General features: G+C 72.0%; 201 protein-coding genes, 7 pseudogenes and 1 riboswitch (2 of these 209 only partly in view). Of the genes and pseudogenes, 86 read left to right on the plus strand and 122 right to left on the minus strand.

Going from position 1 to position 227,098, the window contains the following annotated elements; all coding sequences use genetic code 11:
- From N6H00_RS01630 to N6H00_RS01645, 4 genes are all read left to right on the plus strand, one after another.
- Positions 1-2,781, plus strand: the 3' portion of a protein-coding gene (locus N6H00_RS01630) for a helix-turn-helix transcriptional regulator (protein WP_268969692.1). It extends 255 nt beyond the left edge of the window; the window shows 2,781 of its 3,036 coding nt (coding positions 256-3,036); its start codon lies off the left edge, out of view; it ends in the stop codon at positions 2,779-2,781.
- Positions 2,782-2,958: 177 nt separating this feature from the next.
- Positions 2,959-3,738 (plus strand): enoyl-CoA hydratase-related protein, encoded by a 780-nt coding sequence (locus N6H00_RS01635; RefSeq protein ID WP_268969693.1) that lies wholly within the window; start codon positions 2,959-2,961, stop codon positions 3,736-3,738.
- A gap of 103 nt (positions 3,739-3,841) precedes the next feature.
- Positions 3,842-4,963: an alcohol dehydrogenase catalytic domain-containing protein gene (locus N6H00_RS01640; RefSeq protein WP_268969694.1), complete on the plus strand. Its 1,122-nt coding sequence runs from the start codon at positions 3,842-3,844 to the stop codon at positions 4,961-4,963.
- Positions 4,960-5,481 carry an acyl-CoA thioesterase gene (locus N6H00_RS01645; protein ID WP_268969695.1) on the plus strand — a complete coding sequence of 174 codons (522 nt, stop codon included), beginning with the start codon at positions 4,960-4,962 and terminating at the stop codon, positions 5,479-5,481. The genes N6H00_RS01640 and N6H00_RS01645 overlap by 4 nt, the downstream gene beginning before the upstream one ends.
- Here the strand turns inward: N6H00_RS01645 and N6H00_RS01650 are convergent.
- Together N6H00_RS01650 and N6H00_RS01655 are read right to left on the minus strand one after the other, a co-directional pair.
- On the minus strand, positions 5,462-6,121 hold the full coding sequence (locus N6H00_RS01650) for a helix-turn-helix transcriptional regulator (RefSeq protein ID WP_268969696.1): 660 nt from the start codon (positions 6,119-6,121) through the stop codon (positions 5,462-5,464). The two genes, N6H00_RS01645 and N6H00_RS01650, sit on opposite strands and share 20 nt — an antisense overlap.
- 12 nt (positions 6,122-6,133) lie before the next feature.
- A complete protein-coding gene (locus N6H00_RS01655) occupies positions 6,134-6,376 on the minus strand; it encodes a hypothetical protein (protein ID WP_268969697.1) in 243 nt (80 codons plus the stop codon).
- Positions 6,377-7,187: 811 nt separating this feature from the next.
- On the opposite strand from N6H00_RS01655, the gene N6H00_RS01660 reads away from it, so the two are divergent.
- Positions 7,188-7,877, plus strand: a complete 690-nt coding sequence (locus tag N6H00_RS01660; RefSeq protein ID WP_268969698.1) for a GntR family transcriptional regulator — start codon at positions 7,188-7,190, stop codon at positions 7,875-7,877.
- Positions 7,878-7,945: 68 nt separating this feature from the next.
- On the opposite strand, the gene N6H00_RS01665 is transcribed toward N6H00_RS01660, so the two are convergent.
- From N6H00_RS01665 to N6H00_RS01730, 14 genes are all read right to left on the minus strand, one after another.
- A complete protein-coding gene (locus tag N6H00_RS01665) occupies positions 7,946-8,812 on the minus strand; it encodes an ABC transporter permease (protein WP_268969699.1) in 867 nt (288 codons plus the stop codon).
- 45 nt (positions 8,813-8,857) lie between these two features.
- Complete coding sequence (locus N6H00_RS01670) at positions 8,858-9,934, minus strand: ABC transporter substrate-binding protein (RefSeq protein WP_268969700.1); 1,077 nt, start codon at positions 9,932-9,934, stop codon at positions 8,858-8,860.
- A 13-nt stretch (positions 9,935-9,947) separates the two neighbouring features.
- Positions 9,948-11,543, minus strand: coding sequence for a carboxylesterase/lipase family protein (locus tag N6H00_RS01675; protein ID WP_268969701.1), 1,596 nt, complete (start codon positions 11,541-11,543; stop codon positions 9,948-9,950).
- Positions 11,544-11,574: 31 nt separating this feature from the next.
- Positions 11,575-12,285, minus strand: coding sequence for a GntR family transcriptional regulator (locus N6H00_RS01680; RefSeq protein ID WP_268969702.1), 711 nt, complete (start codon positions 12,283-12,285; stop codon positions 11,575-11,577).
- 103 nt (positions 12,286-12,388) lie between these two features.
- The gene (locus N6H00_RS01685; protein ID WP_268969703.1) at positions 12,389-13,249 is read right to left on the minus strand and encodes an amidohydrolase family protein; all 861 of its coding nucleotides are present in this window, start codon (positions 13,247-13,249) and stop codon (positions 12,389-12,391) included.
- Between the two features lie 44 nt (positions 13,250-13,293).
- Complete coding sequence (locus N6H00_RS01690; protein WP_268969704.1) at positions 13,294-14,277, minus strand: ABC transporter substrate-binding protein; 984 nt, start codon at positions 14,275-14,277, stop codon at positions 13,294-13,296.
- Positions 14,278-14,327: 50 nt separating this feature from the next.
- The gene (locus tag N6H00_RS01695; RefSeq protein WP_268969705.1) at positions 14,328-15,206 is read right to left on the minus strand and encodes a hypothetical protein; all 879 of its coding nucleotides are present in this window, start codon (positions 15,204-15,206) and stop codon (positions 14,328-14,330) included.
- A gap of 38 nt (positions 15,207-15,244) precedes the next feature.
- The gene (locus N6H00_RS01700) at positions 15,245-16,423 is read right to left on the minus strand and encodes a DUF3500 domain-containing protein (protein WP_268969706.1); all 1,179 of its coding nucleotides are present in this window, start codon (positions 16,421-16,423) and stop codon (positions 15,245-15,247) included.
- Between the two features lie 70 nt (positions 16,424-16,493).
- Positions 16,494-16,721 (minus strand): hypothetical protein, encoded by a 228-nt coding sequence (locus tag N6H00_RS01705; RefSeq protein ID WP_268969707.1) that lies wholly within the window; start codon positions 16,719-16,721, stop codon positions 16,494-16,496.
- A gap of 20 nt (positions 16,722-16,741) precedes the next feature.
- Complete coding sequence (locus N6H00_RS01710) at positions 16,742-18,397, minus strand: thiamine pyrophosphate-binding protein (protein WP_268969708.1); 1,656 nt, start codon at positions 18,395-18,397, stop codon at positions 16,742-16,744.
- A complete protein-coding gene (locus tag N6H00_RS01715) occupies positions 18,394-19,464 on the minus strand; it encodes an amidohydrolase family protein (RefSeq protein WP_268969709.1) in 1,071 nt (356 codons plus the stop codon). Before N6H00_RS01715 ends, N6H00_RS01710 begins: the two co-directional genes overlap by 4 nt.
- Before the next feature lie 61 nt (positions 19,465-19,525).
- Positions 19,526-20,386 (minus strand): HpcH/HpaI aldolase family protein, encoded by an 861-nt coding sequence (locus N6H00_RS01720; protein WP_268969710.1) that lies wholly within the window; start codon positions 20,384-20,386, stop codon positions 19,526-19,528.
- Positions 20,383-21,096 (minus strand): SRPBCC domain-containing protein, encoded by a 714-nt coding sequence (locus tag N6H00_RS01725; RefSeq protein WP_268969711.1) that lies wholly within the window; start codon positions 21,094-21,096, stop codon positions 20,383-20,385. Before N6H00_RS01725 ends, N6H00_RS01720 begins: the two co-directional genes overlap by 4 nt.
- A 30-nt stretch (positions 21,097-21,126) precedes the next feature.
- Positions 21,127-21,921, minus strand: a complete 795-nt coding sequence (locus N6H00_RS01730) for an ABC transporter ATP-binding protein (RefSeq protein WP_268969712.1) — start codon at positions 21,919-21,921, stop codon at positions 21,127-21,129.
- Between the two features lie 649 nt (positions 21,922-22,570).
- Between N6H00_RS01730 and N6H00_RS01735 the strand changes: the two genes are divergently transcribed.
- Positions 22,571-23,845, plus strand: a complete 1,275-nt coding sequence (locus tag N6H00_RS01735) for an MFS transporter (RefSeq protein WP_268969713.1) — start codon at positions 22,571-22,573, stop codon at positions 23,843-23,845.
- Positions 23,846-23,954: 109 nt separating this feature from the next.
- Positions 23,955-24,596, plus strand: a complete 642-nt coding sequence (locus tag N6H00_RS01740; protein ID WP_268969714.1) for a UbiX family flavin prenyltransferase — start codon at positions 23,955-23,957, stop codon at positions 24,594-24,596.
- A 67-nt stretch (positions 24,597-24,663) separates the two neighbouring features.
- Here N6H00_RS01740 and N6H00_RS01745 read toward each other — a convergent pair whose 3' ends face one another.
- Positions 24,664-25,506, minus strand: coding sequence for a helix-turn-helix transcriptional regulator (locus N6H00_RS01745; RefSeq protein ID WP_329618494.1), 843 nt, complete (start codon positions 25,504-25,506; stop codon positions 24,664-24,666).
- Between the two features lie 255 nt (positions 25,507-25,761).
- Between N6H00_RS01745 and N6H00_RS01750 the strand changes: the two genes are divergently transcribed.
- The 3 genes from N6H00_RS01750 (at position 25,762) to N6H00_RS01760 (ending at position 28,151) form a co-directional block, all read left to right on the plus strand.
- Positions 25,762-26,367: a non-oxidative hydroxyarylic acid decarboxylases subunit B gene (locus N6H00_RS01750; protein ID WP_268969716.1), complete on the plus strand. Its 606-nt coding sequence runs from the start codon at positions 25,762-25,764 to the stop codon at positions 26,365-26,367.
- 70 nt (positions 26,368-26,437) lie between these two features.
- Positions 26,438-27,859 carry a non-oxidative hydroxyarylic acid decarboxylases subunit C gene (locus N6H00_RS01755; protein WP_268969717.1) on the plus strand — a complete coding sequence of 474 codons (1,422 nt, stop codon included), beginning with the start codon at positions 26,438-26,440 and terminating at the stop codon, positions 27,857-27,859.
- A 43-nt stretch (positions 27,860-27,902) separates the two neighbouring features.
- On the plus strand, positions 27,903-28,151 hold the full coding sequence (locus N6H00_RS01760) for a non-oxidative hydroxyarylic acid decarboxylases subunit D (protein ID WP_268969718.1): 249 nt from the start codon (positions 27,903-27,905) through the stop codon (positions 28,149-28,151).
- Positions 28,152-28,216: 65 nt separating this feature from the next.
- Here the strand turns inward: N6H00_RS01760 and N6H00_RS01765 are convergent, their stop codons facing one another.
- Positions 28,217-29,668, minus strand: coding sequence for an amidase (locus N6H00_RS01765; protein ID WP_268969719.1), 1,452 nt, complete (start codon positions 29,666-29,668; stop codon positions 28,217-28,219).
- Between the two features lie 176 nt (positions 29,669-29,844).
- Between N6H00_RS01765 and N6H00_RS01770 the strand changes: the two genes are divergently transcribed.
- Positions 29,845-30,471: a TetR/AcrR family transcriptional regulator gene (locus N6H00_RS01770; RefSeq protein ID WP_268969720.1), complete on the plus strand. Its 627-nt coding sequence runs from the start codon at positions 29,845-29,847 to the stop codon at positions 30,469-30,471.
- Between the two features lie 54 nt (positions 30,472-30,525).
- Here N6H00_RS01770 and N6H00_RS01775 read toward each other — a convergent pair whose 3' ends face one another.
- Entirely contained in the window at positions 30,526-31,458 is a 933-nt protein-coding gene (locus N6H00_RS01775) for an aminoglycoside phosphotransferase family protein (protein ID WP_268969721.1), read from the minus strand.
- Positions 31,459-31,666: 208 nt separating this feature from the next.
- On the opposite strand from N6H00_RS01775, the gene N6H00_RS01780 reads away from it, so the two are divergent.
- From N6H00_RS01780 to N6H00_RS01790, 3 genes are all read left to right on the plus strand, one after another.
- Positions 31,667-32,485: an inositol monophosphatase family protein gene (locus N6H00_RS01780; RefSeq protein ID WP_268969722.1), complete on the plus strand. Its 819-nt coding sequence runs from the start codon at positions 31,667-31,669 to the stop codon at positions 32,483-32,485.
- 45 nt (positions 32,486-32,530) lie between these two features.
- Entirely contained in the window at positions 32,531-33,178 is a 648-nt protein-coding gene (locus N6H00_RS01785; protein ID WP_268969723.1) for an NADPH-dependent F420 reductase, read from the plus strand.
- A gap of 82 nt (positions 33,179-33,260) precedes the next feature.
- Entirely contained in the window at positions 33,261-34,241 is a 981-nt protein-coding gene (locus N6H00_RS01790) for an SDR family NAD(P)-dependent oxidoreductase (protein WP_268969724.1), read from the plus strand.
- A gap of 94 nt (positions 34,242-34,335) precedes the next feature.
- Here the strand turns inward: N6H00_RS01790 and N6H00_RS01795 are convergent, their stop codons facing one another.
- The 8 genes from N6H00_RS01795 to N6H00_RS01830 all read right to left on the minus strand — a co-directional run bounded on the left by N6H00_RS01795 (position 34,336) and on the right by N6H00_RS01830 (position 41,167).
- Complete coding sequence (locus tag N6H00_RS01795; RefSeq protein WP_268969725.1) at positions 34,336-35,094, minus strand: alpha/beta fold hydrolase; 759 nt, start codon at positions 35,092-35,094, stop codon at positions 34,336-34,338.
- 5 nt (positions 35,095-35,099) lie between these two features.
- The gene (locus N6H00_RS01800) at positions 35,100-35,240 is read right to left on the minus strand and encodes a hypothetical protein (RefSeq protein WP_268969726.1); all 141 of its coding nucleotides are present in this window, start codon (positions 35,238-35,240) and stop codon (positions 35,100-35,102) included.
- Between the two features lie 110 nt (positions 35,241-35,350).
- Positions 35,351-36,043 (minus strand): alpha/beta fold hydrolase, encoded by a 693-nt coding sequence (locus N6H00_RS01805; RefSeq protein WP_268969727.1) that lies wholly within the window; start codon positions 36,041-36,043, stop codon positions 35,351-35,353.
- A gap of 198 nt (positions 36,044-36,241) precedes the next feature.
- A complete protein-coding gene (locus N6H00_RS01810) occupies positions 36,242-37,213 on the minus strand; it encodes a cyclase family protein (RefSeq protein ID WP_268969728.1) in 972 nt (323 codons plus the stop codon).
- Between the two features lie 14 nt (positions 37,214-37,227).
- Complete coding sequence (locus N6H00_RS01815; RefSeq protein ID WP_268969729.1) at positions 37,228-37,980, minus strand: IclR family transcriptional regulator; 753 nt, start codon at positions 37,978-37,980, stop codon at positions 37,228-37,230.
- A 106-nt stretch (positions 37,981-38,086) separates the two neighbouring features.
- Positions 38,087-38,377 carry a hypothetical protein gene (locus N6H00_RS01820; protein WP_268969730.1) on the minus strand — a complete coding sequence of 97 codons (291 nt, stop codon included), beginning with the start codon at positions 38,375-38,377 and terminating at the stop codon, positions 38,087-38,089.
- Positions 38,378-38,393: 16 nt separating this feature from the next.
- Positions 38,394-39,731: a TRAP transporter large permease subunit gene (locus N6H00_RS01825; RefSeq protein ID WP_268969731.1), complete on the minus strand. Its 1,338-nt coding sequence runs from the start codon at positions 39,729-39,731 to the stop codon at positions 38,394-38,396.
- Positions 39,728-41,167, minus strand: a complete 1,440-nt coding sequence (locus tag N6H00_RS01830) for a DUF1932 domain-containing protein (protein WP_268969732.1) — start codon at positions 41,165-41,167, stop codon at positions 39,728-39,730. Before N6H00_RS01830 ends, N6H00_RS01825 begins: the two co-directional genes overlap by 4 nt.
- A gap of 264 nt (positions 41,168-41,431) precedes the next feature.
- Here N6H00_RS01830 and N6H00_RS01835 point away from each other — a divergent pair, with 264 nt between their 5' ends.
- A complete protein-coding gene (locus N6H00_RS01835) occupies positions 41,432-42,343 on the plus strand; it encodes a VOC family protein (RefSeq protein WP_268969733.1) in 912 nt (303 codons plus the stop codon).
- A gap of 28 nt (positions 42,344-42,371) precedes the next feature.
- On the opposite strand, the gene N6H00_RS01840 is transcribed toward N6H00_RS01835, so the two are convergent.
- Entirely contained in the window at positions 42,372-42,842 is a 471-nt protein-coding gene (locus tag N6H00_RS01840) for a molybdopterin-dependent oxidoreductase (protein WP_268969734.1), read from the minus strand.
- A 129-nt stretch (positions 42,843-42,971) separates the two neighbouring features.
- Positions 42,972-43,259 carry a YiaA/YiaB family inner membrane protein gene (locus tag N6H00_RS01845; RefSeq protein ID WP_268969735.1) on the minus strand — a complete coding sequence of 96 codons (288 nt, stop codon included), beginning with the start codon at positions 43,257-43,259 and terminating at the stop codon, positions 42,972-42,974.
- A 289-nt stretch (positions 43,260-43,548) separates the two neighbouring features.
- On the opposite strand from N6H00_RS01845, the gene crtI reads away from it, so the two are divergent.
- The 3 genes from crtI to N6H00_RS01860 are packed head-to-tail and all read left to right on the plus strand — an operon-like array spanning position 43,549 to position 47,203.
- The gene (crtI, locus tag N6H00_RS01850; protein ID WP_268969736.1) at positions 43,549-45,111 is read left to right on the plus strand and encodes a phytoene desaturase family protein; all 1,563 of its coding nucleotides are present in this window, start codon (positions 43,549-43,551) and stop codon (positions 45,109-45,111) included.
- Positions 45,112-45,152: 41 nt separating this feature from the next.
- Positions 45,153-46,157, plus strand: coding sequence for a phytoene/squalene synthase family protein (locus N6H00_RS01855; protein ID WP_268976825.1), 1,005 nt, complete (start codon positions 45,153-45,155; stop codon positions 46,155-46,157).
- Positions 46,154-47,203, plus strand: coding sequence for a DUF5914 domain-containing protein (locus N6H00_RS01860; RefSeq protein WP_268969737.1), 1,050 nt, complete (start codon positions 46,154-46,156; stop codon positions 47,201-47,203). Before N6H00_RS01855 ends, N6H00_RS01860 begins: the two co-directional genes overlap by 4 nt.
- Positions 47,204-47,816: 613 nt before the next feature.
- On the opposite strand, the gene N6H00_RS01865 is transcribed toward N6H00_RS01860, so the two are convergent.
- Genes N6H00_RS01865 through N6H00_RS01875 form a run of 3 tightly spaced genes read right to left on the minus strand, consistent with a single transcriptional unit; the run spans position 47,817 to position 51,477 of the window.
- Positions 47,817-49,406 carry an FAD-dependent oxidoreductase gene (locus tag N6H00_RS01865; protein ID WP_268969738.1) on the minus strand — a complete coding sequence of 530 codons (1,590 nt, stop codon included), beginning with the start codon at positions 49,404-49,406 and terminating at the stop codon, positions 47,817-47,819.
- Complete coding sequence (locus tag N6H00_RS01870) at positions 49,403-50,227, minus strand: class I SAM-dependent methyltransferase (protein ID WP_268969739.1); 825 nt, start codon at positions 50,225-50,227, stop codon at positions 49,403-49,405. Before N6H00_RS01870 ends, N6H00_RS01865 begins: the two co-directional genes overlap by 4 nt.
- On the minus strand, positions 50,224-51,477 hold the full coding sequence (locus tag N6H00_RS01875) for a lycopene cyclase family protein (protein ID WP_268969740.1): 1,254 nt from the start codon (positions 51,475-51,477) through the stop codon (positions 50,224-50,226). The genes N6H00_RS01870 and N6H00_RS01875 overlap by 4 nt, the downstream gene beginning before the upstream one ends.
- Before the next feature lie 214 nt (positions 51,478-51,691).
- Between N6H00_RS01875 and N6H00_RS01880 the strand changes: the two genes are divergently transcribed.
- Complete coding sequence (locus N6H00_RS01880; protein ID WP_268969741.1) at positions 51,692-52,702, plus strand: MDR family NADP-dependent oxidoreductase; 1,011 nt, start codon at positions 51,692-51,694, stop codon at positions 52,700-52,702.
- Between the two features lie 10 nt (positions 52,703-52,712).
- On the opposite strand, the gene N6H00_RS01885 is transcribed toward N6H00_RS01880, so the two are convergent.
- The gene (locus N6H00_RS01885) at positions 52,713-53,204 is read right to left on the minus strand and encodes a GNAT family N-acetyltransferase (RefSeq protein WP_268969742.1); all 492 of its coding nucleotides are present in this window, start codon (positions 53,202-53,204) and stop codon (positions 52,713-52,715) included.
- Between the two features lie 138 nt (positions 53,205-53,342).
- Here N6H00_RS01885 and N6H00_RS01890 point away from each other — a divergent pair, with 138 nt between their 5' ends.
- Positions 53,343-54,194, plus strand: a complete 852-nt coding sequence (locus N6H00_RS01890) for a helix-turn-helix domain-containing protein (protein ID WP_268969743.1) — start codon at positions 53,343-53,345, stop codon at positions 54,192-54,194.
- 134 nt (positions 54,195-54,328) lie between these two features.
- Positions 54,329-55,885: a PH domain-containing protein gene (locus tag N6H00_RS01895; RefSeq protein ID WP_268969744.1), complete on the plus strand. Its 1,557-nt coding sequence runs from the start codon at positions 54,329-54,331 to the stop codon at positions 55,883-55,885.
- 3 nt (positions 55,886-55,888) lie between these two features.
- On the opposite strand, the gene gap is transcribed toward N6H00_RS01895, so the two are convergent.
- Both gap and N6H00_RS01905 read right to left on the minus strand, forming a co-directional pair.
- On the minus strand, positions 55,889-56,887 hold the full coding sequence (gene gap, locus N6H00_RS01900; RefSeq protein WP_268969745.1) for a type I glyceraldehyde-3-phosphate dehydrogenase: 999 nt from the start codon (positions 56,885-56,887) through the stop codon (positions 55,889-55,891).
- 114 nt (positions 56,888-57,001) lie between these two features.
- A complete protein-coding gene (locus N6H00_RS01905) occupies positions 57,002-57,949 on the minus strand; it encodes a GlxA family transcriptional regulator (protein ID WP_268969746.1) in 948 nt (315 codons plus the stop codon).
- Between the two features lie 458 nt (positions 57,950-58,407).
- Between N6H00_RS01905 and N6H00_RS01910 the strand changes: the two genes are divergently transcribed.
- From N6H00_RS01910 to N6H00_RS01925, 4 genes are all read left to right on the plus strand, one after another.
- On the plus strand, positions 58,408-59,127 hold the full coding sequence (locus tag N6H00_RS01910; protein ID WP_268969747.1) for an alpha/beta hydrolase fold domain-containing protein: 720 nt from the start codon (positions 58,408-58,410) through the stop codon (positions 59,125-59,127).
- Complete coding sequence (locus tag N6H00_RS01915; protein WP_268969748.1) at positions 59,081-59,830, plus strand: class I SAM-dependent methyltransferase; 750 nt, start codon at positions 59,081-59,083, stop codon at positions 59,828-59,830. The genes N6H00_RS01910 and N6H00_RS01915 overlap by 47 nt, the downstream gene beginning before the upstream one ends.
- Positions 59,831-59,938: 108 nt before the next feature.
- Complete coding sequence (locus tag N6H00_RS01920; RefSeq protein ID WP_268969749.1) at positions 59,939-61,633, plus strand: FUSC family protein; 1,695 nt, start codon at positions 59,939-59,941, stop codon at positions 61,631-61,633.
- Positions 61,630-62,136 (plus strand): MarR family winged helix-turn-helix transcriptional regulator, encoded by a 507-nt coding sequence (locus N6H00_RS01925; RefSeq protein ID WP_268969750.1) that lies wholly within the window; start codon positions 61,630-61,632, stop codon positions 62,134-62,136. The genes N6H00_RS01920 and N6H00_RS01925 overlap by 4 nt, the downstream gene beginning before the upstream one ends.
- Positions 62,137-62,180: 44 nt before the next feature.
- Here N6H00_RS01925 and N6H00_RS01930 read toward each other — a convergent pair whose 3' ends face one another.
- Entirely contained in the window at positions 62,181-63,233 is a 1,053-nt protein-coding gene (locus N6H00_RS01930; RefSeq protein ID WP_268969751.1) for an FAD-dependent oxidoreductase, read from the minus strand.
- Positions 63,234-63,470: 237 nt separating this feature from the next.
- The gene (locus tag N6H00_RS01935) at positions 63,471-64,124 is read right to left on the minus strand and encodes a class I SAM-dependent methyltransferase (RefSeq protein WP_268969752.1); all 654 of its coding nucleotides are present in this window, start codon (positions 64,122-64,124) and stop codon (positions 63,471-63,473) included.
- A gap of 343 nt (positions 64,125-64,467) precedes the next feature.
- On the opposite strand from N6H00_RS01935, the gene N6H00_RS01940 reads away from it, so the two are divergent.
- Positions 64,468-64,887: a 5-carboxymethyl-2-hydroxymuconate Delta-isomerase gene (locus N6H00_RS01940; protein ID WP_268969753.1), complete on the plus strand. Its 420-nt coding sequence runs from the start codon at positions 64,468-64,470 to the stop codon at positions 64,885-64,887.
- 14 nt (positions 64,888-64,901) lie between these two features.
- On the opposite strand, the gene N6H00_RS01945 is transcribed toward N6H00_RS01940, so the two are convergent.
- From N6H00_RS01945 to N6H00_RS01995, 11 genes are all read right to left on the minus strand, one after another.
- A complete protein-coding gene (locus N6H00_RS01945; protein WP_268969754.1) occupies positions 64,902-66,257 on the minus strand; it encodes an MFS transporter in 1,356 nt (451 codons plus the stop codon).
- A gap of 132 nt (positions 66,258-66,389) precedes the next feature.
- Complete coding sequence (locus N6H00_RS01950; protein WP_268969755.1) at positions 66,390-67,364, minus strand: PDR/VanB family oxidoreductase; 975 nt, start codon at positions 67,362-67,364, stop codon at positions 66,390-66,392.
- Positions 67,361-67,801: a hypothetical protein gene (locus N6H00_RS01955; RefSeq protein WP_268969756.1), complete on the minus strand. Its 441-nt coding sequence runs from the start codon at positions 67,799-67,801 to the stop codon at positions 67,361-67,363. Before N6H00_RS01955 ends, N6H00_RS01950 begins: the two co-directional genes overlap by 4 nt.
- 81 nt (positions 67,802-67,882) lie before the next feature.
- Entirely contained in the window at positions 67,883-69,169 is a 1,287-nt protein-coding gene (locus tag N6H00_RS01960) for a Rieske 2Fe-2S domain-containing protein (RefSeq protein WP_268969757.1), read from the minus strand.
- An 86-nt stretch (positions 69,170-69,255) separates the two neighbouring features.
- Positions 69,256-70,296, minus strand: coding sequence for a zinc-dependent alcohol dehydrogenase (locus N6H00_RS01965; protein ID WP_268969758.1), 1,041 nt, complete (start codon positions 70,294-70,296; stop codon positions 69,256-69,258).
- Between the two features lie 185 nt (positions 70,297-70,481).
- Positions 70,482-71,753, minus strand: a complete 1,272-nt coding sequence (locus tag N6H00_RS01970) for an Nramp family divalent metal transporter (RefSeq protein ID WP_268969759.1) — start codon at positions 71,751-71,753, stop codon at positions 70,482-70,484.
- A 65-nt stretch (positions 71,754-71,818) separates the two neighbouring features.
- On the minus strand, positions 71,819-72,742 hold the full coding sequence (locus tag N6H00_RS01975) for an aldehyde dehydrogenase family protein (RefSeq protein ID WP_329618495.1): 924 nt from the start codon (positions 72,740-72,742) through the stop codon (positions 71,819-71,821).
- Positions 72,640-73,260: an aldehyde dehydrogenase family protein gene (locus tag N6H00_RS01980; protein ID WP_268969761.1), complete on the minus strand. Its 621-nt coding sequence runs from the start codon at positions 73,258-73,260 to the stop codon at positions 72,640-72,642. The genes N6H00_RS01975 and N6H00_RS01980 overlap by 103 nt, the downstream gene beginning before the upstream one ends.
- Complete coding sequence (locus N6H00_RS01985) at positions 73,257-74,459, minus strand: amidohydrolase family protein (protein WP_268969762.1); 1,203 nt, start codon at positions 74,457-74,459, stop codon at positions 73,257-73,259. The genes N6H00_RS01980 and N6H00_RS01985 overlap by 4 nt, the downstream gene beginning before the upstream one ends.
- 26 nt (positions 74,460-74,485) lie before the next feature.
- Entirely contained in the window at positions 74,486-74,800 is a 315-nt protein-coding gene (locus N6H00_RS01990; RefSeq protein WP_268969763.1) for a hypothetical protein, read from the minus strand.
- Entirely contained in the window at positions 74,787-75,182 is a 396-nt protein-coding gene (locus N6H00_RS01995; RefSeq protein WP_268969764.1) for a Rieske (2Fe-2S) protein, read from the minus strand. The genes N6H00_RS01990 and N6H00_RS01995 overlap by 14 nt, the downstream gene beginning before the upstream one ends.
- Positions 75,183-75,568: 386 nt before the next feature.
- On the opposite strand from N6H00_RS01995, the gene N6H00_RS02000 reads away from it, so the two are divergent.
- Positions 75,569-76,324: an IclR family transcriptional regulator gene (locus N6H00_RS02000; RefSeq protein WP_268969765.1), complete on the plus strand. Its 756-nt coding sequence runs from the start codon at positions 75,569-75,571 to the stop codon at positions 76,322-76,324.
- 475 nt (positions 76,325-76,799) lie between these two features.
- Here N6H00_RS02000 and N6H00_RS02005 read toward each other — a convergent pair whose 3' ends face one another.
- Positions 76,800-77,291, minus strand: coding sequence for an FBP domain-containing protein (locus N6H00_RS02005; RefSeq protein ID WP_268969766.1), 492 nt, complete (start codon positions 77,289-77,291; stop codon positions 76,800-76,802).
- 71 nt (positions 77,292-77,362) lie between these two features.
- Here N6H00_RS02005 and N6H00_RS02010 point away from each other — a divergent pair, with 71 nt between their 5' ends.
- The 5 genes from N6H00_RS02010 (at position 77,363) to N6H00_RS02030 (ending at position 81,052) form a co-directional block, all read left to right on the plus strand.
- Positions 77,363-77,932, plus strand: coding sequence for a TetR/AcrR family transcriptional regulator (locus N6H00_RS02010; RefSeq protein WP_268969767.1), 570 nt, complete (start codon positions 77,363-77,365; stop codon positions 77,930-77,932).
- A gap of 92 nt (positions 77,933-78,024) precedes the next feature.
- Positions 78,025-79,212 carry a GDSL-type esterase/lipase family protein gene (locus N6H00_RS02015; RefSeq protein ID WP_268969768.1) on the plus strand — a complete coding sequence of 396 codons (1,188 nt, stop codon included), beginning with the start codon at positions 78,025-78,027 and terminating at the stop codon, positions 79,210-79,212.
- Positions 79,213-79,302: 90 nt separating this feature from the next.
- Positions 79,303-79,644: a hypothetical protein gene (locus tag N6H00_RS02020; RefSeq protein ID WP_268969769.1), complete on the plus strand. Its 342-nt coding sequence runs from the start codon at positions 79,303-79,305 to the stop codon at positions 79,642-79,644.
- 65 nt (positions 79,645-79,709) lie between these two features.
- Positions 79,710-80,174, plus strand: coding sequence for a low molecular weight protein-tyrosine-phosphatase (locus N6H00_RS02025; RefSeq protein WP_268969770.1), 465 nt, complete (start codon positions 79,710-79,712; stop codon positions 80,172-80,174).
- On the plus strand, positions 80,171-81,052 hold the full coding sequence (locus tag N6H00_RS02030) for a fructosamine kinase family protein (RefSeq protein WP_268969771.1): 882 nt from the start codon (positions 80,171-80,173) through the stop codon (positions 81,050-81,052). Before N6H00_RS02025 ends, N6H00_RS02030 begins: the two co-directional genes overlap by 4 nt.
- Positions 81,053-81,070: 18 nt before the next feature.
- Here the strand turns inward: N6H00_RS02030 and N6H00_RS02035 are convergent, their stop codons facing one another.
- From N6H00_RS02035 to N6H00_RS02045, 3 genes are all read right to left on the minus strand, one after another.
- Entirely contained in the window at positions 81,071-82,000 is a 930-nt protein-coding gene (locus tag N6H00_RS02035) for a phosphotransferase family protein (protein ID WP_268969772.1), read from the minus strand.
- Between the two features lie 33 nt (positions 82,001-82,033).
- The gene (locus tag N6H00_RS02040; protein ID WP_268969773.1) at positions 82,034-83,449 is read right to left on the minus strand and encodes a carboxypeptidase regulatory-like domain-containing protein; all 1,416 of its coding nucleotides are present in this window, start codon (positions 83,447-83,449) and stop codon (positions 82,034-82,036) included.
- A 116-nt stretch (positions 83,450-83,565) separates the two neighbouring features.
- Positions 83,566-84,441 (minus strand): LysR substrate-binding domain-containing protein, encoded by an 876-nt coding sequence (locus N6H00_RS02045; RefSeq protein WP_268969774.1) that lies wholly within the window; start codon positions 84,439-84,441, stop codon positions 83,566-83,568.
- A gap of 162 nt (positions 84,442-84,603) precedes the next feature.
- Between N6H00_RS02045 and N6H00_RS02050 the strand changes: the two genes are divergently transcribed.
- From N6H00_RS02050 to N6H00_RS02060, 3 genes are all read left to right on the plus strand, one after another.
- A complete protein-coding gene (locus N6H00_RS02050) occupies positions 84,604-85,776 on the plus strand; it encodes an L-talarate/galactarate dehydratase (RefSeq protein ID WP_268969775.1) in 1,173 nt (390 codons plus the stop codon).
- A gap of 312 nt (positions 85,777-86,088) precedes the next feature.
- Positions 86,089-87,018, plus strand: a complete 930-nt coding sequence (kdgD, locus tag N6H00_RS02055) for a 5-dehydro-4-deoxyglucarate dehydratase (RefSeq protein ID WP_268969776.1) — start codon at positions 86,089-86,091, stop codon at positions 87,016-87,018.
- Positions 87,019-87,639: 621 nt separating this feature from the next.
- Entirely contained in the window at positions 87,640-89,631 is a 1,992-nt protein-coding gene (locus tag N6H00_RS02060; RefSeq protein WP_268969777.1) for a family 43 glycosylhydrolase, read from the plus strand.
- A 55-nt stretch (positions 89,632-89,686) separates the two neighbouring features.
- Here N6H00_RS02060 and N6H00_RS02065 read toward each other — a convergent pair.
- Positions 89,687-89,854, minus strand: a pseudogene (locus N6H00_RS02065) (substrate-binding domain-containing protein); the annotation flags it as partial.
- A gap of 186 nt (positions 89,855-90,040) precedes the next feature.
- Positions 90,041-90,478: a cupin domain-containing protein gene (locus tag N6H00_RS02070; protein WP_268969778.1), complete on the minus strand. Its 438-nt coding sequence runs from the start codon at positions 90,476-90,478 to the stop codon at positions 90,041-90,043.
- A 133-nt stretch (positions 90,479-90,611) separates the two neighbouring features.
- Between N6H00_RS02070 and denD the strand changes: the two are divergent.
- The 3 genes and pseudogenes from denD (at position 90,612) to N6H00_RS02085 (ending at position 93,934) form a co-directional block, all read left to right on the plus strand.
- Positions 90,612-91,633, plus strand: a pseudogene (gene denD, locus N6H00_RS02075) (D-erythronate dehydrogenase).
- A gap of 67 nt (positions 91,634-91,700) precedes the next feature.
- Entirely contained in the window at positions 91,701-93,191 is a 1,491-nt protein-coding gene (locus N6H00_RS02080; protein WP_268969779.1) for an ABC transporter permease, read from the plus strand.
- 62 nt (positions 93,192-93,253) lie between these two features.
- Positions 93,254-93,934, plus strand: a complete 681-nt coding sequence (locus N6H00_RS02085) for an ABC transporter ATP-binding protein (RefSeq protein ID WP_268969780.1) — start codon at positions 93,254-93,256, stop codon at positions 93,932-93,934.
- Between the two features lie 88 nt (positions 93,935-94,022).
- On the opposite strand, the gene N6H00_RS02090 is transcribed toward N6H00_RS02085, so the two are convergent.
- The 6 genes from N6H00_RS02090 to N6H00_RS02115 all read right to left on the minus strand — a co-directional run bounded on the left by N6H00_RS02090 (position 94,023) and on the right by N6H00_RS02115 (position 106,525).
- Positions 94,023-94,475 (minus strand): hypothetical protein, encoded by a 453-nt coding sequence (locus tag N6H00_RS02090; protein ID WP_268969781.1) that lies wholly within the window; start codon positions 94,473-94,475, stop codon positions 94,023-94,025.
- Between the two features lie 42 nt (positions 94,476-94,517).
- Positions 94,518-97,808 carry a family 78 glycoside hydrolase catalytic domain gene (locus N6H00_RS02095; RefSeq protein WP_268969782.1) on the minus strand — a complete coding sequence of 1,097 codons (3,291 nt, stop codon included), beginning with the start codon at positions 97,806-97,808 and terminating at the stop codon, positions 94,518-94,520.
- A gap of 73 nt (positions 97,809-97,881) precedes the next feature.
- Positions 97,882-101,304, minus strand: coding sequence for a glycosylhydrolase-like jelly roll fold domain-containing protein (locus N6H00_RS02100; RefSeq protein ID WP_268969783.1), 3,423 nt, complete (start codon positions 101,302-101,304; stop codon positions 97,882-97,884).
- A 54-nt stretch (positions 101,305-101,358) separates the two neighbouring features.
- The gene (locus tag N6H00_RS02105) at positions 101,359-103,983 is read right to left on the minus strand and encodes a beta-L-arabinofuranosidase domain-containing protein (RefSeq protein ID WP_268969784.1); all 2,625 of its coding nucleotides are present in this window, start codon (positions 103,981-103,983) and stop codon (positions 101,359-101,361) included.
- Positions 103,984-104,320: 337 nt separating this feature from the next.
- A complete protein-coding gene (locus N6H00_RS02110) occupies positions 104,321-105,601 on the minus strand; it encodes an acyltransferase family protein (protein ID WP_329618647.1) in 1,281 nt (426 codons plus the stop codon).
- A gap of 24 nt (positions 105,602-105,625) precedes the next feature.
- Positions 105,626-106,525 carry an MBL fold metallo-hydrolase gene (locus tag N6H00_RS02115; RefSeq protein ID WP_268969785.1) on the minus strand — a complete coding sequence of 300 codons (900 nt, stop codon included), beginning with the start codon at positions 106,523-106,525 and terminating at the stop codon, positions 105,626-105,628.
- Between the two features lie 124 nt (positions 106,526-106,649).
- On the opposite strand from N6H00_RS02115, the gene N6H00_RS02120 reads away from it, so the two are divergent.
- From N6H00_RS02120 to N6H00_RS02130, 3 genes are all read left to right on the plus strand, one after another.
- Positions 106,650-106,859: a hypothetical protein gene (locus N6H00_RS02120; RefSeq protein ID WP_268969786.1), complete on the plus strand. Its 210-nt coding sequence runs from the start codon at positions 106,650-106,652 to the stop codon at positions 106,857-106,859.
- Positions 106,846-108,237, plus strand: coding sequence for an amidase (locus N6H00_RS02125; RefSeq protein WP_268969787.1), 1,392 nt, complete (start codon positions 106,846-106,848; stop codon positions 108,235-108,237). Before N6H00_RS02120 ends, N6H00_RS02125 begins: the two co-directional genes overlap by 14 nt.
- Before the next feature lie 107 nt (positions 108,238-108,344).
- A complete protein-coding gene (locus tag N6H00_RS02130) occupies positions 108,345-108,917 on the plus strand; it encodes a TetR/AcrR family transcriptional regulator (protein WP_268969788.1) in 573 nt (190 codons plus the stop codon).
- 33 nt (positions 108,918-108,950) lie between these two features.
- On the opposite strand, the gene N6H00_RS02135 is transcribed toward N6H00_RS02130, so the two are convergent.
- Positions 108,951-110,171 (minus strand): cysteine desulfurase-like protein, encoded by a 1,221-nt coding sequence (locus N6H00_RS02135; protein WP_268969789.1) that lies wholly within the window; start codon positions 110,169-110,171, stop codon positions 108,951-108,953.
- A gap of 203 nt (positions 110,172-110,374) precedes the next feature.
- On the opposite strand from N6H00_RS02135, the gene N6H00_RS02140 reads away from it, so the two are divergent.
- From N6H00_RS02140 to N6H00_RS02155, 4 genes are all read left to right on the plus strand, one after another.
- Positions 110,375-111,610, plus strand: a complete 1,236-nt coding sequence (locus N6H00_RS02140; RefSeq protein ID WP_443072892.1) for an AI-2E family transporter — start codon at positions 110,375-110,377, stop codon at positions 111,608-111,610.
- A gap of 69 nt (positions 111,611-111,679) precedes the next feature.
- Entirely contained in the window at positions 111,680-112,129 is a 450-nt protein-coding gene (locus tag N6H00_RS02145; protein WP_268969790.1) for an RrF2 family transcriptional regulator, read from the plus strand.
- Positions 112,130-112,258: 129 nt separating this feature from the next.
- Entirely contained in the window at positions 112,259-113,512 is a 1,254-nt protein-coding gene (locus N6H00_RS02150; RefSeq protein WP_329618496.1) for a globin domain-containing protein, read from the plus strand.
- Between the two features lie 157 nt (positions 113,513-113,669).
- Complete coding sequence (locus N6H00_RS02155; protein WP_268969792.1) at positions 113,670-114,488, plus strand: class I SAM-dependent methyltransferase; 819 nt, start codon at positions 113,670-113,672, stop codon at positions 114,486-114,488.
- A gap of 59 nt (positions 114,489-114,547) precedes the next feature.
- On the opposite strand, the gene N6H00_RS02160 is transcribed toward N6H00_RS02155, so the two are convergent.
- Both N6H00_RS02160 and N6H00_RS02165 read right to left on the minus strand, forming a co-directional pair.
- A complete protein-coding gene (locus tag N6H00_RS02160; protein ID WP_268969793.1) occupies positions 114,548-115,558 on the minus strand; it encodes a methyltransferase in 1,011 nt (336 codons plus the stop codon).
- Positions 115,559-115,722: 164 nt separating this feature from the next.
- Positions 115,723-116,376, minus strand: coding sequence for a GntR family transcriptional regulator (locus N6H00_RS02165; protein ID WP_268969794.1), 654 nt, complete (start codon positions 116,374-116,376; stop codon positions 115,723-115,725).
- 166 nt (positions 116,377-116,542) lie between these two features.
- Between N6H00_RS02165 and N6H00_RS02170 the strand changes: the two genes are divergently transcribed.
- The 3 genes and pseudogenes from N6H00_RS02170 to N6H00_RS02180 all read left to right on the plus strand — a co-directional run bounded on the left by N6H00_RS02170 (position 116,543) and on the right by N6H00_RS02180 (position 121,584).
- On the plus strand, positions 116,543-117,790 hold the full coding sequence (locus N6H00_RS02170; protein WP_268969795.1) for a sarcosine oxidase subunit beta family protein: 1,248 nt from the start codon (positions 116,543-116,545) through the stop codon (positions 117,788-117,790).
- A 26-nt stretch (positions 117,791-117,816) separates the two neighbouring features.
- A pseudogene (locus tag N6H00_RS02175) lies at positions 117,817-121,001 on the plus strand (sarcosine oxidase subunit delta family protein).
- The gene (locus N6H00_RS02180) at positions 120,991-121,584 is read left to right on the plus strand and encodes a sarcosine oxidase subunit gamma (RefSeq protein ID WP_268969796.1); all 594 of its coding nucleotides are present in this window, start codon (positions 120,991-120,993) and stop codon (positions 121,582-121,584) included. The pseudogene N6H00_RS02175 and the gene N6H00_RS02180 overlap by 11 nt, the downstream one beginning before the upstream one ends.
- A 10-nt stretch (positions 121,585-121,594) precedes the next feature.
- Here the strand turns inward: N6H00_RS02180 and N6H00_RS40410 are convergent.
- The 9 genes and pseudogenes from N6H00_RS40410 to N6H00_RS02220 all read right to left on the minus strand — a co-directional run.
- Positions 121,595-121,750: pseudogene (locus N6H00_RS40410) on the minus strand (FAD-binding protein); the annotation flags it as partial.
- A 12-nt stretch (positions 121,751-121,762) separates the two neighbouring features.
- Positions 121,763-122,775 (minus strand): annotated as a pseudogene (locus tag N6H00_RS02185) (FAD-binding dehydrogenase); the annotation flags it as partial.
- A 149-nt stretch (positions 122,776-122,924) separates the two neighbouring features.
- Complete coding sequence (locus N6H00_RS02190) at positions 122,925-123,314, minus strand: (2Fe-2S) ferredoxin domain-containing protein (protein WP_268969797.1); 390 nt, start codon at positions 123,312-123,314, stop codon at positions 122,925-122,927.
- Between the two features lie 43 nt (positions 123,315-123,357).
- Positions 123,358-123,534: riboswitch (cobalamin riboswitch) on the minus strand.
- Between the two features lie 61 nt (positions 123,535-123,595).
- Complete coding sequence (locus N6H00_RS02195; RefSeq protein WP_268976828.1) at positions 123,596-125,521, minus strand: potassium channel family protein; 1,926 nt, start codon at positions 125,519-125,521, stop codon at positions 123,596-123,598.
- A gap of 227 nt (positions 125,522-125,748) precedes the next feature.
- The gene (locus tag N6H00_RS02200; RefSeq protein WP_268969798.1) at positions 125,749-125,925 is read right to left on the minus strand and encodes a hypothetical protein; all 177 of its coding nucleotides are present in this window, start codon (positions 125,923-125,925) and stop codon (positions 125,749-125,751) included.
- Between the two features lie 75 nt (positions 125,926-126,000).
- A complete protein-coding gene (locus N6H00_RS02205) occupies positions 126,001-127,047 on the minus strand; it encodes a PHP domain-containing protein (protein ID WP_268969799.1) in 1,047 nt (348 codons plus the stop codon).
- Between the two features lie 32 nt (positions 127,048-127,079).
- Positions 127,080-129,425, minus strand: coding sequence for a glycoside hydrolase family 65 protein (locus tag N6H00_RS02210; RefSeq protein ID WP_268969800.1), 2,346 nt, complete (start codon positions 129,423-129,425; stop codon positions 127,080-127,082).
- On the minus strand, positions 129,422-130,183 hold the full coding sequence (locus tag N6H00_RS02215; protein WP_268969801.1) for an HAD family hydrolase: 762 nt from the start codon (positions 130,181-130,183) through the stop codon (positions 129,422-129,424). Before N6H00_RS02215 ends, N6H00_RS02210 begins: the two co-directional genes overlap by 4 nt.
- Before the next feature lie 109 nt (positions 130,184-130,292).
- Complete coding sequence (locus N6H00_RS02220; protein ID WP_268969802.1) at positions 130,293-131,192, minus strand: Gfo/Idh/MocA family protein; 900 nt, start codon at positions 131,190-131,192, stop codon at positions 130,293-130,295.
- Between the two features lie 562 nt (positions 131,193-131,754).
- On the opposite strand from N6H00_RS02220, the gene N6H00_RS02225 reads away from it, so the two are divergent.
- The 3 genes from N6H00_RS02225 to N6H00_RS02235 all read left to right on the plus strand — a co-directional run bounded on the left by N6H00_RS02225 (position 131,755) and on the right by N6H00_RS02235 (position 134,908).
- Entirely contained in the window at positions 131,755-133,002 is a 1,248-nt protein-coding gene (locus N6H00_RS02225) for a YVTN family beta-propeller repeat protein (protein WP_268969803.1), read from the plus strand.
- A 50-nt stretch (positions 133,003-133,052) separates the two neighbouring features.
- Entirely contained in the window at positions 133,053-133,556 is a 504-nt protein-coding gene (locus N6H00_RS02230; protein ID WP_268969804.1) for a MarR family winged helix-turn-helix transcriptional regulator, read from the plus strand.
- Between the two features lie 71 nt (positions 133,557-133,627).
- Positions 133,628-134,908 carry an MFS transporter gene (locus N6H00_RS02235; RefSeq protein ID WP_268969805.1) on the plus strand — a complete coding sequence of 427 codons (1,281 nt, stop codon included), beginning with the start codon at positions 133,628-133,630 and terminating at the stop codon, positions 134,906-134,908.
- A gap of 115 nt (positions 134,909-135,023) precedes the next feature.
- On the opposite strand, the gene N6H00_RS02240 is transcribed toward N6H00_RS02235, so the two are convergent.
- The 11 genes from N6H00_RS02240 to N6H00_RS02290 form a co-directional block, all read right to left on the minus strand.
- A complete protein-coding gene (locus N6H00_RS02240) occupies positions 135,024-135,344 on the minus strand; it encodes a toxin Doc (protein WP_268976829.1) in 321 nt (106 codons plus the stop codon).
- 59 nt (positions 135,345-135,403) lie between these two features.
- Entirely contained in the window at positions 135,404-135,643 is a 240-nt protein-coding gene (locus tag N6H00_RS02245) for a hypothetical protein (protein ID WP_268969806.1), read from the minus strand.
- A gap of 111 nt (positions 135,644-135,754) precedes the next feature.
- On the minus strand, positions 135,755-136,729 hold the full coding sequence (locus N6H00_RS02250) for a carbon-nitrogen hydrolase family protein (protein ID WP_268969807.1): 975 nt from the start codon (positions 136,727-136,729) through the stop codon (positions 135,755-135,757).
- Between the two features lie 172 nt (positions 136,730-136,901).
- Positions 136,902-138,845: a cellulase family glycosylhydrolase gene (locus tag N6H00_RS02255; protein WP_268969808.1), complete on the minus strand. Its 1,944-nt coding sequence runs from the start codon at positions 138,843-138,845 to the stop codon at positions 136,902-136,904.
- A gap of 77 nt (positions 138,846-138,922) precedes the next feature.
- Positions 138,923-140,377, minus strand: a complete 1,455-nt coding sequence (locus tag N6H00_RS02260) for an FG-GAP and VCBS repeat-containing protein (RefSeq protein WP_443072893.1) — start codon at positions 140,375-140,377, stop codon at positions 138,923-138,925.
- Positions 140,378-140,473: 96 nt separating this feature from the next.
- Positions 140,474-141,508, minus strand: a complete 1,035-nt coding sequence (locus N6H00_RS02265) for a CobW family GTP-binding protein (RefSeq protein ID WP_268969810.1) — start codon at positions 141,506-141,508, stop codon at positions 140,474-140,476.
- Between the two features lie 76 nt (positions 141,509-141,584).
- Positions 141,585-142,592 (minus strand): aldo/keto reductase, encoded by a 1,008-nt coding sequence (locus tag N6H00_RS02270; protein WP_268969811.1) that lies wholly within the window; start codon positions 142,590-142,592, stop codon positions 141,585-141,587.
- Between the two features lie 73 nt (positions 142,593-142,665).
- Positions 142,666-145,209, minus strand: coding sequence for a beta-L-arabinofuranosidase domain-containing protein (locus N6H00_RS02275; RefSeq protein WP_268969812.1), 2,544 nt, complete (start codon positions 145,207-145,209; stop codon positions 142,666-142,668).
- Positions 145,210-145,257: 48 nt separating this feature from the next.
- Positions 145,258-146,700 carry an RICIN domain-containing protein gene (locus N6H00_RS02280; protein WP_268969813.1) on the minus strand — a complete coding sequence of 481 codons (1,443 nt, stop codon included), beginning with the start codon at positions 146,698-146,700 and terminating at the stop codon, positions 145,258-145,260.
- Positions 146,700-148,604 carry a family 43 glycosylhydrolase gene (locus N6H00_RS02285; RefSeq protein WP_268969814.1) on the minus strand — a complete coding sequence of 635 codons (1,905 nt, stop codon included), beginning with the start codon at positions 148,602-148,604 and terminating at the stop codon, positions 146,700-146,702. Before N6H00_RS02285 ends, N6H00_RS02280 begins: the two co-directional genes overlap by 1 nt.
- Positions 148,605-148,637: 33 nt before the next feature.
- Positions 148,638-148,862: a family 43 glycosylhydrolase gene (locus N6H00_RS02290; protein WP_268969815.1), complete on the minus strand. Its 225-nt coding sequence runs from the start codon at positions 148,860-148,862 to the stop codon at positions 148,638-148,640.
- Positions 148,863-149,101: 239 nt separating this feature from the next.
- Here N6H00_RS02290 and N6H00_RS02295 point away from each other — a divergent pair, with 239 nt between their 5' ends.
- The 8 genes from N6H00_RS02295 (at position 149,102) to N6H00_RS02330 (ending at position 158,416) form a co-directional block, all read left to right on the plus strand.
- Positions 149,102-150,187, plus strand: a complete 1,086-nt coding sequence (locus N6H00_RS02295) for a MerR family transcriptional regulator (RefSeq protein ID WP_268969816.1) — start codon at positions 149,102-149,104, stop codon at positions 150,185-150,187.
- Positions 150,188-150,401: 214 nt separating this feature from the next.
- Positions 150,402-152,360: a glycoside hydrolase family 127 protein gene (locus tag N6H00_RS02300; RefSeq protein WP_268969817.1), complete on the plus strand. Its 1,959-nt coding sequence runs from the start codon at positions 150,402-150,404 to the stop codon at positions 152,358-152,360.
- 87 nt (positions 152,361-152,447) lie between these two features.
- The gene (locus N6H00_RS02305) at positions 152,448-153,242 is read left to right on the plus strand and encodes a basic amino acid ABC transporter substrate-binding protein (RefSeq protein WP_268969818.1); all 795 of its coding nucleotides are present in this window, start codon (positions 152,448-152,450) and stop codon (positions 153,240-153,242) included.
- A gap of 61 nt (positions 153,243-153,303) precedes the next feature.
- On the plus strand, positions 153,304-154,089 hold the full coding sequence (locus N6H00_RS02310; RefSeq protein WP_268969819.1) for an amino acid ABC transporter permease: 786 nt from the start codon (positions 153,304-153,306) through the stop codon (positions 154,087-154,089).
- A 5-nt stretch (positions 154,090-154,094) separates the two neighbouring features.
- Positions 154,095-154,931 carry an amino acid ABC transporter ATP-binding protein gene (locus N6H00_RS02315; protein ID WP_329618497.1) on the plus strand — a complete coding sequence of 279 codons (837 nt, stop codon included), beginning with the start codon at positions 154,095-154,097 and terminating at the stop codon, positions 154,929-154,931.
- 178 nt (positions 154,932-155,109) lie between these two features.
- Positions 155,110-156,153, plus strand: a complete 1,044-nt coding sequence (locus N6H00_RS02320; protein WP_268969820.1) for a LacI family DNA-binding transcriptional regulator — start codon at positions 155,110-155,112, stop codon at positions 156,151-156,153.
- Between the two features lie 154 nt (positions 156,154-156,307).
- Complete coding sequence (locus N6H00_RS02325; protein ID WP_268969821.1) at positions 156,308-157,276, plus strand: acetylxylan esterase; 969 nt, start codon at positions 156,308-156,310, stop codon at positions 157,274-157,276.
- Between the two features lie 168 nt (positions 157,277-157,444).
- Positions 157,445-158,416, plus strand: a complete 972-nt coding sequence (locus N6H00_RS02330; RefSeq protein ID WP_268969822.1) for an arabinan endo-1,5-alpha-L-arabinosidase — start codon at positions 157,445-157,447, stop codon at positions 158,414-158,416.
- A 73-nt stretch (positions 158,417-158,489) separates the two neighbouring features.
- Here the strand turns inward: N6H00_RS02330 and N6H00_RS02335 are convergent, their stop codons facing one another.
- The 20 genes from N6H00_RS02335 to N6H00_RS02430 all read right to left on the minus strand — a co-directional run bounded on the left by N6H00_RS02335 (position 158,490) and on the right by N6H00_RS02430 (position 176,040).
- Entirely contained in the window at positions 158,490-159,002 is a 513-nt protein-coding gene (locus tag N6H00_RS02335; RefSeq protein ID WP_268969823.1) for a flavin reductase, read from the minus strand.
- 73 nt (positions 159,003-159,075) lie between these two features.
- Entirely contained in the window at positions 159,076-159,828 is a 753-nt protein-coding gene (locus N6H00_RS02340) for an SDR family NAD(P)-dependent oxidoreductase (RefSeq protein WP_268969824.1), read from the minus strand.
- On the minus strand, positions 159,825-160,193 hold the full coding sequence (locus N6H00_RS02345) for a hypothetical protein (RefSeq protein ID WP_268969825.1): 369 nt from the start codon (positions 160,191-160,193) through the stop codon (positions 159,825-159,827). Before N6H00_RS02345 ends, N6H00_RS02340 begins: the two co-directional genes overlap by 4 nt.
- A 16-nt stretch (positions 160,194-160,209) precedes the next feature.
- Positions 160,210-161,373, minus strand: a complete 1,164-nt coding sequence (locus tag N6H00_RS02350) for an acyl-CoA dehydrogenase family protein (protein ID WP_268969826.1) — start codon at positions 161,371-161,373, stop codon at positions 160,210-160,212.
- A 144-nt stretch (positions 161,374-161,517) separates the two neighbouring features.
- On the minus strand, positions 161,518-162,954 hold the full coding sequence (locus tag N6H00_RS02355) for an ATP-binding protein (protein WP_268969827.1): 1,437 nt from the start codon (positions 162,952-162,954) through the stop codon (positions 161,518-161,520).
- Positions 162,951-163,568, minus strand: coding sequence for a response regulator transcription factor (locus N6H00_RS02360; RefSeq protein WP_268969828.1), 618 nt, complete (start codon positions 163,566-163,568; stop codon positions 162,951-162,953). The genes N6H00_RS02355 and N6H00_RS02360 overlap by 4 nt, the downstream gene beginning before the upstream one ends.
- Before the next feature lie 48 nt (positions 163,569-163,616).
- Positions 163,617-163,778 (minus strand): hypothetical protein, encoded by a 162-nt coding sequence (locus N6H00_RS02365; RefSeq protein ID WP_268969829.1) that lies wholly within the window; start codon positions 163,776-163,778, stop codon positions 163,617-163,619.
- A 42-nt stretch (positions 163,779-163,820) separates the two neighbouring features.
- The gene (locus N6H00_RS02370; RefSeq protein ID WP_268969830.1) at positions 163,821-164,630 is read right to left on the minus strand and encodes an alpha/beta fold hydrolase; all 810 of its coding nucleotides are present in this window, start codon (positions 164,628-164,630) and stop codon (positions 163,821-163,823) included.
- Entirely contained in the window at positions 164,627-164,902 is a 276-nt protein-coding gene (locus N6H00_RS02375; protein ID WP_443072894.1) for a muconolactone Delta-isomerase family protein, read from the minus strand. Before N6H00_RS02375 ends, N6H00_RS02370 begins: the two co-directional genes overlap by 4 nt.
- Before the next feature lie 24 nt (positions 164,903-164,926).
- Positions 164,927-165,793 (minus strand): catechol 1,2-dioxygenase, encoded by an 867-nt coding sequence (gene catA / locus N6H00_RS02380; protein WP_268969832.1) that lies wholly within the window; start codon positions 165,791-165,793, stop codon positions 164,927-164,929.
- Positions 165,794-165,843: 50 nt separating this feature from the next.
- Positions 165,844-166,947: a mandelate racemase/muconate lactonizing enzyme family protein gene (locus N6H00_RS02385; RefSeq protein WP_268969833.1), complete on the minus strand. Its 1,104-nt coding sequence runs from the start codon at positions 166,945-166,947 to the stop codon at positions 165,844-165,846.
- 165 nt (positions 166,948-167,112) lie between these two features.
- Positions 167,113-168,465, minus strand: a complete 1,353-nt coding sequence (locus N6H00_RS02390) for an amidase (protein WP_268969834.1) — start codon at positions 168,463-168,465, stop codon at positions 167,113-167,115.
- Positions 168,466-168,540: 75 nt separating this feature from the next.
- On the minus strand, positions 168,541-169,488 hold the full coding sequence (locus N6H00_RS02395) for a PDR/VanB family oxidoreductase (RefSeq protein WP_268976831.1): 948 nt from the start codon (positions 169,486-169,488) through the stop codon (positions 168,541-168,543).
- A 12-nt stretch (positions 169,489-169,500) separates the two neighbouring features.
- A complete protein-coding gene (locus N6H00_RS02400) occupies positions 169,501-169,998 on the minus strand; it encodes an aromatic-ring-hydroxylating dioxygenase subunit beta (RefSeq protein WP_268969835.1) in 498 nt (165 codons plus the stop codon).
- A complete protein-coding gene (locus tag N6H00_RS02405) occupies positions 169,988-171,268 on the minus strand; it encodes an aromatic ring-hydroxylating oxygenase subunit alpha (RefSeq protein ID WP_268969836.1) in 1,281 nt (426 codons plus the stop codon). Before N6H00_RS02405 ends, N6H00_RS02400 begins: the two co-directional genes overlap by 11 nt.
- A gap of 88 nt (positions 171,269-171,356) precedes the next feature.
- Positions 171,357-171,626 carry a hypothetical protein gene (locus N6H00_RS02410; protein WP_268969837.1) on the minus strand — a complete coding sequence of 90 codons (270 nt, stop codon included), beginning with the start codon at positions 171,624-171,626 and terminating at the stop codon, positions 171,357-171,359.
- The gene (locus tag N6H00_RS02415; RefSeq protein ID WP_268969838.1) at positions 171,623-172,111 is read right to left on the minus strand and encodes a nuclear transport factor 2 family protein; all 489 of its coding nucleotides are present in this window, start codon (positions 172,109-172,111) and stop codon (positions 171,623-171,625) included. Before N6H00_RS02415 ends, N6H00_RS02410 begins: the two co-directional genes overlap by 4 nt.
- A 75-nt stretch (positions 172,112-172,186) precedes the next feature.
- Positions 172,187-173,533, minus strand: coding sequence for an MFS transporter (locus N6H00_RS02420; protein WP_268969839.1), 1,347 nt, complete (start codon positions 173,531-173,533; stop codon positions 172,187-172,189).
- 128 nt (positions 173,534-173,661) lie between these two features.
- Positions 173,662-174,420, minus strand: a complete 759-nt coding sequence (locus tag N6H00_RS02425; RefSeq protein WP_268969840.1) for an IclR family transcriptional regulator — start codon at positions 174,418-174,420, stop codon at positions 173,662-173,664.
- 165 nt (positions 174,421-174,585) lie between these two features.
- Positions 174,586-176,040, minus strand: a complete 1,455-nt coding sequence (locus N6H00_RS02430) for a glyceraldehyde-3-phosphate dehydrogenase (RefSeq protein WP_268969841.1) — start codon at positions 176,038-176,040, stop codon at positions 174,586-174,588.
- 201 nt (positions 176,041-176,241) lie between these two features.
- On the opposite strand from N6H00_RS02430, the gene N6H00_RS02435 reads away from it, so the two are divergent.
- Positions 176,242-178,707 carry a glycoside hydrolase family 95 protein gene (locus tag N6H00_RS02435; RefSeq protein ID WP_268969842.1) on the plus strand — a complete coding sequence of 822 codons (2,466 nt, stop codon included), beginning with the start codon at positions 176,242-176,244 and terminating at the stop codon, positions 178,705-178,707.
- 252 nt (positions 178,708-178,959) lie between these two features.
- Positions 178,960-180,792, plus strand: a complete 1,833-nt coding sequence (gene asnB, locus N6H00_RS02440; protein ID WP_268969843.1) for an asparagine synthase (glutamine-hydrolyzing) — start codon at positions 178,960-178,962, stop codon at positions 180,790-180,792.
- Between the two features lie 76 nt (positions 180,793-180,868).
- On the opposite strand, the gene N6H00_RS02445 is transcribed toward asnB, so the two are convergent.
- Positions 180,869-181,546, minus strand: coding sequence for a TetR/AcrR family transcriptional regulator (locus N6H00_RS02445; RefSeq protein WP_268969844.1), 678 nt, complete (start codon positions 181,544-181,546; stop codon positions 180,869-180,871).
- A gap of 194 nt (positions 181,547-181,740) precedes the next feature.
- Between N6H00_RS02445 and N6H00_RS02450 the strand changes: the two genes are divergently transcribed.
- The 3 genes from N6H00_RS02450 to N6H00_RS02460 are packed head-to-tail and all read left to right on the plus strand — an operon-like array spanning position 181,741 to position 184,148.
- Entirely contained in the window at positions 181,741-182,370 is a 630-nt protein-coding gene (locus N6H00_RS02450) for an MSMEG_1061 family FMN-dependent PPOX-type flavoprotein (protein WP_268969845.1), read from the plus strand.
- Between the two features lie 23 nt (positions 182,371-182,393).
- Complete coding sequence (locus N6H00_RS02455; RefSeq protein ID WP_268969846.1) at positions 182,394-183,302, plus strand: PDR/VanB family oxidoreductase; 909 nt, start codon at positions 182,394-182,396, stop codon at positions 183,300-183,302.
- A 42-nt stretch (positions 183,303-183,344) separates the two neighbouring features.
- Complete coding sequence (locus N6H00_RS02460) at positions 183,345-184,148, plus strand: siderophore-interacting protein (RefSeq protein ID WP_268969847.1); 804 nt, start codon at positions 183,345-183,347, stop codon at positions 184,146-184,148.
- Between the two features lie 11 nt (positions 184,149-184,159).
- Here N6H00_RS02460 and N6H00_RS02465 read toward each other — a convergent pair whose 3' ends face one another.
- From N6H00_RS02465 to N6H00_RS02490, 6 genes are all read right to left on the minus strand, one after another.
- The gene (locus N6H00_RS02465) at positions 184,160-184,762 is read right to left on the minus strand and encodes a DJ-1/PfpI family protein (protein WP_268969848.1); all 603 of its coding nucleotides are present in this window, start codon (positions 184,760-184,762) and stop codon (positions 184,160-184,162) included.
- 91 nt (positions 184,763-184,853) lie between these two features.
- A complete protein-coding gene (locus N6H00_RS02470; RefSeq protein WP_268969849.1) occupies positions 184,854-185,864 on the minus strand; it encodes a PfkB family carbohydrate kinase in 1,011 nt (336 codons plus the stop codon).
- The gene (locus N6H00_RS02475) at positions 185,861-187,360 is read right to left on the minus strand and encodes a purine-cytosine permease family protein (RefSeq protein ID WP_268969850.1); all 1,500 of its coding nucleotides are present in this window, start codon (positions 187,358-187,360) and stop codon (positions 185,861-185,863) included. Before N6H00_RS02475 ends, N6H00_RS02470 begins: the two co-directional genes overlap by 4 nt.
- A 72-nt stretch (positions 187,361-187,432) precedes the next feature.
- Positions 187,433-188,440 carry an ADP-ribosylglycohydrolase family protein gene (locus N6H00_RS02480; RefSeq protein ID WP_268969851.1) on the minus strand — a complete coding sequence of 336 codons (1,008 nt, stop codon included), beginning with the start codon at positions 188,438-188,440 and terminating at the stop codon, positions 187,433-187,435.
- Positions 188,441-188,549: 109 nt separating this feature from the next.
- On the minus strand, positions 188,550-189,266 hold the full coding sequence (locus N6H00_RS02485; protein ID WP_268969852.1) for a GntR family transcriptional regulator: 717 nt from the start codon (positions 189,264-189,266) through the stop codon (positions 188,550-188,552).
- 193 nt (positions 189,267-189,459) lie between these two features.
- The gene (locus N6H00_RS02490; protein WP_268969853.1) at positions 189,460-190,194 is read right to left on the minus strand and encodes an alpha/beta fold hydrolase; all 735 of its coding nucleotides are present in this window, start codon (positions 190,192-190,194) and stop codon (positions 189,460-189,462) included.
- A 62-nt stretch (positions 190,195-190,256) separates the two neighbouring features.
- On the opposite strand from N6H00_RS02490, the gene N6H00_RS02495 reads away from it, so the two are divergent.
- On the plus strand, positions 190,257-191,417 hold the full coding sequence (locus N6H00_RS02495) for a helix-turn-helix transcriptional regulator (protein ID WP_268969854.1): 1,161 nt from the start codon (positions 190,257-190,259) through the stop codon (positions 191,415-191,417).
- A 73-nt stretch (positions 191,418-191,490) separates the two neighbouring features.
- Positions 191,491-191,667, plus strand: a complete 177-nt coding sequence (locus tag N6H00_RS02500) for a hypothetical protein (RefSeq protein WP_268969855.1) — start codon at positions 191,491-191,493, stop codon at positions 191,665-191,667.
- A 136-nt stretch (positions 191,668-191,803) separates the two neighbouring features.
- Here N6H00_RS02500 and N6H00_RS02505 read toward each other — a convergent pair whose 3' ends face one another.
- The gene (locus N6H00_RS02505) at positions 191,804-192,610 is read right to left on the minus strand and encodes a sulfite exporter TauE/SafE family protein (protein ID WP_268969856.1); all 807 of its coding nucleotides are present in this window, start codon (positions 192,608-192,610) and stop codon (positions 191,804-191,806) included.
- A gap of 101 nt (positions 192,611-192,711) precedes the next feature.
- Here N6H00_RS02505 and N6H00_RS02510 point away from each other — a divergent pair, with 101 nt between their 5' ends.
- Positions 192,712-193,503, plus strand: a complete 792-nt coding sequence (locus N6H00_RS02510) for an AraC family transcriptional regulator (RefSeq protein WP_268969857.1) — start codon at positions 192,712-192,714, stop codon at positions 193,501-193,503.
- A gap of 51 nt (positions 193,504-193,554) precedes the next feature.
- On the opposite strand, the gene N6H00_RS02515 is transcribed toward N6H00_RS02510, so the two are convergent.
- Complete coding sequence (locus tag N6H00_RS02515) at positions 193,555-193,863, minus strand: hypothetical protein (RefSeq protein WP_268969858.1); 309 nt, start codon at positions 193,861-193,863, stop codon at positions 193,555-193,557.
- Between the two features lie 68 nt (positions 193,864-193,931).
- Positions 193,932-194,621, minus strand: coding sequence for a DJ-1/PfpI family protein (locus tag N6H00_RS02520; RefSeq protein WP_268969859.1), 690 nt, complete (start codon positions 194,619-194,621; stop codon positions 193,932-193,934).
- Between the two features lie 269 nt (positions 194,622-194,890).
- On the opposite strand from N6H00_RS02520, the gene N6H00_RS02525 reads away from it, so the two are divergent.
- Genes N6H00_RS02525 through N6H00_RS02535 form a run of 3 tightly spaced genes read left to right on the plus strand, consistent with a single transcriptional unit; the run spans position 194,891 to position 197,929 of the window.
- On the plus strand, positions 194,891-196,069 hold the full coding sequence (locus N6H00_RS02525; protein WP_268969860.1) for a phytanoyl-CoA dioxygenase family protein: 1,179 nt from the start codon (positions 194,891-194,893) through the stop codon (positions 196,067-196,069).
- A gap of 28 nt (positions 196,070-196,097) precedes the next feature.
- The gene (locus N6H00_RS02530; protein WP_268969861.1) at positions 196,098-196,874 is read left to right on the plus strand and encodes an SDR family oxidoreductase; all 777 of its coding nucleotides are present in this window, start codon (positions 196,098-196,100) and stop codon (positions 196,872-196,874) included.
- Positions 196,875-196,924: 50 nt separating this feature from the next.
- Positions 196,925-197,929: a Gfo/Idh/MocA family protein gene (locus N6H00_RS02535; RefSeq protein ID WP_268969862.1), complete on the plus strand. Its 1,005-nt coding sequence runs from the start codon at positions 196,925-196,927 to the stop codon at positions 197,927-197,929.
- A gap of 184 nt (positions 197,930-198,113) precedes the next feature.
- On the opposite strand, the gene N6H00_RS02540 is transcribed toward N6H00_RS02535, so the two are convergent.
- Positions 198,114-198,692 (minus strand): TetR/AcrR family transcriptional regulator, encoded by a 579-nt coding sequence (locus tag N6H00_RS02540; RefSeq protein WP_268969863.1) that lies wholly within the window; start codon positions 198,690-198,692, stop codon positions 198,114-198,116.
- A gap of 242 nt (positions 198,693-198,934) precedes the next feature.
- On the opposite strand from N6H00_RS02540, the gene N6H00_RS02545 reads away from it, so the two are divergent.
- The 5 genes from N6H00_RS02545 (at position 198,935) to N6H00_RS02565 (ending at position 204,448) form a co-directional block, all read left to right on the plus strand.
- Positions 198,935-199,513 carry a 2Fe-2S iron-sulfur cluster-binding protein gene (locus tag N6H00_RS02545; protein WP_268969864.1) on the plus strand — a complete coding sequence of 193 codons (579 nt, stop codon included), beginning with the start codon at positions 198,935-198,937 and terminating at the stop codon, positions 199,511-199,513.
- Positions 199,510-200,502 (plus strand): FAD binding domain-containing protein, encoded by a 993-nt coding sequence (locus N6H00_RS02550; protein WP_268969865.1) that lies wholly within the window; start codon positions 199,510-199,512, stop codon positions 200,500-200,502. Before N6H00_RS02545 ends, N6H00_RS02550 begins: the two co-directional genes overlap by 4 nt.
- The gene (locus N6H00_RS02555; RefSeq protein WP_268969866.1) at positions 200,499-202,649 is read left to right on the plus strand and encodes a xanthine dehydrogenase family protein molybdopterin-binding subunit; all 2,151 of its coding nucleotides are present in this window, start codon (positions 200,499-200,501) and stop codon (positions 202,647-202,649) included. Before N6H00_RS02550 ends, N6H00_RS02555 begins: the two co-directional genes overlap by 4 nt.
- Positions 202,650-203,034: 385 nt before the next feature.
- Positions 203,035-203,568 carry a ferritin-like domain-containing protein gene (locus N6H00_RS02560; protein ID WP_268969867.1) on the plus strand — a complete coding sequence of 178 codons (534 nt, stop codon included), beginning with the start codon at positions 203,035-203,037 and terminating at the stop codon, positions 203,566-203,568.
- Positions 203,569-203,668: 100 nt separating this feature from the next.
- Positions 203,669-204,448 carry a pentapeptide repeat-containing protein gene (locus N6H00_RS02565; protein WP_268969868.1) on the plus strand — a complete coding sequence of 260 codons (780 nt, stop codon included), beginning with the start codon at positions 203,669-203,671 and terminating at the stop codon, positions 204,446-204,448.
- On the opposite strand, the gene N6H00_RS02570 is transcribed toward N6H00_RS02565, so the two are convergent.
- Positions 204,391-204,702: a hypothetical protein gene (locus tag N6H00_RS02570; protein ID WP_268969869.1), complete on the minus strand. Its 312-nt coding sequence runs from the start codon at positions 204,700-204,702 to the stop codon at positions 204,391-204,393. The two genes, N6H00_RS02565 and N6H00_RS02570, sit on opposite strands and share 58 nt — an antisense overlap.
- 401 nt (positions 204,703-205,103) lie before the next feature.
- Here N6H00_RS02570 and N6H00_RS02575 point away from each other — a divergent pair, with 401 nt between their 5' ends.
- Together N6H00_RS02575 and N6H00_RS02580 are read left to right on the plus strand one after the other, a co-directional pair.
- Positions 205,104-206,381, plus strand: a complete 1,278-nt coding sequence (locus N6H00_RS02575; RefSeq protein WP_268969870.1) for a YeeE/YedE family protein — start codon at positions 205,104-205,106, stop codon at positions 206,379-206,381.
- A 173-nt stretch (positions 206,382-206,554) separates the two neighbouring features.
- The gene (locus N6H00_RS02580; RefSeq protein WP_268969871.1) at positions 206,555-207,985 is read left to right on the plus strand and encodes a DUF3616 domain-containing protein; all 1,431 of its coding nucleotides are present in this window, start codon (positions 206,555-206,557) and stop codon (positions 207,983-207,985) included.
- Positions 207,986-208,009: 24 nt separating this feature from the next.
- Here N6H00_RS02580 and N6H00_RS02585 read toward each other — a convergent pair whose 3' ends face one another.
- Complete coding sequence (locus tag N6H00_RS02585) at positions 208,010-208,798, minus strand: hydrolase (protein WP_268969872.1); 789 nt, start codon at positions 208,796-208,798, stop codon at positions 208,010-208,012.
- A gap of 587 nt (positions 208,799-209,385) precedes the next feature.
- Between N6H00_RS02585 and N6H00_RS02590 the strand changes: the two genes are divergently transcribed.
- The 8 genes and pseudogenes from N6H00_RS02590 (at position 209,386) to N6H00_RS02625 (ending at position 219,253) form a co-directional block, all read left to right on the plus strand.
- The gene (locus N6H00_RS02590) at positions 209,386-210,513 is read left to right on the plus strand and encodes a GNAT family N-acetyltransferase (RefSeq protein ID WP_268969873.1); all 1,128 of its coding nucleotides are present in this window, start codon (positions 209,386-209,388) and stop codon (positions 210,511-210,513) included.
- Positions 210,510-212,021, plus strand: coding sequence for an MFS transporter (locus tag N6H00_RS02595; RefSeq protein ID WP_268969874.1), 1,512 nt, complete (start codon positions 210,510-210,512; stop codon positions 212,019-212,021). Before N6H00_RS02590 ends, N6H00_RS02595 begins: the two co-directional genes overlap by 4 nt.
- Positions 212,022-212,047: 26 nt before the next feature.
- Complete coding sequence (locus N6H00_RS02600) at positions 212,048-212,971, plus strand: LLM class F420-dependent oxidoreductase (RefSeq protein ID WP_268969875.1); 924 nt, start codon at positions 212,048-212,050, stop codon at positions 212,969-212,971.
- Positions 212,970-213,434: pseudogene (locus N6H00_RS02605) on the plus strand (MFS transporter); the annotation flags it as partial. The gene N6H00_RS02600 and the pseudogene N6H00_RS02605, both read left to right, overlap by 2 nt.
- Before the next feature lie 429 nt (positions 213,435-213,863).
- On the plus strand, positions 213,864-215,588 hold the full coding sequence (locus N6H00_RS02610; RefSeq protein WP_268969876.1) for an ABC transporter substrate-binding protein: 1,725 nt from the start codon (positions 213,864-213,866) through the stop codon (positions 215,586-215,588).
- 5 nt (positions 215,589-215,593) lie between these two features.
- Positions 215,594-216,577: an ABC transporter permease gene (locus tag N6H00_RS02615; protein WP_268969877.1), complete on the plus strand. Its 984-nt coding sequence runs from the start codon at positions 215,594-215,596 to the stop codon at positions 216,575-216,577.
- Complete coding sequence (locus N6H00_RS02620) at positions 216,570-217,583, plus strand: ABC transporter permease (RefSeq protein ID WP_268969878.1); 1,014 nt, start codon at positions 216,570-216,572, stop codon at positions 217,581-217,583. Before N6H00_RS02615 ends, N6H00_RS02620 begins: the two co-directional genes overlap by 8 nt.
- Positions 217,580-219,253, plus strand: a complete 1,674-nt coding sequence (locus N6H00_RS02625) for a dipeptide ABC transporter ATP-binding protein (protein WP_268969879.1) — start codon at positions 217,580-217,582, stop codon at positions 219,251-219,253. Before N6H00_RS02620 ends, N6H00_RS02625 begins: the two co-directional genes overlap by 4 nt.
- A 32-nt stretch (positions 219,254-219,285) precedes the next feature.
- Here N6H00_RS02625 and N6H00_RS02630 read toward each other — a convergent pair whose 3' ends face one another.
- The 4 genes from N6H00_RS02630 to N6H00_RS02645 all read right to left on the minus strand — a co-directional run bounded on the left by N6H00_RS02630 (position 219,286) and on the right by N6H00_RS02645 (position 222,587).
- Positions 219,286-220,173, minus strand: coding sequence for an alpha/beta fold hydrolase (locus N6H00_RS02630; protein ID WP_268969880.1), 888 nt, complete (start codon positions 220,171-220,173; stop codon positions 219,286-219,288).
- Positions 220,174-220,227: 54 nt separating this feature from the next.
- Positions 220,228-221,649: an MFS transporter gene (locus N6H00_RS02635; protein ID WP_268969881.1), complete on the minus strand. Its 1,422-nt coding sequence runs from the start codon at positions 221,647-221,649 to the stop codon at positions 220,228-220,230.
- Positions 221,646-221,846 (minus strand): hypothetical protein, encoded by a 201-nt coding sequence (locus N6H00_RS02640; RefSeq protein WP_268969882.1) that lies wholly within the window; start codon positions 221,844-221,846, stop codon positions 221,646-221,648. Before N6H00_RS02640 ends, N6H00_RS02635 begins: the two co-directional genes overlap by 4 nt.
- 222 nt (positions 221,847-222,068) lie before the next feature.
- Entirely contained in the window at positions 222,069-222,587 is a 519-nt protein-coding gene (locus tag N6H00_RS02645; protein ID WP_268969883.1) for a lytic polysaccharide monooxygenase auxiliary activity family 9 protein, read from the minus strand.
- Between the two features lie 364 nt (positions 222,588-222,951).
- Between N6H00_RS02645 and N6H00_RS02650 the strand changes: the two genes are divergently transcribed.
- Positions 222,952-223,872 carry an enolase C-terminal domain-like protein gene (locus N6H00_RS02650; protein ID WP_268969884.1) on the plus strand — a complete coding sequence of 307 codons (921 nt, stop codon included), beginning with the start codon at positions 222,952-222,954 and terminating at the stop codon, positions 223,870-223,872.
- 643 nt (positions 223,873-224,515) lie between these two features.
- Here N6H00_RS02650 and N6H00_RS02655 read toward each other — a convergent pair.
- Both N6H00_RS02655 and N6H00_RS02660 read right to left on the minus strand, forming a co-directional pair.
- Positions 224,516-226,180 (minus strand): annotated as a pseudogene (locus N6H00_RS02655) (tetratricopeptide repeat protein); the annotation flags it as partial.
- Between the two features lie 129 nt (positions 226,181-226,309).
- Positions 226,310-227,098, minus strand: the 3' portion of a protein-coding gene (locus N6H00_RS02660) for an NAD-dependent epimerase/dehydratase family protein (protein ID WP_268969885.1). The gene runs 135 nt beyond the window's last position; the window shows 789 of its 924 coding nt (coding positions 136-924); its start codon lies beyond the right edge, outside the window; its stop codon occupies positions 226,310-226,312.

Here is a 227,098-nt window from a genome sequence, read left to right on the forward strand (position 1 = left end):
GACGCGGGTCCCGTGCTCCGGGTGCCGGGCGGCGCACCGCGGCCCCATGGCCCGTACGGCATCCGGCAGGCCGTGTCCGAGGCGGCGGCGCGGGCCGGCTGCCCGTCCGCCGAGGGGCCGGACACCGCGACGGTGCCCGACGCGCTGCTCCACACCCTGCGGGCCGCGGCCCGGCGGGCGCCGGTTCTGGTGTGTGCCGACGACGCGCACCTGTGGGACCCGGCGTCCCGCGCGGCGCTCGGCCAGGTGGCGCGGCATCTGCACACCGCGGGCCCGGTGGGCCTGATCCTGGCGGTGGCCGGACCGCGCTCGGTGGACCGCGACCTGACCGGGCTGCCGGTGGTGCACGTGGGCCCGCTGTCCCGGGCCCGGTCCGCCGCGCTGCTGTACGACCTCGTCGGCCCGTCGGTGGACCCGGCCGTCCGTGACGCGCTGCTGGACGAGGCCGAGGGGAATCCGGCCCTGCTGACCGCCCTGGCCCGTCGTCTGTCCGCCGCCGAGCTGTGCGGACGCCGCCCGCTGCCGCGGCCGTTGGCGGACGCGGATCTGCTGGCCTCGATGGTCGGGGGCATCCCGGGCGGGCCGGCTCCCGGTGCCGACGCCCTTCAGTTGACCGTGGCGGCGGCGCTGCGCGAGCCGGAGCAGCCCGACGCCGATGCCGATGTCGTGCTGCGGGCCGTGGCGCGACTGCGGGGCGGTGCGGACATCGGGCCCCCGCCCCAGACGCTGCTGTGGGCGGACGGCCGGGTCCGGTTCGCCGACACGCTGACCCGCAGGGCCGTGTACGCGGCGGCGGACCCGGAGCGGCGCCGCGCCGCCCACCGGGCCTTGGCCGCTGTGCTGGCGGGCGACGGCCGCCGGCTGCTCGGGCTGCTGCACCGCGCCTGGTCCGCGACCGGCCCCGCGCCCCGGACGGCGACCGCGTTGGCGGATGCCGCCGAGGCGGGGGTGTCCGGCCCGCATCGGCTGCGTTCGGCGGCGTACGCCAGGGCCGCCGAGCTGACGACGGACGAGCGGACCAGGGCGGAGAGATACACGGCCGCCGCCGAGCAGGCGTCCTGCGCGGGCCGTCCGCACCAGGCCCTGCGGCTGGTCGCGGCGGCCCGCGGCGGTGCGGCGCCGGCCGCGGTGCACGGCCGCGCGGAACTGGTCCGGGGGGCCACGCTGCTGCGCGACGGTCCCGTGGCCGACGCCCGCGAGTCCTTCCTGCTGGCCGCTTCCCTGCTCGACGCCGACCTGCCCGCCCTGGCCACGGCCGCCGTGCTGGCCGCGGCCGACGCCGCGTGGGCGGCCGGCGATGTGACGGGCTGTCGGCGCGTACTCGACTCGGCGGCCTCCGCGCGGGTGCGCGCGCCGGGGCGGGGTGATCCGGACGACGGCCACCGGGCGGTGCCCCGCGCTATGGTGCCCCGCCCTACGGTGTTCTGTGATGCAGCGCGGGACGACCCGGCACCCGGCGCCGGGCCCCGCCCGAGAAGCGTGCGCGCGCCAGGAGGCCACGGGAGCCACGCGGCGGAACCGACCGCACCTCACCGGGACCCGGTGCACGACTACCGTCTCGGCATGCGGGCCGCCCTCGACGGACACTTCGACCGCGCCGCGCCCTCGCTGACCCGCGTACTGGAGAGCGCCGCCGGACCGGCCCACGACCCCGTGAGCCCGCTGCGTGCGGCGGCGGCCGCCCTGCTGCTGGGCGAGGTGGAGGAGGCCGGCCGGGCCGCCACCAGGGCGCTGGTGGCCGCGCGGGCCCGGGGCCACGCCGCGATGGTGCCGCAGGCGCTGGAGTACCTGGCCTACGCCGAGTTGCGGGCGGGGCGGCACGCACAGGCCCGCGCGCACGCCGAGGAGGGGCTCCGGGCGGCGGAGCGGACCGAACAGCGCAACGCGGCGGCCCACCATCACGCGGTGCTGGCCCTGGCCGCCTCCATCGAGGGGGAGGAGGCGGCCGTCTCGCACCATGTGCGGGCGGCGCTGGCCACGGCCCGGCGCCACGGGCTGGCGCAGGCGGCCACGCTCGCCCAGTGGGCGGCGGCCCGCGCCGACCTGGGACGCGGCCGTCCGCTGGAGGCCGCCGACCGGCTCGGGCCCCTGGTGCGGCCGGGTCCCCGGCGCGGGCACTTCGCGGTGTGGATGCTGGCCGTACCCTGCTTCGTCGAGGCGGCGGCGCTCTCGGGGCGGCCGGAGCAGGCCAGGGCGGTGGTGGAGGACTTCGCCCGGTGGGCGGCGTGTGGTGCGGACCCGCAGGCCCCCGCCCAACTGCTGCGCTGCCGCGCGCTCCTGGCCCCCGTGGACCGTGCGGACAGCCTGTACCTGACCGCTCTGGCGCTGCACGACGAGGCGGGCGGCGAGTTCGAGGCGGGCCGCACCGAGCTGAGTTACGGCAAGTGGCTGCGCCGGCGCCGCAGGCCGCGCGAAGCGCGCACCAGGCTCGGGTCGGCGCTGGTGGCCTTCGAGCGCTGCGGTGCCCGTGCGTGGGCGGACCAGACGGAGGCGGAGTTGCGGGCGAACGGGGCGGCCGCGAAGGGAGTGACCGCGAGGGGGACGGCCGGCGCCGGAGCGGGCGCGTGCCCGGAGCTGGCGGGCCTGACGCCGCAACAGCTGCGCATCGTCCGGTACGTGGCCGAGGGTGCCACCAACCGCGAGGTCGCCCGGAGCATGTCCGTCAGCCCCCGCACCGTCGACTACCACCTGCGCAACGTCTTCGCCACGCTCGGGATCCGCTCCCGGGTGGAGCTCGCCCTCCTGGTCGAGCAGGCCGAGAAGACCGGTGCACCGCTCTAGGGACCGACCGGACGGTATGCCATGCTTCGGTGAGGGCCAGTGGGGTGAGGCATCTGGACGGGGTCACCGCCGTGGTGCGGCTCGCCCCCGCCCGGCCTCAGGGAGCACCCGACGCGTATCCTCGCCGGGCCGCCGAACCGACCACGAGCCCCCCAACACCTCTGGAGAACCTTCCCGATGGCCGATCATCCGCCTGTCGAGCACCTGCGTCTGGACATCGCCGACCACGTCGCGACCCTGACCATCGACCGGCCCGCCAAGCGCAACGCCATGACCTTGGGCATGTGGTCGTCCTTCCCCCCGCTGCTGCGGAAGGCCGCCGATGACGAGCGCGTCAAGGTCCTGATCGTGCGCGGCACACCGCACTTCTCCGCCGGCGCCGACATCGGCGAGTTCGGCACCGTCCGCAGCGGGGCAGCGGGCGGACGCCACTACAACGAGGTGGTGGACGCGGCGGAGACCGCGCTCGCCTCGTTCCCCAAGCCCACCATCGCCGCCGTGAGCGGGTACTGCATCGGCGGCGGCTGCGAACTGGCCATCGCCTGCGACCTGCGGATCGCCGCCCGGGACGCCCGGCTGGCCATCACACCGGCCAAGGTGGGACTCGTCTACACCCACCAGTCCACCAAAGCACTGGCCCAACTGGTCGGACCGGCCTGGGCCAAGCAGATCCTGTTCACCGGCGAGCAGCTCGACGCGGCGCAGGCCCTGCGCATCGGCCTGGTCAACGAGGTCGTCGACGATCTCGACGCCCGGGTCGGCGAGCTCGCCCGCACGATCGCCGGCCGCGCCCAGCTCACCGTGCGCGCCGCCAAGACCATCCTGCGCCGCATCCAGGACGGCGCCGACACCGAGGACGAGGCCGTACGCGCCCTGTATGACGCCGGTTACGAGAGCGCCGACTACGCGGAGGGCGTCGCGGCCTTCGCCGCCAAGCGGCAGCCCCGGTTCTCCTGACCCTCCTGACCCTCCTGAGCTGGATCCCGCCGGTACCGGATCCCGCCGGGGCCGAAGGCCGCCAGTAACCCACTCCCGCCCAGCACGCACCCCTGGAGCAGCGATGAAGATCACCGGAGCAGTCCTGGAGGACATCGGGCGCCCCGCGCCCTACCAGCGCTCCCGTCCCCTGTCCATCAGCGAGCTGGACCTCGCCGCGCCCGGCCCGCAGGAAGTCCTCGTCCGTGTCGAGGCCGCCGGCCTGTGCCACTCCGACCTGTCGGTCGTCGACGGCAACCGGGTCCGCCCCACCCCCATGCTCCTGGGGCACGAGTCCGCGGGCATCGTCGAGGAGGTCGGCAGCGCCGTTACCGATCTCGCGCCGGGCCGGCGCGTCACGATGACGTTCCTGCCGCGGTGCGGTCGCTGCGCGGCGTGCGCCACGGGCGGCCTCATCCCCTGCGAGCCGGGCTCCGTCGCCAACAACGCGGGCACGCTGCTCGCCGGTGAGGTACGGCTGCGCCGCGGCGACGAGAAGGTGCTGCATCACCTCGGTGTCTCCGGTTTCGCCACGCACACCGTCGTGGACCGCCGCTCGGTGGTCCCGGTCGACGCCGATATCCCCCCGGAGGTCGCCGCCGTCCTGGGGTGCGCGGTACTCACCGGCGGTGGCGCGGTCGTCAACGCGGGCAAGCCACGGCCCGGTGACACCGTGGTGGTCGTCGGCTTGGGCGGAGTCGGCATGGCGGCCCTGCTCACGGCCCTGAGCGAGCCCGAGGTGACCGTGATCGCCGTCGACAGCCTCCGGGCCAAGCTGGACCGCGCGCTGGAGCTGGGCGCACAGGCCGCGCTCACCCCCGTCGAGGCGCTGGAATCCGGGGTGCGAGGCGCCGTCGTGATCGAGGCGGCGGGCAACGCGCGCGCCTTCGAATCCGCCGTGGAACTGACCGCTCCGGGCGGCCGCACCGTCACGGTGGGCCTGCCCTCCCCTGACGCCCGCTCCGCCATCTCCCCGCTCGGCCTCGTCGCCGAAGGCCGCTCCATCATCGGCAGCTACCTGGGATCCGCCGTTCCCGCCCGCGACATCCCCGTCTTCATCGAACGCTGGCGCACCGGCCGCCTCCCGGTGGAGGAACTGATCTCCTCCCGTATCCGCCTCGAGGAGATCAACGAGGCCCTGGACGAGCTCGCGGCAGGGCGCGCGGTGCGCCAGGTGATCACCTTCGACGGCGGGGGAACCCGGTGAGCCGGCCTCCCGCGGACCGCGATCCGCTTCCCGGACACTTCGCCGCCACCCGAGTCTTCCCGACGCGATGGGCCGACAACGACATGTACGGCCACATGAACAACGCGGTCTACTACCAGTTGTTCGACACCATGATCAACGGATGGCTGGCCACCCATGCCGCCGTCGATCCCATGGAGAGCACGGCGCTCAATCTCGTGGTCGAGTCCGGCTGCCGGTTCTTCTCCGAGGTCGGTTTCCCCGACGATGTCCTGGTCGGCCTGAACGTCGCCCGGCTGGGCAACAGCAGCGTCACCTACGCGCTCGGCCTCTTCTCACTCCCCCGCCGTCCCGGCACCGGCGCCGGTTCCGGCATCGACGCCGACGCCGATACCGACGCCGACGCCGATGCCCCGACGCTCGCGGCACTGGGGAACTGGGTGCACGTCTACGTCGATGCCAAGACCCGCCGGCCGACGCCGATCCCGGCCTCGGTCAGGGCCGCGCTCACCTCCCTGGTCAGGGAGCCGCGCCCTTGAGCGCCGGTCTCGGGGCCGGGTCCCGGCCCCCGCCGGAGGCGCCCGTGGCCCATCGGCGGTAGGCGGCGGCCCGGTCCCAGGCGTCCTCCCAGACACCGCTCGGTGCGCGGGAGACGCCGCATGCCGCCACGAAGTGGAGCAGCAGTGCCTTCGAGGGCATCCGCTCACCGCGGAGGACCGCTCCGACGGTGCTGTGCGGCAGGAGGGTCACTCCGTACGAGGTGGCCCGGTCCTCCAGCTCCCGCAGGGAAGGGCCGCCGGCCTCGAGCCGCATGGCCCGCATCGCCTGGAGCAGCTGGGCCGGGGTGTGGATGAACTCCGGCCCGAGGACCGGCTCGCGGCCACTGCTGGGCGCGGCGGAGTGGACGGAGCGGTGCTGCTCGGCGGCAGCGGTCCACATCCGTCGGGCCTGTGCCAGCTCGCCGCCGCAGGCGGTGACGAAGGCCGCGACGACGGGCCAGCGCGGCACCGTGGTGCCGCGGGCAGCCCGCCAGAGCGTGGCCGGCGCGAAGCCGGCCGCGGGTGTTTCACGCGCCATCCGCTGGTAGGTCAGTCCCGCCTGCCGGCGCAGTGACCGCAGCCACTGCGCCAGCTCGACGGCGGGATCGGCCTCCGCGTGGGCGCCTGGGGTGCGCCCCATCCCGGTGCTCCTCTACCGGACCCGGGAACGGGGGGCGACGGCCGCGATCGTGCGGCGCAGGAGCTCCACCCCGAGGAGACCGCCGGCGGTGAGGGTGGTGAGGACCGTCTCCAGTGTCATCCCGCAGGCCACCAGGGCGCCGGTGAGGAGCACGACCACGATCACGACGGTCACGGCAGGGGCCGGCAGCGCTATGCCGCCGGCCCGGCCGGGACCCTCCACACACGGCGTGTGCGCGGGAACCATGTTGTTCAATTCTTCTCCCTCGGCTCGTTGCCACTCGACTCGGTCCCCGGTACGCGATTCACCGCGTTGCAGCGCGGCGAACGCAGGACCTCAGCGAAATGGTCGACTGTCCGGGGACGGGGCAGCAAGGCGTCAACGGGCCGTCATTTCACCTTGTCCCACCGCGAGTTGAAACGAGACCGGCCGAACGATCCAGGTCACCGGGGGCCGGTGAGCGTCGGCGCGGGGCTCGGCCTCCGGGTCTGTCCGAGGTAGCGGCCGCGATCGACGTTGCGCGACGCCACCCTCACCTGCTTAGTTGTACTCGTTACCGAATGCGCGCCGATGCGAAGGGGAGGTGGAGATGACCCTGGCGCTCTACGGGGGAAGGCCGGCATGCCTATGCTCGCACCACCCCGCTCTCGTGTGCCCATGAGGCCCCGTCCACGCATACGCGTGTGACACCCGAGGGCCCGCACCTTTCACACCAGGCTTCCCCGGCCGTTGCCACTCGACGCAACAGGGGAATTCGGTCGTCGGCCGTTGCAGCGGCGGCGACCTTCGGTGTGGCCGTCCGCTGATCGCGGGCGGCCACACCACAGCTCACCGAGCCGTACGCTCTCGGACCCGTTCCGGGAAGATTGTTAGACAATCTGCGAGAGGGTGCGCCCGTGGGGGCGGAGGTCCCCATCAGGGAATCGACATACTCAACAGCCTGTTAAACAATCCAGACGTCCATTAGTGTGTCAGCCGGTTGACGAGACCGGACCGGGCAACTCAGCCTGACAGCGGAAGCGCGGGGCGGAGCACCGTCCTCACGACGACACAGGGACGATCACAGGTGGACGACAACGGCATCACGGGTGCGGCCAAGGGCTCCGCCACGCGCGCGGACCAGGCGTACGACACCTTGCGTTCGCTCCTGCTCTCCGGCCACTTCCCGCCGAACACCCGGCTCACCGAGGCCGACCTGACCCAGCTGCTCAACGTCTCGCGCGGCACGATCCGTTCGGTCCTGGCCCGGCTGGTGCAGGAGGGCTACGTCACCAGCGAGGTCAACCGCGGGGTGCGGACACGGGCGTTCTCCGTCGAGGAGGCCGCCGACATCCTGGAGACACGGGAGGTCCTGGAGTCCGCCCTCGCGGGCAAGGCCGCCGAGCGGGCGACGGAGGAGGAGATGAACGGCCTGCGCGGCACGCTGGACGGTATGCGGCAGGCCCAGGACCGCGGCGACCAGGCGGCGTACTCGCGCGGCAACCGCGCCTTCCACCAGAGCATCAAGGAAGCCGCTCATCAGGAGACCCTGGCGCGGGCCCTGGACGCGCTGCTGTACCCGCTGGTGATGCGGCAGTACCGCAACCTCTCGGCGCACCATCCGCGCAAGGGGTCGCTCGAAGAGCACGAGGCCATCCTCGCCGCGATCGTCACCCGCAATCCGGAGGCGGCGAGCGCGGCGATGCGCCACCACGTCGCATCGGCCCGGCGGGCGCTGTTGCTGGAGTACGCGGGGCGGGACGCCGCCGCGACGTAGTTCCCGGACGTGGTGGCCGCCGCCCGCCGTCCGGCCGGCGGGCGGCGGCCACCTGCCGGGAGGCCGGCTCAGGCGCCCTGGCTCCTCGGCCGCCGATCGCCCAGGCCCAGGCGCTTGAGGGCGTAGGTGTCCAGGGCCGTCAGCACCCCGTTGAGGGCGAGTGTCATCGCCACCAGGACGATCAGGCCCGCGAACTCGGTGGGGGCGTCGAGATTGGTGGCCGCGGTGAACAGTTGGTGGCCGACCCCCTCGGTCGAGGCGATGAACTCCCCGCCGATGACACCGAGGATGGCCAGCGGTCCGCCCGTCTTGAGGGCCGCGAAGAACGGTGCGGCCAGCGTGGGGATCGTCACGTAGCTGAGCACGTGGTGCCGGCGCCCGCCCATCACCTGGACGATCTCCACGAGTTCGCGTTCCCTCAGCCGCAGGCCCAGGTAGATGTTGTAGAAGACCACGAAGGCCACACCCATCGCGGCGATCGTGATCTTCGACAGGGGACCGATGCCGAAGAACAGCAGGAAGAGCGGGGCAAGCGCGATCTTGGGGATGCCGTTCAGGGCCGCGATCAGCGGCTCGAACACCCGGCCCATGAGCGGGACCGAGCCGAGCACCAGGCCCATCACCGTGCCTATCGCCACGCCGATGCCGAACCCGGCCACCACCTCGAAAGTCGTCGTCTTGATGTCGGTCCACCCGGCCGACGAGCCGAGCAGCTTCCACAGGGCGTGTGACACGTCGGTCGGCTTGCTGACGGCGTATTCGGGCAGGACGGAACCGCTCATCACCTGCCAGAGGCCCAGGACGAGGGCGATCACCGCGATGCGCAGCACCACCACCAGGGCCGTGCCCCGCCACGCATCGCTTCCGACGCCTCTCTTCCTGGTCGCCACCTTGACCTCGGTCTTGCTCTCCACGCTGCTGGCAGCAGTCACCATCGTCTGCTCCTTCCAGTCCTCATCGGGTGCGGCAGGCCGGCCGTCTCACGGCAGGTACGTGTTGGTCCAGTCGGCAGAAGTGATCTTCGGGTCCTTGGCGAGGGTGTCCAGGCTGCGCACGAAGCCCAGGGTGGACGTCCAGCCGGCGGCCGTCATCGAGACCTTCCTGGGCCACTCGACCTGCCGGAGGCTGCTCCGCAGCGCCTCGGCGGGCACGCCGGGCAGCGCCTTTTGGGCCACGCTCACCAGAGTCTTGTCCTTGCCGGCTCGCACATGTGTGCCCATGTAGTCCGTCGCCCGCTGGACGGCCGTGACGAACTTCGTCACGATCTCGGGGTGATCGGTGGCGTAGCTCTTCTCCGCCACCACGAACTGCCCGTAGCCGGCCTGTTCGGCGGACCACTCGGGCACCTTGTCCGGGTCGGCGACCACGACGCCGTCCCCGCCGCTCTGGACCTGTAGCGGAATGGGCTCGTTGGTGATGAACCAGTCGATCTGGCCGCTGTTCAGGGCGGCCTTGTCCGCCGCCGGACTCGGCAGCGTCGCCCACTTCACCTCGCCCGGGTCGACGCCGTGGGCCTTGAGGAAGATCCCCGCCTCGGCCTTGGTATTGGCGGAGCTGATGCCGCCGGTCGAGTCCGCCAGCGCCTTGGCCACCTGGGCGGCGGGGGTCCTCGCGGTCAGCCCGTGCCGCTGGGCGAACTTCTTGCCGACGACGATGCCGAGCGGGTTGCCGCCGCCGTCGGCGGCCACCGCGATCTCCGGGATTCCCTTGGAGACGGCGGACAGGAACCCCGTCGGACTGTCGTGGAGGAACTGCACCGAATCCGCGTGCAGCGCCGCGGGCCCCGTCGAGGCGGTCAGCGTCACCAGCTTGACCTTCAGGCCCTGCGCGCGGAAGTAACCATTCGCCTCGGCCACCTGAAGCGGCATGTCGTAGATATTGCCCCCGGCCCCCACGGTGAGGCTGGTGAGTCCGTCCGAGGAGTCGCTGCCGCAGGCGGTGAGCAGGGTCGAACCGAACACCGCGGCCGAGGCCAGGGCGAACAGCCGCCGGCCCCTGCCGGGCCGTGGCCGGGCGCCCCTTCGGGCGGTACCGGCCGCCGGGTTGTCGTGTGTCATGAACAGTCTCCTGTCACCAGGCCCGCTGGGTACGGAAAAAGCGCTGCCAGAAGTCGAGTCGGGGCGGGTCCGCCAGCGGGATCGGCGCGAAGCCGCCCCCGACCTCCATGACGGCGGGCGCCTCCGGTGTCCACGCCGGCCAGTGCGGCAGGCCGGGGCCGTTGGGGTCGCCGGTGGCCACGAAGTTGGCCCAGTAGCCGCTCATGGTCCGTGCGATGTCGCGGTCCTCGTCGGTCCACTCGGCACGGTCGGGGTGGAGGTTGCCGAATACGAAGTCGATCTCGGAGCCGTGCGCGGCGCGGCGGGTGCCCTGCCCCGTCGCCGGTGAGGCATGGGTCCAGAAATACGTGTACACGGGCCGACTGGCGTGTGCGGCCCAGTCCTTCGCCCACAGCCAGGTGGAGATCCTGGCGTTGTCGCGCACCGCCGCGCAGTGGGCGCGCGCCGCCTCGTCGTCGGTGTCCGCCGGGTAGAGCCGCAGGAATTCCCCGGCCATCGCCCCGAACTTACGCTGTGCCGCGGCGACGTAGTCCTCCCGGGTCACATGGACCGGAGGCGCGCCCGCCCGCCGGTCCCTGCGCCCCGCCGCCCGGTGGGCCGCGAAGGTGCTCTCCGGAACCGCCCCGCCCTCGTCGAGGTTGTTCCCGGCCAGGTACCAGACATCGTTCTGGAGCCCCTTGCCGTACGTCTCCGCATAGCCGTGGGGGATCACCCGGCCGTCGACGACCGGGCGGAACATCGGCGGTTTCGCCGAACTCCCCGTCTCGACGGCGGTGTCGACGGCCGAGACGTTGCCTTCGATCAGCTTCTGCCACGGCAGCGACCGCAGCCGCTGGAGGGTCCGCGCCCCGCGCTCCGCCGCGAACCGGGCGCCCGCGCTTTCGGCATCGGCCAGGGTCCGGTAGGACGTCGCCAGGTAGCGCAGTTCAAGGTCGCGGGAGTGGCGGGCGTGGCTCTGCGCGACCGCCCGCTGGAAGAGCCCCTTGGCCAGCGGTGACATGGCCAGGAAGTTCACCGATCCGGCGCCGGCCGACTGCCCGGCCACCGTGACCCGGTCCGGGTCGCCGCCGAAGTGGGCGATGTTGCGCCGGACCCAGTGGAGCGCCGCGATCTGGTCGAGCAGTCCGTAGTTGCCGGAGACGTGGTGGCCGGATTCCTCGCTGAGCTCGGGGGTGGCCAGGAACCCGAAGGCGCCCAGGCGATAGTTGAAGGTCACCACCACCACGCCCTGGCCGGCCAGGTGCTCGCCGTCGTAGCGGGGGTCGGCACCCGTGCCGATGCGGAAGCCGCCGCCGTAGATCCAGACGAGCACCGGACGCGGCCGCTCATCCGCCGGGTCCGCCCCGGTCCAGACGTTGAGGTACAGGCAGTCCTCACTCATCGGCAGGTCGAGGCCGTCCAGCTCGGGGCCCGGCGCCTGCGGGCATATCGGGCCGAAGCCGTTGGCCTTGCGCACCCCGGTCCAGGGCACCGGGGGCTGGGGCGGTCTCCAGCGGAGATCCGCGACCGGCGGGGCGGCGTAGGGGATACCGCGGAAGACGGTGATCGACCGGTCCCGTCCCGGTATGCCCTCCACCAGGCCCGCTTCGGTCTTCACTGGCTGGTGCATGGTTCTCTTTTCGGTCGGCGGCGGGCCTTCGTCACCGGGACGAGGCGTCGGCCGCGGAGGGGGCGCCCTCCCGTCGCGCCTGGAGGAGCAGTGCCTGCCGGGCGGCGGCGACGTGGTGGCGCATGGCGGCGACGGCCGCCTGGGGATTGCGGGTGACGATGGCCAGGAAGATGGCCTGGTGCTCCGCCAGCGATCCGGTGCGCGGATGCGGTGCGGAGAGGTCGCGGTACTGGCGCATCACCAGGGGGTACAGCAGGGTGTCGTACGCTCGGGCCAGGGTGTGCTGGTGGGCGGCCTCCTTCACCTGCTGGTGGAAGCGCCGGTTGCCCCGGGAGTAGCCCGCCTCGTCCCCCCGGGACGCGCAGTCCTCCATCGTCTCCAGCGTGCCGCGCAGCGCTTGGATCTCTTCGTCGGTGGCCCGCTCCGCGGCCTTGCCCGCCAGGGCGGATTCCAGTGTTTCGCGTGCCTCCAGGATGTCCGCGGCCTCCTCGACCGAGAAGCTCCGCGTGCGCACCCCGCGGTTGACCTCACTGGTGACGTAGCCCTCCTGGGTCAGCTGGACCAGGACCGCCCGCATGGTGCTGCGCGAGACGTCGAACATGCGGGTCAGGTCGGCCTCGGTGAGCCGGGTGCCCGGCTCGATGCTGCCCGACAGCAGCAGTGAGCGCAGCCCTTCGTAGGCCTGGCTCTGCCGGGTCGGTGAGGGGCCCGCGTCCGCGTCGTCGAAGCCGTGGGAATCCACTGTGATCACCCTGTAGGTCTGCTCGAAGAGGACAACTGTTCGGGGAAGTATCACCGACGCGCGGTCGGCCTCCGGCGAGCGCGGAACGGCCGCGGGCGGGCGGTCAGGCGCGGGCGCCGGCCAGTCCCGGGTACAGGCGCCGGGCCGTACCCGCGAAGATCTCCTGCCGGTCGTGCTCCGACAGCACCACCAGGACCGCCTGGGCGAGGGCGAGGAGTTCCGGCAGGGACTGCTCGGCCGCCGGGCAGTTCGAGCCCCAGGCGATCCGCTCGGCGCCGAACGCCTCGACGACCGGTCCGAGGAAGTCACCCGCCCGCTCGCCGGCATCGCGCAGCCGTTCCAGGTTGCGGTGGGTGAGCTTAAGGTGCAGGCCCGGATGCACGGCGAGCTCCGCGACCTCGGCTCCGGCGCGGGCGGGCGAGGCGGCGATGTCGGGGTAGCCGATGTGGTCGAGCAGCACCCGCACGCCGGGGAACCGCTCCAGGAGTTCCACCAGTTGCTTGGTGGCCGGGCCGAGGCGCATCTGGAGGCACACGGGTACGCCCAGGTCCCCGGCCCGCTCCCAGAACGCGTACGTCTCGGGTGCGGCGAACCACTCGCCCTGGGTGGGCACGGTGCTGCCGCTGGTGAACAGCCGCACCCCGGCCAGACCGCCCTCGCCGAACGCGGCCTCGAGCGAGTCGGCGGCGTCCGGGCGCAGCGGGTCGACGGTGCCGACGGCCACGAAGCGCCCCGGCCGGCGGCGGCTGCTGTCGAGGACGTACGCGTTGTCGTAGCCGTAGTGCGTGGTGGCCTGGACCAGGACGGCCTGGTCGATGCCGGTCGCGTCCATGCGGTCGACCATGCCCTCGGCGGTCACCGGCCGGGAGGCGGCCCATTCCGACTGCTTGCCGCCGATCGGCGCCTTGGGGTATCGGGTCAGGTCATCGGAGATGATGTGGCAGTGTGCGTCGACGACGTCCACGATGGGTGCTCCCTTGTGTTCGGTGTCTTCTGTTACGAGCCGGCTCAGGCGTCCGGGTAGTCGCCCGCGGCGAACAGCGATCGCGGGTCGGCGGGGAAGTCCGCGTCGAGCAGATGCTGGTCCGTGGCGAACCGCACCATCGCGTGCAGGCTGGGCTCGTTGGCCGTGATGCCGTAGGGGACGGGGTCGCCGCCGATCTGTTTTCCCTGGCGGGCCAGCCGGGGCACCGCCGACCACTCGGGCCGGGCGGCGAGGTGCCGGCGCTTGCTCTCCGCGAACGCCGCGTACAGCTTGCCCGGCAGATCGGGGTCGCGCTCGACGAGCTCGGAGCGCACCGAGATCAGCGAGTGCAGCGGGTAGACGCCGGTCCGCAGGTAGTGGTCCACGGCGAGCGTCCCGGCCTCGGGGAAGAGCGGGTACGGGCCGTCTTCGCCACCGGGCTCCGGTTCGGCCGCCGCCGTCCAGCCGGCCCGGGGCGCGCCCGCCCGCCCGGTCCCGGCGTTGCCGGTCAGCGCGGCGTCGATCTCACCGTTGCGCAGCAGCTCGCCCAGCGAGCGGCCGTCGGTGACCCGTTCGACGTTGGGCGGGACCCGGCCCTCGATGTGGTCGTCGTCGTCGACCACCCAGGTGATCGTGTCAATGTCCACGCCGTACTCGTCGCGCAGTACGCCCCGCACCCATACGCCCGTGCTCACCGAGTAGGCGCGTACGCCGATCCGGCGTCCCTCCAGGTCCCGCGGCACACGGATACCGGAGTGCGCGGCGCACTGCACGTCGCCGTGGTGGAAGCGCCGGTTGAGGAACACCGGGATCGCGGTCAGCGGTATTCCTTCCTGGCGTGCCATCAGATACGACACCGGCGCCAGTTCGCACACGTCGAACTCCAGGTCCCGGATCATCCGCCGGTAGGCGCCGATGACCGGCTTGACCTCCACCGGCTCGACCAGGTAGCCGTCGATCTCGACGTCACCGTCCAGCAGCGGCCGCGCGTGCGGGTAGTCCCCGAAGACCACCGTGAGCTTGTCCATACCCTGTTTTCCTTCTTTCCGTAGGTGATCCGGCCGTCCCCGCCGCGGCCTCAGCCGCCGAGCCGGGACGGCGGTACGCCGAGTGCCGCGCAGGTCCGCTCGACGAGTTCGTCGTAGTCCACCGCCTGCGGGATCACGCCCTGCTCGAGCGCGTAGGCGGCGGCCTTGGTGAACGCGCCGCGCAGGGCGCCGAAGCCCACGGGGTGCAGGGGCACCGGCCCCGGCTCGGCTGTGGCGGTGAGCACCGACCGCATCGCGTCGTAGGCGGCGAGGATGGCGGCGGAGTGCTCCGCGGCGGCTTTCCCGGAGACCCCGACCACATGGTTGACCGGGATGAACCCCTGGTCCCTCGACCACTGTTCGGCGATCCGGTGGGCGTCTGCGATGGCGGTGCGGATGCGGTCGTCGGAGGGCAGTCCATTGCCCATGATCCCGAAGTCGAGCCGGCCTTCCAGGAAGTCCGCCTGGAGCTTGGCCCCCTCCGGGGCCCGCTGCACCCAGGACGGGTCGTCGGCACCGTCGACGTGGCTGCCCTCGTACGTCGTCCAGTCCACCGTGCGCAGGTCGACGCCGTAGCTCTCGGTGAGGAAGCCGCGCATCCACACGCCGGTGGTCTGGCTCCAGGAGCGGACTCCGACGCTGTGCCCTGCCACGTCGGCGACCGACAGCCTGCCGAGGGTCACCAGGGTCTGGTGCTGGTGGCGTCCGAGGGTGGTGACCGGCAGCAGCAGTACCGGCTTGCCGTGGGCGACGGCCTGGAGAACGGTCACGATCGCCACTTCGCACAGGTCCGCGTCCGACGCGTTCACGAAACCGCGGGAGGCCTTGTGCACCGGGCTGATGTCGAGCCGTTCGGGCTCCGTGCCCGCCTCGCGGACCGCCGACACCGCGGCGGCCGCGAGATCGTCACGGCCGAGCACCAACTTCATGTCTCTCTCTCCTTTTGTTCAGCGGACGGCGGGGCGTCTCAGAGCTGCTGACCGGGGTTGGCGGTCCGCGCTGTGTGGTGCCGCTCGTGGTGCTGCCGCAGCAGGTCGACGCCGAAGTCGTTGCCGTTGGGGGTACGGACGATGGTGTGGATGTGCCGGCGCGAGTGGTAGTCGTTGTCGAAGATGACGCCGGGCATGTGCTCGAACTCGACGAGGATCACCGGGCTGTGGAAGCGGTAGTAGAAGGTGGAGTCGGGGTCGCCGATCCACCCGAAGTGCGTGTCCCCCTCATGGGCCAGCACCTCCCGCATGCGCACCCGGGCCTGGTCGTCACGGGCCCGGTTCACGTACAGGCCGAGGAGTCGGAGCGCGGTGTCCCGCTGGCCGGGTGACATCTCGCTCAGCCGCAGTCCCTCGTAGTCGAGCTCCCAGTTGTCCCGGAAGGCTCCGACGAACAGTTCCTCCGGCTGTGTGTCCGCGATGGTGGCGCGTTCCCGCTGCCGGCGGCCGAGTTGGGTGAACAGCTCGTGGCCGAGTCCTTCCTCGGCGCGAAAGGCCATGGTCCCGGCGTACTTCCCGGACCCGGCGACCGCCGGCTCGGCGCCGAGGAAGGAGGGGGTGAGGACCATCTGGTCCCCGACGAGAACGCAGTTGACGTTGACGTGGTGTCCGTCGAGCTGCCAGCCCCACGGGCCGCCGTTCTCCGGCTCCCCGTAGACGGAGAACCAGTACAGCCACTCGTTGAGCCCTTCCTCGTTGTCGCTCAGCTCGCCGATGGTGCGGTTGAGGTGCATCAGGTCGACCATCTGGCCGTACCCGTAGGCGCTGAGGCTTTCCCGTATGACGTTCATGGCCCGCAGGCGCTGGCTGTCGTCGAGGTCCTCGAGCAACATGCCGTGGCGCAGGAAGTACCGGGCGCCGTTGTTCCAGTGCCGCCAGCTCACGTCGTCCATCGGGAACCGACCCTCGGCGAGCTGCCGCTCGGTCAGGCCCGCCAGGTAGTCCTCCGCGGCCTGGTACACCTTGCGGACGTCCGCCCCGGTGCCGCGCAGCGGGAACAGTCCCGGCCGGATGCCGTCCGAAGTGGCCACTCCCCGAAAGGGCTCGTCCGCCGCCCTCACCCGCCAGGCGACCTTTTCGAGCAGCTCCGGTGTCCAGACCTTCGGCTTGCGCGTGGGCGGGTTGCCCCGCTTCCTCAGCCCTACCGGCTCCTTCATGACCGCCCCTCCTTTCGATGTTCCGGCACGGGTGCGCCGCCCAGGTGGCGCACCCGTGCCGAGCGCCTCCTCAGGTGTCGAGGAAGGCCGTCTTCTCCTGTGGCTCCGCGACATCCACCGGTTGCGTGATGAGGCCCGGTTCCAGGGCGTAGCGGCCGGCGATCTCCAGACAGGCGACCAGCGACGCGCTCCACCCGGCCGCGACCACGCGTCCGGCGGATGCGTCGTCACCGGTGGTCCGGCCGGACGCGCGGACGCCCACGCGCCGGCCGGTGAGCACCGTCAGCGGTGTGCCCACGCGTGTCCCGTCCCGCCCGCTCACACGTCTTCGCCGTACTGGATGCGGCGGTAGGGGGTGCTCAGCACCTGGCGGGTGATGCGGACGTCGATCACGGTCGGCCGGGGGGCCGCCACGTACTCGGCCAGCGCGGCGCGCAGTTCCTCCGGTGTGCGGACGGTGGCCCCGCCGCCGCCGAGCGCCTGGGCGACCCGGCCCAGTTCGGGGGTGGAGATGGTCGCCAGCTCCGGGTCGAGTCCCTTCGCCTTCGCCTTGTGGTACTCGGCGCCCAGGCCCTGGTCGTTCATCACGACGACCAGCAGCGGGATGTCGTACCGGCACGCCGTCTCGAACTCGGACAGGTGCATGATGAAGCTGGCGTCGCCCTCCACCACGAAGCCGGGCTTGTTGCCCCGCGCGACCATCTGGCCGAGGGCGATCAGCGGGGCCTGGCCGATGGCGCCGAACATGCCGTAGTTGGAGAGCACCTCGCGCGACCGCTGGAAGAGCATGGTGCCGAAGTCGGTCTGGTGGCCGCTGCCCAGTACCAGCCCCATCTCGCCGGGGAGTTCCTGGTCGAGGATCCAGATCGCCTCGCGCGGGTCGAGCCGTCCGGGCTCGCGTACGTACTCGGCCGGCGGCTGGAGCCGGGCGGCCAGGTGCTGCCGGACGGCGTCGATGTGGAAGCCCTCCAGCCGGACGGACCGCTCCTGAAGCGCCCGGGTCAGCTCGGTGAGGGCGGTGACCGCGTCGGCCTGGAGGTAGCAGTCCGCCGTCTTGCCGTTGCCCATCACCAGGTGCGGGGCGGTGTCGATCTGGATGTAGGTGGCCTCGGGGTAGAGGTAGCCGCTCTCGATGGTGTAGTGGTTCAGGCTGGCGCCCACCGCGATCACGCAGTCGGCCTCCTGGAGCAGCTCCATCGACGCCTTGTCGCCGAACAGACCCGACAGGCCGACGTGGAAGTCGGTGCGGTCGCACAGCCAGTTCTTCGCCTGGAGGGTGGTCGCCAGCAGGGCGCCGGTCTGTTCCTGGAGGGCGAGGATCTGCTCACCGGAGTCCGCCTTGCGCGCGCCCCGCCCGGCGATGATCACCACGCGCTTGGCGTTCTGGATCAGATCACAGGCGGCCTGGAGCCTGGCCGGGTCCGGCAGCAGCCGGGGCTTCTCGATCAGGGCGGTGGACGGCACGTAGTCCTCGTCGTAGTCGTCCAGCTCGGCCACCTGGACGTCGAAGGGCGCGCTGATCATGACCGGCTTGGACTCGGTACGGGCCAGGTAGAAGGCCCGCCGCACGGCCTCCTGGGCGTTCTCGGGCCGGGTCACGTGGATGAACTCGCACTCGATCGCGGCGGCGAAGCGCCGCTGGTCGAGGTACTGGGTGGCGCCCTCGTCGCCCAGCGGGGTCTCACCGCAGAAGGCGATCAGCGGAGTACGCGCCCGGCTCGCCACGATCATCGAGGTGGCCAGTTGCGAGACGCCGGGGCCGCTGGTCGTGGTGACCACGCCCGGCGCTCCCGCGCCGCGGGCCCAGCCGTCCGCCATGCCGAGGCCGGAGCCCTCGTGCCGCACCTCGTACAAGCGCACCCCGCGGTCGGCGAGTGCGGCCATCCAGTGCATGTTGGCGTCGCCCATCATGCCGAAGACATCACTGGTGCCTTCCCGGACGAACGCCTCGGCCAGTGCTTCGTAGACCTTCACTTTCCGGACTCCTTCACGTGCGCCGCGGCCGTCGCCCGCGCTTTCAGGACGCCGTCGAGCCGTGCGAAGACCCGCAGCGCGTTGCCTCCGTAGACCGCCTGCCGGTCGGCGTCGCTCAGGCTGTCGATGGAGTCGAGGGTGTACTTGGTGTCGTCGAACCGCCGCCCGGTCTCCGGGTCCACGCTGCGGACGGCGCCGATCATCTCCGAGGCGAACAGCACGTTCCGGGCGGGGATGATGTCCAGCAGCAGTTCCATGCCCCGCTTGTGGTACACGCAGGTGTCGAAGTAGACGTTGCGCAGGATCGACTCCTCCAGCGGCGGCCGGCCCCGGTCCTGCATCATTCCCCGGTAGCGGCCCCAGTGGTACGGGACGGCGCCGCCGCCGTGCGGCAGGATCAGCTTCAGCGTCGGGAAGTCCTTGAACAGATCCGACTCGCACAGCTGCATGAACGCCGCGGTGTCGCCGGCGAGGTAGTGGGCGCAGGTGCCCTGGAGCGCGGGGTTCCGCGACATCGCGACATGGATCATGGCGGGGACGTCGAGCTCGACCATCTTCTCGTAGAGCGGGTAGTAGACCCGGTCGGTCAGCGGTGGGGCCTGGTAGTACCCGTCGGACGGGTCCGGGTTGAGCAGACAGCCGACGAATCCCAACTCCTCGACGCAGCGTTCGAGTTCGGCGACGGAGTTGCGTACGGAGGTGGCGAGGGCGTCACCCGGGGACTGCGGAAGCTGGCACACCCCCACGAACCGCTCGGGGAAGAGGCCGCTCACCCGGGCGATCAGGTCGTTGCTGACCCGGGACCAGTCGAGGCTGGTCCGCTCGTCACCGTAGTGGTGGGCCATCTTGCCCGCGCCCGGCGAGAAGATCGTCAGGTCGGTGCCGCGCTCGATCTGGAGCTTCAATTGCCCGTTCTCGATGGCGGTGCGGATCTCGTCGTCGGTGATGTGGAGTTCGTCGGGCGAGATGCGTGCGCCGGACTCCTCGAAGGCCCTGATCTGCCGCTCCCGCCACCTGCCCAGCGCGGGGGGCGCTGTGGTGAAGTGGCCATGGCAGTCGATGATCATGTATTACTCCGAAACTCGCGTTGCGGTGGTCCTGGTGTGCGGCCGGCTCCGGCGGTGCGCCTCAGGCCCGGCCGGTCAGCTCCCGGCCCTTGTCCAGGCCGGGGTAGGTGCGCACCGGCGCCGACATCAGGAACCGGTAGCCGTCGTCGAGCACCTGCTTGACGTTGCCGGCCGTCACATGGGGGTGGCCCACGGCCACCCCGCGTTCGCCGCAGATGTCGAGGATCCGCCGCTTGCACTCCAGGACGCGCGGGTGTTCGTACTGGCGCGGTACTCCCAGCTCCTGGCTCATGTCGCCCTCGCCGACGAGGACGAGGCCGATGCCCGGCACCTGGTCGAGGATGTCCGGCAGGTTCTCGATGCCGAGCTGGTCCTCGATCATGAGGCCCACGAGGATCTCCCCGTCCGGCACGAGCGGCCACACATCGGCCCTGGCGTAGTACTCGGTGTTCGGGATGCCCCAGTAGCGCGTCGCCGCGTGCGGGCCGTCCCCGCGCAGACCGGCGGGCTCATAGTGCGGGGCGTCGGGCAGCCGCGGGTAGCGGCAGGCGGCGACGGCGTTGCGGGCCTCCTCCACGGTGGAGACATGCGGCCAGATGATGCCGAACGCACCGAGGTCGAGGGCCTGTTTGGCGTGCCACTGGGCCTTCTCGGCGCCGTTGGCGGGGATGCGCACCAGCGGGGTGACGGCGGGCGCGAGGCTGTCCGCGTCGAAGATCCGGCGCCGGTTGAGCAGGTACTGGAAGCTGTCCCGCAGCCCGTTGATGTCCCAGGGCTTGTGTTCCATCTCGAACACCACCGCGTCGTAGTCCGAGGTGCTGAACTCGATCGCGGACGCCGGGTCGGCCGCCGAGAAGGACGCGAAGACGTGCTGCCCCGCGTCCAGGGCGCCGATCACCTTGTTGAGCCTGGACGTTGTCATCGCCGACCTCCCTGGCCGAGTGCGTCACCGGATGTGTGCGCCGAGCGGGAAGCCGCCTGCGGCGGCTGCCCCTTCCGCCGCGATCGCAGCCCTGCCCACCACGCACGCAGGCGGCCGAACAGACCGGTCGGCCGGGGCGGAGCCGGGAGCGGACCGGCGGCCGCGCGCGGCTCGGACGACGCCGCCGCGGACGGCTCGGGGGACACCGCCGTGAGCGGCTCGGGGGCGCCTGCCGCGCCTGCCGTGTGCGGCTCGGAGGGTGCCGCACACACCTTGACCAGTTCGTCGGTGAACTCCTTGGTCATCCTGGAGACCACCATCCCGGCACCGGACTCGATCAGCTTGGCGAGCTTGCCGTTGAGTTTGATCTCACCGTCGCAGAAGACCCGTGAGGTGCCGGGCGTCTCCCCCTCGACGACCCGGAAGGTGGCGCCGGCGTGGAAGCGGGTGGCGCCCTGCCCGTCCGCGCCGCGGGCCGAGAGACGGCCCTCACGTGCGGACTCGTCCAGGTCCAGGGAGACCCGGGCGGCGAACTTGACCCGGAGACCGCCGAACCTGATGGCCAGGGTTCCGTCGAAGGACCCGTCCTCGTGCGACGGTCCGAGTTCGGCGCCGCCGATGCAGGACACGACGGCCGAGGGATCGGAGATGACCTCCCAGACACGTTCGGGCGGACTCGGTACCGCGATCTCTTCCGTGATCGATATCAAAGCTGTGAACCTCACTCGGCGGTGGTGGTGTTACGCGGCGGCCTGCTGCTCGGCGGCGAAGAGACCCCACAGGTCGTTGTAGAGCTCCGAGAACTCGCGCGACTCGACGAGCGAGCCGATGGTCCGTGGCCGCTCGAAGGGAACGGTGATGACACGGCGGACCGTGCCGGGCCCGCGCGACATCACGATGACCTCATCGGCCAGGTAGATCGCCTCGTTGAGGTCGTGCGTGACGAAGACCAGCGTCCCGTTCTGCTCCTGCCAGATGTTGAGGAGTTCCTGCTGGAGATTGAGGCGGGTGATGGCGTCCAGCGGCCCGAACGGCTCGTCCATCAGCACGATGGACGGGTTGTAGATCAGCGCCCGCGCGATCGCGCAGCGCTTCTGCATACCGCCGGACAGCTCCCGGGGGAAGTGGTTCTCGAAGCCGGTCAGGCCGACCAGCCCGACCCAGTGGGCGATGCGTTCCTCGCGTTCCTCCTTGGGGACCTTGCGGAACTTGAGCGCCAGGCCGATGTTGCCCCTGACGCTGAGCCAGGGCAGCAGATGGGACTGCTGCGTCACGTAGGCCGCTTCGGAGTTGACGGCGGTGACGCGCTCGCCGGCGAAGTGGACCTGTCCCTGGCTGGGGGTGAGCAGGCCGGCGGCCAGGTTGAGGATGGTGCTCTTTCCGCACCCACTGGGTCCGATCACGGCGACGACCTTGCCGCGATCGATGGTGAGCGACACGTCCTCGATCGCCGGTCGGTGGCTGCCGGGAAACTCCAGGGTGACGTGTTCGAAGCGGAGTGCCTCCGGATGGGAGTTGCGCTGACTGGTCGACATATCTGTCTCCTCGGCCTCCTCCTCGCCAGGACGAAGGGGGGCCGTGCGCTCGCGCCTGGGGCGGCGTTGGTAGGTGGCGGTGCGGTGACCTGCTGGACGGCGTGACGGTTGTTTCGACTGATGCACACGCGGGAGCACCAGTGCTGGCCGAATTCTTCTGCTGATGCGATGCGGCGACACTGTCTGTCGCCAAGATTGTCTGACAAGCGGTGATGGGAACGTAACACCGCCAACCCAGAGCCACAAGAAGTGTGCAGGAAAAACCTTGTCTTGCCCGTCGATGCAGGATCGACTCCAGCTAGGATTGATGGACAACATTGACGTGGATGGGGCGAACGCAGATCCCGGAGCGGGTGGCGCGAAGGCGGTGCTGCCGGACGCTTCGGGCGGTGCCGGAAAACCCGGCCCGCTGCTTGCTCCCAGGGCGCGGGGGCCGTTACGGTCTCCGTCGCGAAGTCCGGCTCGCCGCACCCGCCAGGCCCCGTTTCCCGGGCAACTGGACTGGGGCGTACGCGCGTTGACCGGCGCACCGCCCACCCCCGCGTCGTCCGCGACCGCGCCCGTATCCGCCTGTCGTCCCGAGGGAGACCGCCATGCACGCGTCCGCAACAGCCACCCGAGGGAGCACCCGGCTCCGGCCGGTGCGCCCATGACCGACCTCGACCGCGACCCGTGGCATCCGGCGCGGCCCACGGCTCCGACCGGCGGCACCGGGCGGCAGAGCGGCTTCGCCTCGCTCAGGGTCAGGAACTACCGCCTGTTCGCGCTGGGGCAGACCACGTCCGTGGTCGGCAACTGGATGCAGAACATCGCGGTCGGCTGGCTGACGCTGGAGCTCACGCACAGCGGGACGATGCTCGGCGTCGTGACCGGTGCCCGGTACCTGCCCATCCTGCTGCTGGGCGCCTGGGGCGGGCTCGTGGTGGACCGCCACGACCGCCGTCGGCTGCTCATGCTCACGCAGATGTGCTTCGCCGTCGAGGCCGCCCTGCTGACGGCACTGTCCTGGGCCGGCCTCATGACGTTACCGACGCTCGTCGTGATCATGCTGACGATCGGCTGTACCAACGTTTTCGACAGTCCCGCGCGACAGAGTCTGATCAGCGAACTCGTCGGCCCGGAGCATCTGGCCAACGCCATCGCGATCAACAGCACGCTCGTCAACACGGCGAAGCTCATCGGGCCGGGCCTCGCCGGGGTCGTCATCGCCGCCCTGGGCGTGACACCGTGCTTCGCCCTGGACACCGTGTCGTTCCTGGCCGTCATCGCAAGCCTGGCCGCGCTGCGCACGGCGGAGATGCGCCCGGCCGAGCGCGAGATACCCGCGGGGGGACAGATCCGCGCCGGGATCGCCTACATCCGCCGTACGCCCGAGTTGCTCCACCCGATGGTCATGGTGTATGTGACGGGGATCCTCACCTGGGAATTCCCGGTGAGCCTGCCCCTGCTCACCACATCCGGGTTCCGGGTCGGCCCGGCCGGCTACGGCGCGGCGATGGCGTTCATGAGTGTCGGCGCCGTGCTCGGCGGGTTCGTCGCGATGCGCCGCGGCCGGGTCAGCACCCGGTCCCTTTCGGTGTCGGCGCTGATCTGGGGGGCGCTGATCTGCGCCGCGGCCCTGGCGCCGAGCCTGCCGGTGGCGCTGGTCCTCCTGGTGTTCGTCGGCTCCGGTTCGATCACCTTCAACGCGTCGGCCAAGACGTTGATGCAGTTGGAGGCCACGCCCCAGATGCGCGGGCGGGTGCTGTCGATCTGGTCGATCGGCTGGCTGGGGGGCACCGTCATCGGCGCACCGGCCGTCGGGGCGATCGGCGCGTCATGGGGAGCCCGCAGCGCGTTGCTCGTCGGCGGGCTGGCCGCGGCGGGGATCGGCGTCACCATGCTGGCCCTGTCACCGGCCGGCCGCGCGCAGGGACACCGTTGACCGACACGGCGGGCGACCTTTTGCGATGAAGTGCGGCACTTGCTCTGATGTTGTCCAGTGCCGCCGTCGGATGTGCCGGCCGGGCGGCCTGAACCGAAGGGCTGGGCGGATGACGGAGCGGCGGAACATCACGCTGGCGGTGACGGGGGCGGGTGGCACCCGGATGGCGCGGTTCGTACTCGAGGCCCTGGTCAAGGAGGACAGGGTGGGGCAGATCGACCTGATGGTCTCCCCGGCGGGCCGCCGGCTGATCGCGCACGAGACCGGCCGGGACGCCTCCGGGCCCGCGCCCGAACTGGTGCTGGGCGCCCGGCCGGCCGCGGACAAGGTCGTGGACTGGGATCCGGAGGACCTGGCGGGCGGGCCGACGTCGGGCAGTTACCCGTCCTGGGGGATGCTGGTGGTGCCCTGCGCGCTCGGCGTGGTCGGCCGGATCGCCCACGGCACGGCGAACACCCTGATCGAGCGGGCCGCGGACGTGTCGCTGAAGGAGCGGCGCCCGCTGGTGCTGTGCGTGCGGGAGACGCCGTTCAACCTCATCCATCTGCGCAACCTCACCCAGGTGGCGGAGGCGGGCGGCACCGTGTACCCGATGATTCCCACCTACTACAACCTGCCGCAGACGGTGGACCAGTTCTACGAGGAGTTCACCGCACGGCTGCTGGCCTTCGTCGGCCTGCCCCAGACGGACTACTACGCCTACTCGGGCACCGAGTCACGCGCCCATCACGACCGGACGGTCCGTGCCTGAGGCGCGGCAGCCGCTCGCCGGCCCGGCGGCGCATCCTCCCCCGGCTCGCCGCATATCGGGCGGGGGATCACCGCCCCGCCGGCTGACCGCCGGTGCGGGCGCGGGAGCGGAAGGCGGACGGGGTCTCCCCGGTGCAGCGGCGGAAGAACTTGGTGAAGACGGTGGGCGTGCTGAAGCCGAGCCGGTCGGCGATCCGTACGGGGGCGAGGTCGGTGTGGACCAGGAGGCGCTTGGCCTCCAGGGCCACCCGGTCGTCGAGGTACTGCTTGGCGGTGCGTCCGGTGGCGGCCAGGCACGCGCGCGTGAGGGTGCGGGCGCTGTAGCCGAGGGCGACGGCGTAGTCCTCGACCCGGCGCGCGGCGGTGAAGTCCCGCTCGACGGCCCGGTGGAAGCGGTGGAACGTCCCCGCGCCGACCTCACCGCGGCGGGCGGCGTCCCGGCCCCGGAGGTGTCCCAGGCGCAGGACCAGCGCGGCCAGCAGATGGCGTACGAGGGCGATGTGAGCGTCGACGGGCAGCGCGGCGCTGCGGCGATAGGCGTCCTCCAACAGGCCGAGGGTGGTCTGGAGAGCGGCCGCGTCCTCCGGCCGCTCGGCGGTGAGCGGTCCCTCGGGGTACGGCGGACCGAAGCGGGCGGCGTCGACGGTGGCGGCGTCCAGGAAGCCGGGGGTGAACAGCACGACCGCGCCCTCGGCGAGGCCGAGGGCGCCGAGGAAGCGGTAGACCTGGTCCGGACGGATCCACAGCCAGGCACCGGGCGCCACGGTGTGCTCCGCGCCGTCCAGCCACATGCGCAGCGACCCGGACCGCACGCTGATCAGATGGTGGAACTCGGCGCGCAGCGGCTGGTACAGGTCCACGCCGTGGCGCCCGGCGCGCTCGGCGAGCCTCGGGAAATCCCACACCTCCACGCCCGGCGGCCCTCCGGGCGACGGCCGGAACGGGACGTCGGTGATGCGGTCTCGGTGATCCTGTCCAATTCGGTCCATGGTGAGTCCACAGCGTACGCCGGTCCGCCCTGCCGTGACACCTACCGTGGAATGCGAAGGAGCTGGTCAGGGGCTCGCCTCCGGAGCGGCGCGGTGAATGGCGCGTACCGCTTCGGTGACCGAAAAGCTCCGCAGCGTTCTCACCCATGAGCACACGGAGCAGAGGGGCCGTACACCATGCGACTGATAGTGGGCATGACAGGAGCAACCGGCGCGGTCTTCGGTGTCCGCCTGCTGGCGGCACTGCGCGAGCTGCCCGAGGTGGAAACCCATCTCGTGCTCTCCCGGTGGGCGCGCACCACCCTCGAACTGGAGTGCGGCCTGTCCGTGGCCGAGGTCGGTGAGCTGGCCGATGTCACCCACAGCCCCGACGACCAGGGAGCGTCCATCTCCTCCGGGTCGTTCCGCACCGACGGGATGGTCATCGCGCCCTGCTCGATGAAGACCCTCGCCGGCATCCGGGCCGGTTACGCGGACGGCCTGGTGGCCCGCGCCGCGGACGTGGTCCTCAAGGAGCGCCGGAAGCTGGTGCTGGTTCCCCGTGAGACACCGCTGAGCGAGATCCACCTGGAGAACATGCTGGCGCTCACGCGCATGGGGGCGCAGATGGTGCCGCCCATGCCGGCCTTCTACAACCACCCGGCCTCGGTGGACGACATCGTCGACCACATCACCGCCCGCGTCCTGGACCAGTTCGGCCTGCCCGCCCCCACGGCCCGGCGCTGGGCCGGTATGCGCGCCGCGCGCGAGCAGCGGCCGCCCCAGGAACTCACCGTGGCCTGAACCGGGCTCCCTTCACCCCTGACACCCCGCTCACCCCGCTCACCCCGACGAAACCCCTATGGAGTTCTCCATGGCCTACGACGACCTGCGCAGCTTCCTCCAGACCCTCGACAAGGAGGGCCAGCTGCTGCACATCACCGAGGAGGTGATGCCCGAGCCGGACATCGCCGCCGCGGCCAACGCGGCCCCCCGGCTCGGGGACGCCGCCCCCGCCCTGTACTTCGACAACGTCCACGGCTTCACCAGCGCGCGCATCGCGATGAACGTGCACGGCTCGTGGGCCAACCACGCCCTGGCCCTGGGCATGGACAAGAACAGCCCCACCAAGGACCAGGTGGACGAGTTCATCCGGCGCTGGGCGAAGTTCCCCGTCCAGCCGGAGTGGCGGGATGACCCGCTGTGGTCGGAGAACACGGTCGAGGGCGATGACATCAACATCTTCGACATCCTCCCGCTGTTCCGCCTCAACGACGGGGACGGCGGCTCCTACATCGACAAGGCCGCGGTCGTCTCCAAGGACCCCGACGATCCGGAGAACTCCGGCAAGCAGAACGTCGGCGTCTACCGCATCGAGGTCAAGGGCCGGCGCAAGCTCGCCCTCCAGCCCGTCCCCATGCACGACATCGCCCAGCACCTGCGCAAGGCCGAGGAGAGGGGCGAGGACCTGCCCGTCGCCATCACCCTCGGCAACGACCCGGTGATCTCCATCGTCGCCTCCACCCCCATGGAGTACGACCAGAACGAGTACGAACTGGCCGGCGCCCTGCGCGGCGCCCCCGCGCCCATCGCCACGGCACCGCTGACCGGCCTGCCCGTGCCGTGGGGCTCCGAGGTGGTCATCGAGGGCGTCATCGAGGGCCGCAAGCGCGAGATCGAGGGCCCCTTCGGCGAGTTCACCGGCCACTACTCCGGCGGCCGCAACATGACCGTGATCCGCGTCGACAAGATCTCCTACCGCACCGACCCGATCTTCGAGCACCTGTACCTGGGCATGCCGTGGACGGAGATCGACTACCTGATGGCCGCGAACACCTGCGTCCCGCTGTACGAGCAGCTGAAGCGGGACTTCCCCGAGGTCCAGGCGGTCAACGCCATGTACACCCACGGCCTCGTCGTCATCGTCTCCACCAAGAAGCGCTACGGCGGCTTCGCCAAGGCCGTCGGCATGCGAGTGCTGACCACCCCGCACGGCCTCGGCTACGCCGCCACCGTGATCGTCGTCGACGAGGACGTGGACCCCTTCAACCTGCCGCAGGTGATGTGGGCGCTCTCCACCAAGATGAACCCCTCCGGCGACCTGGTCGTCGTCCCGAACCTGCCGGTGCTGGAACTCGCCCCCCAGGCGCAGAGTCCGGGCATCGTCGACAAGCTCATCATCGACGCCACCACCCCCGCCGAGCCCGACAAGCGCGGCAACTACGGCAACCAGGTCCGTGACCTGCCCGAGATGGGTGCCTGGCTCGCCAAGCTCCAGTCCCTCACCACCCGCTGACCGCCCCGCACCTCCCCCATCACCCCACCGAAGGACATCCGACATGGCCGTGGAGAAGACCACCATCTGCCCGCGCTGCGCCTACGAGAGCATTGAGCAGCTGTACACCTCGCCGGTCCCCGGCGCCTGGGACGTGCTGCAATGCCGGCAGTGCCTGTACACCTGGCGCACCAGCGAACCCGCCCGCCGCACCCAGCGCGACGCCTACCCCGAGAGCTTCCGGATGACCGCCGAGGACATCGCCAGCGCCCCCGAGGTCCCCACCATCCCCCCGCTGCGCAACCAGCCCTGACCCCGCCCAACGCCGCCGGGGGCCCGGAGCCGACATCCGGGCCCCCGGCGTTCCGCGAGCACTCCTCAGTCGCCCGTGTGGTTCCCCGCCCATACCGTGGGGGTCCGGCCCGCCCACGGGCTGGCCTGTTCGAGTTGTCCGGCGAGGCGGAAGAGGCTGCCTTCGAACCCGTAACCGGCGGCGAACTGGAGGCCGATCGGGAGCCCCGTCCCGGTGTCGGCCGTCACGGGTACGGACATGGCGGGTGTGCCCGCCACGTTGAACACCGCGGTGAACGGCGAGCGGTCGAGGATGCGGTCGAGCCAGCCGAGGCCGTCCAGCGCCTCGGCACCCTCGGCGTAGGTGCCCAACGGCACGGGAAGCTCCGGCAAGGTCGGGGTGAGCAGCATGTCGTAAGCGTCGAAGTACCGTGCCAGGCTTCGAGCGACCCGGTTCCGGACCGCGAGCGCGGTGACGAACTGGGCGCCGGTCACCCGCTGCCCGTAGTGGTAGCTCGCCAGGATCACCGGCTCGAGGGTCGAGGAGTCGACGGGCCGGTTCGAGGCGGCGGCCAGCTCGTCGACCGAGGCCGTGAGATTCGCCGTCCACAGAAGGGCGTTGGCCAGTACGAACTCTTCCCAGTCGACCCCGAGGCCGACGTCGGCCTCCGTCACCTGATGGCCGAGGGATTCCAGCAGACGCGCGGTGCGGGAGAGCGCGTCGGCCACCGGTGGGGCCGTGCGGCGTCCGCCCCATGCCTGGGTGAGGACACCGATCCGCAGTGAACCCGGGTGGCGGGTGACCTCCTCCGCGTACGGCCGGGACGGTTGCTGGGCGAAGTAGGGGTCGCCCGGTTCCGGGCCCTGGATCTGGTCGAGCAGGACCGCACTGTCACGTACGGTGCGGCTGACGCTGCCCTGCACGCCCAGGCCGTTGAAGATCTCGTCGATGCCGGGACCCACGGAGACCCGGCCACGGGTCGGCTTCAACCCGAAGAGGCCGTTGTAGGCGGCGGGGACGCGGATCGAGCCGGCGGCGTCGGTGGCGTGTGCGATCGGCACCACCCCGGCAGCGACCGCCGCGCCCGCTCCCCCGCTGGATCCGCCCGCACTCCGCTCCAGGTCCCATGGGTTGCGGGTCGCGCCGTACAGCACGGGTTCCGTCGTGATGCTGTAGGCCATCTCCGGTGTCGCGGTACGCCCGAACGTCACGAGGCCGGCGCGACGGAAGCGCCGCATCAGGGAGGAGTCGGCGCGGGCGACATTGCCCGCCGCGAGGCGGCTGCCCAGCTCCGTTCGCCTGCCGGCCATGGAGACGCCGAGGTCCTTGATCAGGAACGGGACTCCGGCCAGTGGCGTACTGCCGGGGCTGGGCTCGTCGTCGGTCCGCCATGTCTCCACGATGGCGTTGATCCGCGGATTGACCGCCTCCGCGGCCGCGCGTGCGGCTGCTTCCAGTTCGGCGGGGGTCACCTCGCCGTCGGCCACCAGCTGCGCGAGCCCGACCGCGTCGAAACCCACGTACTCGGAAACTTTCACTGTCACTCCTGTCGATGAACGAAAAACGGAAAACGGAAACGAAGAGCGGGAAGCGGGACAGCAGGAAGCGATACCCGCGAGTACCGAATGATACCCAGCGGTATCGCATGGGACGAGCTGGTACCGTAGCAGAGAGACGAAGACCCCAAGACCCACCGGACGTCTACGGAGCAGTCATGGCAACGACCGCCGGCAGGCCGGGCAGGGTGGCGAAGCTGCCACCTCGCGAGCGCATCCTGGACGCGGCGGAAGAGCTCTTCCAGCGCGAGGGGATCCGGCGGGTGGGCGTCCAGGCGATCGCCGAGAAGGCCGAGACCACCAAAATGGCGATCTACCGGCACTTCGAAACCAAGGACGCCCTGGTCGCGGAGTGGCTGCGGATCGTCGCCGCCGACTACCAGGAGGCGTTCGACCGGGTCGAGGCCGAGTACCCCGGTCGGCCCCGGGAGCAGATCCTGGGCATGGCCCGCTTCATCGCCGAGGGCTTGCCGGCGATCTCATATCGGGGCTGTCCGTTCATCAACTCCATCGCCGAGCTGCCCGACCGCTCCCATCCCGCCCGGCAGGTGATCGAGAAGCACAAGGCCCGCCAGACCCGCCGACTGGTCGGCATGTGCGCCGAGGCCGGACTGCCCGACCCCGAGCAGGCGGCGGCCGAGATCACCTTCGTCCTCGAAGGCGCGCAGGTCAGCACGCAGAACGGAAGCATCGATCAGACGGGGGACCGGCTGATGCGGATCGTCGAGGGCATCGTGGACCGGCACCACTCCCCCGTCAGCGCCTCCCGGACGACCACCGGCTGACCGAGCGGCCGGTGGCCCGAGAACGGCCACTCCCGGGCCACTCCTGACGGGACATCAGGCACGTTCCGTGAGCAGTACCGCGAGGTGGTCCACGAATTGCGTGAGGCCGTCCAGCCGCGGACCACCCCGGGCAATCCGGAAGCCATGACGGCGCCCCCAGAACGCCGCCTGAACGGCATGGAACTGGGCCCAGCGCCGCACCCGTGTCCGATCGAGTTCCGCGGTCTCGGCGAAGACGTCCAGGACGCGGTGGACTGACGCGCGCAGGTCGTCCGCCCCCAGAAGCGTCAGCGCACGCGATTTAAGCAGCGTGCCGGCGTCGTAGGCGGGGTCCCCCACGTATCCCTTGGGATCGACGGCCAGCCATGGCTCACGGTCGGCGCGCAGGATGTTCCGCGCGTGGAGATCGCCGTGGACGAGGGTGTCCGGCTGGTCGCGGCCCAGTTCGCGGGCGGTCGCCACGGCGGCGTCCACCACCTGACGCGAAAGGGTGTGCCTCAACTCCTCGGCATCCCCGCGCAGTTCCTCCTCCCAGGCGTCGGCCCGCTCACGCAGCCGGGGCAGGCCGGGCGGCGCGGGAACGGCCAGGCGACGGCTGAGCCGCCCGGCGATCGTCACCACCTCATCGCCGTCTTCGACCTCGGCCAGGGTCGCTGTCCGGACCCGCTCGAGCAGCATCGCGAAACGCTCGTCGTCGCGCTCGTACAGCAGGACGGCGCCGCGTCCGGCCCACGCCGCGAAGGCGTCCGGCTCATGCACGTTTCCCGGGTGCGGAAACGACACCTTCAGCACAGCGGGTCCCTCGGCCCGGCCGCGCACCGGGACGACGACCCCGACACCGCCGTACATCACCTCGCCGTCCGCCGCACACCCCCAGCGTTCCAGCAACTCCTTCACGATCCCGGGCACCGTGGCCAACCACGCCGCTCCCGGGTCACCTTCGCGCTCCACGGTGCTCCGCGCGAACACCTCCGGTACCACGATCACCCGGGCACCTTACTCGGCCGCCACCGTGTGAGCGGGATCCATTCCCATTGCACGCAGGTAAAGCCACCAGTGACAAGCATGCACTTGCTGTTAATCAACGGCCCTGCCTACCGTCGATGCGCAGACGGCGAAGCGCGCGCCACGCCCCTCCTTGTCCCCCTTCACCGGAACCCCGTTTGTCCGGCCAAGCCCTGTAGGAGCACCCCTCGTGTCCACTGTCACCCACACCGGCGCCGACGCCGACGCTGCCTTGCTTGCCCAGGTCACCACCGCCGTCCACGCCGCCGGCGACCGGCTGCGGGAGCGCTACACCCCGCATGCCCGCGGCGTCAGCGCCGACGAGATCGTCACGGAGATCCACGCCAACGACGACGCCGTGCTCGACATTCTGAAAGCGCCGCTGCTGGCGGCCCGGCCCGGCGCGAACTGGGCCGACGACGAACTGGCCGGCGGCGCGCTGCCGCCCGGCGAGTGGTGGATCGTCGATCCGGCCGAGGGCAACATCAACCACGTCCACGGCACACCGGAGTGGGCCGTGACCGCCACGCTCGTCCGCGACAATCGCCCGGTCCTCACCATCGTCCACCTCCCGCTGACCGGCGACGACTACACCGCGCTGGCCGGGCGCGGCGCCCATCTCAACGGCGCGCCGCTGCGTGTGTCGGCCAAGACCGACCTGGGCGCGGCCCTGACCGGTACGGGCCAGGCGCGGCCCGGGGAGGACGCGCACACGTTCCGCCGGATCGGCGCGTCCGTCACGCAGATGCTCATCAACGGCCTCGTCGTCCGCGTCTCGGTACCCGCCACCCTCCAGCTGATCCACGTCGCCGCCGGCCGCATGGACGCCTTCTGGCAGTTCTCCGACGTCCGCTCGGGGCTGATGGCCGGCGCCCTGCTGGTCGCCGAGGCCGGCGGCGCCGTCACCGACACCCACGGCAACCCGTGGACCGCGGCCAGCCCCGACTTCCTGGCCGCCGCCCCCGGTATCCACGCCGCGGCCGTCGCGGTCCTGTCCCCCATCGCCTGACCATCCGCCACCCACCACCCACCACCCGGCAAGGAGCACACCACCATGACCAGCATCGGCATCCTCGGCACCGGCCGCGTCGGCAGCGGTCTGGCCCACGCACTCGCCGCCGCCGGCCACGAGGTCGTCCTCGGCCACCGGCGGCCTCCCGAGGAGGCCGCGGCCCGCGACACCGACCCCGCCCGGCCGCTCCGCCACACCGACCAGCGGACCACCGCCGACACCACCGACATCGTGCTCAACGCCACCCCGGGCGACACCTCCCTGGAGCGCCTGTCCGCCCTGGAGGCCGAACTGGCGGGCAAGATCCTCATCGACGTCTCCAACGCCACCCGCAACGGCCCCGACGGGCTGCCCTCGGATCTCTGCTACCCCGGCGGCAGCCTCGCCGAGCGGCTCCAGCGGGCCCTGCCCGCCACCCGGGTCGTCAAGACGCTCAACACCATGCTCTTCCCGGTCATGACCGCCCCCGCGTCCCTGTCCACCCCTCCCACCGTCTACCTGTCCGGCGACGACGCGGACGCCAAGACCGTCACCGCGGGCCTCCTCGCCGATCTGGGCTGGCAGCCCGAGTGGATCGAGGACCTCGGCGACATCACCACCGCCCGCGCCACCGAAGCGCTGATGCTGCTCGTCCCCCACGTTCTGCGCCGCCGCGGATTCCAGCCGTTCGCCGTCTCCCTCGCCCGCTGAGTTTACAAAGTGGAGCGCTGTTCCGTATTCTCCAATCGGAACGGCGTTCCGCTTCGTTAATCATGAGGAGAGGACGGGTCGTATGACACACCAGCAGCACCCCATCGGATCGGGATTCACCGCCGCGTCGACGGCCGACGAGGTCCTCGCCGGCATCGACCTGGCCGGCCAGAACGTCATCGTCACCGCTGGTCATGCCGGTATCGGCCGCGAGGTCACCCGTGCGCTGGTCACAGCCGGCGCGTCCGTGACCGTGGGCTCGCGCAACCCGGACCGTGCCAGGACGGCGCTGGCCGGGATCGAGGGCGTCGAGGTCAGCCGGCTGGACCTGCTCGACCCGGCGTCGGTCGACGCCTTCGCCGAGCGCTGGCTGGAGTCAGGCCGTCCGCTCCACATCCTGGTCAACAACGCCGCCCTGCCGGCTCCCGAGAAACTCGAGCGGGACGCGCGCGGATACGAGGCGCAGTTCGCGACCAACCATCTGGGCCACTTCCAGCTGACGCTCGGTCTGCTGCCCGCTCTGCGCGCCGCCCACGGCGCCCGCGTGGTCAACGTGACCTCCGGAGCCCAGCGGTTCTCCGACATCCGGTGGGACGACCCGCACTTCGCCGGCGGCTACCACCCCACCATGGCCTACGCGCAGTCCAAGACCGCCAATGTGCTCTTCGCCGTCGAGCTGGACCGCCGGTGGGCCGAGGAGGGGATCCGCGGCTACGCCGTACACCCGGGGGTGGTGGTCGGCACGAGCCTGAACAGCGCGGCGGGCCAGGAGGCTCTGCGGGCCGAGGGGCTGATCGACGAGTCCGGTCAGCCGATCATCGACCCCGAACGGGGGAAGAAGACCCCGCGGCAAGGCGCCGGCACCATCGTGTTCGCCGCGACCAGCCCCCTGCTCGCCGAGATCGGCGGTGTCTATCTGAAGGACAACGACATCTCGCCGCTCGATGACGAGCCCAGGCCCGTCACCGCGGAGGACATCCCGTCCGAGGTGGCGTCGCACTCCATCGACCCGCGATCCGCCCAGCGGCTCTGGGAGCTGAGCGAGCAACTGCTCACTGCCTGAGTGCGCGGGGGCAGTTGACGGTCCACTGCCCCGTCGGCACCGCCGGACGGGGCCGACCGGGGCCGGCCGCCCTCCGGCGCTGCATGACCGGTCCTCAGCACCGCGCCCAGAACTCGGTCAGGGCGCGGGCTCCACGCGCGGGGTCCTGGGTCATCCACCAGTGCCCGAGTCCGTCCAGGGTCTCGACGCGGGCGCCCGCGCGCTGGGCCGCGCGTCGGCGTTGCCGCTCGGTGCCGACCATGTGGTCCTCGGTGGCGAGGATCGCCAGGCCGGGCCGCTGGGACGCACGTTCCAGGTCCCGGCCGAGCTCGGACATCATCGGCTGTGCGGCGGAGCGGTAGAGCGCGAGCACGGCCCGGCCCATTGTCTCGTCCTGCGCCGCGGCGATCTGCTCGGCCACCGGCCTGTTCACGCCGCGTTCGACGAGTGCCACGACCCGCGTTTCCAGGGCCGCGCCGAACCGTTCGGCGACATCGGCCTCTCCCACTCCAGGGGTCTGCCAACGCTGGGCGAGTTCATGCCAGACATAGTCGCGGTCGAAGGCTCCGACGACGTCGCTCGCCCAGCTGCGCAGCAGATCCGGCCGGGCGATGGCGACGTTCACGACGTGTCCGCCGCCCCAGTCGTGGCCCACCAGATCGACGGGTTCGCCCACCTTCTCCAACTCGCCGATCAGCCAGTCCCGGTACTCACCCACCGTCGCGCCGAACCCGGTCGGCAGGGGTGCACCGAATCCGTACGGCGAGAGGCAGATCAGCTCGGAGCGTGCCGCACCGGCGCGTTCCAGCTCGGCGAGCAACGGGTCCCACACCGCCGCCGTTTCCGGATTGCCATGCACGAAGACCTTCGGCACCGCGCTCACCTCCCGATCGGCGAGGTCGGCCGCCGTACCGCCGCCACCAGCGGCTCACCACACAGGGGGGCCACCACGCGGTATCCGGGGTCTCCGATCATATTGACGAACGCCTGCCGGTCCAGGCAGTGCACCAGAGCAACCATGTCTCCAGCTTGCCCGCCCCCGGCTGCCCGTGTCGACCGCGTCGGGGATCAAGCGCCTTCTCGGGACTGGTCCGAGAGTCCTGTGGCCACCCGGCGCGGGGGCCGCTGCGTCACCCCGTCAGCGGCTCGTCGCGCAGCATCGAGGTGATGGCCGTGGCCACCGCCTCGTGATGGGACAGTGGGGAGAGGTGACTGCTGGGAAGCTCGGTGACGACCGCTCCGGCCCGCAGCGCGAACCATCGTTGCAGCCCCGGATCGAGAATCCGGTCCTGGGTGGAGAGCACATAGCCGCAGGGCAGGTCATGCCAGGCGCCCGGAAGTGCCGGCGCCGTCAGACATGCCCCGTGGGTCGGCTTCTGCACGACGGCCAGGGTCCGGGCGAGGCGGGGCGGCAGGTCGTGGGCGAGCGCGTCGCCGAACATCTCCGGGTCCACGGTCGACCAGCCGTCCGGACCGAACCGGATGGCCGCGCGGCCGGGCATCTCGGTGCCCTTGTCGCTCAGCATCGGGATGGTCTCCCCTTCGTCAGGCGCGTAGCCGGCGACGAAGACCAGGGAGCCGACCCGGGGATGCTCCAGCGCCGCGCCGGAGATGACGGTGCCGCCGTAGGAGTGGCCGACCACGGTGACCGGACCGTCCAGCGCGTCGATGTGCCGACGGGTCCAGGCGATGTCGTCCGCGAGCGAGGACATCGGCAGCTGGACGGCCAGCGGCCGATGGCCCCTGTCGTGCAGGTCGCCGATGACCTCCTGCCAGATCGAGCCGTCACTCCACGCGCCGTGGACCAGCACCACGTTTCCCATGTCCCGCTTCCCTTCGTCACGACCGTCACGAACGCCGCGGCCGGGCGCCTCCCGGCCGCGGCGGACAGCCGGGTTCCTACGCCATCGGACAGGACCGCGGCGCCGTCACCGACACGGCGGGGGAAACCGCGAGGTTCTCGACATGAGCCGGGGTCGTCCCGGCGGAAACCGACGCGCACGGCCGGGTGGCGCCGCGCGCTACCGCAGGGCGGTGGCGTTCGCGGGTGAGCCGACTCCCCCGGTCAGGTTCAGGGGCTTGACGGTGAGGAGGCTGTCCCAGCGGCCGGTGGCACGGCAGTCCAGGGCGAGGGCGGTGAGGTTCCACAGTTCGCCGAGCGGCAGGCCCAGTTTGGCGATCAGCTCCTGGTGCATCATCCCGTCGTCCTCGGGCGCGCTGCGGAGGAAGTCGCTGGTGTCCAGCACGGGGAGGACCTCGACGGCGAAGGTGTCGGTGGCCATCAGGGCGATGCGGTGGTCCCAGCACCAGGCGGCGAAGGAACGGCTCTGGGCGAAGCCGGTGGCACGCCGCTGTGCGCGGACCTCGGCGCGTTCCTCGGGGGTCGTGGTGAGGTACCAGGCCGCCCAGCCGGTGTGGACGAGGACGAGATCTCCGGGTTCGACGCCACAGCCCTGTTCCTTCAGGGCGTCGTCGAGGAGGTCGGTGGTGAGGGCGGGACCGTCGGCATGGCGGACAGGTGTGCCGCGGTCGCGGAGCAGACCGTCGATGTCGATGAGGAGACCGCGGCCGACGAGGGGCACTTCGGCCCACAGCTGGACCCCCAGGCGGGGGCTGCGGGGGGCGATCTCGTCATCGGGTACGCCGTTGTAGAAGCCGTGTCCGGAGGCGCGGCGGTGGCGCAGACCGTCGATCTGACTGCCGGCCTGGAGGTGGAAGTTGTCCAGGACGTCGTCGCGGGCCTGGTCGTGCTTGGCGGTGATGCGGTGGTGGGGAATGCCGCGGGCCTTGGACATGGGCGGGTCGAAGGCGTCGAGCGGGTAGTCCAGGTTGAAGGCGTGCCCCTCGACGACGGTGGCGGCCGCGCGGCGGATCTGCTGGGGGCCGGCGAAGTTGGCCATGCCGCGTTCGGGGTGGTCGGTGAAGAGGTGCCAGCTGGATCCGGGGGGAGCGTCGGTGCGTTCGGTGAGCTGTCGGTGGGTGGGCAGTGACACGTGGGTGGCTCCTGTCAGGGGCAGCGGGCGGCGATCGCGTCGGCTGCCCGGCACACTTCGCCGATGAGGCGGGTGTGGTCGGTTTCGGTGAGTTCGCTGCTGGGTCCGGCGATGCTGAGCGCGCCGAGGACGTCCTCGGCGTGGCGGATGGGAGCGCTGACGGCGGTGACGTTCACCGCGCGTTCGCTCAGGGACAGGGCGTAGCCCGCCTTCCTGACCTGATCGAGGTCGGCGGCCAGGTCCTCGGCGGTGACGTGCTCGCCGGAGACCCGGGTGAAGGGCGCGGACTGTTCGATGAGCGAGTGGAGTTCGGCGTCGGGCAGCCAGGCGGCCAGGGCCTTTCCGGCGCCCAGGTACAGGGGGAGCTTCTCGCCGATGGGCAGCTGGTAGCGCAGCGGGTTGCGGCCCTGGACGCGTGCGATGAGCACGCGGAAGTGTCCGACGCGGACGTACAGGCTGGCCGTCAGGCTGGTGGTGGCGGCCAGTTCCTGGAGAACGGGGAGGGCGACCTGGCTGAGACGGTTGTTGACCAGGAAGGCGTGGGCGGTGGCGACGGCGGCGGGGCCGGCGACGTAGCCGGTCTCCTCCTTGGCGGCGTAGCCGCGCTCGATGAGCACGTTGAGGATGCGCTGGGCGGTGGCCACGTGCAGTTCCGCGCGCCGGGCGACCTCGCTCAGGCGCAGGGGCTGCCGGGTGTCCTCCAGGACACCCAGGACATCGAAGGCCCGGTCGAGGGAACGCATGGCGGAGGCGGGGGTGGTGGCCATTGAGGGGCTCCTGGATGGTCGGCTCGGCACACGGCGGTCTCGATAAGACTTATCACCATGCGAGCGGAGTGTGGATCGCACACGATCCACCCAGGGAGCGGCTGCCTCATTCCGGCCGGGTCACCGCGGCGGCCCGCTCGGGCGAGCGGTCGCCGGTGGCGGCGTCGGCGTTCTCCCGTGGGTCCGTGTCCCGCCGGTAGGAGAGGGCGAAGGAGAGGATGCCGCAGATGCTCGCGACGACGCAGGTGGGCGGTTGGGCGCTGGTTTCCACCTCCGCCACCCACTGGGCGTCGCCGAGCAGGATGCCGATGGCCTGGCCGAGGACGATGATGACGCCGCCGAGCAGGAAGACGATGACGCTGAGGCGGAAGAGCGGTTGCAGCAGACGGTGAGCCATGGTGGGTCCTTGACGTTCAGACGGGCAGGACGCCGGTGGCCACCGCGGCGCCGATGAGCAGGATGGGAACGCAGTAGTACGCGGCCAGCGGTACGAACGTGCGGGCCGGGTCGATGCCGGCGATGCCGCTGGCGACGTAGATGGGGGCACCGGACGGGGGCGAGGCGCCCTCGGTCGAGGCGAAGATGAGGACCGCGACGCAGGCGGTGGCCGGCGGTACCCCGGCCCCGACGAGGGAGGAGACCGCCACCGGGCCGATGGCCGCCATGGTGGCGCTGGCGGTGAGCGGGATGGCGACGCCGACCACGAGGACACCCACGATCAGCGCCATGGCCCACGGGGGAGCGTCCACCCCGGCCAGCAGATCGGTCAGCTGCTGCGGCAGTCCGAGTTCGCCCAGCACGTTGGAGGCGGAGAAGGCGGCGACGATGGTGACGCCGATCACTCCGAACTGGGGTGCCGCATGGCCCAGCACCCGCCACCACTCGGGGCCCGAGCGCGGAAGGTGACGCCGGCCCAGGATCAGGACCGTGGCGATGAGCAGGACGGGGATCCAGGTGATCAGGCTGATGGCGTCCGACATCCTGGTGCCGACCCAGTCGCCGAGGGCGCCGCCCGAGGGGCCCCGCGTCAGCAGCAGCGGCACCACGATCGCGGCGAACAGGAACAGACTCGTCCAGCCCGCGCTCAGGCTGGTGCGCAGGGGCAGCAGGTCGGCGCGGTCCATGGACTGGATCTTGTGGCGGCGCACCATGACGAAGGCGGCCAGCATGCGATAGCCCAGACACCACAGGCCGCCCAGGAACAGGGGGAGCACGATGTCGTCGGTGGTCGCCATGGAGGCCACACCGGCCGAGCCCATGAGGATGAACATGGTGGAGCTGAAGGGGAAGGTCACGCCCATGCCCGCGCCGCCGGCGGCGACGGTGGCCGCGAGCTCGCCACTCACCTTCGAGCGTTTCATCCAGGGGATCGTCACGGATCCGACGGCCGCGGTCACCGCCGCCCCGACATGGGCGATGGCGCCGAAGATGCCCGCGGCGATGGTGGAGGTGTAGACGGGGCCGCCCCGTACCCGCCCCAGCAGGGAGTTCAGGATCGCCAGCAGCTGGTCCAGCACCGGTGTGCGGGAGAGCAGATAGCTCATGAACACGAAGGCCAGGGCGGCGAAGGTGACCTCCTCCTGCATGGCCTCGACGAGCCCGTGCCACATGACGTGTCCGATGTCGCGCCCGGCGAACAGGCCGGTGACCAGGAATCCGACGAGCAGCGCCTCGCCGATGTTGCGCTTGAGGACGGCGTTCCACACGATGATGGCCATCACATAGCAGGCCAGGGCCCATACGGCGATCACGACGCTTCTCCTGGCGTGGCGGTGGCGGTGGCAGTGGCAGTGGCAGTGGCGAGGGTGGCGGCAGTGGCGGTGGCCGCGGCGCGGATGCCGGCGCGCCGACGCGCTTCCTCGGCCTCCACCTCGCGCGCGGCGGCCAGGACGGACGCGGCGCGGTCGGCCGGGACGACCGCGACACCGTCGCCGTCTCCCACCACCAGGTCTCCCGGTTGGCAGACCACACCGCCCACGGCGACCGGCACCCCGACGCGGCCGGGCCCGAACTTGTAGGGGCCGGCCGGGGTGACCGCCCGCGCCCACACGGGGAAGCCCATCTCGGCCAGAACCTCGACATCGCGAGCGGCTCCGTCCAGCACCATGCCCACCACGCCTCTGGCTCGGGCGCGCTCCGCGATCAGCTCTCCGATCAGCGCGCGGGATACGTCGCCCTCCCCATTGACCACAATGATGTCACCCGGTTCGGCGATCTTTACGGCCTGGTGAATCGCCTGGTTGTCCCCCGCCCGGGTCCACACCGTCACAGCGCGGCCAACGGCGCGCGCACCGGGCCACAGGGCGCTGATACCGGAGTCCAGCAGCCCCAGCCGCTCGGTGGCATCGCCGATGTTCGCCGTCGGCAGTCCCTGGTAGGCCGCCAGCACCGCAGGCGTCAGCCGGGTGGTGTCCCGCAGCCCCTCGGGGCGGCCGGTGAGTGTGTGCAGCCGGCTGACGGCGCGGGCCAGCCCGGGGTCGAGGCCGAGTTCCCGCAGGAGGTCCGCGGCCGCCGCCACCTCGCGCGCCCGGCGGTCGGCGTGCTTGTACGTTCCCCGGTACAGGCGCTCCAGTGTGGCCTCGCCGCCGGTGAGCTCCGCCGCGATCTGCCCGCGGACCCACCGTTCGGCGCCGGCCGCCCGCCCCGCGTCGACAGCCTCCACGATGACCGCGGCCACCCCCTTCATGAACAGGCTGCGCAGCAGCTTGCGCGCCGAGGCGGCCCCGGGTTCGGCGCCCAGGTCCTCCACCGGGGCCTGGAGAGCACCGAAGTGGCCGACGACCGCCGGGGCTCCGGGGCCACTGGCCAGCAGAGCGGTCCGGTGGCGGTACTTCGGCACCGAGCCGATCACCGACACGTCCGAAAAGAGCGCCCGGGAGGATGCGGCGATCACATCAGCGATCTTCCTCTTCAGCTCCGGCGCCCCGGCGTTCATGTCCGCATAGACGGTCGCGTCCGGCAGGTACGGAGCGGCCTCCTCCGCCACGGCCAGCGCCGCCTTCGCACCGGTCAGGCTGAGCACCAGGTCACAGCCCTGAACGGCGTCAGCCGGCGAGGCCGCCCGCGCGACACCCGCCGGGGTGGGCACATCGCCCGGATCGAAGCCGGCCACCTGCCAGCCGTGTTCCGAAAAACCCGTCGCATACAGGGCCCCGGCCTCGCCCAGGCCCAGAATTCCGACCTTCATCACACCTACGCCTTCTCATACAGTGATAGCTTCTCTCACTACGTGCGGAAGGATGTTGCTCTGACGTCACACGGACGTCAAGAGCTGACGAATGATCGATCAAAATCGGCCACGGAGCAGGGGACTGCCGGGGCCTTTCGGCCCGGTCGCCGCCGACGGTGGCCGGTCAGGCGCGCGGGTGCCATCACGCTGTTCGCCGCAACCAGGGCATCATCACCACGAGGCAGCACCACACCACCAGCGGCACCCGCCTGAGGAGGGCACATGCGAGTCAAGGGCTTACTGCACTACGGCATACAAGTTCCGTCACTGGACGTCGGCGAGAGCTTCTACGCCGCCTTCGGACTGGAGACCTCGGAGCGCGGCAACACGGTCGTGGTGCGCTGCGAAGGCCGTGACCTGGACCAGACGGTGCTGACCGAGGGTCCGGTCAAGCGCCTGCACCACATCGCCTTCGCCGTGGAGCCGCATTCCCTCCAGGAATGGCAGCGTCATCTGGAGGGGCTGGGAGTGCCACTCGTGGATGCCCCGAAGGAGCTGGAAGGCGGCCTGTGGCTACGCGACCACGAAGGCAATCTGGTGAACCTGCGGGAGGACGAGCCGGCCCCCTGGCGCGACTTCGGCACGACGGATGCGCAGGAGGTCAACTTCGGCGACCGGGTCCGGCGCGTCGACCGGGCCCGCTGGCTCACCGCCGAGGAGAAGCCACGCCCACGGCGGCTCGGCCACATGCTGATCTTCAGCACCGATCTGGCCGCTTCCGAGCGGTTCTACGGCCGTGTCCTCGGCCTGCGCACCTCCGACCGCGTCCGCTCCATGGCCACCTTCATGAACTCCGGCCCCGGCGACCACCATGTCTTCGGCTTCGTCCCCGGCACCCATCCCGGCCTGCACCACTCCAGTTGGGAGGTGGCGGACATCGATCAGATCGCCATGGGCGCCCGGAGCATGGCCGAGGCCGGTCACGCCGACGGCTGGGGGCTGGGCCGGCACACCTTGGGGTCGAACTTCTTCCACTACATCAAGGACCCGTGGGGCAGCTGGATCGAGTACTCCAGCGACATGGACCGCATCACCGAGAACTGGCAGGCGAACGACTGGGACTGCCCGCCGGCGGTGTGGAGCCCGCGGATGCCCGCCGACTTCATCGTCAACCACGAGGAGCAGCCCACCTGAGGGCGGCGTCGAGGACGCCGGGCCTGCGCTACGAGCCCGGCGAGACGTACCGGCCGTCGACCCGTAGCGAGGTCACCCCGCTGATGTGCCGGGCACCGCAACGGTCCTGCGGGACCACGAGCTGCGGGCCGTGCGGATCGAGCGGCGTGTCGTCGATACGGGTCGCCAGCAACACCGGGGCATTCCCGAAGTCGGGGTCGATCTCGGCCCAACTCAGCACCGTGTGATGGCCGTCGCCGCCGGTTACGGCGATGAGGAAACGCAGTCTGTCCTTGCGTCGTACGGGGTCGAAGGAGGGCCCCGCCGTATGCAGCACGTCATAGAGGAGCGGCCCCTCGAACCGGTGGTGCCGCACACCGCTGGTCGCGCACTCGAAGCTGACCTGTGCCCGCCGCAGGGGCAGGGCGCACAGATCAGCCACGGCCAGGCAGGCGGGGCGGAGGACATCGCCGCTCACGGTGAAGCGGGCGGGCGGCGCGATCGCAGAAGTCGGGCTCACGGGCTTCCACCTCCCCGATGACCGTACCCGCACTTCTCGCCCGGGGAAACGCACATGCCAAGAGATCCCGGACCTCAGCTCGGATATGCAAGGCTTTTCGCCTGTCACGCTCGCATCCGCGCGAAGTGGTCACAGTTTCTGGAAGGGGTCGTGCTCGGCGAGCAGTTTCTCCACCCGCGCCTGATCGACCCGGCTGACGATCTGTCCGGCCTCCTGCCGGTCCCGGATCACCTTGGCCAGGGTGAAGGCGGAAGTCACCAGGTAGAGCACGGCGATGGCCAGGAAGCCGCGCACCCAGGCGTCGGCGTTCAGCCGGAAGATGCCGATGGCGGTGGCCGCCATGGCGACGGCGAAGGAAGCGACCGCCTGACCGTAGAACGCGGCCGTACTCTGCTGCTTGACCGGTGTCTCACTCATGCGGACAAGAGTGTGCGGGCCCGGCCGGCCGCACATCCGTCCGGATACTCAGTCACGTACTCAGAACAGGCGTGGGCCGACGTGATCGCCTCCGGACCGGAGCCCGGACGGGTGGCGGGCCCGGCCGCCCAGCGCTTCGCTGGGCCGTCCGGTACAGCTTCCCTCCCCCTTACGAGTCACCTGTGTCCACGACCGGTGTCCGAGGGGCGGGCGAAGGGGCACGTCGTTCCCGTAACACGACGACGGGACCGCGCGGCTCCGCCGAGGAAGCCGAGAAAGGAATGCCCCGGTGAAAACCGTCAAGGGCGCCACCGACCATGTGGTGGTCGTCGGCGCCGGGCTGTCCGGACTCGCCGCCGCCCTGCATCTGCTCGGCGCCGGACGCCGGGTCACCGTCGTGGAGCGCGCCGCGGTCCCCGGCGGCCGGGCCGGACTCCTGGAGCGCGGCGGGTACCGCATGGACACCGGGCCCACCGTGCTGACCATGCCTCACCTCGCCGACGAGGCCCTGGCCGCCGTCGGGGACTCCCTCGCGGCACGGCTGGAGCTGAACGCCCTGCACCCCGCCTATCGCGCGGAGTTCGCCGACGGCAGCCGGCTCGATGTCCACACCGCGGCCGAGGCGATGGAGTCCGAGATCCACCGTTTCGCCGGGGCGCGGGAGGCCCTCGGCTACCGGCGGCTGCGGACGTGGCTGACCGACCTCTACACCGCCCAGATGCGGCGCTTCATCGACACCAACTTCGACTCGCCGTTCCAGCTGCTGCACCCCGACCTCGCCCGGCTGGCGGCCCTGGGCGGCTTCGGACGGCTCGACAGGCGGATCGGCCGGTTCCTGACGGACGAACGGCTGCGCCGGGTGTTCTCCTTCCAAGCCCTGTACGTCGGGCTGCCGCCCGCCAGGGCGCTGGCCGCCTATGCCGTGATCGCCTACATGGACACCGTCGCCGGGGTGTACTTCCCAAGCGGCGGTATGCACGCCCTGCCCCGGGCCATGGCCGACTCCGCCGCCGAGGCGGGCGCCGTCTTCCGCTGGCACACCACGGTGACCCGGCTGGAACGGTCCCTGGACCGGATCACCGCCGTGCACACCGCGGACGGTGAGCGCATCGGCTGTGACGCCGTCGTCCTCACCCCCGACCTGCCGGTCGTGCACCGGCTCCTCGGGCACGCCCCGCGGCGCGCCCTCCCACTGCGGCACGCGCCGTCCGCCGTGGTCCTGCACCTGGGCACCGACCGCACCTGGAGTCGACTGGCCCATCACACGATCTCCTTCGGGGCCGCCTGGCGGAACACCTTCCGGGAGATCATCCGCGACGGCACGGTCATGAGCGACCCCTCGCTGCTGATCACCCGGCCCACCACGCACGATCCCTCCCTGGCCCCTCCGGGACGGCATCTGCATTACGTCCTCGCGCCGTGTCCCAACACCGCCACCGGCCCCGGCACCCGCCAGTGGGCGGACCTGGGACCGCGCTACCGCGACCGGCTGATCGCCGAACTCGAACGCCGGGGCCTGACCGGCCTCGGCACCGCCATCGAGGAAGAGTGCCTGGTGACGCCCGCCGACTGGGCACGCCACCGGCACGCGGCCGGCACCCCCTTCTCCGCCGCGCACACCTTCGCCCAGACCGGCCCCTTCCGCCCCCGCAACCTGGTGCGCGGTCTGGACAACGCCGTACTCGCCGGCTGCGGCACCACCCCCGGGGTCGGCGTCCCCACCGTCCTGATCTCCGGCAAGCTGGCCGCGGCCCGGATCACCGGTGTCCACCGTCCGTCCCCACTGTTCGCGTCGGCCGGCCCCACCACCGCTCCCGCCCGGCCGCGCTCCCCCGAGGGCGCCGTCCCATGACCCGGTATCCGGTCCGCTCCAGGGTACGGACAGCACCGCTCGTGGCGGAGCGGGAGCTCGACGCGGCGGGTATCACCGAGCCCGCCCTGCGGGACGCCTACCGGCGGTGCCGACGCCTCAACGCCCGCCACGGCAAGACATACTTCCTCGCCACCCGGCTGCTCCCGCCGGCCAGGCGTCCCGCCGTGCACGCCCTGTACGGCTTCGCCCGCTGGGCCGACGACATCGTCGACGACCAGGGCTCCGCCATGGCCCCCGACGTCCGCGCGCGGGCGCTGCGCACCCTGTGGAACCGGCTGGAGGACGGGCTGCGCGACGGCGGCAGCCACGACGAGCCGGTGGTCCGGGCCCTGGCGCACACCGCCGCCGTCCACGGCATCGACCACCGGCACTTTCACGACTTCATGGTCTCCATGCACCGCGATCTGACGGTCACCGAGTACGCCGACTACGACGCGCTGATGACGTACATGCACGGCTCCGCCGCCGCCATCGGACTCCAGATGCTGCCCGTCCTCGGTACGGTCGTGCCGCGCGAGGTGGCCGCGCCGCACGCCGCCGCGCTCGGTGTCGCCTTCCAGCTGACCAACTTCCTGCGCGACGTCGGCGAGGACCTCGACCGGGGACGGGTGTACCTGCCGGCCGACCTGCTCGCGGCGCACGGCGTCGACCGGGAGCTGCTGCGGTGGAGCCGGGACACCGGGGTCCGCGATCCGCGGATCCGGGCGGCCCTGGCGGCCGTCGCGGACCTCACCCGTGGCGTCTACCAGGAGGCGGCGCCCGGCTTGGCCATGCTCGACCCACTGGCCCGGCCATGCATCCGGACCGCCTTCGTGCTCTACGGGGGCATCCTCGACGCCATCACGGCCGATGACTACCCGGTACTGCACCACAGGGCCGTCGTGCCGCACCGCCGCCGGGCGGCCGTCGCCTTCGACGGCCTGGGCCGGGTGGCCGCGGCCCGGCTGCGCGCGAGGGCCGGTCGGCGTGGCATGCGGCCCGCGCCTGGCCCGGAGGCCGTGGCGGCGCGGGGAGGCACGGCGTGACCGGCGGCGCGCGGGAACGGGACCGGTGGCATCCGCCGCTGCGGCTGCGTCGTCGCTCCGCACGCTGGGAGGATCAGCGGCCGACCTGGCGCGACGCGAAACCCGGGGTCATCGCGGAGGCGCTCGGACGGGCCACCGCCCGTCCGTCCGGCAACTGGTACGTGGTCGGGGCCGGCCGCGACCTGGCCGGCCCGGGTCCGGTGGGGCGCACGGTGGCCGGCGCCGAGGTCGTGCTCTGGCGCGGCTCCGACGGGCGGCGGCGGGCGGGCCCCGGCGTCTGTCCCCATCTGGGCGCCCCGCTGCGCGGCGGCTCGGTGCGGTGCTCCGCGCTGATCTGCCACTGGCACGGACTCGCCCTGGACGGCTCGCCGTTCGCGGGCTGGGAACCGTATCCCGTGCACGACGACGGGGTGCTGGTGTGGGTGCGACTGGACGCGGTGGGGGGCGAGGAGCCCCTGGAGCGGCCCGTGGTGCCGGATCGGCCCGCCCCGAAGCGCTCGCTGACCGCGGTGCACACGGCTGTGGGCCGCTGCGAACCGCAGGACGTGGTGGCCAACCGGCTCGACCCCTGGCACGGCGGCTGGTTCCATCCGTACTCCTTCACCGATCTGACGGTGGTGCGCACCCCTGAAGACGGAGACGGGTCCGGGTTCGAGTCCGGGTCCAGGTCCGGTTCGGGCGACGACGGCTTCGCGGTGGACGTGTCCTTCAAGGTCGCGGGGCGGGCCGTGGTGCCGGTGCGCGCCGTGTTCACCGCGCCCGAGCCCCGTACCGTCGTCATGCGCATCGCCGACGGCGAGGGAGCCGGATCGGTGGTGGAGACCCACGCCACCCCCGTGACACCGGCGGCCGGTGGCCCGCCGCGCACCGCCGTCGTGGAGGCGGTCGTCGCCACCTCGGACCGGCCCGGTTTCGCCCTGGCCCGTGCGTCGGCGCCGCTGCTACGGCCCCTGATGCGGGCCGCGGCGCGCCGACTGTGGCGGGACGACCTGGCGTACGCCGAGCGCCGGTGGCAGCTGCGCCACGACGGCCGCTTCCCCGGCTGACAACTGCCCCCGCGCTTGCCCGCACCGGCGCCGATGCCGATGCCCGTGCCGGTGCCCATGCCCGTGCCGGTGCTTGGTGCCTGATGCCCGGTGCCGGCGCCCGTGTCGGTGCCCGACGTCCGGTGCGGTGCTCGGTGCCCGGCGCCCATGCCGGCGCCGGTGCCCGTGCCGATGCCCCTGCCCATGCCGGTGCTTGATGCCCGGTGCCGGCGCCCGTGCCGATGCGGTGCTTGGTGCCTGATGCCCGGTGCCGGGGCCCGTGTAGGGGCTCGGTGCCATGCCTGGTGTCGGCGCCCGTGCGCATGCCGGCGCTGGGTGCCCATGCCCGGCGCCCGTGTCGCTGCCGATGCCCCGTGCCCATGCCCGTGCCGGTGCCCGTGCTCATGCCCGGTGCCGGGGCCCGTGCCGGTGCCCATGCCCGGTGCCGATGCCCGTGCCGATGCCCGTGCCGGGGCCCGTGTCGGGGCCCGTGTCGGGGCCCGTGTCGTGCTCGTGCCCGGTGTCAGCGCCCGTGCCGGTGCCCATGCCCGGTGCCGGGGCCCGTGTCGGGGCTCGGTGCCGGTGTCGGCGACCGATGTATCCGGTGTCGGCGCCCGGTGCCCGGGTCCCCCTCTCAGTGGTCGGTGGAGCGCGTCAGGTCATGGCCGCCCAGCCGGGACAGGGCGCGCAACGGCGTCGACCGTCCCCGCGTGGGTACTGTCCACAGTGTCTGGCCGTGCACTCCCCACCGCTCCAGCAGGGCGTTCGCCGCCTGGAAGCCGGTCGTCGCGGCCCGTTCCATGAGCGCCACCGGAAGATCGGTGCGCACATGGTCGCCGGCCAGCACGACGGCCGGGTCCGGGGTGCGCACGGACGGCCGGTCGCGGAAGCCGCCCACCGGGAACAACGGGCAGTCGTCGTGCCACTCGTGGCGTGCGTCGATCAGCCGGGCGTCCCGCGTCTCGGGGTAGACGCGGCGCAGCCGGTCGACGAGCAGTTCCTGCTGTACGGCCCGGTCCGCCTCCGGCGGGACGGCGTAGGCGTGCAGTTCCACCACGGATCCGCGGGTGCGGGCCGCCCAGCGGGCCGCTTCGCCCTCCCACCGTTCCAGCACGCTGACGTTGTCCAGCGGTCCGAGGCCGCTGGTGCCCAGGAAGCCGGGGCGGTGCGCGGCGACCGGCCGGTCCAGCCAGAGCCGGGAGACCAGGAAGGGGGGCGCGGTGCGCAGCCGTCCGATACGGGTGCGCCACTCCTCGTCGCCCAGGTGCGGCGAGTCAGCGACCAGCCGCCGCAGCCCGGCCGCGTCCAGCGCCAGCACCACCGCCGCGTACCGCGCGTCCCGCCCCGTGGCCCCGAGGAGTTCGATTCCCCCGCCCGCCACGGGCCGTACGGCGGCCACGGGGGCCGAGGTGCGGATGTCCACGCCGTGTCCGCGCAGATAGCCGGCCAGTGGCTGCCACAGGGCCCGCGGGTAGGGTTCGCCGGGGACGTCGAAGAGCAGGCCCTCGCTCGATCCCAGGAAGTAGATGTGGAACATCAGCGCCAGTTCGGCGGCGGACAACTCGCCCGGGTCGGCGAAGAAACTGCGCGAGAACACCTCGAACGCCAGGTGCTGGGCGGCCGGGGGAAACCCGATGGCGTCGAGGTACTCCCGGGCGCTGGTCCCGTCCAGACGCTCGTACACCTCCGGCATCCGCACATCGAGCAAGGGCAGCGCGGCCCGGACGCGCATCCGGGCCAGATCGGCCCAGCCGAAGGACGGGCTGAGCGCGACGAAGCCGAGGGCGCTCCACGGCGGGGTGCGGGGGACGTGCGCGAAGCTGTCCCGCAGTCCGCTGCCGTGCCACAGCGGATAGTCGGGCAGCGGGGTGAGGGTGGCCAGGGTGGGATCGGCCCGCCGGAGCAGCCCTCGCAGGTTGTAGTACTGCCGGAAGAAGGCGTGGAATCCGCGGCTCATGGTGGCGCGGGAGCCGTCGGCCAGTTGCACCGGCCACCCGGCGAGCCGTCCGCCGAGCCACGGAGCCCGCTCGAACAGGGTGACCCGGACACCGCGCTCGGCCAGTGCCGTGGCCGCCGCCAGTCCCGCGATGCCGCCGCCCACCACCGCCACGCCGGGCGGCTCCCCCGTGACCCGGGCCGCTCCGGGGGCCGCCGGGAGCCGCCGCGCCCGCCGGTCCCTGCCCCGGCGGGGCACCGCCGCTCCGCCTGCGCGCCCGCCCGTCACCCGGCCGCCCCTCCCCCGGCCCGCCGCGTGGGTGCGGCTGTCTCGGGAGCGCTGCCGACGACCGTGTGCACGATGCCGGTCTGCCAGCCGGGCATCGGGGCGCTGCGTACCCGGTCGAAACCGGCGCGGCGCATCCGGGCCGCGAAGGCGTCCACGGTGTCGAACTCCGCGACGCTGCGCCCCAGATGGCGGTAGAGCCCGCCGTCGCCCATGAGGGTGCCGAGGGGCAGCACGACCGCCCGGTGCACCACCGTCCAGACGAGGCGGGCCGACGGCCCGCCGCTCAGGGTGTACTCGTGGACGGCGAGCCGCCCGCCGGGCCGCAGCAGGGTCCGCACCGCCGCCAGCACGGCGTCCGGGTCCCCGACGTTGCGGAAGAGGTACGCGGCGAAGGCGGCGTCGTAGCGGCCGCCGAGCCCCGCTTCGGCGATCCGCTCCACGGGTGCGTGCACGAACCGCACGTTCGGTGGCCAGCGTTTGGCCAGCGCGCGTGCCAGCATGCCCGCCGAGGCGTCCACGGCGGTGATGGCGGCCAGCGGCGCGGCGCGCAGCAGCGCCGCCGTCGAGGCGCCGGTGCCGCAGCCGAGGTCGAGCAGCCGCAGCCGTGCCCCGTCCCCGGGGAGCCGCAGTCTGCGCGCGGAACGCCGCAGATGGGCGTGGTAGCCGGGGTTCACGGCCACCAGACGGTCGTAGCGGCGGGCCGCGTGGTCGAACGCGGCCGACAGCTCCTCGCCGCGCAGCGGCTCGGCGTGGCGTGACCCGGCGGGATCGGGCGGCGGTGGCCCGGCCGAGTCGGGTGGCGGTGTCCCGGCCGGTGTCATGAACGCTCCCCTGCCGGGCCGGATACGGGCAGGGAGACGGGGGCGGGGTACGCGCACCGGCCGGGTGCGCGGCGGGGCAGCAGCGGCAGCTCGGCGGCGGTGCGCAGCATGGCCGGCACGGGGGTCCGCAGCCCGACGGCCAGGTCCTCCAGGAGACGGGTGTCCCCGTCGAGGAAGCGCAGCAGCCGCTCGGCCGGGCAGTGGCGGAAGAGTCCGGTGAAGAACCGCGGCCCGTCGATCCTGCCCCGGTCCAGGGCGCGCAGCAGGACCGCGTCCATGGCCCGCGTCCGGGCGCTGTGGGCGGGCGGCGGCACCGGCACCCGGCCGGCGCGGCAGGCGTCGGCGATCGCGGCGGCCTGCCGGCGTACGGCGGTGAAGGTGTATCCGGTGGCGGGGCGCGTGGCTCCGCCCGCCGCGCCGATGCGGAAGACCGACGCGCCGGCCCGCCGGGGGAAGACGGCGTCGGTCATCGGGATCACGCCCTGTTCGGCGGCGACGATCCGGGCCGCGCCCACGCCGAGCACCTCCCGTGCGTAGTGGCCCAGGAGCCGGTCGTAGGCCGCACCGCCGAGGACACGGGGCGAGAACTCGGTGTACTCCACCAACGCCTCCCGCGCGCCCAGCGGAAGGACGTAACCGAACGACAGGCCACGGGCGGGCTGCGGGGTGCGGAAGTCCATGAGCTCGGCGGCTTCCGGGTCGAAGGCGGGGCGCTCGGTGCGCAGGAACCAGCCGCGGAAGTGCTGGAGCAGTACGGTCCGTGCGGGTGGCAGCCGGGGCGGCGGCCGGGAGTCGAAGACCCAGCGGGCCCGCAGCGTCAGCGGCGCGCCCCCGGCCGTGGTCCCGCGCACCTCGGCTCCGCCCCGCACGTCCCGTACCTCCGCGACCGTGGCCTCGACCCCGCGGAACACCGGCCGGCCGGCCAGCCGCTGCCGCAGCAGCGCCTCGAAACCGCGTGAGCGGATCATCTTGTAGCGCAGCGGGACGGGCCTGGCCTCCACCGTCGCCCCGCCGGGCGCCCGTACCCGCAGCCGCTCCCAGAAGCCGACCACGGCGTCGTCGTAGTCCCCTCCGGGCGGCTCCCAGAAGCACCAGGTGCGCTCGGCGGGGCGGGCCGGCCCCGGCGGCGCGGACACCAGGACGACGGACGGGCCGGGCCGCGCCCCGCCGGGACGGGTCAGCCGGTCGGCGAGCGAGAGCCCGGCGGCACCCGCGCCGACCACGACGATGTCCGTGTCCGCCTCCCGCATGCCGGATGCCTCCCACGTCCTCCAGGGTTGCCGGGCCCGCTTCGCGGGACCACGGACCGTCCAGTGTTCCGCCCGGCGGGCGGCGCGGGTCGGTACGACGCGCGGGCATCATCACCGGCGGGCGGGGCCTGCTGTGACGGTTCCGCCGTACGGAAGGGCGACAGCGCCCGGACCGGGATTGACCTTGCGGCGTGCGTCGCGTTTTCTGTGGTCCATGGTGAACCGCACGCACCGTGAAGTCCGCTTGGCCGCCCGCCCCACCGGGCCGGTGACCGATGACCTCTTCGAGATCGTGGAAGTGCCGGTCCCCGAGCCGGGGCCGGGTCAGGTTCTCGTCCGCAACACCCACATGGGCGTCGCCGCCGTGATGCGCACCCTGATGGACGAGACCACGGATGTGCCGATGCCGTCCTTCGAGATCGGGGCGCCGCTGCACGGTCCGGCGATCGGCGAGGTGGTGGCCGCCCCCGGGACCGGCCTCGCCCCCGGCGACCTGGTGGAGCACCGGCTGGGCTGGCGCGAGTACGCGCTGGTCGGCGCGGACGCGGCGCACCGCCTGGAGCCGGGCCTGATGTCCGACCCGGCCGCGTACCTCTCCCAGGGCCCCACCGCCCTGATGGGCATCGAGCGCGGCGCCGAAGTACGGCCCGGCGACACGGTGTTCGTCACCGGGGCGGCGGGCGGTGTGGGCTCCCTGGCGGGACAGATCGCCCGGCAGTTCGGCGCGGTCCGGGTCATCGGGAGCACCGGCTCGCGCCAGAAGGCCGACCGGCTGGTCAAGGAGCTGGGCTATGACGCGGTGGTCATCCGTGGCGCGGGCCCCCTCGAGGACCAGCTGCGCGAGGCCGCTCCGGACGGCGTCGACGCGGTCTTCGACAACGTGGGCGGCGAGCAGCTGGTGGCCGCCCTGGCCGTCGCCAACAGGGGCGCCCGGATCGCCCTCGTGGGCGCCCTGGCCAGTCAGCTCTCGGCGGACGGCACGGCTGCCGCCAGGACCGAGCTGGACACGCTCTCGCTGCTCTCCCGTGGCATCACCCTGCGGGGTATCGCCCTCTACGACCACCTGGACCTGATCCCCCAGTGGAACCGGCGCTTCGCCGAGGGCCTGCGCGCGGGCACCCTCACCTTCCCGCACGCCCGGCTGCACGGCGTCGAGCAGGCACCCCGGGCGCTGCGCGAGCTGACCGAGGGACGCCATCTGGGTGCCGTCCTCGTGGAGCTGTGAGACGCGGTGATCAGCGTGTCGCGACGAGCCGGCGCCGGTACCGCACTCCCGGGCGTCCACCGACGACGGTGTATCCCACCACGGTGAATCCGTTACGGCCGAGCACGGTCCTGGAGGCCCTGTTGTCGAGGGTGGTGACCGCGGTGAGGGTGGACAGCCGGTAGGCCGTGGCGGCCAGGCGGCACACTTCCCGCACCGCGGCCGTCGCCACTCCCCGGCCCGCGGCGCGCTCGCCGATCCGGTAGCCGAGTTCGGCGTCCCCGTCGTCGACGTCCACGAGGTTGACCCGGCCGACCAGCTCTCCCTGGTCGTCCAGGACGAGGTGGAAGTGGCACACACCGGCGTCCTGTTCGGCGAGCCGGGCACGGTGGAAGGAGGCGAACTCGGCGAAGTACGCGTCCCCGCGGTCCGAGATTGTCCGGGCGAAGTACTCCCGGTTCTCACGCTCGAAGGCCAGCAGGGCGGGCGCGTGGTCGGCCCGGAGCCGTTCCAACGTCAACATGGCCGACAGCATAAGGGGGCTTGCCGTCGGCAATCTCGTCTGTTCTTCCGGCAAGAGCCGCACCGGTCGGCCAGGGCGCCTCGTGCCTGGGTGCGGCACACCCAGGCACCCGGTCGCGGCGCCGCGTAGCCTGGCGGCATGGCTGACAACGACCTGGGAGAGTTCCTGCGAAGCCGCAGGTCCGGCCTGCGGCCCGATGAGGTCGGCATGGCGAGCTACGGCACCCGCCGTGTCCCCGGGCTGCGCCGCGAGGAGGTCGCGGTGCTCGCCGGCGTCAACGCCGACTACTACACCCGCCTGGAGCAGGGCCGGGAGCGCCACCCCTCCGCCCAGGTGCTCGACGCGCTCAGCCGCGCGCTGCGGCTCGACGACGACGCGCGGGGACATCTGTACCGGCTCGCAGGCACGGCGCCCGGCGACCCCGCGCCCCGGGTGTCCGACCAGGTCAGCGCCGCGCTGCGGCAACTGCTGGACGGCTATCCGCACACCCCCGCCTTCGTGCTCAACCGGACCCTGGACATCCTCGCCGGCAACGCGCTCGCCGACGCCCTCTACTCGCCGTTCCGCCCCGCGGACAACCTGGCCCGCATGGCGTTCGCGGACCCCGCGGGCCGCACCTTCTACACGGACTGGAACAGGGCGGCCCAGGCCACCGTCGCGAATCTGCGCCACGCGGCCGGCTACGAGCCGGACAACCCGCGCCTGCGTGAACTCGTGGACACCCTGACCCGGAGCAGCGCGGACTTCGCCCGTCTGTGGGACAGCCACACCGTGCGCGGCAAGACCCATGAGGCCAAGCGGTTCCTGCACCCCGACGTCGGTCCGCTCACCCTCGACTACCAGGCATTCGACGTGCGTCAGGCCCCGGGCCAGCAACTCGTCATCTACCACGCGGAGCCGGGCAGCAGCAGCGCGGAAGCCCTGCACCTGCTCGGCTCGATCCACGCGACACGCACCCGGCCCGCGCCACGCGGTGCGGACCGCTCCTGAGCCCCGCTCGCGGCCGTCCCGCCGCACCCGGTGGCCGGCGCGGGCCGGGTTGGGCGCGTGCCGGTGCGGCGTCAGCCGCTTGAGCATCTTCGGCTCCGCGTACGGAAGATGGCGGCAGATGGCAGGATGCGCACATGGCCGATGTCCGGGAAGTGACGTGTCGTCCCCTCTGGAGGCGCACCCTGTGGTTCTTCGTCGCACTCGGGGCGGCCGGGGTGACGCTGGCCACGGTGCGCATGGCGTACCAGGGCACGCTCTGGGACGTGGGGCTGGGCATCGGCCTGCCGGCCGCGCTGACCGGCCTGGTCTCGCTCCGCGCGGTCACGGTCCGGGTGCGTGCCGACGCACACGGGCTGCATGTGCGCACGCTGCTGCGCCGCCGGAGCGTGCCGTGGCATGACATCGCCGACCTGCGCGTACGCCTGACGTATGTGAACACCTCCCGGGGCCAGGAGACCCGTCGGGTCAGCCTGGCGCTGCGCGACGGACGCAAGCGGCTGCTTCCCCTGCCGCGGAGCCGGTCATCCGACGACCCGGCCTTCGACGCGCGGCTGGACGCGCTCCGCGCGCTGCACCGCCACTACGGGACTCCGGAGTCGAGCCATGTCCCCGTCGTCTCGAACCGCACCGCCGGGCGCGGCTGGGTCGTGCCGCTGGGCCTGTGCGTCCTGCTGCTCGGGGGCGCGGGCGTGGCCGCGTCGTTCGTGCCCGACGCAGCCTCGGACGAGCGGGCGTGGCGGTCCGCCGCCGCGTGCACCGCCAAGGCGCCCGCCCTTCGGGGAGAGTGCCGGACCACCCTGTCGGCCGTGATCGCGCGGACCGAGGCCAACCAGCCCAAACGAGACAGCTGGCTGTACTTCACCAACAGCCGGCCGCTGCCGCGGCTGGCCGTCTCACGCGAGGCCGCGGAGGACTTCCGGGCCGGTGACAGGGTCCGGCTGACCGTCTGGCGGGGCCGGGTGAGGGAGGTCGCCGGCGCGGGCCACGTATGGCGCGCGCACATGACCGGCGCCGGGGAACTGGCCGTCGTCACGGCCACGCTCGCCCTCGCCGCGGGGTGTCCCGCGGCCCAGGTCCTGCTGCGCCTGCGCGGGCGCCGGCTGCCCGATGACGACGTCCTCCCGTCGGCCGTTCCGTTCGCGGGGGCGCTCGCCGGTACCGCGCTGTGGCTGCTGCCCCTGTGTTACCTCCACCCCACGACCCTGCTCACCTCCCGCGGGGCGATCGCGTGGGCGGCCGCGGGCTCACTGGCCACTGTGGGCCTGTTCACCTGGGCGTGGCGCGCCACCCGGGTCCGCACACCAGAGGCGACCACGGCCGAGGTGTCCGTCTCGTCGGAGGAGACGGAGCCGGAGAAGGAGAGGCAGAAGCAGGACGTGTTCCTGGCCGCCCGCTTCCTGGAGCACACCGACTACAACCCGCACGGCTTCGGCACGCACATCGTCCTCGGTGGCGGCCCAGCCGCGGTGACACCTCACCCCGGTCCGGGCCGTTTCGCGGCGAAACGGATACCGGTGGAGCGGCTCACCGTCAGGAACGTGCGGCGCGTCCGGGGTGGCGACGGCGACACCGTCCCCAGAAGCTGGCACATCGCCGAACTGGACGACGCGGGCAAGCCGGTCCGCCTGGCGGCCGCCCCGGCCGACCTGACCCGCGTCATCCGCGAACTGGGCCCTGCCGCGAACCCCTGACGGTCAGCCGCGCGCGAGCAGCTCGAGCGTGTCGATGACGCGGTTGGAGAAGCCCCACTCGTTGTCGTACCAGGCCACCACCTTGATGTGCTTGCCGTCGACGCGGGTGAGCGCGGCGTCGAAGATCGACGACGCCGGGTGGCCGGTGATGTCGCTGGAGACCAGCGGCTCACTGGCGTACTCGAGGATGCCCTTGAGCTTGCCGTCGGCGGCGGCGCGGTAGGCCGCGAGCACCTCGTCGCGGGTGACCTCGCGCGAGACCGCGGTGTTCAGCTCCACGATCGAACCCACCGGGACCGGTACGCGGATCGAGTCGCCGGACAGCTTGCCGTCGAGGTTCGGCAGCACCAGGCCGATGGCCTTGGCGGCCCCGGTGGTGGTGGGCACGATGTTCACCCCGGCGGCGCGGGCGCGGCGCAGGTCGCGGTGGGGGCCGTCCTGGAGGTTCTGCTCCTGGGTGTAGGCGTGCACCGTGGTCATGAAGCCGTGCTCGATGCCGGCCAGGTCGTCCAGCACGGACGCCAGCGGGGCCAGCGCGTTCGTGGTGCACGAGGCGTTCGAGACGACCACGTGTTCCGCGGGGTCGTAGGCATCGGTGTTCACACCGTAGGCGAGCGTGACGTCGGCGCCTGCGGAGGGCGCGCTCACCAGCACCCGCTTGGCACCCGCGGTGATGTGTGCGCGGGCCGCGTCCGCCGCGGTGAAGCGGCCGGTGGACTCGAGCACGAGCTCGACGCCGAGTTCGGCCCACGGCAGCTTGGCGGGCTCGCGTTCGGCGAGCACCTTGATGCGGCGGCCCTCGACCACCAGCTCGGTTCCGTCGGCCTCGACGGAGCGGCCGAGGCGGCCGAGCGAACTGTCGAACTTGAGCAGGTGGGCGAGGGTTTCGGGGGCGGTGAGGTCGTTGATGGCGACCACCTCGAGGTCGCTGTCGCGCTCGAACAGGGCGCGGAGGGTGTTGCGTCCGATGCGGCCGAATCCGTTGACGGCGATGCGGGTCATGGAGATTCCTTTCGTTTCGCCTCCCATCGTCGGCATCCGGATACCGGACCGACAGTGGCCCGAACGACAGCACACGCAAGTATCTCGCCACACCGGCCGGACCCCGGCCACACGTCAGGCGGAAAAGGTGTGCCGGTACTCCGTCGGGGAGGTGCCGAGGATGCGCTGGAAGTGCAGACGCAGGTTCGCGCCGGTGCCGAGCCCGACCCGGTCGGCGATCTGCTCCACACCCAGATCGGTGCGTTCGAGCAGTTCGCGGGCCAGGTCCACGCGGGCCCGGAGCACCCATTGCATCGGTGTGTAGCCGGTGTCCTCCACGAACCGCCGGGAGAAAGTGCGCGCCGAGACCCGCGCGTTGCGGGCGAGCGCCTCGAGGGTCAGCGGTTCGGCGAGGTGCGCCAGGGCCCACTCACGTGTGCTCGCGAACAGGTCGCCGAGCGGCTCGGGCACGCTGCGCGGCACGTACTGCGCCTGCCCACCGCTGCGGTAGGGCGCCGCCACCAGCCGTCTCGCCACGTGGTTGGAGAGCCCGACACCGTGGTCGCGCCGCACCAGGTGCAGGCACAGGTCGATACCGGATGCCGCGCCCGCCGAGGTGAGCACCTCGCCCTCGTCCACGAACAGCACGTTCTCGTCCACCTTCACCAGCGGATGCCGCTCGGCGAGCGCCTTCGTGTAGTGCCAGTGGGTCGTCGCCCGCTTGCCGTCGAGCAGGCCCGTCGCCGCCAGCGCGAACGCCCCCGTCGAGATGGCCGCGAGCCGTGTCCCCCGCTCGTGGGCGGCCATGAGCGCGTCGACGACCGCCGTCGGCGGCTCCGTGGTCGCCGGATCCCGATAGCCGGGGATGAAGACGGTGTCGGCGTGCTCGAATGCCTCGAGGCCCTCGGCCACGTGGTACGACAGGCCGTCACCGCCGGCCACGAGTCCGGGCGCGGCGCCGCACACCCGCACCTCGTAGGGCATGCTCGACCGGTGGGAGAACACCTGCGCGGGGATGCCGACGTCGAGGGGCTTGGCACCTTCGAGCACGAGCACGGCGACGCGGTGGTTCTTCCGACTCATCGGGCCTCCTTCGACCCTCCCGCGATCCGACGGGCATCCGCTCGCTCCCGTGACCGCGATGGCAGCTGTCGCAAGCATCGTGCCACTGGCCGGCGGACGGACACCAAGGGCGCCGGCCGGGCCGGGTTGTTGCGGCACCTGGCGGATGCTCGGATGCGCGGTATGGAGCCCGCCCCTGCGCCGAGGCCGACGGCCGTCCCACCCTTCGCCCCTGAACGGGGCGCCGTGCCGGCGTCCTTGGGCAACGGACCGACGAAGCCGGTCACTCCGGAGAACCTCGCGGCCCGGCAGGAGCGGGATGCCGCGCCCCGGCCCGGGCCGACGGCCGAGGAGCTGCGGGCCGATGGCCGTTTCGAGGTGACGGAGCTGTCTGTTCCGGGACCGTGGGACGGACCCGAGGTCACGCTCGTGAGCGTGCTGCCCACCGGGCTGAGCGGGCCGCTGCCGCTGCCGCTGCTATGGGCAACGCGTGGTCGGTGCTGCCGCGGATCCTCCGCGAGTGGGCCCTCCCGCCGGAGATGGCCGTCCTCTCGGCCGAGTACCGGTTGGCACCGGGAACGCGGTACCCCGGCCCGCTGGCGGACTGCTACGCGGGACTGGTCCGGGCGGCCGGGCACGCGGGCGAACTGGATATCGACGCCGGCCGCGTCATCATCGGCGGAAAGAGCGCCGGGGGCGGTCTCGCCGCGGCCCTCGCCCTGCTGGCCCGGGACCGCGGCGGCCCCGGCCTCCTCGGGCAGCTCCTGCTGTGCCCGATGCTGGACGACCGCGCAGGCACCGTCTCCAGCCACCAGATGTCGGGCCTCGGCGGGTGGGACCTCGTCTCCGCCGAGACCGCCTGGAAAGCGCCGCTGGGTGACCGCTACGGCGCCGCGGACCTGCCGCCCCACGCGGCCCCTGCCCGCGCCACGGATCTGTCCTGTCTCCCCCCGGCGTTCCTCGACGTCGGATCGGCGGAGATGTTCCGCGACGAGGACGTGGCGTACGCGAACGCGCTCTGCCAGGCCGGCGGCCAGGCCGAACTGCACGTACGGCCCGGCGCCTGCCACGGCTTCGACAGCGTGGCGCCGCGGGCGGCGCTCCGCGAGAAATCGGTGGACGTCCGCCACGCCGACGGTGGAGGTTGGCGGCATGAGACAAGAGGAGATCTGGGACACCGACGCCGCCCAGCGCTATGACACGCCCGGCACGGGTATGTTCGCGCCCGAGGTCTTGGGGCCGGCCGTGAACCGCCTGGCCGAGCTCGCGGGCGGCGGAGCGGCGCTGGAGTTCGCCATCGGCACCGGCCGGGTGGCCGTCCCGCTCGTCGAGCGAGGGGTCCCGGTCACCGGGATCGAGCTGTCGCTCCCGATGATCGACCGGCTGCGGACCAAGGCGGACGAGGCGACGATCCCCGTGGTCGTGGGTGATATGGCGACGTCCACGGCCCCCGGGGCCGGGGAGTACACGCTCGTCTATCTCGTCTTCAACACCATCTCCAACCTGCTCACCCAAGCCGAGCAGGTCGAGTGCTTCCGCAACGCCGCCCGCCACCTCACCCCCGGTGGCCGGTTCGTGATCGAGCTGTGGGTGCCCGAGCTGCGCAAGCTCCCACCGGGCCAGACGGCCCTTGTCTGTCATACCGAGCCCGGCTACATCGGTCTGGACACCTACGACGTACTGCGCCAGCACGTGGTGTCGCACCACTTCTCGTTCGACGACACCAAGGAGGCCCGGCTGTTCCGCAGCCCGCACCGTTACATCTGGCCGGCCGAGCTCGACCTCATGGCCCAGCTCGCCGGATTCGAGCTGGAGACCAGGCACGCGGACTGGTCCGGCGCCGAGTTCACCGCCGAGTCACGCTCCCACGTCTCGGTGTACCGGATCCCGCCGATCCGGTAGCCGCGCGCCGACCGAGGGTGAGCATGGCACCAGAGGGCCGCGCAGATGCGTCCAGGTGCGCTGCGCGCCAAAGTTTTTTACTAGTAAAATACCCGGTACCCTATCTGTATGAGCACCACGGAACCCGCCACCAGACAGCCCCCCATCCGCAGACTCCCGCTGTCCGGCGTGCTCCGTGTCAACCGGCCCTCCGACATCTGGTTCAAGCCCGCCACCAGCGTCGCGGTGGCCGCCACCCTCGTCCTGGTGCCGCTGCTGGTCATCGGCCGGAGCGAGCTGGCGATGTATGTGATGTCCGGCGCCTTCTGCGCCCTGTACGGACACCACCTGCCGTACGCCGCCCGCCTCCGGGCCGGCGTCTGGGTCGTGATCGGCATGACCGCGGGTATGGCCGTGGCGCTGGTCTGCGCCTCCCTGGTGCACAGCGTCATCGCACTGATCGCGATCGCCTCGGTGATCGCCGGGCTTCAGAAGGCGGTGTGTGACGCCACCCGGATCGGCCCGCCCGGCCATGTGATCCTCGTCTTCGTCGTCTCCGGCACCCTCTTCGCACCGCAGGAGCTGCACGAGGTCCCCTTCCACACCGCGCTGACGCTCGGCGCCGGCATCCTGGGCGGCCTGATCGCCCTGGCCCCCGCGCTGATCCGGCGCGAGGGCCCCGAGCGCCGCGCCACCGCCCGCGCGCTGGAGGCCGCGGCCGGCTACCTCGTCTCGCCGGACGGCGCAGGCCGGCGCCGCGCCCGGCACGCCGCGGCGGCAGCCGTGCACGGCGCCTGGCAGTCGCTGCTCGCCACCGGAAAGCCCACTGGCGTACGGCACGCGCTGGAGCACCTCGTCCTGCACGCCGAAGCCTCCCTCATCGGCCCGTCCGGCACGAGCGATCCCGACCGGCTGCGCGCGTGGGCCCGCCAGGTGCGCGGCCGCGGCCCGCTGCCCGAGGTGCCGATGCCGGCGGGCACCGGCGACGAGCTGCTGGGCGTCGGCGCCGAGCGCGAGGGGCGCCGCAAGCAGGGCCGCGAGCCGCTGCTGCGGGGTCTGCCGCGGGCCGGCTCACCGCTGCTGCCCATCGCCGTGCGCTGCGCCGTCGGCTGCGCCGCGGCCGGCTATGTCGGCCTGGCCCTCGGCGTCGGCCACCCGTACTGGGCGATCGTCTCGGCCTCGGCGATCTACCAGGCGAACGTCACCCTCACCTGGCACCGTGTGCTCCAGCGCCTGGTCGGCAACGTCTGCGGGGTCGCGGTCTTCGCCGCGGTCGTCCCGCTGGCCCGGACCAGCGTCGTGGTCCTGGCGATCCTCTGCATCGTCTTCAGCTTCTGCAACGAGATGCTGATCAGCCGCAACTACTGGCTCGGCTCGGTGTCGGTCACCCCGATGGCGCTGCTGATCACCGAGTTCGCCCATGTCCGGCCCGCCGGGGAGCTCATCACCGACCGCGTTCTGGACACTCTGGCCGGTGTGGCGGTCGGCATGGTCGTCGCCATTCTCATCACCAACCGGCGCACCGGCGGCCGCATGGAGCAGGCGCTCGGCGCCGCCGAACGGGCCACCGACACCGCCGAGCGGGTGCTGGCCTCGGCCACGAGCTCCGCCGCCGAACTGGCCACCGCCCGCCGCCGGCTCACCGCCAGCCTGGTGGTGCTGCGGGACGCGGCCGACACCGCGGCCGGCGAGTGGTGGCAGCGTGCGCTCCCCGAGGAGAGGCTGATGCGGACCGAGCAGCGGGCACACCGTACGCTCGCCGCGACGGTACGACGACAGGGGCTGGCGAGGGACCGCCATCTCATCGAGGAGCAGAGGACATGACGGATGACACCGTGGCCGCGGTGGTGCAGCAGTGGAAGGCCGTCCACCCGGGCTTGGACACCAGCCCCATGGAGATCATCGGCCGGATCAACCGCTGCGCCTCGCTTCTCCAGCAGGCGGAGAGCGGACCCCTGCGGGACGCGGATCTGTCCCGCACCGAGTTCGACCTGCTGGGTGCGCTGCGCCGGACCGGCCGCGACCTGACCCCCGGTGAACTGGCCCGGGAGACGTTCGTGTCCGGCGCCGCGGTCACCAAGCGGCTGCGGCAGCTGATCGAACGCGGCCTGGTCGAGCGGCACACCGACGACCGCGACCGCCGAGTGGCGCATGTGCGGCTGACCGAGGCGGGCCGGGAGGTCATGGACACCGTGCTGCCCGCCCAGCTGGCGTTCGAACGTGCCGCCCTCGCCGGGCTGGACGCGGGCCGGCGTGACCAGCTCGCCGAACAGCTGGGCGAGCTGCTCATCCAGCTGGAAGGCCGCCTGGGAATCCACCGCCGCTAGGAAGTCCGGGGATCAGCCCGCTCCGCACCGCGGGTGACATGCGGTCACATGCGGCCGGATCGGAAGAACGCAAGTATTTTCTGGGCGGCGTCGGGCGACATCAGTGTTTCCTGCACGCGAGCGGACTGCCGGCCGGCGGCGCTGGTGCGTTCGAACATCTCGCGTTCGTATTCCTTGACAGCGGTGGGAAAGTCGTCCGGGTGCGCGGCCAGCGCGAGTCCGAGCAAGGCGCCGTCGAGCAGCGCCATGTTGGCGCCCTGCCCCACTGGGGGCATCAGGTGCGCGGCGTCGCCGAGCAGCGTGACACCTGGCCTCGACGGCCAGGTCAGGCCGACCGGGAGAGTGGTGATCGACCGCGGCGAAACCGTGTCGTCGCAGGCCGCGATGAGTGCGGTGAACCGGGCGTCACAGCCGGTGAACAGCTCGATCAGCCGCATCCGGGCGGCGGCCGGGTCGCCGAACGGGATCCCGCTGGTCGCGAACCAGTCCTCGGCGGTGCGGTAGAAGCTGAGGCCGATGCGTACGCGGCCGTCGCCGTTGCGCTGCGCCGCCAGGGACTGTCCGTCGCCGAGCACCCAGTAGTTGCCGCGCCCGACCATGGCCGCGAGATCGGGGTGGGTGCGGTCGATGTCGGGAATGCCGAGCTCAACGATGTTCTGGCCGGTGTGTGTCGGCCGGGCGTCGGTGAGCAGCGCGCGGACCCGGGAGTTCGCGCCGTCGGCGCCGACCAGCAGGTCATACGTCGCACTGCTGCCGTCGGCGAAGTGCAGCAGGCCATCGTCGGCGGAGGCGAACACGTGCCCCCAGCGCACCGCGTGTTCGGGGAGAGAGTCCAGCAGCAGGTTGCGCAGATCGGCACGGTCGACCTCGGGCCGATCGAGCGGGGCGTCGTCGGGCGTGTCCTCCTGGAGCAGCAGGGTGCCGTCCGGCTCGAGAAGACGCATGTCCTGTCCCGCACGACGGGCAATCGCGTGGAACTGGTCGATCAGGCCGGCCTCGCGCAGCGCCCGCTGCCCGGTCCCGGCGTCGGTGCGCCACCGGCCAGCGCGCTGGCGGCGGCCACGGTGTCCTCGGTGGCAGGTGTGCCGGCCGGCCATGGGCCGGCCGCGACGTTCGGCGAGCTTCTCCAGGCGACAGTGGCCCCAACCGGACAGGGGGCCAACGCCTGGGCCGAACGCGGCCCGCCGCGCCATCGGGCTGGGCCACGTCGCGGACGGGTTCATCCGGATCGCCGAGGTTCTGGGCCGCCGTTGAGGGCTGCCGGATGAGCTGGTCCCCTTCCGGGTGCGTGTGATGCGACCTCACGCTCCCGGAACGGGATCAGCACGGCCCGCTCATTCCGGCTTACGGGCCAGGAAGCTGGCAACCGGCCTCTTCAAGCCCTCGCCGGGCGCTTGTACCAACCGTGCGGTGACGGTGAACCCGGCCCGCTCCAGCAGCCCGGCGAGCCGGTCCGCGGGCAGCAGATGCGATGCGTAGGACACGGGGTGATCGCCGTAGGCTCGGGTCGGACGCAGCAACTCGTCGTTTCCCACATAGCCGGCCTGCATCAGATGGCCACCAGGCGCCAGGGTGCGGTGGAACTCGGCGAACACCACGGGCAGCAGCTCCGGTGGCGTGTGGTGAGTGGAGTAGTACGCCAGGATGCCGCCGAGCCGGTCGTCCTCGATCTCCAGCGCGGTCATCGACCCCACGGTGAACCGCAGGCCCGGATGAGCCTTCCGGGCCAGTTCGACCATCTTCGGCGACAGGTCGACGCCGAACGCCGGCACTCCCAGCCCGGCCAGGTGTGCCGTCACCTTGCCGGGCCCGCACCCCAGGTCCGCGACGGGGCCGCGCCCGGCGTTCCGCACGAGTTCGGCGAACGCGGCCAGCATGCCCCGCGACAGCGGATCCAACTCGGCGGGGTTCTTGACGCGTTCGGCGTAGGCCGCGGCGACAGTGTCGTAGGACTCCCGGACGGCGGCGAGGTAGGAGGGCTCGGTCACGCGGCGAATCTAGCCGGGGCCACCGACACAGGCGCGGCGGGGTGTGGACCATCCGGTCGGCTTCGGACCGGAGGAGCGGCCGTTTCCGGCGTATCCACGACGTCAGCGGGCGCGCCATCGCCCGCCGGCCGTCGCGGACCCCCTCTGAAGTTATCGCAGAGCGATGGCCTACTATCACATAACGATTCCCTGGCGGAAGACCGAGTGGTCGCATACGCCGATCAGCGAGGAACGGAGTGGTAGTGAGCACGGGCAGTGGGTGCCAAGGTGTGGGCCCGTCGCGGGTTTTCGCCGAGCAGTATCCGGTGGACCCGGTCGACGCGCTGGTGAGGGTGGCCGCCCCATGCCGCACGTGACCGTCGATTACTCCCCCCGGCTGGGCGGCGTCCTCGCCGGAACCTCCTTCGTGGCGGAACTGCATCAGCTGGTGCTCGATGTGAGCCGCTCCGAAGGGGTGTGCAAGGTGTTTCTCCGTGCCGCGGCCGAGACGTACATCGGGGGCGGCGAGGGCGACCGGCACACGGCGCTCGTGCACGTGGGGATCGGTCTGCTCCCCGGCCGCCCCGACAGCCTCAAGGGCCGGCTGTCCGAGAGGGTGCTGGCACTCCTCAGACGGTACCTGCCACTGGACCCCGGCGGCACCGGGACGGTGTGCACGGTCGAGGTACGGGACCTTTCCCCTTCCTACCGCCTTTCCCGGGAGGCACCTGCTGTGCCGCCCCACCGCGAAGAGCCGGGCAGACACCCCTCGGCAGCCTGCTGACCGACGACGGCGCTTCAGGCGACCGGTGAGGTCTTCTCCGCTCCGCTCCGCGGGTGGTCATCACGGGTTCGCCTGGCGCCGCCGGCCCGTACCGGGGCAATGACCAGGATCGCGAGGACGGGCCCGATGGCGAGGGTCACAAAGGCCGCGTCGAAGGAATCCGTCGCCGAGAAGACGGCACCGACCGCGAGCGGCACCAGGACGCTGCCGAGCTGCCAGATGGCGTTGGCGATCCCCGATGCCGTGCCGGTCACCGAGGACGGGACGAGTCGTGGCACCAGCGCGACGACCAGCGGCGTCCATCCGTAAGCCGCGGCGCCGAGCAGCGGTGAGAGCAGGATGAACGCGGTCGGCGTCGAGAGTTGGCCGAACCACATGAGAGCGAGGGCGAAGATGCCGAGGATGGCGATGGTCGGTATTTTGCGGGCGCCACCGCAAAAGCGGTCGGTGACATAGCCGATGACGGGCTTCGCCACCACGGCGCTGATGGCGAAGACCGAGACGACGAGCCCCGCGGTTCCGGGGGACATGTCGTGTCCCCTGATCATGAGGGCGTTGGCCCAGGTGATGAAACCGTACAGTCCCCAGAAGCCGCAGAAGCCGGTCACACAGACGAGCAAGTAGTCGCGGTTGCGGGCGATGCCGCCGAAATCGAGCCGGCCGCGCGAGCCGCTCCGCACGGCCCCGGTCGCTGGGTCCGTGTCCTTCTCGGCTCCTCCCGACACGGGTCTCGCGGTCATGGCGTCCGGTTGGTTGCGGACCAGCAGGAACAGCGGGACGGCCACCACTATGGAGAGCACTCCGAAGACGTGGTACGAGGTGCCCCATCCGTGCCAGGCGATCAACGCGGGGACGACGGCGTTCGCGATGGCTGTTCCGAGGGAGGTCGCGGTGGTGAAGATGCCCATCGGCAGCCCGAGACGATGGGACGGGAACCAGCTGGAGATGAGGCGCACGCCCGCCGAATAGTCGGCACCGGCGAAGAGACCGACAACGGCCTGGACGGCGATGCCGACCGTGGCGGAAGGAGTGGAACCGAAGACGGTCATGAAGACTCCGGCGCCGGTCAAGGAGGTGGTGAGAACGATGCGTGGCCCGTACCGGTCGACACCGAGGCCACCCAGCGCGTTGGAGATGACGTAGCCGATGTAGTAGGCGGTGGCGAACACGCCGAGGCCGGCGATCGGCACCCCCAGTCCGTCCCCGACGAAGACGGAGGCCGGACCCCAGGTGGAGCGGTCGATGGACGTGAGGGTGAAGGACAGCCAGCAGGCTATGAGGATCACCCAGCGGTAGGGCGAGGGCCGTGCGAGGGAGGCGTCGCGGGAGGCACTGGCGGTGGTACAGCCGGAGGAATGGGGCAGGTTCATCTTTGAACCTCCGCGGTCAGTGGTGCTGCGGTGGACTGGGCGCACACGAGGTCGTGCGATCGGCGCGCCGGTGGAGAGGGTGCTCCGGGCAGGGGCCCGACAGGACGGGCCGGGCCCCGCCGACCGGTTCGGTCAGAGGTCCAGGACGAGCCGGCGTGAGGCGCAGCCGCCGACGCAGATCATCATGGATGCGCTGACTTCACGCTCCCGCTCGTTCAGGATGCTGTCGGCGTGCGTCGGCTTACCGGCGAGGACCTTGGTCTCGCAGGTGCCGCAGAAGCCCTCTTCGCAGGAGGAGAGGACGTCGGGGCACACGGTGCGTACCGCGTCGAGAATGGATGTTCCGGGCTCGACGGTGACCGTGGCCCCGGTGCGGGCGAGTTCGACCTCGAAGGACTCGCTCTCGGCCGCGCCGGATACGTCCGGCGCGGTGTCCGGAGCTGTCCGTGCCGTCGGATCGGCGGTGAACTGCTCGGTGTACAGGGTGGTGCCGGTGTCCGTGCACAGCTTCCGCAGTGCTGTCAGGAGTCCGGCCGGCCCGCACGCGTACACCGCCGCACCGGACGGGGCCCGGGAGACGATGGAGGCCAGGTCGAGGGGCCGGCCCTCGACGAGCGAGATCTGGCCGCCGAGGCCGCGCACCTCGTGGGTGAACGCCATACTGGCCGCGCTGCGGCCGCCGTAGTGGAGTTCCCAGGAATCCCCGCGGCGGCTCGCCTCGCGGGCGAGGGCGAGGACCGGGGTGATCCCGATGCCGCCCGCGACGAGGACATGGTGCTCGGCGGAGCGCAACGGGAAGTGGTTGCGCGGACCGCGGATCGGGAGCGTGCGGCCGACGAACGCGGTGTCGTGGATCTCCGCGGAACCACCGCGCCCGTTTTCCTCCCGCAGCACGGCGACGGTGTAGGCAGCCGCGTCAGGGGCTCCGCACAGCGAGTACTGGCGCACCGTGCCCGAGGGCAGACGCACGTCGATGTGCGCGCCCGCTTCCCAGGAGGGCAGAGGGCGGCCGTCAGCCGCGGCGAGAGTGAGCGACACGACGCCCTCGGCCTCCAGCCGGACCTGGGTGACGACGGTATCGCGCCAGCTGTCCGTCGTCGCGGTCATGCCGTCACCTCCGCCACATCCCGGCTGCCGCCACGCAGGACCTGGAGCAGGTGCAGGACGGGCGGCATGTCCCGGACGATGACGACGGTGTCGGCGTACTCCCGCACCACGGCGGCGGCGGCATCCTCGTCCGCCCCGCTCCAGGCGAGACACGGCGTGACGACAACCGCACCGAGGAGGGTGCCGGTATCCCGGGCCGCGTGGCCCAGACGGATCACCGTGTCATGGTCGACGGCGGCCAGGTCCCGTACGAGCAGGGTGATGACGTCGGCACGCTCGAGGTACTCCTGCTCGTCGGCGAGTGGCGCTCCGTCGGCGACGGTGATCCCGGGGAGCTGGTCGATCAGGGCGGCGGCGGAGGTACGCGCCGCGGGGTCGAGAGGGACGAGCAGCACGTCGGCTTCGTAGGACCGCCGGGTCCAGGAGTTCGTCGGCATGGGCCACCTCTCCTTTCTTTCTTCCTTGGCTGAGCCTTCGCAGACGGTGCGAGAGGCAGCGTGGGGTGCGGAGGAGGTGCGTCAGATGGAGACGAAGTCTTCGCCGTCGCGGACCACCAGCGCGTCCGCGGCGCCCTCCTGGAACGGAACCGACTTCGGCACCAGCACCGAGGCGGAGCGGACGCGGTGGTGCGCGCCCTGGTCGCCAGGGACGGGGTCGCCCTTGGCCGCGGTCTCGGCGGCGGCGAGGAGGCGCCTGCGGGCGAGGATGATCGCGGCGTCGGAGGTGCCGAGGCGTTCCTTGGTGCGATCGACGATGGCGCCCATGCTCTCCTGGAGGGAGAAGTCCTGGGCGGCGATGCCCTCGACACCGGAGAAGGACTTCTTCTCCTTCTGCGCCTGGCGGTCGATCAGGTAGTCGTTGGAGGCGTTGGCGAGGGTGTCGTACGTGCCTGGGATGTACTTGGCGTGGATGCCCTCGCCGTTGCGCATCGCGGTGAGTTCCGCCTCGGTGAGGTCGCGGGTGGGGTGGTAGTTGATGGACCAGGCCCAGCAGGTCTCGTCGTCGATGGGGACCCAGGCGTGGGCGCCGAGCGGGTTGTGCGTGCCGAACGGCGGGATGATCGTGTACCAGGGCATGATCCACTGCGTGATGCGCCAGTAGTACTGCTCGTCCTCCGCGTTGCGCCGGGCGCCGATGAGGAGCCCGCCGTCGGACTCGACCACCTCGAACTTCGGCCGGGTGTCGGCCTTCAGGTAGGCGAGACCGGCGGTGCCGGCGTGCATCGGGTCGTCGTCCATGTTGAAGCGGTGGGCGAAGGAGACGTGGCTGGAGTCGATACCGCCCTCCATCGCCTGCATGAAGTTGGTCATCTGGCGGCGCTTGGAGACGAACACCCTGCTCGCCGGCAGGCCCGCCCACTCCAGGTCCGGGAGCTCGGGCTTGAGTTCGGCGGGGCCCATGTAGGTCCAGATGACACCGCCCCGCTCGACGCACGGGTAGGCAGGCTGCTTGATCTTCTCGCACATGCGGCTCTCCGGCGGCTCGGAGGGCATGTCGACGCAGTTGCCCGCCACGTCGTACTTCCAGCCGTGGTAGGCGCAGCGCAGTCCGCCCTCCTCGTTGCGGCCGAAGAAGAGGGAGGCGGTGCGGTGGCTGCACAGCTCGTCCAGGAGGCCGACCCGCCCCTCGGTGTCGCGGAAGGCGATGAGCCGTTCACCCAGCAGCTTGACGCGCACCGGCGGGCAGTCCGGCTCGGGCAGCTCCTGCGCGAGAAGGGCCGGGATCCAGTAGCGGCGGAGCAGGGTGCCCATCTCGGTGCCGCGGTCGGTGCGGACAAGCCGCTCGTTCTGTTCTCGGGTCAGCATGATGAGGCTCCTCAGGTGTACGAGTGAGATGCGCGTGCGGCGGTGAAGCGGGGCCGCACGGCCGTGGGAGTGATGTCCTGTGTCGGTCAGTGCGCGTGGGGGCGCACCACGACGTGCGGGGTCTCGGGGCCGGTGCCGGCGGCGAGGTGGCCGAGCATGGCGCCGGTTCCCTCCAGCGTGGTGTCGGCCGAGGGGACGAGCTGGAGGCGGGACGTTCCGTCGGCCAGGGAGGTGAGCGCGGTGGCGATCGCCTCGGGGCGTCGGCCGCGGACCGCGGTGACGGTGAGGTTGCGCCGGGTCATGGCGGTGGTGTCGACGGGGACGTGGGCGGGGTTCTTGGGGGTGGTGAGAACGAGCCTGCCGCCTTGCCCCAGGAGATCGACGGCGACGGCGATGACGTGTGGCGCGGGTCCGACGGTGTCGACCACGACGTCGGCGGGATCGGACCCGAGCACCCGCTGGATGCTCGCGGCGAGTTCGTCGCCGGAGTCAGCGGTGACGGTGTGCGCGCCGAGCAGCTCGGCGATGTCCAGCCGCGGGCGGTCCCGGCTCAGTCCCGCGACGACCACGTGCGCTCCGGCCCAGCGGGCAGCCGCGGTGACGGCCAGCCCGTGGTAACCGGGGCCGAGCACGATGACACGGTCCCCCTTGGTCACGTCACCCGCCCGGACCGTCCAGTCGAGAGCGTTGGCGTAGGGAAGCACCCAGGCGGCGAGTTCGTCGGACAGGCCGCCGGGCAGTGGGTGCAGCACCGCGTTGGGCGGCAGCAGCAGGTACTCGGCGTTGCCACCGTAGAGCCCGGGTTCCTCGCCGGCGGGGATGGTTCCTATGCGCCGGCCACCTCCCCACAGATCGGTGTCGGGGCACAGCCGGTACGTGCCTGCCAGGCAGGCCCGGCAGGTTCCGCACGGCAGGTACTCCTCCACCACCACGCGCTGCCCCACCGTCCCCGACCATCGGCGCGGGCCGGGCTCGTCGGCGACAGCCGCGATCGTGCCGGCGACGTGGTGGCCCAGGACGGTGGGGGCCGCAAGACCCTGTGCGTAGAGGTTGACGTCGGTGCCGCAGATCCCGGAGGACGCGACGCGCAGCCAGCCCTCACCGGGCCGCGCGGACCTCGTCGGCATGCGGCGTACCTCGCTGCGCGCTCCGGGGAGGGCCACGCTGGCGCGCGCCGAGTCCGGTACCGCTGCGGCGGATGCGTCGCCCACAACTTCCTCCTTATTATCACTATGCGATACATGAATATCGCTTAGCGATTCGATACGGGAGGGGCTGCACGCAGCCCCGTCAACAGGTGCGAAACGGCTGTTCAACGTGCCCACAGCTGGCAGACCAGCAGCGCGTTCAGGCTGGTGATGACCACGGCGATGAGCACCAGGACCGCTGTGAACGTCCGGGAGTTGGCGAACTCCCCCATGAGGCACCGATCGCGCGCCGCTGCGATCAGCGGCACCAGCGCGCAGGGGATGCCGAAACTCAGGACCACCTGGCTCGCGTTCAACACCGTGGTGCCGTCGATCCCCAGGCCGAGAACCGCCACAGACGGTGCCATGGTGATCAGGCGTCGGAGCAGCAAGGGAATGCCGAGCCGTACGAATCCGGACATCACCACCTGCCCGGCATAGGTACCGACAGCGGATGAGGAGATCCCGGAGGCCAGCAGCGCGACGGCGAAGACCAGGGCGGCCGTGCCCCCAAGCCCGTGCGCCAGCGCCGCGTGGACCCCTTCGAGAGAAGACCCGTCTCCGCCCGAGGCGTCGTGGAGCACCGCGGCGGCCACCATCAGCATCGCCGCGTTCACCAGGCCGGCCAGCCCGAGGCCGGCCGGCACGGACCAGCGTGCGCCACGCAGCATGCCGACGCACTCGGCGCGGCTGCGCGCGACAGCGCCCCTGGCCGTCAGCGCCGAATGCAGATACACCGCATGGGGCATGACGGTCGCGCCGACGATTCCCACCGCGAGGAAGAGCCGCTCTCCGCCGGGGACAGCCGGTACCAGTCCCGAGACGACCTCCCAGGGGGCCGGACCCGAACGCAGCAACTGATAGCCGAATCCGCCGACGACCAGCAGCAGGAGCGCGGTGACAGCACGCTCGAAGGGCCTGCTCCCCCACGCCTGCAACCCCAGCACGGCGAAGGCCGCCACGGCCGTGATGAGTCCGGCCGGGAACAGCGGCACTCCGAACAGCAGACGCAGTCCCAACGCGGCGCCGATGAACTCGGCCAAGTCGGTCGCCATGGCGACGAGTTCCGCCTGTGCCCACAGTGGCCACCGGACCCAGGACCGGTACCGGCCGGCGCACACCTCCGGCAGCGACTTGCCGGTGACCACGCCGAGCTTGGCCGCGCAGTACTGCACCGGCATCGCCATCAGACCGGCCGCCACCACCACCCACATCAGTTGGTACCCGAACCGCGCCCCGGCGCCGAAGTTCGTGGCGAAGTTGCCGGGATCGACGTAGGCGGTCGCCGCCACGAGCGCCGGTCCGAGAACCCCGAGGACAACACCCCGCGAGAGATCCGCCCGCGGCGTCGAGGGCGTGATATCCCGCTCCGGCGCCTGCTCGGTACTGAGGGCCACAGGGACACACCTCCGGAAATGTGCGAGGGAAGAGAGCGAATGGCGTGACGCCCTCGCTCCCCCCTCTAGCCGACGGGCAGATGGATGTGCTTGGTCTCCGTGAACTGCGCGACACCGTCGATGCCCCGGACCCGGCCCAGCCCCGAGGACTTCACGCCGCCACCCGGCGCGTCGGGGTACGACGTGTTCCATCCGTTGACCCAGACGGTTCCGGCCTCCAGCCGTGCGGCAACCCGCAGGGCGCGTCCGGGGTCACCGGTCCACACCGCGGCGACGAGGCCGTAGCACGTCACGTTGGCACGTGTGACGGCGTCTTCCTCGTTGTCGAAGGGCTCGATGGTCAGCACCGGGCCGAAGACGTCGGTGTGGATGATCGCCGCGTCGCGGTCGGGGTCGTCGACGATGGCCGGCGTCACCGCATGCCCGGCGATCCCGTCGGGATGGACGAGTTCCCCGCCGCTGACACCTGCCTGCCCTCGCACACCATCGATGTGCCCCATGACCGATGCGGCGTGAGCGGGCGAGACGAGGGGGCCGATCTCGGTGGCATCCTTCGCGGGATCACCGAGCCGCATGGCCCGGAGGGTATCCCGGACCGCGCCGACCGCCTCACGGTGCACGGAACGGTGGACCAACAGCCGTGAGCAGGCCATGCACATCTGCCCCGCGGTGATGACGGCCGCTCGGGCCAGCTTCGGCAGGGCGGAGTCGAGGTCGGCGTCGGGCAGGACGACTGCGGCGTTCTTGCCTCCGAGTTCGAGCAGCGGCCGCAGCATACGGTCCGCCGTCGACCTCAGGACGGCCTCGCCCACCTTGGTGGAGCCGGTGAATGCCACGGCCCGCATGCGGGGATCGTGGAGCAGGTGCTGCGCGACCGCCACATCGCCTAGACCACCTGCACCACGTCCTCGGGCAGACCGGCACGGCGGCCGAGCCTCAGTACGCGTGTGGTGACGTGGCTGGTCTGCGGGGAGGGCTTGACGATGCACGTCACACCGGCCGCGAGAGCGGGGGCGAGGTCACGGAGGAGGAGCAGCACGGGCCAGTTCCACGGGACCAGGAAGAGGCTCGGTCCGACCGGTTCGCGCACCACGTGGCTGACGCTGCCGTCAGGCAGGCTGCCGGCTGTGCCGAGGTGGATACGGGTCAGGCCCGCGTTGTACTCCAGGGCGTCCGCGGCAGCGGCCACCTCGGCCCGCGCCTCGGTGATCGGCTTGCCCGTCTCCGCGACGAGATCCGCACTCAGCTCCCCGGCGTCGGCCCGTAGCGCCTCCGCCCAGTCGCGCATGACGCGCGAGCGTCGTCTGGGGTCCGCGGCCCAGGTCCGAAGGCCCGCCGCGGCCGATGACGCCACGGCGTCCAGTTCGTCCGCGGTCGTGGGCTGGATCTCCGGGAGAGGGGCCAAGGTGGTGGGGTTGAGCGGCCGGATGAGGGCATCCCAGCCGGCTCCGTCCTCCCTCGAAGCGTCCTGCGTCGCGGCCTGCGATATCCGCTGTGCCGCGGTCACAGGTTGAAGACCTTCCGGGCGTTGCCACCGAGGATGTTCAGCTTCGCCTGCTCATCGAGGAAGGGGATGCCCATGATGCGACCGGGGACGTCGAAGTCCCAGTGCGGCCAGTCCGAGGAGTAGAGCAGGGTGTCCTTGGCGTTCATGGCGTTGAAGGTGGATTCCAGCAGCGCCATGTCCGTGATCTCGATGGGCTGCGAGGTGTAGTACATCTGCCGCATGTAGTCGCTGGGGAGCCGGCGCAGCAGGGGCGCCTCGGACTGCCGCATCAGGTACTCGTGGTCCAGGCGCTGCATCATGAACGGGAGCCAGGCGAGCCCGCTCTCGATCCAGATGGTCTTCAGGCGGGGGAACCGTTCCGGGATGCCGTTGACGATCCAGTTGGTCAGGTGCGTCATGTTGCAGGTGACGAACGACATGGCGTGGACGGACAGGAACCGGTTCATCGTGGAGGTCATGGAGTCCTCCCACGTCGGGCCGGCGTGGAAGCCGATGGGCAGGCCCCGCTCCTCCAGCTCGGCGTACAGCGGCATGTACTCGTTGCGGTGCACGCCCGCGTGCCGTTGACTGGTCACGAGGAAGCCCAGGACGTCCGGGTGGTCACCGAACTCGCGGATGGTTTCCAGGGACGCCTGCGGGTCCTCGAAGGGAAGACCGAGCATGGTCTTGATCCTGGGGTCCTTCGGCAGGACGTTCTCGACGAACCACCGGTTGTAGGCCTTCATCAGCTGCACGGCGATCCCCTTCTCGGGGTGCAGTCCGATCTCCAGCATCGGCTGGGGGAAGACCACCTGGATGTCGATGCTCATCGCGTCCATCGCCCGGCACACCAGCTCGACATCACGGGCGTCGCCCGTGTCCGGTACCGACTCCGCGAGACCCGACTGGTGCGGAATGCGCGCACCGGCGTCCTGGAGGGCAAGCCCGGCCTTGTAGTTGCTCAGGGCTAGCTGCCCCGCCTGCGGGCGGTGGATCATCATCTGTTGGGCGATGTCGCGCAGGACGGGGTCCTCGACGTAGGAGATGATGTCCTTCCAGGAGTTCAGCTCCGCGTGGTGCGAGTCGACATCGCAGATGAAGACCTTGTCGAGCCCGTAGCGATCGGTGTCGCGGCGGGCGTTGGCCAGGATGTCCGCCGTGTGCGTGCGGGTGGTGATTTCCTGCGTGGGAAGTGGCTTGGGCTGGTGGGTCGTGGTCATGGTCTGCTCCTTTTCCATAGAGCGGCTCAGCGGGAGCGGGAGAACCACAGGGCGAGGTCGAACGGGTTCAGGTCCCGGGCCCGCAGCAGCGCGCACGCCAGCTCGACGGCCTCGGTGGGGTTCACATCGGAGCGGAGCGGCTCATCGACTCGGGCGCCGGTCGCCTCGGCGTGGGCCGTGAAGAGACGGGCCGCGGCGGTGACCAGACTGCGGACGGCATCGGCCGGCACCTCGGCCGGCTCCTGCGGCGTCCGGCCGTTCAGCAGGGCATCGACCTGGGCTTCCAGTTCGGTTGCCTGACGGGCGAGCTCGGCGCCCTTGGTGAGCTCAGAGAGCGACATGGATGTCGCCCCCTTCCTCACGGACGCCGAAGCCGCGCAGGCGGATGGACGGCACGCCGGCGTGTTCGCCGGTCGTGAGCCGGTATTCGAAGCCGTGCCACGGACAGACGATGTGGGGGTCGTCCTTGTCGAAGGCCAGACCGGCGCTGCGGCCTCCTTCTTCGATCCGCTCCCGCACTCCGTCGACCATGCGCCCCTGACAGGCGGGTCCGCCCTGGTGCGGGCAGAGGTTCTCGTACGCGTAGAGCTTTCCTCTGAAGCGGAACAGGCCGATCTGCACGTCGTTGCCGAGCTCGATCACCTGCCGTCCGCCCTCCGCGACATCGTCGCTGCGGGCGACCAGGGTCCACGCTTCCCTGGACTTCTCGGTGTTCACGGTCATGCGCTCTCCTGACGATGAGGGGAAGGGACAGCTCCGGGCTCGCGGTGAACGCCCGAGCACCGATGACGAGCGGCGCACCTCGGGCGGGTCCGGACAGGAACGGGCAGGGAGCGGTGCGACGGGAGCGGCCCGTGCCGTCCGCTTGGCACTCCCGAGAGCCTCCGTATTATCGCAGAGTGATTGCAGTGCTCTCGCTGTGCGATTTCGAACAGTAGGGTGGGGCCCGGTTCAAAGTCAACGGGTCGAGCAGGCCGAAATACCGTCACCATGAGCACGAAGGACAACAGCTCGCCCGCTTCACATCGCCCTGAGATAATGAAATTATCGCTATGCGATCGGGTTACAGTAGGGCGTGACGTGGAAGTCGATGGGGAAGGAAGAGCGCATTGGCAGCCTCCAAGGCGGGCGCGGACAGTGGGCGCAGGGCACTTGAGCTCCTGTTCGCCTTCACGGAACAGCGCCCGGTGGCCTCGGTCCGGCAACTCGCCGAGGACCTGGGGATCCCCGTCCCCACGGCGCACCGCTACGTGGCACTGCTGCGCGACATGGGTCTGATCGAAGAACGCGAACGCGGCCAATACCACCTGACCATGCGCGTGGCCGCGCTCAGCCGAGCCGCTCGCCAGGCCACCCCTCTGGTCCACATCGCCGAGCCGTACATGCGTGAACTGTCCGAGCAGATCGAAGAGACCGTGCTGCTCGTCCGCATGGTCCACGGCCTGCCGGTGTGCATTCACCGGGTGGAGACCCTGCGGCCGTTCCGTCTGTCCTTCGAAACCGGGCAGAACATGCCCCCGCTCCGCGGCGCCAGCGTCCGCCTCCTGATCGGCAGCCTCCCGGAGACGGAACGCGAGCGCTACGTCGACCAGGCCCTCGCCACCGGAACCCCACCGCCGGTGCACGGTCGCGAGACGTTCCTCGACGAGATCCGGCGCGCCGTCGAACAGGGCTGGGACGTCAGCCAGGAAGAAATCGACGAGGGCGTATGGGCCGCCTCCGCCCCGATCAAGGAAGGCACGCTCACCAGGGCCGCGCTCTCCGCGCCGTGCCCGGCCTTCCGCCTCGACGACGCCCGCCGCGCGGCCGTTCTCGACCAGGTCCGTAAAGCAGCCGATCGCATCTCTCAGGCCCTCACCAGCTGATCCACCGGTGTCCCCACGCCGGGCCAGACCGCGAGAACCGGGTGCGCGTACCCCCGCGGGACGCGCACCCGGCCCTTCCGCGCCCGCACCGGCCGCTGCGCACTCCTCGTTGCTGGACGTCGCATGGCGACTCGTCCTCATCGGCGCCGGATGCGGCCTGCTCAGCTGGCCATGCTGCCGCCTGGCGTGTTGGGAACGATCCCGAGCACCCGGTCCGGCAGCGAGCGGCGAACTGGTGGTCACCCAGCCGCCGGGCGACTCCCCGCTCCGGTGCGTCCGGTCGATGCCCAGGGTGTCCAGCAGTCCGAGCAGGGTGCTCCAGGTACGTGGGCAGATGTCGCGGGCTTCGGCATCATGGCGGCCCATTCGCTCCGGTGAGGACGAGCGGTGGCCTGGCCCGGAGCCCGCGCGGCTCCGGGCCACGCCCGTGCGGACCGTTCCGGGCGCGGGTCCCGCCTGACGGGACCGCCGGCTGTCAGGCGGTCACCTTGGCGAGGAAGGCGGCGACGTTCGCCGCCGTCCGCTGGATCTTCTCCTCCAGGGTGAGCGACTCCTGGGGGCGGGCGCCGACGCCCGCGTCCTTCTTGCCGCGCACATACAGCGAACAGGCGAGGTCGCTACAGATGTAGGCGCCGACCGAGTTGCCCTGCTGCCGGGCCTTCCCCGCCTTCGGCGCGACCATCAAGGAGACGCCGCCCGTGTGGGCGGTCAGGCACATCGAGCACATGCTGCGCCGCGCCTGCCAGGAGGCGGGGCCGGGGCAGCGCAGCGTGAGGGCGACCGGGCGGCCGTCCAGTGCGGTGACGAGGTAGGCGCGGTCGTGGGCCTGAGGGTCCCGCCAGCCGAGGTAGTCCAGGTCGTCCCAGGGCCGGTCGGCCAGGTCACGCGGGACGGACAGGCGCTTCGCCTCGCCCTTGGTGCAGTTCACGAACGCGGCACGGATCTCTTGTTCGGTCAGCGGCTTCATAAACGGCAGGCTAATTTGCCTAAAGGTATTAGGCAAATGCATAATGGGCTCCACCGAACGAGAGGAAGGGTATGGCACGGGTGGGACTGACCGCGGAACGCCTGACCCGGGCGGGTGCGGAACTGGCCGACGAGGTCGGCTTCGACCAGGTGACCGTCTCGGCGCTGGCCAGGCGGTTCGACGTCAAGGTCGCGAGCTTCTACTCGCATCTGAAGAACTCCCAGGACCTCAAGACCAGGATCGCCCTGCTCGCCTTGGAGGAGCTCGCCGACCGGGCCGCCGACGCCCTGGCCGGGCGGGCCGGCAAGGACGCCCTGATCGCCTTCGGATGCGTCTACCGGGACTACGCCCGGGAGCATCCCGGCCGCTATGCCGCGGCCCAGTTCAGGCTCGACCCGGAAACGGCGGCGGTCAGTGCCGGTGGCCGGCACTCCCAGATGACGCGGGCGATCCTGCGCGGCTACGACCTGACGGAGCCGGACCAGACACATGCGGTCCGGCTGCTGGGCAGCGTCTTCCACGGCTACGTCAGCCTGGAGATGGCCGGCGGGTTCAGCCACAGCGCCCCCGACAGCGGGGAAAGCTGGTCGCGGACCCTGGACGCCCTCGACGCCCTGCTGCGGAACTGGCCCGCACCCTGACCCTGGCCCACCAGCTCCAGGCCGTCGGCCCCGCGCCGCGTCCGGACCATCCCTGCGTACCTCTCATCTCCCATCTCTCTACAGGCGGGACCATGCACACCACCGAGCACCACTGGATCACCACGCCCATCACCGCCGACATCCTTCGGGGCGCCCTCGACCTGGAGCGCACCGCGCACGGACTGCTGCCGCACCGGCTGCCCGCCTGGGCGCGCGCCCAGTGCGCCGACGGGCAGCTCGCCATGGCGGAGGCCCAGCCGTCCGGCGTACGGCTGGTCTTCCGGACCCGGGCCACCGCCGTCGAACTGGACACGCTGCCCACCAAGCGGGTCTACGTGGGCGCCCCGCCCCGCCCGGACGGCGTCTACGACCTGCTGATCGATGGCCGTCTGACCGCCCAGTCCACGGTGACCGGCGGCAACGCCCTGACCATCGACCTGGCCACCGGCAGCGCCGAGCACCACTCCGGCCCGGCCGGCACCCTCCGCTTCGCCGACCTGCCCGAGGGCGTCAAGGACGTCGAGATCTGGCTGCCGCACAACGAGACCACCGAACTCCTCGCCCTGCGCACCGACGCTCCGGTCGAGCCCGTACCGGACCGGGGCCGCAAGGTGTGGCTGCACCACGGCAGTTCGATCAGCCATGGCTCCGACGCCGCGAGCCCCACCGCCATCTGGCCCGCGCTCGCCGCCTCCCTCGGCGGCGTCGAACTGATCAACCTCGGCCTGGGCGGCAGCGCCCTGCTCGACCCGTTCACCGCACGGACGATGCGGGACACCCCCGCCGACCTGATCAGCATCAAGATCGGCATCAATCTGGTCAACGCCGACCTGATGCGGCTGCGCGCCTTCGGCCCGGCGGTGCACGGCTTCCTCGACACGATCCGCGAGGGGCATCCCACCACACCGCTGCTGGTCGTCTCCCCCATCCTGTGCCCCATCCACGAGAACACGCCCGGCCCCGCGGCCTTCGACGTCAGCGCGCTCGGCACCGGAAAGCTGCGGTTCCTGGCCACCGGCGACCCCGCCGAGCGCGCCGCCGGAAAGCTGACGCTGGGCGTCATCCGGGATGAGCTGTCCCGGATCGTCAAGCAGCGGGCGGCCGACGACCCCCACCTCCACTACCTCGACGGCCGCGACCTCTACGGCGAGGCCGACGCCGCCGAGCTGCCGCTGCCCGACGATATCCACCCGGACGCGGCCACCCACCGCCGTATCGGGGAACGCTTCGCCACGCTGGCCTTCGCCGCCGATGGCCCGTTCGCGGACCACAGGGCCTGACGCGGGCTCCATCCGGTACAGCCGGGCTCCGTCCGGTACAACGGGAAGGAACGAGGAGGAGCGTCGACACCCGTGCGAGGGAGGGCCGCGATGACGCCCGATGTGTGGGTGCGGGTCAACAGCGCGACGTTCGGCGGCCGCATGGTGCGCGCCGACACCATCGAGCAGGTCAGATGGGACAGGAAGACACCCCAGCACCTGATCCTGACCCTCCACAGCGGTGAAGAGGTCCGCCAGGACGTACGGGCCGGCGCGCCGGTCGACGACATGGACGACACCGAGGGCCCCGATCTCGCCGAGCGGCTGGTGAGCGCGATCGCGCGGGCCTCGGACCGGCCCGGTGGCCACATGCTGGAGCTGAGGCCCGATGAGAGCGCCGAAGGCGTGAGGTGGCTCCGGACCCCGCTGGTGGACAAGCCGTGGGCGGGGTGAGCCGGGGTCTCCCCCGGGCGGACCGCGCCCGCGTCACCGCGCCGTCAGGACCTACCCTGGTGGCCGTGCACATCTGCTTTGTCTGTAGCGGGAACATCTGCCGGTCGCCGTCCGCCGTCCTGGTCTTCGCCGAGCGTCTGCGCGGGGCGGGGCTCGACGGTGCGGTACGGGTCAGCAGCGCCGGCATCGGCCCCTGGCACGTCGGCGAACCCATCGACGAACGGGCCGGCGAGCTGCTGGCACGGCACGGCTACCCCATCGAGCACATCGCGGCCCAGATCGGTGCCGAGCACGGGGACGCCGATCTGTTCCTGGCGATGGACCGCGGCCACGAGAAGGCGCTGCGCCGGCTGGTCGAGGACCCGTCCCGGGTCAGAATGCTGCGGTCCTTCGACCCGGATGCCACCGGCGACCTGGACGTCCCCGACCCGTACTACGGCGGTCCGGAGGGGTTCGACGAGGTGCTGGCCATGATCGAAGCCTCCGTGCCCGGCCTGCTGGCCTGGGTGCGCGAGCGCCTGGGCGCATGAGGGCCCGTTCCGTGGCCGGGGCCGGTGAGGACCCGGGCGCCGCGGCGGCTCGCCTCACCGGCCGTCGGGTGACCGGCCGGCGTCCGACCTCCGGGCTGCTCACCGAGGTCACGCTGGACGGCGGGCAGACGGTGATGGTCAAGCGCGGTGACGACCCGGACGCGGTGCGGGCCGAAGCGGCGGGCCTGCGCTGGCTGGCCGACGCCGGCACGGTCCGCGTTCCGGCGGTGCACGGCCACGACCGGCACTGGCTGGTCACCGACCAGGTCCCAGCCGGCCGGCCGGACGCCCGGACGGCGGCCCGGTTCGGCCGCGACCTGGCCGCCCTGCACGCCGTCGGCGCGCCCGCGTTCGGCGCACCGCCGCCCGACGGCCCCACGGACGCGTACATCGGGCTCGCTCCGATGCGCAATGTCACGGGCACCGACTGGCCGCGCTGGTATGCCGACCACCGGGTGCTGCCCTATCTGCGCCGCGCCGTCGACGACGGCACGGTGCGCCACGGCGAGGCCGAGGTGATCGAGCGTGCCTGCGAGCGGCTGCCGGAGCTGGCCGGTCCCGCCGAGCCGCCCGCCCGGCTGCACGGCGACCTGTGGAACGGCAACGTCCTGTGGGGTGCCGACGGGCAGGCCTGGCTGATCGACCCGGCCGCGCACGGTGGCCACCGGGAGACCGATCTGGCGATGCTCCACCTGTTCGGCTGCCCACATCTGGAACAGGTGCTGGCCGGCTACCAGGAGGTGGCGCCGCTCGCCGGGGGCTGGGCCGACCGCGTCGGGCTGCATCAGCTCTTCCCCCTGCTGGTGCACACCGTGCTGTTCGGCCGCGGCTACGCCGAGCAGGCGCTCACGGTGGCCCGGGAGGCCCTGGGGAAGTGACCCGGCGCCCGGCTGTGGTCAGTCCGGGGCTTGCGCCAGTTCCTCGTGCAGTCCCTCCAGGGCGGTGTGGTCGTCGTCCGTGCCGGTGTGCGGGGCGGCGAACCAGCGCGCGTACGCGGCGATCTCGGAGAGACGCCAGTCGAGGGCGAACAACTCGACCATGGCCGGGTCGGGGCGCAGGCGATCGGCCGCGCCGGCCGCGATCAGGTCGGCGTAGTCCCGCTCAGGTGGCGCGAGGGCCAGCGATTCCCAGTCGACCAGCTTCAGCCCGTACGCGCCCACGACCTGGTTGGCGTGGTGCGGCTCGCCGTGGGTCGGCACCCACAGCTCCCGGCGGGTGCGGGCGAGGTCCGCGAGCCGGAGGTAGCGGTCCGTCCAGCGCGTGATCGCGGCGTCGTGTGCGGCGATCGCGGTCCGCGCCCGCTCCGCCAGCGGGCCCGAGGTCCAGGGCCGGGCGGTGCGGGCCCGCAGCTGCCCGGCGAATCCGGGGCCGACCTGGGGAGTCCAGTGCCGCAGCCCGGGTGGTGGTGCGGCGCGGTGCAGTGCGGCCAGGGCGGCTTCGACCGCGCGCAGGTGCCGGGGCTCGCCCGCCTCCGCCTCGGTGGGGCTCCGTCCCTCCAGCCATGGCGTCACGCTGAGCGCACCGGCCCCGACGCCGACGGTGAACCGGCCGGAGGACCGGGCGGGCAACGGCGCGCACACCGTCTCCATACCGGCGGCCGCCAGTGCCGCCGCCCCGGCGTAGGCGGCCTCCAGCGTCGCCTCGGTGTGCCGGGGCCGCAGCTGGTCCAGCGTCACGAACAAGGTCGTACCGCCACCGGTCACCCGCCAGTGGTGTGCGCCGAAGCCCCAGGGCAGGTAGTCGGCCTCGGTGGCGTCCGGCAGCCAATGCGTGGCGACGGCGTGCGCGATCGCTTCGTCACCGATGAAGGAGGGTCGGGAGAGCACGGGGTCCGATCGTAGGCAGCACGGGGGCCGCCGTCACCTGGATTTCGCTCCGCTGCGGCCACGCAGGGCGAAGTCCGCCCTGATGACCGCACCGGACCGCAGCAGCCGCTGGTGGACCACCGGCTCCCGGGCGGAGGACGAGGCCACGATGGTGAGGTATCCCTCGGGCAGACCGGTCACGGCGTATTCGCCCCGCTCGTTCGTCGTGGTGCGGACCAGCTGCCGGCCGCCGGTGTCCATGACGGTCACCGCGGCGTGGCGGACCGGCCGCCGCTCGGCGTCGTGGACGGTGCCCCTCAGCATCGGCACGGGCTCGCCGAAGTGGTGGCGGTGGATCGGAAGCGCGGTGGGCGTCGGCACCTCCAGGGAGGGGTCGTCCACCGGGGGCTCCGCCACGTCCTCCGGCTCGTCCTCCGCGTCCCGTCGCGCGGCCCGGCGGGACCGCAGCCACGCGTCCAGGCCCAGCAGGGCGACACCTGCCGCGATCCACGCGCACAGCACGAGGACCGGTCCCAGCACCCCCGCCCCGTCGAAGTACAGGATGCCGCGCAGGGCGTCCACCGCGTTGGCGAGGGGCATCACGGCGTGCACCCACTGGAAGGGGGTGGGCAGCAGCGGGGCGGGGGCCACACCGCCGCTGGTGGGGATGGACGCCACGATGAACAGGCCCATGCCCAGGGCGGGGAAGAACTGTTTGGCGAACGGCGCCAGACCGGAGGCGAACGTGGCCACCGCGGTGGTGAGCAGAAAGGCGACGCCCAAGGCCCCGGGGGCGAAGGGGAGGTAGCCCAGCCCCACGCCGACGAGGAAGCCGACGACGCTGAGCAGAGCGGCGGCGCCCGCGATCGTCAGCAGCTTCCTGCGCCGGTTGAAGGTCACCGCACGCAGCAGGGTGGTCGCGAGGAGGTAACCGGGGACGCTCCAGGCGATGCCGAAGTAGACCAGGGTCGTGCCCATCAGGTCCTTGCCGACCGTGGGGGCCACGTCCTCGACCTCGAGCCGCCGGCCGCCGTCGGCGTCGAGTGCGGTGAACGCCTTGACCAGCGCCTGTTCGAGGGACATGCCGTTGGCCTTGGCCACGTACAGCACGGGGTGCCGGCCGCCACCGGCGAAGCCGGCCACGGCCTCCCGGTCCAGCACCGACCGCCGTGCTTCCTGGCCGTCGGCCACGGCGGTGACGTCGAACCCGCCGGGGTGCTGCCGCCGCAAGGCGGCGTCGACCCGCGCCGCCGACGCCGGGCCGGCCACCACCACCTTCGCGTGGTGCGGCTGGGGCGCGTGCAGAGCCGGGGCGAAACAGAACAGAAAGCCGAGGAAGAGGGCCACGGGGAACCACAGGATCTCGGCCAGGGTGCGGACCAGGGAGGTGCCACGGGAGCGCTCGATCCGTGTCGTCGCGGGTCCACCCGGTACGGCCGTCCGCGTGGCCTGTGCCACCGTTTCTCGCACTGGTCCCCTTCCCTTGGCCACGCTCCGGGCGCATGACAATATCCATGTAATTTACATGCATCTGGATCGCGGCCCGCCACCCCGTCCCACCAGCGCAAAGAGGCGGATGCGAACGGTCACAGGTGCCGGAGCAGGGAGTGCAGCACCGGGTTGTCGTTGTTCTTGCGCCAGACCAGGTGGAGCTCGACCGGGGCCGGGTCGGGCAGCTCCAGCGAGCGGAAGGTGATCCCCGGGAAGCGCATCTGGGCGGCCGACTCGGGGACGAAGGCGATGCCCCACCCCGCGTTGACCATGGCCAGCAGGCTGTGGACCTGGCTGAGGTACTGGGTGAAGCGGGGGGTGACCTGGGCGGCCCGGAAGACGCTCACCAGCAGCTCATGGAAGTAGCGCGCCTCGACCGGTGAGTACATGAGCACTTCCTGCTCGTCGAAGACGTGGACCGGCAGCATCTCGTCCCCCTCCGCCAGCGGGTGCTCCCGGGGCACGGCGGCGAGCAGTCCCTCCCTGATGGCGGGGCGCGTCGCGAGGTCGGGCCCGGTGCTCGAAGGGCGGATCATCCCCAGATCGAGCGACCCGCCCGTGATCGCCTCCAGCTGGTCCCGGGTCACCATCTCACGCAGAACGATCTCGGTGCCGGGCATCGCCGAGCGGGCCACGTCCAGGAGCGGACCCAGCGAGGAGTGGGCACTGGCCCCGGTGAACCCGATCGCGATCGCACCGGCCTCCCCCGCGGAGACCTGCCGGGCGGACAGTGCGGCCGCTTCCGCCTGGCGGAGGATGGTGCGCGCCTCGTTGAGGAAGGACCGGCCGGCCGGGGTGAGGCGCACCGTGCGGTTGGTGCGGTCCAGCAGTTGCACACCGAGATCGTGTTCCAGGAGCTGGATCTGCCGGCTCAGTGGTGGCTGCGTCATCCGCAGACGCTCCGCGGCCCGGGTGAAGTGAAGCTCCTCGGCGACGGCGACAAAGCTCACCAGTTGCGTCAATGTGAACATCGATGCTCTCCAGGCATTGAATCATCTAAAAATCGTGTTGGACGTGGATCAATCGCCGACCTTAACGTCAGTCCGAACCAACGGCGAGCAGCCTGCCCCTCAGCGGGGTCCGGCCAGATCGATCACATCCGCCTCACACACCAGGGACACGCAGTAGTGACGATGACGCACACAGCCGCCTCCGCCGCCGGCCAGCACGGCGACGCCACCCTCGACACCATCGCCTGGGTCAAGCTCTCCTCGGTCACCCTGCCGCTGGCCACGCCGATCAGCGACGCCAAGGTCCTGACCGGGCGGCAGAAGCCGATGACCGAAGTGGCCTTCCTGTTCGCGGAGATCGAGACCGAGCAGGGACACCAGGGCATCGGCTTCAGCTACTCCAAGCGCGCCGGCGGACCCGCCCAGTTCGCGCACGCCAAGGAGATCGTCGACAATCTGATCGGCGCGGACCCCAGCGACATCGGCAAGCTGTGGACCAAGCTGGTCTGGGCCGGGGCGTCGGTGGGGCGCAGCGGTGTGGCCACCCAGGCGATCGCCGCCATCGATGTGGCGCTGTGGGACCTGAAGGCGAAGCGGGCCGGGCTGCCGCTGGCCAAACTGCTGGGCGCGCACCGGGACTCGGTGCGCTGTTACAACACCTCCGGCGGCTTTCTGCACACCCCGACCGAGGAGCTCCTCGACAACGCCACCGCGTCGCTGTCGAACGGCATCGGCGGCATCAAGATCAAGGTGGGCCACCCGGACTCCAAGGAGGACCTGCGCCGGCTGACCGCCGTACGCGAGCGCATCGGGGACGACGTCCCGCTGATGGTCGACGCCAACCAGCAGTGGGACCGGCCCACCGCACAGCGCATGGGCCGCGCCATGGAGGACTTCGGCCTGGTCTGGATCGAGGAGCCGCTCGACGCCTATGACGCGCAGGGCCACGCGGCCCTCGCCGCCTCCCTCGACACCCCCGTCGCCACCGGCGAGATGCTGGCCAGCGTCGCCGAGCACTACGAGCTGATCCGCCACGGCGCCGCCGACGTCATCCAGCCCGACGCCCCGCGCATCGGCGGCATCACCCAGTTCCTCAAGCTCGCCACGCTCGCCGAGCACAACAACCTCCAGCTGGCCCCGCACTTCGCCATGGAGATCCACGTCCACCTGGCCGCGGCCTACCCCATCGAGCCGTGGGTGGAGCACTTCGACTGGCTGGAGCCGCTGTTCAACGAGCGTCTGACGATCAGCGACGGACGCATGCACCTCTCCGGCCGGCCCGGCCTGGGCATCACCCTGAGCGAGCAGGCGCGCGCCTGGACCCAGGACACCCACGAGGTCGGCAAGCGCCCCTGACCACCCCCTGACCACCGAGGTCCCCCGCATTGCCCTCCCCGCACGGCGAGGAGGGCGCCCGCCTGGCGCGGGCTCCGCCGACGGACGGCGCGGAGCCCGCGCCAGACCCATGTCCGGACCCGCGCCACTCCCCCCGTCCCGTCTCCTCCTCCCCTCTCACGATACTGAGACGGTATTGGAGGATGCCTTTTGAGTGTTGGACACGCATCAGTGGGGGCTCGTAGCGTCTGTCCCGGAACCACACAGCGCATGCGACGGCGGCCACCGCCGTGTCGCACCACCTCTCAACCGCCTCCCAGGAGCAGAACCACCATGACGTCCTTCACCCCCGCGGAGCTCGGCCGGCGCATCGGATCGGGCCTGCTCTCCTTCCCGGTCACACACTTCCGCGCGGACGACCTCTCCTTCGACGAGAGCGCCTACCGCGCCAACATCGAACGCCTCGGCGCGTTCGAGGTCGGCGGTCTGTTCGCCGCGGGCGGCACCGGTGAGTTCTTCTCCCTGACCGCCGCGGAGACCGAAGAGGTGGTCACCGCCGCCGTACAGGCCGCGCCCGAGGGCACCCCGATCCTGGCGCCGGCCGGGTACGGCACCCGCACCGCCATCGAGTACGCCCAGGCCGCCGAGCGGGCCGGCGCCGACGGCATCCTGCTGTTCCCGCCCTACCTCACCGAGGCCGGGCAGGCCGGGCTCGCCCAGCACGTCGAGGCCGTCTGCGCGTCGACGAGCCTCGGTGTCATCGTCTACGGCCGCGCCAACGCCCGCTACAGCGCGGACACCCTCGCCCGCGTCGCCGACTCCTGCCCCAACCTCATCGGATACAAGGACGGCATCGGCGACATCGACGCCATGACCCGCATCCACACCCGGCTCGGCGAGCGCCTCACCTACGTCGGCGGTCTGCCCACCGCCGAGACGTATGCCCTGCCCTACCTCGAACTCGGCGTCACCACCTACTCCTCCGCCATTTTCAACTTCCTGCCCGAGTTCGCCCTCGAGTTCTACGGCGCCGTCCGCGAGCGCCGCCGCGACACCGTCGCCAAACTGCTGGGCGACTTCGTGCTGCCCTACACCGAGATCCGCAACCGGCAACACGGCTACGCGGTCAGCATCGTCAAGGCCGGGATGACCGCCACCGGGCACAGCGCCGGACCCGTGCGCCCGCCCCTGACCGACCTGACCGAGTCCGAGCTCGCCGAACTCACCGCCCTCATCAAGGGCGTGTCCGCGCCGACTGCCTGACCCTTTCCCCTTCCCGCCCGCCGGCCTCCGGCTCGATGCGCAGGACCTGGACGCAGGGCGCCGACGGGCGGGCGGGGAGTGCCACCTCCAGGGCGTCGGCGCGCGGCGCGGACGCCGCTGCTGGTTTCGTACCGCCAGGGCACGGGGGTCGGTGTCGCCGAGCTGGTGACACTCGACGTCGAGGAGCACGGCCCCGCGGTCGTCCCCGCGCACCGCCTTGACGCTCACCGCGCCCTCGGGCACCCGGTTGTCGTAGTCGGCCAGGAACTCCAGCCCGCGCCGGCGGGGCGGGACGGAGATCCGGATGCCGGGGCGAAGGGCCTGGGTCGTACTCCCTCGGGGTGGAAGAACACCTGGGGTACGGCGCCAAGGTGCGGCGCGAACACAAGGGGCGTTACGGCGTATTGACACTGGCCGCAGCAGCTGGAAGTCTCCATGAGATCCATCTGTGACATCGTTGTCAGCACCCTAGTGTGCGCCTGCGGGGGCCTCATGCCGACACCACCTTCGTCCGCCGAGGCACCGCCCGACGGAACGCCGCGCGAACGGCATCGGGGCAACCCGGATGTGACGGCCCGCCCGCTTTCCCCGTGCTCCGTCCCCTTCCCGAAAGGCAGTACGTTGGTTCGCAGAACTCGCAGTACTCGCAGCACTCGCAGCACTCGCGGAATACGCACCTTCTCCCTCGCGCTGTCCGCCGCCCTGCTGCTCGGCTTCCCGCCCGCCTCCGTGGCAGCCGACGCCGCGAGCGCGCCGAAGGCTCCCGCCGCCGTACCCGACTACAGCACGGCCGAGTCCGGCAATCCGATCGTCGACGGCTGGTACGCCGATCCCGACGTCGCGGTCTACGACGGCCGGTACTGGATCTACCCGACCACGTCCCAGGAGTACGACCAGCAGACGTATCTCAACGCGTTCTCCTCGACCGACATGGTGCACTGGACCGAACACCCCAAGGTCCTCGACATCGCCGACATCCCCTGGGCCAAACGCGCCCTCTGGGCGCCCGCACCGGTCGAGCGGAACGGCAAGTACTACCTGTACTTCGCGGCCAACGACATCCAGAACAACTCCGAGCTCGGCGGCATCGGGGTGGCTGTCGCCGACCGTCCCGAAGGCCCTTACCAGGACGCCCTCGGCAAGCCCCTCATCTCGCAGTTCCACAATGGCGCCCAGCCGATCGACCAGGACGTCTTCATCGACGACGACGGCCAGGCATACATGTACTACGGCGGCTGGCATCACGCCAACGTCGTCAAGCTCAACCCGGACATGACCAGCCTCGGCACCTTCGCCGATGGCACCACCTACAAGGAGATCACCCCGGAGAACTACACCGAGGGCTCCTTCATGTTCAAACGGAACGGCAAGTACTACTTGATGTGGTCCGAGGGAGGCTGGACCGGCCCGGACTACTCCGTCTCCTATGCCATGTCCGACTCGCCCACCGGCCCCTTCAAGAAGATCGACAAGGTGCTCGGGCAGGACCCCGCCGTCGCCCGCGGCTCGGGCCACAACTCGGTCGTCAACGTGCCCGGCACCGACATCTGGTACATCCTCTACCACCGCCGCCCGCTCAGCGACACCGAAGGCAACCACCGTCAACTCGCCTACGACCGGATGTACTTCAACGAGGACGGCACCATCCGGCCGGTCACCATGAAGGTCCAGGACGACTTCGGTGACGACAACGCCGTGGGATGGCACACCTACGGCGACGCCCAGTGGTCGGCGACCCGCGGGGCGTACTCCGTCGCCGGAGCCGGCGGACTGGCGTTGCAGGACACGAACTTCTCGGACCTCGTCTACGAAGCCGACGTCACGCTCACCCACGGCCGCGGCGCGTCCGGACTCGCCTTCCGCGTCACCGAGCCCGGCGCCGGACGTGAGGGCTTCCGCGGCTACTACGCCGACCTCACCACCAACGGCCTGGTCCTGGGCAAGTCCACGGGCGAGCAGCGAACGGAACTGGCCCGCGCTCGGTTCCGCGTGGCGGTCGGCAGGACCCACCATGTGAAGATCGAGGCCATCGGCTCGTCGATCAAGGTGTACGTCGACGGCATGGCGAAGCCCAGGCTCAGCGTGACGGACACGAGCTTCACCTCGGGAGCCAACGGCGTGCGGGCGGGCCTGCGCGGCGCCGGGAACGCGGCGGACGGGGCGGCAGCCGGCCGGTCCCTCGCCCGCTTCGACAACGTCGCGATCCGGTCGAACGTCTACAGCTTCGAGGCGGCCGGCGCGCCGAACCGCTTCATCCGGCACTACGAGAGCCGCGGCCGGGTCGACCCGAACGTCACGCCCTACGCCGACATGCGGTGGAAGGTGGTTCCGGGTCTGGCGGACCCGGCCGCGGTGTCCCTGGAGTCGGTCAACTACCCCGGCCACTACCTGCGGCGGAAGGACAACGGCGTGTGGAGCGAGGCGCTCACCGACGACGACGCGTTCCGCGCCGACGCGACCTGGCGGCGGGTGCCGGGACTGTCCGACAAGTCTCTGACATCCTTCGAGTCCTACGCCGCCCCGGGGCAGTACCTGAGCCACCGTGCATCGCTCCTGCGCGTCGGGCGCGTCACCGCCGGGAACCGGCCGGACGCCACGTTCCGGGCCTGGTGAACCGCGCCCTGGTCCCGCGCTGAGTCCCCACCACCTGCCGCGCGTGGCGCGGGGCGGTCACCGCCCCGCGCCGTCGCCTTTGATCGCCGCGGATCACCCGCAGTTCCGGCTCCGGACCATGACGGCGCATGGCGGTCCGGTAGGCCCGCCGCCGCTCCGCGGAGCCCGGTCCGCGACCGCCGTCGATGTGCACGATCCGGCGGTGTCCCAGTTCCACGAGGTGGACCGAGCGGCAGGCCGCCGTCCGCTACTGGAAGAACGGGCCCGGGACTCCTCGGCGTTCATGCTGGACCGGATCGTCAAGGCGCTGGCCGCGTAGGGCCTCGCGACACATCGGCCACCCGTGCGCCACTGCCCGCCCTCCGCGCGGGCGGGCAGTGGCATCGGGGCCGCGCGCCGTCCGCGCGGCTCAGGGCATCTCGAAGTCCGCGAAGTCGAAGCCGGGCGCCACCACGCAGGTCACCAGCACCGGTTCGGCACCGGCGGGCTCGGCGCTCTGCCAGACGCCGCCGGGGATGACGGACTGCGGCACCTCGCCGCGCTCGATCCCGTTGCCCAGGATGACGACATCGGCACCCGCCTCGTCGGGAGCCGCGCCGCTCCCGCCCAGGCGCAGCCGCAGCGGCCCGCCCCGGTGCCACAGCCACACCTCGTCCGACCGGACACGGTGCCAGCGGGAGACCTCTCCCGGGTGCAGCAGGAAGTAGATACCGGTGGCGAAGGCCCGCTCGCCGTCGTAGCCGCCGGGGACGGCGCCGGCGGACGTCCGCCAGGTCTCGCGGAACCATCCGCCCTCGACATGTGGCTGGAGTCCGAGGTGTGATACGAGGTCAGAGACATCAGTCATGGCCATATCCTCCCCCACCCGGCACGGTCATCGACGCCCTGGGGTTCGACGGGTGGGTCGGCTGTGCGTACACCCCCCGCGCCGGGACGAGCGGAGGTCTCGGCCGGCGCCCCGACCAGCGAGGAGCGAACGCATGAGGATCGTCGTCACGGGCGCCTTCGGCTTCCTGGGCCGGCAGGTCACCGACGCCTTGCTCGGCACGCGGACGTTCCGTGGTGCGCCGGTCGACCGGCTGGTGCTCGCCGACCGCGTCGTGCCGTCCGGCGCGGCGGTGGCCGCCGACCCGCTCGTGGACATCGTGCGGGGCGACGTGGCCGACCGGCTCGGCGAGCTGTTCGCCGAGCCGGTGGATGTGCTGATCCACCTCGCCGCCGCGGTATCGGCCGCGTGCGAGGCCGACTTCGACCTCGGGATGAGCGCGAATGTGGACACCACGCGCGCGCTGCTGGAGGCCGCGCGGGCCCAGTCGGCCGCGGGCGGGCCGATGCCCCGGGTGGTGTTCTCCAGCAGTGTCGCGGTCTACGGTGCCGACCCCGCGCTGCCGCTGCCGCCGGTCGTCAGCGAGTCGACCCTGCCCACGCCGCGGTCGAGCTACGGGACGCAGAAACTCGTCTGCGAGCAGCTGATCGCGGACTACACCCGCCGCGGTTTCCTCGACGGACGGGTCGCCCGCCTGATGACCGTGTCGGTACGGCCGGGCAAGCCGAACGCGGCCGCCTCCGGCTTCCTGTCCGGCATCATCCGCGAGCCGCTCGCCGGCTCCCCGGCGATCTGCCCGGTCCGCCCCGGCCTGAGGGTGGCCCCCTGGCCTCGCCGCGCCGCACCGTCGCGGGCATCCTCCGCGTCGCGGAGGTCGAGCGCGGCGCCGGGCCGGGCCGGCTCGACGGCGGGGTGCCGGTCAACCTCCCGGCGCTCACCGTCTCGGTCGCCGACATGCTGACCACACTGCGGCGGGTGGCCGGCGACGCCACCGCCGACCTGGTGACGATCGCCCCCGACCCGGACATCGAGGCCATCGTGGGCTCGTGGCCCGCCGACTTCGACAACCCACGCGCCGCGGCGCTCGGACTGGACCGCGACCCGAGTTTCGAAGCGGTGGTGCGCGACTACCTCGAGGACCACGCCGAGGCGGTCGGGGGCGGTGCCCGCCCTTAGAGCGTTTCTCAGCCCGCTCTCATCATGTCCTCACCCTCCCATCACGCCCCGCCCTTACCGTCACGCCATGTTTTTCACCTACCTCCGGCGCGAGTTGCGCCGCCGTAGAAAGGCGGCGCTCGTCGTCGCCTCGGGCTTGGCGCTCGGCATCGCACTCGTCATCGTCGTCACCTCCGTCTCCTCGGGCATGGAACGCGCGCAGGGCAAGGTGCTGGAGTCGCTGTACGGGCTGGGCACCGACATGACCGTCACCAAGGCCCGCGAGGCACCCTCCGGTGACGACCAGAACTCCCGTCCCCGCTTCCAGTTCGACGCGCGCGACAACGACGACGACGAGGAACAGAGCAGCGACCGGGTGATGGTGCAGGGCTTCCAGACCCTGTCCGCGTCGACCGTGACCAAGATCGGGCGGCAGAGCGGGGTCGCCGACGCGGTCGGCGGGCTGAGCCTCCAGGTCATGAAGGTCAGCGGCCAGTTCCAGCGGGGTGAGTTCAAGCAGGACCAGAGCGGCGGCGGCGCCCGGCAGGGCGGCCCCGGCGGCGGGGGCGGCCAGAACGGCCAGCCGCAGGGCGAGGTCCAGGGCGGCGGCGCCCAGTTCGACGTCAACTCCTTCTCCGTCTACGGGATCGACGTCACCCACCTGGACCTCGGCCCGCTGACCTCCTCCAAGATCACCAAGGGCAAGACCTTCACCAGCGCGCAGACCAACGCCAAGGTCGCGGTCGTCGACAGCGCGTATGCCAAGGAGAAGGAACTGGCGGTGGGTGACGACGTCACCGTCTCCGGCACCAAGTTCGAGATCATCGGGATCGCGACGGCCGACAGCGGTTCGGCCGCCGCCAACGTCTACCTCCCGCTCAAGCAGGCGCAGACCCTGTCCGACGCCAAGGACAAGGTCACCACCGTCTACGTCAAGGCGTCGGACTCGCAGCGGATCGACAGCGTCAAGTCGGCCATCCAGAAGAACGTCTCCGGCACCACGGTCACCACCTCCGCCGACCTGGCCGACACCGTCTCCGGCTCCCTGTCCACCGCCTCCGACCTCGCGTCGAACGTCGGCAAGTGGCTGTCCATCGCGGTGCTGGCGGCCGCCTTCCTGGTCGCCGGGCTGCTCACCTCCTCCGCCGTCAGCCGCCGGGTGCGGGAGTTCGGCACGCTCAAGGCGCTGGGCTGGAAGAGCGGCCGGGTGACCCGTCAGGTCGTGGGCGAGGCCCTGGTGAACGGCCTGCTGGGCGGTGCGCTCGGGATCGCGCTCGGACTCGCCGGCGCCTACGCGGTGACCGCGATCAGCCCCGGCCTCACCGCCCAGCTGGGCTCGTCCGGCGGCGGCCAGGGCATGGGCGGGCCGGGCGGCGGCGGACCCGGCGGGGGCATGGGCGGCGGGATGCGCCAGGCCGCGGCCAAGACCCTGGACGTGGCGCTCACCGCGCCGGTCAGCGCGGCCACCATCGTCCTCGCGGTGGGTCTGGCCGTGGCGGGCGGACTGGTGGCGGGGGGCTTCGGCGGCTGGCGCGCCTCCCGGCTGCGCCCGGCCGACGCGCTGCGCCGCGTCGAGTAGCCGCGGTCCGCACCTCTCGCCAACGTCCCTCCTCCGCCCGACACGAAGTCAAGGAGTCACCCATGTACCAGCTCAGCGGCGTCATCAAGCGCTACCGGCGCGGCAAGGACACCGTCGACGCCCTCGCCGGCGTCGATCTGACCATCGAGGACGGCGGCCGTCTGGTGATCCAGGGCCCCACCGGCGGCGGCAAGTCCACCCTGCTCCAGATGCTCGGCGGCCTGGACCGCCCCACCTCGGGCACGGTCGAGTTCGACGGCGTCGACCTGGCCTCGCTGAGCGAGGCCAAACTCACCAAGGTCAGATCCGAGAACATCGGTTTCGTCTTCCAGAGCTTCAACCTGATCCCCACGCTCACCGCGCAGGAGAACGTGGAGACCGCCCTCGTCCCGCTCGGCGTCAAGGCCGCCGCGCGGCGCGAACGGGCCGCCGAGGCGCTGACGTCGGTGGGGCTCGGCGAACGGCTGGGGCATCTGCCGGGCGAGATGTCCGGGGGCCAGCAGCAGCGCGTGGCGATCGCCCGCGCGCTGGTCAAGCGCCCCAAGGTGCTGCTCGCCGATGAGCCGACCGGCAACCTGGACGAGTCGATGCGCGACGAGATCATGACGCTGCTGGAGGGGCTGTGGGAGGAGCACGGCCTGACCTTCGTCATGGTCACCCACGACAGCTCCATCGCCCGCCGGGCTCCGCGCCTGGCCACGATCGAGAAGGGCACGGTGCGGGTCACCGAGCGGGCGGCCTGAGCCGCCCGCCCGGCCCGGCACACCGGCCGGCGCCCCGCCCTCCCGGCGGAGCGCCGGCCGGGCAAGTCCGGTCCCGGGCCGTGACCGGTCAGCCGCCGGACACCACCGCCCGTCCGTAGGGCACCAGGCGGACCGGCCCGATCAGGCCGTACCGCTGCCGCTGCGCGGCGCCGAACTCCGCGGGGCGGACGGTCCGCAGCTGGTTCAGCAGCGTGGTGGCCACCTCGACCTCTATGGTGTTCTCACCGCGCCGCAGCAGATCCCCGACGTCCACCACGCCCGTCACCTGATCGACGGGGCCCACGGCGGTGCCGTTGACGGTGACCCGGCAGGTGTCGAAGACCTCCCCCAGCTCCAGCCGGGCGCCGCTGCCGGCTCCCGTCCAGCCGCGCCCCAACCGCACGGTGGCGCGGTAGCGGCCGACGCCGGAGACATCCTCCAGGCCGGGGATGTCCGGCCACGCCGCGAGGGCGTCGAGGCTCAGCCGGTGGTCCACCGTGACATGGCGGTCGGGTGCGCGGCCCGGCCGCCAGTCCGCCACCCGCAGCGACCAGCGGTCCAGGGTGAGCGGCGCGGTCGTCGGTCATGCGTCGCTCCCGGTCCGCGGCTGGTAGTGGGAGGTGAAGGTCCAGGTCCCGGATCCGACCGCGTACACCCGCGCGCCGTCCTCGGTGCGCAGCGGGCGGGCCCCGTCCGGCGCCCGCACCGCGCCGGAGGTGACGGGCACCCGCACCTCGGCGGTGGTCCCGGCGGGCACCGTCACGGTCAGCCGGTACGCGGAGCCGTCGCGCCGCCAGGTGCTGCGGGCGGGGCCGTACGGCGTGGTGTACGAGGCGGCCGCCGAGGTCAGGTCGCCGACGACGGCGGGGGCGAAGAGCAGTTCGCGGTAGCCGATCGAGTCGTCGGTCTGCCGGATCCCGGCGAGGGAGCCGGTGAACCAGGAGTCGATGGCGCCGAGCATGAAGTGGTTCTGGGACTGGCCGGAGCCGCCGTCCCAGCTCTCGCCGAGCGTGGTGTTGCCGTGCTCGACCTGGTAGCCGTAGCTGGGGCTGTCGGTGCGGGTGGCGATCTGGTAGATCACGTCGTCGCGTCCGGCCGCGGACAGCACCCGGAAGGCGGCGGGCAGGGAGATCTCGCCGAGCAGGAGGTGGTGACCCGCCTGTTCGACACCGCGTACGAAGTGGTCGAGCAGCCGCTGCCGCTGGCCGTCGGGTACGGCTCCCATGTCCAGCGCGAGCGCCTCGGCCCCGTGTCCGCCGCCCCCGAAGGTGCCGGTCGTGGCGTCGTAGTAGGTGGCGGACAGGGCGGCTACGGAGGCGTCGGCGCGCTCCCGGTACGCGGCGGCGTCCGCGCGCTCGCCGAGCACGCCCGCGATCCGGCTGAGGGCGTCGGTGACCCGCCAGTAGCCGTAGGTGCCCGCGACGGCACGCGGGAAGGTGCGGTCGGGGGTGAACCAGTCGCCCAGGCCGTAGTCGAGGATGCCGTCGGTGACCTGCCGCTGGAGGAAGGCCGCGTACTCCTTCATCTTCGGGTAGTAGGCGCGCAGCGTCTCGGTGTCGCCGTAGGTGGTGTAGAGCTGCCAGGGGACGAGGACGAACGCGCCGCCCCAGTTGGCGTCGTTGCGGTAGGCGCCCGGCAGCTGGGTGTACTCCGGCACGGTGCTGGGGATCAGGCCGTCCGTGGTCTGTGCGTCGGCCATGTCCCGTACGATCTTGCGCAGCTGGGACCGCATGTCGTAGTTGGCGGCCAGGGCGGGGAAGACCAGCTGGTCCTGTTCCAGCCAGCCGAGTTTCTCCCGGCTGGGGCAGTCGGTGAGCACGCTCATCATGTTGCTCTCGATGGCGCCCCGGATGAGCCCGTGGATGCCGTCCAGGAGCTCGTTGGAACTGGTGAACTCCCCGGCCGGGGCGTTGTCGGTGCGCAGGCCCAGGCCGCGCACCGACACCTCGGCGCCGGCCGGCAGCCCCTTCAGCTCCAGATAGCGGAAGCCGTGGTAGCTGAACCGCGGATGCCAGGTCCGGGCGGAGCCGCCGCCGGTGGTGTAGCTGTCCCACAGCGGCGCGCCGACGTTGCTGATGGACTGGTTGGCGTGGCCGTCCTTGAGGCTTTCCGCGGGGTAGACACGCACGGTGGTGCCCTGGGGCGCGCGCACGGTGATCTCGGGCCAGCCGGCGATGTTGCGCCCGAGGTCGAACACCCGGCTGCCCTGCGGGGAGTTCGCGACCTCGGTGCCCTTCAGGGTCTCGGTCACCCGGATGGGCTCGGTCTCGCGGGCGCTGATCCGCGCCGGGGCCGCTGCGGTGCCGGGCGCGGCGACGGCGGTGGCGGCCCGCCAGCCGGCGCGGTCCCCGCCGGGCCGGTCCCAGCCCGGGATCTCCCGGCGGGCGTCGTAGTCCTCTCCCCCGTACCAGTTGGACGAGGTGGTGGGGCCCAGCGTGGTGCGCCAGTCGGGGCCGCTGACGATGCGCCGGACGGTGCCGTCGGCGAGGGTGATCTCCAGCTGGGCGAGCAGCTTGGGATCGCTGAGGTTGCCGTAGAGCTTGCGGTACCGGTCGGCGGTGCTCACCACGTTGGCCATGCCACCTCCCAGTTCCACGCCGAGGGTGTTGGCGCCGCGCCGCAGCCGCTTCGTCACGTCGTAGGTGGCGTACTGCACGCGGTCGGCGAAGTCGGTGTTGGCGGGCTCCAGTACGGCGTCGCCCACCGGGTGGCCGTTGATCCGGGCGTCGTAGACCCCGAGGCCGGTGAGGTAGAGGCGGGCGGAGCGGATGCCCCGCGGAAGGCTGAAGTCCTTGGCGAACAGGGGGAGTCCGGCCGGGAGGTACGGCTGCGGCGGGGTCTGTCCGGTGGTACGGGCGGCCTCGGTGAACGGGCCGGTGGCCTCGCCCGAGGTGGCGACGGTGTAGTCGACGGGGAAGCCCGGCACCCGGCCGTCGTCGGTCAGGACGTCGGCGCGCGGGTAGAGCAGCACCCGGTCGAAGTGGGCGGTCCGCTTCAGGTCCAGGGTGAGGGTGATCGGCGTGGCGGAGACATCGGCGTCCGGATGCGGTTCGCTCGCGTACCCGGCGGCGGTCTGCGCACCGCTGTTGGTGAGCCCGTCCACGGCGAGGGCCGGCTCCCAGACCTTGCGGACGGTGTCGCTCTCGGAGGCGGTGACCGTCGCCCCCTTGGCGAGGTCGGGGCCGTCGGGGTCGGCGGAGTCGCGCACCTCGATCTCGGCCAGTTGCAGCCGGCGGGTCAGGGCCGGGAAGTCGTCCTCGGCGAGCGGCAGTCCGAGCCGGGTGACGTCCAGCCGCACATAGCGGGCGGTGGTGGGCGGCAGCTCGACGGCCACGGGGGTGACCGTGCGGCCGCTCAGCTTCCAGTCGGGATGGCCGATCCACTGGGCGGACCAGTCCTTCGGCGAGGTCAGCCCGGTCTCGAAGACGGACGGCGCGCTCCAGCCGGAGGCCCGGCCCGCGCCGCCGCCGGCCCACACCTTGACCCGCCAGTACACGCGGGTGCGCGGACCGAGCCGGTCGCCCGCGTAGGTGGTGCGCGGCGCGGCGGAGCCGACCTTGCCCGAGTCCCACAGGTCGGGGCGGCCCGCGTCCAGCCGGGCCGCGCTGGTGGCGGCCTGGACCCGGTAGGCGCGCTGTACGGTGTCCCGGCCGGGGACGGACGGCCGCCAGCTGAGCTCGGGCGTGGTGTCGTCGATGCCGAGGGCCTGTTCGAGGGCCTGGGTGCGCAGCGCGGTGGGGCGGCCGGTGGTGCTCGCCTCGGCGGGGGCCGCCGAGGGCACCGTGGTGGCCAGGGCGGCGAGGGCCGCGAGAGCGGTGGTGGCGCACCGGGCGAGACGTCGGCGGCGCGCGGGTGGCCGCGGGGGTCGGTCCATGGGGGCTCTCCGTGGGTGTGATGCGGCCGGAAGGGCCGGGAACGTCAGACGGGCGACAGGCGGTGGACGCGGGTCAGGTACGGGTCAGACGCACCGTCACCGGGCGCAGCGGACGCAAGTCCACCGGCCCCAGCAGCCCGGACGGCAGTGGCTTGCCACGCTCGTTGGCGAGGGTGTTGGCGACGCGGACGGCGATGGTGTTGACGCCGGGGCGCAGCGCGTCGGTGACGTCCACGGCGTACGGGGCCCACAGCGCGGGCTCCAGCGCGGTGCCGCCCACCGTCACCCCGGCGACCTCGCGCACCTCTCCGAGGTCGAGGTGGAGACGGCGGCCGTCGAGGTCCGCCGGGGTGAGGGTGATGTCCTTGGCGTAGGTGGCGCTGCCGGAGAAACCCGGGTCCAGGTCGGCCCAGCTGCCCAGTGGCCGCACGACGGGTTCGGCGCCGTCCCGCTCCAGGGTCAGGGTCCAGTCGCCGTCCAGCGGTATCGCCCGCAGGGGGTCGGTGACCCGCACCTCGCCGCGGTAGCCGTGGTGTCCGTCGGTGCCGGTGAACGCGTACCGGCCGGGGGCGTGGGCCAGCGCCGCCACCCGCAGCCGGCCGTCCTCGGCCCTCACGGCGGTGACCGGGAGGTCCGCCCGGGTCAGATGGGCGCCCGCGCGGGCGCCCGCGCGGAACACCACGGCCAGCGTCTCGTACGGGCGCAGGCGCAGCGGCAGCCGGGTGGCCTCGGCGCCCGGTGCGCCGCTGTCCGCCGCGCTGTACACGGGGGCGGCGGTGACCGTGCCGGTGGTCGGCTCGCGCAGTTCGGGCACCCCGCCGGCCGGGAAGACGGCCTCGGTGGTCACGGTCTCGGCGCTCTCGTTGTTGAGCAGGAAGGCCGTGTCCCGGCCGGAGGTGGTGCGCAGGGCGAGTACCGAGGCGGCGGGGGGATCGAGCACGACGGCGGCGACGCCCGCGCTGCGGGCCGCCTCGCCCAGGCCGGCGGCGTCCGCGACCCGTTCGGCCCGGCCCCGGCCGATCCGGCGGCTGCCCGGGGCCCGGTCGGGGAACAGGGCCCGCAGGGCGCGGCGCAGCGCGGTGTCGTCGCCGTTCGCCTCCTGTCCGGGCAGGTCGCCGACGGCCAGGACGGTGCCGCCGCCGCGGGCGAAGTCGGCGAGGGCACGGGCGGTGGCGGCGTCCAGGACGGGGGTGCTCGGCAGGACGGCCACCTCGTAGCGGGCGTGGCCGACGGACAGGGTGCCGCCGTCGGTCCGGGCGTGGTCCCGCAGGGCCCGGTCGCCGGACAGGGCGCCCTCGTGGACGAGGTCGAAGTCGGTCTGGGCGCTCTCCAGCGCACGGGCGGCCGCCGCGAACGCGGTGTCCAGCGCGGTGCCCCGGTCGGTGCCCCGCCACTGCTCGGCGGCGCGCTGCGGCTGGATCAGGGCGGTGCGGGCGCCGGAGGTGCCGCGGGCGCACTCCATCACCCGCCCGGTCCAGTCGGCCAGCGGACGCATCGCCCACCACCAGGGGGCGCGCGGGCCGAAGGGCGGCGGGAAGAAGACCCGTGTCTCGTCGGTCCACAGCGCGTGCAGCACGGTCAGGTTGACGCCCCGGGCGGCGGCCGCGCCCAGCAGCGCGTGCGCGAAGGCGGGCGCGACCTGCCATCCCATGTTCCCGAACGCCTCCATCAGCACCCGCTCGCGGCCCGCCTGGTGGGCGGCGCTCGCCGGGTTGCGCGGGATCATGGTGGGCTCGCCCGCCACGTACTCGCCGGTGATCATGTCCCCGCCGGGTATCTGCGCCCACTGGTTGATCTTGTGCAGATCGCCGGTGGAGGCGATGCGCTTGGCGGGGGCGGTCTCGTCGTAGAGCGGATTGGTGATCAGGGCGACGCGCCGCTCGGCGTACCAGCGGGCCTGTTTGCGGAAGGAGAGCGCGAACCGGTCGGAGACCGCCTGCCAGAACCGCCCGCGCAGCACCCGGCCCGTCTGGCCGAGGCCGTCGTCGAAGAGCGCGGCGTAGGCCCGGCCGGGCTCGGCGCCGACCGCCCGCAGGGCCGCCTCCAGCGTGGGTGACCAGGGCGCCCGCTTGAAGTGCGGCTCCGCGGAGGCGAAGAACGGCTCGTCGTCCCAGAAGCCGGGTACGACGGTGCCGAAGTGGCGGCCGAATCTGCGGTGGTACTCGCCCGGCACCATGTCCAGCATCAGCTCGATGGGTTCCTCGTCGAGCAGGTCCACGTAGGCGCGGCTGTAGCCCTGGCTGTCGTCGGCCAGGACGGTCCCGCCGAACACGTCGATCTGCCACCGCCCCGAGGGCACCTCCCAGCGGTGGGTGGTCCGCAGCCGGTCGGTGAGCTCGACGAGCCGTGCGGCGTCGTCGGCCCCGGCCGGGCGGGCGGCGGCCGCCACCGGTGTGGCGGCCGTGGGGGTTAGGCGGGTGGCGAACTCGCCGGGCGCGGCCGGGTCGGTGAAGTCCTCGCGGTAGAGGACCGTGCCGTCGGCCGCGGTGATGGTGAGGTCCTCCCACAGGGCGCGCTGGGTGCCGGTGGCGTACACGCCGACGCTGCCCGCGGGGTGGGCGTCATCGGTGACCGTGCCCTTGTCCTTGTCGTCCAGGCCGACGGTGAGCGTGGCGCCGCTGACGGTCACCCGCAGGGTGTGGAACGTGGTCCGGTTGAACCCGTCGGTGCGGGTGCTGCGGGCGAGTTCGGACCGCTCGCCGCCGTCCAGCCGGGAGACGGTGACCACCCCGGTCTGGTCGAATGCGACCAGATAGCCGTCGTCGCCGGTGGCGGAGGCGCGCAGCAGCAGACCGGCGGCGGCCGTCTCGGCCTTGACGCTGCCGGTGACCGTGCAGTCGCCCCAGCGGGCCCCGCCCCGGAGCACGGCCGCGCCGTCGAGCACCGCGGCGTCGGCCACCAGCCGGCCGCTCTCGACACCGACGCCCGTCGTCTCCCACAGGTCGGCGGTGGCCGGTCCCTCCACCACGGTGGTGGACCGCCACAGCGCCTTGAGCCGCAGCTCGGGGCGGGCGGGGTAGTGGCGGGTCCCGACCGTGCCGCCGTTCACGATCAGCCCGGCGGCGCGTCCACTGGGGAAGTGGTTGTCGTTGAACACCCACACCCGCATCCCGGTGCGCCCGGCGACGGCCAGGACGTGTCCGACCACGTCGAACCAGTCCTCGCTGAAGAACACCGGGCTCATCTCGGCGTTGTCGTACGGGAAGAGGACGACCTCGTACATCCCCTTGGCGCGCAGCTCGGCCAGCTGGCGGTCGATCAGGTCGTGGGTGACCGGCCCGTTCCAGTACCAGTACACCGTGGGGCGGCTGTCGCGGCGGGGGTCGGTGAACCGGGCGGCCGGAAAGCCCGCCCCGGCCACGGGCTCCGCGTGCGCCGGGGTCGCGCCGGGCAGGCCGGTGCCGAGGGCAGCGGCAACGGCTCCGGAGGCCAGCACGAAGTGGCGCCTGGTCGGCCGGATCGGTCTTTCGGGCTCTGCTGCGCCGGTTTCCGGCATGGGGGCACTCCTGGGGGACGGGGTGAAGGTGGGGTGGGGTGTGAAGGGCGCGGGTCAGCCGTCGGCGCGGTACAGCGCGGCGACCTCGGCGGCGCTCAGCGCGCGCCCCAGGACCCGGAAGTCGGCGACGGCGCCGTGCAGATACGGATGGGCCGGGTTCTGCGAGCGGCCGAGGTAGTTGCGGCTGGTCGCGCCGAGCAGCAACGGCCCGGAGACCACCGCGTCATCGCGCCCCGCCTCCGCGCCGTCCACGTACAGGACGCCGGTGCCGTCGCCGATGGTGAGCGCCAGATGGATCCACCGGCCCGGTTCCAGGGCGGTGGAGGCGTCGACGTAGTCCTCCGCCTCCATGCCCGCGATCTTCCATGCGGCGCGGGCCTTCCCGGCGCCGGTGCGGGGTGTGAGAAAGAGGTAGGTGTTCTTGTGGAAGCCGAGGTCGAAGACGCGGGCGGAGTTGGCCACGCTCTCCAGGAAGACCCGTACGGACACGGTGAGTTCGGTGAGGCCGGTGAGCAGCCCGGGGGGCAGCGCCACATGGCCGTCCTTCCCGTCCAGCGCGACCGCCGCGCCGTCCGGCCCCGTCGGCCCGTCCCGCCAGGAGGCGCCGCCCACGAGCCGGGCGTCCGGGAAGCGGCGCAGCGCGTCCGCGCTGGTCGTCCCGTCCCCCTCGGCCAGCGGAAAGCGGGCGATCTCGCGCCGCCGCGGGCCGCTCGGCGGGACGGCGAAGTAGACATTGTAGCTCTGGTGGTGCACCCGGTGGAAGGGCAGCAGCGGCACCTTCGCGCCCTCGGCGACGGCGGTGAACTCGGGCCCGCCGCGCCCGGCCACCGGCCGCACCGAGGTGGGCTCGATACCCGGGATGGTGCGCGGGCCGCTGTCGCCGTAGGCGCCCGCCAGCACCAGCGGGCCGTAGGAGACCGCCTTGATGTGCGGGTTGTCCGGGGCCGGGCGCCACACCAGCTCGCGTGGGAAGGTCAGCTCGACGGTGTCGCCGGTGCGCCAGTGGCGGTCCAGGGTCAGATAGCGGCCCGGTACCGGCTTGGCGGCCACCGGGCGGCCGCCCACCAGCACCCGGGCCCGGGATCCGGCGTCCGCGAGCCAGCCGGGTATCCGCACCTTCAGCGCCAGCCGCCCGCCGCCTTCGGTGACGGTCAGCCGGACGGTGTCGGTGTCGGGGTAGCCGGTGTGCTGCCGCAGCTTCAGCCCGCGCTCCGCCCAGGTCACTTCGGAGGGGATGAAGAGGTTGACGTACAGGGCGCCGGCCTTCTCGTCGCGGAAGTAGATGGTGTCCGCGAACTTGGTGTGGGTCTCCATACCGGTGCCGTGGTCGCAGGAGAAGTTGTCGTAGTCGCCGCTGTAGCTGCCGGGCGCGGAGCCGAGGCCGCCCTTGGGCTGCCGGCGCGATCCGGCCCACAGCCCCGTGTAGTAGGTGACGAAGCCGTGGTCGGAGTCGGGATCCTGCTCGCCGAGCATCTGGTTGTACAGCGTCCACTCGTAGTGGTCCATGTAGGCCGCGGTGCCCGGGTCGTGGCGGAACAGCCGACGGCCGATCTTGAGCATGTTGTAGCTGTTGCAGTTCTCGCAGGTGTCCCCGGACAGCCGGCTGACGATCTGTCCGGGCGGGCCGAAGAACTCCTGGTTGGAGTTGCCGCCGATGACGTACGAGTGGTCGCGCACCACGATGTGCCAGAAGTTCCGCGCGATCCGCAGATAGCGAGGGTCGCCGGTGGCCCGGTACTCCTCGGCCGCGCCCACGATCTTGGCCAGCTCGGTGTTGGCGTGGCGCCCGTCCAGTTCGTCGCGCCCCTCGGCCAGCGGACCGTAGAGCGACTCGTGGTCGAAGCGGCGCGCGGTGCGCAGATGGACGGGGTCGCCGGTGACCAGGTACAGGCCCGCCAGCACCTCGTTCATGCCGCCGAACTCCACCCCGAGGAGCCGCTGCATGGTGGCCTCGTCGAGCGGGGAGGTGCGGGAGTCGACCCAGGCCGCCATCTGCCGCACCACCGAAAGGGCCTGGTCGTTCCCGCTGAGCCGGTACTGGTCCAGCAGCCCGGCCATGATCTTGTGAAGGGTGTAGTACGGCGCCCACGGCTTGCCGCCCGCCTCGAGCTCGTCGAAGATCCGCTCGGGAAACGCGGACAGGTACCCGGCCCGGTAGCCCGCGCCGGGCGCGGCCGCCTGGCACTCGGCGAGCGCCGCGACGATCCGGCGCGCCTTGTCGGCGTAGGTCCGCTCACCGGTGTTGGCGTGGGCGAAGGCCAGCGCGGAGAGCAGATGGCCGGTGCTGTGACCGCGCAGCAGCACGTCCGGGGCCTCCCAGCCGCCGCACGGCTCAGCGGTGGAGGGCAGGCCGACATTGAGCCGGAAGGTGTGCAGCAGCCGCTCCGGATCGACGAAGCGCAGATAGGACAGGGTGCGCCGCATATTGGCGAGGAACGGGCTCTCCAGGAGCCGCACGGCGCAGAGCGGGAAGGCCGCCAGCCGCGTGGGGGCGGCCCCGGCGGAGGCGGCGGCCGGAGCGGCCGTGGTGGGGGCTGCCGCGGGAGCGGCCTCGGCGGGGGTGGCGGCCGATGCGGGGGCGGGCGGCCCGGCGGCCCACGCGGCCGCGGCCGCACCACTCGCGGCCAGCACCCGTCTACGGCTCACCGGGGGCCCTGCGACTGATCCGGATTCGGTCATGGCGGTGCGTCTCCTTCGGGGGCAGGGCGGTTCCCGGGGACGAAGTTGAAACGTTTCGTTGAAACGTTTCGATTGAGTTGCCAGGAAGTTATGGCCGCACTGCCTCGTGCGTCAAGAGTCGCGCCCGTCCTTCTCGATCACCCTGGTGGGGACGGTGCGCCGGGCCTCATGAGGATGAGCCCCGGCGTGCGAGCGGGCCCCCTCGCACGGTCCGGCGGCCCGGCGCACCGCTGGGTGACCCGGCGTCAGGCGGCGCCGGGGGCAGCCTCACGGCAGGGTCGGCCGAGCACCCGGCAGTGCCGCCGGGCCATCGGGCCACCGGGCCGCCGGACTCCCCTCACGGGGCGGGGTCCTGCTGGCGCAGGGGCGCCGCCTGCCCGTCGGGCGCGGGGCGCGCGGACGGCACGGAACGGCCGCCGGGGCGGGCGAACCGGCGCATCATCGGCACCTCGACACCGCGCCACAGCAGCAGCGAAATCGCCACGCACAGCACCGACACCGCCACGGCCAGCGCCGTGGCGGTCACCGTGTCGAAGGTCCGCCGGTCCAGCATCGCCCGGATCGCGTACAGCACCGGGAAGTGGACCATGTACAGCGCGAACGACGCCTCGCCCAGCAGCACCGGGCCCCGACGTCCCAGCAGGCTCCCCCGCCCCTGGATGTCGCGGGTGGCGATGGCCGGGATCAGGGCGGCCACCGGCAGACAGGTCGCGGCTCCCCACACGTACTCCTCCGGCAGCTCCTGCCGCGCCGCGAAGACCCCCGTCAGGGCGAGCAGCGGCCAGCGCGGACGCAGCGCCGGCCAGCGCCCCAGCTGGACCGCGCGGGCGAGCACCAGTCCGAGGACGAACTCCAGCAGCCGCACCGGAGGGCAGAAATAGATCAGCCACCAGCGCTCCGTGGACAGCGGCGACCAACTCCACGGGTCCGCCTCGTCGGTGACCGCCGTCGCCACCGCCGGCATGGCCACCACGAGCCCCGCCACCAGGGCGATCACCGGCCAGATGAGCCGGGCCGGCACGGCGCGCACCGGGCGGATCAGCAGGGGGAAGAGGAAATAGAAGAACGCCTCGCACGAGATGGACCAGGTCACCGGATTGACACTGCTGAAATCGGCCATGTCCGGAATCCAGGCGTGCACCAGCAGCAGATTCCGCACCGCCTCCCCCCATCCCGGATCCGGCACCGGAAGAGATGCGAGGGTGCCCGTCGCCATGAGCAGACCCAGCATCACTGCCCAGGTCACCAGATGATTGGGGAAGATCTTCACCACTCGACGGCGCCAGAACCGGATGGCGGTGTCCGCCGGAGACGCGTTCCATGCCAGTACGAACCCGCTGAGCAGGAAGAACGAGGAGACCGCTGCCGCGCTCGCCATGGCCGAGACATCAGCGGCCTCATAAATATCCTGATCCTCATAAAATCTCCCCAGCGTCAGAACATGACCCGCCAATACCACCCCGGCCAGCAGAAAGCGAAAACCCGTCAGCGACGGGAGCCGATCGCCACGCGATAAAACAGCGGCCACGAATAACCCTCCGCATTGGGAAACAGGTACAGCACCCATGAGCCTGCCCTGCGTACCGCCCCCGCCCCAATACCGCCCCCACGGGAACATCCACGCGAACACGCACCGCTTTCCTCACGCCGCGGGCACCGGCGAGAGCCGGTAGGTGTCCTGGTGGGTGATCACATGGCCGGCGGTGGGCGGCGGGAAGTGGGTGCCCAGCAGGAGGATGCCGGTATCCGCGAGGCCGCCGAGGAGCGCGCGGCGGGTGGCCTCGGACTGCTCGGGGTCGATGTCGACGCATGAGCCGATGGCGGGGTGGGCGAGCTGGACGGGGTGGTGGACGCAGTCGCCGGTGATCAGCGCCCTCGCGTCGCGGCTGTCGAGCTGGACGGCGATGTGGCCGGGGGTGTGCCCGGGGGTGGGGAGCAGACGCAGTCCGGGGGCGACCTCGACGCCCTCGGCCGGGACGTCCACCAGATCGAGCAGTCCCGCCTCCTCGATCGGCGTCACGGAGTCGCGGAACATCTGCGCGCGGGGTTCGTCCATGTCGTAGGCCGCCCAGAACTCCCGCTCGGTGCGGGAGGTGAGGTAGCGCGCATGGGGGAAGGTGGGCACCCATGCGCCGGCCACCTCGCGGGTGTTCCAGCCGACGTGGTCGGTGTGCAGATGGGTGAGGATCACCAGGTCGACGGAGTCCGGGGGGAACCCGGCGGCGGCCAGCCGCGCCAGGTAGTCGGTGCGCAGGTCGTGCCAGGCCGGGTTGGCCCGCGTCTTGCCGTTGCCGATGCCGGTGTCGACCAGGACCCGCGCCCCGCCCGTCTCGAAGGCGAAGCTGTGGCTGTCGATGCGCAGGACGCCCTCCTGGTCGGCGAAGTCCGGGCGCAGCCAGTCCTGTCGTGCGACCACGTCCGCGGTGGCGTCGGGCAGCAGCCACGACCCGGTCCCCGGCGGCAGGGGTACCTCGTCGACGCGGTGGACGGTGATGTCGCCCACGGTCCAGAAGGGGGTGGCGATGTCCTGTGGTGTGTGCATGGTCCGTCGTTTCCTCGATCTCTGCGGAGAGTAAACGCAACGCGTTTGCGTTTAGCTCACGGTAGGCCCTACAGTCTCCTAACGCAAACGATTAGCTTTTGACCCGTCGAGGGAGACAGATCCCATGTCCGCCGCTGAACTCACTCCTCCGGAGGCGGCCCGCTGGGCCGACCGTGCCGGGCTCCCCCTGCCGGCCGACCGCCACACCGCGGCGGCGGCCACCGCCAACCACATCCACTCGGTCGTCGCCGTCCTGCGCGAACTCGACTTCGGCGACACCCCGCCCGCCTCCGCCTACCGCGCGGGAGAGGAGCGGCACGATGCGGCCGTATGAGCTGTCCCTGACCGCGGCCGCCGATGCGATCCGGACCCGGCGGCTGTCCCCCGTCGAGCTGGTGGACTCCGTCCTGGAGCGCATGGCGCGGGCGGAGCCGCACCTGAACGCGTATGTCACGGTGACGGCGGAGCGGGCCCGCCGGGCGGCGCGCGAGGCCGCGGACGACATCGCGGCCGGCCGCCTCCGCGGCCCTCTGCACGGCGTCCCGATGGGGGTGAAGGACCTGATCGACGTCGCCGGTGTGGCCACCACCGCGAGCTCCCGGGTCCGCGCCGACCACCGCGCCCAGGCGGACAGCACGGTCGCCGCCCGCCTGAGCGCGGCCGGCGCGGTCCTGGTCGGCAAGACCCACACCCATGAGTTCGCCTACGGGCTGACCACCCCGCAGACCCACAACGCCTGGGACGCCAGCCGGGTCGCGGGCGGCTCCAGCGGCGGATCCGCCGTCGCCGTCGCCGCGGGCACCGCCACCTTCGCGCTGGGCACCGACACCGGCGGTTCCATCCGCGTGCCCGCCGCGCTCAACGGGGTCGTCGGCCTGAAGCCGACGTACGGCCTCGTCCCCCGCCACGGTGTCACCTCCCTGTCGTGGTCGCTGGACCACGTCGGACCCGTCACCCGCACCGTCCAGGACCAGGCCCTGGTCCTGGCGGTCCTGGCCGGGCACGACCCCCGCGACCCCGCCTCCCAGGCCGTGCCCGCGCGGGACTACCGGCCCGGCCCGGATGAGGACCTGTCAGGACTGCGCGTCGGCGTGCCGCGCAACTACTACGTGGACCACGTGGACGCCGAGGTGGCGGCCGCGGTCCGGGGCGCCGTCGACCGGCTCGAAGCCCTCGGCGCACGCCTCGTCGAGGTCGAGATCCCCATGACCCGCTACATCCAGGCGACGCAGTGGGGACTGATGGTGCCGGAGGCGACCGCCTACCACGAACGCACGCTGCGCGCCGCACCCGAGCTGTACCAGGCGGATGTGCGCACCCTGCTGGAAGCGGGTGAGCTGATGCCCGCCGGGGACTATCTGCGCGCCCAGCGCTCCCGGACGCTGATGCGGCGGGAGTGGGCGCGCATGATGGCGGAGGTCGACGTGATCGCCGCACCGACGGTCCCGGCGACCGCGGTGAAGGCCGGCGAGGAGACGATCACCTGGCCGGACGGCACCGTCGAGAGCGTCTCCGACGCCTATGTGCGCTTCTCGGCCCCCGCCAACCTCACCGGGGTGCCGTCGCTGTCCGTCCCGGTCGGCCACGACACGGCGGGTCTGCCGATCGGCATGCAGCTGCTCGGCCGGCCGTTCGGGGAGGACGTGCTGCTGCGGGTCGGCCACGCCTACGAGCGGACCCGGCCCGCCCGCGAGCTCGCGCCGACGATCTGACGGCGCGAGTGGCCCATCGCCCTCTGTGAAGCGGTGGCGCATCACCCTCTGCGAAGCGGTGGCGCATCACCCTCTAGAAGCAAGGATTTTGCTTTAAGGTGGGCAGCATGAGCAGGCAGATGGTGCGCCCCGGCGGGCGCAGCGCCCGGGTCCAGGCCGCGGTGCACACCGCCGTGCGCGAACTCGAGTCGGAGGTGGGCCGTGACGCCCTGACGGTGCCGCTGGTCGCCCAGCGCGCGGGCGTCACCCCCTCCACGATCTACCGTCGCTGGGGAGACCTCACGGAGCTGCTGTCGGACGTGGCGGTCGAGCGGCTGCGGCCCGACACCGCGCCCGGGGACCACGGCGGCCTGGCGTCCGACCTGACGGCCTGGGCCGAGCAGTTCCTCGACGAGATGGCCTCGCCCGCCGGGCGGGCCTACATCCGCGACGCCCTGCTCGGCGACCCGGACGGTGGCAACGCGGGCCGGTGCTCGGACTACGCCGCCGACCAGATCGACGTCATCCTGACCCGCGCGGCCGGCCGCGGGGAGGGCGCACCCGATGCCGAGACGGTCATCGACCGCGTCGTCGCGCCCTTGATGTACCGCATCCTCTTCCGCCCCGCCGGGCTCGACACCGCGTATGCCCGCGGTCTCGTGGCGGAGCTCCTGGGCGCGGGGGGCCCGGACGGCCGGTGACCGGGTGACCGCTTCGGCCCGCGCCGGCGTGGTTCAGCCGTGCGTGGCCGGCCCGGCCAGGAAGTCCGCGAGCGCCTCCAGCAACCGGTCCACGTCCTCGGCGCTGTTGTAGGGGGCCAGGCCGATCCGCAGCCCTCCGGTGTCCCCCAGGCCCAGCCTGCGGGACGCCTCCACCGCGTAGAAGGAGCCGGCCGGGGCGTCGACGCCCCGGCCGGCGAGGTAGCGGTAGGCGTCGGTGGTGTCGCGGCCGTCGATGGTCAGCAGCAGGGTCGGGGTGCGGTGCGCCGCCCGGGAGTGGACGGTGACCGGGCCGAGGGCGGCCAGGCCCTCGTCCAAGCGCCGGCGCAGGGTGTTCTCGTGCTGTTCCAGGGCCGCGTACGCCGACGCCAGCCGCTCCCGGCGGCTGCCCTCGGCGTCGGGGGCCAGGGTGGCCAGGAAGTCGACGGCGGCGCGGGTGCCGGCGAGGAGTTCATAGGGCAGGGTGCCGAGTTCGAAGCGCTCGGGCACGGCGTTCGTCGAGGGCAGCAGCTTGTCCGGGGTCAGGGTCTCCAGGAGCTCGGGCCGGCTCGCCAGGACGCCGAGGTGGGGGCCCAGGAACTTGTACGGGGAGCAGACGAAGAAGTCCGCGCCGAGCCGCCGGATGTCGACGTGGGCGTGGGCGGCGTAGTGCACACCGTCGACGTGGAGCAGCGCCCCGGCCGCGTGGACCCGCCGGGAGATCTCCGGGATGGCCGGGCGGGTGCCGATCAGGTTCGAGGCGGCGGTGACCGCGACCAGCCGGGTGCGGTCGCCGAGCTGGGCGCTGATGTCGTCGGGGGTCAGTTCGCCGGTCGCGGGGTCGAAGTCGGCCCAGCGCACGGTGGCGCCGACCGCTTCGGCGGCCTGGATCCAGGGGCGGATGTTGGAGTCGTGGTCCAGCCGGGAGACCACCACCTCGTCGCCCGGTGACCAGGTCTTGGCGAGGGTGCGGGCGACATCGTAGGTCAGGGCGGTGGCGCTGCGCCCGAAGACGATCGCGGCCGGGTCGGCACCGAGCAGATCGGCCGTGGCCTGCCGGGCCGACCGGACCAGGGCCTCGGCGTTGCGTTCCCCCGCGGTGACGTGGCCGCGGTTGGCCAGGGGGTTGGCCAGTGCGTCGGAGACGGCCTCGATGACGGGGAGGGGCGTCTGGGTGCCACCGGGGCCGTCGAAGTGGGCCGACCCGGCCTTCAGGGCGGGGAACTGCGCGCGGACCGCGGTGATGTCGTATGTCACGAGCGACTCCTTGCCGAGGGGTGACCGGAGCGATCCTATGCGGGCGCCGGTGCCGGACGGCAGGGCCGGGGGACGGCCCGCCGCGCCGGGGAGAGGTGTTCCGGCACCCGGACAACCACCCTGATTGAATCTGACCATATGGGGATGAAGCACCATCCTTTTCCGCCGCGCAGGACCGGGACGCAGAAGGCGGTGGCGCCGACGTGAGCAGCGACTCTCCTCCCCCGCCGGAGCGGCCGAGAGGGCGGGGCGCACGCCCGCGGCGCGGCGTGCCCGGCGGTGTGCCCGGCGGACGGGCGTGGCGGGCGTGGCGGGCCTCGCGGGCGGTGGCGCGGGCCCGCCGCTCCGGCTCCGCGGCCCTGGCGGCCGCGGTGCGCCGGGCGGGGGGCGAGGGTGGGCGGGTCCCTCCCGGGCTGCGGCTGGCCGCCGCGTACGCATGGCGGCTGCTGGTCGTCGGGGTGGCCGTCTATCTGGCGTTCACGGTGCTGGGCCGGTTCGAGCTGGTCGCGGTCGCGGTGTTCCTGGCGCTGGTGGCCACCGCCTTGCTGCGGCCGCTGGCCGATCTGCTGGCGCGGGTGCTGCCCCGGCCGCCGGCGGTGGCGCTGGCGGTGTTCGGCACGCTGTTCGTGGTGCTGGGGTTACTGGCGCTGGTGGGGACCGCGGCGGCCGCGGAGGCGGGCCGGCTCGTGGGGGAGCTGCGCGGCGGCATCGGCCGGATCGAGCGGTGGCTGGAGGGGCCTCCGTTCCATGTCCGGCACGGTGTGCTGTCGGGGGCCCATGACAAGATCACCTCCTTTGTGACGCGGCATCGCGCGGCGCTGATCAGCAGGGCGCTCAGCAGTGCGGGGCGGGTCGTGGAGGCGCTCACGGCGGCGTTCCTGGCGCTGTTCTGCTCGGTCTTCTTCGTCCACTCCGGCGACCGGATGTGGCACTGGTTCCGGGACCAGCTCCCCGAGGGCGCCCGGCCTCCGCTGGACCGGGCGGCGCGGGCGGCGTGGAGCACCTTCGCCGGGTACACGCGGGGCATCATCGTCGTGGCGGCCTCCAACGCGGCCCTGGTCGGTGTCGCCCTGTTCCTGCTGCGGGTGCCGCTGGCCCTGCCGCTGACGCTGCTGGTCTTCTTCGCCACCTTCGTCCCGCTGATCGGCTCGCCGATCGCGTTGGCGGTGGCGACGGTGGTGGCCCTGGCCGGACGGGGACCGGCCGTCGCGGCCGTGGTGCTGTTGCTGATCGTGGCGGTCGGTCAGTTCGAGGGCCATGTGCTGCATCCGCTGGTGATGAGCTGGGCGGTGCGGCTCCACCCGGTGGTGGTGGCGATCTCGGTCATCGCCGGGAGCCTCGTCGCCGGGGTGATCGGGGCGGTGGTGGCCGTGCCCATGGTGTCCGTCGCCTGGGCGGTGACCCGCGCCCTGCGCCACCGGCCGCGCGGCGGGGCCTGACCGCCGCCCGAGGCCGGAACGCGTCCACATAAATTGCATCCAGGATTCGCATGAACGTACGCTGCCGCCATGCGGCTGACGAAGTCCACGGACCTGGCGCTCCGCACGATCATGCGGCTGGCGGTCACCGGAACCGAGCCCTGCACCGCCCGGCAGATCGCCGGGGAGGTCCAGGTGCCCTACAGCCACCTGGCCAAGGTGGCGGCCCGGCTCCAGCACCTGGGCCTGATCGAGACCCGGCGCGGACGGGGCGGCGGGCTGACGCTCACCGAGATGGGGCGCACCGCCTCGATCGGCCAGCTGGTCCGGGAGTTCGAGGGGGTCGGCGATGTCGTCGACTGCGAGGGGGACGTGCCGTGTCCGCTGCGGCAGGGCTGCCGGCTGCGCATGGCGCTGCGCCGGGCCCAGGAGGCGTTCCTCGCCTCGCTCGACCCCCTGACGGTGGACGACCTGGTCGCGTCCCCGACCGGCCCGGTACTGCTGGGGCTGGTCGGGCGCGCGCCCGGCCTGTCCCCGTGAGACCACCGCCCGGGGTGCGGACCTGCGCGCCCCGTCCCGCCGAGCCGCGATGACGCGGAGGTCACCGTGCCCCGTACGCACACGCCTTCGGACGCACCGCCGGACACGCCTTTACGCACGCCTTCAGGTATGCCGCATAATACGAATCTGAGATACCAGTTAGGTCCGCTTATGCTCTCCCAGAAGTCCGCCGAGACGGTCCGCGCCACGCTGCCCGCCGTCGGTGAGGCCATCGACACCATCACCGACCTCTTCTACCGGAAGCTCTTCACGGCCCACCCCGAGCTGCTGCGGAACATGTTCAACCGGGCCAACCAGAGCGCGGGCACCCAGCGGCAGGCTCTCGCGGGCGCGATCGCCGCGTTCGCCACCGCCCTGGTGGAGCAGCCGGGGGTGCGCCCCGACGCCCTGCTGAGACGGATCGCGCACAAGCACGCCTCGCTCGGGGTGAGCGCCGCCCAGTATCCGGTGGTGCACCGTCATCTGGCCGCCGCCATCGCGGAGGTGCTCGGCGACGCGGCCACCGAGGAGGTGACCGCCGCCTGGGACGAGGTCTACTGGCTGATGGCCAACTCCCTGATCGAGATCGAGCGGCGGCTGTACGCGGAGCAGGGCGTGCTGGCCGGCGGGACCTGGCGGCCGTGGGAGGTGGTGGAGAAGATCCGGGAGACGGCGGATGTGGTCACCTTCCGGATCCGGCCCGCCGACGGCCGCCCCGCCCCGGCGTTCAAGGCCGGCCAGTACGTCTCGGTGCAGGTGGAACTGGCCGACGGAGCCCGGCAGAGCCGCCAGTACAGCCTGACCAACGCCCCCGGCGCCACGGTGCGCTCCTTCGCCGTCAAGCGCGTGGCCGGCGGTGCGGACCCGGCCGGTGAGGTCTCCGGGCATCTGCACGACCGGGTCCACGAGGGAGACCGGCTCACCGTCTCCGCGCCCTACGGCGATGTCGTGCTGGAGGCCACGAACGCGCCACTGCTGCTCGCCTCCGCAGGGATCGGCTGCACCCCGATGGTGGCCATGCTGGAGGACCTGGTCGACAGGGGCCACCAGGGCCCGGTCGTCGCCGTCCACGCCGACCGCTCGCCCGCGGACCACGCCCTGCGCGCCGACCAGGAGCGGCTGGTCGCCAAGCTGGCGCGGGGCACCGGCCAGGTGTGGTACGAGCGGCCCGAGGGCGACTGGCCGGCCGAGCGCACCGGCCGCGTGGACCTGTCCGGGATCGAGATCCCGGACGGCGTCCAGGCGTATCTGTGCGGTCCGCTGCCCTTCATGCGATCGGTGCGCACCCAGCTGCTGGAACGGGGCGTGCACCCCTCCGCGATCCACTACGAGGTCTTCGGGCCCGATCTGTGGCTGGCACAGGGCGACGGCGGGGAGCGCTGACACCGATCCTCCGGATGTGGCCGGATGAACTCGAATGGCTCAGGGGCCAGTCGCTTTTGTCCGGGTGAACGTGGGACCGTAACGACACGGGTCCTGTCCGTTCCGTGCCCAACCGTACGGAATGGGCCGTCCGGTACCCCCACATCGACGAGGAACCATGGATCGCGAAAAGATCACTCTCAGCGGCGCTCAGGAGACCTTGCTCGCCACGCTGTACGGCAGGGCGGTGGACAGCCGTTCCGCCCACTCCATCCTGCACGACCACGCGGCCCGGGAGGCCGTGGAGCGCGTGGCCTACGACTTCGGCAAAACGGGGATGACGGACACGACGGCGGTCGGCATCGCCCTGAGGGCGAAACAGCTCGACGACTGGACCATGGAGTTCCTGGCCGACCAGCAGAAGGCGACCGTGCTCCATCTCGCCTGCGGTCTCGACACCCGGGTGCAGCGCCTGGCCCCGCCGTCGTCGGTGCGCTGGCTCGACGTCGACTACCCCGAGGTGATCGATCTGCGCCGGCGGCTGCTTCCCGAGCCGTCGGGACACTACGAGATGGTCGGCGCCTCCGTCACCGATGAGGCGTGGCTGCGCGAGGTGCCCGACGACCGGCCCACCGTGGTCGTCGCCGAGGGGTTGACGATGTATCTGCGCAAGGAGGAGGGCAAGCGGCTGATCCAGCGGATCACCGAGCGGTTCCCCAGCGGCCAGCTGCTCTTCGACGTCTACGGGCCCCTGGGCATCCGGCTCCAGAAGATGGTCCCCGCCGTGCGCAACGCGGGCGCCACCCTGCACTGGGGCCTGGACGACCCCCATGAGGTCGAGACCTGGCATCCGGGACTGACCTGCCTCGACGCGGTGCGCAGCGTGGACATGCCGGGAATGGAGAGGATGCCCGCCGCCGGCCGGATGAGCATGCGGGTGATGGCCCATCTGCCCGGCTTCCGGGACGTCGGCCGGATCCTGCGCTACCGCTTCTAGGGCCCGCCGCGCGATGGCCACGGTCCCGGCGCCGGGCGGTCCCGGCGCCGGGCCGGGGGCTATTTGATGCCCACCAGCATGGAGTAACCGCCGGTCAGCGGTTCGATCCGGCTGCTGCTGAAGCCCGCCTCCGCCAGCCAGGCGTGTCCCTCGGCGGCGGTGTACTCGAAGCCGGACTGGCTCTCGATGAGCATGTTCAGGCTCGCCAGCAGACCGAACGCGTTCTCCCTGCGGTCGTCGTCGATGATGGCGTCGTAGACCAGGACCGCTCCCCCTTCGGGGAGGGCGGCGTAGGCCTTCTTCAGCAGCAGCCGCTTCTCCTCCAGGCCCCAGCCGTGCAGGATCTGACCCAGCACGATGACATCGGCGCCGGGCAGGTCATCGGTGAAGAAGTCGCCTCCGTGGAAGGTGAGCCGGTCCTGAAGGCCGAAGGACGCCACGTACTCCTCGAAGACGGGCCGCACCCGGGGCAGCTCGAAGACACCGCCGCTCATATGGGGGTGGCGCTGCGCCACTGCCACCGGAACGCAGCCCACCGCTCCCCCGACGTCCAGCACCGTCCGGTGGTCGGCCCAGGGGAACCGCTCGGCTATCAGCAGCGCCGTGCCCATGCTGAGCCCGGTCATACCGTGCAGGAAGCGCTCGAGGCCCGCCTGGTCCCGGTAGATGGCGTCGAAGACCTCACCGCCGTGCTTCTGCTCGTTCTGTGGTCGCCCGGTTCTCAGTGCCTCGGTGAGCGACCCCCAGAAGGGGTAGAGACGGCTGTTGGCCATCTCCAGGATGCCGCCTGCGTAGGTGGGCTTCCCGCGGTCGAGAAAGGTGTCGGCGGACGGGCTGTTGCGGTACTCGCCCTCGGATCGCTCCAGGAACCCCATGGCGACCAGGGCGTCGAAGAAGTCGGTGGCGCCACGCGGGTGCAGTCCGAGCGCCTCGGTCAGGTCACCGCCCGTGCGGGGGCCGTCCGCGAGCCGGGAGAACAGATCCAGTTCCACCGCGGTGAGCAGTGCCTTCGACGCCATGAAGCCCAACCCGACGCGGAGAATGGACTCGGGGGTGGTCTCGTGCCGCATAAGGATCCCTCACTGTTCTCCCGGAGGTGCGCGCACCGCACCTGACGGTATGTCGGTCTCCTTACGCTACCGCCCCGTTGCTCCCCACAAGGGCCGCCGTCAGGCCGTCGGACCCGCGGACACGGCAAGCGGACCCCGGCGGGGCCGACTGCCCGGGGCGCAGGTCAGATGAGGCCGCGGATCGCCGCTTCGAACCCTTCCACGTGTCCCGCGGCAAGGGCGGCGGCCTTCTCCGCGTCGCCGTCGATGATGGCGTGCAGCAGGGGCCCGTGCTCATGCACATGGCCCGCCAGGCCCGGCAGCCGGTCGATGAACAGGCACCAGATCCGGGTGGCCAGGTTGTCGTACCTGATCAGGGTGTCTTCCAGATAGGGGTTGCGGGTCGCGGCGTAGATGGCACGGTGCACGGCCATGTCGAGCCGGATCAGGTCCGTGCCGCCGTCGGACGCGTCCGCCAGCCGGGTCAGCATCCGGTCGAGGTCACCGCGGTCGCCCTGGCCGGCGCGCCGGGCCGCGAGGCTCGCGGCGAGCGGCTCGAGCCGCTGACGCACTTCCGAGATGTGTCCGAGATCGGCGATCTGCACCTCGGTGGCGAAGGTTCCGCGCCGGGGGTAGGCGACGATGAGGCGCTCGTGCTCCAGCCGCTTGAGGGCCTCCCGGACCGGGGTGCGCCCGAAGCCGAGCTCGGCGGCGATCCGCTCGTCGTTGATGGGCTCTCCGGGGCGGATCCGGAGGGTCACCAGACGGTCCGAGATCGATCGATAGGCCTGATCGGCCAGCGTTCCATCGCCCTGACCAGCGACGGTCGACGCAGTCACCCGAAACCCTCCCTTGACGCGGCCCGGTCGGTCCTCTTAGCTTATCGCAACAGCAGGTTGATATATCAGTCGTCCCTCAGTGGGTTCTCACGGTTCTCAGAGGTTCTCAGGGTTCTCAGGGAGACCCCGTCGATCCGTAGCTCGCGGCCCAGGAGGCTGCTCAGTGATGCATCCGCGCGACACCCTTCCCGCCACGCCCGGGAACGTCCTGCCCGACCACCCCGACTTCCTGTGGCGCAATCCCGACCCCAAGCCGTGCTACGACGTCGTCATCGTCGGCGGCGGCGGACACGGCCTGGCCACCGCCTACTACCTGGCCAGGAACCACGGCATCACCAATGTCGCCGTGCTGGAGAAGGACTGGCTCGCGGGCGGCAACATGGCCCGCAACACCACCATCATCCGCTCCAACTACCTCTGGGACGAAAGCTCCGGCATCTACGAGCACTCGCTGAAGCTGTGGGAGACCCTCGAGGAAGACCTCGGCCACCCGATCCTCTTCAGCCAACGCGGCGTCCTCAACCTCGCCCACACCGTGCAGGACATCCGTGACAGCAAACGCCGTGTCTACGCCAACCGGCTCAACGGCATCGACGCCGAGTGGCTGGAGCCGGAGGAGGTCGCCGAGGTCTGCCCCATCGTCAACATCTCACCCGAGGTGCGCTATCCGGTGCTCGGCGCCACCTACCAGCCGCGCGCGGGCATCGCCAAGCACGACTATGTGGCCTGGGGCTTCGCCCGCAGGGCCGACACTTACGGCATCGACCTGATCCAGGACTGCGAGGTCACCGGCCTCGACATCCGGGGCGGCCGCGTGCGCGGAGTACAGACCACGCGTGGCCCCATCGCCGCCGGGAAGGTCGCGCTCGCGGCCGCGGGGCACTCCTCGGTGCTGGCCTCCATGGCCGGCCTGCGGCTGCCGCTCCAAAGCCATCCGCTCCAGGCGCTGGTCTCGGAGCTGCTGGAACCGGTGCACCCGACCGTGGTGATGTCGAACGCCGTGCATGTGTACGTCTCCCAGGCCCACAAGGGCGAGCTCGTCATGGGCGCCGGCATCGACGCTTACAACGGCTACGGACAGCGCGGCGCGTTCCACATCCTGGAGCGCCAGATGGCCGCCGCGCTGGAGCTCTTCCCCGTCTTCGCGCGCGCCCACATGCTGCGCACCTGGGCCGGGATCGTCGATGTCACTCCGGACGCCTCGCCGATCGTCGGAACGACCCCCGTCAAGGACCTCTACCTCAACTGCGGCTGGGGCACCGGCGGTTTCAAGGCCACACCGGGCGTCGGCTGGGCTTACGCGCACACCATCGCCACCGGCCGACCGCACCCCCGCATCGCGCCCTTCACCCTCTCCCGCTTCACCACCGGCGCCCTGGTCGACGAGCACGGCGCGGCCGCCGTCGCCCACTGACCACCGCCCCGGCCAAGGAGGTCGACATGCAGCTCATAGCCTGCCCCTGGTGCGGTGAGCGCGAGGACATCGAATTCCACTACGGCGGGCAGGCGCATGTCGCCTATCCCGACAACCCCTACGCGCTCGATGACGAGCAGTGGGCCCAGTACGTCTTCTTCCGCGACAACCCCAAGGGCCCGTTCGCCGAGCGGTGGGTGCACACGGCCGGCTGCCGGCGCTGGTTCAACGCCCTGCGCGACACCGTCACCCACGAGTTCCTGGCGGTCTACGACATCCGCGCCCAGCACCCCGCCACCACCGGCGCCGCACCCGCCGCGCAGCGGCACAAGGACCAGGAGGCCGGCTGATGAGCCACCCGTTCCGTGCCCCCGGCCACGGTCGCGTCGACCGCGCCACCACACTCTCCTTCACCTTCGACGGCACCGCCTACACCGGACACCCCGGCGACACGCTCGCCTCGGCCCTGCTGGCGAACGGTGTGCACCACGTGGCACGCGGCATCACCTACGGACGGCCGCGCGGTGTCCTGGCCGCCGGAGCCGAAGAGCCCAACGCGCTGGTGCAGATCGAGGCCCCGTTCCCCGAGCCCATGCTCACCGCCACCACGGTGGAGCTGTACGAGGGCCTCGTCGCCCGGGGTCTGTCCGGCCGGGGCCGGCTGAGCAGCCGGCCGGATCCGGCCCGCTACGACACCATGCACGCCCACTGCGACCTGCTGGTCGTCGGCGCGGGCCCGGCGGGGCTGGCCGCCACGCTGGCGGCTGCCCGGTCCGGAGCCCGCGTGATCCTCGTCGACGAACTCCCGCGGCCCGGCGGGTCGCTGCTCGGCAGCCAGGAGCTGCTCGACGGCGCACCGGCGACCGCATGGGCCGGCGATGTGGTCGCGGAGCTCGACACCCGCGACGACGTGCGGGTCCTGCGGCGCACCACCGCCTTCGGCCACTACGACGACGGGCTCGTCCTGGCCCTGGAGAAGCGCACGGACCACCTCGGTGCCGCGGCGCCCGCCCACATCTCGCGGCAGAGGGTCTGGCGCATCCGCGCCCGGCAGGTCGTGTACGCCACCGGAGCCTACGAGCGTCCGGTCGCCTTCGACGACAACGACCGCCCCGGGATCATGCTGGCCGGCGCGGCGCGCACCTACCTCAACCGCTTCGGCGTACGTCCCGGGCGGCGGGCCGTCGTCTTCACCACGAACGACAGCGCCTATCCGGCAGCGCTCGAACTGGCCGACGCGGGCATGCGGGTCGCCGCGGTGATCGACGCCCGCGAGGAGGTGCCGGCGCACTGGCGCACCGCCTGCGCCGAACGCGGCATCGGCGTCCGCGCCGGGCACGTCGTCACCGGCACCAGCGGCACCGCACACATCTCCCGTGCCCATGTCGCCGCCTTCCGCCGGGAACGCCTCGGCGACCGCCAGGGCATCGAGTGTGATCTGCTGCTGGTCTCCGGCGGCTGGAACCCCGCGGTGGCTCTGTTCAGCCAGGCCCGCGGCACCCTGCGGTACGACGCCGGAACCGGCGCCTTCGTCCCCGCGCACGCGCCGGACAGCGTCCGTACGGCGGGATCGGCCGGCGGCACGTTTACCCTGGCCGGCTGTCTCGCCGACGGCGTGGACGCCGCCCGGCGGGCCCTGTCGGCCATCGGCAGGGCCTGCGGGACGGTCGCCCTGCCGGCCACCCCTGTGCTGCCGGACGGGGCGCCCACCCGGGTGCTCTGGCGGGTGCCGAGCCCGCAGGACGGCCAGGACGGCTCGCGGCAGTTCGTCGACCTCCAGCGCGACGCCCTCGTCTCCGACGTGCTGAGGGCGACCGGGGCGGGGTTGCGGTCGGTGGAGCACGTCAAGCGCTACACCACCATCGGCACCGCCCATGACCAGGGCCGCACATCGGGCGTCATGACCTCGGGCATCCTCGCCGAGGCGCTGGGGGTGGACGTCGCCGACCTCGGCACCACCCGTTTCCGGCCGCCTGCCGTGCCGGTCGCCTTCGCCGCCCTCGCGGGCCGCGACCGCGGGGAACTGTTCGACCCGGTCCGGGTGACCGCGCTGCATCCGTGGCATGTCGCGCACGGCGCCCTGTTCGAGGACGTCGGCCAGTGGAAACGTCCCTGGTACTACCCCCAGCCGGGCGAGACCATGGAGGAGGCGGTGCTGCGCGAGTGCCGGGCCGCCCGCACCGGCGTCGCGATGATGGACGGCTCCACGCTCGGCACGATCGATGTGCAGGGCCCGGACGCCGGTGTACTGCTGGACCGGCTGTACACGAACATGATGAGCACCCTCACGGTGGGCCGGATCCGCTACGGCGTGATGTGCGACGTCGACGGCATGGTCATCGACGACGGCACCGTGATCCGCGTGGCCGAGCGGGAGTTCCTGCTGACCACGACCACCGGCAACGCGGCCAAGGTCCTGGCCTGGATGGAGGAGTGGCTCCAGACGGAGTGGCCCGACCTGCGCGTGCACCTCACCTCGGTCACCGAGCACTGGGCGACCATCCCGCTGGTGGGCCCCCGCTCCCGCGACGTCCTGGCCCTGGTGGCGCCCGGCCTGGACGTCGGCAACGACGCGTTCCCGTTCATGTCATGGCGCGACGCCACCGTCGCCGGTGTCCCGGCGCGGGTGTGCCGCATCAGCTTCTCCGGTGAACTCGCCTACGAGATCAACGTCCCCGCCTGGGACGGACTCACGGTGTGGCAGGCCCTCCTCACGGCCGGCGGCCCGTTCGGCATCACCCCGTACGGCACCGAGACCATGCACGTGCTGCGCGCCGAGAAGGCGTACCCGATCATCGGGCAGGACACCGACGGCACCACCACCCCGCAGGACCTGGGCATGTCGTGGGTGGTGTCCAAGAAGAAGCCGGACTTCATCGGCAAGCGGTCCTTCACCCGTACGGAGAACCAGCGCGAGGACCGCAAGCAGCTGGTGGGCCTGCTGCCGGCCGACGAACGGGTCCTGCTGCCCGAAGGCGCCCAGATCATCGCCACCAGCAGCGTTCCCCAGCCGCCGGTGCCGATGCTGGGCCATGTCACCTCCAGCTACCGCAGCGACGCCCTCCGGCGCACGTTCGCCCTGGCCCTGGTGCGCTCGGGAACCCGGCGCATCGGCGAAACCCTCTACGTCCCGCTGGATGGCCGGACCGTCCCGGTGACCGTGACCGACCCCGTGCTCTTCGACAAGGAGGGAACTCGCCGTGACGGTTGAGACGTCCGCTCGTGTCAGTCCCCTGTCCGCGTGGCAGGACCGCCTGGCGCGGCTGCCGGCCGGGCTGCGGGTGCGGGAACTGCCCTTCCTGACCCAGCTCTCCCTGCGGGTGGAGCCGGGCAGTGCCGCGGCGAAGGCCGTCGAGGCCGCCCTGGACACCGCCCTGCCGGGCCCGGTGCGCGCCGAGTCGTCGGGCGACCTCACGGTGGTGTGGATGGGCCCGGACGAATGGCTGCTGGTGGCCCCCGACGGCCGGCGGCACGAGCTGCTCACCCGGCTGCGTACGGCCATCGGGGAGGAGTTCGCCACCGTCACCGACGTCTCGGCGCAGCGCACCACGCTGGCCCTGTCCGGGCCTCTCGTCCGCACAGTGCTGGCCCAGGGCTGTGCCATCGATCTGGATCCGCGGGTGACACCCGTCGGCGCCTGTCCGACCACACTGCTGGCGCGGGCCCCGGTCACCCTCGTGGTGCGCGCGGAGGGGGCGTCCGCCGTCTGGCTGCTGGTCCGCTCGTCCTTCGCCTCCTACCTGGCCGCCTGGCTGCTCGACGCCTGCACGGAGTACCGGGGAGGCGCTGGGTGAGCGGTCCGGTTCAGGTCGCGGTCGCGGCCGCCGCGGCCCGGCCGGCGGCGCGGCCCGAGAACAGGCAGCCGCCGAGGAAGGTGCCCTCCAGGGAGCGGTAGCCGTGCACTCCGCCGCCGCCGAAGCCCGACACCTCGCCGGCCGCGTACAGGCCGGTGACCGGGGTGCCGGAAGCGTTCGGGTCGTAGTTCCTGAGCCTCTCGGTGTAGTGCCACATCCGGTCGGGGTTGACGATCCGTCCGCCCGCCTTCTCGGTGATGGCCAGCATACGGCCGTCCACATACGCCGGAACGCCGGTGACCATGGACTTGGGCGGGGTGCCGAGCCGGTCCGGCCAGTTACGCCGCACCAGGTCGTGGTTGGCGCCGATACCGCCCGAGGTGACGATCACCACCGGGGCCCTGAGCTCGAAGTGGCCCACCCCGGTGCGCGAGCTGGGCTTGCCGCGGGCGGCGTCGCTCGGCTCCAGGACCGCGCCGCTCACCCCGGTGACGGCACCGCCGGTGACGGCCAGGTCGTCCACCCGGTGGCGGAACCTGAAGGTCACCAGCCCGTCCTCCACGGCGGCCCGCACCTTCTTCTCGAACGGTTCGACCACGGCCGGGCCGGTGCCCCAGGTGACGTGGAAACGCGGCACCGAGTTGCCGTGCCCGTCCGCGAGGCCGCCGCCGCGTTCGGCCCAGCCGACGATCGGGAACCAGCGCACGCCCAGCCCGTGCAGCCAGGACCGTTTCTCCTCGGCGGCGAAGTCCACGTAGGCCTCGGCCCATTGGCGGGCCCAGTAGTCCTGGCCGGCCGGGTCGGTGACGCCGCGGTCGAAGCCGGCCGTGCCCAGCCAGTCCTGCCAGGCCAGTTCGTGGGAGTCCTTGATGCCCATCAGCCGCTGTTCCTCGGAATCGACGAAGAACAGGCCGCCGAAGGACCAGAACGCCTGGCCGCCCAGATTGGTCTCGGGTTCCTGGTCGAGGAGGAGCACGGTGCGGCCCGCGGCCGCCAGTTCGGCCGTGGCGACCAGTCCGGCGAGCCCCGCGCCGACCACGATGGCGTCCGCGTCCGCGGATGCCCCGGAATCGGCGAGGGCCGCAGGTGCCGCCTGGGCGCGGCACCGGCCAGTACCCCGCCCGTCACCGTCAGCGCGCGGCGGCGGCTGATCCCGGCGGGGGAGGCGGAATGGTCTGTGGGGTTCTCCATGGGCTGCCTTCCGGAAGGGGAGTTCGAAAGGGTGCGGGAGACACGAGGGGGTTGCCGCGGCGGCAACGTGTTACCGACGGTAGCCCAGAGGGTGCGGGGCCGCCAGAGTCCTGTCCCAGGAGCGATGCGGTGTCCCGGAGCGCGGCCGGTCAGCCCCCGCCGCCCGGTGACGTCCCGGGCGAGGCGCGCCGCTGCCGCGGGGTGAAGGTGTACAGGTCGAGGATGTCGGGCAGCGGTGCGACACCGGGGCCGCCCGCCCGGATCCAGGCCGCGATGTCCTCGGTCGCGTCCGGGTCGTTGACCAGGCCGAGCCACACCGGCCTGGCGCCGGCGGCGCGCCCGGCGGCCGACGGCTGCACCACGATCACATTGGCCTGATCGCACACGTCCAGGCACCCGGAGACGCGCACGGGCGCCTCCTGCCCCAGGCGCGCGGTCTGCGCGGCGTGGTCGATCCCGGTCACCTTGGGGCTGCCGCAGCAGCAGTCCCGGCACACGGTCACCCGGCACGGCACCGGGTCGCTCGGCCCGTTGGGCATGGCGCATCGCCCTCCTCCGGGGAAGTCCGCCCCGGTTGCGTCGAGGAGGCGACCGCGTGAGTCTCCTGGCTCTCGGGTCGATGCTCGTCCCGGCCTTCCCACCCACGTGCGGGCAGTGGCCCGTTCGGGATCCGCTCGCCGATCACAGTGGCGGTACCGCGTCCGGATTCACACCGGCTTCCTCGTTCCGCCGTCGCCCATGTCGCCCGGCATCATCGCATCCCGGGCTCCGCCATGCCACGGGACCCCCGCCGCGGCCCCGGGCGAGGGCGATGGGCAGGTCAGTTCCGGCGGACCGGTGCGCCCGCGAGCAGTTCGGCCAGGCCCTGGCGGGTGGCCGCCAGCACCACGCGGTCCTGTGGCCGCAGGACGTAACCGGGGTGCAGGTCCCACACCAGGGCGGGTTCCTGGGCGACGCCGTCGTGCGAGGGTGCCGCGGCGAGGTCGCGCTGCCGGTCCGCGGGTTCCGCCGCGTCCAGTGCGATCACCCGCCAGGCGCCCGGCGCGAACGCCTCGGCGACGGTACGGCCCTCCAGCCGCGGATGTCCGGCCACATGCAGGGCGGCGAAGAGCAGCACCCTGCGCTCGATCGGTATGGCACCGAGGACCTGACGGCCCATCATCGCCCCGGCGAAGGCGGGCGCCGCCAGGGAGGAGACGCTGCGGCTGCGGGTCAGGGCCTGCGGATGGGCCGCGCGCAGGGTGCGGTAGACGGCGGTGGCGAAGCCGTCGTCGTACAGGCGCAGCGCCACCCGCAGACGGGGTCTGACCGAGCGGGCGTACAGCGTCGCCTCCAGGTTGGTGGTGTCCACGCTGGTCAGGGCCAGCAGGGCATGGGCTCGCTGGATCTTGGCGGCCTCCAGGACGCCCTCCTGGGTGACATCGCCGACCACGGTCGGCACCCCCAGCTCGCGGGCCAGCGGGATGCCACGCGCACCGGGGTCCTCTTCCACGCACACCACGGGGATGTCCATCTCCCGGAGTCTGGCCAGCACACGGGTGCCGATCTTGCCGAGTCCGAGCAGGACGACATGGCCGGAGAGGCCGCGTGGCGGGCGGCGCAGCGTGGAGGCGGTGCGGAAGGTGCCCAGCGCCTCGAGCGCGGCGGCCACCAGGACGGGCAGCAGAAGTAGTCCGGCCAGCCCGGACAGCAATTGGACGATCTTGCGTGCGGTCGGCTCGTCGAGCGCCGGATCGTCGATGGCCAGCACGTCCAGCACCGTCAGGTAGGCCGCGCGGAGCAGACCGACCCCGGTGACCTGCCAGGAGACGAGGGTGAGCGCGAGCACGGCGGCCGCCATTCCGGCGACGGACCAGCGCAGCCGGCGGGAGAACAGCGAGGCGAGCGGAAGTCTGCGGCTGCCCAGCCGGCGTGGCGGCAGTGGCGGGCCGATGGCGGAGATGGCCTCGAGCACCACCGTGTCGCGGCCGGTGGCGGCGGCCACCTCCGCGTCACCGGGCAGCAGCATGGGCCGCTCGTCCCCGCTGCTGTCCGAGCCCTCACTGCCGCCGGGGTCGCTGGTCGTGGACGACAGCAGGGCGAGGGTGCACAGTCCGGGACGGGCGACCTCGTCCGGGCCGGACGGGCTGCGCTCGGCCGCGCGCAGCAGCAGCCCGTCGGCCTGGAGCACCTTGCTGGTGCCCGCGACGGCGGTGGCCGCCAGGGCGGGGGCCACGGTGTCGGCGTCCGACAGCACGGTGGTGGTGGCGTCCAGCTCCGCGGCGTCGATGCCGGGGTCGGCGACCCGTGCCGCCTCGTCGAGGAGTTCCTCCAGGTGCTGGCCGAGTTTGCGGTTGTAGAGCCGGATGACCAGCCGCAGCCGGGGGTTGAGGCGGCGGGCCCGCAGCGCCGCGTGGATGTTGGTCTCGTCGTCGTCGTGGACCAGGGCGAGCGCCGTCGCCTGTGCCGCGCCCGCCTCGGTCAGCACCTCGTCGTCCAGGTCGGGGGCCTCCATGACCCGCACTCCACCGTCCGAGGCGGTGTGGTCGGTGGTCTGCCGGGGCATCGGGACCCGGCCGACCGCCGCGGTGAACCGGCCGAAGAACGCGGAGGTGCGGCCGCCGGACCGCCATCCCGCCGTCCGCCGCCCGGTGGGGCCGGCCAGGGGGACACCGCCCGGGATGACGACCGTCACCCGCGCCCGGTAGACGTCGTGGAGCTCCGCGGCCAGGCGGTGGGCGAGCGCGTCGTCACCGCAGACGACCATGTGTGCCGCCCCCGAGGGAGACGGCGGGGTGGAGGTGGAGGTGGAGAACACGACGGCGAAGCCCCCCGTTGGTCCATGGTGCCGTTGATCAGCTCCGGGCGGGGTACGACGGCCACAGGCGTCCGGCGGCCGGCGCGTCCGTCCCGGCGGTCATGATCAGACCGTACCTGGTGGACGGTTGCGGGGAGTCGGCCACAGGCGCGGGACGGTCCGGGCACCCCGGCCCCTCACTCCCTGGCGGCTCCGCAGCGCGCGCAGCGGTCGAAGGGGGCGGTGTCCTGGATCGCGCCACATGCGCCGCAGACCTTGTCCAGCCAGCAGGCGGACTCCCCGCCCTCGGGCTCCGCGGGCACCGGGCGCGCCGCCTCCGGGTCCGGGCCGTCGGGCCGAGCCGTACCGCTCATCGTGTGCGCCTCCCCTGCGGACCGTGTGTGCGGCAGATCCTACCGACGCCCCCGCGCGGTGGCTCGTCGCGGACCTCAGCTCGTGCGGCTCGCCCGGCGCGGGGGCCGCCGGGTACGGGTCCACTCCACCAGCTGCCGGGCCGTCCAGGTGGTGATGACGCGCTCCTTCGGCACCCCGCAGGCGGTGGCCCGGTCGCATCCGTAGGGCTGCCAGTCGAGCTGGCCGGGCGCATGCGCGTCGGTGTCGATGGAGAAATACGTTCCCGCCCGCACGGCCTCCCGGAGCAGCCGGCGCGGTGGATCCAGCCGCTCCGGACGGCAGTTGATCTCCACGGCGGTGCCCTTCGCCGCGCAGGCGCCGAAGACCTCCTCGTGGTCGAAGGCCGACTCCGGGCGTTTCCCGCCGACCAGCCGTCCGGTGCAGTGGCCCAGCACATCGACCAGCGGATCGCTGACGGCGGTGACCATCCGGCGGGTCATCTGGCGGGCCTCCATCCGCAGCTTGGAGTGGACCGAGGCCACCACCACATCCAGCCGGTCCAGCAGCTCCGGCTCCTGGTCCAGGGAGCCGTCGGGCAGGATGTCCACCTCGATCCCGGTGAGCAGCCGGAAGGGGGCGAGCTTGTCGCGCAGCTCCGCCACCACCTCCAGCTGGGCGCGCAGCCGGTCCGCCGAGAGGCCGCGGGCCACCGTCAGCCGCGGGGAGTGGTCGGTGAGCACCGCCCACTGGTGGCCCAGCCGCGCCGCCGTACGGGCCATCAGCTCGATCGGGGAACCTCCGTCGGACCAGTCCGAGTGCATATGGCAGTCGCCGCGCAGCGCGGCGCGCAGCCGCGCCGCGTCCCGGTCGAGCTCACACCCGGTCCCGGCGGCCTCGGCCTCCAGCTTGGCCAGGTATCCGGGCACCTCTCCGGTCAGCGCCTCCTGGACCACCTGGGAGGTCTTCGGGCCGAGCCCCTTCAGCGACCGGAGGGTGCCGTTCGCGGCACGCCGCTCCACCTCCTGGGGGTCCAGTGCGGCGAGCACCTCCTGGGCCGTGCGGAAGGCGCGCACCCGGTAGGTCGGCGACTGGGCACGCTCCAGCAGGAACCCGATGCGGTCCAGGGCCTCCAGCGGGTCCATCGCGCACTCCTCGCTCTGTGGGCGTCCGCGTCTCAGGCGCGGCGGTTCGGGCGTCGGCCGGGGGGCTGACGGGGTTCGGGGCGGGCCGTCAGCTCGGGGATGTCGCGGGTCTGGGGGTTCTTGTCGGAGACGGTGAGGCGCTCACCGTAGTGCCGGATCTCCAAGGGGGCGCCCTCGGTCAGGGAGTAGGTGACCCTGCGGTCGGTGATCTCCACGCGCAGCCGCCGGCGCAGCACCTGCATGGTGAAGGCGAGCCGGGCCAGCTTCTCGGGCAGCTTGGGCGAGAACTCCAGCCAGCCGTCGCGGTGCCGCATCCCGCCGAATCCGGCGACCAGGGCGATCCAGGTGCCGGCGAGCGAGGCGATGTGCAGACCGTCGCGGGTGTTGTGCTCCAGGTCCCGCAGGTCCATCAGGGCCGCCTCGCCCAGGTAGTCGTAGGCGAGCCGCAGATGGCCGACCTCGGCGGCCATGACGGCCTGGGAGGACGCGGACAGGGAGGAGTCCCGGACCGTCAGCCGCTCGTAGTAGTCGAAGTTGCGGGCCTTCTGCTCCTCGGTGAAGCACTCGCCGCGCAGATACATCGCCAGCACCAGATCGGCCTGTTTGACCACCTGTTTGCGGTACAGGTCGAAGTAGGGGAAGTGGAGCATCAGCGGGTACTGGTCGGGGCGGGTGCCCTGGAAGTCCCACTCCTGGTGGCCGGTGAAGTCCGCGGACTGCTCGTGGACCCCCATGGACTTGTTGTACGGGACCGACATGGACTCGGCGGCGTCCCGCCACGCGGCTGCCTCCTCGTCGTCGACGCCCAGTTCGGCGCCCTTGTCCGGGTGGCGTTCGACGATGTCCGCGGCGGCCCGCAGGTTCGACTGGGCCATCAGGTTGGTGTAGACGTTGTCGTCGGCGATGGCGCTGTACTCGTCCGGGCCGGTCACCCCGTCGATGTGGAAGCGGCCGTGGTGGTCGTGGTGGCCCAGCGAGCGCCACAGCCGGGCGGTCTCCACCAGCAGCTCCACGGCGGAATCGCGCTCGAACTCGTCGTCCCCGCTGGCCGCCACATAACGCACCACCGCGTCCGCCACATCGGCGTTGACGTGGAAGGCCGCGGTGCCGGCCGGCCAGTAGCCGGAGCATTCGGAGCCGTCGATGGTGCGCCAGGGGAAGGCGGCGCCCTCGTGGTTCAGCTGCCGGGCCCGCTCCCGGGCGGCGGGCAGGATGGACTGGCGCCAACGCAGCGCCTCGGCCACGGACTCGGGGAAGGTGTAGGTGAGCAGGGGCAGCACGAAGGTGTCGGTGTCCCAGAAGGAGTGGCCGTCGTAGCCGGAGCCGGTGAGGCCCTTGGCGGGGATGGCCCGTTCCTCGGCACGGGCACCGGCCTGAAGGACGTGGAAGAGGGCGAAGCGCACGGCCTGCTGGATCTCGGCGTCGCCGTCGACCTCCACATCGGACCGGGACCAGAAGTCCTCCAGCCAATCGCGCTGCTGGTCCACCAGGCCCCGCCAGCCGGTGCTGGCGGCCCCGGCCAGCGCGGCCTCGACCTGGTCCCGTACGGCCGGCAGCGAGCGGGCGCCGGACCAGCCGTAGGCGACCAGTTTCTCCAGCCGCAGGACCTGGCCCGGCTCCAGTACCGAGGTGACGGTCAGACGGGCGACGTCGTCGGTGCTCTCGCTGGCGTGGCGGGTCGGCGGCGGCCCCGTGATCAGGTGGTCCGCGGCGACCGCGACCCGCAGACAGCTGGCCTCGGTGCAGTGGATCAGCCGCAGCCGCTTGTCGTCGGCGGCGTTCTCCTCGGGGTTCAGCGGGGACTCCAGGGCCTCGGCCACCCGGGGGTCGCCCCCGCGCTCGGGCAGCTGCTCGTTGGCGACCAGTTCGGACTGGACGACGACGCGGACACGGGCGTCCAGGGCCTCGACCTCGTAGGCGATGGCGCCGATGGCCCGCTGGGTGAGGGAGACCAGCCGGGTGGAGCGGACCCGGACGCTGGTCCCGGAGGGCGAGGTCCACTCACAGGTGCGGTGCAGCACTCCCCCGCGCAGATCGAGCACGCGTTCATGGGAGCGCAGCCGTCCGTAGCGCAGGTCGAAGGGCTCGTCGTCCACCAGCAGCCGGATGATCTTGCCGTTGGTGACGTTGATCATCGTCTGGCCGGCCTCGGGATAGCCGTACCCGGCCTCGGCGTAGGGCAGGGGACGCCGTTCGTACACCCCGTTGAGGTACGAGCCGGGGAGGCCGTGGGGCTCTCCCTCGTCGAGGTTGGCGCGCCAGCCGATATGGCCGTTGGAGAGCGCGAAGACCGATTCGCTCTGGGGCAGCAGATCGAGCCGGAGATCGGTCTCCCGCAGCAGCCAGGGGTCGACGGCGTACGAGGAATCGGTGATCACGAGTCGCCCTCCGCGTTCTTTGCGTTCCCCAGCAGCTCGGCGAGGTCCTGGACCACGGTGTCGGCGCCGTGTGCGCGCAGCGCGTCGGCCTGGCCGACCCGGTCCACGCCGATGACCTGGCCGAAGTGCCCGGCGCGCCCTGCCTCCATGCCCGCCAGGGCGTCCTCGAAGACGGCGGCCGCCCCGGGGGCGACCTCCAGCTCCCGGGCGGCCTCCAGGAAGGTGTCGGGGTGCGGTTTGCCGGGCAGCTCGCGCTCGGCGGCGACCACACCGTCGATCCGCACCTCGAAGAGGGGCTCGATACCGGCGGCGATCAGCACATCGCGGCAGTTGGCGCTGGAGGAGACGACCGCGGTGCGCAGCCCCGCGGCGCGCGTGGCCCGCACGAAGCGCACCGAGCCGGGATACGCCTCCACCCCCTCCTGCCGGATCTTCTCCAGCACCAGGATGTTCTTGCGGTTGCCCAGACCGTGCACGGTGTCCTTGTCCGGCGGATCGTCCGGGTCGCCCTCGGGGAGGTCGATGCCCCGGGAGGCCAGGAAGGTGCGCACCCCGTCGGCGCGTGGCCGGCCGTCCACGTATTCGTCGTAGTCGCGGGTCGAGTCGAAGGGGCGGAAGGAGGGGCCGTCGCGCCGTCGCAGATACTCGTCGAACGTCTGCTTCCACGCCGCCGCGTGCACCACCGCCGTCCGGGTCAGCACGCCGTCGAGATCGAACAGGCAGGCCCGGATGGAATCGGGCAGGCAGAGGTCGGTCATGGCCCCCGATTCCCCCGGAACGGCCGGAGTATGCCCGGGAACCGGCCGACCGGGCGGGGAACCGGCCGCACCGGACCGGGAACCGGCCGGACCGGGAGCCGGCCGCGGCTCAGCGCGGTACGGCGGTGCGTCCCTCGCGGCGGGAGCGGTCGGCGGCCTCCAGGACGGCGACGACCTCACGGCCGAACCGTACGTCACAGGGGTCGGCCGCGCCGCCGTCGCGCGCGCCGCTCAACAGCCGGTCGACGGCCGTGGTGAAGGCCGCCACCGCGGTGGTGTCCGCGTCGGGGATCGTGACGGTCCCCCGCTCACCGTAGAAGTCGCCGGAGAATCCCTGGGCGGCGGGCCGGGCGTCCAGGGTGAGCGCGAGCGTGCCGATCGCGCCGCGGTGGTGGCGCAGCAGCACATGCGCGGCCCCGCGCGGCCCGCCGAGTGCGGTGACCTCGGCCACCGGGCCGAGGACCGGCAGCAGGACGGACAGGGCGTGCGGGCCGACGTCCCACAGCCCGCCCCGCTCCCGCCGCCAGTGGGAGTCGCGGTAGCGGCCGTCGGGCTGGAAGATCGAGGCGAAGTGGGTGACACGGCCGCCGTCCCAGCCGCCGGCCGCCGCGGCCTCCTGGAGGAAGGTCTCGACAGGTGCCGCGAAGCGCTTGGTGAAGAACACGACCGAGGCCAGTGAGCGCTCGTCCACGGCGCGCACGATCCGGTCGGCCGCCTCGGTGGTGAAGGCCAGCGGCTTGTCCAGGAGCAGATGGCGCCCGGCCAGCGCGGCCCGCTCGGCGAGGTCGCTCTGGATGTCCGGCGGCAGCGCGATGGCGACGGCGTCCACATCGGCGATCAGCGCGTCGGCGTGCGGGTAGGCACGGGTGCCCCAGCGGTCCGCCAGCGCCTGTGCCTTCGCCGGATCGCGCCCCCAGATCCCGGCGAGTTCGGCCACGGGGTGCGCGGTGAGCGCCGCCGCGTGGGTCTCGGCCGCCCAGTGTCCGGTGCCCAGCAGTCCGAACCGCACTGTCCGTCCCCCTCCGTACGAAGCCCCAGGTGTCCCCGGCGTCGGCCGCGATCCTACGGGGCCGGAGAGCGTCCTCCCAAGGGGCGTCCTCGCAGAGGGCTCCCTCACGTGAATGCCTACGTATATGACGCGCCGCCGGGTTCGCGCCGCCGGTTCGGGTGAGGCCGCGCATCACACCCGTAACCGCCCCGAAGATGCGCGCCCCGCGGTCGGCCGCACGTCTGGGACACAGTGATCGACCACCAGCCCCGACACCACGGGCGGAGGGCCTGCGGCCGCGCCGCCCAGCCCGCGCGTCGGCCAGGCATCCTCGGGCGAGGCGAGGCTCCCGGGGCGGGGCCGCCCGGAGGTACCCGGCGAAGCGGCCGGGCCCCGGGCCGGGGGTCGCGGGCTCGCGGCGGCCCGGACCGGACGTGCCCCGGCCGTTTCGGCCGGGGGCGGGACGGCCCTCCCCCGCCTGGCCGCAGGCGGATGCCGGTGCGCGGGGGCGGTGCCAGGGTGAGGCCATGGCCGGCCGCGGTGCGGGTGCGGCCGAAGCCCGCCCTCACCGCCGGAGGTACCCGTGGTCCGTGGCTCGTCCCGCCCCCTCTCCTCCGCGTACCGGCGGCGCGCCACGCTCCGGACCGCGGTGGCCCTGCTGCTGTGCGGGGCCGCGGTCCCCTCCTGTGCCTCCGGCGAGCACAAGCCCGACCGGGCGAGGTCGGCGTCGGCACGGGCGAGCGCGGCGGCGGCGTCCGCGGCGGCCTCGGCGGCGGCGAAGAGGAGGGCCGCGCGCGCCCGGCTGCTGCCGGGAATGCCACCGCCGCTGGATCCCCAGGACCTGTACGCGGCCGACCGGCCGGGGATGCTGTCCCGGGCGGTGAAGGACTTTCCGTCGCGGGTGTACGTGCCCAATACGCTCTCGGACACGGTGAGCGTCATCGATCCGAAGAAGTTCAAAGTCATCCGCACGATTCCGGTGGGCCGTCAACCGCAGCACGTGGTGCCGTCGTGGGATCTGAAGACGCTGTGGGTCAACAACGACCTGGGCAACACCCTCACTCCCATCAACCCCGCCAACGGCCGGGCAGGCCGCCCGGTGGACGTCCATGACCCGTACAACCTCTACTTCACCCCGGACGGCAAGTACGCCGTGGTGATGGCCTCCAAGGACCGGGCCCTGGTCTTCCGGGACGCGCACAGCATGAAGGTGGTGAAGTCGGTGCCGGTGGACTGCTACGGCGTCAACCACGCCGACTTCTCCCCCGACGGGCGCTACTTCATCGTCTCGTGCGAGTTCTCCGGTGAGCTGCTGAAGGTGGACACGGCGAAGCGGAAGGTGATCGCCAAGCAGCGGCTGCCGATCGCCGGGGCCATGCCGCAGGACGTCAAGATCTCACCGAACGGCAAGACCTGGTACATCGCCGACATGATGGCGAACGGCCTGTGGGTGCTCAACGGCGACACCTTCGGCACGCCACGGCTGCTGCCCACCGGGAAGGGCACCCACGGCCTCTACGTCAGCCGCGACTCCCGCTCCATGTACATCTCCAACCGCGGCGAGGGCACCATCTCGGTGCTGTCGTTCAAGACCGGCAAGCTCGTCCAGCGCTGGCGGCTCCCCGGCGGCGGCAGCCCCGACATGGGCGGGGTGTCCAGCGACGGCAAGGTGCTGTGGCTGTCGGGGCGGTACAACGGCGAGGTGTACGCGATCGACACCCGCAACGGCCGGCTGCGCGCCCGGATCCCGGTCGGCGGCGGCCCGCACGGGCTCGCGGTCTACCCCCAGCCCGGCCGCTACTCCCTCGGCCACACCGGGATCTTCCGCTGAGAGAGATATGCATAGCCTGCCTATATAGAGGCGTGATATAAAATCTGGATGTGGAGTACACACAGCAGTCCGGTCCCCGGGAAACCGACGCCCCCGTGACCCGTGAGGAGGTCGCGGAGGCGCTGGAGCAGCTGGCGTTCCTCGCGGTGCGCCATCTGACCAACCGGGACATCAGTTTCACCGCCGCCTCGACCCTTGGCCGGCTCAGCCGGGAGGGCCCGTCCCGGCTGACGGCCCTCGCCTCCGACGAGGGTGTCACCCAGCCCTCGATGACCCAGCTGATCCAGCGACTGGAGCGGCAGGGCCTGGTGACCCGGGTCGACGATCCCCACGACGGCCGGGTGGTGCTGGTGGCGATCTCCGACGCCGGCCGGGAGCTGCTCGCCGAGCGGCGCCGCGACCGTACGGAACGTCTCGCCGAACTGCTGGCCACTCTCTCCCCCGAGGACCAACAGGCACTCGCCACCGCCGTCCGCGCCGCCACCCCCGCCTTCCAGCGGCTGGTCGAGAGCGCGGCACGGACGCGGAAGGCCCCGGGGGGCACCGCTTCCTGATCACTCGGCACCCTGCCGCGCCACGGCTTGCCATGTCGTCACGGCTCGGGCCCTGACCGACGGAGCCCTTCTTGTCCGCTCATCCCGCTCATCCCCGCACCACCAACCCCTTCAAGCAGCCGAAGGCCGTATGGGCGGTCGCCTTCGCCTGCGTGATCTCCTTCATGGGCATCGGCCTGGTGGATCCGATCCTGCCCTCCCTCTCCGCTCAGCTGCACGCCACGCCGAGCCAGGTGTCGCTGCTGTTCACCAGCTATCTGGTGGTCACCGCCGTCGCCATGCTGATCACCGGTTTCGTCTCCAGCCGGATCGGCGCCAAGCGCACTCTGGTGGCCGGTCTGGTGCTCATCGTGATCTTCGCCGCGGCGGCCGGGGCGTCCGGCAGCATCGACGGCATCGTCGGCTTCCGCGCCGGCTGGGGCCTGGGCAACGCCCTGTTCATCGCCACCTCGCTCGCCGTCATCGTCGGCTCGGCCAGCGGTGGTTTCGCCGGCGCGATCATCCTCTACGAGACCGCCCTGGGCATCGGCATCGCGGTCGGACCGCTGCTCGGCGGTGAGCTGGGCGGGATCAGCTGGCGCGGGCCGTTCTTCGGCGTGGCGGTCCTGATGGCCATCGCGCTGATCGCGACCATCGTGCTGGTCCAGCCCACCCCGACCCCGGCGCGCCGGGCCTCGATCGCCGATCCGATCAAGGCGCTGCGCCACCGCGGACTGCTCACCATGGGGCTGACCGCGCTCTGCTACAACTGGGGCTTCTTCACGGTGCTGGGCTATGCGCCGTTCCCGATGGACCTGGGCACCCATGAGCTCGGCTATGTCTTCACCGGCTGGGGTCTGCTCGTCGCCTTCTTCTCGGTCTTCGGCGCCCCCTGGCTCCAGGCGCGGCTCGGCATAGCCCGTTCGCTGTATCTGAATCTGGCGCTGTTCGCGCTCGACATCCTCGTCATCGGCCTCTTCACCGACTCCAAGGCGACGCTGATCGTGGCGGTGATCGTGGCCGGTGCCTTCATCGGGATCAACAACACGATCACCACCCAGGCGGTGATGACCGTCGCCCCGGTCGAACGGCCCGTGGCCTCCGCCTCCTACGGTTTCGTCCGCTTCATCGGCGGCGGTCTGGCCCCGTACGCCGCGGGCAAGATCGCCGAGCACAACGGGGTGCATCTGCCGTTCTACATCGGTGCCGCCGCGGTCGCGCTGGGCATCGGCGTCCTGGCCACCGGGCACTCGCTGCTCGCCGAGGCCGAGCGGGTCCAGGCGGCGGAGGCGGCCGGTCACACCCCGGCCGAGGAGCGGCGGGAGACGCTGGAGCAGCAGGCGCTGGCCGAGGAGCTCGGCTCGGCCGGCTGACGGCGAGGGGCGGACCCGGCGCGCTCACGGTCCGCCCCGCACGGCGCCGGACCACTGCTCCGAGGTACCCGCGGCCGCGCTCACGGCCGCGGGTCTCCGCGTACGGAGGGTTCCCTCAGATCCGCCAGGAGCGGATGCGGACCGCCGCGTCGAAACAGTCGACCTTGCCCGAGAGGATGTCGCGGACCAGGTCGATCAGCGCCCCGTACGGCGGGTCGATGCCCTCCCCCGAGGCGTGCATATAGGCGACCGCGGTCGCGCTGGCGAACAGCGCGTTGCTCGCCGGGAGCGGCTTGAGCAGGGCGAGGGTGTGCAGCAGGGCCGCGGCCCGCCACGCGGGGTCGGGATCGACACCCAGGCGCGGCGGGTCGACACGGTGCCGGGCCACCGCGGCGACCAGCCCCGAGAAGTCCGAGATGGCCGGTTGTTCCGGCATGACCTCCTCATGGCGCTGGAGCAGCCAGGGGACGTCGATGTGCAGCAGCGGGGCCGTGGTCACGCGGCCTGCCCGGGGTTGCGGCGCTCATCGTCGGGGAACGCGTCCGCGAAGGCGTCGGCGTTGTCCGCGAAGAACCGCCGGAAGACCTCGGCACCCTCCTGAAGAGCGCGGTGCCGCGCGATGTCGGCCACGGTCGCCTCACGGACGAGGGCCTTCATCGTCGTACCGCGCTCCTTCGCGATCTGGCGGAGGTCCTCAAGTTCCCGATCGCTGAATTCCACGTTGAGTGCTGACATGCGGGACACCCTACTCAGCAGGTACCCGGGCAGCAATCGCCCCAGCTCAGATCGGGTTTTTGTAGGTACTGGACAATCATTTCACGGGTGGTCGCGGGTGGTCGCGAGCGGTTACGGACGGCTGCGGCCGGGGACCGGAGCGCCGTCGGGCCCCACCCGGACGAACGGTCCGCGCACCGTGCGGCCGGTCAGGCTGCGGTAGGCGGCGGGGCGGCGGAAGGCGTCCCCCCAGGCCTCCCGGCGCCGGTAGTCGCGCAGCGCGTCGAGGTCGAAGACCGCCGGATAGATCCCCTCGGCCTCGCCCGCCTCGATCACCAGGGTGTTCCGCGACCGGCCGTCGGCGAAGGCGACGCCGTCGTGGGCGACGGAGTGGCCCCAGCCGGGACCGGCGTAGTTGGCCAGGGCCATCCCGGTCATGTTCTCCGTGGCGCGGGAGCGGAACTGGGAGAGCCGGTTGCTCTCCAGCTCGCAGGCGTTCGGGGTGAGGACGATCTCCGCTCCGGCGAGCATCAGGGCGCGGGCGCTCTCCGGGAACTCACGGTCGTAGCAGATCATCACCCCGGTCATCACCTCGCCCACCGCCGTGTCCAGGACGCATACCTCGAACCCCGTCCCCGGGGTCAGGGCGGCCTCGGGCAGGTCGAAGGCGCAGGTGTGCACCTTGGCGTAGGTCAGGACCAGCCGGCCGTGCCGGTCGATGAGGGAGCAGGTGTTGCGCGGCGGCCCGTCCCAGCGCTCCAGATAGGTGAGCGCGATCGCCATCTCGAGCTCGGCGGCCAGTTCGCGGAAGCGGGTGACGAAGGGCGAGTCGCGGGTGATCGGCTCGCCGAGCCAGACGGGTTCGGGCCGCGGTGCGGCCGAGGGGCGGGCGCCGTCCCACAGCGACGGATGACGGTAGAGGTCGCCGTCGGCGGAGCCGTCCGGGACGGCGGAGCGGTAGCCGTTGCTCCACATCTCGGGGAAGAGCGCGATGTCCGCGCCGAGGGCCCTGGCCCGTCGGCAGGCCGCCTCGCCGAGGGCGAGGTTCGCGCGCGGGTCGTGACCGGGCGGAGCGAGCTGGAGCAGGGCGACGGTGAGGGGGGTCATGGCGGATGCCTCCTTCGGTCTTCGATGACGTGCGGATGGTGCGAAGGAGGTTTCCGGCGGGCCCCGGGGGCGGGGCGGGCGTCACAGCATGCCACCACGCTACCTGCGGGCGGGGTGAGTTGACGAGGGGCCGAGGCCGGGGTCGGGGCCCGGCGTAGGGAGGGTGCGGGGCTCAGAAGCCGGCGTCCGCCGCCCACCGGGTGAGTTCGCTCCGGGCGGCCGCGCGCAGCTCGGCCGAGGAACCGGCGGTGCCGTCGGCGATCAGCGCGTAATGCACGGTGCCCGCGTCGGCCGGGGCGGAGAGCACCAGCCGGTGCCCGTCGGTGTCGCCGGGCTCCGCGGCGGTGGCGATGGGGTGGTCGGCGGTGTGGCCGTGTGCGGTGTAGGCGGGCGGTCCGGTGACGGTGCCCAGATCGGAGACGACGGTGGTCCGGGCGGGGTCGAAGTCGCGTGGCAGGCGCAGTTCGGTGGGCGCGTCGGTGCCGCCGTCGGAGCGCCACACCAGCATGCCGTAGCGGCCGGAGCCGGTGAGCTTCGCGACGTTCGGCAGGCTGCTGGGGACGCGGTCCCAGCTGAGCGTGGTGGAGCCGTCCCGGGAGCGGTCCTCGAAGGTGAAGGCGAGGGTGGTGCCCGCGACGGCGCGCGGGTAGAGCCGGTCGAGCAGCCGGGTGTCCTGGCGCAGCGCGGCGTCGCCGGAGTCGTCGAGGCGGACGGCCGAGAGGTCCTCGCCGTTCCAGGCGTCGCCCTCGGTGAGGATCTCCCCGGTGTCGCCGTTCATGGCCTCGTGGTGGCGGCCGCTGTAGATGTCCCACTGCCACTGGGTGGAGGAGAGCACGGCGCCGGAGGCGGCCGGCCGGGTCCACCAGGTGGCGCCGGGGAGGCGGGAGTCGAGTGCCTGGTACATGCCCTTGACGACGGTGGGGGCCTTGTCGGAGGTGAAGCCGGTCAGCGGATGGCCGAACTCGCTCATGACGGCGGGGAGGTCCAGGGCGGCGGAGCGGTCGCGCAGGGCGCCGAAGTCGGCCGCGTACTGGCCGTCGGCCGCCTTGCCGGGCATGAAGACGCCGGAGATGGCCTTCTGGTCGTAGTAGTGGGTGTTGAGGACGTAGTCGGGGCCCGGCTTCGCGGTGTCGAGGAAGCCGCCTTCCTGGCGCTGGAAGTCCAGGTTGGAGTTCCAGAACATGTTGGGCTCCACGAAGGCGGGTTTGTCCTGCCAGCCCGCGGCGTCCATCCGGGCGCGGAACTTCTCGTAGAAGGGCCACAGCACGCTCTTCTCCCAGGTGCGGCTGTTCTGGCCGGCGTCGTAGACGCCCGCGTAGGGCTCGTTGAGCGGGTCGAAGCCGACGACGCGGGTGAACTCGTCGGCGGTGAGGTGCCGCGCCAGGTGGCTCATGGTCTTCTCGGCGGTGTCCAGGAAGGCGTCCTGGACCCCGATGGTGCCCGCGTCGGTGGTCAGGGCGCGGTTGTGCCAGAAGTCGCGGGTGGCGGTCGTGACGGCCTGGTTCTGGGTGATGTTCTGGCCCCAGTGGAAGCAGATGCCGCAGGACTCCTTCGGGTATCCGCCCGCGTCGACGACCCATTCCGGTGCGCCGTCGCCGCTGTACCAGCTGTCCTGATCGAAGAGGTGGCGGGAGTACAGGTCCTGGTGGAAGTCGGGGAAGACCCGGATTCCGGCGTCGAGGAACGCCTTCATCTGTGCGGTGGCCCGCTCCAGGTAGCCGGTGTCCACCTGGCCGGGCCGGGGCTCGGCATGGGCCCAGGAGAGCAGGAAGCGCACCGCGTTGGCGCCGGTCAGGTCGCGCATGGCGGCGGCGGATGTCCTGGCGTCGGCGGTGGTGGCGAAGGGCAGTCCGCCGTTCTCCTCCAGTTTGGTCTCGCCGGAGACGTTGAACCCGCGCAGCACGACCTCGCGGCCGTGGCCGTCGGCGAACCGGGTGCCGTCCACGGTCACCCGGTCCGCCGCCCGCCCGTCGAACCAGGGCGCCTCGGCCGCGGCCGCCGGGGTGCCCGGGGCCGCGGCGGCCGCCGCCAGCAGCGCCACGGCCGCCCCGAGCAACCGGGTGCGACCCGGTCGGGGGCGGCCGGTCCGTGTCCCTCGCGTCTCATGAGTCGGCATGGACCTACCGTCCAGTAAACCTGAGGGCCCGTCAACTCCTCGCGCACGGACGGTTGTTCAGCGCGACGGCGACGCGGTTACCGCTGGAATCCGGCACCCAGGGTCGCACTGGCCTCCGGCGCGCCGAGGGCGTTGGGCCCGAAGGAGACGACGCCGTCGGTGGTGAGCCCGCCGGCCTGGCCGCGCAGCACCCATGCCGCGCCACTGCCGGTCTGGGCGCCGTCCTCGTCGGGGGCGCCCACGACCAGGTCGTCCTTGCCGTCGCCGTCGGTGTCGGCGAGCCCGACCGCCATGCCGAAGTGGTCGCCCGCCTCGGCGGCCCCGGGGACACCGGCCGTGGCCTGGGTGAACGCCTGGGCTCCGGTGCCGGACAGCCCGTTCGGGCCGCCGTAGAGCTGGACGACGCTGCCCGCCTCGTCCTGACCGGCCTCCAGGTCCTCGTACGGGATGCCGACGGCGATGTCCGCGTAGCCATCGCCGTTGACGTCGCCGGAGCTGAGCGCGTAGCCGAACTGGTCGCCGTCCTCGTTGACGCCCGGGACGCCCGCGGTGTTCTGGTCGATGGTCGTGGTGCGGGTGGCGCTCGGCCCCGACGCGGTGCCGTAGAGGACCTTGAGGGTGCCGTGGTCGTACGGCAGCTCCTCGACCACGCCCCCGGGCACGGTGCGCAGGATCAGATCGCCGTAGCCGTCCTTGTCGACGTCGCCGATGGCCGCGGAGGCGGCGTCGGTGATGTCGGTGTGCTCCGGCGACAGACCCTGCTCGTCGCCCTTGAAGAACAGGCTGGTCTGGGACATCTCCTCGAAGGCGTGGGTGGAGACCAGGTCGTCCTTGCCGTCGCCGGTGATGTCGCCCGCGGTCAGACTGGTCGGCCCGTCGAACCTGCCGGTGTCGGAGAAGGAGCTGCCCGCCTCCTTGCCGTCGCGGGTGAAGGGGCCGAGGCGGACGCGCACTCCGGTCTGCTCGTCCTCCGAGCCCTCGTTGACGGTGACCACGTCGACGAGGTCGGCCTGGCCGTCGCCGTTGAAGTCACCCCCCACGATGTCGCTGTCGCCCCAGTGGTCGCCGTTGCCGGCGGGCAGCTCGGTGCCGCCGGTCAGCCCGTTCGCCGAACCCCACAGGACCGTGACGGCCGGGGTGTCGCCGGTCTGGACCGCCAGGTCGGTGTAGCCGTCGCCGTCCAGATCGCGGGCGACGGTGTGGGCCCCGAAGCGCGCCGACGCGGTGGGGTCGCCGGGTACGCCCTCGGTCGCCTGGCTGATGACCTGGCGGTGGGCGGTGTCCGCGCCGGAGGCGGAGCCGTAGACCACGGCGACGTAGCCCGCCTTGGCCTTGCCGTCCACCGTGCCGCCGGGGGCGGAGACGGCGAGGTCGGCGTGTCCGTCGTGGTTGAAGTCGGTCTGCGGGGCCGAGGCCGCGGTGGTGCGGACCTCGGCGGCGCTCGCGGAGGGCACGGCGAGCACAACGGGGGTGGTCACGAGTGCGACCACCGTCGCGCAGCGCGCGACGGTGGTAAGGGAACGGGGGCGCACACATCCTCCAGCTCGTTGATGAGCGTTTACCTGATGTACACCCACGAGGACTGGTGGCGCCGCCGCGAGGTTGTACCGCTCGTCCTGGGATTTTCCCTAGTCCGCCGCGTCCACGTAGCGCAACACGCCCATCATGTGCGTTTCGTCGATCTCCTCCGTGGCGGTCGCCGCACATTCCGCCAGCCGCTTGGTGAGGGTGTCGGCGTCGATCCCGGTGCCGATCAGCACCAGCTGGGTGACCCGGGGCTCACCGGGCTCCCAGGGCGAGGGCTGGAAGCGGAGGTACGACCCGACCGCGTGCAGTCCGAACTTCCGCTCCCGGCCCGCGCCCGCGAAGTGGAGGAAGCCCTTGACGCGGTAGAGGCCCACCGGGCGGCTGTCGAGGAATGCCATCAGCCGTTGCGGATGGAGCGGCTCGGCCGAGGTGAACTCCACGCTCTGGTACGCGGCGTGCAGGTGGTGGCCGTGCTCGTGGCCGTCGGCGCACACATCGGCGAACGACAGTTGCCGGAAGCGTTCCTCGGAGGCCTCGCGGGGCCGGTGGTCGAACAGCAGAGCGGGGTCGACGCGCCCGTGCGCGGCGGTCAGCACCGGCGCGCCGGGGGCGATCTCCTGGAGGGTCTCCAGGAGATCGTCCCGCTCGTCCTCGGTGACGCGGCCGGTCTTGTTGAGCACCACGAGGTCGGCGGCGCGGACGTGGCGATCGAGCTCGGGATGGCGGGCGCGGGTGTCCCCGAACTCCGCCGCGTCCACGACCTCCACCAGCCCGCCGTAGACGATCCGCTCATTGGTGCTGGACAGCAGCGCACGGATCATGCTCTGCGGCTCGGCCAGACCGCTGGCCTCGATCACCACGACATCGATGCGCAGCTCCGGCTCGGTGAGCCGGGCGAGCATCTCGTCCATCTCGGAGGCGTCCGCCGCACAGCACAGACAGCCGTTCTCGATCGGGATCATCGAGTCGACCTGTCCGGCGACGGCCAGGGCGTCGATGTTGATGGACCCGAAGTCGTTGACGATGACCCCGATCCGGGTGTCCGCGCTGTCCCGCATCAGATGGTTGAGCATCGTGGTCTTCCCGGAGCCCAGAAAACCCGTGACGAGGATGACCGGAATCCGTTGTGTGGCCAAGGCGCGTCTCTCCGTGCAGGGTGTCGGTGTTCGCGGACGGACCGCTCATGCTATCCGGCCACCGGCCGGCCGGCCGTCAGGGGATGTCCACCCCCGCCTCCGCCGAGAGACGGTCGATCTCGGCCAGCTCGGCGTCGCTGAAGCCGGGCGAGTCCAGGACCGCGATGTTCTGCTCCAGCTGGGCGACGCCGCTCGCGCCGATCAGCACCGAGACCACCCGCGGATCGCGCAGCACCCATGCGAGTGCCAGCTGGGCGAGGGTCTGGCCGCGCCCCTGGGCGAGCTTGTTCAGGGCGTGCAGCAGGGTCAGCCGCTCCTCGGTGAGCGTCTCGCGCTTGAGGAAGTGGCCGAGCGCCATGCGCGAATCGGCGGGCACCCCGTGCAGATAGCGGTCGGTGAGCTGGCCCTGCGCGAGCGGCGAGTAGGCGATGACCCCGACGCCCGCCTCGGCCGACGCCTGGAGCACCCCGCCCTCGACGTCGCGCTGGAGGATCGAGTACGGATGCTGGTTGATCAGGTACGGGGTGCGCAGGTCCGTCAGGATCGCGGCGGCCTCGGCGATCGCCTCCGGCGGGTAGTTGGACAGGCCGGCGTAAAGCGCCTTGCCCTGCCGCACCGCGGTGTCGAGGGCCCCCATGGTCTCCTCGAGCGGGGTGTCGGGGTCGAAGCGGTGCGAGTAGAAGACGTCGACGTAGTCCAGGCCCATCCGGGACAGCGACTGGTCGAGGCTGGCGAGGACGTACTTGCGCGAACCCCATTCGCCGTACGGCCCCGGCCACATGAGGTATCCGGCCTTGCTGGCGATGAAGAGCTCATCGCGATAGGGGCGGAAGTCCTGGGCGAAGAGCGCGCCGAAGTTGGTCTCGGCGCTGCCGGGCGGCGGACCGTAGTTGTTGGCCAGGTCGATGTGGGTGACGCCGAGGTCGAAGGCGCGGCGCAGCACCGCGCGCTGGGTCTCCAGGGGGTGGGTGTCGCCGAAGTTGTGCCACAGCCCGAGCGAGACCTTCGGCAGCAGCACACCGCTGCGTCCGCAGCGCTGGTACTGCATGGAGTCGTAGCGGTTCTCGGCGGCGAGGTGGACCATGCGCGTCGTCCTTGTCCGTGCGGTGCGGTCGGGGGCGGGCGGGCCGTGGGGACGGCCCGCCCGCCCGAGCTTGTCAGCTTTGGGCCAGAGTGGCGACCTCCTGCGCGCTCAGTGTTCTGCCGTAGATCCGGAAGTCGTCGAAAGCGGCCTTGAGATACGGGTCCGGGTACTGCGATCTGCCGAGGTAGCCGGCGCGGATGTGGTTGCCGAAGTGGATGGGCTCGACGGTGATGGCGGTGTTGCGTCCCACCTCGCGCCCGTCGGTGTAGAGGACGGCCGTGCCGTCGCCGTAGGTGAGGGCGACATGGACCCACTGGCCGGTGGGCAGCGGGTCGGCCTCGATGCGCTGTTCGGCTCCGCCGCCGCCCGCGGTGATGGCGAAGCGCAGCTTTCCGGAGTCGGCGACGGGGGTGAGGAACATATTGGCGGTGACCCCGGTGCCGATGTCGAAGATCCGGGTCCAGGTGGCGGGTGTGCCGTCCAGCCGGACCCAGGTGGCCAGGGAGTACGCGCCGGCGCCGGCGAGGACGTCGTCGGCCAGGGCGACATAGCCGTCCGTGCCGTTCAGGGCGACCGCGCCGCCGGTCCGGCCCGTCGTCCAGGCGGCGCCGCCGGTGAGCCGGGCGGTCATGCCGTGGCCGGTCTCGTCGGCGGCGGCGGTGCCGGAGGTCTCGTCGAAGCGGTGCCAGGCGGCGAAGGCGGGCGGTGGGGTGGGCGGCTCGCCGGTCAGCCAGTAGACGTTGTAGTACTGGTGGTGGACGCGGGCGACCGGCAGCAGGGTCACGCTCTCCCCGTCGGCCGTGGCGCCGAACCGCAGGGGGTTGGTGGCCTTCTGGGTGACCGAGCCGGTATCCAGGCGCGGCATGGTCATCCCGGCGCCGCTGCCGTACGCCCCGGCGAGCACGACGGGTCCGTAGAGCACGGCCTGGACATCGGGGTCGTCGGGGGTCGGCTCGAACGCCGGCGTCATCGGCAGGGTCAGTTCGACCCGGTCGCCGGTCTTCCACCGGCGGTCGATGATCAGCCAGCTGCCGGGCTCCGGCCGGTCGGCGAGGGTGGTGCCGTTGAGCTTGGCGCGGGCCCCCGCCGCCCACGAGGGGACGCGGACGCGCAGTTCGAGCGGGGCGCCGCCGGAGGCGACGGTGAGGGTGGTGCTCTGCTGGTCGGGGAAGCCGGTGGTCTGGCGCCAGGTGATGCCCTTCTCCCGCCAGCGCAGCTCGGAGGGGATGAAGAGGTTCACCAGCAGGGTGCGTTCGGCGTGGGTGTAGATGGTGTCGGCGAACTTGGCCTGGGTTTCCATGCCGCTGCCGTGGTCGCAGGAGAAGTTGTCGTAGTCGGTGGAGTACTGGTTCGGATCGGTGCCCATGAAGGACGGCTGCTGTTTGAAGGAGCCGGGGGCGAGGCCCGTGTAGTAGATGTTGAAGCCGTGGGCCGAGTCCGGGTCCTGCTCCCCCAGCATCTGGTTGAACAGGGTGCGCTCGTAGTAGTCGAGCAGCTCGGTGCGGTCCGGCGCGTGGAAGTGGATCAGCCGGGTGAGCTTGAGCATGTTGTAGCTGTTGCAGTTCTCGCAGCAGGTGTTGGACAGCTGGGCGGCGATGGCATCCGGCTCGTGGAACGCCTCCCCGTTGCTGTTCCCGCCGATGACATAGGTGTGATGATCGGTGACGATCTTCCAGAAGTTCTCCCCGATGGTGCGGTAGCGGCTGTCGAGCCCCTCCTCCCACAGCCGCATGGCGCCGACCATCTTGGGGATCTGGGTGTTGGCGTGCAGCCCGGCGAGCTGGTCCTCGTTCCGGGCGAGGGGGTCGAAGACGCGGGCGTGGGTGAAGCGTTCGGCGACCTCCAGCCAGCGGCTGTCACCGGTGATCGCGTGCAGATCGGCGAGGACGTCGTTCATACCGCCGAACTCGGTCTGGAGCACGCGCTGCATCTGGTCGTAGCCGAGCTTCCCGGTACGGGTGTCGACCCAGGCGGCCTGGCGATTCACGGTCTCCAGGGCCTCGGCGTTGCCGGTGAGCCGGTACTGGTCGACGAGCCCGGCCATGATCTTGTGGATGGTGTAGTACGGGGCCCACACCCCGGTGCCGGCCTCCAGCCGGTCGAAGAAGCTCTCCGGGAAGGCCGAGAGATAGCCTTCGCCGTAGCCCGCGGCCGGGGACTTCGCCTGGCAGGCGGCGAGCGCCGAGACCAGGGTGCGGCTCTTGTCGAGCAGTGCGGTGTCGCCGGTGTTGGCGTAGGTCAGGGCCAGTCCGGACAGCAGGTGGCCGGTGCTGTGGCCGCGCAGTTCGGTGCTGGGGCTCTCCCAGCCGCCGCAGGGCTGGGCGCTGCTGGGGAGGCCGACGTTGAGACGGAAGGTGTGCAGCAGCCGGTCGATGTCGACGAAGCGCAGATAGGCGGTGTTGCGGGCCTGGTTGTCCTGGAAGGCGCCGGGGAGCAGGGTCACGGCGGTGAGCGGGAAGGGCTGGACGCCGGTCAGCGCCTTGGGTTTGCGGGAGGCCGCGGCGGGGGCCGGGGCGGCCGCCTCGGCGGTACCCGCTCCGGCGGCGGTGAGTGCCACGGCCGCGGTGCCCGCGGCGGCGGTGGTGATGAAGTGCCGTCGGTTGACTGGTTCGCTCATGACTTCCCTCACTGAGGTTCGTGAACGCTGGGTCGGTCGGCGGGTCGGTCAGCCGCGCTGCCACTGCTGGTTGGCGCCGCCGGTGCAGCTCCACTGGATGAGCGCGGCCTTGTCGGCCGTGGACTCGTCCGCGACGTCCAGGCACTTGCCGCTGGAGCGGGCGGTGAACCGGACGTAGCCGTCACCGGTGTCGGTGGCCCGCCACTGCTGGTTCGTCCCCGTGCCGCAGGCCGCCTGGACCACGGTGGCGCCGTCGGCGGTGGAGCCGCCGGCCACCGTCAGGCACTGGGAGCTGTGCCGGGCGATCAGCTGGACGTGTCCGTCGCCCGCGTCCTTGGCCCAGAACAGCTGATTGCCGCCGCCGTTGCAGGTGTACTGCACGGCCGCCGTGCCCTCGGTCTGCGAGGCGGAGGTGATGTCGGCGCATTTGCCGCTGTGCCGGGCCTCGAGGGTGGTGTACGGGCCGCCGGAGCCGGTCACGGTGCCCGCCGCGGTGTCGATGGTGAGCTGCGGATACCAGTCCATGGTCAGGGTGGTGGCGGTGGGGAAGGCCAGCGGCAGCCAGACGTAGCGCGAGTCGTTGACCGTGCCGCCGAAGGAGTTGCCCCAGCGGTCGCCCAGGTAGAGGTAGGAGGTGGTACCGCTGCCCTGCACCGGCAGGACGTAGGCGGTCTGCGAGCCGTAGGCGGTGGCGTCGCCGACGTCGCGCATCCCGCTCCAGGGGCCGGCCAGGCTGGTGGCGGTGGCGTACTGCTGCTGGTTGGGGTTCCAGCCGGTGGCGCCGGAGGTCAGCATGAAGTACACGTTGCCGCGTTTGAAGAGCGCCGGTGCCTCGCGGTGGCCGCCGGGCCAGGGGTTGGCCACCAGGCTCGCCACCCCGGTGTAGTCGTCGGTCAGCCGGTAGATCTGCAGGTCGTAGTTCTCCCGGGCGGCCGAGACCATGTACCCGGTGCCGTCGCTGTCCCGGAACAGGGTGATGTCACGGGACATGTGCGTATCCAGCGGGCGGAAGCTGCCCTGCCAGGTGTAGTCGCCGTCGACGGTGGCGGAGGTGGCGACGGCCGCGCGCGCCTCGCTGTAGTCACTGCCGTTCTCCTTGTGCATCCACATCACGAACCGCTGGGTCCGCTCGTTGTAGAGCACCTTGGGCCGCTCGATATTGGCGGTGGCCAGTTCGGGGTCGGTGGCCTGGGTGAGGACGTGGCGGCGGAACTCCCAGTTCTTCAGGTCCGTGGAGCGGTAGGCGGACACATAGCGGAAGGTGTTGTCGGCGTTGCGGTTCTCACCGAACCAGTAGTAGTACGCGCCGACCTTGATGACTCCCCCGCCGTGGGCGTGCACCGCCTCGCCCGTGGTGGTGGTGAACTGGGTGGCGTTGGCCACGGTGACGGGGGCGGCCTGTGCCGCGCCGGCTCCCGTCAGCGGGGCCAGCAGCCCGAGGAGGGCGGCCACGAGGAAGGACCATGGACGGGTCCGGGGACGCCCGCGCATCACACGGTCTCCTTCAGGACGGTGAAGTGGCGGGCGAAGCCGGTGAGTCCGGGAAGTTCCCGGACGGGGGTCCAGGTCCGGAAGCCGTCCAGGCTGTCGCTGTAGTAGTACTTCTGCTCGGTGTAGCCGTCGAAGTAGATCCGCCAGCCGCCGTTGTCCAGGCGCACCAGCGCCGGCCCCTCACGCCAGCTGCCCCAGCCGGCCCAGTTCCCCGTGCCGCGGAAGGTGTACGGCCCGCCGAGGCTGGTGGCGGTGGCGTGCTCGATGTACTTGGTCGTCTCCTGCTTGGTGAAGGCGTGGTACTGCCCGGCGTGGCGGACGACGAAGGTGTCGATGTAGTTGGAGGTGTCCAGACCCGTCAGCGGTCGGGGCGTCGTCCAGGCGGACAGCGACGCGTTGGTGGCGGTGAGCAGATGCGGCCGGAAGATGTAATCGGGGGTGGCGGTGGTGTCGAGCGAGACGACGATGTGGACGCTGCCGTCGTCGTCCACGAAGAACTCGGGCGCCCAGGTGCGCTCCAGCCCGGACACCGGCAGGGTGTGGTTGCGGACGAAGGTCCAGTTGACGCGGTCGCGGCTGCGCGCGAAACCGATGGTGTTCCCGGTCCAGTCGGTCGTGTAGACGATGTAGTAGTAGCCGTCGGTGTGCTTGATGACGCTGGGGTCGCGGATGAGCCCGGACGGCGGGGTGTAGGCGGGGCCCTTGAGCAGCGTGTACGTGGTCGCGTCGGACGACTGGTAGACGTACATGTTCGACTCGCTGCTGTTGGTGAACGCCGTCATGGTGTAGCGGGTGGCGGCCGTGGTGTCCCGGGTGGGCGCGTCGGCCACCGGCACGCCGAAGTCCGGGGTGCCGTCGGCCTTCCAGCCGAGGGCCTGGACGCGGGTGTGCCGGTTGGGGTCGTTCAGCGGGTCGCCGGTGATGTCCTTGTACTGGCGGGCGTGGTAGACGAGGAGGTCGGTGCGGCCGTCCTCGGCGACGGTGAAGGAGTTGTGGCCGGGGCCGTACTGGTGGGTGGTGTCGTTGCTCGAGAACACCGGCTGCGGGCTCTTCTGCCAGGAGGCGGCGGCCAGCGGGTCGCTGTCGGCGGAGGCGGTCAGCAGCCCCATGCAGTAGTGGGCGTCGGTGGCGCTGGCGGAGTAGGTGAGGAAGAGCCGGCCGTGTCTGCGCAGGACCGAGGGGCCCTCGTTGACCTTGTAGCCGATGGTCTCCCAGTCGTACGTCGGCCGGGAGATCTCCACCTGGGGCCCGGTGACGGTCCACGGGTTGGCCATCCGGGCGATGTAGATGCTCGAGTTGTTGCCGACGTCCGGGTTGCTCTGGGCCCAGACGAGGTAGCGGGTGCCGCCCAGGGCGAAGGTGGAGGCGTCGAGGGAGAAGGAGTCGATGGGCGTGACGATGCGGCCCTTCTCGGTCCAGGTCCCGGTGAGGGGGTCGGCGCTCGCGTTCTCCAGCACCCACATCCGGATCTTCCAGACGTCCTCGGCGGGCGCCGCGGCGAAGTAGACGTACCACTTTCCGTCGATGAAGTGGAGCTCCGGGGCCCAGATGTGGGCGCCCATGTCGCCGCTGGTGTGCTTCTTCCAGATCACCGACTCGGCGGCGGTGGCCAGGCCGGCGATGGTCCGGGAGCGGCGCAGGACGATGCGGTCGTACTCGGGGACGGTGGCCGTGAAGTAGTAGTAGCCGTCGGTGTGCTTGACGATGTGCGGATCGGCGCGCTGCCGCACCAGCGGATTGGCGTAGGAGGCGGCCTTGGCGGCCGCCCGCGGCGCGGTGGGAGCGGCGGGGGCGGCGGCGGTGGCGGCCTGCGCGACACCGGTGGTTCCCGCGGCCGCGCCCAGGGCGAGGGCGCCCATCAGCACGTATCTGCGGCTGGGCGGGGGTGCTTCGCTGCGGCTCATAGGGTCTCTCCTGCTCTGGCTTGTAGTGCGCGGCTAGGCGGGCCCGATGCGGACGGGCTGGATACCGGCCTGCGTCGGGCGGATCTTCCGGATGGCGCCGTCGGGGTCGAACCGCATCCGGTCGATGGCGACCTCGCGGTGGGTGCCGTCGCCGCCGGGGCGGGCGAAGCGGTGGTGGACGATGTACCACTCGTCACGGCCCGGTACGTGGAAGACGGAGTTGTGACCGGTGCCGAGGATCTGGTCGCCGGTGTCCATCAGAGGCTCCTGCGATTCGAAGTGATCGAATTTGTTCGGAGGTTAAGGGTTCTGATGACTTCGGACATCCCCTGGTAAGGGTGCGAAAGTTTCGAAAACCATGGAGCCCTGGCGGACGCGCCATGGGGCGGTGCGGGACGGGCGGGTCGGACGAAGGCGCGGGCCGTTGACCTTCTCCAAGGGGGAAGCCCCAGCATCGTGGTGACCGGGCGAGGTGCCCGGCGACGAGGAGGACGGGCATGGGGCTGCTGACGATCGGCGCGTTCGCGAGGGCATCGCGGCTGTCCCCCAAGGCACTTCGCCTCTACGACGAACTCGGGCTGCTGCCGCCCGCCCATGTCGATCCGCACTCCGGCTACCGCCGCTACGATCCGGCACAGCTGGAGCGGGCCCGCCTGGTGGCGTGGCTGAGGCGGCTCGGCATGCCGCTGGCGGACATCCGCGCGGTGTGCGAGCTGACACCGCGGGCGGCGGCGCGCGAGGTGCGCGCGTACTGGGCGCGGGTCGAGGCCGACACCGCGGCCAGGCGGGACCTGGCCGCCTTCCTCGTCGACCATCTGTCCGGAAGGGACACCACGATGTCCGACACCGCTACCTCCGCCGCCCACGGCACACTGGGCATCCGCTACGCCGTGCTCTCCGACACCGGCTCGGTCCGGGAGCGCAACGACGACGCCGGCTATGCCGGTCCGCGGCTGCTCGCCGTGGCCGACGGCTTCGGCGGACGGCACGCCAGCGAGGCGGCGATCGAGGCGCTCAAACCGCTGGACGCGGGTGTGCCGGGCGGGGAACTGCTGAGCGCCCTGGAGGACGCGGCGCACCGGGCCCGGGAGTCGGTGTCCGCGCTGGCCGCGTCCGACCCCGCGCTGCGGGACGTCGGGACGACGCTCACCGCGATGGTGTGGTCGGGCTCCCGGCTGGGGCTGGTCCATATCGGCGATTCGCGGGCCTATGTGCTGCGCGACGGCGGACTCTTCCAGATCACCCATGACCACACCGTGGTCCAGTCGCTGATCGACGAGGGGCGCATCACCGAGGAGGAGGCCGCCTCGCACCCCCAACGGGCGCTGCTGCTGCGCGCCGTGGGCGGCGATGCGGCGTTCGAGCCGGACCTCGCCCTGCGGAACGCCCGCGCCGGGGACCGCTATCTGCTGTGCTCGGACGGGCTGACGGAAGTCGTACCCACCGAGGGGATCCAGCGCGTCCTCGCCTCGGAGGCCGACCCGGGCGGGGCCGTACGGGAGCTGGTCGCCCTCGCGATCCGCGCGGGCGGGCCCGACAACGTCACCTGCGCAGTAGCCCATGTGCTCGAGCAGCGGCGCTGACGCCGCATCAGCCGCCGCATCAGCCTCCGTATGAGCCGCCGCCCTGCCCGTCCGGCCCGCACACTGTGACCGATTGTTGAACGTTGTTGAATGGTGTGTGCAAACTCTTGTCGACCGGACGAATGCCTCCATATGCTCACGGCGGAAACCGATTTCCACTCCTGATGACCGGGTGACAGACACGCCCGGCGGCGCGTGGCGAAGGGGTAGGCGGATGTCCGCAGGTCCGATCCGGCTCTCACCAGGAGCGCACACCGCCCTCCGCCCGGCCACCGCGGCGCGGATCACCGGGGGTTTCTGGGCCGCCAGACGGCGCGTCAACGCCGAGGTGAGCCTCCCGCAGGGACCGGACCGGCTGGAGCGGGCGGGCAACCTGGCCAATCTGCGGGCCGCCGCGGGAGCGGCGCCGGCCCAGTCCGGTTTCCGGGGCGACTTCCCGTTCCAGGACTCCGATGTGCACAAGTGGCTGGAGGCGGCGTCCTGGCAGCTGGCGGACGGTGGCGGGGGGCCCGCCGAGGAGGAGCTGTCCCGGCAGGTGGAGCGACTGGCCGGGATGGTCGCGGCCGCCCAGGCCGAGGACGGCTATCTCCAGACGTACTACCAGCTGGGGCCGGACGCCCGGCGGTGGGCGGAACCGCACTGGGGGCACGAGCTGTACTGCGCCGGCCATCTCCTCCAGGCCGCGGTCGCACACCGCCGGGCCACCGGCGGGGACGGGCTGCTCGATGTGGCGGTGCGGTGCGCCGGTCTCATCGGCACCAGGTTCGGACCCGGCAAGGACGAGACGGTGTGCGGCCATCCGGAGATCGAGACGGCGCTGGTCGAGCTGTACCGGGAAACCGGTGACCGGCGCCATCTCGATCTGGCGGCGTACTTCGTGGAGCGGCGCGGGCAGGGCAGTCTCGGCGACGGCCCGGTGGACGGCGCGGCCGGCCCCCGGCCCGGGGCACCCTACTGGCAGGACCACGTCCGGGTGCGGGACGCGACGGCGGTCGCCGGGCACGCGGTGCGCCAGCTGTATCTCCTGGCCGGGGCCGCGGACGTGGCGGCGGAGACCGGTGACGCGGGGCTGCGGGACGCCCTGGTGCGGCTGTGGGAGGACATGGCCGCGACGAAGACCTATCTGACGGGCGGGGTGGGCTCCCGGCACGACCTGGAGTCCTTCGGGGACGCGTACGAGCTGCCGCCGGACCGGGCGTACGCGGAGACCTGCGCGGCCGTCGCCGCCATCCACTTCGGATGGCGGATGGCGCTGCTGACAGGGGACGCCCGCTACAGCGACCTGGTGGAGCGGACCCTGTTCAACGGCTTCGCCTCGGGGATGTCGCTGGACGGCGAGCGCTGGCTCTATGTCAATCCGCTCCAGGTACGCCAGGACGAGGAGGGCCGTAAGGCCACCGCCGGTGACCGAAGTCCCCACCGGACGCCGTGGTTCCGTTGTGCCTGCTGCCCGCCCAACGTGATGCGGCTGCTGGCCTCGCTGCCGCACTACATGGCCAGCGGTGACGCCGAGGGGCTCCAGCTGCACCAGTACGCCTCCGGCTCGTACGAGGCGGGCGGCGGAGCGGTGCGGGTGGGGACCGGCTACCCCTGGGAGGGACGGATCGCGGTGGTCGTGGACCAGGTCCCGAAGGACACCGACTGGACGCTGTCGCTGCGCATCCCGCACTGGGCTCAGACGTACGAGGTGACGGTCGGCGGGGAGCCGGTGGCCGAACAGGCGGAGCACGGCTGGCTGCGGCTGCGGCGGCGCTGGCGGCCCGGTGAGACCGTCGTCCTGAGCCTGCCGCTGGACGCCCGGCTCACCCGGCCCGATCCACGGGTCGACGCGGTGCGCGGCTGCGCCGCGATCGAGCGCGGTCCGCTGGTGTACTGCCTGGAACAGCCCGACCAGCCCGCCGGGCTGCGGCTGGACGAGATCGCCCTCGTCGCGGGCGCCGCGCTGCACCACGAGCACCGGCCGGAGCTGCTCGGCGGGGTGACCGTGATCACCTCGCCGGCCGTGCGCCGTACCGCCTCGCGCGACGGCTGGTGGCCGTACCGGAACGGCGGGGGCTCCGGCGGGGACACGGGCGGCACGAAGACCTCCGCGCCGGTCCGGGTGACCGCCATCCCGTACTACGCCTGGGCGAACCGCGAGCCCGGCGCGATGCGGGTGTGGATTCCGGTATAGCCCGCGCGGCACCTCCGGTGGGAGGATGCGGCCGACTCATTGATCATGTGGTTCACGGTCGTTCGCCGACCCTGCCCCGGAGGTGCCGTGTTCGCTCGCTCCGCGTTGCCCGTCATAGCCGTCGCCGCCGTATCCGCCCTGCTGGCCGGGTGCACGAGTACCAAGTCGTCGGGGTCCGGCGGTTCGGACATCAGCCTGGTGAAGCCCGGGAAGCTCACGACCTGTACCCATCTGCCCTATCCGCCCTTCCAGTCCACACAGGGCAAGAAGATCGTCGGTTTCGATGTGGACATCGTCGATCTCGTCGCCTCGGCGCTCGATGTGCGGCAGGAGATCGTGGACACGCCCTTCGAGGGCATCCAGTCCGGTGAGGACCTCAACACCAACCAGTGCGACGTGGCCGCCGCCGGGATGACCATCACCGAGGTGCGCGAGAAGAACCTGGACTTCTCCGCCCCGTATTTCGAGGCCACCCAGGCCCTGCTCACCGCCAAGGGCAAGCCGTACAAGACCCTCGCCGACCTCAAGGGCAAGAAGCTCGCGGTCCAGCAGGGGACCACCGGCGAGAGTTACGCCCAAAAGCACGCCAAGGGCGCCGAACTGGTCCAGTTCGAGGACCTCGCGCTGCTGCTGACCGCCGTCAAGACCGGACAGACCGACGCGGGGATCAACGACAACGGGGTGCTCTACGACTACGTCAAGGACAACCCCGACACCGCGGTGACGGCCGAGTTCGACACCGGCGAGCAGTACGGCATCGCCGTGCGGACCGGCAATGACGCACTGCGCAAGAAGATCAACGCGGTGCTGGAGGAGGCCCGTGCGGACGGCTCCTACGACCGCGTCTACAAGAAGTGGTTCGGCACCGCGCCCAAGAAATGACGCCCCCGACGGCCGGCCCGGACGGCCAAACGGAACGTCGGAACCGAGGAGTCCCGCACTTATGGCAATGACCCGCCGACAGCGGACGCGGGCGATACGGGCGGTGCAGTACGCCGTGCTCATCGCCCTGCTGCTCGCCATCGTCCTGGCCGCGGACTGGGGTGAGCTGCGGCGCGCGTTCTTCGACGCCGAGGTGGCCCGGTCCCTGTTCCCCGACATCATCACCACCGCCCTGGTCAACACCGTCGTCTACACCCTGCTGGGCTTCGGGTTCGGGCTCGTGCTCGGGGTGGTGCTGGCGCTGATGCGGCTCTCGCGGGTGCCGCCGTACCGCTGGCTGGCGGTCGCCTACATCGAGTTCTTCCGCGGGGTGCCCGCGCTGCTGGTGTTCATCGCGCTGGGCTTCGGGGTACCGCTCGCCTTCCAGGTGGCGCTGGACCGGTATGTCACGGTCATGCTGGCGCTGGGGCTCGTCGGCGCCGCCTATATCGCCGAGACGATGCGGGCCGGCATCCAGGCGGTGCCCAAGGGGCAGATGGAGGCGGCGCGTTCGCTGGGCATGTCCCACAGCCGGGCGATGGCCTCGATCATCATTCCGCAGGCGTTCCGGATCGTCCTGCCGCCGCTGACCAATGAACTGGTGCTGCTGACCAAGGACTCGTCCCTGGTCTATCTGCTGGGGCTCTCCCTGGACCAGTACGAACTGGCCAAGTTCGGCCGGGACGCGCTGAATCAGCATCGCAGCCTCACCCCGATCCTGGTCGCCGGGGTGTGCTACCTGATCATCACCGTTCCGCTCGGCCATCTGGTGCGCCGGCTCGAGGCCCGTGCGGCGAAGGCGAGGTGACCGGAGTGAAGAGGACGACGGAGGTACCCGAGACCGGCGAGGCGGACGGCATCGCCATCCGGGTGGAGGGGCTGCACAAGTCCTTCGGCGCGCTGGAGGTGCTGCGTGGCATCGATCTCACCGTCCGGCGGGGCGAGGTGGTCTGTGTCATCGGCCCGTCCGGGTCCGGCAAGTCGACGCTGCTGCGCTGTGTCAACCTGCTGGAGGAGCCGACCTCGGGTTCGGTCACCGTGGCGGGGACCGAGGTCACCGACCCGGATGTGGACATCGACCGGGTGCGGCGGCGGATCGGCATGGTGTTCCAGGCGTTCAATCTCTTTCCCCATCTGACCGCCCTGGAGAACCTCACGATCGCCCAGCGACGGGTGTTGCGCCGCGACAAGGCGGAGGCGGTGCGCATCGGGCGGGAGACACTGCGCCGGGTCGGCCTGGGCGACAAGGAGTCGGCCTATCCGGCGCAGCTGTCGGGCGGCCAGCAGCAGCGGGTGGCCATCGCCCGCGCGCTGTCGATGGGCCCGGAGCTGATGCTCTTCGACGAGCCGACCTCGGCGCTCGATCCGGAACTGGTCGGGGATGTGCTCGCGGTGATGCGCGCCCTGGCCGACGAGGGGATGACGATGCTGGTCGTCACCCATGAGATGAGCTTCGCCCGGGAGGTCGCCGACCGGGTCGTGTTCATGGACGACGGGGTGATCGTGGAGGAGGGCGGTCCGGAGCGGGTCATCGCCGATCCGGTGCACCCCCGCACCCGGGCCTTTCTCACCCGGGTGCTCAACCCGGCCGCGGCGCGGGTGGAGGAGGCGCCGGACACCGGCCCGCACGGAGCGCGGAGGGACGCCTGAGCATCGCCGCGGCTCTCGCGGCCGGCGGCGGCGGGCAGGCGCGGGCATCCCGCCTCGATGCCTGGCATCCCGCCTCGATCCCTGGGTCTTCCCGGCGACATGAGGCGGCCTTAGGGTATAGAAACCGGTTGCTGCCCGGTCAGGATTCCGCGTGGGCGACGAGAGAAGGGGAGTCTCGATGGCTCGTTCCTCGGGATCGACGGGGCCCACCCTGGCGGTCGTCGCCCGTGAGGCGGGTGTGTCGGTGCCGACCGCTTCGAAGGTGGTCAACGGCCGGGAGGACGTGGCCCCCGACACCCGGCGCCGGGTCACCGAGGTCCTGGACCGCCTGGGGTACATCCGCAGGCCGCGCTGCGAGGCGCCCAAGCCGACCGCGATGGTCGACCTGGTGGTGCACTCACTCGACAGCGCCTGGTCGGGGGCGGTGCTGCACGGCGCCGCGGAGGCCGCGCACGAGGCGGGTCTTGAGGTGGTGGTCTCCGCCGCGGCCACCCGCACCCGCGGCGGCCGGCTCGACCCCGGCCGGCTGGACAAGCTGTACGCGCGGGGCAGCTCGGGGGTGCTGTTCCATCTCACGTCGCTCGCGCCCGCCCAGTACCTCTGGCTCGACGAGCGGCGGATCCCGTTCGTGCTGATCGACCCCGCGGACGACCCGCCGCCCGGGGTGCCGTCCGTGGCGGCCGCCAACTGGCAGGGCGGGATGGCCGCCACCGAGCACCTCATCGAGCTGGGACACCGCCGGATCGCGGTGATCGGCGGCCACGGGCGGACGGTGCGCGACGGTGGCCGGGTCGCCGGATACCGTTCGGCGATGGCGGCGGCCGGGTTGCCGGTGCCGTCCGCGTATGTGCGCTACGGCGACATCAGCGAGGCGGCGGCGCGCCACCGGATGGGTGAGCTGCTGGATCTGGCCGAGCCGCCCACGGCCGTCTTCGTCTGCTCCGACCAGATGGCGCTGGGTGTGTACCAGGCGGTCAGGGAGCGGGGTCTGAGGATGCCGCAGGACATCAGTGTCGTGGGCTTCGACGATCTGCCGCAGGCCCGCTGGATCACGCCCGCGCTCACCACGGTCCGGCAGCCGCTGGCGGAGATGGCGGCCGCGGCGCTGCGCACGCTGGTGCGGCTGATGACCGGCGAGGTGCCGGAGGCCACCCGCACCGAGCTGTCCACCCGGCTCATGGTCCGGTCCAGTACCGCGCCCCCACTCCGGGCTCCGTCATGACCGAGGACTCGAACACTGCACGGATATCCGAACGCACCGGCGCCCTTCGGCGCACCGCCCGCCCCTGTCTCCCGTTCCCGTCCCCGAACCGTGTCTCCGCCCCGTACTGGCCCCCGCTCATCGCCGCACCGATCGCTACGGAGGTCCACCCACCGTGTTCATCGACCTACCCCTGGAGCAGCTGCGCAGCTATCAGCCCCCGCTGCCCGAGCCGGACGGCTTCGACACCTTCTGGAAGCGGACGCTCGCCGAGGCCCGCGCCGCGGAGCTGGACGCGGTGTTCACCGGGACCGACGCCGGGCTGACCCGTCTGCACACCTATGACGTGGAGTTCTCCGGCTTCGGCGGGCACCGGATACGCGGCTGGCTGCTGGCCCCGCGGGACGTGCCGGGCCCGCTGCCGTGCGTGGTGCAGTACCTCGGCTACAGCGGCGGCCGGGGGCTGCCGCACAACTGGCTGCTGTGGCCGTCGGTCGGCTATGCGGTCTTCGTGATGGACAGCCGGGGCCAGGGGTGGGTCCAGCACTCCCCCGGCGACACCCCCGATCCGGTCGGCGGCACCGGGCCCGAGACGCCGGGCAAGATGACCCAGGGTGTCCTGTCCCCGGACGACTACTACTACCGCCGGCTCTACACGGACGCGGTGCGGGCGGTGGAGGCCGCCCGGGTCCATCCGCTGGTGGACAGCGAGCGGATCGTGGTCAGCGGGGGCAGCCAGGGCGGCGCGCTGGCCCTGGCGGCGGCCGGGCTGGTGCCGGATCTGGCGGCGGCGCTGGTGGATGTGCCGTATCTGACGCACATCCGGCGCGCGGTCGAGATCACCGACGCCGATCCCTATGGCGAACTGGCCCGGTTCTGCGCCGGCCGGCGTGATCTGGCCGAGCGGGTGTTCGCCACGCTCGACCACTTCGACGGCCTCAACTTCGCGGCCCGCGCGAACGCGCCGGCGCTGTTCTCGACTGCCCTGCGCGATGAGATCACCCCGACCTCCTGCGGCTTCGCCGCCTATCACCACTACGCCGGCCAGAAGGACATCAGGGTGTGGCCCTTCAACGGCCACGAGGGCGGGTCCACACATCAGCAGGCCGAACAGATCGCCTTCCTGCGGGCGCTGCTGGGCTGAGCGAGTGCGGCGGGCGGCGTTTCGATCGCCACCCGCCGGCCCGCCGGTCCGGGCGCCCGGGTCAGGCCGGTGTCTCCGTACCCGTCCGGCGCCTGTCGGCGTCGGAGAACGCGCACGTCCCCAGGCACAGACGCGCACATCCCCAGGTACCGAAGAGGAGAACCGCTCATGAAAGCGCACCGCCGCGCCAGATGGCTCATGCTGCCCGCCGCACTCCTGCTCGCCCTGCTCCCCACCAGCGCCTCCGCCTACCCCAACCCCGGCCTGGTCACGGGCGACATCGTCGTCCACGACCCGACGATGATCCGCGCCACCGACGGCACCTATCTGCTCTACTCCACCCACGGCGGTCTGGAGGCCCGCACCTCCACCGACCGGATCGCCTTCACCCGCTCGGGCAACGCCTTCACCACCGCGCCCTCCTGGTGGAAGACGTACTCCGCCGACAACGACCCCTGGGCGCCCGACATCTCGTACCAGGGCGGCAAGTACCTGATGTACTACGCCGTCTCGTCGTTCGGCTCCAGCAAATCCGCCATCGGTGTCGCCGGCTCCGCCAGCGGCAAGGCCGGCACCTGGACCGACTACGGCATCGTCCACTCCACCACCAGCAGCAGCGACTACAACGCCATCGATCCCAACCTCTTCGTCGACAGCGACGGCACGTGGTGGCTGTCGTTCGGCTCGTGGTGGTCGGGGCTGAAGATGATCCGCCTGGACCCGTCCACCGGTAAGCAGTACGCGGGCGACAAGACCGTCTACAGCATCGCCTCCCGGCCCACCGGCACCAAGGCGGTCGAGGGTCCCGCGGTCGTCAAGCGCAACGGCTACTACTACCTGTTCGCGTCGTACGACACCTGCTGCGCGGGCACCGCCTCCACGTACAAGATCAAGGTCGGCCGCGCCACCAGCCCCACCGGGCCGTACTACGACAAGAACGGGGTGAACATGCTGAACAACGGCGGTTCCCCGGTGCTGGAGTCCCACGGCCGCTACATCGGCCCCGGCGGCCAGTCCGTGATGAGCGACAGCGACGGCGATCTGCTCGTCTACCACTACTACGACGGCCAGGACAACGGCACCCCCAAGCTGGGTGTCAACCTGCTGAGCTGGTCCGGCGGCTGGCCGACCGCCTACTGAGCCGTCTTCGCCGTCGTCCGCGCGCGCCCCACGGCTCCCTCCCCGCGGCGCGGGGAGGGAGCCACCGCCGATGTCATCGACTGGCTCCCGGTACCGGCGGCGTGGCGTCGAGACGGTGGAACGCGCGGTTGAAGTAGACCAGGCTCTGCCCGCCCGAGCGGGTGCGGATCCGCTCGATGTCGACGAAGAGCACGCTGTGGGAGCCCATGGGGACGGCGTGCGTGACCGTGCCGATGGCGCTCACCAGGGCGTCCTTGAGCACCGGCAGATCGTGCGCGCGGTCCCAGACGTCCCAAGTGAAGCGTTCGGCCATCGGCACCCTGGTGGCCCCGGCGAAGTGCAGGGCCAGGTCCTGCTGGGCGCCGCCGAGCACATTGACGCAGACCCTTCCGTTGGCCCGGAACACATCGTGCATGGCGCTGCCGCGGTTGACGCAGACCAGCACGGTCGGCGGATCGTCGGTCACGGAGCAGACCGCGCTGACGGTGATGCCACAGCGTCCGTTCGGGCCGTTCGTGGTCAAGATGTTGACGGCCGCCGGGAGATGCGCCATCGCCTCCCGGAACTGGGCCTGGTCGGGGCTCACGGCGGGGCCCCTCCTCTCCTGCTTCGGTTCGGTTTCGCTCATGTGGCCGTGTCGTTGTCGTCCGGAGGGGACGTCAGCGCATGAACAGGCCGCCGTTGGCGTCCCAGCAGGCGCCGGTGACCGCATCCGCGTGTTCGGCGGCGAGCAGCACGGCCATGTCGGCGATGAACTCCGGCCGTCCCAACCGCCCTACCGGGACGGCCTGTTCCAGGGCCGCGAGTCTGTCCGGCGGGACGATGTCGCGGACCGCCGGCAGGTCCTGGGGGCCCGGGGAGATGGCGTTCACCGTCACCCCGCGCGGGGCGAGGTCACGGGCGAACACCTTCGTCAGGGTGGCCACTCCCCCCTTGGCCGCCGCGTAGTGCGCACCGGTCGCCGTGCCGCCGTTCTGTCCGGCGAGGGAGGCGATGTTGACGATGCGCCCGTGGCCCCGCCCGGCGAAGTAGGCGCCGAAGACCTGGCAGCCGAAGAAGGCGCCGTCCAGGTTGGTCGACACCACCTGGTGGAAGCTGTCGGGGCTGATCTCCATCAGCGCTTCCGCCTTGGCCAGTCCGGCGTTGTTGACCAGCACGTGGACGGCGCCCCAGCGGTCGGCGAGCTGGTCGCGGACGCGGGCGAAGGCGTCCTTGTCGCGCACGTCCAGGGCGAGTCCGACGGTGGCGCGGCCTTCCGGGTCGAGGGCCGCCGCGGCCTCGGCCGCGGCGGCCTGGTCCAGGTCGGTGAGCGCGACGCGGTAGCCCCGGTCGTACAGCCGGCCCGCGATGCACGCGCCCAGGCCGCGGGCGGCTCCGGTGACGAGCGCGACCCGCGCGGTCTCCGCGGTCACCGGGCCGCCTCCGGTTCGGGCAGCGGGCGGCCGATGCGCGCCTCGATCTTCATATAGCGCCACAGGCCGTGCTCGCCGACCTGGACGGTGCGGAAGAGGTCGCAGGCCGCGGCGACCGTCGGCTGGTCGACGACGTCGGCGAGGACGTAACAGGTCCAGGGCCAGGAGTCGGAGGGGCCGACCATGTGCCGGTCGTCGTCGACGGTGCCGAGAACGGTCACCCCGGGCAGCTCGTACAGCTGGGTGAGCATGGATGTGAAGCCGTCCCAGACGGTTGTGCCCTGGCCCGTGGGCAGGTCGAAGAAGTTCTGGTTGACGCCGACGCAGAACAGCACGCGCAGGGGTGCGCCAGTGGAATCGGGCATGGTGGGTTCCTGTCGTTCAGAGGTAGCCGGGGAAGGGCTGGACGCCCATGAGGACGGCGCCGGCGCCGTCGTACATGCCCTCCTGGAGGAAGGCGTGTTGCGGGACCACCGAGGCGTCGCGCAGATAGCGCTGCATGGGGCCGGCGTCGGCGATGGCGGCGATGCCACCGAGCTGGTAGGCGGCGCGTACGACCTCGAAGGAGGTCTTCGCGAGGTGGGCGGAGGCGAGCCGCAACGCGCTGGTCTGTCCGGCACTCGCGGGGTCGCCCGCGACCACGGTGGCCCACACCTCCTCGGTGGCCTCGTAGAAGAAGGCGCGTGCGGACCGGAGCCGGGCCTCGGCCCGGCCGACCGCGATCCGGTAGGTGGCGCGCTCGGCGGGTTTCGGGGCGCCCGTGTAGCCGGCCCGGCCGCCCTGGGCGATGACGTGGTCGAGCGCGGCCCGCGCCACCCCGAGGCCGACGACGGCCAGCACCTGCGCGGCGTAGGGGACGGCCGGGTAGCGGTAGAGCGGTTCGTCGACGGTGGGTTCACCGCCGCGGACGAACGTCCACTCCTCGGGGACCACGGCCCGCTCGAGCACCAGGTCGTGGCTTCCGGTGCCGCGCATGCCGATGACGTCCCAGTTCTCGGCGATCTCCACCTGACCGGGCCGCAGCAGGGCGGTGCGCGGCCGGCCGCCGCCGTCCGCACCGTCCTTGATGCCCACGCCGAGGATGTCCGCGCCCTTGCAGCCGCTGGCGAACTTCCAGCGGCCGCTGACCCGGTGGCCACCGGGGACACGTTCGGCGGGCTGTACCGGGAACAGCCCGGCGGCGAAGACCACATCGGGCCCGTCGGCGTACAGCTCGGCCTGGGTCTCAGGCGGCAGCGCGGCCAGATAGATCAGCGACGAGCCGAAGCTCGCGACCCAGCCGGCCGATCCGTCCACGGCCGAAATCCGTTCGATGAGCCGGAGGAACGCGGCGGGCGGAAGGGCATCCCCGCCGAATTGTTTCGGTGCGCTCGCCCGGTAGATTCCCGCGCTTTTGAATTCATCGATCACATCCCGCGGCACATGCCGCTTCTCCTCGAATTCGGCACGCCGCCGGGCGACTACGGCCAGCGCCCGGTCGAACGCCGATCCGGAGGGCGACTGCCCCGCGGCCGCCGTTTCGGCGGCATCCAGCGTCTGCGTCATGAGCGAATCTCCTCGCACTGCGAGCGGAACTCCCGCCCGCCTTGCGATCACGCTATGCGCGGCGCCCGACCCGCTGCTATTGGGTGTTGGCTGCATCGCGTAGGGGATTTCCCCTACCCGCGTTCTCGCTTCCGGCCTTTCCGGCTACGGGCCGGCAGGGGCCAGCGGCAGCGCGAAGCGGAAGACCGCGCCGCGCGGCTGGTTGGCCTCGACGTCGATCCGGCCGCCGTGGCGGGTGATGATGCGGTGGCTGAGGGCGAGGCCGATGCCACTGCCGTTCTCCTTGGAGGTGAAGACACCGTCGAAGAGGCTGTCCTCGCGGGGCGGCCCGTTCCCCCGGTCCCGGACCGCGAGTACGGCGGTCCCCTCCGTGCCGCGCCGGGTGGTGACCCGCACCGTGCGCTCCTCCTGCGGACGGCCGGCCATCTCGTCCACCGCGTTGAAGGCGAGGTTCATCACGACCTGCCCGATGAGCACGTTCTCGCAGCGCACCGGCAGCGGTTCGGCGGTGAGGTCGAACTCGACGGCCACCGCGTGCTCCTGGGCGCGCAGCTCGATGAAGTAGGCACAGTCGCGCACGATCGCGTTGAGGTCGGTCAGCTGCTCGGACTGCTCCAGGCGGCCGACGTAGCCGCGCAGACTGGCCAGGATCCGCCGGGCCCGCTCGATCTGCCGGGCCGCGTTGTCCAGCCCCCAGGCCACCGCCTGGTCACCGCTGCCGAGCCGGCCGCGGGCTCCTTCGACAAAGTTGTACGCGGCCGCGAGCGGCTGGCTCACCTCGTGGGCGATCGCCATCGCCATGTCGCCCATGGCGTTGTTGCGGGCCAGGTGGTTCAGGCGCTGGGTGTCGCGGCGGTGCTCCTCCTCGGTGCGCACCCGGTCGGTGATGTCGTAGAAGAGCAGCATCCGGCCCTGTAGATCGCTCTCGATCTCGATGTACTGGCAGGTCGCGGCGTACCAGCGGGGCTCGCCGCCGGGTGCGGCGAACCGGTAGCGGCCCTCGCGGTCGGGGACCGGCCCGCCGCAGCAGTAGCCGGTGAAGTCCGCCCCGTGGATGCCGCCGCCGAGCAGCCTGGCGGCGGACTCGCTGGCGAAGACCACACGGTTCGCGTCGTCGAGGACGACGATCCCCTCGGCCAGACCGCTCAGAAAGGCGCGCAGTCTGCTCTCGGTGCGGAACAGATCGCGTCGCACCGCCTTCTCCTCGGCGATGTCCCGGAACTGGACCAGCACCACCGCTCGTGTGGGCAGGGCGACGCGGATCGCGATGGCCTCGGTGAGGATCTCCTCACCGCTCTTGGACCGGTAGCACCACTCGGTGGCGCTCATGCCGTGCTCCACCGCGTGGCCGAGCCAGCGGTGTCCGAGTTCGCGGCTGTACTGGAGGGCGTTCTTGCTCATGTCCGGCGCCTTGAGGGGCCTGAGCTCGTCGATCGTCCAGCCGAGCAGTTCGCAGGCCGCCCGGTTGGCCCAGAGGATGTCGTAGGTGCGGGCGTCGTGCAGCAGGACGCAGTACTTCAGACCCTGCATCAGGGTGCGGAAGTCGGACGGTGCGAGCCGGTTGGCGGTGGTGTCCCTCATCGGTCCGCCGAGGGCCGCAGCCCCAGTCGGAGGATGTCGTGCACCAGCGTGGCGATGCTCTCGGCGCCGGTCTTCTCCCGGATCCGCGCGCGATGCACATCGACGGTCTTGGCGCTGATGCCGAGCCGGGTCGCGATGCGTTTGTTCGGCGCGCCGTCGACGGACAGCGCGAGCACTTCCCGTTCACGGGCGGTCAGGCGGTTCAGGCTGGTGCGCAACGCGCGCTGTCCCGCGGCCCGCTCGAAGCGTTCCCGGGCGGTGCGCCGTGCGGCCTGTACGACATCGAGCATGTGCTGGGGGTCGTACGGCTTCTCCAGGAAGTCGACGGCGCCGTTCTTCAGGGCGCGTACCGACATCCGGATGTCGCCGTGGGCGGAGACGAAGACGACGGGCAGGGGCGCGCCGGTCTCGTTCAGCAGCTGCTGTACGTCGAATCCGCTGAGCTCGGGCATGCGGACGTCGAGGACCAGACAGGCGGGCTGGTCACGGTCGTAGGCGCGCAGGAAGTCGCGGGCGTCCCGGAAGCGCTCCGAGCGGATGCCGACCGACTCCAGCAGCCAGGCGAGGGATTCGCTCAGCTCCTCGTCGTCGTCCAGGATGTAGACGAGGCTCATCTCAGCCGCCCCGCCGGCGCGTCCGGTCCGGTCCCGGGGTACGGAAGGTCATGCGGCGGTCTCCTTCAGCCGTTCGGCCCGGCGCCACGCCCGGCGGCCGGGGTCCGGAACCGGCGCCGTGGGCGGCGGCCGCCGCCCGCGGGCGTGTTCCGGACCCTCGGTGACCTGGGCGGCGGCGCCCGTCTCCACGATGTCGTCACGGTACAACACGGCCACGGGGTGGCCGAGGTGCCGGCGATCCGGCCGGTGGTCTCATAGGCCGCGCCCGGCCGCACCGAGGTGGGCGGCCAGGGCCGCCCCGACGGCGTCGGGTTCCTCCACCGCGAGATGGCCGGTGGCGACCGTCTTCAGGGTGGCTCCGGGAATCCCCTCGGCGAGTTCCCGCGCGTGGTCGAGGGGGGTGGCGAGGTCGTGGACGCCGCCGAGCACCAGCGTGGCAGCGCCGATCCGCGCCAGCTCGCCGCGCAGGTCGTAGCGTGCCAGGGCATCGCAGCACGCCGCGTAGCCGGCCGGGTCGGTGGTGGCGAGATCGCGCAGCAACTCCTTCCCCACGGGGGTCTCGGCCGTCGCGGGGTCGGCGAACCAGCGGCCCGGCATGGCCGTGAGCAACGCGCCGGTCCCCTCACGCCGCACCAGGGCCGCGCGCTCGTACCAGGGACCTGGCGCCCCGAAGTGGGCGGAGGAGCAGACCAGCGTCAGCGAGGCGACCCGTTCCGGGTGGCGCACGGCGAGCTGGGCCCCGATGGCACCGCCCAGTGAGATGCCCGCGTAGTGGAACCGGTCCCGGCCGTGGTGGTCGACGAGATCGAGCACCGAGGACGCCAGGTCCTCGACCGTGGTACGGCCGGGGCCCGGTGTGCCCGGCGCCGGTCCGCCGGACCTATGGCCCGGCGGACCGCCGTGACCGGGCAGGTCGTAGCGCAGCACCCGGTAATGGCCGGCGAGGGCGGTGGCATGCGGTTCCCACACCGCCGCCCGTGTGCCCAGGGACGGCCCCAGGACGAGCAACGGCGCCTCGGCCGGGCCGTCGATCCGGTGGTGGAGCGGAGGGCGGGGCGTCACGCGACCTCGCCGGCCGCCAGGTCGGACGGATGCTGCGCCAGCGGGGTGACGTCGATCTTCATGTACGGGAAGAGCGGCAGACTCCACAGAACGCGGTGCAGCGCCTCGTTGTCGGCCACGTCGAAGACGCTGATGTTGGCGTACTGCCCGACGCACCGCCAGATGTGCACCCACTCCCCCGACGTTTGCAGTTCCTGGCAGTAGGCCTTCTCACGGGCCACCAGGTCCGCGCGGACCCCGGGGTCGAGATCGCGCGGGATGTCAACGTCCATGCGTACCGCGAACAACACCGGGCATCACGCCTTGTCGAGGATGAAGTCGTGGCGGACCTGGTGGCCGTTGCCGTCCGCCGCCGGGCCCGGGTCGAGGATGAGCTCGGGCTTGACGGCCTGGGCGATGTCGTCCTCGACGTGCCGGCCGCCCCGGAAGTACAGCTGGGTCGTGATGAGCTGGTGTCCGGGCGCCGACACCTTCAGGTGGAGGTGTGCGGGACGCCAGGCGTGCCAGCCCGCGGCCTCGATGAGCGAGCCGCAGGCGCCGTCCGTGGGGATCTGGTAGGGCGCGGGCTCAATGGTGTGGATCGCGAAGTTGCCCTGGTCGTCGGCGACGACCGCGCCGCGCAGGTTCCACTCGGGCAGGCCCGGCGCGAACTGCGAGTAGTAGCCGTCGTCGTCGGCGTGCCACATCTCGATCAGGGCGCCCGCCAGCGGGGTGCCGTCCACGGAGCTGACCTGGCCGTGGAAGAGCAGCGGGGTGCCCGCTTCGTTCTCCCGCATGGGCAGGGTCGCCTCGGCGGGCAGGCGGGGCGCGTCGGGGATGTAGTACGGGCCCTCGATGGTGCCCTTGCTGCCCTCGCGGTTCTCGTTCGCCACTTCCTCCACGACGTGCTCGACCCACACATCGAGGAAGAGCGGCCACTCGCCGTCCTCGCCGACCCGGATCAGCCATGCCTTGAGCGCGTCGTACTCGGCGTAGGTCAGCTTGTGGCGCCGGATGATGTCATGCGTGGCGGCGAGCAGCTCGGACACCAGGGTGTCCACCCGCCGGGTGTCGACGTCGGCGGTGCCGGTCCGCTGCTTGCTGCGGAACTGCTCGGTGGCGGCGGCTCCGGACGCGGCCGCGGTGGCCTGCTCGGCGGGCCGGTCCGGGATGGTCTCGGTCATGGTCTCGTCCCTTGTGTCGTGGTGCGCGTGGTGCACTTCTGTTGCGCGGATCAGCGGTCCTGGCGGTAGCGGGCCAGCTTGTCGGGGTCGATGTCGATACCGAGCCCGGCGCCCTCGCGGATGCGCAGGGTGCCGGACTCGATGGTCAGCGGCTCGGTGAGGAGGTCGTCGGTCATGTCGAGGAAGTTCGACAGCTCTCCGGCGTACCGGGCGGACGTCCGGTGGGCGGCGCCGAAGGTCACGGTGCACAGCGTGCCGATCTGGCCGTCGATCTGGTTGCCCATCACCACCTCGACACCCAGTCCTTCGCATGCGTGCAGCACGCGCTGGGATGCGGTGAAGCCGGTGCGGGCGGTCTTGACGCTGATGGCGGTGGCTGAGCCGCCGAGGAGTTCGCGGGTCACCTCGGCGGCGCGGGTGGCGCTCTCGTCGGCAATGAAGGGGACCGTGGACTGGGCCACCAGCCAGCGGCGTCCCAGTACGTCGTCGGCGGGGCAGAGTTCCTCGGCGAAGGTCAGGCCGAGGTCGCTCATCTCGCGCAGGGCGCGGGCGGACTCGGACGCCGTCCAGCCGCGGTTGCCGTCGATGTACAGCTCGACGTCCGGACCCAGCGCCTGGCGCAGTGCGCGGCAGGCGGCGACGTCGTCGCCGTACGGCCGCCGTCCGACCTTCACCTTGAAGGTGGTGATGCCGTAGGTGTCCCGGATCCGCTCCGCCTCGGCCACCATCTGGTCGGCGGGCGCGAACCCGACCATATGGCTCACCCGCATCCGGTCGGTGTAGCCGCCGAGCAGCCCGGACACCGGCATCTGGGCGGCCTTGCCGAGAATGTCCCACAGGGCCATGTCGATCGCCGCCTTGGCGGTGGGATTGCCGATGGTGCGATCGAGCCTGGCGTGCACGGCCTCGCGCTCGAGCGGCGTCATCCCCAGGATCTGCGGCGCGAAGATTTTGCCGATCACCGCGACGATGGACTCCTGGGTCTCACCGTAGGTGTACGGGCGGGGTGGCGCCTCGGCGGTGCCGATCAGGCCCTCGTCGGTGTGCACCCGTACCAGGACGTGGTCGGCGGTGTGCACCTCGCCGCTGGCGAATTTCAGGGGTTTGGCGTAGGGAATGGCAAAGGGTATTGCCTCCACTTTGACGATCTTCATGCCACTCCTTCAAACCGATGGCGCGTCCTCGGGAATACCGAAAGCGCCTGAATTCCCGCGGGGTTTTCTTTTCCTGTCCCGGGGCCCTCGAATGGGCATCAGCGTAGGGAGTGCACCCCATACACCACAAATACCAGGTTGGGGCGTATTCAGACGCCGCCGATATCAATGCCGCCGACTTTCAATGCCGCCGTTGTCCGTGCCCTCGTTGTCCGTGCCCCCGTTCTCCGTGCCGGCGCGGGCGGCCTTTTCGATGGTGTGGCCGAGCGCGAACAGCCGGTCGAGCCGCTCCGGGTGTCCGATGAGCTGTAGGCCCAGGGGCAGGCCCGCGCCGTTACGGTGGCCCGGTACGGTCAGCGCCGGCAGTCCCAGGAGCTGCCACGGCCGGCTGAGGACGGGGGACCCGGTGGCGGCCAGTCCGCTCGGGGCGGGCCCGAGAGCGGCCGGGCCGAGCACGGCGTCCACGTCGCCGAGCAGGGCCAGCATCGCGGCACGCTCCCGTTCGGCGACGGACAGCGCCCGGCGGTAGTCGGTGGCCGCGATGGAGCGGCCCCGTGCCAGCAGCTCGTTCAGCGGGGTGCTCAGCCGGTCCGGGTGCGCGGCCTCCGCGGCCAGCGACCGGGCGGCCTCGTACGCCATGACGGTGATGTGCGCGTCCACCAGCCGGGGTGTCCGCTCGGTCCAGTCGAGCTCCACGAGCCTCGCACCACCGGCCACGGCATCCTCGACGGTCCGGGTCAGAGCCGCTCGCATGTCCGCCGCCACCTCGCCCAGTTCGGTGCCCGGCCACACGGCCAGCGTGGCGCGCGCGGGCGGTGCGACGAGGCCGGGCAGCCGGTCCGCGCCGGTCAGTGCCGCATGGGCCAGCCGCAGGTCGGCGACGGTCGGGGTGAGCAGCCCCGCCGCGTCCAGGGTGGCGGACAAGCCGGTGAACCCGGCGGTCTCAAGGGGTCCTCCGACGGGTGCCACGAACCCCGCGACCCCGCAGTAGGCGGCGGGCCGGGTCAGCGATCCGGCGGTCTGGCTGCCGAGGGCGAGGGGCACCACGCCCGCCGCCACCGCCGCGGCGGAGCCGCTGGAGGAACCGCCGGGGGTGTGCCCGAGGTGGTGCGGATTCCTGGTGGGGCCGGGGGCGAAGTAGGCGAACTCGGTGGTGACCGTCTTGCCCAGGGGCACGGCGCCGAGCCGCCGGAGCCGGTCGACCAGTACGGCGTCCGATCCGGCCACGTGTCCCAGGCGCAGGGGCGATCCGCATTCGGTTGGCAGGCCGCGGACGTCGATGATGTCCTTGACCCCGAACGGAATGCCCCGCAGCGGGCCGCCCGCCGGTGCGGTGTCCAGCCGCCGGGCGGCGCCCTGTGCCCCGTCCCGGTCGACCCGTACCCAGGCCCGGATACCGGGTTCCGTGGCGTCGAGGCGTTCCAGCGCGCCACCGATCATCTCGCTGGGGCTCAGTTCGCCCGCGGCCACCCGCGCCACCAGGGCGGACAGGGTGGTCTCGGGCCGTGCTGACGGCATGAGGGTTTCTCTCCTTCCGGTCCGGGCGGGGGCCGGTCCGTCGGACTCCGCCACCCGCGACTCCCCAGGGCGGGGCTACAGCTCCAGCACCAGGCGGGGCGTCCTGGCACGGGACACACACGTGGCGATCTGGTCGCCCGCTGCCTTCTCCTTGCGGGTCAGGCAGTTGTCCCGGTGTTCGGGGACGCCGTCGAGCACCGGGAGCACACAGGTGCCGCAGATGCCCTCGCGGCATGAGGTGTCGACCTCGATACCGCCCTCCGCCAGCACCTCGACGATGCTGCGGCCGGGCGGGACGCGGAACACCTCGCCGGTGTCCAGCTCCACTTCGAACTCCTCGCCGACGTCGGCCGTCGGCTCCAGCGACTGGAAGTGTTCGACGTGGACGTGGTCCTCCGGCAGTGCGCGGGTCGCCACGTCGAGGACACGGTGCATGAACTCCTTGGGACCGCAGGTGTAGACGTGCGTCCCGGTGTCCGCGTCCGCCAGCGCCGCGGCCAGCACCTCGGGCTGCTCACTCCTGCCGACCCCGAAGTGGAAGGTGACGTCGGCGGCGAAGTCGGCGTTCTCCAGCAGCGGTACGAACGCCGCCTGCTGCCGGTCGGTGGCGAAGTAGTGCAACCGGAACGGGCTGCCGGTGTGGTGCAGTGCGTACGCCATGCTGAGCAGCGGAGTGATCCCGATACCCGCGGCGACCAGCACATGCCGGGCCGCCGCCGGATCGAGGGCGAAGAGGTTGCGCGGTTCGCCGATGGTGAGTTGGTGCCCCACCCGGACCTGGTCGTGCAACGCGGCGGAGCCGCCCCGGGAGCACTCCTCCCGCTTGACCGCTATCACATAGGACCCGGTTTCGCCGGGCGGGCCGCACAGCGAGTACTGCCGGGTGATCCCGCTCGGGCCCAGCACATCGACATGGGCCCCCGCCTCGTACGGTGCGAACGGACGGCCGTCGCTGCGGCACAGCCGGAAGCACTTCACCGCGGCGGTTTCGGCCGTGATCTCACTGACCGTGACTGTGATCATCACGCGCCCCGGCTACAGCAGGAAACCGGACGCGTTGACGGCGCCGTCGGAGTTGATCAGCCGGATGACCTTCTCCTCGATCAGCGGCCCGGCACCGTCCAGCCGGATCCGGTGTGTCACATCCGCGCCGAGGACGAAGGTCTCCTCCCGCCGGTGGCCCACCAGCACCTGCGCCGAACCCAGCTCGATGACCGCATCGTCGCGATGCCGGACCACGAACCGGGACAGGGTGCGCACGGTACGGGCCGCCGCGACGGCCGAGATCGAGTAACCGGAGGTCAGCCGCTCGATGCGCATCCGGCGCATCCGGTCGTCGTCGTAGACCATGTTCAGCGTGGCGGCGTAGTCCTTGGTCTGCGGATCGATGGGGATCACATACCGGCCGCCGGGAGCCCACAGCCGGTCCCACTCCCGGTACTCCTTGCGGTCCAGCAAGTCGGCCTCGTGCCAGACCAGTTCGATCGCCGAGGCGATCTCAGGGTCCGCCAGGAGTGCGGTGTCAGCGGCCATCGGTCATCATCGCCTTCCACATCGCGTACGCCTCGCGCATTCCGGTCTCGTCGGTGGCGTGCGAGACGCGTCCGTCGCCTTCGTGCCGCTCCCGGGGCAGCCCGCGGTTCACCATGATCGGGAGTCCGGGGCCGGCCGTGGCCCCGCGCTGCACCCGGTCCCATGCCTCGGAGTCGTCGGGGCTGCCGAACCCGAACGGGCCCTGGAAGTGTTCATGGATCCGCAGCCGCTCCCGGTTGACGATCTCCGGTCCGCCGTCCAGGCCCAGCGCCATGTGCCGGATCTCGGTCTCGGCCACGGAGACCGGGCGCAGCACACGGAAGAACGACATGGACATCGCCACGTTCGGGAACAGGTTCAGATTGAATCCCGCGCCGTGCAGGGACCGCACGATGCGCCGTACCTTCTCCGGTGCGAACTCCCGTGACAGCTCCTCGACGATATGGCCGAAGCGCTCCTGCAACTGCTCGGTGCCGTCGTCCTGGTCGAGGTCGACGTGCTCGGGCACCATCACCATGACGCTGTGCCCGTTGCCGAGCGCGTGCGTGACCGCCTTCTCGTCGGTCATGAACGACAGCATCTCCGCGGTCTCCGCGTCCACCGAGGACATCCAGGACCGGTGCACGATCGGGAAGTGGTAGCCGTCGGTGGTGTTCTCCAGCTGGATCTTCCAGTTGCCCTTGAACCGGAAGGTGTGCTCGCCCTGCACCTTGATCGGGTAGCCGGCGCCCTGCTTCATGAACAGGTCCATCCAGTGCCTGGCCGGCCCGAGGAAGTCGGCCAGCGGCTGCACCTCGTGGTCGAAGCTCGCGAAGACCATTCCCGCGTAGCTGTCCACCTTCAGCCGGTGCAGCGGGAAGTCCTTCTTCTCCAGGTCGTCCCCGTAACCGTCCGGGTAGGGGATGCCGCGCAGCTTCCCGTCCAGCGCGTAGGACCACGCGTGGTAGGGGCAGGTGAAGCCGTTCGCATGGCCCCGGGGGGCCTCGCAGACGCTGGCGCCGCGGTGGCGGCAGCGGTTCAGCAGGACGTTGATCCCGCCGCGGCGATCGCGTGTCACGATCACCGGCTGCCGGCCGACCATGGCCGTCTTGAAGTCCCCGGCGTTCGGGACCTCGCTCTCATGCGCCACCCACACCCAGGTGCGGTTGAAGATGCGGTCCATCTCCAGCTCGAACAGGTGCGGGTCGGTGTAGAGGGACACGTCCACCCGGTCGTCCTGGACCAGGGTGGCGATGTCGGTACCGGTGGGGGTGGGGGTGGGTGCGTTCATTCCGGCATGTCCCATGCTTTCTCGGGGTCGTTCCCTTGGCTTTTTTGGGGGTCGTTCCCTTGGCTTCATCGGGGTCGTTCCATCGCGTTCAGCCGTCCCATTCGGCGGCGGCCGTCCAGTAGTCGCTGCCGTCGGCCCGGATGCCGTGTCGCCACTCGGTGGTTCTGCGCAGGTCGGGCTCGACGGCCGCACAGGCGGCGTCCGCGCCGTCCGGGCCCTCCTCGGCGGCCGGCCAGTGCACCCAGTTGACTTCCCTGCCGTCGCGGTCGTGCAGGAACAGGTCCACGTGGTGCCAGCCGTAGTCGCGGATGTCCCGGTAGCAGGTGAGCAGCATCGTCCGGCCGTCGGGTGCGGTCATCGCGGTGCCTCCTGGAGCAGGTCCGACGCGGACGGGCCCAGGCCGGCGTCGAAGAGCCGCTCGGTGCGGAAGTGGCGGATCCGGGCACCGTCCGCCGCGACGCGGAAGGTCACGTCCAGCCTTGCCACGATGAGTTCGGCCGCGCCGGACTCGTACCGGGACACCTGCTGCATCAGCCATCTCCCCCGGACCTTGTCGCCCTCGGCATGGGTGGTGCCGGGGTGGAGCAGATGGGCGTTCGCCCGGAAGTGCGGGTTGGGGGGCAGATAGGCGGAGAGCATCGCCGCGATGGCCGCCGGCCCGGTGGTCCGGCCGAACTTCTCGGTGTAGAGCGGCCCGACGCCTTCCCATACGGCATCCGGGGTGAACAGGTCCGCCAGTGTGCCGGACGCGTCCGGCGGCCGGGGGACGTCGCACAGCTCCAGGTAGCGGGTCAGCGCCTGGTGCGCCAGGTGCTCGGGCGATGCGGCACTGGTCGAGGGCATGCGTGATCGGTCCTCCTTGCTACGGGTGCGGGGGGCTTGCCTTGCCACGAGTGCGGGGGCTGCCTTGCTACGCGGTCAGCTCCGCAGGCTTCCGGCCACGGCCTCGGCCTCGTCTCGTGTCCCGCGGTCGTCGATCGCCTTGGCGCGGGTCTCCGGAGCGGCGGCCACCGCGATGACGGTGACCACGCCCATGCCGACCAGGAACAGGGCGATCGGCCAGGACGCCCCGGCCCAGGCGAGCAGCGCGGTGGCGATGATGGGGGAGAAACCGCCCGCGACCATCGAGGCCAGCTCGTGCCCGAGGGCGACCCCGCTGTAGCGCACCCGGCTGTCGAAGAGCTCGGTGAAGAACGCGGGCTGGGTGCCGATCATCGCTCCGTGACAGCACACGACCGCCACGAGCACCGCGACGAAGATCAGTACCGGGTCGCGTGAGTCGAACATCGCGAAGAACGGATACGCCCACACGATCATCCCGATGGCGCCGCCCAGGTAGACCGGGCGGCGTCCGACCCGGTCGGAGAGCGCCCCGAACATCGGCATGGCGAACGACTCGACCAGCATCCCCACCACGACCGCGCTGAGCACGAGATCGCCGTCCAGCCCGATCTTCGCGGCGTAGGAGAGGCTGAAGGTGAGGAAGACGTACATCGCGCCGTTCTCGGCGATGCGCGCGCCGAAGGTGATCAGCACCGGCTTGGGGTGGGTGCGGATGACCTCGAGGACCGGCAGCTTGGTCTGCTCCGGGGCGGATTTCTTCGAGGCCGTCCGCCGGTACGCGGGGGTTTCCATGACCCGCAGCCGGATCAGCAGTCCCACCACGGTGAGCAGGATGCCGACGACGAACGGGATCCGCCATCCCCACGCCAGGAAGGAGTCGTCGGTGGTCACCGCCTTGACCAGCGAATAGACCGACGCGGAGAGCACGAATCCCAGGCCCACTCCGGTCTGGCTCCAGGCCGAGTAGAAGCCGCGGCGACGGTCCGGCGCGTGTTCGCTCACGATCAGCACACCGCCGCCCCACTCGCCACCGACGGCGATGCCCTGCACCACCCGCAGGGTCACCAGCAGCGCCGGCGCCCACAGGCCGATGGTCTGGTACGTGGGCAGTACGCCGATGAGGAAGGTGGCGACGCCCATGATCATCAGGGTGATCACAAGGATCGACTTGCGGCCGATCCGGTCACCGAAGTGTCCGAAGATCACGCCGCCCAGCGGCCTGGCGAGGAAGCCCGCCGCGTTGGTGCCGAAGGCGGCGATGGTGCCCACCAGCGGGTCGAAGGTGGGGAAGAACAGGGTGTTGAACACGAGCGCGGCCGCCGTGCCGTAGAGAAAGAAGTCGTACCACTCCAGGGCACTGCCGACCAGACTTGCGATCGCCGCCTTACGCACCTCGCGCGGGGCACGATTCGTTGCTGCCATCTTGGCCCTCCATCGGCCGCTCTGCATGAGATCGCGGACTGCGGCTCAGCTGTTCACGCATTGTTCGCGGCAGCTTCGGCGGAGGGAATGCCGTTGGTCCGGTCACCGGACCACACGATGTACCGCGCTCAGGTGTTCACCGCCTCGACATCGCGGGTCAGCGCCCGGCCGGCCGCTGTCACCATGGGCGCCACCCGGCGCACGTCCATGCGATCGACGGGTCCCACCACGGTCAGCGTCGCCACCGCGACGCCCTGGGCGAACACGGGCGCGGCGACCGCTCCGTAGCCGACGACCAGCTCCTGGCGGTCGATGGCATAGCCCTGCCGGCGCACCTCCTCGATCTCGGCCCGCAGCCGGGACGGGTCGGTGATGGTCCACGGGGTACGGCGGCGCAGCGGTGCGCGCATGACGCTCTCGCGCGTCGACTCGTCGCCGAAGGCCAGCAGCGCCTTGCCGGACGCTCCGCAGTGGAACGGCACCCGGCCTTCCACGTGGGTGACCGCCACGCCTCCCCCGCGCTGGCTGAAATACTTCTCGGCGAAGAGGACGTGACGGTCTCCGGGGAAGGCGAGCACCACGGTCTCCCGGGTGCTGATGGCCAGGTCTTCCAGGTACCGGGCGGCGATCAGCCGCAATCCCCTGGTCCGGGGCACGCGCTGGCCCAGCTGGAAGAGGAGCGCGCCCAGCTCGTAGCGGCGGTCCCGCCGGTTCAGCAGCCCCACGCCGACCATGTCGGTGGCCACGCGGTGCACCGTGGTCTTCGCCAGCGCGGTGCGCCGGGCCAATTCCGACAGACCGAGCACCGGTGCCCCGGTGTCGAAGGCGTCCAGAATGAGCCGCACCTTGCGCAGCAGGGAGTCGCCCTCCGGTTCGACAGCCACCATCGTCGCCCTCCTCGCGCTCGACGGAATCCGAGCAGGTCAGGTCCTGTGATCGAGCATGAGCATCGCCGAATCCGGCGGTCGGCTCAAGGTGTCCCCAACAGCTGACCCCCGGCCACTGGCGGGCCGGGGGTCGGGACCGGCAGGCGGTCCGGGCCGTCGTGCGGATCAGGCCACCGGGGCCGGGTAGGTCGGGTACTCCACCCCGGAGACGTGCTGGACGACGCGGATGACCTGGCAGGAGTAGCCGAACTCGTTGTCGTACCAGAGGTAGAGGATCGCGTTGTCGCCCTCGACCTTGGTGGCGCCGGCGTCGACGATCGAGGCGTGGCGCGAGCCGATGAAGTCGTTCGAGACCGCGTCGGGGGCGCTGGTGAAGTCGATCTGGCGCTTGAGCGGCGAGGTCAGGGACACCTCGCGCAGGTGGTCCAGGACCTCCTCGCGGGTGGTCGCGCGGGCGAGCTGGAGGTTGAGGATCGCGATCGACACATCCGGCACCGGGACGCGGATCGAGCTGCCGGTGATCTTCGCCTTGAGGTCGGGCAGGGCCTTGGCGACGGCGGAGGCGGCACCGGTCTCGGTGATGACCATGTTGAGCGGCGCCGAGCGGCCACGGCGGTCGGACTTGTGGTAGTTGTCCAGCAGGTTCTGGTCGTTGGTGAACGAGTGGACGGTTTCCACATGGCCGCGCAGGACGCCGTACTCGTCCGCCATCGCCTTCAGCGGCGGGACGATCGCGTTGGTGGTGCAGGACGCGCAGGACAGGATCCGCTCGTCCGGCTTGATCGTGTCGTGGTTGACGCCGTGGACGATGTTGGGGACATCGCCCTTGCCCGGCGCGGTCAGGACGACCTTGTCGATGCCGGGGCGCAGATGCTTCGACAGCCCTTCGCGGTCGCGCCACTTGCCGGTGTTGTCGATGAGGATGGCGTCCTTGATGCCGTACGCCGTGTAGTCCACCGACGTCGGGTCGTCGGCGTAGATCACGGTGATCTCGTTGCCATTGGCGACGATCTTGCTGTTCGCCTCGTCGACGGTGATGGTGCCCTGGAACTGGCCGTGGATGGAGTCGCGGCGCAGCAGCGAGGCCCGCTTGACGAGGTCTTCGGCGGCCCGGCCGCCGCCCCCGCGGACGACGATGGCGCGCAGCCGCAGGCCGTTGCCGGAACCGGCCTTCTCGATGAGCAGACGGGCGACCAGCCGGCCGATCCGGCCGAATCCGTAGAGGACGACGTCGCGCCCCTCGCGGCACTCGATCTTGTTGGCGCCCGTGGCACCGGCGACGGCCTCGGCGGTGAACTCCTCCACCGACAGACCGCGGTCGTCGGCCTCGTAGGTCTCGGCGAGCATGCCGATGTCGATCTGGGAGGGGCCGAGGTCGAGCGCGGTGAGCGCCCGCAGGAAGGGCAGGGTGTCGGTGACCGAGAGTTCCGCACCGGCGATCTGGCGGGCGAACCGGTGGGTCTTGAGGATGCTGACGACCGACTTGTTCACCAAGGAGCGGCTGTGCAGCAGGACCGTGACGTCCCGCTCCCGGTGCAGCTTCCCGATGATGGGGATCATCGACTCCGCGATCTCCTCGCGGTGCTTCCAATTGGTGAACGAGTCCTCGTTGAGAGTCACAGGTTTCTCTTTCGAGCTAGGTGGCGCTCATATGCTAACCCGCACGTCAGCGCGGCCCTTCAGGAGGTCCACGGATCGGCGGAAGCCGCCCGCGCCGCCCCGGCCGCCTTCCGCGGCGCGCCACCGTCCGGGAGGATCGGCCTGCCGCCGTCCGGGCGGCCCTCGTGAGCGGCGGAAGACCGCCCTGCCGAAGGGACAGACGTGAGCGTGCCGACGCCGCCCGGCCTTCCCCGTCCGGACCTGTGGTTCACCGCCCCGGCATCGGCCTGGGAAGAGGCGCTGCCCGTGGGCAACGGCAGGCTGGGGGCGATGGTCCACGGCGGGGTTCCGGCCGAACGGATCAGCCTCAACGAGGACACCTTCTGGTCCGGTCCGGGCGACACCGCCCCGCCCGAGGTGCCCGCGGGACTGCTGGAGGAGGTGCGCAAACTGGTCCGCGCCGGGCGGTCGGTGGCCGCGGGACGGCTGCTGCGGGCGACGCAGGGGGCCGACGCCGAGGCGTACCAGCCGGTCGGGGATCTGGAGATCAGCCATCTGGACGGGGACGGCGGCGCGGCCGCGTCCTACCGGCGGTCGCTGGATCTGCGCGACGGAGTGGCCCGGGTGGAGCGTACCGGCGCCGACGGCTTCGCCCGGCGGCAGGAGGTGCTCGCCGGTGTGGCGCACCAGGTCGTGGCGGTGCGGCTGGCCACCGACGGCCCCCGGGGCCTGGATGTGGACCTGCGCTGGACCACCCCGCAGCGGCGGGCGCGGGTCCGGGCGCACGGCGCCGACGCGCTCGCCCTGTTGCTGGCCGCGCCGCGCCATGTCGTGCCGTGGCCCCGTCCGGAGGGGGTGGTGGCCGACGACGACGAGCGCCCGTCCCTGCGGGCGGCCGCGCTGTTCGCGGTCACGGCCGAGGGCGAGCGGGCCCGCGTCGTCGTCGAGGACCGGGCGGACGGACCGGTGGTGGCCGTGCGCGGCGCGGCCGGTGTGACGGTCTGCGTCGCGATCCGCACCGGGTTCCAGGACTGGCGGACCCCTCCGGCCGGGGACGCGGAGGGGTGTCTTGCGCGGTGTGCCGAGGACGTGGCCAGGGCTCGGGCCGCCGGGTGGGAGACGGTCCGCGCGGCACATGTCACCGAGCACCGGGCCCTGATGGACCGGGTGACGCTGGTCCTGGACGCTCCGGCGCCCGCCGGGCCCGGGGCGGGGTCCGGGTCCGCCGACCGGGGTTCAGGTCTGCCGACCGATATACGGCTGGCCCGTCGCGCGGAGGGGCATTCCGATGAACACCTCTGCGTGCTCGCCTTCGCTTTCGGCCGCTATCTGCTCGCCGCCTCGTCCCGGCCGGGAACTCAGGCCGCGCATTTGCAAGGGGTGTGGAACCACCAGGTGACCCCTCCCTGGAATTGCCAATACACGGTCAATATCAACACCGAGATGAACTACTGGCCCGCGGAGACCACCGCCCTGGCCGAATGCCATGAGCCGCTCCTGGGCCTGATCGCCGACCTGGCCCGGTCGGGGCGGGCGACCGCGCGGGCGGTCTACGGTGCCCGCGGCTGGACCTGCCACCACAACACCGATCTGTGGCGCATCACCGTCCCCGTAGGGATGGGACACGGCGATCCCATGTGGGCGCAGTGGCCGATGGGCGGCGCATGGCTGTCGGCACATCTGGCGGAGCGCTGGCGCTTCGGCCGGGACCTCCGTTTCCTCGCCCGGGTGGCGCTGCCGATCGCGCTCGACGCGGCCCGTTTCGTCCTGGATCTGCTCGTCGAGGACGCCGACGGCCACCTGGTGACATCGCCGTCGACCAGCCCGGAGAACCAGTTCGGGACCGAGGACGGCCCGGCGAGCGTGGACACCGGCAGCGCGATGGACCTGACCCTGGCCCGGGAGCTGTTCGCGTTCGTCCTGGAGGCACGGACCGCGCTGGACGCCGCCGGATACGCCATCGCGCCCCGGGACACCGCGGCACTGGAGGAGGTCCGTGCCGCGCTCCCCCGCCTCGCACCGGTGCGCACCGGCTCACGCGGCCAGGTCCTGGAGTGGTCGGCCGAATACCCCGAGGTGGACCCGCGCCATCGGCACCTCTCCCACCTCGTCGGCCTGTATCCCGGCCATACGATCGCCGCCGACCGGTGGCTCCGGGAGGCGGCGCGCCGTTCGCTCGGGGAGCGCGGAGACGCCGGCACCGGCTGGTCGATCGCCTGGAAGATCGGCCTGTGGGCCCGGCTGGGCGACGGACCCGCCGCACACCGGCTGCTCGGCCGGTACCTCGCCCCGGCCTGGCCGGCCGGGGACGGCGCGGCGTCCGCGCAGGGCGGTGTCTACCGGTCGCTGCTGTGCGCCCACCCGCCGTTCCAGATCGACGGCAACTTCGGTGTCACCGCCGCGATCGCCGAAATGCTGCTGCAAAGCCACCTCGTACGGGACGGGGCTCCGCTGATCGACCTGCTGCCCGCGCTGCCTCCGCAGTGGCCGAGCGGCGCGGTGAGCGGTCTGCGCGCCCGTGGCGGGGTCACGGTCGAGGAACTGGTCTGGGCGGACGGGAACGTGGTGGCGGCGAAGCTGGCCGCGACCGCCGACACCACCGTCGAGGTCCGGTGGCGGGACGGCTGCGGCACGCGCCGCACACGACGGCTCACCCTCACCACCGGGCAGCGCGTCGCGGTCGTCTGACCGCCACCCGGATTTCGTATACGACCGGCGTTTCGGCCGCATCATGACGACACCGAATATCAGCCGTAAAATTGCACCTTAATGAGCGTTCATTTTCGGACAGCGATCACGCCGAAACTCACTATTAACAGGAATTTACCAGTGAGAAATACCACCCGCCGAGAGGACAGCGGACGGTAGCGATCCCCCTCCGGAGAGGTAGATGGTTCTCACAGGCAACCATCTCCCGTTGAGAGAAAGGGATGATGCACTGTGTGCGGCATCACCGGCTGGGTCTCCTACCGCCGCGACCTGACCTTTCACCGCCAGCTCCTCGACACCATGACGGAGACGATGGCCTGCCGGGGCCCGGACGCGGCCGGAGCGTGGGTGACCGGCCGGGCGGCGCTCGGCCACCGCCGGCTGGCCGTCATCGACCTGCCCGGCGGAGCCCAGCCCATGACCGTCGACACGGCCGACGGGCCGGTCAGCATGGTCTACTCCGGTGAGGCGTACAACTTCACCGAGCTGCGCGATGAGCTGCGCCGCAGGGGCCACGGCTTCACCACCGACTCCGACACCGAGGTCGTCCTGCGCGGCTACCTCGAGTGGGGTGAGTCCCTCACCGAGAAGCTGAACGGCATGTACGCCTTCGCCATCTGGGACTCCCGCACCGAGAAGCTGGTGATGGTCCGGGACCGGATGGGCATCAAGCCGTTCTACTACTACGAGACCGACGACGGCGTCCTGTTCGGCTCCGAGCCCAAGGCCATCCTCGCCAACCCGCTCGCCGCCCCCGTGGTCGGCCTCGACGGGCTGCGGGAGATCTTCTCCTTCGCCAAGACCCCGGGCCATGCGGTCTGGCGGGGCATGAAGGAGCTGCGCCCCGGCCACATCGCCGTCGTCGACCGCAACGGCCTGCGCGAACAGGCGTACTGGCGCCTGGAGGTCTCCGAGCACACCGACAGCCAGGAAGCGACCGTCGCCCATGTGCGGGAGCTGCTGGAGGACATCATCGCCCGTCAGCTGGTGGCCGATGTGCCCCGCTGCACCCTGCTCTCCGGCGGGCTGGACTCCTCGGCGATGACCTCGCTGGCCGCCCGCCGGCTGGGCGAGCAGGGCGAGACCGTGCGCAGCTTCGCCGTGGACTTCCCCAACCAGGCGGAGAACTTCCGCGCGATCGACGTGGCGCCCAGCGTCGACACGCCCTATGTGCACGCCGTGGCCGAGCATGTGAAGTGCGACCACCGGGACATCGTGCTCGACGGCTCCGCGCTGTCCGACCCGGCCGTCAGGCGGGCCGCCATCGCGGCGAGGGACCTGCCGCTCGGGCTCGGCGACCGGGACAACTCGCTCTATTTGCTGTTCAAGGCCGTGCGCGAACAGTCGACCGTGGCCCTGTCGGGCGAGTCGGCCGATGAGGTGTTCGGCGGTTACCCGTGGTTCCACGACGAGCGGCGCGAGGCCGACACCTTCCCGTGGCTCGCCGGAGGAGCCACGCTCGGCGAGACCAAGAGCCTGCTGTCCGACGACCTCAAGGAAAAGCTCGACCTGGACACCTACCTCCATGACCACTACCTCACCGCGGTGAACGAGGCCCCGGTCAAGGACGGTGAGACCGGTCTGGAGAAGCGCATGCGGCAGGTCTGCTACCTGCACCTCACCCGCATGGTCAACACGCTGCTGGACCGCAAGGACCGGATGAGCATGGCCGTGGGTCTGGAAGTCAGGGTGCCGTTCTGCGACCACCGCCTCGTCTCCTACGTCTTCAACACCCCCTGGTCGCTGAAGACGTTCGACGGGCGGGAGAAGAGCATCCTGCGCGAGGCCACCCGCGATGTGCTGCCCGAATCCGTCGCCAACCGCAAGAAGAGCGGTTACCCCGGCAGCTTCGACCCCAACTATCTCGCCGCCATCAAGCGGCAGGCGGGCGACCTCCTCACCTCGGGACACCCGGCCCTCGAGCTGTGCCGCGCCGAAACGCTGAAGGAGGCGATCGAGGCGCCCGCGGAGGCCATCTCCACCCGGCAGCGCGCCGTCATCGAACGCGCCCTCGACCTGGCGACCTGGATCGACCTGCGCAAGCCCACCATCACGCTGGACTGACCCCCGCGGCCCGGCCGCACCACAGGTGGTGGACGGGGACCTGGCCCGCCAGGTCCCCGTCCACCACCCTTGCGTTCTACCGCGTTTCCCGCGGCCGCTCCCCCGGCGTCTGCTCGACGACGGGCAGACCGGCCGGCGCGGCCGTGAGGTAGCGGATGACCATCGCGGCCAGTTCGTTCTCGAGCCGGACGGGGTCGACGGTGTCGGGCGCGGCGATGAGCATGTGGACGACCAGTTCGATCGTGGTCACGATGAGCCGGGCGGCGACTTCGGTGTCCTCGACCACGGCCTCGGGATGGCTTTCGAGCAACTCCCGGGTGTAGGCGATCCGTTCCCGCTCCTGCCGGGCCATCTTCTCGATCAACCCGGGCACCCGGCGCCCGTGTTCGACCATGACGCGGAGCAACCGCGGGTCGTCACGGTGGTTCTCGATCGCGGTGCGCACGAAACCGCGCATGATCTCTTCGAGGGAGTCGGGCGACTCCTCCTGCTGGCGACGCCTGACGGCGGCCTCCCCGGCATCGAGGTGGCGGGTCAGCAGCTCGACCAGGATGGCGTCCTTGTTCGGGTAGTACTGGTACAGCGAGCCGATGGAGACCCGCGCGCGTTCGGCGATGCGGTTGGTGGTCCCGGCGGCGTAGCCGTATTCGGCGAAAACGTGAGCAGCCGCGGTGAGGATGCGCTGCCGGGTGAGTTCCGCTCGGGCCTGGCGTGGCTGTTTACGTGGCTGAAGTCCGTGCCGGCCTGACGTCATGACACCTCCTGGACGGCGCCTGGGAAAGCGAGTGGCGCAGGACCTGAGTAATTGCTCACAATAGTGCCACGAGCTGCGGCGGAGCGGTCAACGACCGCGGTCGGCAGCGCGGCGGGAGCGGGCGTCCGGCTCCGGCCCGTGCGTCCGCCGCCTCCCCCGCCCGTTCACCCGATCCCCTCCCCGAAGGAGTCTTCGTGACGCAGACCAGCACGCGCCCTCGGCGGGTGTCACCGGCCGAGGTCCGCGCCCGGCTCGGTGCGCCCGACGCCATGGTCAAGGAGAAGATCCTCGACCACATCGACGACGAGTTCCACCGCTTCATCGCGCATTCGCCGTTCCTGGTCATGGCCACCGCGGACGCCGCGGGGCGCGCCGACTCCTCACCCCGTGGCGACTACCCGGGATTCGTGAAGGTCCTCGACGAGCACACGCTCGCCATCCCCGACCGGCCCGGCAACCGGATCGCCGACTCGTTCCGCAACCTCGCCGAGAACGACGGGATCGGGCTGCTGTTCCTCGTCCCGGGCGTGCGGGAGACGCTGCGGGTCAACGGCCGCGGGTATCCGACCGACGAACCCGATGTGCTCGCCCGGATGCAGACCGAGGCCAGGACACCGGAGTTGGCCATCATCGTCGAGGTGGCGGAGGCCTATGGGCACTGCGGCCGCGCGATCGTCCGGTCCCGGCTGTGGGACCCCGCGAGCCAGGCCCTCGCCGACGAACTGCCGTCGGCCGGCGAGATGTTCGCCACCCAGCTGGGACTCGACATCGCGCCCGAGGTCCTGGACCAGGTCCTCGAAGACAGTTACCGCACCCTCTACTGAGCACGCCACAAGGTGGATCACCCATGCAACAGACCATCGTCGACCACATCGAGCGGGTCGCCGAAGACGTCGTCTCCCTCGTCCTGCGCGGCGCCACCGGTCCGCTGGCGCCCTGGGAGCCGGGCGCCCATGTCGACCTGGCCCTGCCGAACTGGCTGACCCGGCAGTACTCGCTGTGCGGAGACCCGGCGGACCGGGAGTCCTACCGCGTCGCGATACGGTACGAGCGGCTCAGCCGGGGCGGTTCGGAGTACATCCACCGGTTCCTGCGCCAGGGCCGCACCCTCGAGGTGTCGCTGCCCCGGAACCACTTCCCGCTCCATCCCGCACCGGAGTATCTCTTCCTGGCCGGCGGGATCGGCATCACCCCCATCCTGCCGATGCTGCGGGCGGCCACCGCCGCGGGCGTTCCGGCGTCGCTGGTGTACCTGGGGCAGTCGGTGGAGACCATGCCCTTCGTCGACGAACTGCGCGCCCGCCACGGCGATCGGGTACGGATCGTCGCCACGCGGCAGCAGGGCAGGCCGGACCTGGCCGCCCTGGCGTCCGCGCTGAACCCCGGTGCGCTGGTCTACGCCTGCGGCCCCACCTCGATGCTCACCGCGGCGGAGGCCGCCTTCCCCGCCGGACGGCTGCACGCCGAGCGGTTCCGCCCGGTGCCCAGGTCGTTCGCCCCCGACACGGAATTCGAGGCGGTGTGCGCCCGGTCGGGGCGGACGGTCCAGGTGGCGCCCGGCGAGTCGCTGCTGGACGCGCTGAACCACGCCGGAACGCCCGTGGCCTCCGGATGCCGCGAAGGTGTCTGCGGCAGCTGCGAAATCGGCGTCCTCGACGGCGAGCCCGAGCACCGGGACGACATCGGCGCCCCCACGGGCCGGATGTACGCCTGTGTCTCCCGCGCACTGTCCCCCCGGCTCGTCCTGGACCTGTGACCGCGGCGGCGAGCGGACCCGAAACGGAAGGCGGAGGAAGACATGTTGCCCAAGGTGCGCACCCCCCAATCACGGCGAATGATCACCCTGGAGGTGCGCGGGAACACGAAGCTGACACCCGGTTTCACGACCATCACGCTCGGCGGCCCGGAACTGGAACACCTGACGCCCATGGGCTTCGACCAGACCGTGCGGCTGTTCTTTCCCCGCGAGGGGCAGGACAGCCTGAGAATGCCCAAGCTCTCCAGCGAGGCGTGGATGGCGGAGATACTCCTGCTGCCGAAATCACGCAGACCCTGGGTGCGCAACTACACCATCCGGCGAGTCCGGCCGGAACGCGGCGAAGTGGACATCGAGTTCGCCCTGCACGGCGACTCCCCGGCCTCCGCCTGGGCCCGGCGCGCCCGGCCCGGGGACCCGGCGGGCATCTTCGACATGGGCCTGACCTATCTGCCGCCGGCGCATGCCACCTGGCAGCTGCTCGCCGGGGACGAGAGCGCCGTGCCCGCGATCCTCGCCATCCTCGAGCACGCCCCCGCGTCGCTGGCCGCGGAGGTCTTCCTGGAGGTGTCCGAGACCGCCGACATACGCCCGGACATCATCGCCCCCGAAGGCGTTCGGGTGCGGTGGCTGGCCCGGAACGGCGCGGGCACCCTGCCCGGCAGACAGGCGCTCGAAGCGATCAAGGAGTCGTCGCTGCGACCGGGCCGGTTCTACACCTGGGTCGCCGGGGAGGCCGGACTGGCCACCGGGCTCCGCCGTCATCTGGTGCACGACCGCGCCGTGCCGAAGCCGGACATCGCGTTCTTCGGGTACTGGCGGCACGGCCGCTCCAGCCCCGGCTGATCGCCGGGAGCTCACACCGGTGGCTGGGGGTCGTACTGGATGCCACGCCGCACCTGACGCGCGCGCTCCGGCGACACCAGCCTGGCCACCAGGTGGAGAGCCATGTCGATACCGGCCGAGATCCCCGCGGAGGTGATCACGTCACCGTCGTCGACGAACCGCTCCCCGGGCCGCACCTCGATCGTCGCGTCGAGCTCCGCGAGCCGGTCCAGCGACGCCCAGTGCGTGGTCGCGGGCCGCCCGGTCAGCAACCCGGCCGCGGCATAGACCAGCGAGCCGGTGCACACACTCGTCATCAGGGGAACCGCTCGCCGCTGGGAGCGGACCCACTGAAGGTGCCGGTCGTCCGTCAGCTGCGGCCGGGTCCCCTGGCCGCCGGGGTGCAGCAGCACATCCAGTGCGGGCAGGTCGGCCATCGCGTGATGCGCCGCGACGGTGAGTCCCTTCGCGCAGGTGACGGGGTTGCCGTCGGCGGAGAAGCAGAACACCTGCCACCCGTCCGCGGCGAAGTTGCGCGTCCAGTACGACAGCACCTCCCACGGACCGATGGCGTCCAGCTCTTCCACCTCCGGGAACAGCAGGATCCCGATCTTCCGCGTGTCGTCGTGGGCCATGCCGCGATCCAACCAGACCCGCGTCCGCCCGGCCACGGGTTTCCCTCGCGGCCGGGCGCGGCGGATGCCCCCCGGCGGGACCGCGGGCGGACTACCCCCGGAGCACCGACGACAGCCGCGCGGCCGGTGGTTCGCCGTCGAGGAAGTCCAGCAGCTCGCCGCGGGTCGGCCCGGTGGCGGGGCCGTGCCGGGTGACCGCGTAGGCGGCCGCGGCGTTGGCACCGCGCACGGCGGTGTCCGGGTCCAGTCCGTGGCCGAGGAGGGCCAGGAACGCTCCGGTGTGGGCGTCGCCCGCGCCGTTGCTGTCGACCGCGGTCACCCGGCGGCCGGGAATGTGCAGGGCCTCCCCGCCGGGCGGGACCAGCCAGCAGCCGGCCGCGTCGGCCCGCAGCAGCACTCCGGTGCGGGGGCCCAGCCGGGCGGCGAGCGCGGCCGCGGCCTCCCGCGGGTCGTCCCGGCCGGTCAGCAGCCGCCCCTCACGCTGGTTGCAGCTGATCCAGTCGCAGCGCGCCAGGACGGGTTCCAGCACCTCCTCGGGGATCTGGTCGACCAGGGGGCCCGGATCGAGGAAGACCCGGATGTGCTCCGGCAGCCGCGCGACGAGTGAGGCCAGGACGGGCCCGTTGACCGGGTAGGCGAGCCCGTATCCGGAGATCTGCACCAGGTCGCCGGGGCGCAGCGCGGCGAGCACGGCCGCCGCGTCGGTCTCGGTCAGCCGGGCCTCCGCCCCGAGGCTGGTGGCGAAGGTGCGCTCACCGCCGCCGTCCACGAAGGCCACGCAGAATCCGGTGTCCGCCTCCGCGAGCGCGGGCAGCACCACCTCGATGCCCTCCCGGGCGAGATCGGCCCGCACCCGGTCGCCGAACGGCCCGGTGCCGTGGGCCCCCGCGTACACGGCCGCCAGGCCCAGGCGGCGGGCGGCGGCCAGGACGTTGAATCCGCCGCCCGTGGTGAAGGTGGTGTCCCCGGAGACGACGTCGCCGCCGCGTTCGGGCAGCGCGGGCACCCGCATCACCAGGTCGACGATGGTGTTGCCGACCAGGACCAGCCGGCCGCCGGTGGCATCGCCGAGGACGCCGGGGACGCCGTCGCGGCCGCTCATGAGGTCTCCCGCGCGGTCGGAGCGGGCGTGCCCTGCCGCTGCTCCTGAGTCTCCGCTCCGGCCGCCTCCGCGCGGACGGTGCCGTCCAGTTTGCGCAGCAGCGCGTAGCCGGCGGCCGCGAGCGCCAGGGTCACCACCCACCCCAGTCCGTTGGACCCGATCCAGCTGTGTGCGAACGGCCCGGAGAACCACACGTCGGTCGCGCTGGTGCTCGCCTCGGTGAACAGCAGGCCCACCACGATGGCGGCCGCCCAGGCGACCATCGCGGCCCAGGCGACCCCGCCCCGGAACCAGTAGCGGCTGGACGGCCCGACGTTCATCAGGGCCGCGCCGTCGTAGGACCGGCGGAGCACCAGGTCGACCGCGAAGACGCCCACCCAGGCGTTGATGGGCACGGCGAGCAGCGTGAGGAAGGTGATGAACGGGCCGTAGAAGTCCTTGGCGATCAGGATGAAGTAGATCCCGCCCGCGAAGGTGACGACCACGTCCAGGCCCACGGCGAGGGTACGCCGGACCCGTATCCCCAGGGTGATCATGGTGAGTCCGGCCGAGTAGACGGACAGGTGGTTGGAGAGCAGCAGTCCGCCGAACGCGGCGATCAGGTACGGGATGGACATCCACGACGGCAGCATCGTGTCGATCGCCGAGACCGGGTCGGAGGCGGAGGCGAGATCCGGTTCGCCCGCCGCGAGCAGTGAGCCCAGCGAGATCAGCACGACCAGCGGGATACCGGCGCCGAAGGCGGAGGCCGCCACCAGCCTGCCGCCGGGAATCCGCCGGGGCAGATAACGGGCGTAGTCGGCACCCGTGTTGGCCCAGCCGATCCCGGTGCCGGCGGCGATCATGCCGACGCCCACGACCATGGAGCTCACCGGCCCGGCCTGGGCGTGGAAAACCCTCGCCCAGTCCACGGTGGTCACGAGAAAGGCGATCACGACCAGGTTGAGCAGGCCGAAGAGATAACTGGCCCACTTGTTGATCCACATGATGGTGGCGTGTCCGAGGCCGCTGATCAGCAGGGTGCAGCCGATGAAGACCAGCAGACACACCACGGTGAGGACGGTGTTCCGCCGGATACCGAAGGCGGCGTCGAGCAGGGCCAGCAGCGCGAAGGCGGCCGTGGTGGTGTTGATGGTCTCCCAGCCGAGCCGGCTCATCCAGGTGACCAGGGTGGGGCCCGCGTTGCCGCGGACCCCGAACACCGCGCGGGAGAGCGTGAGGGCGGGCGCTCCGCCCCGTTTCCCGGCGATGCTGAGGCCGCCCACCAGGGCGAACGAGCCGAAGGACCCGAGCACGGCCACGACGGCCGCTTGCCAGATGTTCAGGCCGCGGAAGCTGACCAGCGCCGCGCCGAGCGGCAGGCCGAGGATGCTGATGTTCGCGGCGAACCAGGTCCAGAACATCTGGGCCGCGTGGCCGTGGCGCTCGGCGTCCGGAACCGGTTCGATGCCTCGGGTCTCCACGGAGCCGACGCGGTCGTTGTCTGAAGCCGCCATGGTGGTACCTGTCTTTCTGTCCGGGGGCCCGTTGGGGGGCGCTCCGGTGCGGATCTGGGGGCGGTCACAGGGTCACTCGGCCGTGCCGGCGCGCAGCGCGAGCAGGGCCGTGGCCAGCGGTTCCAGGTCGAGACCGTTGACCGAACGCACGGTGGCGAGGGCCTCCTCGGGCAGTCCCGAGGCGCCGCCGACGGCGCCCGCGACGGCACCGGCGATGGCGCCGATGGTGTCGCAGTCACCGCCGAGGTTGGCCGCCAGCAGGCAGGCCCGCCATGGGTCGCCCTCGGCGAGGGCCAGCACGGCGAAGGCGGCGGGGACCGACTCCTGGCTGGCGACGCTGGTCCCGACCAGGTCACATATGCGGTCCAGGGCCTGCCGCTCGGGCAGATCGCGGACCAGTTCCACGGCCCAGCGGATCCGGGCCGCGATATCGGCGCCGGCGACCCAGTGGCCGCGCTCGACGCCGGCCTCGGCCGCCGTGACCGCCGCCTCGAAGGCGTCCTCCAGATCGCCGCCGTCGACGCCCCGGCTCACCGCCGCGGCCACGGCGGCGGCGGAGGCGATGCCGATGGAGGTGTCATGGGTGACCTGGCACGCCTCCGCGACCCGGTCGAGGAACGGCTCCAGTGGCTGGTCCCGGAAGGCGACGCCCACGGGGGTGATGCGCATCGCCGCGCCGTTGGTGGCACCGGACTTGCCCGCCTCGTGCGGCGGCACGCCACGGGACACGGCTTCCAGGGCGGCCTTGGTGGAGGGACCGAGCAGGTCGAAGGAGCCCTTGGCCTTCATGGCCCGCTCCCACTCCAGAAGCTCGTGCGCGAGCCGCAGCGGGTCGATGCGTCCGCCGGACCCGGTCAGCAGCCGGCCGACGACAACGGCCTGATCGGTGTCGTCGGTGACCGAACCGGCGGGCATTCCGGCGCTCACCGGGTTGTCCGGCGGGCCGGGTTCGAAATCGGTGACGACGCCGAACCGGGCGACGATCGACCGCCGGGACATGATCTGGGTGGGCATACCGAGGGCATCGCCCATCGCCAGGCCGTACAGAGCGCCGAGCGCGCGGTCGTGCTGGTGGTTCATCCGGTCTTCCTGTCGGTCTTCCTGTCGGGGTTCGCACTGGTCTGCCCGGCGGCCCCGCCGGCGGGTGCCGAGGTGGTGCGGCGGGTCCGGGCGCACGCCGGGGGGCGGCTCATCCGGGCTGCTCGCCGAAGCCGAGGTGCAGCTGGAAGCGGGCGGGGTCCAGCAGGCTGGTCACCTGCTCGACGATCCCGCCGTCGGCCCCACGGCCGATCCGGCGGGTGTTGAGCCAGACCTCGCCCTCCCGGCGGCGCAGCGGTGTCGCCTCCTCGGCGGTCAGCTGCCGTACGGACGCCCACTCGTCCCCGTGCGTGGCCCGCAGGCCGACCGCGGCGAGGGTTTTGGTGAGCGAGCCGTCCAGGAGTCCGCCGAGCGGGACCTCGGCCAGCGCCGGGACCATCGGCACCCGGCTGCGCTCCAGCGCGACGGGAGTGCCCTCCGGCAGCACCCGCAACCGGTCCAGCGCCATGAACTCGACGCCCTCGATGCCGAGTTCACCGGCCAGCCGGGCATCGCGCACCACGTCCAGACGGAGGACCTCGGTGGTGATCCGGGCGCCCTGGTCGGCCAGTGCCCTGGTCCATCCCAGGCGGTTGTCCAGCAGCCCGCCGTCGAAGGTGACGAACGAGCCGACACCCGCGTGCGTGGAGATCAGCCCTTGTTTGCTGAGCTCGTCCAGTGCCTGCCGAACGGTGGCCCTGCTGACCGAGAAGCGCCGGGTCAGCGCGTGTTCGCCGGGCAGCCTGCTGCCCGGTTCCAGGGCGCCACTGTGGATCTCACGGGCCAGAACGCGGGCGATGCGCTGATGCTTGAGGACCTGTTTAGGCATGTCCGGACGTTAGCCATACATGTCCAGTCCTGTCTAGTCCCATCCAGCGCCCTGTCCCATCTGGCCTGGACCGGAACGCATGGCCCACGTGTCCGCCGGGGCGTGTCCGGGTGCCTGGTACTGGTGTGGATAGGCTCCGTACGGCTCGCCACCGAAGACGGGTGGCGAGCCGTACGCGGACGTCGACCGGCCGTCAGGCGGCGTCGTGCAGGATCGCCGCCAGCTCGCTTGGCCGGTCGAACATCGGCCAGTGCCAGCCGGGCAGCTCGCGGTGGTCCCAGTCGTCGGTCGCCATGTGGCGGAAGGCCGGTACGGTGGCGGCCACCGCCCGTACCTGCTCCACCGGGAAGCTGCACAGCACATGCAGCCGCGGCAGCTTCTCCCACGCCCCGGTCAGCCGGACCGGAGTGGTGGCGGTGGCCCACGGCTGCGGCGCCGACAGCCGCGTCAGCCGTTCGAGCGTGTGCTCGGGCAGCCCGGACGCCTCGGCGGCCGTCCGCTGCCACGGCGGTGGCGGCAGCCGCCAGCCGTCTCCCTCCGCGCGCACCAGCTCGGCGTTGTGGGCCCGTTCCTCCGGCGGGGTGAACTCCGCGTGGGACATTCCGTCCGGCAGCGGTCCGCTGTCGATGAACACCAGCCGGCTGATCCGCTCCGGCATCCGGTCCGCCACGCTCGGGATCACCACCGCACCGGCGTAGCTGTGCCCGACCAGCACCACGTCGCGCAGGTCCTCGTAACGGATCAGGTTGAGCACATCGGTGATGTGCGTCTCCAGGTCGGTGTCGGGCCGGGCCAGATGCGCCCGTTCGCCCATCCCGGTCAGGCTGAGCGAGTGGACGTCGTGCCCACGGCCGCGCAGGTCGGCCGCCACGGAAGCCCAGGCCCAGGCTCCGAGCCAGAATCCGGGAACGAGTACGTAAGTTGCCATGGTCCTTACGCTAGGACCGATACCGGGCAGGACCCGCCCGGTATGCGCGGGATACTTCGGGCATGAACCGACCGACTGCCCGCGTGCTCGCCCTGCTGGAGATCCTCCAGGCCGGTGGCACCCGCACCGTCGCCGACCTGGCCGACCGGCTCGGCGTGGACGAACGCACCGTCCGGCGCTACGTCGGCCACCTGGTCGACCTGGACGTCCCGGTCCGGTCGGTGCGCGGCCGATACGGCGGCTACCGGCTCGCCCCCGGCTACCGGATGCCTCCGCTGATGCTCACCGACGAGGAGGCGCTGGCCGTGCTGCTCGGACTGGTCGCCGGCCGGCGGGCCGGGCTGGTGACCACGTCCGTCGCGGCGGCGGAGAGCGCCGCCGCCAAGGTGCGCCGGGTGCTGCCCGAGGCGCTCGGCCGCCGGCTGGACGCGCTGCTGGCGACCGCCGACTTCACCACCCCGAGCCGGCCCGTGGTCGTCCCCGAGACGGATGTGCTGCTGGTGCTCGCGGAGGCCGCGCGGGACCGCCGGCCGGTCGCCATCGGCTACACCGCGTGGAAGGGCCGGCGCAGCGAGCGCACCGTGTGCCCGTACGGGATCGTCGCCCACTCCGGGCGCTGGTACGTGACCGGGGCGGACTCGGCCAGTGGCGAGGTGCGCATGTTCCGGCTGGACCGGATCGAGAGCGCGACGGTGCTGCCGGGGTCGTTCGAGGTGCCCACGGGGTTCGACCCGGCCGCCCGGGTGCTGTCCGGGCTCGCCGGGGTGCCCTATTCGCACGAGGTGTCGCTGCGGGTCCACGGCACGGTCGAGCAGGTCCGCCACCGCCTCCCGCCGGGCCTGGCCACCGTGACGGAGCTCGCGTCCGGCCCGGCGCGGGACACCGCCTCGGGCACCGACGCGGATACTGCCTCGGGCACCGACTCGGCGGCGGCCGGTGACGCGGCACGGACCGCCGGTCCACCGCCACCGGCCGCCTCCGGGGCGGAGGAAGGCGGCGGTTGGGTGCGGGTCCGGTTGCGTGCCGAGCGGCTGGAGTGGGTCCCCTCCGTGCTCGCCTGGCTGGATCTGCCGTTCGTGATCGAGTATCCGGACGCCCTGCGCGGCCATGTGCGCGCCCTGGCCCGACGCCTCGCCGACTGCGCCGACGCGGTCCCCGGCACCGCCGACGGGGAGGCGCCGGCGGGCACGGATACCGCACACTCCGGATCGTCACCTACTTGACGGGTGACGAACGTGGCTGCGAGCATCGGCTGGACGGAGCGGTTGCCTCCCCGACTACCGAAGGGACCATGTGATGTCGCATACGCGGGATGTCCCGGATGCCGCGGAGGCGGTGCGCCGTGCCCGGTTCGGCACACTGCCGGAGCGCATCCGGCTGGAGGACACGGTGGAAGAGCGGGCGGCCATCGCGCCGGATCCCGCGAAGGACACGTTCAACCCCGACGAATGGCTCGTGCGCCACTGCCTGTGAGCCGGGCCGGTCGCAACGGTGGACGGCGTCCGCGCCCATGAGCTGTCTCCCCATGGCCCGAGCCGCACCGGCTCGGCCGGAACACCCGAGGTGAGCTACGCCGCCAACGGCCCCCGGTGCGGAGGGTGGTGACGGGTCAGATCCCCGTGGCGACCATCACGACCGACACGAGCACGAGAAGGGCGATGTAGGCCAGGGAGTGGATACGGTCCGGAACACGTCCGGCGACACGCCTGGCCACGGCGATGGTGGGCAGTGATCCGCTGAGCAGAGCGGCACAGGCCACGAGGTCCACGTAGCCGAAACGGCCCGCGTGCGCCGGGACGGCGGGGGCGAGCGCGTAGACGACGGTACCGGCCACGGCCACGGGAACGCTGAGGGGGTTGGCCATCGCGATGGCGTTGGCCATCGGCAGGCCCCTGCGCCGCAGGAGAGGGACGGTCATGACGCTGCCGCCCACCCCCAGACAGGAGGCGACCGCGCCGATCCCGACCCCGCCGAACCTCGTGGCGGCCCGCCCGAGGGGCTGCGGCCGCTCATGGTGGGCGACCGACAGAAACCCCTTTCGCAGCAGGCTGTCGGCGATCGTCACCAGCAGATAGACGATGAAGAGGACACGCAGCAGCGTGCCACCGATCCAGGTCGCCACAAAGGATCCGGCGACCGCGCCGACCATGATGAACGCCGCCAGCGGCCATACGTACTCCCGGCGAAGCCGGCCCTGACGCAGCTGCGCCAGGGCCGCGACCACGGCGTTCACCAGCATCACCGCCGTCGATGTCGCCACCGCGACATGCATGGCGTCGGTACCGGAACCGGCTGTGGCACGCAGGAAGCCGTAGACGACGGGGACGGTGATGAAGCCGCCGCCGAAACCGAAGAACACCGTGGTGACACCGGTCAGGCAGCCGAACAGGAACAGGACGAGGAACGAGGTCAGCACGGAAAGGACGCTATGAGTTCCCCGTTCTGGCGAGCAATCGATCGATCGCCATTTCCTTACGCGCAGCGGACACCCCGGCCGGACCGGCGTAGTCTCGTGCCGTGCGCAACATCCCCGTGGCGGAGGTGGACGACCTCGACCGGGCCGTGCTGGCCATCGGCACCGACTACCCCCACGATTACCTCCTCGCCCGCCATGAGCATCGCCGTGCCCAGGTCCTCTACGCCGCCACCGGCGTCATGCGGGTGGAGACCGCGGAGGGCGCCTGGACCGTGCCCACGGCCCGCGCCGTACTGATCCCGCCCAGGACCCCGCACCAGGTCACCATGGTGGGGGTCAGCACCCGCAGCCTCTACATCGAACCCGGCGCCGTGCCGTGGTTCCCTCCGCACTGCCGGGTCGTCGAGGTCTCCGCCCTGCTGCGGGCGCTCATCCTCGACGCCGTCGAGATGGAGCCCCGCTACCCCGACCACGGCCGCGACGCCACCCTCGTCAGCCTCATCCTCCACGAGCTCAGAAACCTCACCCCGCTCCCCCTCGACGTCCCGTTCCCCACCGATCCGGGGCTGCGCCGGCTGTGCGAGGCGTTTCTGCGCGCCCCCGACATCCATGACCCACCCGCTCGCTGGGCCGCGGCCCTCAACGTCAGCGCACGCACGCTCGGCCGTCTGTTCCACCGGGACACCGGGATGAGCTTCCAGCAATGGCGGCAACGGGCCTGCATCGCGCACTCCTTGCAGCAGATGGCGGCGGGGGTACCGGTGACCCGCCTCGCGGCCGCCCTCGGTTACGACAACCCCGCCGCGTTCACGGCCGCCTTCAAAAAGCTGCTCGGCCGCCCGCCGACCGCCTTCCACACCGGGGCAGGTCCGGGGCGCCAGGGTGCTCGGTGACGTGCGGGACGACGGCGCCGAGCACCTCATCGGCGCCCCGGACGCGGAGGTTCACCCCTGGGCGGCGCGGCGCTGTCCGGTGACCTTGGAGGAGGGCAGGCGCCCGGCCTTGGAGGTGCCGGTCATCGTGTCACCGTCGACCGTCATGGCGAAGGCGAGGTTCAGCCGCATGGGCTTGGTGATGGCCTGACGCCAGGTGAGCCGGTCGCCGTCGAGTGAGAGATCGGTCAGCGGGACTTCCTCGTCCCCGGCGCGGGCCGTACCGGTCAGGGCGCCCTCCGCGCGCCGGATGTCGACCACGGGCCTGATCCGGCCGATCGGTGTGGAGATGGACAGATCCCAGGTGCCTTCGACGGACATGATGCGGTGCTTCCTCACGGTGGGACGGGACAGAACGGGACAGGACGGTTCGGACGAGAGCACAGATGTCAGAAGGTGAGGGGCTCGGGTCCGTGAGCGCGCCAGACGGTGCCACGGCGCTCGTGGGCGATCAGCTGCTCGACGGCGTGGGCGATCCGCGGCCCCAGCTCGCGCTCCAGCAGGTACAGGCCCAGATCGAGTCCGCAGGTCACACTGGCACCGGTGACGAGGTCGCCGTCGTCGACGACGCGGGCCCGGACCGCGTTGGCGCCGGTGGCGTCGAGCAGGTCCAGCCCCATGCGGTGAGTGGTGGCGTAGCGGTTCTCCAACAGGCCGGCCATGGCCAGGACGACGGAGCCCCCGCACACCGTGGCCACGGTCACCTCCGGGCGGTCCATGGCCTCCTTCAGCAGCCTGGGCAGGTCGGTCTCCAGGGTGCGGCCCATCAGGACGGGGACGGTGTCGTCCTCGTGCCATTCGCCCGTCCCCGCGTCCTGGTCGGGGTCCTCACCGGGTTCTCCGATCCGGCCGGCCGCACCGGGGACCACCACCAGGTCCGCCTTGGCGGGATCGAGAACGGCCGTGGCACGCAGCGGTGTGCCGCCGACCCCGCTCACCACCTCGCGCGGCCCCTCGGCGGATACCAGCTCAACGCTCAACGCTCCCCCGGAAGCCCGCCCGCCGGCGGACAGCACCTCGTAGGGGGCGATGACATCGAGCAGGTCGAAGCCATCGAACAGAACAACCTGGGCGAGCATGAAACATCCCTCATGTGTGGTCAGGGCCGGTCTTTTCCGGCCCGGTCCCGACGCTATGCGGGCGCGGAAACCCCTCCCAGCGGCATGAGTGACATGGTTCAACGGAATATCGCCAAGTCGGGCGGCACGCGCGCGCAGGTCCTGACTCAGGTCGTGGTGGAGCACCCGGTCGACGGTGGGGTTTTGAAGGGCTGCCGCGGATTGCCTGATGTTCACCTGATAACAACACTGACAGAAAGCCGCAGCTCACAGGAAGGATCAGAAACGTCATGTCTCCCGTCGCCCCGAGGTCTCATACCTGGCTCAGTGAGGCCGACATCGGTCTGGACGCCTTCCGCGCCCTGGTCGAGCGGCCCACCGACCCCCGTGGCCACCCGGGCGCCGACGCGGTGGAGCGACACGTTCCCGTCTACGACGGCGACCGCCTGCGCGCCCGCGCCGCCACGCCGTCCGGCCGCCGGGAGGCGCAGGCGGAGCTGGTGCACATCCTGTTGGACGGTCCCGGCATCGTGGTGTTCAAGCGCGCCTTCCCCGACCCGTCGGTCCTCGACCGGGCCACCGAGGCGTTCACGGCGCTGATCGAGAAGGAGCGGGCGGCGGGCACCGCCCGCGGCGACCACTTCGCGAAGCCCGGCGCCAACGACCGGGTCTGGAACGCGCTGGAGAAGCTGGCCCTGAGCGCACCGGAGGTCTTCGCCGACTACTACGCCAACGATCTCCTCGCCCTGGTCGCCACCGCCTGGCTCGGCCCCGGCTACCAGGTCACCTCACAGATCAACCAGGTCAACCCCGGCGGCGCGGCCCAGAGCGCGCACCGCGACTACCACCTCGGCTTCCTCTCCGAGGCGCAGGCCGCGGCCTATCCCGCCCATGTCCACCGGCTCTCCCCCGTCCTGACCCTTCAGGGCGCGGTCGCCCACTGCGCCATGCCCCTGGAGTCCGGCCCGACGCTCTACCTGCCGTACTCACAGCGGTACGAACCCGGCTACCTGGCCTTCCGCCGCCCGGAGTTCATGGCCTACTTCGCCGAGCACCACGTCCAGCTGCCGCTGGAGGCGGGCGACGCGGTCTTCTTCAACCCCGCCCTCTTCCACGCCGCCGGGCACAACCGCTCCACGGACATCCGGCGCATGGCGAACCTGCTCCAGATCTCCTCCGCCTTCGGCCGGGCCATGGAGACCGTCGACCGCGAGGCCGTGGTCAACGCCGTCTTTCCCATCCTGCGGCGGCGCAAGGCCGAAGGCGCCACCGAGGACTGGCTGCACAACGTGGTCGCGGCCTGCGCCGAGGGCTACCCCTTCCCCACCAACCTCGACCTCGACCCGCCCGTCGACGGCCTCGCCCCGCCCTCCCAGGCCGATACGCTCCGGCGCGCCCTGGAGCACGCCTGGACCCCCGAGACCCTGCGCGCGGAACTGCGGGCCGGCGCCGAGCGCCGCCGGAGCTGAAGCCAGAGCTGAAGGAGACACACCACTGATGGGACTGCTACAGGACAAGATCGTCCTGGTCAACGGCGGCAGCCAGGGAGTCGGCGCCGGTATCGCCCGCGCCGCCGCCCGCGAAGGGGCCACCGTGGCGTTCACCGGACGCCGCCCCGATGTCGGCGAGGCGCTGGCGCGGGAGCTCACCGCCCAGGGAGCCACGGCCTCCTTCGTCCGCGCCGACCTGGCCGATCCCGCGCAGGCGCGCGGCAGCGTGGCACAGGTGGTGGCGGCCCACGGCCGGATCGACTGCCTGGTCAACTCCGCCGGGCTCACGTCCCGCGGGACGCTGCTGGACACCACCCCCGAGCTCTTCGACGCGCACATCGCGATCAACCTGCGCGCCCCGTTCTTCGCCATGCAGGCCGCCATCGCCGACATGGTGGCCAGGAAGGCACCGGGCACCATCGTCAACATCATCTCCAACTGCGCCCACGGCGGCTATCCGTTCCTGGCGCCGTACTCCGCGGCGAAGGCCGGTCTCGCGGGTCTGACCCGCAACGCCGCCCACGCGCACCGCTGGGACCGCGTCCGCGTCAACGGCCTCAACATCGGCTGGACCGACACCGAGGGCGAGGACGCCGTTCAGCGCGCCTTCCACGACGCCGGTGACGACTGGCGCGAGGAGGCGGCCCGCGCCCAGCCGATGGGCAAGCTCGGCCAGGTCGACGAGATCGCCGATGTCGTCGTCCTCCTCCTCTCCGACCGCAGCGGAGTCGTCACCGGCTCGGTCATCGACTGGGACCAGAACGTCGTCGGCGGACTCGGCTGACCCGCCCCGCCGCACTGTCGGAAGCACTGTCAGAAAGGGAACGACTTTTCATGCGTATCGGCATCATGGGCCTGGGGCGGATCGGCGCCTTCCACGCCGAGACCCTGTCCACGATCGACACGGTGGACTCGCTCGTGGTCACCGACCCGGTCACCGCGGCCGCCACCGCCGCCGCCGAGCGGTTCGGCGCCCGAGCGGTCGGCTCGCCGGAGGCCGTGCTGGCCGCCGGTGTGGACGGCGTCGTGATCGCCGCGGCGACCGACGCCCACCCCGAGCTCGTCCTCGCCGCCGTGCGGGCGGGCGTACCGGTCTTCTGCGAGAAGCCCGTGGCGCGCACGGTCGCGGAGAGCCTCGCCGTCCTGCGCGCGGTCGAGGGCAGCGGCGTGCAGGTCCAGATCGGCTACAACCGGCGCTTCGACCCCGGGTACGTGGCCGCGCGGAAGGCGGTGCTCAGCGGTGAGCTGGGGCCGCTGCACACCGTGCGGTCCACCACCTTGGACCCCGCGCCGCCCCCGGCCGCCTATGTGGCCGTCTCCGGTGGCATCTTCCGCGACTGCGGCGTGCACGACTTCGACACCGTCCGCTGGATCACCGGCCGCGAGGTCACCGAGGTCTACGCCACCGGGGCCAACCGCGGAGCCGACTACATCGCGGCCGCCGGAGACGTGGACACCGCCTCCGCCCTCCTCACCCTCGACGACGGCACCCTCGCCGTGGTCTCCAACACGCGGCACAACGCCCGCGGTTATGACGCCCGTCTGGAGCTCCACGGCATGACCGACAGCATCGCCGCGGGCCTGGAGGACAAGCTGCCGCTGCGCTCCGCCGAACCGGGCGCCACCTTCCCTGGCGGCGCCCCGCACCACTTCTTCATGGACCGCTTCGCCGCCGCCTACCGGGCCGAGCTCACCGCCTTCACCGAGGTCGTGGCGGGCCGGCTGCCCTCTCCCTGCACCGTCGCCGACGCCCTGGAGGCCGGCTGGATCGCGGAGGCGTGCACACTGTCGCTGCACGAGCACCGCCCCGTGAGCCTGGCAGAGGTACGGACGGCATGACGACAGCCGGGCCGCCGCGCGGCGCAGATCCTGGGCGCGGCCCGGATCCGCGAGCTCGCCATCGTGGGGCGCCACCGGATCGGCCCGTCGCCATACGGCCCACGAGGGCCGGCGGCTGAGCTGCCGGGTCGTCCAGAGCTGATGCATGAGAGCCGGTCCCTGCGGGCCGGTCCTCTGCGGCGTCTCACCTTCCCGGCGCGCCGGCGCGCAGTCCGTCCATGACCAGGTCCAGAAGCCGTCGGGCGCGCGCCTGCCCGTCGTCACGGGGATCGATCTGCCACAGGCCGCAGATGGCGAGCAGGAAGTCGTCGGCGGTGACGCCCGGACGGATGGTGCCGACGTCCGCGTTCGCCGCCAGCAGGAGCTCGACGGCCTCGGTCACCAGGCCGTGTCCCGGTTTGGCCGGGCCGCCGGGCGCGCTGGTGGCCTTGTGCAGCGCGTCGGCCAGACCGGCCTTGGCCAGGGCGAACCGGGCCAGATGCGCCATCCACTCCCGCAGCGCCGCATCCGGTGCGCGGGTGCGGAGCAACTCGGCCGCGGTGTCCGCGAGCTGCCGCATCTCATGGCGGTAGATCTCCAGAACGAGGGCCTCGCGGCTGGGGAAGTTGCGGTACAGCGTCCCCTGGCCGACGCCCGCCTTCTTCGCGATGGTGCTCAGTGGCACATCCGCCGAGCGGGTCAGCTCCGCCAGCGCCACTTCCAGGATGCGCTCGCGGTTCGCAGCCGCGTCCGAGCGCAGAGGCGCGTCCTTCTCTCCCCGCACTCGTCCTCCATTCCGGCCATGGCTCAGTGCCGACCTTGCTCACCGGACAGCTGTCCGCTAAGTTCATGCGCAGCGGACAGTTGTCCGCTTAGGCTCACCTTACCGGCAGAAACGGCCCGTGTGGATGGCCGGGACCGAGCGCCGACCGGGTTTCTCGCGCATCCCGCATCCTCGGGGCCTTCACCGGGACCCTCCCCCTGAACGACTTCGACGCGCACCACACCCGCGAAAGAAGGCTGATCATGGCCACAGCCCCCTCGTCGACGTCCAGCGTCATCACGCTGACCATCAACGGCGAGAAGTACACGCTGCCCGTCGACCACCGCACCACCCTGCTCGACGCCCTGCGTGAGCACCTCGACCTCACCGGCACCAAGAAGGGCTGCGACCAGGGGCAGTGCGGCGCCTGCACGGTACTGCTCGACGGCCGGCGGGCCGTCTCCTGCCTCCAGCTCGCCGTGGCCGCCGAGGGCCGCGAGGTCACCACCATCGAGGGCGTGGCCGACGGCGACCGGCTCCATCCGGTGCAGCAGGCGTTCCTCGACCTCGACGGCTACCAGTGCGGCTACTGCACTCCGGGGCAGATCTGTTCCGCCCTCGCCGTGATCGAGGAACACGCGGCGGGCTGGCCGAGCGCCGTCACCACCGATGTCCATCCCGAAGCGGGACCCCCACCACTGACCGCCGACGAGATCCGGGAGCGGATGAGCGGCAACCTGTGCCGCTGCGGCGCCTACGTGTCGATCGTGCAGGCGGTCGCCCGGGCGGCCGAGGCGCGGGCGACCACGACCACGACCACCAGCAAGGAGGCCGTCGCATGAGGGAGTTCGGCTATCAGCGCGTCGTGGACGTCTCCGAGGCGGTCGCCGTCCTGGGCGCCGATCCGGACGCGCGTTTCCTGGGCGGCGGCACCAATCTCGTCGACCTGATGAAGACCGGCGTGGAGCGCCCCGGACGCCTGGTGGACGTCCGTGAACTGCCCCTGGACCGGGTCGAGTCGACCGCGGACGGCGGTCTGCGGATCGGCGCCACCGTCACCAACAGCGACCTCGCCGCCCACCCCGAGGTACGGCGCCGCTACCCGGCCCTGACACAGGCCGTCCTGGCCGGCGCGTCCGGGCAGCTGCGCAACATGGCCACGGTCGGCGGCAACCTGCTCCAGCGCACCCGCTGCGGCTACTTCACCGATGTGGTGTCGCCCTGCAACAAGCGCCGCCCCGGCAGCGGTTGTCCGGCCATCGAGGGTGAGCATCACAATCACGCCATTCTCGGCGCCTCCGGGCACTGCGTGGCCACCCACCCCTCGGACATGGCGGTCGCGCTCACCGCGTTCGACGCCGTCGTGTCGTACGAAACCACCGACGGGCCGGGCGAGTTGCCGCTCGCGGACTTCTACCTGCCCGTGGGCGACACCCCGCACCTGGAGACGGCGCTGCCGTCCGGTGCGCTGATCACCGGCGTCACCCTGCCCCCGGCCCCGGTCGCCGCCCACTCCCGCTACCGGAAGGTCCGCGAGCGCGCGTCCTACGCCTTCGCGATCGGTTCGATCGCCGGCGCCCTCGACGTCCGGGACGGGGTCGTCCACGACGTCCGCCTCGCCTTCGGAGCGGTCGCCTCGCGGCCGTGGCGGGCCCGGGTGGCCGAGCGGTCGCTGACCGGGGGCCCGGTGAGCGCCGACGCGTTCGCCGCCGCCGCGGACGCCGAACTGGCCGCCGCGAAGGTCCTGCCGCACAACGGATACAAGGTGCCGCTGATGCGCAACCTCGTCGTGGCCATGCTGACCGAACTCGCCGAGGAGGCCGCCCGATGACCACCACGACCGGAACCCCCTTGGTGACAGGGGCCCTCGGCACCGCGCGCACCCGCATCGAGGGCCGGGACAAGGTCACCGGAGCGGCCCGCTACACGGGCGACATCCCCTTGCCCCAACTCGCCCACGGCTGGCTGGTGCTGTCCACGGTCGCCCGCGGCCGCGTCCGCTCGGTCGAGGTCGAACCCGTCCTCGCGATGCCCGGTGTCCTCGCGGTCCTCCACCACGAGAACGCTCCGCGCGTCAACATGGACTACACGAGCATGCTCGGGCGGCCGGACCCGATCCTCGGGGTCTTCCAGAACGACCGTGTCCCGTTCATGGGCTGGCCAGTGGCGCTGGTCGTCGCCGAACGGCCGGAGCAGGCCAGGGAAGCCGCCGAGCAGCTGGTGGTCCACTACGACCAGGAGCCGCACGACGTCACGTTCTTCGCCGGCCACCCCGATGCGTACACCCCCGCGGAGTCGCCCTTCGGGGCCGCGGTGCAGTCCAAGGGAGACGTCGAGGCCGAGCTCGCCGCGTCCGCGTTCGTCGTGGACTCGGAGTACACCACCCCGGAAGAGCACCACAACCCCATGGAGCCGCACGCGGCGACGGCCTACTGGGACGGCGGCCGGCTCGAGGTCCTGGACTCCAACCAGGGCAGTACGCTGGTGGCCACCGAGCTCGCGCAGATCTTCTCCCTCGACCCGGGTTCGGTACGGGTGCGGTCCGAACACGTCGGCGGCGGCTTCGGCTCCAAGACGGTCCGGCCCACCCAGGTGGCCGCCGCGATGGCCGCGACCGTCCTCCAGCGCCCGGTGCGGGTCGTCATGACCCGCCGTCAGATGTTCTCGGCCATCGGCTACCGCAGCCCCACGGCGCAGCGGGTCAGGCTCGGTGCCGACGCCGACGGACGGCTGCGCGCGCTCGACCACCGGAACGAGTGCCTCACCTCCACCGTCCACGAATTCATCGAGCGGAGCGCCGCGGTGGGGCGCGTGATGTACGACGCCATCGCGCACCACACCAGCGACCGGGTCGTGCGGCTCGACGTGCCGACCCCGACGTTCATGCGCGGACCCGGCGAGGCACCCGGTTCCTTCGCGCTGGAGTGCGCGTTCGACGAACTCGCCGAGAAGTGCGGTATCGACCCGATCGAGCTGCGGGTGCGCAATGAACCCGACCGGGGCCCGATCTCCGGCCTGCCGTTCAGCAGCCGCAATCTGATCGCCTGCTATGAGGAGGGCGCCCGCAGGTTCGGCTGGGCGGACCGGGATCCCCGGCCCGGAGTGCGCCGCGAGGGACGGTGGCTGCTCGGGACCGGGATGGCGGCGGCCAGCTTCCACTCCGGGGTCGGCCCGTCCACGGCGGGCGTGACGGCGGAGGCGGACGGCACCTTCACGGTACGGATCAACGCGGCGGACATCGGGACCGGCGCCCGTACCGCCATCGCCCTGGTCGCCGCGGACGGGCTGAAGGTCGATCCGGAACGCGTCCGGGTGGTCATCGCGGACAGCGCCCTCGGCCCGGGGATGTTCGCCGGTGGCTCGATGGGCACCCGGTCCTGGGCGTGGGCGGTGGCGATCGCGGTGAACGAGCTGCGGGAGCGGCTGGCCCTGGGCGGCGACATCCCGCCCGAGGGGATCACCGCCCGGTCCGACACCTCCGATGTGATCCGCTCCCTCTCACAGAAGGAACGGCACTCCTTCGGCGCCCAGTTCGCCGAGGTGGCCGTGGACGTCACGAGCGGCGAGGTCCGGGTGCGCCGGATGCTCGGGATCTTCGCGGCGGGCCGGATCGTCAACCCCCTGACCGCGCGCAACCAGCTCGTCGGCGGGATGATCTGGGGCATTTCGATGGCCCTGCACGAGGAGGCGGTCAGGGACCGGGCCTCGGGCGGCCATGTGGGCCCCGATCTCGCGGGCTACCACTTCGCCGCGAACGCCGATGTGCCGATCGTCGAGGCGGACTGGGTGGACGACCCGGACCCGGACGACCCGGTCGGTATCAAGGGCGTCGGTGAGGTCGGCATCGTGGGCGCCGCCGCGGCGATCGCCAACGCGGTGTGGCACGCCACCGGAGTCCGCCACCGCCACCTGCCGATCCGCCCGGACCGGGTCCTGTCGGCGGGGACGAACCTGCCGGAGGGCGGGCACGGGGCCTGACCTCCCCGTCGGGTGACCGGCGCCGGCCAGGACCGCGGAACCTGGCCGGCGCCGCCGCTCGAAGACGCGGGCCGCCGTCCCGAAGGGGCGGCGGCCCGCGGTCGTGAGGTGGTCGCGTCGGGCGAGTCCGCTCGGCCGTACGGGCGGGGCGGCAGACCCGGTCACCGGCCGTCACGACCGCCGGCGCCCGCCTCACACCGCCGGACCCGCCTGGAGTCCTGTGCCGGCCTCGTCGGATACGCCGCGTGAACCGGCCGTGTGGCGGCCGGATACCGCCGATCGGCTGGCGCTGTGCGGCGATCCAGTCATCTTCCCCTCGCGCCGGAGCCCTTCCGGACCCGGCGGGGAACACTCGCCGCGTCCGAGGAGAGCAGAGAGGGCTGTGATGAGCGACGACTTCGTGCTGGACGTGAGCAGGATCCGTGACGAGGCCCGCCGGAAGATGGCGGCCGGGCCGGTGACGGACGCCTACGGCCTGGACAAGGGCCGCGTCATCGGCATCCTCAACGACGTCATCGCGACCGAGGTGGTGTGCTGGCTGCGCTACACCCGCCACGCCATCTCGGCCAGCGGAATCGACCGCGCCCAGGTGTCCGCGGAGTTCACCGAGCACGCGAAGGAGGAGATGCAGCACGCGCTGCGCGCCGCCGAACGCGTCTCCCAGCTCGGCGGCGATCCCGACTTCGACCCGGCCTCGCTGACAAGCCGCGCCCACACCGACTACACCACACCGCCCGACAACGACTTGCGGGCGATGCTGGAGCACAATCTGCTCGCCGAGCGCATCGTGATCGCCAGCTATCAGGAGATCATCCGCTGGCTGGGCGAACACGACCCGACCACCCGCCGGCTGATGGAGTCGATCCTGGAGGAAGAGGAGGAGCACGCCGACGACTTGGTGGACCTGATCGGCATCTGACCACCCGCCGGGACGCTGCCCGGACTCCGCTGTGTACGAGCTGTGCGTACCAGCTGTCGCGCAGGGATCACCACCCGGTCACCGCGGAGGCATCAGGCCCATGACCACGCGCCGGCCCCGTCCGCTCTCCCTCGTCATCGTGACCGCCGCCGTGTCCTCGGCGCTGCTCATCGGCTGCGGCGCGGACAGACACGGCCGGAGCTGTTCCGGCCATGCGGGCAAGGATCTCTCCAGCCGTACCGTCGCCGGTGCCGATCTGTGGCAGAAGAAACTGCGCTGCGTCAACCTCGAGCGCTCCACCGTGACCGGACTGGTGTCCGAGGCGAACCTGCGCCGCGGCAACCTCTACGCGGGGCGGCTGGCCGGTGCGTCGCTGGAGAACGTCGACCTGCGCGGCGCCGACCTCCGCCGGGCCGACCTCACCTCCGCCACCCTCTCGCAGGTCGACCTGCGCGGCGCGGATCTGAGCGGGGCTGCGCTCGGCAAGGCGCTCCTCACGGACGTCAGCCTCGACGGCGCCCGGCTGGCCGGCACGGATCTGCGGGCGGCGTCCCTCAGCCACGTCGGCCTCACCGCGGCGGACCTGCGCGGCGCCGACCTGGCCGAGGCCACCGTGTCCGACTCCGATCTCCGCGGCGCGCGGCTGCGGAAGGCCGACGTCTCCACGACGAGCTGGGAAAACGTCCTGTGCCCGGACGGCTCCCGATCGAGCGCCCGGAATTCCTGCGCGGACCATCCGGACCGGGCGGCGGCCCGGACCCGGGCCCCGGCCCGGACCCGGGCGGCGGCTCGGCTCCCCGTGCCGCCGGCCGCCGTGCCGGATCAGCCCCGCGAGGACTCCTGGGCGGCCTGGTGCGCCTGCTCGAGACCTTTCATGTAGGCGTCCAGATAGTCGGCGTCCGACAGCCGGGCGCACGGCTCGGGGACGGGTTCGGAGCGGACCGCTCCGCCCTTGTTGGCGGCGGCCCGGTCGGCGATGGCGTTGACACAGCGCCGGGTGATCTCGGCTTTCTCGGCCGCGCCCGGGGTGCCGGACGGGGTACGTCTGTCGCGCGCCTCACCGCCGGCGGAACAACCGGTCAGGATCAGGGTGGCGGCGACCACTGTCGCGGCTTTGACCGTGCGGGTGCGCATGTGTCTCCCCGGTGCGTGGAGGGTGGGGGTGCATCATGCGGTGCGCGGACGTCGGCATGGGAGTGCCGTGAAGACGTTGTGATGGAACGGTGACTGATCGTCCGCCCGGTCCATCGCGGCGGCTCTGTGGCTCACACCACAGCTCACATGGTGAGACGCAAGGCCGTATTCCGGAAACCGGACCATATCCTCGAGTACATGTCCGCACCCGCCCGTCTGCTGTGTCTCGCGCTGTTCGCGAACTCGGCGTGGTGCGTCGACGACGGTCTCTGTCGCCGCTGAGCCGGAACCAGCCGGTTTCCCCGCCGCGTGCCGCCGCCCACGGCGGGCGCCACCCGGCCGGCCCTCCCGCCCAGCGCCGCGCCCCGTCCCCCTTGTCGAACGCCTCCCGGAGTCCGCTCGTGACCACCGCCCCGCCTGCCGAGGCAGCGAAGACCACGCTGCTGTCCCCCTCACCCACCTCCGTGCCACGGCCCGAGGCACCCGCCGCGCCCCCGGTCCGCCGGGTGCCGCTCGCGGTGTCCGGGCTGCTCGCCGTGGCGCTGACCGCGTATGTGTGGTCCGCCCACGGGGCCAAGCCCGGCGTCCTGCTGCTGCTCGGCCTCGCCCTGGGCGTGGCCCTCTTCCACTCCCGCTTCGGCTTCACCTCCGCCTGGCGGCAACTGGTCGCGGTCGGCAATGGCACCGGTATGCGCGCCCACGCCCTGCTGCTGGGCACCACGGCCACGCTGTTCGCCCTGCTCATCGGCACGAAAACCGGGCTGTTCGGGTCGGTGCCCGCGCCCTCGGCGGGGCCGCTGGGCCTCGGGCTGCTGATCGGCTCGTTCATTTTCGCCGTCGGCATGCAGCTCGGTGGGGCCTGCGCCTCCGGCACCCTCTTCGCGGTGGGCTCCGGGCAGACGTCGATCCTGCTCACCCTCGGCGGCTTCATCGCCGGTGCGACCCTCGCCGCCTGGCAGTTCGACCTGTGGAAGGACCTGCCCGCGCTGAAACCGGTGGTCATGGCCGACCACATCGGCTGGTTCGGCTCCTGGGCGGTGACGATCCTCGTGCTCGCCGCCATCGTGCTGGTCAGCCGTCGCGTCCAGGCCCGCCGCAACCCGCCGCCGATCGGCCCGGTACCCTCCGCGCGCGGTGCCGCCGCCCGTGTCCTGCGCGGTTCCTGGCCGCTGGCCGTCGGCGCCCTGGCGCTGGCCGTCCTGGGCGCCGGTGTACTGCTCGTCTCCGGCGGCGCGTGGGGCGTCACCAGCGCCTTCAGCCTGTGGGGCGCGGAGCTGGTGAGAGCGCTCGGCGGCCACCCGGAGAGCTGGAGCTGGTGGCAGCAGCCCGGGAACAAGCAGATGCTCGCGGGGCCGGTGCTCGCCGACAAGACCAGCCTCACCGACATCGGCATCATGATCGGCGCGGCGGTGGCCGCCGCGCTCGGCGGCACCTGGACCCTGCACCGCGGCGTGCGGTGGCGAACGGCGACCGCGGCGGTCCTCGGCGGGGTGCTGATGGGCGTCGGGGCCCGGCTGGCGGGCGGCTGCAACATCGGCGCCTATCTCGCGGGCATCGCCTCGGGCAGCCTGCACGGCTGGGTCTGGGGCGCCTGCGCCCTCCTGGGCACCTGGGCCGGGCTGAAGCTGCGGCCGCTGTTCGGACTCGGGAACCCGAAGCCGGGCGACGGCGTCTGCTGAGAGCCGGGCGCCGACCCGGTGCCGCCGACAAGCCCCGCCTTCCTCTTGGCGGTCCTGGGCCGGGGGTGGCCCGGCCGGCAGGCGTGGTTCACCCGCACGCCATGTGCGTGATTGATTGTCAGAACGGTGTGCCGGTCCGCCGACCGGTCCGCAGCTGACGAAGGGTGCTCACGATGGTCCCGTCCCCTACCGCTTCCCCGCGCCGTCTCCGCCCGGTCCGCCATGCCGCCGCGGCGCTGACGCTCGTGGCCGGTGCCGTGGCGATGTCCGCCCTCCCGGCCTGCGCGGCGGCCGGCGCGGACTACGGCACGCCGACCATCAAGCTGTCCGCCGCGTACCTGTCCGGCGCCGTCGGCGCCACCGGCGATCCGACGGTGACCGTGAAGGTCGGCCAGAGCGGCGCCGACGCGGGTGCGCTCACCGTGTCCGCGACCGCCACCACCCATGGCTCGGTCGCCGGGACCGGGGACGTCACGGTGACCGGGACCGGCGCCACCCGTGAGGTGGCCGTACGGGCCCGCGGCAAGGGCTACACCGACCTCACCCTCCAGGTGCACGGGCTCGGCGGCAGGACCGCCACCACCACCCTGCACTACGCGGCCTCCGGCGCCGTACAGAACGCCGCCGACACCCGCTACCTCACCGGCTCCAGCGACTCCTCCGCCGCCGTGGACGTCGGTGGCGGCTACCTGGTTGTCGCCGACGACGAGTCCAACGTCCTGCGCCTGTACCGCCGCGACGCCTCCGGCGCACCGGTGCGCACCTGGGACGTCGGCTCCGGCCTCGACGTCGACAAGGAGATCGACATCGAGGCCGCGGCCCGCGTCGGCGACACCATCTACTGGACCGGCTCGCTGGGCAACAACAAGGACGGCGAACCGAAGAAGGACCGCTTCACCCTCTTCACCACCACCGTCTCCGGTTCAGGCGCCGACACCGAGCTCGAGGTCGGCGGTTCGTACCAGGGCCTGCGCGACGACCTGGTGGCCTGGGACGAGGCCAACGGCGACCGGCTCGGCTTCGCCGAGGGCACGGCGGACGGCCAGGTGCCCAAGCAGATCGACGGGTTCAACGTCGAGGGCCTGGAGTTCGCGCCCGGCTCCGGCTCCACCGCGTACATCGGCTTCCGGGCGCCGCTGGTGCCACCCGCCGACGGCGGCGCGGCGCTGCTGGTTCCGGTCACCAACATCGACCGGCTCGCCCGGTCCGTCGGCAGCGAGGACACCCACGCCACCTTCGGCGACCCGATCACCCTCGACCTCGGCGGCCTGAGCGTCCGCGACATCCGCCGCAACGACAAGGGCCAGTACCTGATCGTGGCCGGTTCCTGGGCGGCGGAGGACAACAGCGCCCCGTACGCGCTCTACTCCTGGGACGGCGTCGCCGGACACCAGCCGGTCAAGCGGCTCGACCTGCCGACCGCCGACCCGGGCGGCTGGGAGTCCGTGGTGGACGTGCCCGACCTCTCGGCGCCCGGCGCCCAGGCCCAGGTGATCACCGACAGCGGTTCGGCCGACCTGTACGGGGACGGCACCGAGGCCAAGGACCTGGAGCACGAGGAGTGGCGGAAGTCCCGGTCGGTCCGCTTCTCCCTGAACTCCTGACGCGCCGGGGCACCTGACGGGGCGTCAGCAGCCGATACGGGTGGTGCCCACGGCCACGTCGTCGTACCAGAGGGTGTCATCACCCTCGCCGTAGCTCTCCCAGCCCAGCCGCAGATCGCCCGGGGCGGGCCGCCACCCGCCCCGGCTGAGCCACTGCTGGTCGACGTCCTGGGTCGGGCTGCCGTCGACCACCAGGCCGGTGACGAGCGCGCCGTTCACCCAGGTGTCCAGGTGGCCCGCGGTGCGGTCGAGGCGGAACTCCAGACATGTCCAGGTGTCCACGGGCAACGGAGCACTGAGCGCGACGCCCGCCGGGCTCTGGGCCGGGAGCGTGGCGTCGTCCGACTCGCGGTTCCACTGGAGCGCCTTGTTCTGGCCGCCCATGCGCAGGTCCTTGCCGCTGTCGTTGGCGTCGCGCAGGGCGGCGAACGTGACGTGCTGGGCGGGCAGCGCGGTGGTGTGGCGGACCCAGAAGCGGGCGTAGAGGTCTCCGCCGGACGGCAGACCGGTGAGCGAGGTGCCGGCGAAGGCGTGGTTGCAGTACCCCGCCTTGCCCGTGATCCGCACCGACTTGGTGCCGCCGTGGGCCGTCGTGGTGTCCACGGTCGCGGTGCCGGTGCCCGAGCAGTTGGCGACGGCCGTGGTCCAGCGGCCGGCGGGGGTGGTCCCGGTCTGGGACTCGAAGTCCTCGCAGAAGCCATCGGCGGCGCAGGCCGCCGGCCGTGCCGAGGCCCGGGGCGCGGCCGGGGCGGTCAGCGCCAGCGCCACGGCCACCGCGGCGGCGGCCAGAGCGCGGTGTGCTGTGAGGGTCATGGGGTGTCCTCCGGCTGGTCATGACGGTAGGTCAGGTGGGGACGGTCGGTCGGATTGCCGTTTGGCGCGGTTTTTGGGAGCGCTCCCACGCTCCTTGGCGGGCACTGTAGCCCGTACATGACAAAGCCGGAAGGCTGTGATCCGGCCTGATGTACGATGCCGACGGTCAGGGTGAGTGTGATCGGTTCGAAGGGAGCCGCGTCGCGATGGCACACCAGCTGGGTGTCCCACGGTTCGCGATGCGTCGCCACATCGACTTCCAGCGGGTTTCCAGCGCGATCTGTCGGATCTGACCCCCGACACCGCCATCGCGCGCCCCTCTCCGTCTCCCCGGCCCTTTTCTGTCCGGGGCCCGGCCGTGCGCGCGTTTCCTCACCCCTCACTCCCCCACCCTCGGGAGCCCACGGCATGCCCCTCACCCTTCCGGCCTTCGTTTCGCACCCGAGGCGCTCCGCGGCCGACTGGACGCGCCGGCGGTCGCGGCCCGTGTCGCGCCCGTTCCGCGAGGCATACGAAGAGGCCGCCTCGCGTGAACGCTTCGGACTGCCCCGTCCCGTCCATCGTCACGCCGTCACCGGGAGCCCCTCATGAGCAAGCCCGTCAAGCAGGTCCGTCTCGGCGCCGCGTTCCCCGGCGTGAAGGCTCGCCCGAGTCCCGCACCGCGGCGCGGCGGCATGAGCCCCGCCCGCGCCGCCACCGCCACCGGCGTCGGCGTCCGTACTGCCCGGCCGGACGAGTACGAGCTGATCGCGGACCTGACCGTCGAGGGCTTCCGCAGCCGCAACAGCGCACCCCGGCCGCAGCGGCTGGCCCTGATGCGCGACACGCCCGGCCGGGCCTGTGCCGGTGATCTGCTGGTGGCCGTCGACGGGCCGAGCGGCACCCTGATCGGGACCGCGAGCCTGTTGCGCTCCGGGAGCGGGTACGCCCGCCTCGCGCTGCCCGACGAGGCCGAACTGCGGCTGCTGGCCGTGCTGCCCGCGTACCGCGGCCACGGGGCCGGGAACGCGCTGCTGGCCGAGGCCATCGAACGCGTCCGGGGCTGGGGGGTGCGTGCCCTGGTCCTGGACACCGGCCCGGACAACGTGTTCTCGCAGCGGGTCTACCACCGGCTCGGCTTCGTCCGGCAGTACGCCCGCGAGGCACACGAGAACCGGCACCGGGAGGTGCGGACGGCCGTCTTCTCCCATGACCTCGGCCCGGTCCCGGCCGACGGCATCACCATCCGGCTCGCCACCCCGGACGAGCACGCCCGGGTGGCGCGGATCACCGAGGCCGCCTACGCCCACGACTACCCGCTCACCGAGGACTACCGGACCGAGTTGCGGGCCGTGGGTCCGCGGGCCAGGGACCACGAGGTGTGGATCGCGGTCGACCGGAGCACCGGCGGCATCCTGGGCACCGTGGCGACACCTCGGCCCGGCGGCCACATCTCCCGGCTGGGACGCGCCGGGGAGCTGGATTTCCGGCTGCTGGCGGTGGCCCCGGAGGCGCGCCGCCGCGGTGTCGGCGCACTGCTGGTCGAGCATGTGGTCACCCTGGCACGGTCCCGGGGCCTCGCGCGGGTGGTGATGAACAGCGGCGCGCTGATGACGGGAGCACACCGGCTGTACGAGCGGCTCGGCTTCCGCAGACTGCCCGAACGGGAGCGGCTGGTGGCCGGCGGGCATCCGGTGTACGCCTTCGGCCTCGAGCTGCCGGCGCCTGCGGCATGACGCCGGCCTCCGTCCGCTTCGGCGCGGCCCGGCGCCGGGTGATCGTGGTGTGCATGGCCGCCGGGGTCACCACCCTGCTGGACCAGTCCGTCCTCAACATCGCGATACCCGTGCTGCGCACCTCGCTGCACGCGGGCGCCACCGATGTGCAGTGGATCGTGGCCGGGTACTCCCTCGCGTTCGGCCTCGCACTCGTTCCCGGGGGCCGCCTCGGCGACGTCCACGGACGGAAGAAGTTCTTCCTCGCCGGTCTCGCGCTGTTCACGGCGGTCGGCGCGGTGGCCGCCACGGCCGACCGCCCGTGGCTGGTGATCGCGGCCAGACTGTTCCAGGGGGCCGGCGCGGGCCTGGTCAACTCCCAGGTGATCGGCACCATCCAGGACGTGTTCAGCGGCCAGGACCGGGCCCGAGCGCTGGGTCTGTACGCGGTGACGAGCGGCCTGGCGACCGCACTCGGCCCACCCCTGGGCGGGGGATTGATCGCGGCCACCGGGCCTGATCCCGGCTGGCGGTTCACCTTCCTGCTGAACGTCCCCTTCGGACTGGCCACCCTCGTGCTCGCCGCGCGCCATCTGCCTCCGCCCCGGGGCACCGCCGGCCACACCGATCTGGACCCGGTCGGGCTGGGGCTGGCCGGGGCCCTGGCCCTGGCCCTGGCGGCGATGGTTCCGTTCATCCAGGTCCCCACGAGCGCGGGCGCCACGGCGGCCTGGGTGGCCGCCGGTTGCGCGGCGCTGGCGCTGCTCCCGTACTGGCAGCGCCGTTACGCCCGCTCGGGCCACCATCCGCTGCTGCATCCCGCCCTCGCCCGGTCCGCACCCTTCGCACTGGGCACGGTCGTGGCGATGGCGCAGTTCGGCACCTCGATCGCCGCCTCGCTGGTGCTGACCATGTTCCTGCAAGACGGTCTGGGGCTCTCCGCCTTCGCCGCCGCCGCGGTCACACTGCCCTCGGCGGTGGCGATGGGGGTCTCGTCGGCGCTGGCCTGGCGCGTGGTGCGGCGCCTGGGGCGGCACACGGTGACGGCCGGCCTCGCGCTGGGCACGAGTGCCCTGCTGGCGAGCGGTCTGGCCGCGCTGCGGGCCCCGGCTCCGCTCCTCCCGGCGATCCTCGCCCTGGCCCAGTTCTGCATGGGGACCGCCTCGGGGCTGACGGTCTCGCCCAACCAGGCACTGGTGCTGCGCCACGCCCCACCGGAGGCGGCCGGGGTGGCCGGAGGGGTTCTCCAGATGTCCCAGCGCATCGCGGCGGCGGTGAGCGTCTCGGCCATCTCCGGGGTGTACCTCCACACTTCGGCAGCGGGCGCGTTCCACCACCGGTCGTCCTACTGGCACGCGAGCCTCACCCTTGTGGGCGTGATGGCCGTCGCCCTGGCGGTGTCGGTCCTGCGGGGCGCGGGCGGGGATGTCTCCTCCCCGTCCGTACGGACCGTATGGACCGGCTGGGCCCGGCGGCCCCGCCGACGGACACCGCCGACACACAACTGTCATACAGGAAAGGAAATGTGAGGTCGGTCCCGTCGGTTTGCGCTGACATGACTGTGGGAGTAGCACTCAACGCGGCAGCCGCCGAAAACCAGATCGACACCACTGTGGGCCTGGCCCAAGAAGCCTCGGCCGCGGGGCTGCGGTCCGCCTGGTTCGGACAGACCTTCGGCGCCGACTCGCCCCAGCTCGCGGCGATCGTCGGACGTGAGGTACCGGATCTCCAGGTGGGCACGTCCGCGATCCCGGTCTTCGGGCGTCACCCGTTGCTCGTCTCCAGCCAGGCCCAGACCGCGCAGGCGGCCACCCACGGCCGGTATCACCTCGGACTCGCGCTCGGCACCAAGCTCCTCACCGAGGGGGGCTTCGGCATCCCGTTCGAACGGCCCGTCGCCCGGCTGCGTGAATTCCTGACCGCGCTACGGCAGTTGACCGAGACCGGCACCGCCGACTTCCACGGCGAACTGCTCACGGCGGCCACGCCGGTGTCCGCGCGGGTGCCGGGCGCCGAGTCCGGCGTGCCGCTGCTCGTCGCCGCGATGGGTCCGCAGGCGCTGCGGGTCAGCGGTGAACTGGCGGACGGGATCCTGCCCTACCTGGCCGGACCCCGTGCCCTGGCCGAGCACATCGTCCCGGCCGTCACCGCGGCGGCGGAGGCCGCGGGGCGTCCCGCGCCCCGCATCGTGGCGCTCGTGCACGGTGTGGTCACCGACGACGCCGACTCCGTGCGCGAGACGGCGGCCGGGCAGCTCGCGTTCTACGAGCAGATCCCCTCCTACGCGCGGGTCATCGGACTCTCCGGCGGCACCCGGGCCGTCGATGTCGCGGTGATCGGCGACGAGAAGACCGTGGCCGACGAGGTGCGGCGCTACCGGGACGCCGGGGCGACGGAGGTGGTGTTCTCGGGTACGGAGATCGCCGGAGCGGCCGCCCGGCGCCGCACCTGGGCACTCCTGGGGGAACTGGCGGGCTGACGCGGGGCTGTCCGCCGGGACCGCCCGTCTGCTCTTCGCCGTCACCTCGGTGTTCGGCATCCCCCTGTCCTTCGCACTGGCCTCGGTCGCCGGGCGGCTGCCCGGTCAGAGCGGGATCGCCGTGGCGATCGGTCTGCTCGGACTCTCCGGGTACGCCGGGCTGTGGGCCGCTCCGGCCGCGGCACCGTGGCTGTGGGCCGGTCTGCTGGGCGTCGCCAACTGCTCCTTCCCGCCGGCGCTCACGATGATCGGCATGCGGGGACGGGACAGCGCGACCGTGGTCCGGCTGTCCGCCTTCGCCCAGGGCACCGGCTATCCGCTGTCCGTCCCGGGCCCGATCCTGGCCGGCGCGCTCTACGAGCACAGCGGCGGCCGGCGGGCACCGCTGGTCCCCATGGCGCTGCTGACGCTGCCGCAGCTCGCGGACGGTTTCCTGGCCGGCCGTGACCGACAGCTCGGCTGACCCGCCCCCGGTTCACCCCGGCCGCACCGGGTGACGCCCCGGCCCCGCCCCGCCGACGTCCACGCGCATGGCCTCTGTGCCCATATTGTGAAATGTTTTGTATCGGATTCCGATACGCCGTTGTGCGGCGCGGCGCGATCGTCCAGTCTTCTCCCCATGCCGCGTCGCCATGTCCCCGAGTACACCAGCTTCTGCCTGGTGCTCATCGGTGTGCACGCGCACGCGGTGTCCGACGTCCACTGTCGCTGAGCCCCCGGGCTCATCGAGGCGCCCTCTCGCGTCTGTGGCGTCGTCATCCCCCCGAGCCCGGCTCCGGCACCCTTCACCCCCCAAGTCGTCGGTGCGGTCTCGTACGGTTCAGCGCTTCCCTGCCCAGCTGATTCCCGATGCCTTCCGACGGCTCTCCCGTCCTGAAAGGCATCGACTTCCATGCGTGATCGAAGAGCGATATCCCGGCGTGCCACCGTGGCCGCCGTCAGTCTGGCCCTGGTCGGAGGAGTCGCGGCCTGCGCCGGACCGCAGGACGGCGGTGAGAGTTCCGGGAAGGGCGACGGCAAACCCGCCAAGGGCGGCAAGCTGACGGTGCTCAACTCCGAGGCCCAGTCGGACTTCGACCCCGCCCGCCTGTACACCTCGGGCGGCGGCAATGTCCCCTCACTGGTCTTCCGCACCCTGACCACGCGCAACCGCGCGAACGGCGCCGCGGGCACCCGGGTGGTGCCCGACCTCGCGACCGGTCTGGGCACCCCCAGCGAGAACGCCACGGTGTGGACGTACACGCTGAAGAAGGGCCTGAAGTTCGAGGACGGCTCCGCCATCACCTCCGCCGACATCAAGTACGGCGTGGAGCGGTCCTTCGCCGCCGAACTCTCCGGTGGCGCGCCCTATCTGCGCGACTGGCTGATCGGTGGCGACACCTACCAGGGCCCCTTCGTCCACAAGGGCAAGAAGACCCTGGACTCGATCGAGACGCCGGACGAGAGGACCATCGTCTTCAGGCTGAAGAAGCCCGTGGGCGACTTCCCGTACCTGGCGACCCAGACCCAGTTCGCGCCCGTGCCCAAGGACAAGGACACCGGCGCCAGGTACGAGTCGCATCCGATCTCCTCGGGCCCGTACAAGGTCGTGAAGAACACAGGCGACGGCGAACGGCTCCAGCTGGAGCGCAACCCGTACTGGTCGGAGAAGGTCGACGACCAGCGCAAGGCGTACCCCGACACCATCGACGTACGCTCCGGTCTCGACCCGGCGGTCATCAACCAGCGCCTGTCGACCAGTTCGGGTGACGACGCGCGGGCGATCACCACGGACACCAACCTCGGTCCCGCCGAGCTGGCCCAGATCGGCCAGGACAAGGCCCTGAAGTCGCGGGTCGGGATCGGACACTTCGGCTACACCGACTACCTGGCGTTCAACCCGAAGGTGAAGCCGTTCGACAAGCCCGAGGTGCGCCAGGCCATCTCGTACGCGATCGGCCGCAAGAGCGTCATCAACGCCGTGGGCGGCTCCTCCCTCGCCGAGCCCGCCACCACCTTCCTGCCGGACCAGAAGGCATTCGGTTACACGCCCTACGACCACTTCCCGGCGGGTGGGAACGGCAACCCGAAGAAGGCCAGGGAGCTGCTGGCGAAGGCCGGTTACGAGGACGGGCTGACCATCACCCTCACCCACTCCACCGACGAGGGCGAAATGGGCCCCACCGTCGCCGCCGCGGTCCAGCAGTCCCTGGCGAAGGCGGGCATCAAGGTCAGGCTGAAGGGCCTGGAAGGCAACGCCTACAACGAGCAGCGCTGGGACGCCGACGCCACTCCCGGTTTCTTCCTCACCCGCTGGGGAGCGGACTGGCCCGCCGGATATCCGTTCCTCGCCCCGATCTTCGACGGCCGGCAGATCGTCGGGGACGGCGCCAACTTCAACCACGCGCAGCTGGACGATCCGTCGATCAACAAGGAGTTCGACGAGATCAGCAGGCTGACCGATCTGAAGGCGGCGGCCAAGCGCTGGGGCGCCCTGGACGAGAGGATCGGCGAGCTGGCCCTCACGGTGCCGCTCTACCACCCGGTCTACCAGCGCCTGGTCGGCAAGGACGTCAAGAACGTCGTCATCAGCGACTGGACCGGCGTCCTCGACATCTCGCAGGTGGCGGTCAAGTAGTGGCCGTGCACGACACCCTGGCCTCCGGGGCGGACGGGCCGCCCGCCCCGGGACCGGCCGCCGGGGCCCATGGCGCCTGGCACCGGCTCCGCGCGCGGCCCTCGGCCGTGGTCGCGGGCGCGGTGCTCGCCGTCCTCGTCCTCGCCGCGCTCGCCGCGCCGCTGCTGACGGCGGTCAGCGGTCAGGACCCGTACGCCTACCACGACGAGCTGGTCGACTCCGCGAGCGGTGGCGCGCCCGAGGGCGCCTTCGGCGGCGTCGGCGGCGAGCACTGGCTCGGCGTCGAACCGGGCACCGGGCGCGACCTGTTCGCCCGGTTGCTGTACGGGGCGCGCGTCTCGCTGCTGGTGGCGGCCGGGGCCACGGTGCTCCAGATCGCGATCGGCGTGGGCGTGGGCCTGGCCGCGGCGCTCGGCAGCCGGTGGGCGGACCAGGTCCTCAGCCGGCTCACCGATGTGATGGTGGCGCTGCCGATGCTGGTGCTGGCCATCGCGCTGACCACGGTGGTACCCGAGGGCTTCCCGCGTCCGCTGCTGCTCGTCCTGGTCATGGGGGTGCTCAACTGGGGCGGCACCTCCCGTGTGGTGCGGGCTCAGACGCTGACGCTGCGCCGTCTGGACTTCGTCGCCGCGGCCCGGCTGGGCGGCTCGGGCCCTTGGCGGGTGGTCCGGCGGGAGCTGTTGCCGTCGCTCGCGGCGCCCGTCATCACCTACGCGGCCATCCTGCTCCCGTCCAACATCGTGCTGGAGGCGTCGCTGTCGTTCCTCGGCATCGGTGTGAAGCCGCCCACGCCCTCCTGGGGCCAGATGCTGTCGACGGCGACCACCTGGTTCCGCGCCGACCCGATGTACGTCCTGCTGCCGTCCGGGCTGCTGTTCGTCACCGTGCTCGCGTTCACCGTGCTGGGGGACGCCGTGCGCACCGCGCTCGACCCGCGCGAGGCGAGCCGTCTGCGGGTGGGCACGCGCAAGGAGAAGACCCGTGACTGACCGTTTCCCGCCCCCGGCCGTACGCTTCGTGGCAAAGCGGCTGCTGGGCGCCGCGCTGGTGCTGCTGGTGCTGTCCGTCGCCCTGTACGCGCTGTTCTACCTGGTCCCCGGCGACCCCGCGCGGCTCGCCTGCGGGGAGCGGTGCAATCCGGCGCAGGTGGCACAGGTACGGGAGCGGCTGGGGCTCGACGAACCGGCCTACGCCCAGTATCTGCACTTCCTCCAGGGCGTGTTCGCCGGGCGCGACTACTCGACGGGCACCTCGCTGGAGCACTGCTCGGCGCCCTGCCTGGGCCTGTCCCACCAGAACGACGAGGAGGTCACCGCGCTCATCCTGCGGGGGCTGCCCGCCACCGCCTCGCTCGCCCTCGGCGCGATGGTGGTGTGGCTGGTGCTGGGAGTCGGCACGGGGCTGCTGTCCGCGCTGCGCCGGGGCGGGGTGACCGAACGGGCGCTGACCGTGCTGACACTGGCCGGAACCGCCACTCCGGTGTTCATCCTGGGGCTGCTGCTGCTCATGGCCGTCTGCGCCTATCTGCGGTGGCTGCCCTTCCCCTCGTACGTCCCGCTCGCCCAGGACCCGGAGCAGTGGGCCTGGAACATGCTGCTGCCCTGGCTGACGCTTGGCCTCTTCGAGAGCGCCAAGTACGCCCGGCTCACCCGTTCCGCCACGCTGGAGGTCCTCGCGGAGGACCACATCCGCACCTTCCGCGCCTACGGCGTGAGCGAGCGGGCCATCGTGGCCCGGCACGCGCTGCGCGGGGCGCTGCCCCCGGTGATCGCCCTGAGCGCCCTGGACCTGGGGTCGATGATGGGCGGGGCGATGCTCACCGAGCAGCTCTTCGGCCTTCCGGGGCTGGGCCGGCTCCTCATCGACAGCGTGCGCTCGGTCGACCTTCCGGTGGTCGTCGGCGTGGTCCTGGTCATCGGTGTGGCCGTGGTGCTCGCCAACGTGATCGCGGACATCCTCTACGCCCTGGCCGACCGAAGGGTGGTCCTGTCATGACAGCGGTGGAACAACCGGCGAGTGCGGCGGCCGACACGCCCGGACTCCTCATCGATGTCCGAGGTCTGACCGTCGACTTCGCCACGGGCGGGCAGGACGTGCGCGCCGTCGACGACCTCTCCTTCCGGCTCTCGGCCGGGCAGGCACTCGGCATCGTCGGCGAGTCCGGCTCCGGCAAGAGCACGGTGGCCGCGGCGCTGCTGGGCCTCCACCGGGGCACCGGGGCACGGCTGACCGGCACCGTGACCGTGGGCGGGATCGATGTGGGGGCCGCGTCGGTACGGGAGTTGAGGCGGCTGCGCGGCGCCACCGCGGCCATGGTCTTCCAGGACCCGCTGTCCTCCCTCGATCCCTACCTGGCCGTCGGCGACCAGATCGCCGAGGTGTACCGGACGCACGCCCCGCACGTCTCCCGGCGCGCGGCCCGCGAACGGGCGGTGGCCGTGCTGGACCGGGTCGGCATTCCCGACGCGGCACGGCGGTCCCGCTCCCGGCCGCACGAGTTCAGCGGCGGCATGCGTCAGCGCGCCCTGATCGGGATGGCGCTCGTCTGCGAACCGCGGGTGCTGGTGGCGGACGAGCCGACCACCGCCCTGGATGTGACGGTGCAGGCCCAGATCCTCGACCTGCTGCACGAACTGCGCGCCGAGACCGGCATGGGCCTGGTCCTGGTCTCCCATGACCTCGGTGTGGTCGCGGGCAGCGTGGATCAGATGCTGGTGATGAAGGACGGGCGTGCCGTGGAGCGCGGCCCGGTCGGCACGGTCCTTGAGGAGCCGCGCGAGCCCTACACCCGCGGTCTGCTCGCCGCGGTGCCCCGGGTGGAGACGGGGCGTGCCCCGGCCGCCGCGGCCGCCCCCGTGTCCGACGGTGACGTCCTGCTGGAAGCGGTGGCGGTGCGCAGGGAGTTCGGGCGCGGGAAGAACCGTACGGTCGCCGTGGACGGTGTGTCGCTGAACGTGGCGCGGGGCGAGACCCTCGGCATCGTCGGCGAGTCGGGCAGCGGCAAGACGACGCTGGGCCGGATGCTGGTGCGGCTGCTGGAGCCGAGCGGTGGGTCGGTCCGCTACCGGGGGCGCGAGCTGACCGGCCTGCACCGGGGACTCCAGATGGTGTTCCAGGACCCGGTCTCCTCCCTCAACCCGCGCCGCGGCATCGGTGAGTCCGTCGCCGATCCGCTGCGTGCCGCGGGGACGCTGACCGACGCGGAGATCAGGCGCCGCGCGAGCGAGGCCCTGGAGCGCGTCGGTCTCGACCCGGGGTGGTACCACCGCTATCCGCACGAGTTCAGCGGCGGCCAGCGCCAGCGGGTCGGCATCGCCCGCGCGCTCGTGCCCGAACCGGGGCTCATCGTGTGCGACGAGCCGGTCTCCGCCCTCGACGTCACCACCCAGGCCCAGGTCCTGGACCTGCTCGCGGAGCTCCAGCGCGACCTCGGGCTCGCCCTGGTGCTGATCTCGCACGACCTGGCGGTGGTGCGCCGGGCCAGCGACCGGGTGGCGGTCATGCGGCGGGGCACCATCGTCGAGGAGGGCCCGGCGGACACGGTCTACGACGCGCCCCGGAACCCGTACACCAAGGCCCTGCTCGCGGCGGTCCCGGTCCTCGACCCCGCCGAGGCCGCGGCGCGCCGCGCGGCGCGCGGCAACCGGCCGGGGCTCCGGCCCTGACCGGCCGGGGCCACCTCACCAGCCGGGGCGGCTCACCGGTTCGGGCGGCCGCCCAGGAACCCGGCGAGGGCGTCCAGGACCTGGTCGGGCGCCTCCTCGGGCACGTAGTGGCCGCCGGGCACGGCGTGTCCGCTCACCGCCGCCGGATCGGCGTGGTGCTCGCGCCAGACGGCGAGGACGTCGTCCTGGGCCAGGCCGCCTTCGGCGCCCCAGAGCAGCAGCAGCGGACAGCGCAGCCGCAGCCCCCGGGCGTGGTCGGCCTCGTCGAGCTCCAGGTCGGTGGTGAAACCGGCCCGGTAGTCCTCCAACGTGGCGTGGAGGTGGGCCGGATCGGTGTACTCGGCGACGTAGTGGCGGAAGGTGTCCTCGTCGACGGCGCCCGAGGCCAGGACGCGCCGCAGGAAGTACCGCAGATAGGGTTCCACGTTTCCGGCCAGCAGCAACTCGGGCAGCTCCGGCTGGAGATGGAAGAACCAGTGCCACATGGCGGCCGCCGACATCCGGTCGAAGGAGTTCATCACGACCCGGGTCGGCAGCACGTCGAGCAGCGCGAGCGCGCCGACCTCGGACGGGTGGTCGAGCGCCCACCGGTGCGCGACACGGGCGCCGCGGTCGTGCCCGACCACGACGGCCGAGTCATGCCCCAGATGACGCACCAGCGCGCTCAGGTCGGCCGCGGTGGCGCGTTTGTCGTATCCCGTGTCTGCCAGACCGGAGGCTCCGTACCCACGCAGATCGGGGACGACCACGGTGTACCGCTCGGCGAGCGGTCCGACGAGCTTGCGCCAGCACAGCCCGGTCTGCGGCCAGCCGTGCAGAAGGACGATCAGCTCCTCCCCCGAACCGGCCGTGCGGTAGGCCAGGTCGACATCGTCCAGGGCCACCGTGCGCACCGAGTCCCACCGCATGCTTTCTCCCATCGTCGATCCCCATACCTGTGGAGTCCTGTGGTACCTGTGGAGTCCTGTGGTAACTCACCGCGGGCACGACGCGGACGACCCGGATGACACGGGCGGCGCGGGCGGCGAGCCGGCGGGCGTCCTCGGCGGGGCGGGCGGACGGCCCCGGCGCACGGCCGCGCCGGCCGCCGCGGCGAGGACGAAGGTCACGGTCTCGTAGCCCATCGCGTGCCAGAAGGCGTCACCGGGCCCGGCGGCGGGTGCGGCGTACACGACACCGGCGAGCGCGACGCCGAGGGTCCCGCCGAGCTGCTGCGCGGTGGGCAGCAACCCCGACACGGAGCTGGCCGCGTGCGCCGGAGCCCTGGCCAGGACCAGGGCGAACACGGACGCGGTGAACAGGCCGAAAGCGACCCCGCCCACTCCGAGCGCCAGCCACAGCGCCGGCCCCGGGGCCGCGATCGTCGCGGCGACCACCACCGACACCACGGCCAGTGCACAGGCGGAGACGACGAGGACGGCCGCGCCGTGACGCCGCGCCGCCGCCTCGGCGATTGCGCTGCCCAGCAGTGCCCCGACCGCGTACGGGGTGATCGTCAGCGCGGTCCGCAACGGGCTGTCGTGCAGCGTCCCTTGCAGGTGCAGCGACAGGAGCAGGGTGAAGGACGGGATCCCGGCGTTGAACACCAGCACCGCCCCGATGCCCCAGCGTGTCGTTCGCCCGGCGAGGGCGGACGGGTGCACCAGCGGGTGGGACACCCGGGCTTGCGATACGGCGAACGCGGCCAGCAGCGCGACCGCCACGGCCGGGCTGATCCACGTCCAGGCGGGCCAGCCGGCGTCCTGGCCGAGGGTGAGCGGCAGCACGAGCAGGACCAGTCCGGACAGGCAGAGTCCGGCGCCGACGGGATCGACCCGGCTGTCCGCACCCGCCCGGCCGGGCCCCGGCGGGAGGGCGGGGGACAGCACCAGGGCGGCGAGCCCGATCGGCGCGGGCAACGCCAGCGCGGCGCGCCACCCCAGGCCGAGGGGGTCGAGCTGGAGCAGGACGCCGCCGAGCAGTGGGCCCGCCAGCGAGGCGACCGCCATCGTCGCACCGTAATAGCCGAGCGCGCGGGGCCGACGGGACTCGGGCACCGTCGTCTGGATGATCGACAGGATCTGGGGGGCCACCAGTCCGCTGCCGAGGCCCTGGACCAGACGCCCGGCGATCAGTACGCCGATGTCCGGGGCAGCGGCCGCGACCGACGAGGCGAGGGTGAACACCGCCATTCCCACCACGAAGAGCCGGCGGTATCCGAACCGGTCGCCCAGCCGGGCCGCGGTGATCAGCGAACAGGCGTAGGTCAGGGTGTAGCCGGCCAGCGCGAGCTGCCCGGCCCCCGCGCCGGCGTCCAGGTCCTGCCGGATGTCGACCACCGCTACCTGCATGACCGTCACGCTCACCAGCTGGACGAACGTTCCGGAGAGCAGCACGGGCAGCAGCGGGGCCCTCATATCCGGTTCACCGATGACGCGAGCGGCTCGGTGAGCTCTTCCGGCCGGGTGAGGAAGGGCGAGTGGCCGCCGGGCAGGGAGTGCACCTCGGTCGGCCGGTCCGTGGCCAGGGCACGCTGGGTCATCGCCCGGTGCCGGGAGGAATGCCAGGCGCCGTGGCCGAGCACGGCCACGGTGGAGGGAACGGTCTGGTGCATGAGCGGCCTTCTGGTCAGTGGACTGATCGGAAACCAGCCCACACCGCAGGCGCCCCGTTATCCAGTGCGATATCTCGACTGCCGCCCCGCGATATCCACGACGTATCGCCGCCTCGTCGATCTGCAGGACGATGCACCTGGACGCCACCGGGCGGGAGACCCGGCACGCCACGCCGAGGTGACGTGCGCCCGATCTCCCGCCCAGGAGCGCGGTGCGGCCGGTCAGCCGCCGATGTTCACATCGATGCAGACGTAGAAGGCGTTGGCGGTGTTCGCGATGTTCCAGACCGCGAGGACCTTCTGCTTGCCGGTCAGGTTGCCGAAGTCGACGTCATGGGTGACGGTTTCGCCCGGCTGCGCTCCGCCGTCGTCGATCTCCGCGATCTTCGAGCCGCCGACGAAGTACTGCCAGGTGCTGGTCGCGTGAGGGGCGCTCAGCTTCCAGGTGAAGCTGGTCTTGGAGGAGACGGGCGTGGCGACCCAGCCCTTGCTGTCGTCGTCGAGCTCGGCGAACCTCTCGTTGCCGCCGCTGCAACTCGTCAGCCCCTTGGGCCCTTCGACGCTCTGCGGCTCGTACTTGATGTCACCGCAGGCCACGGTCCCGGCCGCACACTGGGCCTGGCGGCTCGGCGGGGTGGAGACATAGCCGTGCGCGCTCGCCTCGCCCGCCGGGAGGCACAGCGCGAGCAGGGGGGCTATTCCGGCGCCGATGACGACGGACAGCCTGCGCTTCATGTTCATGCCAACTCCTTCCACGGCAAGGACCCGCCGGACGGAGGAAGTACCTTGCCGATGGGGAACATGTGGGGGGCAGTGTGGGGGGTGGCTATGACGGAACGCACCAGCGGCGCCGGGGCGACCGCGAATCCGTGCCGCCATTAGGTCTAGACCATACCGCCTGTCTGTTCATGGTCAAGAGATGGCACAGAGATCGTCAGCGATCCGTTTTCCGGTCCGCGTACCGGATACGCGGACCGGGACACCGGGGGACGGCCGGGACGGCCCCCGGCTCAGGCCCCGCCGCCGAACACCGCCGACTCCGTGGTCCACGCGGCGGCCCGCTCGCTGAGGGACAGTCCGAGTCCGCCACATTCGGGACATTCCGGTGGCCACCGGCGCGATCGCCACCTTGGTGAAGGCCACCACCTTCGACGGCGCCGTCGGCTGGGGAGAGTCCTTCGGTCCCCCGCGCCTGATCGCCCCGTTCCTCGCCGAACAGGCCGAAGCGCTGCTGGGGCAGCCCGCCGACATCCGGGAGGACCGCATCCTGGACCGGCTCTCCCCCGGCTACCACCTCACCTCCGGCGGACCGCATACCGCGACCGCCAGCGGCATCGACATCGCGCTGTGGGACGCGCAGGCCCGCGCGTTCGGCGTTCCGGTGGCTCATCTCCTGGGCAGCCGGCTCCACGACCGGGTGGACGCCCACGCCTCCTCCGGCTACGTCACCGCCACCCGCGACCCCGGCCCGTTCCGGGACACGATGGCCGCCCACGCCGCCGAGGGTTTCACCGCCGTCAAGAGCAAGATCGGGCGCCAGCTCGCCGCCGCCCTCAACCCGCGGCTGTCCCCGCGCTGCTGGGGCACCGGGGTGGTCCAGGCCGCGACGCTGCAACCGGTCTCGGCGGTGCCCCGGGCGCCCTTCGGCATGGCCGGCGGAGAGCCGCTGATCTTCGAATTCGACCGGGGCGAGAACCCGCTGCGGGACGGTGTGCTGGCGACCCCGCTCACCCCCGAGGACGGCACGGTGGCCATTCCCGACGGCCCCGGCCTCGGGGTCACCATCCTGCTCGCGGCGGTGGCCGCGCTCAGATGTCGTCCGGCAACTGCGCGACCCGCAGCTCTTCGCGTCGGTGCCAGCGGGACAAGAGCCAGAGGTGGACCGGCGCGACGAAGGACGCGGCGCACCACCACAGGACCGCGCCGAGGGCGTGCTGCCCGAGGGTTCCCACCCACGCCAGCACGGTGGCGGCCCAGGGCGCCAGGCTCCACAACAGTGCGCTGGCCCGTTCCCGGAGGCCCTTGACGTAGAGCGTGACCGCCTGGTCGTAGTGCGCCCATGCCGCGGCCGTCATGAGCGCTCCGTAGCCGGCCCAGAGCCGGCTCCAGCCGTGGAACGCGATGGCGGCCAGGGCGATGAGGACACCGAGCCCGGGGAAGAGGAGGGAGTGCAGCACGACGCGCCGGTCGAGGCGGGCGGGAGACGGCGGGGGCGGCTCGGGGGTGCCGGGTGGCAGTCCGCCCGTGCGCACGGCGTCATCCAGTGCCATGGCCTCCGTCTGCCGCTCGTGCGCCTCCTCGGCGCGGCCGAGGCCATCCAGCACCAACGACTCCAGGGTCAGGGCCATCGCCTCCTCCTGCGGCAGCCGGTGCTCGCGGGCCAGCTCAACGGCCCGTCGTGCGGCGGCGATGGCCCGCTCCCCGTCACCCGACCCGTTCAGCGCGACCGACGTCACGGTCAGGGCGGCGATGACGGTGCGGACCTCGCCCGACCGGTGGGCCAGGTCGAGGGCGTGGGAGGCGTGGAACCGGGCCGACTCCCAGTCGGGGGGCGGCTCCTCCGCGCCGTCCCGGGGGAAGGGCCAGGAGCCGTACCCCTGCGCGAGCTTGGCCAGGCCCATGTGCGCGGCGCAGACGGTGCCCGGGTCGGCCGCGGCCTGGGCGGCGGCGGCCGCCCGCCGGAACGTGTGCAGGGCCTCGGTCTCCCGCCCGGAGAGTGCGTACGCATCGCCCAGGCCGTCGAGCGCGATGGCGAGTCTGCGCTGGTCGCCCAGGCGCTCCCAGATCGCGGCCGCATGGCGGAAGGACCGGACGGCAGCCGGGTACTCCCCCCGTTGCACGGCGCTGGTGCCCATGTACTCCAGGACGAAGGTGGCGCTCACGCCCCGGCGCATGTGGAGTTTGAGGTAGGCCTGCAAACACGCCCGAGCGCCTTCGTCGTCGTCCAGCGCCCCGTACTGCCGGCCCATCGCCAGGAACAGGTCCGCTTCCCGGGCCACGTCCCGCCGCCGCTGGGCCACGAGCACCATCGTCCGCAGCAGCCGCAGGGCTTCGACGGTGCGGGCCTGCCGGACGAGGAAGCGCGCCAGGGGCGCGGCCACCGGCTCCACGCGGTGCTCGAGGCCCGCGGCCACGGCCGCTGCCACGGCGTCGGCGAGCATCCGGCGCTCCTGCGCGAACCACTCGTCGCCCGCCCCCGCCACCCGCTCCGCACAGTGGGCGAGAAAGCGGTCGAGGGCGGCCCTGCGCTCCGGCTCCGGCTCCTCGGCCAGACGCGCGCGGGCGTACAGGCGCGTCAGGTCGTGGAAGCGGACCCGCCCGTGCGCGTCGCCGGACTCCAGCAGGTGGGACCGGCGCAGGCGGCGCAGGGCGGGTCCGGTCTCGCTCTCGGGGCGGCCGCTGAGGGCCGCCGCCGAGGCCACGTCGAGGAGGGTGCCGGGATGGAGGCCGAGCAGGCGGAACAGCCGCGCGTCGGCCGGTGGGAGGGCGCGGTAGGAGACGTCGAACGCGGGCTCCAGGCCGAGTTCGGCGAGCCGTGCGGATTCGCTGCGCAGCGCGGCCAGCAGCTGATCCGCCCCCGCTTCCCGGTCCTCCCGCAGCCGGGCCGCCGCGACGCTCAGGGCCAGCGGCAGCCTTCCGCACAGCCGGGCGATCTCGTCCAGGTCGGCGTCCGGGACCGCCCCGGACGGGCCGAGGACGGTACGGGCGTCCCCGGCGGAGAGCGGGTCCAGGCACAGTGCGGCGGTGCCGGGGATCTCAAGGGGCGTGCGGGAGGTCGTCAGGACGCGGTGCGGGCCCTCGGGCGGGAGACACGCGGTGAGTTGCGTGTCGTCAAAGGCGTTGTCCAGCACGACGAGGACGGCACCGCGTCGCTCGCCCTGGCGCACCAGTTCCGTGCGCAGCAGGGCGGTCAGTCCGATGCGGTGGACCGGCAGCCGGTCGCCGGGGACGCCCAGCATGCGCAGCAGCTCGGACAGCAACTCCTCGGTGCCGACCGGCCGTTCGAAGCCGCGGGGGTCCAGGTCGGCGTAGAGCACTCCGCCGGGGAAGCGGCGCTCCGCGACCACGCGGTGCGCCGCTTCCAGGGCCAGTGCCGTCTTGCCGACTCCCGGCGGGCCGCTCACGGCCAGCCCCCGGTGGCCGGACCCCGGCTCCAGGGCCCGGACCGCCGCCGACAGCTCCGCGTCCCGGCCGACGAGCGGGCGGTGGCGGGGCGGCAGACCCTCCAGGGCCTGGACGACGGGGGGCTGTCCGTGGAGGTGCACGGACCCCACCGAGCCGGCCTGGACGACCTGGTGGGCCGTGCCGCTGAACTTGTTGTGTGTTCCCGACATGACCCGTGGCCCCCCTGCCCCGTCCCGTCCCGTCCCTCCTCAGACAGGTATCACGGGCCGCCGCCCCGGTCAGCGGTTTTTCCGGGCCGGCTCCGGGGCCTTCGTCATCCGGCGGCCGTGCCCGGGATGTCAGTCGGCGGCCAGGCGCGTCCGCCAGCTGGGCGTCGCGGGCTTCCAGTCGAGCTCCCGCCGGATCCGGTCGTTGGCCGCGCCGCGCATGGCGGTCAGCTGGTGACTGGTGAGCCAGCCCAGCATGCGCTCGGCCAGTTGGGCCGGCACCACACGGGGCGGGGGCGCCCCGAGCAGGCGGGCGTACTCGGGCAGCCAGACCGCGGCCTCGGCCGGGTCGTCGTCCGCCACGTTGAACACACCGCGCACCTCGTCCGCTTCGACGGCGTGGAGCGCGGCCCGTGCGGCGTCCTCGACGTGGAGGAACGAGGTGACCCCGGCGGCGGGCTCCGGCAGCGGCAGTCTGCCCCGCGCCACGGCGGCGCCGATCGCGCCGCCGCGGTGGTAGAGGGTGCCGGGCCCGTAGAGGGTTCCGTAGCGCAGTACGACGCCGGAGAGGTCGGCGGCGCCCAGCACCCGGCGTTCCAGTTCGGCGATCGCGCGTGTGGTGAGCGCCCAGCCGGGATCCGGTGCGTCGAGGTGGAGCGGTGCGTCCTCGGTGAGTACCGGCCCGCCGTGCGGAGCGGTGGCGAACGCGATGCTCTGCGCGACGATCCGGCGCGCTCCGGCCGCCTCGGCCGCCGCGATCAGATGGGCGGTGCCTTCGGTGCGCAGCCGGGCGGTGTGCTCCAGGCCCTGCGCGGTGGACCCGCGCAGGGCGGACAGCTGATGGACCACCACCTCGGGCCGGGCCGAGGCCACGGCCGCCCGCACCGCCGGGGCGTCCAGCGCGTCGGCCACCACGAGATC

Source organism: Streptomyces sp. S465, assembly GCF_026898115.1.
Lineage (GTDB): Bacteria > Actinomycetota > Actinomycetes > Streptomycetales > Streptomycetaceae > Streptomyces > Streptomyces luomodiensis.

What these genes read in the sequence shown, in the direction of transcription:
- N6H00_RS01635 (WP_268969693.1), top strand. Translation starts at nt 2,959, where the DNA reads ATGGCCGATCATCCGCCTGTCGAGCACCTGCGTCTGGACATCGCCGAC.
- N6H00_RS01640 (WP_268969694.1), top strand. Translation starts at nt 3,842, where the DNA reads ATGAAGATCACCGGAGCAGTCCTGGAGGACATCGGGCGCCCCGCGCCC.
- N6H00_RS01650 (WP_268969696.1), bottom strand. Translation starts at nt 6,121, where the DNA reads ATGGGGCGCACCCCAGGCGCCCACGCGGAGGCCGATCCCGCCGTCGAG.
- N6H00_RS01665 (WP_268969699.1), bottom strand. Translation starts at nt 8,812, where the DNA reads ATGGTGACTGCTGCCAGCAGCGTGGAGAGCAAGACCGAGGTCAAGGTG.
- N6H00_RS01670 (WP_268969700.1), bottom strand. Translation starts at nt 9,934, where the DNA reads ATGACACACGACAACCCGGCGGCCGGTACCGCCCGAAGGGGCGCCCGG.
- N6H00_RS01675 (WP_268969701.1), bottom strand. Translation starts at nt 11,543, where the DNA reads ATGCACCAGCCAGTGAAGACCGAAGCGGGCCTGGTGGAGGGCATACCG.
- N6H00_RS01690 (WP_268969704.1), bottom strand. Translation starts at nt 14,277, where the DNA reads ATGGACAAGCTCACGGTGGTCTTCGGGGACTACCCGCACGCGCGGCCG.
- N6H00_RS01695 (WP_268969705.1), bottom strand. Translation starts at nt 15,206, where the DNA reads ATGAAGTTGGTGCTCGGCCGTGACGATCTCGCGGCCGCCGCGGTGTCG.
- N6H00_RS01700 (WP_268969706.1), bottom strand. Translation starts at nt 16,423, where the DNA reads ATGAAGGAGCCGGTAGGGCTGAGGAAGCGGGGCAACCCGCCCACGCGC.
- N6H00_RS01715 (WP_268969709.1), bottom strand. Translation starts at nt 19,464, where the DNA reads ATGATCATCGACTGCCATGGCCACTTCACCACAGCGCCCCCCGCGCTG.
- N6H00_RS01720 (WP_268969710.1), bottom strand. Translation starts at nt 20,386, where the DNA reads ATGACAACGTCCAGGCTCAACAAGGTGATCGGCGCCCTGGACGCGGGG.
- N6H00_RS01730 (WP_268969712.1), bottom strand. Translation starts at nt 21,921, where the DNA reads ATGTCGACCAGTCAGCGCAACTCCCATCCGGAGGCACTCCGCTTCGAA.
- N6H00_RS01735 (WP_268969713.1), top strand. Translation starts at nt 22,571, where the DNA reads ATGACCGACCTCGACCGCGACCCGTGGCATCCGGCGCGGCCCACGGCT.
- N6H00_RS01740 (WP_268969714.1), top strand. Translation starts at nt 23,955, where the DNA reads ATGACGGAGCGGCGGAACATCACGCTGGCGGTGACGGGGGCGGGTGGC.
- N6H00_RS01750 (WP_268969716.1), top strand. Translation starts at nt 25,762, where the DNA reads ATGCGACTGATAGTGGGCATGACAGGAGCAACCGGCGCGGTCTTCGGT.
- N6H00_RS01755 (WP_268969717.1), top strand. Translation starts at nt 26,438, where the DNA reads ATGGCCTACGACGACCTGCGCAGCTTCCTCCAGACCCTCGACAAGGAG.
- N6H00_RS01760 (WP_268969718.1), top strand. Translation starts at nt 27,903, where the DNA reads ATGGCCGTGGAGAAGACCACCATCTGCCCGCGCTGCGCCTACGAGAGC.
- N6H00_RS01770 (WP_268969720.1), top strand. Translation starts at nt 29,845, where the DNA reads ATGGCAACGACCGCCGGCAGGCCGGGCAGGGTGGCGAAGCTGCCACCT.
- N6H00_RS01785 (WP_268969723.1), top strand. Translation starts at nt 32,531, where the DNA reads ATGACCAGCATCGGCATCCTCGGCACCGGCCGCGTCGGCAGCGGTCTG.
- N6H00_RS01790 (WP_268969724.1), top strand. Translation starts at nt 33,261, where the DNA reads ATGACACACCAGCAGCACCCCATCGGATCGGGATTCACCGCCGCGTCG.
- N6H00_RS01800 (WP_268969726.1), bottom strand. Translation starts at nt 35,240, where the DNA reads ATGGTTGCTCTGGTGCACTGCCTGGACCGGCAGGCGTTCGTCAATATG.
- N6H00_RS01805 (WP_268969727.1), bottom strand. Translation starts at nt 36,043, where the DNA reads ATGGGAAACGTGGTGCTGGTCCACGGCGCGTGGAGTGACGGCTCGATC.
- N6H00_RS01815 (WP_268969729.1), bottom strand. Translation starts at nt 37,980, where the DNA reads ATGGCCACCACCCCCGCCTCCGCCATGCGTTCCCTCGACCGGGCCTTC.
- N6H00_RS01820 (WP_268969730.1), bottom strand. Translation starts at nt 38,377, where the DNA reads ATGGCTCACCGTCTGCTGCAACCGCTCTTCCGCCTCAGCGTCATCGTC.
- N6H00_RS01830 (WP_268969732.1), bottom strand. Translation starts at nt 41,167, where the DNA reads ATGAAGGTCGGAATTCTGGGCCTGGGCGAGGCCGGGGCCCTGTATGCG.
- N6H00_RS01835 (WP_268969733.1), top strand. Translation starts at nt 41,432, where the DNA reads ATGCGAGTCAAGGGCTTACTGCACTACGGCATACAAGTTCCGTCACTG.
- N6H00_RS01845 (WP_268969735.1), bottom strand. Translation starts at nt 43,259, where the DNA reads ATGAGTGAGACACCGGTCAAGCAGCAGAGTACGGCCGCGTTCTACGGT.
- N6H00_RS01870 (WP_268969739.1), bottom strand. Translation starts at nt 50,227, where the DNA reads ATGACACCGGCCGGGACACCGCCACCCGACTCGGCCGGGCCACCGCCG.
- N6H00_RS01875 (WP_268969740.1), bottom strand. Translation starts at nt 51,477, where the DNA reads ATGCGGGAGGCGGACACGGACATCGTCGTGGTCGGCGCGGGTGCCGCC.
- N6H00_RS01880 (WP_268969741.1), top strand. Translation starts at nt 51,692, where the DNA reads ATGGTGAACCGCACGCACCGTGAAGTCCGCTTGGCCGCCCGCCCCACC.
- N6H00_RS01885 (WP_268969742.1), bottom strand. Translation starts at nt 53,204, where the DNA reads ATGTTGACGTTGGAACGGCTCCGGGCCGACCACGCGCCCGCCCTGCTG.
- N6H00_RS01890 (WP_268969743.1), top strand. Translation starts at nt 53,343, where the DNA reads ATGGCTGACAACGACCTGGGAGAGTTCCTGCGAAGCCGCAGGTCCGGC.
- N6H00_RS01895 (WP_268969744.1), top strand. Translation starts at nt 54,329, where the DNA reads ATGGCCGATGTCCGGGAAGTGACGTGTCGTCCCCTCTGGAGGCGCACC.
- gap (WP_268969745.1), bottom strand. Translation starts at nt 56,887, where the DNA reads ATGACCCGCATCGCCGTCAACGGATTCGGCCGCATCGGACGCAACACC.
- N6H00_RS01905 (WP_268969746.1), bottom strand. Translation starts at nt 57,949, where the DNA reads ATGAGTCGGAAGAACCACCGCGTCGCCGTGCTCGTGCTCGAAGGTGCC.
- N6H00_RS01910 (WP_268969747.1), top strand. Translation starts at nt 58,408, where the DNA reads ATGGGCAACGCGTGGTCGGTGCTGCCGCGGATCCTCCGCGAGTGGGCC.
- N6H00_RS01915 (WP_268969748.1), top strand. Translation starts at nt 59,081, where the DNA reads ATGAGACAAGAGGAGATCTGGGACACCGACGCCGCCCAGCGCTATGAC.
- N6H00_RS01920 (WP_268969749.1), top strand. Translation starts at nt 59,939, where the DNA reads ATGAGCACCACGGAACCCGCCACCAGACAGCCCCCCATCCGCAGACTC.
- N6H00_RS01925 (WP_268969750.1), top strand. Translation starts at nt 61,630, where the DNA reads ATGACGGATGACACCGTGGCCGCGGTGGTGCAGCAGTGGAAGGCCGTC.
- N6H00_RS01930 (WP_268969751.1), bottom strand. Translation starts at nt 63,233, where the DNA reads ATGGCCGGCCGGCACACCTGCCACCGAGGACACCGTGGCCGCCGCCAG.
- N6H00_RS01940 (WP_268969753.1), top strand. Translation starts at nt 64,468, where the DNA reads ATGCCGCACGTGACCGTCGATTACTCCCCCCGGCTGGGCGGCGTCCTC.
- N6H00_RS01945 (WP_268969754.1), bottom strand. Translation starts at nt 66,257, where the DNA reads ATGAACCTGCCCCATTCCTCCGGCTGTACCACCGCCAGTGCCTCCCGC.
- N6H00_RS01950 (WP_268969755.1), bottom strand. Translation starts at nt 67,364, where the DNA reads ATGACCGCGACGACGGACAGCTGGCGCGATACCGTCGTCACCCAGGTC.
- N6H00_RS01955 (WP_268969756.1), bottom strand. Translation starts at nt 67,801, where the DNA reads ATGCCGACGAACTCCTGGACCCGGCGGTCCTACGAAGCCGACGTGCTG.
- N6H00_RS01960 (WP_268969757.1), bottom strand. Translation starts at nt 69,169, where the DNA reads ATGCTGACCCGAGAACAGAACGAGCGGCTTGTCCGCACCGACCGCGGC.
- N6H00_RS01965 (WP_268969758.1), bottom strand. Translation starts at nt 70,296, where the DNA reads ATGCCGACGAGGTCCGCGCGGCCCGGTGAGGGCTGGCTGCGCGTCGCG.
- N6H00_RS01985 (WP_268969762.1), bottom strand. Translation starts at nt 74,459, where the DNA reads ATGACCACGACCCACCAGCCCAAGCCACTTCCCACGCAGGAAATCACC.
- N6H00_RS01990 (WP_268969763.1), bottom strand. Translation starts at nt 74,800, where the DNA reads ATGTCGCTCTCTGAGCTCACCAAGGGCGCCGAGCTCGCCCGTCAGGCA.
- N6H00_RS01995 (WP_268969764.1), bottom strand. Translation starts at nt 75,182, where the DNA reads ATGACCGTGAACACCGAGAAGTCCAGGGAAGCGTGGACCCTGGTCGCC.
- N6H00_RS02005 (WP_268969766.1), bottom strand. Translation starts at nt 77,291, where the DNA reads ATGAAGCCGCTGACCGAACAAGAGATCCGTGCCGCGTTCGTGAACTGC.
- N6H00_RS02010 (WP_268969767.1), top strand. Translation starts at nt 77,363, where the DNA reads ATGGCACGGGTGGGACTGACCGCGGAACGCCTGACCCGGGCGGGTGCG.
- N6H00_RS02015 (WP_268969768.1), top strand. Translation starts at nt 78,025, where the DNA reads ATGCACACCACCGAGCACCACTGGATCACCACGCCCATCACCGCCGAC.
- N6H00_RS02020 (WP_268969769.1), top strand. Translation starts at nt 79,303, where the DNA reads ATGACGCCCGATGTGTGGGTGCGGGTCAACAGCGCGACGTTCGGCGGC.
- N6H00_RS02030 (WP_268969771.1), top strand. Translation starts at nt 80,171, where the DNA reads ATGAGGGCCCGTTCCGTGGCCGGGGCCGGTGAGGACCCGGGCGCCGCG.
- N6H00_RS02045 (WP_268969774.1), bottom strand. Translation starts at nt 84,441, where the DNA reads ATGTTCACATTGACGCAACTGGTGAGCTTTGTCGCCGTCGCCGAGGAG.
- N6H00_RS02050 (WP_268969775.1), top strand. Translation starts at nt 84,604, where the DNA reads ATGACGCACACAGCCGCCTCCGCCGCCGGCCAGCACGGCGACGCCACC.
- kdgD (WP_268969776.1), top strand. Translation starts at nt 86,089, where the DNA reads ATGACGTCCTTCACCCCCGCGGAGCTCGGCCGGCGCATCGGATCGGGC.
- N6H00_RS02070 (WP_268969778.1), bottom strand. Translation starts at nt 90,478, where the DNA reads ATGACTGATGTCTCTGACCTCGTATCACACCTCGGACTCCAGCCACAT.
- N6H00_RS02080 (WP_268969779.1), top strand. Translation starts at nt 91,701, where the DNA reads ATGTTTTTCACCTACCTCCGGCGCGAGTTGCGCCGCCGTAGAAAGGCG.
- N6H00_RS02085 (WP_268969780.1), top strand. Translation starts at nt 93,254, where the DNA reads ATGTACCAGCTCAGCGGCGTCATCAAGCGCTACCGGCGCGGCAAGGAC.
- N6H00_RS02095 (WP_268969782.1), bottom strand. Translation starts at nt 97,808, where the DNA reads ATGGACCGACCCCCGCGGCCACCCGCGCGCCGCCGACGTCTCGCCCGG.
- N6H00_RS02100 (WP_268969783.1), bottom strand. Translation starts at nt 101,304, where the DNA reads ATGCCGGAAACCGGCGCAGCAGAGCCCGAAAGACCGATCCGGCCGACC.
- N6H00_RS02105 (WP_268969784.1), bottom strand. Translation starts at nt 103,983, where the DNA reads ATGACCGAATCCGGATCAGTCGCAGGGCCCCCGGTGAGCCGTAGACGG.
- N6H00_RS02110 (WP_329618647.1), bottom strand. Translation starts at nt 105,601, where the DNA reads ATGTTCCCGTGGGGGCGGTATTGGGGCGGGGGCGGTACGCAGGGCAGG.
- N6H00_RS02115 (WP_268969785.1), bottom strand. Translation starts at nt 106,525, where the DNA reads ATGCACACACCACAGGACATCGCCACCCCCTTCTGGACCGTGGGCGAC.
- N6H00_RS02120 (WP_268969786.1), top strand. Translation starts at nt 106,650, where the DNA reads ATGTCCGCCGCTGAACTCACTCCTCCGGAGGCGGCCCGCTGGGCCGAC.
- N6H00_RS02125 (WP_268969787.1), top strand. Translation starts at nt 106,846, where the DNA reads ATGCGGCCGTATGAGCTGTCCCTGACCGCGGCCGCCGATGCGATCCGG.
- N6H00_RS02130 (WP_268969788.1), top strand. Translation starts at nt 108,345, where the DNA reads ATGAGCAGGCAGATGGTGCGCCCCGGCGGGCGCAGCGCCCGGGTCCAG.
- N6H00_RS02145 (WP_268969790.1), top strand. Translation starts at nt 111,680, where the DNA reads ATGCGGCTGACGAAGTCCACGGACCTGGCGCTCCGCACGATCATGCGG.
- N6H00_RS02150 (WP_329618496.1), top strand. Translation starts at nt 112,259, where the DNA reads ATGCCGCATAATACGAATCTGAGATACCAGTTAGGTCCGCTTATGCTC.
- N6H00_RS02155 (WP_268969792.1), top strand. Translation starts at nt 113,670, where the DNA reads ATGGATCGCGAAAAGATCACTCTCAGCGGCGCTCAGGAGACCTTGCTC.
- N6H00_RS02160 (WP_268969793.1), bottom strand. Translation starts at nt 115,558, where the DNA reads ATGCGGCACGAGACCACCCCCGAGTCCATTCTCCGCGTCGGGTTGGGC.
- N6H00_RS02170 (WP_268969795.1), top strand. Translation starts at nt 116,543, where the DNA reads ATGCATCCGCGCGACACCCTTCCCGCCACGCCCGGGAACGTCCTGCCC.
- N6H00_RS02190 (WP_268969797.1), bottom strand. Translation starts at nt 123,314, where the DNA reads ATGCCCAACGGGCCGAGCGACCCGGTGCCGTGCCGGGTGACCGTGTGC.
- N6H00_RS02195 (WP_268976828.1), bottom strand. Translation starts at nt 125,521, where the DNA reads ATGGTCGTCTGCGGTGACGACGCGCTCGCCCACCGCCTGGCCGCGGAG.
- N6H00_RS02200 (WP_268969798.1), bottom strand. Translation starts at nt 125,925, where the DNA reads ATGAGCGGTACGGCTCGGCCCGACGGCCCGGACCCGGAGGCGGCGCGC.
- N6H00_RS02205 (WP_268969799.1), bottom strand. Translation starts at nt 127,047, where the DNA reads ATGGACCCGCTGGAGGCCCTGGACCGCATCGGGTTCCTGCTGGAGCGT.
- N6H00_RS02215 (WP_268969801.1), bottom strand. Translation starts at nt 130,183, where the DNA reads ATGACCGACCTCTGCCTGCCCGATTCCATCCGGGCCTGCCTGTTCGAT.
- N6H00_RS02240 (WP_268976829.1), bottom strand. Translation starts at nt 135,344, where the DNA reads ATGCCGGAACAACCGGCCATCTCGGACTTCTCGGGGCTGGTCGCCGCG.
- N6H00_RS02245 (WP_268969806.1), bottom strand. Translation starts at nt 135,643, where the DNA reads ATGTCAGCACTCAACGTGGAATTCAGCGATCGGGAACTTGAGGACCTC.
- N6H00_RS02250 (WP_268969807.1), bottom strand. Translation starts at nt 136,729, where the DNA reads ATGACCCCCCTCACCGTCGCCCTGCTCCAGCTCGCTCCGCCCGGTCAC.
- N6H00_RS02255 (WP_268969808.1), bottom strand. Translation starts at nt 138,845, where the DNA reads ATGCCGACTCATGAGACGCGAGGGACACGGACCGGCCGCCCCCGACCG.
- N6H00_RS02270 (WP_268969811.1), bottom strand. Translation starts at nt 142,592, where the DNA reads ATGGTCCACCTCGCCGCCGAGAACCGCTACGACTCCATGCAGTACCAG.
- N6H00_RS02275 (WP_268969812.1), bottom strand. Translation starts at nt 145,209, where the DNA reads ATGAGCGAACCAGTCAACCGACGGCACTTCATCACCACCGCCGCCGCG.
- N6H00_RS02280 (WP_268969813.1), bottom strand. Translation starts at nt 146,700, where the DNA reads ATGCGCGGGCGTCCCCGGACCCGTCCATGGTCCTTCCTCGTGGCCGCC.
- N6H00_RS02285 (WP_268969814.1), bottom strand. Translation starts at nt 148,604, where the DNA reads ATGAGCCGCAGCGAAGCACCCCCGCCCAGCCGCAGATACGTGCTGATG.
- N6H00_RS02290 (WP_268969815.1), bottom strand. Translation starts at nt 148,862, where the DNA reads ATGGACACCGGCGACCAGATCCTCGGCACCGGTCACAACTCCGTCTTC.
- N6H00_RS02295 (WP_268969816.1), top strand. Translation starts at nt 149,102, where the DNA reads ATGGGGCTGCTGACGATCGGCGCGTTCGCGAGGGCATCGCGGCTGTCC.
- N6H00_RS02300 (WP_268969817.1), top strand. Translation starts at nt 150,402, where the DNA reads ATGTCCGCAGGTCCGATCCGGCTCTCACCAGGAGCGCACACCGCCCTC.
- N6H00_RS02310 (WP_268969819.1), top strand. Translation starts at nt 153,304, where the DNA reads ATGGCAATGACCCGCCGACAGCGGACGCGGGCGATACGGGCGGTGCAG.
- N6H00_RS02320 (WP_268969820.1), top strand. Translation starts at nt 155,110, where the DNA reads ATGGCTCGTTCCTCGGGATCGACGGGGCCCACCCTGGCGGTCGTCGCC.
- N6H00_RS02330 (WP_268969822.1), top strand. Translation starts at nt 157,445, where the DNA reads ATGAAAGCGCACCGCCGCGCCAGATGGCTCATGCTGCCCGCCGCACTC.
- N6H00_RS02345 (WP_268969825.1), bottom strand. Translation starts at nt 160,193, where the DNA reads ATGCCCGATTCCACTGGCGCACCCCTGCGCGTGCTGTTCTGCGTCGGC.
- N6H00_RS02350 (WP_268969826.1), bottom strand. Translation starts at nt 161,373, where the DNA reads ATGACGCAGACGCTGGATGCCGCCGAAACGGCGGCCGCGGGGCAGTCG.
- N6H00_RS02355 (WP_268969827.1), bottom strand. Translation starts at nt 162,954, where the DNA reads ATGAGGGACACCACCGCCAACCGGCTCGCACCGTCCGACTTCCGCACC.
- N6H00_RS02360 (WP_268969828.1), bottom strand. Translation starts at nt 163,568, where the DNA reads ATGAGCCTCGTCTACATCCTGGACGACGACGAGGAGCTGAGCGAATCC.
- N6H00_RS02375 (WP_443072894.1), bottom strand. Translation starts at nt 164,902, where the DNA reads ATGGACGTTGACATCCCGCGCGATCTCGACCCCGGGGTCCGCGCGGAC.
- catA (WP_268969832.1), bottom strand. Translation starts at nt 165,793, where the DNA reads ATGACCGAGACCATCCCGGACCGGCCCGCCGAGCAGGCCACCGCGGCC.
- N6H00_RS02385 (WP_268969833.1), bottom strand. Translation starts at nt 166,947, where the DNA reads ATGAAGATCGTCAAAGTGGAGGCAATACCCTTTGCCATTCCCTACGCC.
- N6H00_RS02390 (WP_268969834.1), bottom strand. Translation starts at nt 168,465, where the DNA reads ATGCCGTCAGCACGGCCCGAGACCACCCTGTCCGCCCTGGTGGCGCGG.
- N6H00_RS02395 (WP_268976831.1), bottom strand. Translation starts at nt 169,488, where the DNA reads ATGATCACAGTCACGGTCAGTGAGATCACGGCCGAAACCGCCGCGGTG.
- N6H00_RS02400 (WP_268969835.1), bottom strand. Translation starts at nt 169,998, where the DNA reads ATGGCCGCTGACACCGCACTCCTGGCGGACCCTGAGATCGCCTCGGCG.
- N6H00_RS02405 (WP_268969836.1), bottom strand. Translation starts at nt 171,268, where the DNA reads ATGAACGCACCCACCCCCACCCCCACCGGTACCGACATCGCCACCCTG.
- N6H00_RS02410 (WP_268969837.1), bottom strand. Translation starts at nt 171,626, where the DNA reads ATGACCGCACCCGACGGCCGGACGATGCTGCTCACCTGCTACCGGGAC.
- N6H00_RS02415 (WP_268969838.1), bottom strand. Translation starts at nt 172,111, where the DNA reads ATGCCCTCGACCAGTGCCGCATCGCCCGAGCACCTGGCGCACCAGGCG.
- N6H00_RS02420 (WP_268969839.1), bottom strand. Translation starts at nt 173,533, where the DNA reads ATGGCAGCAACGAATCGTGCCCCGCGCGAGGTGCGTAAGGCGGCGATC.
- N6H00_RS02425 (WP_268969840.1), bottom strand. Translation starts at nt 174,420, where the DNA reads ATGGTGGCTGTCGAACCGGAGGGCGACTCCCTGCTGCGCAAGGTGCGG.
- N6H00_RS02445 (WP_268969844.1), bottom strand. Translation starts at nt 181,546, where the DNA reads ATGACGTCAGGCCGGCACGGACTTCAGCCACGTAAACAGCCACGCCAG.
- N6H00_RS02455 (WP_268969846.1), top strand. Translation starts at nt 182,394, where the DNA reads ATGCAACAGACCATCGTCGACCACATCGAGCGGGTCGCCGAAGACGTC.
- N6H00_RS02460 (WP_268969847.1), top strand. Translation starts at nt 183,345, where the DNA reads ATGTTGCCCAAGGTGCGCACCCCCCAATCACGGCGAATGATCACCCTG.
- N6H00_RS02465 (WP_268969848.1), bottom strand. Translation starts at nt 184,762, where the DNA reads ATGGCCCACGACGACACGCGGAAGATCGGGATCCTGCTGTTCCCGGAG.
- N6H00_RS02470 (WP_268969849.1), bottom strand. Translation starts at nt 185,864, where the DNA reads ATGAGCGGCCGCGACGGCGTCCCCGGCGTCCTCGGCGATGCCACCGGC.
- N6H00_RS02475 (WP_268969850.1), bottom strand. Translation starts at nt 187,360, where the DNA reads ATGGCGGCTTCAGACAACGACCGCGTCGGCTCCGTGGAGACCCGAGGC.
- N6H00_RS02480 (WP_268969851.1), bottom strand. Translation starts at nt 188,440, where the DNA reads ATGAACCACCAGCACGACCGCGCGCTCGGCGCTCTGTACGGCCTGGCG.
- N6H00_RS02485 (WP_268969852.1), bottom strand. Translation starts at nt 189,266, where the DNA reads ATGCCTAAACAGGTCCTCAAGCATCAGCGCATCGCCCGCGTTCTGGCC.
- N6H00_RS02490 (WP_268969853.1), bottom strand. Translation starts at nt 190,194, where the DNA reads ATGGCAACTTACGTACTCGTTCCCGGATTCTGGCTCGGAGCCTGGGCC.
- N6H00_RS02495 (WP_268969854.1), top strand. Translation starts at nt 190,257, where the DNA reads ATGAACCGACCGACTGCCCGCGTGCTCGCCCTGCTGGAGATCCTCCAG.
- N6H00_RS02500 (WP_268969855.1), top strand. Translation starts at nt 191,491, where the DNA reads ATGTCGCATACGCGGGATGTCCCGGATGCCGCGGAGGCGGTGCGCCGT.
- N6H00_RS02515 (WP_268969858.1), bottom strand. Translation starts at nt 193,863, where the DNA reads ATGTCCGTCGAAGGCACCTGGGATCTGTCCATCTCCACACCGATCGGC.
- N6H00_RS02520 (WP_268969859.1), bottom strand. Translation starts at nt 194,621, where the DNA reads ATGCTCGCCCAGGTTGTTCTGTTCGATGGCTTCGACCTGCTCGATGTC.
- N6H00_RS02525 (WP_268969860.1), top strand. Translation starts at nt 194,891, where the DNA reads ATGTCTCCCGTCGCCCCGAGGTCTCATACCTGGCTCAGTGAGGCCGAC.
- N6H00_RS02530 (WP_268969861.1), top strand. Translation starts at nt 196,098, where the DNA reads ATGGGACTGCTACAGGACAAGATCGTCCTGGTCAACGGCGGCAGCCAG.
- N6H00_RS02535 (WP_268969862.1), top strand. Translation starts at nt 196,925, where the DNA reads ATGCGTATCGGCATCATGGGCCTGGGGCGGATCGGCGCCTTCCACGCC.
- N6H00_RS02545 (WP_268969864.1), top strand. Translation starts at nt 198,935, where the DNA reads ATGGCCACAGCCCCCTCGTCGACGTCCAGCGTCATCACGCTGACCATC.
- N6H00_RS02550 (WP_268969865.1), top strand. Translation starts at nt 199,510, where the DNA reads ATGAGGGAGTTCGGCTATCAGCGCGTCGTGGACGTCTCCGAGGCGGTC.
- N6H00_RS02555 (WP_268969866.1), top strand. Translation starts at nt 200,499, where the DNA reads ATGACCACCACGACCGGAACCCCCTTGGTGACAGGGGCCCTCGGCACC.
- N6H00_RS02560 (WP_268969867.1), top strand. Translation starts at nt 203,035, where the DNA reads ATGAGCGACGACTTCGTGCTGGACGTGAGCAGGATCCGTGACGAGGCC.
- N6H00_RS02565 (WP_268969868.1), top strand. Translation starts at nt 203,669, where the DNA reads ATGACCACGCGCCGGCCCCGTCCGCTCTCCCTCGTCATCGTGACCGCC.
- N6H00_RS02570 (WP_268969869.1), bottom strand. Translation starts at nt 204,702, where the DNA reads ATGCGCACCCGCACGGTCAAAGCCGCGACAGTGGTCGCCGCCACCCTG.
- N6H00_RS02580 (WP_268969871.1), top strand. Translation starts at nt 206,555, where the DNA reads ATGGTCCCGTCCCCTACCGCTTCCCCGCGCCGTCTCCGCCCGGTCCGC.
- N6H00_RS02585 (WP_268969872.1), bottom strand. Translation starts at nt 208,798, where the DNA reads ATGACCCTCACAGCACACCGCGCTCTGGCCGCCGCCGCGGTGGCCGTG.
- N6H00_RS02590 (WP_268969873.1), top strand. Translation starts at nt 209,386, where the DNA reads ATGAGCAAGCCCGTCAAGCAGGTCCGTCTCGGCGCCGCGTTCCCCGGC.
- N6H00_RS02595 (WP_268969874.1), top strand. Translation starts at nt 210,510, where the DNA reads ATGACGCCGGCCTCCGTCCGCTTCGGCGCGGCCCGGCGCCGGGTGATC.
- N6H00_RS02600 (WP_268969875.1), top strand. Translation starts at nt 212,048, where the DNA reads ATGACTGTGGGAGTAGCACTCAACGCGGCAGCCGCCGAAAACCAGATC.
- N6H00_RS02610 (WP_268969876.1), top strand. Translation starts at nt 213,864, where the DNA reads ATGCGTGATCGAAGAGCGATATCCCGGCGTGCCACCGTGGCCGCCGTC.
- N6H00_RS02625 (WP_268969879.1), top strand. Translation starts at nt 217,580, where the DNA reads ATGACAGCGGTGGAACAACCGGCGAGTGCGGCGGCCGACACGCCCGGA.
- N6H00_RS02630 (WP_268969880.1), bottom strand. Translation starts at nt 220,173, where the DNA reads ATGGGAGAAAGCATGCGGTGGGACTCGGTGCGCACGGTGGCCCTGGAC.
- N6H00_RS02635 (WP_268969881.1), bottom strand. Translation starts at nt 221,649, where the DNA reads ATGAGGGCCCCGCTGCTGCCCGTGCTGCTCTCCGGAACGTTCGTCCAG.
- N6H00_RS02640 (WP_268969882.1), bottom strand. Translation starts at nt 221,846, where the DNA reads ATGCACCAGACCGTTCCCTCCACCGTGGCCGTGCTCGGCCACGGCGCC.
- N6H00_RS02645 (WP_268969883.1), bottom strand. Translation starts at nt 222,587, where the DNA reads ATGAACATGAAGCGCAGGCTGTCCGTCGTCATCGGCGCCGGAATAGCC.